This is a genomic window from Burkholderia diffusa (assembly GCF_902499115.1).
Classification (GTDB): Bacteria; Pseudomonadota; Gammaproteobacteria; order Burkholderiales; family Burkholderiaceae; genus Burkholderia; species Burkholderia diffusa.
In genome coordinates, this window is record NZ_CABVPN010000009.1 from 1 (window position 1) to 216,599 (window position 216,599).

Below are 216,599 nucleotides of genomic sequence, written 5' to 3' on the forward strand. Positions count from 1 at the left end.
ATTCACTACGGCGCGGAACGGCTCGGCTGCATGGTCGTGCCGATGTCGGGCGGCCAGACCGAGAAGCAGGTGCAGCTGATCCGCGATTTCGAGCCGAAGATCATTCTCGTCACGCCGTCGTACATGCTGAACCTGATCGACGAGATGGTGCGGCAGGGGATGGACCCGGCCGAATCGTCGCTGAAAATCGGCATCTTCGGCGCCGAGCCGTGGACGCAGGCGCTGCGCGAGGAAGTGGAGACGCGCGTGGGCATCGACGCGCTGGACATCTACGGGCTGTCGGAAGTGATGGGCCCGGGCGTCGCATGCGAATGCGTGGAGACGAAGGACGGCCCGGTGATATGGGAAGACCATTTCTATCCGGAGATCATCGATCCCGTCACGGGCGAAGTGCTGCCCGACGGCAGCCAGGGCGAGCTCGTGTTCACGTCGCTGACGAAGGAAGCGATGCCGGTGATCCGCTACCGCACGCGCGACCTCACCGCGCTGCTGCCGCCGACTGCGCGCACGATGCGCCGTCTCGCGAAGATCACCGGCCGCTCCGACGACATGCTGATCGTGCGCGGCGTGAACGTGTTCCCGAGCCAGATCGAGGAGATCGTCGTGGCGCTGCCGCAGCTGTCGGGCCAGTTCCAGATCACGCTGTCGCGCGACGGTCACATGGACCGGCTCGACCTCGCGGTCGAACTGCGCTCCGAAGCGGCCGCGTCGGTCACCGAAAGCGATCGCGCGGCGCTCGCGCGCGAGCTGCAGCACCGGATCAAGACGATGGTCGGTGTGTCGTCCGGCGTGACGGTGCTGGCGGCCGGCGGGATTCCCGCGAGCGCGACCGGCAAGGCCCGGCGCGTGATCGACCGCCGCCAGGCCGCGTAATTCGGATGTTTGCCGTTCTACCTGAGGAAACCTGTTCGATGGATGGATTGAAGACCCTGGCTGTCGCCGTCGATGCGCGCGGCATCGCGACCGTCGCGCTGCAGCGCGGTGACGTGCTCAACGCGTTCGACGAGACGATGATCGCCGAGCTGACCGACGCGTTCACGACGCTCGGCGGGCGCGACGACGTGCGCGCGATCGTGCTGCGCTCGGACGGCCGCGCGTTCTGCGCGGGTGCCGACCTGCAGTGGATGCAGCGCGCGAGCGCGAACGACGCGGCCGCGAACCTGCGCGACGCCGAGCGGTTCGCCGCGATGATGCGGGCGATCCGGCAGTGCCCGAAGCCGACCGTCGCGCGCGTGCAGGGCCACGCGTTCGGCGGCGGCGTCGGCCTGTGCGCGGCCTGCGACATCGTGATCGCGAGCGATCACGCGCGCTTCTCGGTCAGCGAGGCACGTTTCGGGATCCTGCCGTCGGTGATCGGCCCGTATCTGGTCGAGGCGGTCGGCCAGCGCCAGGCGCGCCGGCTCGCGCTGACCGCGACGCAGCTCGCGGCCGGCGAAGCCGTCGCGATCGGGCTGATCCACCAGGCCGTGCCGCCCGACGCACTCGACGCGGCGCTGGACAAGACGCTCGCCGAGCTGAGCCGCAATGGCCCGAACGCACTGATGGAGATCAAGCGCTTTTTCGACGCGATCGGCGAGTATCCGCCGTCGGACGAACGCGCGGCGTTCACCGCGCAGACGATCTCGCGCGTGCGGGCGACGCCCGAAGCGAAGGAGGGCTTCGCCGCGTTCTTCGCGAAGCGGCCGCCGGCGTGGGAGCCGGTCGCCGAATAAGGGCGGGGCGCGGCCCGTCGGGCCCGCGGCGCGATTTGCGTCGCGGGCGCGGGCGCTTGCTCTACAATGCGTGACCCCCGGCGCGCCGCCGGCCCAGCCCTGACCGCTTCTTCGCTTCCGATGATCGTCAATCGCCTTATCTCCGAGATCCTGTTCGGCTTCACCGGCCTGATCGGCATCATCAACCCGATGGGCATCGCGTTCCTGTTTCTCGAGCGCACCGAGGCGCTGACCGTGCACGAGCGCAACCTGCTCGCGAAGAAGGTCGGGTTCAACGCGTTCATCGTGTTGCTGGTCGCTTTCTTCGTCGGTACGCCGGTGCTGCATTTCTTCGGGATCTCGATGGAAGCGCTGCGGATCGGCGGTGGTTTCGCGGTCGCGGTGGCGGGCTGGCAGATGCTGAACGAGCCCGACGGGCCGGCGGGCGGCGGCGATACGCCGATCAAGCCGATCGATGCGAATGCGATCATGACCCGCGCGTTCTTCCCGCTGACCATGCCGCTGACGGTCGGCCCCGGCTCGATCGCCACCGCGATCGCGCTGAACGCGAATCGCACGCACAAGCTGTCGGAGTTCATGCTGTCGAGCATCGTGTCGATCGCGGTTTCCGCGCTCGTCGCGGTCGTCATTTGGCTGACCTACAGCCGTGCCGCGCTACTCTCGCGCTATCTCGGCACCGAAGGCACCAAGGTCGCGAAGCGCGTGTCGGCGTTCCTGCTGTTGTGCATCGGCGTGCAGATCATGCTGACCGGCTTCTCCGAATTCCTGCAGCCGCTCGCCGACCAGATCAAGTAACTTCGTTCGTCATTGGACGCGCAACCCGGGCCCGAGCGACGTGTCCGGGCTGCGGGGGGGCGTTCGTCCGTCCGTCCGGCCTTGGCCGGCAGCGCGAGCGCACCGATACGCGTTTGCGCGCCGCGGGATACCATGCGACGTCCGGCGGATGCATGCCCCCGGCGTTCGCGCCCGGCGCGGCGAACCGGGGCGCGCATCCGGCCGTCACCCCACTTCAATGACGAGGCGCGCGATGGAATACGTGAAATTCGGGTCGACCGGGATGGACGTGTCGAAGCTGGTGCTGGGCTGCATGACGTTCGGCGAGCCGTCACGCGGCACGCATCCGTGGACGCTGCCGGAAGCGGAAAGCCGCCCGATCATCCAGCGCGCGATCGAGGCCGGCATCAACTTCTTCGATACCGCGAACATGTATTCGGACGGCACGTCGGAGGAGATCGTCGGCCGCGCGCTGCGCGACTTCGCGAAGCGCGACGACGTCGTGATCGCGACCAAGGTGTTCTACCGGATGCGGCCGGGGCCGAACGGCGCCGGGTTGTCGCGCAAGGCGATCATGACCGACATCGACCAGAGCCTGAAGCGGCTCGGCACCGACTACGTCGACCTGTACCAGATCCACCGCTGGGATTACGGCACGCCGATCGAGGAGACGCTCGAGGCGCTGCACGACGTCGTGAAGGCCGGCAAGGCGCGCTACATCGGCGCGTCGTCGATGTTCGCGTGGCAGTTCGCGAAGGCGCTGTATACGTCGAAGCAGAATGGTTGGACCCGCTTCGTCAGCATGCAGAACCATCTGAACCTGCTGTATCGCGAGGAGGAGCGGGAAATGCTGCCGCTGTGCGAGGCCGAAGGCGTCGCGGTGATTCCGTGGAGCCCGCTCGCGCGAGGTCGGCTGACGCGCAACTGGGACGAGTCGTCCGGCCGGCAGCAGAGCGACGACGTCGGCCAACGGCTCTACGACGCGACGGCCGATGCCGATCGCGCGGTCGTCGAGGCCGTTGCCGCGATCGCCGCCGCGCGTAACGTGCCGCGTGCGCAGGTCGCGCTCGCGTGGGTCGCGCACAAGCCCGGCGTTACCGCACCGATCGTCGGCATCTCGAAGCCGCATCATCTGGACGATGCGCTCGGGGCACTGCAACTGAAGCTGACGGACGACGAAATCGCGGCGCTTGAAGGCCCTTACGTGCCGCACGCGGTGGCTGGCTTCAACTGATCAACCGCGCGAAACCGGCGGCCTGCCGCCGCCGCCCCGTCGCGCACGGCGTTCAGCGCGCGGCGGCGAGCATCGGGTAGGTGAACAACCCGAAGTGGATCGCGTTCAGCCCCGCATGCGCGAGCGCGGACGCGAGCAGCCCGCCGCGCCGCCAGGCGAGACCGTAGCCGAAGCCGGCCACCGTGCCGAGCACGATCCAGGGCCAGCCGCCGGCCGCGTGCGCGGCGCCGAACAGCACCGCGCCGATCGCAAGCGCGGCCCATGGTCCCCATCCGAACCGTCCGAGCACGCGCGTGAGTCCACCCTGCACGTAACCTCGGAACAGCGCTTCCTCGGCGAGCGTGACGAGCAGCACGTTGTTGACGAGCCACATCCAGCCGGACGCCGGCCATTTCGGCGCCCAGCCGACCATCCCGAAGGCGAGCGCGCCGGCCAGGCAGGCGGCCGCCGTCGCGACGGCCGCCACGGCACCGGTGCGCAACGCGCGCGCCGGCGGGACGTCCGGCGCGGTCCACGGCAGCGCCCACAGCAGCCACAGGCCGACGAGCGGCTTGTCGAAATTCAGATACATCGTGAACGGCACGGCATCCGGCGTGAAACGCGTCGGCGCGATCACGCGCGGATTGTGGAAGCCGGGGATCAGGTGCAGGGTCAACGCGATCGCGAGCGCGGCGAACACGACATGCGCGCCGATCCGCACCGCGAACGGACGGCCCGGCGCGACGCCCCAGGCGGCGGCCACGAGCAGCGCGATCGGCGCGAGCACGATCGGCTCGAGCTTGCCGAACGCCAGCGCAGCGGCATAGCCGAGCGCGGCAAGGGCGATGCTCAGGACGTGCAGCGGGCGCTGCCACGCGAATGCTGCGGCCGCGAACAGCGCGAGCCAGATCGTGGCACACGGGAGAAGCGAGAGAGACATGGGGCGATGCAGGGTCGGACGAAACGCCGCGCATCATACCCTAGCGGCCGTGACATGCCGCGGGGCGGGCAGTCAGCGGCCGGCGATTTCGGTGACGCCGTCGCGGCCAGGGATGTCGACGCGGTTGCGCTCGCGCATTCGCCGCCGGTACCAGAAGGTCCACAGCAGCAGCGTGCCGAACACCGTGTAGCCCATGATCGGCGACACGACGAGCACGCGCTCGACGGGCCATGTGACGACCATCCACAGGCGCAGCAGCATCTCGAGCGTCATGCATGCGCCCCACACGAAGGTCATCAGCCGCAGCATCTGGCGCAGCCCCGGCTGCTCGGCCCAGACCGCCTCGAAACGCGCGGCGCCGCCGGCCATCTCGCGGGCTACCGTCGCGCGCGCGAGATAGAAGATCAGCGGACGATCGCGGAACAACGACAGCAGGAACACGACGCCGATCGTGCCGGACGCGAGCGATTCGCGCATCAGCAACGTGCGCGCGCTGCCCCCGAGCGCCATGCCGGCGATCGACAGCGCGATGCCGAGCAGCACGACGGCAGCCACCGCATCGATGCGGCGCGAGCGGATGAATTCGACGACGGACCAGACGATCGGTGGAATCGCCGACGCATACAGTGCACCGGTTTCGCCGAAATACGGATGCGCCACCCGGTATGCGACCCAGGGCAGCAGCAGGTTGACGACGAGTTCGAGGATCAGGCCGGCTCGTGGTTTCACGGAAGCGGGTGCGCGGGCGGCGCGCGGGGCGGTGATGTCGCTTCGAGTATATCGAAGTCCGACCCCGCGCGCCCGCGCCCGGTGCCGTTGTGCGCGCACCGAGAATGGGCGGGAACATGTACCGGCCGGGCGGGCATCGCGGTCGCGACAGGGGGTTGCCCCGGCACCGTTCGGCGCCGCGTGCGTCCGGCACGCGGCGGTCATCGGCCGGTCCGAGGTTCGTCAGGCGGTCGCGGGCTGGACGATGATCTTCACGTTCCGGTCCTTGTGGTTCACCAGTTCCTCGAAGCCATGCGTGACGATGTCGCCGAGGTTGATGCGTCCGGTGATCAGCGGCTGCACGTCGATGCGGCCGTCCGCGATGAAGCGGATCACGTCCGCGAATTCGCCGTTGTACGCGAGCGAGCCGATCACTTCCTTCTCGGTCGACACGATGTCGAAGAAGTTGAACGACGTCGGCTCCTCGAAGATGCCGACCATCACCGACTTGCCGGCCTTGCGGATCACGTCGATCGCAAGCTGCGCGGTGGCCGTGTGCCCGATGCACTCGAACGACACGTCGGCACCGTAGCCGCCCGTCAGCGCCTTGACTTCCGCGATCGCGTCGGACGCCTTCGGGTCGATCACGACCGTCGCGCCGACTTCCAGCGCCTTCTGCTTGCGCGCGGCCGACATTTCCAGCGCGATCACGCGTCCGGCGCCGGCGGCCTTCGCGCACATGATCGTGCACAGGCCGATCGTGCCGGCGCCGACCACGACGACGGTCTGGCCGACGATGTTGCCGGCCTTCTTCACCGCATGCAGCCCGACCGCGAGCGGCTCGATCAGCGCGCCGGCCTCGGTCGGGAAGTCGTCGGGCAGCTTGTACAGCAGTTCGGCCGGCACGTTGACGAATTCGGCGAAGGCGCCGTTGTTCATCAGCCCGGTGAACGCGAGGTTCTCGCAGATGTTGTACAGCCCGTGCCGGCAATACCAGCAGGTGCCGCAATGCTGGCACGCGTCGGCCGTCACGCGCTCGCCGACCGCGAAACCCGTCACGCCGGCGCCGAGCGCCGCGATTTCTCCGCTGAATTCGTGGCCGAGGATGCACTGTCCCTTCAGGCCCGTCAGCGGATGCGGCGCGTCGACGGGGATGAACACGGGCCCGGCGACGTACTCGTGCAGGTCGGAGCCGCAGATCCCGCACCAGTGCACGCGGATCTGGACCCAGCCGGCCGGCGGATGCGCCGGAACGGGAACCTCCTCGACGCGGATGTCGTTGCGGCCGTGCCAGACGGCGGCCTTCATGCTGGGAGCGGTGTTCGGTGCCGGTGTACTCACGTTGCTGTCTCCGTCAGGTTGTCGTCGGACGCGCGGCAAGGGGCCGATGCGTCCGTCGCGCGATTGCGCGAGCGACCGACATGCAGGAACGGGGCCAGCCTGGACGGGCGGTCGGGTGGTGACGGAGCCGGAGGGGCGGTGTGCGGTGCAGCAACTGGCCTTGCACCGGCATCAGCGCGTGCAGAGCGAATCGTGCGTGAAATTTGCTGCGCTTGCGACGGGCTGGGGCGGGTGAGACCCCGGGACATTCGTCTCAGCGGATTGAGACGAAACGTGAGACGCGTGGCTGGGCGGCTGCGCCTCCACCACCGTCGTGCCAGCCCATTGTGCCGATCGGTGAAACGCATCGTTGCTCGCCCCCCCCTTTACTTGAAGTCAAGTTCAATTTGTATCATCTGCGGCAATGTCCGATCGCATGCGTGCGCGGCGGTGGCACCGGAGGCGGCGCATGACCGAATCGGCCAGCGCTGCTGCGCGAAGGGCCGAGCGCGGCGCGGCTCGTTTCAATCTTCACTGAAGGTCGTCCAGCATGCCAAACTTCATCGAAAGCCTGATCTGCGGGTACGTGTCGTACCACATGCTGGTAGCCGACGAGCGGGACGCGATGCCGCTGCCGGCAGAGGTCGGGGTGGCCCGGCCGCCGGAGCGCGCTGGTCGTGCGTCATCTCCGGAGCCTGTCGCACCTGGCGTTTCACCGTTGCGGCCGCAACTGTTCGTGTCGGTTCTGGAAGCTGGCGACGACGGCTTGCTGGTGCGCTGGAGCGAAAGCGGGCGCTGCCATTACGGCGAGCAACGCTGGCGCTTGCGCGTCGCGTTGCAGGCGGGCCGCTGCGCGATCTCGGGGCAGGCGATCGAGCCGGGTGAACCGGTGTACCGGCCGGTGCGGCGGCCGGTGCCCGTCAACGGCGACGAGATGATCCACCCCGCGTCGGTGCCGCCTGCGGCCGGCGCCGCGCGTCACGTTGCACCAGCCTGCGGCGAGGCGACGGATCCGGACGATGCCCTGGGCTGAGCGCGACCGGTTGCACCTGCGTGTTACTTGAGATCTTTCCGGTACTGAATGAACCCCGCGTTGGTCGCGAGCTTGTCGTACAGCGCGCGCGCGGTCGTATTGGTTTCGTGCGTGAGCCAGTACACGCGGCTCGCGCCGGCTTCGCGGGCCCGCTCGTACACGGCCTCGATCAGCGCACCGCCCGCGCCTTGTCCGCGTGCGCCGGCCGCCGTGAACAGGTCCTGCAGATAGCAGTACGGCCCTTCGGTCCAGCATGAGCGGTGATAGATCGCGTGCACGATGCCGACCAACGTACCCGACGCATCGAAGGCGCCGAGCGCGAACATCGGTTCGGCGGGATCCATCAGGCGCGCCCACGTCGTCGCGAACACGGCGTCGCTCAGCGCGGTCTCGTAGAACCGCTGGTAATCCTGCCACAGCGGGCGCCACGCGGCTTCGTCGGCGGCGACGAGCGGTCGGACCGTGACGCGCGTCGCGTCGTTCGCACGTCTGGCCGCGTCGCGCGCCCGCGCCCGCGCGTGGCGGATCGCTACGAGCGACTCGCGTTGCGCACCGCTGGCGTCGAAGTTTTCCGGCGCGAGCCACGCTTCGAACGCGGCGCGCACGTCCGGCCATTCGCCGTCGATGATCGAGAACCATGTCGTGTCGCGATTGCGGCCCTTGTAGATGATCGCCTGCCGGAACGTGCCCTCGTAACGGAAGCCGAGCCGCGCGGCCGCCTTGCGCGACGGCTCGTTGAGCGCGTCGCACTTCCATTCGTAGCGGCGGTAGCCGAGCGTGTCGAACGCGTACTTCATCAGCAGGTACTGCGCTTCCGTCGAAATCGGCGTGCGCTTGAGCCGCGGCGAGAACGTGACGGAGCCGACCTCGATTACGCCGTTGGCCGGGTCGATGCGCATCAGCGCGAGCGTGCCGACCGCGCGGTTCGTCGCGCGGTCGATCACCGTGTAGTGCAGCGGATCGGCGCTCGCCGCCGCGCCGCGCGCGTAGTCACGGTAGCTCGACTCGTCGGCGTACGGCCCGTGCGCGAGATAGGTCCAGTCGCCGCCGTCGGGCGCCTGCGCATATGCGGCGTACAGGTCGGAAGCGTGGCGGTCGGCGTCGAGCGGTTCGAGGCGGCAGTAGCGGCCCTCGAGCAGGATGCGCTCCGGGCGCGGGCGCGCGGACCAGTCGGGAACGGGGTGGCCGATGGGCTGCTGGAAGTCGTTGGTGAGCGTGGACAAGGTCGATCTCGCTTCGGTTGGCGGCCGGCGACATGCCGGCATGCAGACGATCGTAGTCCCGGCGAGGTACCATGAGAAGCGCCAGACGATGGCAAATTTATGGTGCCACGAAGGCGCGACGATGGCGCCATGCACCGAGACTTCCACGCCGCGATATTCCGATGACGACTGCCATTCCTTCCGGTGCCGCGCCACTGCTGCCGCTCGACGCGCCGCTCGCGCGCGCGGCCGGCGCACCTTCCTTGCAGCGGCAGTTGCTGCGCCGCGTGCGCGATGCGATTCTCGGCGGCGCGATGCCGGCCGGCACGCGGCTGCCCGGCACGCGTGCGCTGGCCGAGACGCTCGGCGTGTCGCGCAACACGACGGCGGCGGTCTACGAGCAGCTCGTTGCCGAAGGATTCCTGCAATCCGATCGTCGCGGCACGCGCGTGGTCGGCCTGTCGCGGCCGGCCGCGCCGCGTCGGCGGGCCGCACCGCCGGCCGTCGCGCAGCGGCTCGGCCGGATCCGTCCGAGCCTGATCGGCACCGGCGAATCGGACGGCTTCCGGCCGGGCGTGCCCGCGCTGTCGCATTTCCCGGTCGATGCGTGGCGGCACGCAATCGACCGCGCGTTGCGCCGCGCCGGCCGCGACCTGCTCGCGTACGGCGACCCGCTCGGCGAGCGCGCACTGCGCGAGTCGATCGCGCGCCATCTGGCCGTGACGCGCGGCGTGCGCTGCGATCCTGAGCAGATCGTGATCACCGAGGGCGCGCAGGGTGCAATCGCGTTGTGCGCGCAACTGCTGACGAACCCGGGCGATACGGTCTGGGTCGAGGAGCCCGGCTATCGCGGCGCGCGCACCGCGATGCAGGCGGCCGATCTCGATGTCGTGCCGATGCCGGTCGACGCGGAGGGGCTGCGCGCGGAGGACGCGAACTGGCGCGAGCGGCCGCCCCGGCTCGTCTACACCACGCCGTCGAACCAGTTCCCGACCGGCGCGGTGCTGTCGATCTCGCGCCGGCTTGCACTGATCGACGCCGCACGCCGGCATCGCGCGTGGATCATCGAGGACGATTACGACAGCGAGTTTCGGCATACCGGCGAGCCGATCGGCGCGTTGCACGGGCTCGCGGCCGACTCGCCGGTCGTCTATCTCGGCTCGTTCAGCAAGACGATGTTTCCGGCGTTGCGGATCGGTTTTCTCGTGCTGCCCGACGCGCTGCTGGCCGCGGTGCGGCCGGCGTTGCCGGAGATGCTGCGCGGTGGGACGCGCCACGTGCAGCTCGCGCTCGCCGATTTCATCGAGACGGGCGAGTACGGACGGCATCTCGGGCGGATGCGCCGGCTGTATCGCGACCGGCGGCGCTTGCTGCTCGCCGCGCTGGACGACGCGTTCGCCGTGCCGCATCAGGTCGAGGGCGGGCCGTGCGGGCTGCATCTGGCGCTGCGGCTGCCGGCACGCTATCGCGACCGCGCGATCGTCGAGGCGGCGCGCGTGCACGGGATAGGGCCGTTTCCGCTGTCGGGTTTTTCGATCCATGCGACGTCGGCGGCCAACGGGCTGGTGCTCGGGTTCGGCAATACGTCGGCCGATGCGTTCGCGCCGATGCTGCGGACGTTGTCGACGATCGCGTATCGGGTCGCGGGCGATTGAGTCGCGTCGCTGCGCATTGCCGGGAGGCGAAGCGGGCGAATCGGAACTTACCGCACGCGTTCCTCGCGCATGATCCGGCGGGCAGCCGCCAGGCCGAGCACGAGCAGCACCGCGACATACGCGGCGACCGCAGACCACGCACCGTGTTGCCAGAACGTGCCGCCGACCGAGCCCAGCACGCTCGACCCGAGGTAATAGGCCAGCAGGTAGAGCGACGCGGCATGCCCCTTCGCGGAACCCGCAAGGTGGCCAACCCAGCCGCTCGCGACCGCATGCGCGACGAAGAAGCCGATCGTGATCAGCACGATCCCGACGATGATCGCGACGAGCGAATGCGACAGCGTCAGCGCCAGGCCGGCCGCGAACACGAGAATGCCGCTGATGAGGACGGGTGCGCGCCCGAGACGATCGGCGAGTGCACCGGCACTCGATGAAGACACCATCCCGAACAGGTAGGCGCCGAAGATCAGCCCGCATGCGGTCGCGCTCAGGTTGAACGGCGCGGCCATCAGCCGGAACCCGGCGTAGTTGTATACGGTCACGAACGCGCCCATCATGAGGAAGCCGACCGCGAATACGAACGGCAGCCGCGTATGATGCAACTGCGCGTTCCACAGCCGCAGATGGTGACGCACCGTCAGGTCGGTTCGCTTCACGAAGCGTCGCGACTGCGGCAGCAGCATCACGAACGCGACCGACGCGATGAGGTCGACGATGCCGATCGTCAGCATCGCGGTGCGCCAGGAGAAATACTCCTCGAGCGCGCTCATCCCGATTCGCCCGATCATGCCGCCGAACGCGGTGCCGCCGACATAAAGACCCATCGACAGGCCCAGCCCGTCGGCGGCGATTTCCTCGGCGAGATAGGCCATCGCCACTGCCGGAACGCCGCCGAGCGCGAAACCTTCGAGCGCGCGCCAGATCAGCAGCAGGTTCCAGTTCGGCGCGATCGCCGAGAGCACGTTGAACAGTGCCGCGAGCGTCATCGACGCAAACATCAGCCCGCGTCGGCCGAAGCGTTCGGACAGCGCGCCGGCGCACAGGATGGAGACCGCCAGCATCCCCGTCGACAGCGACAGGGATAGCGAGCTCGACGCCGCGCCCAGGTTGAACTCGCGCGCGAACGCAGGCAGCAGCGGCTGCACGCAGTACAACAGCGAGAAGGTGGAAAAGCCGGCCAGGAAGAGTGCCAGTGCGATGCGCTTGTAGGCCGCCGAGCGGGGCGACACGCCGGCGGGCAGCGCATCCGGCGCGGCGCTCGGGGCGCGCGTCGCGGCGGACGAAATCGCGGGATTCGACATGGTAGGGACCCGATGGGCTGCGGAATAGCCGAATTCTTGCGCACGGTCATATATATGTCCAATATATGAAATGAACCGTAGCAATACCTTTTGCGAATGGCTGGATCGCCATTTCCGTCGACCGAGATCACATGGAACTTCGACATCTCCGATACTTCCTGGCCGTGGCGGCCACGTTGAACTTCACCAAGGCCGCGGAGGCGCTCGGCATGGGGCAGCCGCCGCTGAGCCAGCAGATCAAGGCGCTCGAGAACGAACTCGGCGTGGAGCTGTTCAGGCGGACCGCACGCGGTGCCGAGCTGACCGTTGCGGGAGAGGTGTTCGCGGAAGAGGCACGGCGCGTGCTCGACGATGCGGAGCGCGCGGCGCGGGCGGCAAAACGGGCCGCGCGTGGGGAAATCGGGCAACTGCGGGTCGGATTCACGGGGACGGCCGCCTTCAACTCGAAAGTGGCCGATCTGATTCGCCGCTTTCGCGAAGCGTTTCCGGATACGGACCTGACGTTGCAGGAGGCGACCTCCGGCGTGTTGCTCGAGGCGCTGGAAGCCGGGCGGCTCGATGTCGCGATCGTGCGTCCGGAGCGTCGTATCGCGGAAACGTTGCGGGCAGCGGACTGGGACGAGGAGCCGATGTTCGTCGCGATGCCGGTCGCGCATCGCCTCGCGCAGCGGCGTCGGATCGATCTGGCGGAACTGGCCGACGAGGCGTTCGTGCAGGTGCCGCGCGAAGCGGGCAGTGCGCTGTTCGACGACATCGTCGCGGCGTGCAATGCCGCCGGCTTCCAGCCGCGCATGGCGCAGCCCGCGCCGCAAATCGCGTCGGCGGTGACGCTCGTCGCGGCCGGGCTCGGCGTGTCGATCGTGCCGAAGGCGATCACGCAGGTGCGGGTCGCAGGCGTCGTGTATCGGCAGGTCGCGGGCAACGGGCTGCGCGCGAGGCTCGCGATTGCGTCGCGACGCGACGATCCGTCGGCGGTGGTGCGAAACTTTCTGCTGCTGGCCTAGTAGCGCGGGACGCACGTCGTCGTGCGCATCGCCGCGGTATCGGGTGGATATTCTGATTGACGAACCGTGAACTTTGCCCGGAACGAACGCTGTCGCGGCTCCGCCGTCGCGTGACGACCCGGCATGCGGGTTTCGATTCGTATGTTCCGGATGCTGCTTGGACTATAAATGGAGGGGTGTACCGGTGCTTGTCGGGCGCCCGCGCGTGGCGCGCGGGGCGGCGCCGCGACTGCCGGGGGAGGTGCACCGTGGTTCGCCAGACGCTTGCTCGCGCCGTGCTTCGCACCGCGTTGATCGGGGGCGTATTCGCCTCGTTGCTGTCGCCATCGCCAGCTGTTGCCGGAGCCGCCGCACCGCCCGCCATACCGCCTGTCATGAAGAACCGGCTCGCCGCATCGCCTCACTCGATGCCGGTCGACTTCCCGGCGATCGTCGACCGTTACGGTCCGGCGGTCGTCACCATCATGACCGCCGCGCCCGACCAGCAGGCCGGTGGTCCGTCCTTCGCGATTCTCGATTCCGACGATCCGCTTGCCGCGTTCTTCCGCCGCGGCGGTCCGCCGGCGTCCGCACAAGGTCCACTGGCGCCGGCGCCCGATACGTCGCCGCGCACGCTGTCGGGCAGCGGCTCGGGCTTCATCGTCAGCGCCGACGGGCTGATCCTCACGTCCGCACATGTCGTCGACGATGCGACCGATGTCACGGTGCGACTGGCCGATCGTCGCGACCTGAAGGCGACGGTGCTGGCCGTCGATCCGCAGAGCGACGTCGCCGTGCTGCGCGTCGACGCGACGAAGCTGCCGGTCGTGCGCATCGGCGATTCGTCGAGGGTGCGCGCCGGCGAACCGGTGATGACGATGGGTGCGCCGGACGGCTCTGGCAACACGGTCACGGCCGGCATCATCAGCGCGACGTCGCATGCGCTGCCGGACGGCAGCGGGTTTCCGTTCTTCCAGACCGACATCGCGGTGAATCCCGACAACTCGGGCGGCCCCGTGTTCAACCGCGCGGGCGACGTGATCGGTATCGCGGTGCAGGTCTATACGGGCGCCGACCGGTACGCGAGCACGACGTTCGCGATCCCGATCGCGCTCGCCGTGAAGGTGCGTGCGCAGGTGCAGGCACAGAGCCGCGCCAATGCGCAGGCGCAGCGCGCGTCGTCCGGCAACGCGCTCGGCGTCGACGTACAGGACGTCGGCGTCGGGCTGGCCGCTGCGTTCGGCCTGCCGCGTCCGGCGGGCGCGCTCGTCAACGGCGTCGATCCCGGCTCGCCGGCCGCCGCGGCGGGCGTGAGGCCCGGCGACGTGATCGTCAAGTTCGGCGACAAGCCGATTGGCCAGTCGGCCGAACTGAACGACCTGGCCGCCGCATTGCCGCCAGGTGCAAAGGCGCCGGTGCGGCTGATCCGCAACCGCGCGCCGATGATGCTGACGGTCACCGGCGCGGCGACCGGCGACGCGATCGACAACGCGAGTGCGGCGGGCAGCGCGGGCACGGTTGGCGCGGGCGGTGCCGCCGGCGTGGCGATGGCGGCCGCGCGGCCGGCTGACAGCGGCGATCGGCTTGGGCTGACGATGCATCCGCTGAGCGACGCCGAACGGCGTTCGACCGGGCTCGCGGTCGGGATGATGGTGGATGCGGTGCGCGGGCCGGCCGCGAACGCGGGCATCCGTCCGGGCGACGTCGTGCTCGAGCTCAACGACACGCTGCTCGAAACGCCGGACGACGTGCAGTCGCTCGAAGCGAAAGGCGGTGTGATCGCGGTGCTGATCCAGCGCGAGAATGCGCGGAAGTTCGTGTCGGTGCGTGCGCGGTAGGGTGTTGACGGGAGGGTGGGAAGAGCGTCGGTGTGCGGCCAGAGGCGTCACTCACGAAGGCGTTTGACCGGATGTTTGTAAGGCGGCTACACCTCCGCCATCGGCCGTTCGCGGCTTGCGCGTAGCGACGTGCCTGGTTCATTCATTGACGCTGCCCAGACGGAAATCCATGGGCATTCGCTTGCCATGCCGCTAACACGCCAATCACCAGCAGCGATGCGACCACCCACGGAAAAGAAGCGACGCCTACCGTCCCGAGTAGTACGCCACCGACGATTCCACTACCGGCAAACGAAAGATTGAACACCGTCACCAATGCGGACTGCGCGATGTCAGCCCCCTCGCCGGCTGCATCGGCCAAAGCAGTCTGAAGAAGGGTCGGCGCTCCGCCGAAACTGAAGCCCCAGATCGCAACGCCAACGCAGATGACCGTGGGTGACGTGGCGCCTAACCCAAATATCACCGAAACGCAGGCGAAGGCTCCGAGCCCGCCCAATACCAACAGGCGCAGCCACCCGTCAACGAGAGAACCGATAACCCAAATGCCGAGCATGGAAGAGATACCGAAGATCAGCAGCACAGAATCCACATCGCGCGCCAGTCCGACCGATGCCAGGTAAGGCGCAATGTACGTGTAAAGAATGTAATGTGGAAGAATCCAGGCCATCACCACGAACAGCACGGGTCGCACGCCCCGGATCATGAGGACTCGCCGCATCGGCAAACGGTGGTTCGTCATCTCGCCAGGATAATCCGGCACTTTCCAGCACACCAAGGCCATTAACGCCAGTGACATCCCGGACATAATGCCAAAGATGCTGCGCCAGCCGACCATACTGCCGAGCCAGACGCTTAACGGCACCCCGACCGACAACGCCAAAGGAATGCCGATCATCGCCACCGCAAGCGCGCGTCCCTGCATCGACGCGGGAACCATACGCCGCGCGTACGACGCCAAAAGGCACCAAGCCAGTCCGGTGGCGAGTCCCACAGCAAAGCGCGTAGCCAGCGTCAGCACGTAATTCGTCGACACCGCAGTGATCGCATTGCAAACGAGAAACGCGGCCAACACCAGCAACAAGACATGCCGCCGTTGCCACTTACGGACAACTGCGGTCAGCGGGATGGCTGCTACACCCGACCCGAGCGCACAGAGGGTTACAAGTTGCCCAGCCCAGGCTTCGCTGACGTGGAACCCTTGTGCAATCTCTGGAAGCAAGCCAGCCGGCACAGTTTCGTTCGCTGTGGCGATGAAACTGGCCATCGCCAATGCAAACAACGCTCCCACGGGGAGACGATTCACCGTCTCAGCGCATCCGATACCCACGGTCGCTGCCCCGCAATTTTTATCCATCTTGTTCTCCAGATTTCACCGTTTTCCCTCGTTGGGGCTTGCAGAGTGGCAGTCTGACTAGTAAACATGGATTTGATAATTGGCCGCGCATTTGAATACTTTTCAAATCTGGATGAAGAATGGCAACTGATCGACTGGGCGACATGCGTTTGTTCGTGGAGGCAGCGGCACTGGGCAACTTGTCCGCTGCCGGTCGTAAGCTGGGATTCTCACCGGCAGCAGCGAGCGCGCGGCTCACCAAACTGGAAGCGGCACTCTCAACAAGGCTATTCGACCGCAATACAAGGCAATTACGTCTAACAGAAGAGGGCCGGCTATACCACCACCACTGCCGCATCGCATTGAGGGCCATCGAGGATGCCGAGGCCGCACTCAACGCGAGCCAGGGGATAGCGCGCGGCAAGGTTCGGATTTCGGCATCGGCCGATTTCGGCCGCAATCTACTGAGTAGCTGGCTAGAAGACTTCGTTCGCACGCAGCCCGAGCTGAAAATCGCACTTAACCTGACCGACTCCGTCTCCGACTTGCTGCAAGACGACGTGGATCTCGCAATCCGATTTGGAAGGCCAAACAATCCTTCACTTATCGCACGGCAACTTGCACCGAACTGGCGAGTGCTATGTGCGTCTCCTGAATATCTGACCAATCACGGCACGCCGCGAATCCCGGCTGACCTGGTTGCCCATCAGTTTGTCGTTCTGGTTACGGCTGCAGGTCCGTTGAACGAATTTCACTTCGTGTCCGAAGGCAAGCGTTGGAATCACACCGTAGCAATGGAAAACGCATGGGAAACAAATGATGGCGCCTTGGCACGTGCGTGGACACTTGCCGGGTTCGGCATAGCCCGCAAGACAATATGGGATGCCGCAGCGGATATTCGTGCAGGCAAACTTCAGGTCGTGTTGCCGGAGTGGGTCGAAGGTGAGCCCGGCATATATGCCGTGTTGAACCGAAATCGCTATATGACTCCACGCGTGAGGGTGCTACTGGACTTCCTGGTCGACCGCTTCCAGCGTGCGATGTCCGAGGGCATCCTGGCCGGGATGCCCGCGCCATCAGGGTCGGAAAACCTAGGCTAACTTGCGATAGTCACTGACTTTCAAAGTGCGCCAGCGGTGAGATTCCCGATTAGGGCGTCGCTAGCAGGTGTGGCTCGTGACATGCGGTGAACAGACATTCGAGGTGCGCTATGTGAGTGTCCCGGATGAGTCGGCAGCGGTCAGTTGCTTTTGACCGCAGCCGGCCAGGTTCCGTCATTCGCTCGCGCGACGCGACGGACACTCGAATGTCCGCATCGGATAGTGACGATTTGCTTGAGGGGCGCCTGCACCAACCGTGTCGGGCAGTCGTGAATCGACACAGCGAAGCTGACACGTTCGATCTCACGCGACGTCCACGACGATCTTCCCGCGTGCGGTGGCGTTCGTGATGGCGTCGTAGGCGCATTCTGCGGATCGCAGGTCGAACCGGCGCGGATCGAGATTCGGAGTGAGCTTGCCGGCTTCGACCAACCGTGTGGCCTCGCGCAGTATCGCTCCGTGATGCGCGCGATGCATGCCCGTCAGGAGCGGATAGAGGGTGAAGACCCCAGAGTACGTGGCTTCTCGGAAAGACAGCGGCGCCAGCGCATGCGTACCCCAACCCAACGCGCTGACAACATGGCCAAAATGCTTGACCGCAGCAAACGAAGCATCGAGCGATGGGCCGCCGACGGTGTCGACAACGAGGTCGAAGCCAGTGTCGTGCGTCAACGATGCGACATACTGTTCGACGGATTGCGACCGGTAGTCTATTGGCTTAGCGCCGAGCCGCGCAACGAGATCGTGGTCGCGTGAACTTGCTGTTGCAAAAACTTGAGCACCGAGTGCGCGCGCCAGTTGCACCGAGATATGTCCGACACCGCCTGCTCCACCTTGCACCAGCACCGTTTCGCCCGCTCGCAGATGGGCCCGATCGACAATGCCGGAATAGGAAGTGATGAACGCGAGGGGTAGCGCCGCGGCTTCACGCATCGATAGGTTGGAGGGCTTGATCGCAAGCAGATCGGCATCCACCGCCGCGTACTGGGCCAGCGAGCCCTGAATGCCGCCGACGCCGCCCGTCATACCGTAGACCTCGTCGCCGACATGGAAAGCGGTCACGCCCGGCCCGACGGCATCGACTACGCCAGCCATATCGATGCCGAGCACCAGCGGGAGCGGATGCTTCGCATGCGCCGCGCTGCCAGCGCGGATCTTGGTGTCGAGCGGATTGAGACCGCTTGCGGCAATGCGCACGCGCACCTGGCCGTGTGCGGGTTCAGGCATCGAGATTTCAGTCAATTCGAGCGGGCCGTTGTAGCGGCTGAGGACGAGCGCTTGCATAGTCATGGTGGTCTCCAATCGGGTTGTCTTTCCGTTGAGCTGATGGGTCGATGGGTTCATCGTGACGTATGCTATAACGCATGTAAATCAAAGTTTTAGCACGGAGTCCATGCAAAAATGAATGACCCGCACCTGGATTGGGGCGATGTCCGGATTTTTTTGGCGATTGCCCGCTGCGGCACGCTGGGGGCGGCAGCGAAGCGCGTGGGCCAGACTCAGCCCACCATGGGGCGCAGGTTGCGCGCACTCGAAGACGCGCTCGGACATATGCTGTTCCAGCGCACGAGCAATGGCTTTGTGCTGACGGATGAGGGTGCTACGGCGCTCGCCTATGCCGAGCGAATGGAGGAGGAAGCGCTTGGATTCACGCGCGCGCTCACCGGGAAAGAGACCCAGTTGACGGGTCTGCTCCGTGTCTCCTCGTCGGACTGGTTCGGCGTGCACATACTCACCCCCGTGTTCGCGCGCTTTCTAGCGAAGTACCCGGGCATCTCGTTGGAACTCGTCACGGATTCGCGCCTCTACAACCTCGCGCGGCGCGAGGCGGATCTGCTATTCCGCATCACGCCATTCGACGAACCCGACGTCATCCAGCGCAAGCTGATGCACATCGATTATGCGTTGTACGGGCACGTCGATCTCGTCCCGCCGACACGCGGGGACGGTGACGGCTACACGCTGATCAGCATGGACAGCGAGTTCCGCTCGCTGTCCGACGTCGAGTGGGTCAAGCGCATGCTGCCCCGGGCCAGGATCGTGTTCGGCAGCAACAATCGTGGAGTACAGGCGCGCATGTGTGCCGAAGGATCTGGCTTTGCAGTGCTGCCCTGTCCGCTGGGTGATGCGACGCCGGGCATCCGACGAGTCGATTTAGGCGAAGCCCCGCCGGGTCGCGATGTTTGGCTTGGCTTTCACCGCGATTTACGTCGAGTCGCGCGACTGCGCGCACTTCTGGATGCAACGATTGATTCGCTAGCGAACCTTTGAATGAGGCGGGCGATCAATGCCTCCGTGCGATGTACGTCCGCTTCGCTGGACCGCCTTTCAAAGAAAGCCCCCAGGTTATCGCAGCAATTGTCCTCCAGTGGCTATACGGGTTTGCTCGCGCCCGGCCGTGCGAATGACCGTTGTTGCCGGTTGAATCCACCCCAGGAGCCGGCCAATTCGCACATGGCAACTCGAAGTGCCCTTATGGGTCGAGATGCGCCGCTCGGACGTCGCCCGCTCGCTCGAGCGGCGCGACAGCATCGTATGGCGCAGTTCGGCCACGAGCCGCCAGACGGTCAGAACATCTGGGCGTCGGATATCGGCCCGAGACCTGCCCCTGTCCGACTACCGGCGGATGCGTTTGGTCGCGGGACTCGCCCTCATATTTGCACGACGTCTCGCGCCCGTGTGAACCGATTGCCATCGGCCGAACCGCGGCTTGCCTTTACCTCTCGGATACGCGACATTTCTGGAACCGCCCTCAGGGGAGCAGAACACCCTGATCCAGGACAGTTTGTCACCGCAGCATCCAGGAACAATGCGCATCCCACCGCTAAAAGCCATCGTCGCGTTCGAGAGTGTCGCCCGGACAAAGAGTGTCAATCGGGCGGCCGATGAATTAGGGTTAACGCCGTCGGCGGTCAGCCATCAGATTGCCAATCTCGAATCCATGGTTGGACGACCCTTGTTCATGAGGCTGGGGCGGGGACTGGTGCTGACGCCAACGGGTCAGCAGTATCTGGCCGATGTCACCGGATCGCTCGCCGACCTGAGCCGCGCGACGGAGCGTGCATCGAGCCAGTCGGGTATCGAGATTCTTCGCATTCATTCGAGTCCCAGCTTTGGGTTGATGTGGCTGCTGCCGCGGCTGGCCTTGTTTCAGGAAGCGAACGGCGACATTCAGTTGAATCTCGCGTGCTCGTACGAGGACGTGTCGTTCACCTCGGGCCACTATGACCTCGACATAAGGCATGGCTACGCCCATTGGACCGATGGCGAGATCAAGACGCTACGCAACGAGTTCATCACGCCTCTTGCCTCGGAGGAATACCTCAAGCGACACCCGGTGCGCACCCCCGAGGATCTGCTCGAACGGCGCCTGATCTTTTCGGAAACGCCTCTCGTACAGTGGAAGCAATGGTTCGGCAAGTTCGGCGTCGCGGTATCGCACAAGGCATACGATTTCGCGTTCGACCGCTCGTACATGTCCCTCGAGGCCGCGGCATTGGGACACGGCATTGCGCTCGAAAGCACGATGCTCGCATCCGTCCATCTCAAACGAGGTTCACTCATACCGGTCTTCGATCGCACGTATGCGGTCGAGGTCGGAGCTCATCACCTCGTTTACCCTGCCAGGAATCTGGACTTGCCACGCGTGGCCAAATTTTTGGACTGGGTCGAGCAAGAGACCAGCCGCGCCGCCTTGTAGCGTCGGGCCGCGCAGGGCGGGGCGGCGGCGCCCCAGCGTTATGCCAAAGGGGCGCATTCTGACACCCGTGAGTCCACGTTCCAGCCACACCTGAAAATTCTTCAGCAATAGTTGAGCCGAACTGCATTGATCGAGATAGTTGAAGCACTGAAACTGCGTCTACCAACTAACGTGATCGATGGAGACAAACATGTTGCTCGACAGCAAAGTGGTCATCGTAACCGGTGCCGCCTCGCCGCGCGGCATCGGCAAGGCGACCGCAAAAGCGCTCGCTGCGCAAGGCGCGCGCGTAGTGATTCTGGATCTTCACAAGGGAGATGCCGAGCGTGCTGCGCGTGAGTTCGGCGAGGACAACCTCGGCCTCCCTTGCGATGTGACCGACAAAGCCGCATGTATAGCTGCCGCCGCGGCGGTCATCGAGAAGTACGGCCGTGTAGATGGATTGATCAACAACGCAGGTATCACGCAGCCTTTGAAGACGATGGACATCGGGGCCGACAACTTCGATGCGGTCATCGACGTGAACCTGCGCGGCACGCTCTATATGTCGCAAGCGGTCATTCCGCAAATGCGGGCGCAAAGGAGCGGCAGCATCGTCTGCATGTCATCCGTTTCCGCGCAACGCGGCGGCGGCATCTTCGGCGGTCCGCACTACAGCGCAGCCAAAGCCGGTGTGCTCGGTCTCGCTCGCGCGATGGCGCGTGAACTCGGCCCGGACAACATCCGCGTCAACTCGATCACCCCGGGTCTCATTCAGACCGACATCACAGGCGACAAGCTCACGACCGAGATGCGCGCCGAAGTCATCAAGGGCATTCCGCTCGGCCGGCTCGGCGATGCCGCGGACGTCGCGAACGCCTGCCTGTTCCTCTCGAGCGACCTGTCGACTTACCTCACGGGCATCACGCTCGACGTCAACGGCGGAATGCTGATCCATTAAGTACGACATCGGCCGCGGTTGCGGCAGATGGGTCAATGCACCCGGCGGTAAAACCCGGGGCGATATGGCAGGAGACAACCATGAAAACGAAGGCCACCGCGCCGTCAATGGCGGGCGATGTCACGAAGCTCGCCGACTCGGCGAGCTTCGAATCAAAAACGTATGCGAAAGTCGGACGGCGCCTGATACCGTTCCTGATGCTGTGCTACCTGGGCGCTTATCTCGATCGTGTCAACGTGGGCTTTGCAAAACTGCAGATGCTCAACGACCTGCGCTTCAGTGAAACCGTGTATGGCCTTGGCGCCGGTATTTTCTTTCTCGGTTATTTTCTCTTCGAGGTACCGAGTAATCTCATGTTGCACAGAGTAGGCGCACGAAACTGGCTCGCTCGCATCATGCTGACCTGGGCTGTGATTTCGGCCTCGTTTGTCTTCGTCAAGTCGCCCACAACGTTCTATGTTCTCCGCTTTATGTTGGGCGTGGCCGAGGCGGGGTTCGCGCCGGGCGTCATTCTGTATCTGACATACTGGTTTCCTTCGGCACGGCGCGCAAAAGCACTCTCACTCTTTTTCATGGCTATTCCGCTGGCCGGCATTGTCGGCGGGCCGCTGTCCGGTTACATCCTGCATGCGTTCCAGGGCGTGCAGGGATTGGCTGGCTGGAAGTGGCTGTTCATCCTCGAAGCCCTGCCGTCGCTGCTCCTTGGTGTCACGATCCTGTTCTACCTCGATAACGGTATCGCTGCCGCGAAGTGGCTCACCGATGCGGAGAAAGCACTCCTCGCACGCAACGTGGCGAACGACAACGCGCACAAGATCGCGCATGTGTCGATCAGGTCGTTCATCGGCGATCGTCGTTTGTGGTTGATGGCCTCCATCTACTTCTGCGTCGTGCTCGGTCAATATGGGCTCACATTCTGGCTGCCGACGATCATCCGCAAATCCGGGGTGGCCGATCCGCTGTGGGTGGGCGTCTTTACAGCCATCCCGTACCTGTGCGCGATCATTGCGCTACCGCTGGTGGGAGCGAGCGCTGACCGGCATCGCGAACGCCGTCTGCATCTTGCGATCCCGATGCTCGTATCGGCAGCGGGCTTCGCAACGCTTCCGACACTGGGCGGAGTCGGCGCGTCGCTGGTGTGTGTCAGCGTCGCCGCCGCAGGCATTCTCGCTTCGTCTTCGCAGTTCTGGTCACTGCCGACCGCGCTTCTCGGCGGCATGTCCGCCGCGGCGGGTATCGCGGCGGTGAACTGCTTCGCCAATCTCGCCGGCTTCTTCTCGCCGGCCATCGTGGGCTGGTTGAACGATCTGACCGGTAAATCGACGGCTGGGCTCATCTTCATCTCCGTCGCGATCGTCATCGGTGCCGGGCTTGTTTTCCTCGTGCCGGCCAAAACCGTCAATCGCTGACACCGTCCGCTGCAAAGACTCACCTTTTTGAATCAAGGATCCACCATGAACAATCCGTCATCAGATGGGCTGACGCTCGCCGAGCGCGCCTACCGGATTCGCAGAAACGCATTGCTGATGGGCGAGGTACAGGGCCAAGGCTATATCGGCCAGGCGCTCGATATCGCCGATGTACTCGCGGTTGCCTACTTTGGCGCGATGCGCTACCAGCCCGACAGTCCGGACTGGGAAGGCCGCGATCGCTTCCTGTTGTCCAATGGTCACTATGCAATCGCGCTCTACGCCGCACTTTTCGAAGCCGGCTTCCTGCCACCGGAAGAACTCGAAACCTACGGCAGCGACGACAGCCGGTTGCCGATGTCCGGAATGGCGAGCTACACGCCCGGCATGGAGATGTCCGGCGGCTCGCTCGGCCACGGTCTCACGATCGCGGTGGGCCGCTGCCTGGGACTGAAGCGCAAGGGCTCGAACGCCTTCGTCTACACGCTCTTCTCCGACGGTGAACTCGATGAAGGCGCCATCTGGGAGGGCCTCATGTCGGCCGCTCACTGGAAGCTGGACAACCTGATCGCCATGGTCGATGTCAACAACCAGCAAGCCGACGGTCCGTCCTCGACGATCATGGCGTTCGAGCCGCTCGTCGAGAAGCTCGAAGCATTTGGCTGGTTCACCCAGCGGGTGGACGGCAACGACATTGACGCAGTGAAGGCTGCCTTCGATGCTGCACGCAATCATCCGAAAGAGCAGCCCCGCATCATCGTTTGCGATACCCGCATGGGCTGCGGCGTGCCGTTCCTCGAAGAACGGGAAAAGAACCATTTCATCCGCGTCGACGCCCATGAGTGGCAACTGGCGCTCGCAGCACTCGAAGCAGGGAGACAAGCATGAGCGACACCACTCTCACCACGAAGCCGCGCCTGAAGACCTCGGCGATGATCGCGTCTATTGCCGGCGAAGGACAGGTCACGCGTTCCGCCCCGTTCGGTCATGCGCTGGCCCGGTTGGCTCGGGAGAAGACGAACGTAGTTGGCATGACTGCCGACCTCGGCAAGTACACCGACCTGCACATCTTCGGAAAGGAGTTTCCAGACCGTTACTATCAGATGGGCATGGCCGAGCAATTGCTGATGGGCGCGGCCGCCGGTATGGCGCATGAGGGCGCCCAGCCGTTCGTGACGACGTACGCCGTATTCGCAACCCGTCGCGCGTATGACTTCATGCACCAGGCCATCGCGGAAGACAACCTCGACGTAAAGATCATCTGCGCACTGCCGGGGCTCACGACCGGCTACGGACCGAGCCATCAGGCGGCCGAGGATCTTGCGCTGATGCGCGCGATGCCGAACATGACGGTCATCGATCCGTGCGATGCGCTCGATACCGAGCAGATGGTGCCGGCGATCGCCGCGCATAACGGGCCGGTGTATGCGCGCCTGCTGCGTGGCAACGTTCCGGCCGTGCTCGATGAATACGACTATCAGTTCGAACTCGGCAAAGCCAAGCTGCTGCGCGACGGCGCCGACGTTCTGATCATCTCCTCGGGCATCATGACGATGCGCTCGCTGGAAGTCGCGAAGGTGCTCGAAGCGGACAACGTAGGCGTTGGCGTATTGCACGTGCCGACCATCAAGCCGCTCGACACCGAGACGATCTTGCGTGAAGCCCGACGCACGGGTCGCATGGTCGTGGTCGCCGAGAATCATTCGGTGATCGGCGGTCTTGGCGAAGCGGTCGCGACCTCGCTGCTTACGGCGGGCGTGACGCCAATGTACCGTCAAATCGCACTGCCCGATGAGTTCCTCGGTGCGGGCGCGCTACCGACCTTGCACGATCGCTATGGCATCTCCACCCACGTCATGGCCAATACCATCAAGGGCTGGCTTGGTTGAGCCCACAGTGTTGTCCCGGCGCAGCACCACGGCGGACATCGCTTCGCCTGCGTATGAAACATGTCCTCGGCTAGCTTGAGCGGGGAGGGTGCGTCGGTTCCATCGACGCACCCTCCTGAAAAAGTAGGCTGCTGACATGTGTCAAGCAAAGCCTGCCCGACTGAAGAAGAGCGCTGACGGGCCGCTTGCCGCTTGTCATCGGCCTCTCGGAATGAGCGAGCGACTGGCAGCACCGGGTCGGCCGCGGTCGGTTGCTTTTGACCGCAGCCGGCCACGACCGCTCATTCGCCAGCGACTCCACATGGCCGTGCGAGCGTGTGCTGATATCTTGGTAACTGCGGCCCGGCCTCGATCCACGCCGCCTGCCACATGACCGAGACGTGGCGTGGCAGAAAAAAGGGGCGATGCCTCATTTGCGATGCCCCTATCACCGGCTACGGTGCCGATGTGCTGCGCGGCTGTATAGCGCGCAAATATCTGGCTATATCCCCCGCCGCGTCGCGAGCGCTACGCATTACACCGATGAGCGTGGCAGAGGCGGCGCCGCACCACTCGCCGTAACCGACAAACCACAGGCGTTCCTCGTCGCTGGCTCGCGTCCCGTCTGTCCTCGGCAATCCGTTTGCATCACAGATCTGCAGCGGGTCAAGATGTTTGAGTGCGGGGCGGAACCCGGTGCACCAGATCACGACATCGACGCGGGAATGCGTGCCGTCGCTCCACGCGACGCCGTCTGTATCGAAATGGCTGAACGGACGCATTGCGTGCAGAACGCCACGCGCACGCGCGTCCCGTACAGGTGGCACCATGACGATGTCGCCCAAACCACCTACTGGTGCCGTCATCGTGTGCCCATCGCGAAGAGCCTGCCATTTGGCTGTCGCGCGTTCGAACAAGACCCGGCCATCTACGTCGTCTGGAAGAAAAACCGGTTCCTGCAACGTCACCCACATGGCGTTGCAGACGGTCGATACCTCCGCCAGGATCTGCGCGCCCGAGTTGCCGCCGCCCACCACCAGCACATCTTGTCCGCGCAGATTGTCCGGATTGCGATACTGAGCCGAATGCATCTGACGACCGCGAAAGATCTCGCGTCCAGGATAGTCGGGGACATACGGCGCGCTCCAGGTACCGGTCGCACTCACGATCGCCCCGGCGAGCCATTCCCCGCGATCGGTACTGACCAGCAACCCACCCTGAACGCGTGAAACGGATTCGACATGAACGGGTCGTCGGACAGGGATGTGATAACGCTCCTCATATCGCGCCAGATAGTCGATAACCTCGTTGCGCGACGGGTACCTGTCGTGTGATACGGGCATCTGCCAGCCTGGCAGCGAACTCCATTGCGCCGGCGAAAACAGGTGTAGCGAGTCCCAGGTATGTCGCCAGGCGCCTCCTGGGGCGCTTTGGTTATCCAGCACGAGATAGTCGAGCCCCGCGCGACGCAGAAAGTAGGCGGTGGCAAGCCCGGCCTGGCCACCGCCGATTACCACGACATCAATGTCTACAGGCATCCGCTTTCGTCCCATCTCATGATTCGGATTCCGGCGGTCACGCCGCCCATTGAGCTCAAAGGCGGTGGGCGGTGCACTGCACTACGTGGCCACCCGCGACGTAATCACGTGCTCGAGGCCAGCTGGCCCGACCGGTGCCTCGGCGAGCCACGGAATGAGTGCGGTGCGCTGGGCCAGATCGTCCGCCACGCGGCGGACGAACGGCACCTCGTAAGTGCCCCGCTGGCACAGCATCGGGTCGGTCGTGCCACTCGCCAGCAACGACTGGTTGATGACCCACGCGTACGGCGTAATTCCCGCGCGCGCGAGGTCGGCGCTCAGGCGTTCCGCTTCGTGAACCGGCGTGGCTTCCGGCAACGTGACGATCAGGATGCGGCTGTAATCCGGGTCCCGCAGGCGCGGCAGCAGTTGACGGACCGACTCCGGCATGTCGCCTTGTGTGCGCATCACTTCGCGGTGATAGGCCTCGGCAGCGTCCAGCAGCAGAATGGTGTGCCCGGTCGGCGCGGTGTCAAGCACCACGAAGCCGGACTTGCCTTGATCGACCGTGCGCGCGAAGGCCCTGAAGACGGCGATTTCCTCCGTGCAGGGCGAGCGCAGATCTTCCTCGAGCATCGCCCGGCCGCCCGCATCGAGGTGCGATGCCGCTTTGGCCAGCACCTCTTCGGTGTACTGCTGCACTTCGCGCGCCGGGTCGATGCGTGTGACGCTCAGGCGAGGCACGACGCCATCGACGGTGGCGGCCACGTGCGAGGCCGGATCGGTGGTCGAGAGGATCACGTCGTGTCCGCGCCCGGCCAACGCAACTGCGATCGCGGCTGCTACAGTGGTCTTGCCCACGCCGCCTTTACCCATCGTCATGATCACGCCGTGGCCCGCGGCCGACAGCTCGTCTACCAGGCCGCCCAGGCCCGGCGGCAAGGCGGTGTCGGGCATCCGGTGTTCGCTCGGCATGCGCACGCGTTCGGGATGCGCCATGTCGCGCAGCGCATCCAGCCCGACCGTGCCGCGCGGCAGAAACGGAATGCGCGTCTGCGGCAAGCCCGCCAGTTCGTGCGGCATGTCGGCCAGTGCCTGTTGCGCGCGCCGGGTCATGGCGGTCGCAATCGCGTCGTCGTTACGATCTGTGTAGAAGAGTCCGTTGATCGCCAGCACCTGGTTGCAGATGCCGAGGTCGGCCAGTTCGTGCCGCGTGCGATTCGCTTCGCGCAGTGCTGCGACTTCGGGCCGGCTCACCAGCACGACGGTGGTCTGGGCTGCGCTCGACAGCCGTTCGACGGTTGCCGCGTAGAGCGCTTTCTGTTTCTCCAGTCCGGCCAACGGTCCGAGGCACGAGGCGCCCCCCGTCGACGACGAGATGAACTCGTTCCACGCCGAAGGGAGCGTCAACAGGCGCAGCGTGTGGCCGGTCGGGGCGGTGTCGAAAATCACGTGATCGAAATCGGCCGTTGCGGCGGGGTCGCCGAGCAGTTTGGAGAATTCGTCGAAGGCAGCAATCTCGACCGTACACGCCCCGGAAAACTGCTCTTCCATGTTGCGGATCGCCGCGGCAGGCAAGACGCCGCGATACGGTTCGACCATCCGTTCCCGGTAGGTCTGCGCGGCCACTTCCGGATCGATGTTCAACGCGAACAGGCCCGGCGCGCCCGGCACCGCGGTCGGCAACTGACTCAGGCGGACGCCGAGCACCTCGTCGAGATTGGAGGCCGGGTCCGTGCTGACGATGAGCACCCGCTTGCCGGCATCGGCCATGGCAAGGCCCGTGGCACAGGAAAGCGATGTCTTGCCGACGCCGCCTTTTCCGGTGAAGAAGAGATATCGGGTCTGCGTGTCAGGAAGGGACATGAGCGTTCCTTAGCAGCAGCCCGAGCCCGGCGAACAGCAGCTGCCGGCCTTGATATGAGGCTTTTCCTCCGTCGTCAGCGCAATGCCGAGTTTCTGCGCAAGCTGCTGGCGCGACGGATACATCCCCGTCGAGACGATATGGCCGTCGACCACGAGGATCGGCAGCCGCTCCATGCCGGCTTCCATTTCCTTGACCACCGCGGCGTTGGCGGCGAACGCCTGCGGCGCGTGGCCCAGGTTGTAGCGGGCCACCGTCACGCCGTGCGCCTCGACCCACTTCAGATCGGCGGCGAATTGCGCCAGTACGGGGTCGACGTCTACGCCGCAAACGCCGGTCGAGCAACACATGGCGGGATCGAACACTTCGAGATTCTTCATGGCAGGCACCTTGGAGCAATTGGAATTCAGCGACTTCCACAAGCTCGGATGCGTCTGCGGACAAAGATGCGTGAATTCGGGCAGACCGCGGATCGCTTCGGGAATGAGGGTTCGCTCAATGCGTGTGAATCCGCGGCGCGCAAAAAAATTGAGGGCGGATTCATCGTTCGGAATAAGGTATAGCGCGCGCAGCGATCGCGTTTGCGCCAGCGCAATGGATGCGTCGATAAGTCGGCCACCCAGACCGGATGCGCGCAGCCGCGGGTGAACGGCGACCGAACGCAAAAGGGCCGCATCGCCAACTTGCTCCAGCCCGGCCACCCCGACGATCCCGGCGTCCCGTACGGCGACGTGGAAGCCGTCGAGGCTTTGCGCCGTGAGGTCGCTGGCGGGTAGCCCGCACAGGTCCAGCAACGCGAGGATGCCGCCGAAGTCTGTGGCGACTGCCGGGCGAATCTCATCAACGGGCGTGCTCATGCCAATTCTCCCTTACGTTCACGGTGTGTAAGTGGCTGCCGGATGATCAAGGTGATTTTTGTGCGGAGGCTGCCAGTGTAGTCCCGCGTGGTAACGGCAAACACCGGGTCGTAGAGGGGCGCCGGCGTCGCGGCGAAAAGGGAGACGGCGTAGCAGATGGTTCCCCACGAGACAAGCTGGGCGATTGCCAGCGCCCATGTCACGGTGTTGTCGTTCTCGTTGCGACGGGGAGCGAAGGCCGGCATGCGGTCAATCCGTTTCCAGAGTTTGTCGATTTCCCGATCGATATCTTTCACGTCAGGCTCTCCGTTCTGTCATAGACCATCTGGCCCGACCATTGTGGTGCCCCAGCTTGCAGAGTGGCGACGGTATGCGTCTTGACGCACGTCAAGGAGGACCGGACTGCCCTTGCCATCATGGAAAGCCGTCTTCTGTGCGACCGGAACAGTGCGGGGACCGACTACCGACGTATGCGCAAGAGCACGACACCGGACAACATCGCTCTTCGTAAAAGTGCGGTGACGGTCATCTGCGATGTGACCGTGCGGACGTCCCCTCATAGGCCCAAAGCCGTCATCGGCCTCAGTGCTTGCAGAAGGACGGATATGGGTCGGCAGCGATCGGTTGCTTTTGACCGCAACCGGCCATATCCGGCCATTGGCATCAGCCACCTCAAGGGCTGCTCTTCGATCGAAAGCAGACGTCTCCGCTTGAACGGTGATTGGCCATAACGGTTCGACATTCTATCGATACGCTGCACCACGTGCGGCAAGATAGGTGCCATTTTGAGATTGATGCGCGGCTTAAGCATCTTGTCGACGGCGCGTCAACCGGCGCCACTCTCGCTGCACGCGAGTCGTCTCTGTTAGAGGCGTCGGGATAGAAGTGAACGCAACACTTTGAGATAAACGACACAACCGGATGCGAACGCAGAACAAGCGGAACCTGTCCACCTGAGCGCTTTGTCAGCGATCAGCGTCCCGAATCGAGTATGTGGATTCCCAGCCGCCACCGAGCGCCTTGCATAGCGTGACGAGGTTAGTGTCGGCGGTTGCCTTGCTCTGCTCGAGATTGCTCTGCGCCGCCACCAGCTGCTTCTGCACGTTCAGTACGTCGAGGTAATCGACCGCGCCAGCTTTGTACCGTTGCTGTGCGATCGCGAGCGCGCGCTGGTTCAGCGTTACCACGGATACGAGCCGATCGCGCCGGCGCTGTTCGGCAGCGTAGACGACAAGCGCGTCGTCCACCTCCCGCCATGCCTCGAGTACGGTACGTTGGTAGTTGATCGCAGCCTCCTGTTGTTGCGCTTCACGCAGGTGGAGCATTCCCTTGAGACGCCCGCCCTCGAAGATCGGAAGTGTAATCGACGGTCCGATCACGAACTGGCCCGATGCCCAGTTGGCGAGGCTCGACAGCTGCAGGCTCTGGAATCCCGCGCTGCCGTTCAACGAAATGCGCGGATAGAAGTCGGCCTTCGCCATTCCGATCGACGCCGTCGCGGCATGCAACTGTGCCTCCGCTCGCCGGATATCCGGTCTGCGCTGCACGAGTTCGGACGGAAATCCGATCGGCACCTGCTCGGGGAGCGGCGGAACGTCGCGAGACTCGCCGAACGCATGCCGCAGCGCCCCCGGCTCCTGGGCGAGCAACACGCCAATCGCGTTGATCGTCGTCTCGCCTTTCGCTTCGAGCGTCGGAATCAGGCTTTCAATCGATTCGGCCTGTGCTGACGCATTTGCGACGTCCAGCTCCGTCGTGACCCCTTCGCGTACGCGAACTTGCGCGAGGTTTACCGCGTCCCGGGCAATCTCGAGGTTCTGCCGCGCGATACGAAGCTGAGACTGCGTATCGCGCAACTCGATATAGTCGCGCGCAAGCTCGGCCCGGACCGACAGCAGCACCGCATTGCGGTCCTCGTATGACGCGTCGCTCAATGCGGTCGCCGCTTCGACGCCACGTCGAACCCGGCCCCAGATGTCGATCTCCCACGACGCGTCGAAGCCCGACTGATACAGATTGTAGGCCGGCGAACCTTTGGACCCCGGCAATGCTGCCACGCCGACCGGCGAGGTTCCCGATGCCGATTGCGGTTGCGTCTGTGTCGGCGTGACGCCAAGCAACGACAATATCCCGTTCTCGCTTCCACGCTCGCGGTTATACGATGCAGCGCCGACGATGGAAGGAAGTTCCGCGGCACCGGCGACCCGCTGTTGCGCACGGCTCTGGCGCAGGCGCGCCGACGCCACCGCCACGTCCAGGTTCGCGTCGGCGAGCTGCTTTTCCAGCGAGTCGAGCACCGGATCGCCGAAGAGCGTCCACCAATCTGCATTGAATTGCGATTCGACGGTCTTGCTCGATGCTTGCGCCGCTTCCGTGCGGCTGAAGACATCGGGGGTCGAGGTTTTCGGACGCTCGAAGTCCGGACCCAACGTGCATCCCGCCATCACGAGACACGCGAGTATCGCCAGTACCGTCTCGCGGACGGAGAATTCGTTCGTATTCATTTCCCGTTCCCTCCCGCCGTCGGCGCATCGCGATGCTTGCCAACAGCTACCTCCGCTTCGACGGAAAGCCCGACGCTCAGTGCGGACGCTGCCTGCTGCCCGCGGTCGATCGTGATCTTGACCGGTACGCGCTGCACGACTTTGGTGAAATTGCCCGTCGCGTTGTCGGGCGCGATGGGCGCGAAGCTTACGCCGGTCGCGGGCGCGAGACCGTCCACGTGACCTCGAATCACCACGCCCGGAAAGCTGTCGACCTTGATGCGTACGCCGGCACCGCGCCGCATGTTGGTAATCTGGTTTTCCTGAAAGTTGGCCACGACATACGCGTCCCGGAGCGGAACGATCGCGAGAATCGCCGCGCCGGGCGTCACGAACGCGCCCACACGCGCGGAACGTCGCCCGATCTTGCCGTCGACCGGTGCGCGGATCTCGCTATAGGACAGGTTGAGCGTCGCCTGTTCCAGTGCCGCCTCGGCACGCGCCAGTGCCCCTGCCGCCTTGTCGCGCCCGGCGCGCAGGACGTCGAGGTTCTGCTCGGTCGCCGTCAACACGGCCCGATCGCGCGCTTGCTGTGCAAGCTGCTCGGCAAGCGTCGTCGCAGCATGCTGCTGCTCCTGTGCCGTCCCTGCACCAGCTTCCGAGAGATTCTGGTAGCGCGATGCATTGGCCCGCGCAAACGCGATACCGGCATCGTCGGACCGCAGCGTCGCGCGCGCCTGCTCGACGAGCGACGGCTGCCGTGCGATCTCGGCGTCGAAATTGGCCACGGACGCCTTGGCCGCGACCACATCGGCCTGGGCACTCAGCAATGCTGCGCGGAAGTCGCGATCGTCGATGCGTACCAGCAACTGGCCGGCCTTCACCGACTCGTTGTCGTCCACCAGGACATCGGAAATCTGGCCGGCGACGCGTGGCGCCACGAGCGTGAAGTCGGCTTGCACGTAGGCGTCGTTCGTGGATTCGGTTTCGGGTGCGGAAACGAGCCGTGCGCAGCCCCATACGGCCATGCCTGCCGCGACCAGGGATGCGGCAACGTAAGTGGTCTTGAACGGAAAACGGGTGGCGGTCGACATGATTTCGTCCATCAACGGGAAGGAGGCGGCGTAATGGTCCACGGCGGATAGATCCGCACGGGCAACACCGGAACAAGGAAAAGAAGTGCAACGGCGACGCCCGCCATCACGCGATAAAGATCGGCCGACGTCAGCACGAACGCCTGCTCGTGGACTCGGTGCGCAAGTTCGCCGAAATCATGAAGGCTGTCGATGCTCTGGTCCGTCATCGCCATGTGGTTGCCCAGGCGGTCCACCAGCACGTTCGAATGGAAGCGTTCGCGAGCGGTACCGACACCTTCGATCAGCGCAGTCGCCGCAGCGGCGGAGAACGTCTTCAGCGAATTGAACATGGCCGACGCGAACGGGCCCTCGGTCGGCGGCAAGCCCGTCGTCACGCCCATCAGGATCGACAGGATCACCATCGGCTGGGCCGCGATCTGTAACGACTGAAGCAGGTAGAAGTTGTCGCGAATCCACTCGGACGTCATCACGCTGCCCATCGCGCAGGTCGTTGCCATGAGGGCAACGCCGATACCGAGCACCCAGCGGCGATCGATCTGCCTAAGGTTCAGCACGGCGGCGGTCAACGGCAGCGTGATCAGCAGCGGAAGCGCGACCAGCAGCGACAGCGGAGCCGTCTGCAGCGCTCTGTAGGCGTGAACCTTCGCGAGATACTGTCCCGGTATCGCAGCAACGCCGACCAGCAGCACCACAGCGCCCGTGAGCGTGAGGAGGCCGTGCGCGAAGTTGCGGCGGCCGAGCATCTGCAGCTTGAAAAAGGGCAGCGGGTGAAACCATTCGTTGACGAAAAACACCGCAAGCAGGAGCGCCCCGCCGGAAAACATCGCGCAGACGAAGCCGGAATTCAGCCAGTCGAGGCGATCGCCTTGCAGAAGACCGATCACGAGCATCGCCACGCCGGGAAAGCCGGTGAGGAATCCGATCCAGTTGAACGAACCGAACCGTTCGAGTTTCAGCGGATCGGCCGGAAGGCCGAACTGAATCGCCACACAGCTGCCGATCCCGAGCGGCACGATCTGAAGAAAGGCCATGCGCCAGCTGACATACTCCGTCCACAACGCAGCCAGCGGCGTGCCGAGCGCGGGCCCGAACGTCGCGGTCAGCGCGTAGCCTGCGAGCCCGTACAACTTTACCTTGGGCGGCAGATAGCGCAGCGCGACGATGATCAGCATCGGCGGCAGGCAGCCGCCCGCCACGCCCTGCAGCACGCGCAGCACGTACAGCGCGGGCAGGGTCGGCGCGATCGGGCAAAGCATGCCGAAGATCAACGTGGCGACGACGGCGCCGATCGTGAATCGCTTCAGCGTGAAGGTCATGCCAAACCACGGGGCGAACACCATCGTCGCCACGTTGGCGGCTTCGAACAGCGCGGTCAGCCACGTCCCGTCGTCATGTCCGATCGACAGTGCGCCTTGAATGTCGGCCATCGCCGCTGCGGTGACTTGTTCGTTGAGTATCGCCAGCAACGACGCGAACAGCATTCCGGTCAGGCCGATAGCGACACGCGGCGACATTGCAGCGTGACCGGAGCCTGTTTGCACCGGCGTCTGCGTCCTCCGCACCGGCGCGTGCGCCGGTGCGGGTACTCCGAGCGGCTCGCTCGTTCCGGTCGTCGAAGGGTTGGCGGAACTCATAGGATCCCTTGGCTACTGAGATTGGAGAAATGACGGCATGGGCGCGACGCCGTCAGCGTGCGGCCGGTTCATGGCGACGCGCTTCGTCGAAGTACTGCGGCGCTTCCCGGCGATCGAACATGCCGTACTCCCGCACGATGCGGATATGCCGAACGCGCGTATCGGAACGCAGATTCGCTCCGCGTTCGAACGCGGCGGCGGCAGCTTGGTCGCGCCAGGTCGCGACGACGATCACATCGCCGGGCGTCAATAGCGCGTCGAACGCGTCCCATGCAACGAGGCCGTGCGCCTGCGTGTCGAGCCCCAACCATCCGGCAACCGCTCGCGGACCTGCCTGCCTGGGCCAGTCCGGCGCGCACGTCGCGTCCAGCAGCGTGACGGCCGTGCCTGCGCCGACCTCGGTCACGTCGAGGCGCTGTTCCTGCAGGACCTGGCCTGCCGGAACACACGTATCGGCCACGACCTGGCCGATGCGCAGCTGGTAGTCGGAAAATATGCGATCGCGCGCGACCTGCTGAATGGTGTGGTGCTTCGTCGAGGTTCGCCAGCGCACCAGTGACTTCTCGTCGCGCCAGCTCGACAGCGACAGAAGCCATCCGTCCCGGGTCAGGCTTCCATAGCGCGTGTTGTCGACAAACCCGTCGATCTTCTCGAGTTCGGGCCGAAGCATCTTCGCCATGCCGAGATAGGCATCGAACTGTTCCGGTATCGGCTTGACTTCAAGCATTGCAGCAAACATGGCGGACTCCCTCATTCGGTTAGCGATACGGCGCAATGCGCAATGCGCGCGGCGCCTTTGATGCGGGCCGGTATCGTCGTGCTGTCGCAGCCACGCGGTGATGGAGTTCATTGTCGGAGATGAAGTGGCGCTCTCATAGCGCGGGCAGTTTCGGTTTTGGGCCAATGAGTGAGCGAATTGCGCCACGGCCGCAATGGACGTCTTCATTACCTGCACGACCGGAAAGACGCCGTTGCCGTCCGGCCGCAACGATCTGGCATCGGCGAACCGTGGGTGGCACGATCGGCCTGCTTCATGCCGAATGAAAATGGATCGATTGCGGCCATCCTGACGCGCTTTTGGGTCACCCGAACGTGTGAAAGCTCGACGTGCAGCATCGCGCGCATACAATCGCGACGTAGGGATTCAATCGACCGCGTCGGGAGGCGGAATGGACAAGTTGCGCGAGATGGAAGTCTTTGTGGCCGTCGTCGACCGCGGCAGCTTCACCGCCGCATCGGAGAAGCTCGGCTTGTCGACGGCAGCGGTTTCGCGGGCGGTGCATTCGCTCGAAACCCGAATCGGCACGCAACTGCTGGCGCGCACGACGCGCTCGGTGCGGGCGACGGATGCCGGCACGACGTACGCCGATGCGTGCCGCAAGGTGCTCGACGTGATCGCGGACGCGGAGGTGAATATCGCCACGGATCATGAAAACCCCGTGGGCACGCTGACCATTTCAGCCCCGGTGCTGTTCGGCCAGCGATTCATCGCGCCGCTGGTGAATGCATTCGTATTGCGTTATCCCGATGTCGACGTCAACGCCGTGTATGTCGACCGGACCACGCGGCTGCTCGAGGAGGGTGTCGATATTGCCATCCGGATCGGCCACTTGGGCGACTCTTCGGTATTCGCGCTTCCGTTGGGTGTCGTTCGGCGGCGAACGTATGCAGCGCCTGCCTATCTCGCTGCGCACGGAGAACCCGCGCATCCGCGCGACCTGCTCCATCACGACTGCGTGTCATGCACCGGCGTGTCGCTTCCGCTCGAGTGGGTGTTTCACGACAACGGTTCGCGAGTGCCCGTTCGACTTCGGCCGCGGATGATCGTCGATCTGGTTCCCGCCGCCGTTCTGGCTGCCGTCGATTGCGTGGGCGTGACCCAGCTCTTGTCGTATCAGGCTGCCCCGGAGGTGCGCGACGGCAGGCTTCGGCCAATCCTGACGGCGTTCGAGCACGAGCCGATTCCCGTAAGCCTGCTCCATGTCGAGCGGCGAGGCGCGAGCGGGAAGGTCCGGGCCTTCGTGGATTTCGTTACCCACACGCTGCGCAACAATGCAGAACTTCAGGGCACGGACGTGATCGCGACACGGAGCTCGCGGTAGGCGGCCACCAGCGAATCGAGGTCGAACGCGCGGTTCAGGCCGCTCGGATTCGGCAGCACCCATACACGCGCACCGCCGAACGTATCGGATTGCGCGCCCCACTGGATGTCGCGCTTGCCGGACATCGCCGCAAGGGCGGTCTTGCCGAGAAACGCGACGTACCGCGGCGCATGGTATTGGATCTTCCGCTCGAATCCCGATGCGGCCGCTTCGAACTCCGATCGCGACAATTCGGCGGCACGGGCCGTCGCACGCGAAACGGCGGTGGTGAGCCCGCAACCATATCGAAGCAGCGTGCGATCGTCATCGGGACGAATCCGTTCGGGCGAAAAACCGGCCAGGTGAACGACGCGCCAGAATCGGTTGCTTGCGTTCGAGAAATGATGGCCCGCCGAGGCCGAACCGAGCCCTGGGTTGATGCCGCAAAAGATCACCGACAACCCGCGTTCGAGAATGTCCGAGAGCGGCTGAACCGGATTGGCGTGACTCACGGATGCAATCGCCGTTGCGAATGCGAACCGGCCGCGTCTCCCGCACCGGCCTGCGCGTGCCGATTCGAATCGGCCGTGCTCCTGAACCGTTGCCGGTACTGTTGCGGCGTGACGTTGAGCCGCCGCGCGAACGTCGCGCGCATGTGCGTGGCACTGTGGAAGCCGCATTTGAACGCGACGGTCTTGAGCGGTGCATCCGACGTTTCGAGCAATGTCCTCGCGGTATCGACGCGAATCTGTTCGACGAACGCGGACGGCGTCACCTTTGCATGCTTGGCGAACAGCCGCGAGAAGGTCCGGCGGCTCACCGACACGGCGCTCGCGAGCTGCTCGATCGACAGCGTATCGGCGATGTGGTCGGTCACGTACTGGTGGACCTTGCCGATGATCGGGTCCTCGTCCTTGCCGGCCGAAATGAACGGACTGTACTGCGACTGCCCGCCTTCGCGCTGAATATAGACGACCAGTTGCTTCGCGATGCGTACGGCCAGCTCGTGTCCCCAGTCTTCCGATACGAATGACAGGCAAAGATCGATGCCTGCCGTCACGCCGGCGGACGTAAACAGTCGCCCGTCCCGGATGAAGATGCTGTCGGGTTTTACGCTGGCCAGCGGAAACTCGTTTGCGAGGCGCGCTGCAACCGCCCAGTGCGTCGTCACGGCCTTGCCGTCGATCAGGCCCGCATGGCCGAGCAGAAACGTTCCGTTGCACACGGAGCCGAATCGCGTCGCGCCCCGTGCCTGGCACTGCAGCCAGCCGAGGACGTCGCCGGAGGGGCAGGCGTCCGGCAATTGCGGGCCGCCCGCGACCAGTATCAGGTCATATTGCGCGTCGAGATCCCCGAAGCCGAACTGAACGGACAACTGCATTCCGTTCGAACACGTCACGGTGCCGGCCCTCTTTCCGACGAGGGAAACCTCATACCTCTGATGAACAGGAAGATACGTGTTGGCTTCCGCAAATACGTCCAGTGGGCCTGCGACATCCAACGCCTGCACACCATCGAAGACGACAATGGCGACTTTCATTCCTGACCTTCAGCAAATAAGAACCCGCTCGCGCGGAGGCACCACATACCGCGACTGCTGCATCGCGTTTCGAGCCGGCGCCGCGACCTGGTGACGAGCGTTGCGCCAGATTACCGCAACGGACGGACCGCGTGGACACACGGTCCGGTAATTGACTTTTGCGGCGCAGGAAGAAGGCTGAATGTAAGCCGTGCCGGCGTGCTCCGACGTTTGTGGAGCGGTAGCCGTGTGTCGGGCGCCGAAACCGGCGACGCGACGTGGCCGAAATCTCGCCGCGATTGGCCGCGCAAGGTTGCATGTCCGGGTTTCCGCTCCCGCTCCGCCTGACTAGACTGGGTTCGGCAACACGCGAGGCAACGACGCCGCCGAAGATGGGCACGGAACCGAATCGTCGTATCGCTCGCAACGCGTCATGTGGCGCCGCTGTTTCGAAGGAACGACGCGGCCCGTCTGCGACCGGTATCGGCGTCGAAAGCGTGGCCTCGCCCGGAATACGTTTGCGGAGGAATGTGTCATGGATGTCGGAATCATGCTGTATGCCGGCTTTCGGCTGCTCGAGGCAAGCGGTCCAATGGATGTTTTTCAGGAAGCGAATCGCCAGTGCGGCCGGATCGTCTACGAACAGCACCTCGTCGGACCGGTGCCCGGGCCCGTCGTCTGTTCGAACGGAACCGCGGTGGGCACGACAGCGTGCCTGGCGGACGCGGCCGCATCATTCGACATCGTCGTGATACCCGGTTCTCCGTTCGACGGTCCGGAGCGAGAGCATCGTGCGCTCGTGGACTGGCTTCACGAAACCGGATGTCACGTGCGGAAGCTCGCGACGGTATCCAACGGAGCGTTTCTGCTCGCACGTGCCGGCCTTGCCGATCGTCGCTGGCTGGTCACGCATCCGGGCGGCGGACAGCGTCTTGCCGACGAGCATTCGCAGGTGAACGTCGTCGCCGGTCAGCATTGCGTGAAGGACGGCAACGTCTATTCGGCGGACGGCGTGCACGCCGGCATTCGCGTTGCCCTGGCGCTCGTCGGCGAGGATCTGGGCCAGCGCGTCGTCGAGCGCATTGCCAGAAGATTGTTGGCGTAACCGCACTGAAGTAGCGCACGAGCGGGCGCCATCGGTCACGCGCGCTCGGTTCGGGACATCGCGTCGATGAGCAGGCGCATCGCGTCGCAACCCGCCGTGGCCCGGAAAACGCTCATTTTGGCCTGCAAGCGCGGTTCATCCGCGCACCGACGGCTTCGATCGTTGGCAGAATGATCTCGACTCCTTTGCAATTCTTTCATGTGTGCGCGCACGAACGTGCGCGATGAGTCGGGCCTGATACAACGAGTCCGTTGGAACGATCGTCCGTGAACGGGTTTGGAACGCACGCTGTTCTCGAGTTGGAAGGCAAATCATTCATCGTCATCGGTCGCCGACGCGGTCGGCGCCCATTTCCCTACGAGGCAGCCATGTCCCGGAATCCCGCTGTTACGTCGCAGATTCTTCCGCCACCTGCTCACGCCGGCGAACTGATGTCCGGCGCGGACATCATCCTGCGGGTGCTCGCCGAACAGGGCGTCGATACGCTGTTTGGATACAGCGGCGGTGCAATCCTGCCCACATACGACGCCGTGTTTCGTTTCAACGAATTGCACAAGGCAAGCCCCAAGCGCCAGATCCGGTTCGTCGTTCCTGCGAACGAGCAGGCTGCAGGCTTCATGGCCGCCGGCTACGCGCGTGCCAGCGGAAAAGTGGGCGTGTTCATGGTGACGTCCGGCCCGGGCGCGACGAATGCGGTCACGCCGATCGCCGACTGCAACGGGGATTCGGTTCCTGTCGTCCTGATCTGCGGACAGGTTCCGCGCGCAATGGTCGGCACCGATGCGTTTCAGGAAGCGCCGGTCTTCAACATCATGTCGGCGTGCGCAAAGCAGGTATTTCTCGTCACCGATCCGGCGAAGCTGGAGCAGACGCTGCGAAGCGCATTCGAAATCGCTCGCACCGGCCGTCCGGGACCGGTGGTCGTCGACGTGCCTAAGGACGTTCAGAACTGGGTGGGACCTTATCTCGGCCACGGTACATTGCAGTTTCGCGGGTACTCGGATCGACTTCGAATGGTGGCAAAAGGCGCCCGTCTGGACGACGACAAGCGTGCGGCATTCTTCGACCTGCTGGCGCAGAGCCGGCGCCCGCTGCTCTATGTGGGCGGCGGCATTGTCGCAGCGGAAGCGGCAGGCGAGCTGCTGCGGTTTTCCGAGCGCTACAGGATCCCCGTCGTGACCACGCTGATGGGCATCGGTGCGATACCCGCACGATATGAGCTGGGGCTCGGCATGCTCGGCATGCATGGCACCGCCTGCGCGAACTACGCGGTCGAAGACTGCGATTTCCTGATCGCAGTGGGTGCCCGGTTCGACGATCGGGTCGTGGGCGGCCGCCCTGATCGATTCGCGCCACGCGCACGGCATGTGGCTCACATCGACATCGACGAGGCGGAAATCAACAAGGTCAAGCGGGCGCAGTGGAGTCACATCGGCAATGCGAAGGACGCGTTGCGGTCGTTGATGACGCATGACCGGATCGTGCAAAGCTCCGCGGACTGGCTAGATCGAGTCGCGGAACTCAAGCGCCGCCACGGGATGAATTTCGACCGGAACAAGTCAGCGATTCAGCCACAGTACGTGATCGAGAAACTCAGCGAGATGACGGGCGGGCGCGCGATCGTCACGACTGGAGTAGGCCAGCATCAGATGTGGGCCGCTCAGTATTTCGATTTCGTCGAGCCGCGCACCTTCCTCACATCGGGCAGCATGGGCACGATGGGCTTCGGGCTACCGGCTGCGATCGGTGCGCAGTTGGCGAGGCCGGATGCCCTGGTAATCGATATCGACGGTGACGGCAGCATCCGGATGAATGTCGGCGAACTCGAGACGGCGAGTACGTATGGTGTGCCGGTGAAGGTGCTGCTTCTCAACAACTGCGGCGACGGGATGATCCGGCAGTGGCAGCGGCTCTTCTTTGATGGACGGATGTTCGTGAGCGACAAGGCGCTTCATCGAAAGGACTTCGTGATGGCGGCTCGGGCCGATGGATTCGAATTCGCTTGCCGCGTCGATACGATCAGTGAATTGGAGGCCAAGCTTAGGGCGTTCATTGAATTTGAGGGGCCAGCCTTCCTCGACGTAAGGATCGACCCAGGTGCCGATGTGTTCCCAATGGTCGGGCCGGGTCAAAGCTATTCGACGATGGTCACGGGGCCCTTTATCGCGGCCCGAGCGGGCATTGAGCGTGGAGCACACCACGAAGGCCCCCCGAACCGGACCGATATGTTCTGATGCTGCTGCACTCTGGCGCTGCGGCACATAACGCGTGCACGAACGTGAAGCAGAGCGGTCGGGGCGGAGCATATCGTATGCCAGCCCCCCCGCCTTGCTTCATATCGCCGACTTCTATCCCGATCCTGGTCGAACATCATGATTGACGAAAATCTGATTCATAAGGCGCTCGCAAACCCCTTGAGGCGCGAAATTCTGGCGTGGCTGAAAACGCCGGATCGAGGATTCGCGAGAGGAGTCGTCGACTTTCGTCATGGCGTGCCGTCGAATGCGATCCATGCACGTAGCGGTCTATCGCAGTCTACGGTATCTGCACATATCGCGACGTTGATTGACGCCGGGCTTCTCGTTTCGAACCGAGTGGGTCAGTGGATTTTTGTGTCCCGTAATGAAGAGGTAATACGCGCGTTCGGCAAGCATGTCTACTTGCATCTTTGACAAGATCGTTGGCGCATCGCGGACAGACGAGTGTCTAACGTCGGCGGTTCTTATACATCTGTTTGCGGACTTTCCAGGCAAGTACACTGAAGATCCGCTTCGGGTCGATCTGCGTCGGTCGCGCGTCGCAGGGCGGCGGACGGCCGCGTTCGGTCAATTTCGGACGGTCGACGCAGCGGGGTAGATCGTTGATGCCGTAACGCGTGGGTTGATCACGACGAGACAGCCGGCCCCCGTGAGCCGCAAATAAGCACGAGACCGGCTTGATATTCGCCACGAGGTAACTTGCGACGGATTTTTTCGTCCGTAGGAATTATTGAGGATGTTTTCCTGCACGGCAGTTATCTACGAATTCCCACGCCTGGTCGTAGTTTATGAGGGCGTCCGGTCCGTTTGCTTTGTGAAACGCATTCTGCCACTCCAATGTGCAGGCGTTGGATTCAGTCGGAAAGGCCGTGCGATCTTCAGCTGATCCCGTAGGCTGCGCTACAGCGACTGTCTGTTCCGCTGTGGCCTTAGCGGCATTGACCTCTTGCTTGCAGGCTTGGATAAGCGGCGGCGTCTCGGCCTCGGTCGGACGATGGTTTGTAGAAGCCCATGCCTGATTGCTTTTTGTTTCGACGCAATGCTGGACATCGGATGCGAATATATTCGCGGCATCCACTTCCGGTCCATTCTTAAGTACGCCATCTTCGTACTGCTTGTTCCCCTTCACGATCACGAAGTCTGGACCCGGGATGGTGTTGTAGCTCTGATGGAACGATTCAATTCCAGTAAACTTGCCGTTTGAAAACGTCCCTTTCATCATCGTGTTCCCATCGGCGTCCTTCTTCACGACATCCCCGTTCAGAACGCCACGCACATACGTGGCATCAACTAGAAGATTGCCCGTGCTCGGGTCCCATTCCTTGTACTCCCCGTCGACCACGCCATTGGTCAACGTCTGCTGGCTCACGAGCTTACCGGTCCCCGGCGCGTAACGCTTGAGTTCGCCGTCCGGCTGTCCGTCTTTGTAGCTCGTCTCAAGCACGGCATTCTTGCCGGATTTGTCGTACATTGTGAAGCTGCCGTCCATCACCCCTTTGTCGAAATGCCCTTTGACCGTGACGGTATCCGATTGGGGCTGTTTGCAGACAACTTCACCGTCAGGCCGCCCGTCTTCCACCTCTGCATCGCACAGAACAGAGGATCCATACAGCACCGTCATGATGGCGCCGGCCTGTCCAATGATCTTCTGATATCCGGGTTGTCCACCGTAGAGGCTTCCCAGCGGGATATTGGTGACCTTCCCGCTAAACGGTGTATTCGCATCGCCCGCATAGATCTTGCCGTTATTAACCTGGGCGTTTCGCCAGTCGAGCGTGCCGCCGCTGCAACCGACGATGACCATCGCGGTGATTGAGGAAGTGACGACTAGTGCGGTTCGCTTGATTCTTGACATATTCATTTTGGATATTTGGGTTGTTCAGCGCCGACTTATGGGCCGACATGCGCGATTTCGATCATGTTTACGGCGAAAACGTCAAAATCTTTACGCCTATGCAACCCCGGATTTTAGTACCGGCTTCGATTGATCCGTTATTCCCGTCCGACGACACGATTTGGGACAAGCTCATGGATGTTCTTACGTCCGTACTTTGCCTTGTTAAGCTTTGCCACAAGCCTGACGCGAGCACCTGGAAATGCATTGACACTGCTCGAGACAGATTGGACAGAGGACGTTGATTTCGTTGACAGCAGAACCACCGCTTTGGAGAAGCGCAACAGTCCGCTTCGGGTCGATCTGCGTCGGTCGCGCGTCGCAGGGCGGTGGCCGACCGCGGTCGGCCAGAAAGCGTCTTCCCCGGTCCATCTGGGAACGACCGCTAATGAACGTGGACCGGCCCTCAACGCGATCGCAGCGAAATATTTTCGCCCGGCTGTGTCAAGCTTCCCCGATCTCATGCCGTTATTTTTAGCTTGGGCACACGCTTTCTTACCTGCGTAGTGTGGCGCAACTTGGATGGCCATATCAACAAGAGGAGAGGGAATGTTTTCACTGCTGGAGGCGAAGTCGGAAGTTGCCAAGGCACAGCGCAAGCTGGAAACCACGTTCCAGCGTGACTTTCCTCGACGGGCTGTCAAAAACATTGGCTATCCAGGTGGGACGACCTTCGATGCCAAGGTGTTCAACGATGGGCGCTACTGGTTTTGGTCCACCGACCACAATGACGCGGACGCGCCAAACCCTCGGCGCCTGAATTGGTTTGGCCTCTTCGAGGAGGACGGGGGCCTTCAAATCTCCGTCGAGATCAATACGGCATATGAAAGCCGTAATGATCAAGTCGCCGGTTTCTTCGCCCGTGACAATGACACGGGGACGATCTACCTGCTGCACTCGGGTCGCGTCGGCGGTGGTACAAAGGGCGTTAGCAAGTCATCACTTCTCGCGTGGAGCAATCAACCCCTGATTGAGGTCGTGGATTCTTCGGGCGGCATCCGAGACGGCGTGCTTGTGATGCCGGTCGAAGGCTTGGGTGCAAGTAGGTCTGCCATCCGTTACATCGATACCATTGCGCGTTTCAAACAGGCTGTGCGGGACGGCGATATTGACTCCCCCGAGTTCCAGCGCAAACAGCGGGAACTGGAAGACTTCTACGCTGAGGCACGGGGGCGGCGTAAGGGGCGGCGGTCGAGCAAGATCGACTACGTCTCGCGTCATGGTGAAGTGGTCGATGCACTGTACGAGTGGCGAACTTCTAGCCCAATGCCTAAGCGGGCCCGACTCGTAAAGAACGTTCTCATCGACTTGGGCGTCGCTGTAGGGCGTCGGTTAGTAGAGGTCTTCGAGGTTAAAACCACAACGGCACGCCCAGATGTCTATGCGGCCATTGGGCAACTGATGGTCCACGGAACTGTCGATGACTGCCGGAGAGTGATGGTGCTTCCCCACAGGGAGCCCATCGCCAATGATCTCTATGAGGCACTGCAACGCCTAGACATTGAGCTACTGCGGTTTAGCTTGGACGAGGAGAAAGCGGTGATTATGGACGCCTCCTGATACACAATTACGTCCGCTGTTGGCCGTTGACGTTTAGTAGAAACGTAGCGTCATACAGTTAGGCGGTCTACCACGCGTTAGCCGGTCCGTCTTTATGCTGCAATGGACAGCTTGGCCGCAAGGTGAGATTGATTACTAGAAAGCTCGAACGCACGAGATCCGATTATGAGCATACCCGCAACCGTTGTCCCAGCCTACCCTTATGAAGGAGCCATCTATTGGCTATTGGGCGAACCGACAGTTCGACATGGTTCATCTCATCCGTACTATGCGACGCTTTACGGTGTTGCACCTGCAAAGGTTCTACGTAGGGCAGGTGCGTTGGTCGCCCTCTTCGACCGAATTGAACTCGCCAGTGCGGACCATGCGCTACCAGATCGAGAAACCTATGTTGCCGGTGACGGGTATTTCCATCCCGACCTTCGTCTCTCTGTATCGCACAAGGATGTCGAGTGGACAGACGAGTCGGATAGCCTCGCTAGTTTTTGTTTCCAAACCGGTGTTCTCGATTCAACCTTTGCTCAGCATCCCTTCTTCCGGTCCGACCGCAATCTACAGCGCCACTTTTTAAGCCGCCTGGTCCTTCAGGTTCGCCTTGCAATTCGATTGAATGCACTGCTGATTGGGGATTCATTTTTTCAAGATGTTTATCGAAAGGTCAGCCCCTACATACGGCAGTTTGTCGAGGACCTTTCAGGTCAACTGCCCCAGGGCTTGATCCTTGACCTCAGCGAACGGACTCTGGCGGTAACTGGTTTAGAGTTTGCGCCCGGGTCATTCGATGCGTTTGCAGCAATTAGAAGCTCCAAGGAGATTGCAGCCTATGCTTCGTCCTTCCGTGAAGCGATTGGCAAGTCATTGTCTGCGCCGGACCTCGACTCCGCACTTCTTCAATTGATGAAGCAGGCACTTGATTCACAAGAAGTCAGCCGTCACGCCACAAGCGCTATACAAACAACAGGGTCCGTTCTGAACATTGTTGGCTTGGTTCCAGTCGTTGGGTCAATTGCATCGGTTGGAAGCATTGGCGCCGATGTGGCCGGCCGCATAGCTGCAGCGAGAGAGCGAAAACATAACTGGTATTTGCTTGGCGCCGAAATGAAGTCGGTTGCACTCAAGCAACTTCTTCGCAGTCTATAGGTCTGTGCCGCCATCTACTGCTTATCGGCGCTACCGAGCGCTCCAGCGGCCCGGCTTCGCCAGCCGCTTAAGTCACAAGATGAACGTCCGCCCCAGCCGCGAAATTGGCGCAGCGAACATCAGCGGCGGGTCCGAGTCGTTGGATTTTTCAGCACGAGGCTGGTCGGCTAGGGGTACTCGCCACCATGGCCGCACCTCGTCGGACCGCCGTTCAGAAAGGGATGTGACCGAGGCCGAACGACCGTCTGCTGCGAAGTAGCGTGAGTACAACCTCCCGAGCTCACCGGCAGCAAGCGCTGCAAAGCAGACGTTGCTCAACGGCACCCGAACGGCTGCAATGGGTCGATGCCGGACGCCGACTTCGCGCGAAAGCGCATCGCTCGATGCCCGTCATGGACGGGATCACACCGATAAGCGCAAGCGTTGAATGCCGGCCCCGGTCGAAACAGCGGCCGTCTGATCGTGGAGTAGTATTCCCCCATGTCCAGGTTATTGCTCGGCCTCTGCTGCGCGCCGCCAACCATCCGTGACGAGGGTGGCAAGCTCATCAAAGGGTTTGGAAACTCCTTCAGCGATACGTGCGGTGGCGTCGGCCGCGACGACGGCATTGATGGGAATGCATCATGTCAATCGAATGGAAGCACCGTGCAAGGCTATTTATCCAGCGTTTCTGGCAGCCGACCAGTGCGTGCATGACCTGCATGCCGGGGAGCTGGGGCAGTATTACGAGCGTTGCCCACTGGACGATTGCATTGCATACAGGTCTGCTTACCGGGCTCCTGGCCGTACTTTTGACTTTCACGCCTGCGTCAAAACTCTACGCGCATCGATACGGCAACGCGCTGATCGTTGGCTTGCTGACAACGCTAGGCGACGCCTACTCGCACACGAGTCACTACCGTATCCCCTATGTCGAGCACATCGTGACGGGGGCAATTTCAGGTCTCTTGACACTGGCGGCCTCATATCTCTTCGAAGACCGCGCGCGACGTCTTCGGGCGGTATGGGCTCGAGTTTTCGGATAGCGTATCCGTTGACTTCCTGAGCCCTTCCGGCCGAACGGCAAAAGGCTTCCCGGTGTGGCTACGCTTCATGATCGGGAGACTGCGTAAGGACAACGGGAGTTCGCGTCTGTGACATGCCCCAGCGTCAGCGTGCGGCCAGCTCGAGCCGGTCCGACGAAATTGGCGAGCGTCGGCTTCGCGTCCCGAGTGCGATGGTCGCGGGCCGCACCGAGAACGTTGGTGTTCCGGTGACGCAAAACCATTTGTACCGCCCGGCAATCAACGGTACTCGCCAAGACAGCGGCTGTTCCGCAGTGCCTGACTCGATGCGGGACGTAACGTGATCTGCATCAAAGCTCGCATGCGATGTGCCACGTTTAATGTGCGAAGCGGAATCGCTCGTTTTTGAGGCTGCCATGCGCCGTGACCGACGCTGGCGTCTGCCCGCGCAGCGGCGCGCCGCCGCCTCGGCTTGGGCCGGGAAGCAATCGGGAGACTGGACATGCTGCGCGATGTGCTGGTGCACGTAGACGGGAGTGAGTCGGGGCGGCGCAGGGTGCAATTCGCCGTCGACTTGGCAATGAGCGTCGGTGCGCGACTGAGCGGAATACACGTGACCCCGCCGGCGGAGGTTCCGCCTCTGTACAAACCGACCCGCGTGGCGGAAGTCACTGCATATCTCTCCGCGAAGCTGGCACAGGACAGCACCGCGGCAACGGTGGCCTTCAGGGAAGAAGCCGTGGCGCGCCTTGCTGATGCATGCTGGTTCGAAGCGAAAGGCGACGTAGCCAAAGGCATCAGCGACCGAGCCCGCTACGCGGACCTCGTCATCATTGGCCAGGACGAATGGCAAGGCTCGCCCGAAACGCATCCCTTGCCGATCGCCCACTCGGTTGCCGTCCGATGCGGTCGCCCGGTCCTGGTTGTGCCTGCCGCGGCACCACCATCACTGGTCAGGGCCGCCGTTGCCTGGGACGGCAGCCGTGAATCCGTGAGGGCCGTCCACGATGCCTTGCCGCTGCTGCGGCTGTCGCGGTTGGTCCGGATCATCGCGTTCGTTTCTCCGACGGCGGAGGGCAGCGAGGACGACGCGGAAAGTCTCCTGGACCACCTGACCCGACATGCCGTCGCTGTCGATTCAGCCGTACTCCGGATCGGTTCCACGGAAGAGCATGGTTCACTGCGTGAACACATTGAGAACGGGCCATACGACTGGCTGGTGATGGGCGCTTACTCGCATCCCATGTGGATGGAGTTCATCCTCGGTGGCGTCACTCAGTCCATTCTCCTGTCGGCGAAGATACCCGTGCTGGTTTCCCATTGACGAGGTGAGTGGATGGACGCCAAAGGATTGCAGCGCACGGGCGTTTTTCGGGGCCTTTGGGGGCGTCTGAAGGAGCACCCGCTATCCCGGGTCGGGCCGGGGCTGATCACCGGCGTCGCCGACGATGACCCCAGCGGGATCGCCACCTATTCCCAGGCGGGTGCCCAATTCGGGCTGAACATGCTTTGGACGATGCCGCTGGCGTACCCGTTGATGGCGGCGGTTCAATCGATGTGCGCGAACCTTGGCAGGGTCACTGGAAAAGGGCTCGCGGCCAACATCAAGACCGCATTCCCGCCGAGCGTGCTGAGGAGCGTCGTGTTGCTGCTGCTCGTTGCCAACACGCTCAACATTGCTGCCGACGTTGCTGCCATGGGCGAGGTTGCGGAGCTCGTCTCCGGTGTCGATCGTCACCTCATGACGGCGTTCTTCGTGTTCGGGACGCTTCTGCTGCAGATGTTCGTTCCCTACCATCGCTACGTCTTCTTCCTGAAGTGGCTCACCGTCTCCCTGCTCGCTTACGCGGCGGTTCTCTTTACGGTTCATGTTCCGTGGGGGCAGGTTGCACTGCGCACGGTCTGGCCCAGGTTCACACCCAATGCCAGCGCCGCCGCCGTGGTGGTCGGTGTCTTTGGCACGACCATCAGCCCATACCTGTTTTTCTGGCAGGCCTCCGAAGAAGTCGAGGACATGCAGGCGAACCGCGGCAGTGCGCCGCTGGTAAGCGACGCGCGTGTCGCCGACGCGGAACTTCGACGTATCCGGTGGGATACGTGGAGCGGCATGCTGTACTCCGACGTCGCCGCCTACTTCATCATTCTTGCGACCGCCGTCACCCTCCATGTGGCTGGCGTCACCGACATCAACACGGCGGCGCAGGCAGCTAGCGCACTGCGGCCGCTCGCCGGCGACTTTGCGTACACGCTTTTCGCGCTCGGTATTCTCGGCGTGGGGCTGATCGGTGTGCCGGTGCTGGCGGGTTCCGGCGCGTACGCCCTGTCCGAGGTGATGGGCTGGAAGGAGGGGCTCGAACGCAAGGTGGGCGATGCGCGCGGGTTCTACGGGATCATCGCCGTCAGCGTGCTTGCCGGACTCGGAATCCAGTATTCGCCAATCAGTCCGATGAAGGCCTTATTCTGGAGCGCGGTGATCAACGGAGTGGTCGCCGTACCGCTGTTGGTCGTCATCATCATCCTCGTCTCGAAGAAATCGGTCATGGGCGCTTTCACGGCGAGTCGGCCGCTGATTGTCCTTGGCTGGATTGCGACCGCGATCATGGGGGCGGCGGCCGTGGCAATGTTCATCCCTGGCTGACCATGCGGTGAACGTTCGGTTCACGTTGCGACCATCGGCTTTCGCCAGCACGCGAGCCGGATCGGCAAGGGGCGGCACGATGCGACGCGACGGCCGTCGGACGGACGGCGCGTCACGTGCGCCCGCACGATGCCTTACGGCTTGGCCCCCATCACGAACTCGAACGTCGCCACGCCGTCGACGCCACCGGTCACGCGGTCGCCCGGCTGCAGCGCGCCGACACCGGCCGGCGTGCCTGTGAAGATCAGGTCGCCGGCCTTCAGCTCGACCGAGCGCGACACGTACGCGATCACGTCCGGCACGGCCCAGATCATGTCCGCGAGATCGCCTTGCTGGCGCGTTTCGCCGTTGACCGCGAGCCAGATCCGGCCGCTTGCCGGGTGGCCGGTCGCGGTCGCCGCGCGCAGCGCGGTCACGGGACCCGACGCATCGAAGCCCTTCGCCCAGTCCCACGGCCGGCTCAGCTTCTTCGCCTCGGCCTGCAGGTCGCGGCGCGTGAGGTCGACGCCGACGCCGTAACCCCACACGTGCGACAGCGCGTCGGCCGGGTCGATCGACCGGCCGTCCTTGCCGATCGCGACGACCAGCTCGATTTCGTGATGGAGGTCGCTGGTCAGCGGCGGATAGGGGACGGTGCCGGCGGCCGGGACGATCGCGTCGGCCGGCTTCGTGAAGAAGAACGGCGGTTCGCGGTCGGGATCGGCGCCCATTTCGCGTGCGTGGTCGGCGTAGTTGCGGCCGACGCAGAAGACGCGGCGCACCGGAAAGCGCGCGGACGACTGTTCGACTTCGACGGAAGGACGCTCGGAAGCGTCGATGACGTATGCGGACATCGGATGGCCTCGTTCGATCAAAAGACGGATGCCGTCGCCCGCGCAATGCACCACGGGCCGGCATGCATGGAACGATACCTGACGCATGCGCGCCCGGATGCGACGCAACTGCGTTTTAACCGGACAAATCTACGCGTCGCTGCCTGCCGGCGCGTCGTCGTCAGCCGGCAGCGCGGCGTTCGCGTCCCGGTACGCCTTCGGCGACACGCCGACCCGCGCGCGGAAGCGCCGCGCGAAATACCCTTCGTCGCGAAAGCCGACGGAGCGCGCGATGTCGGCGATGCGCCGGCTCGTATGCGCGAGCAGCGATTGCGCGAGCGCGATCCGGCGCTCGGTCACGAGATCGGTGAAGGTGCTGCCGGTTTCCTTGCGCACCAGGTGTGCGAGGTAGTTCGGCGACAGAAAGGCGGCCTCGGCGGTGGCGGCGAGCGTCAGGTCCTCGCGGGTCAGGTTCGCGCGCACGTGGCGCATCACGCGCGCGAGCGCGTCGCGCCGGCCCGCGCGCTGGGCGCCGCGCTGCGCGAGCTTGTCGAGCGCGCCCGCGTATTGCGTGCAAACGAGCCCGATCAGCTGCAGCAGATAGCCGCGCAGCAACGTGCTTGAACCGAAAGTGCGCACGCGGTCGGCATCGAGCATGCACAGCGCGAGGCGGCGCGCCTCGTCGAAGGCGTCGCCGGTCAGGATGAAGTCGAGGTGTTCCTGGAAGCGGAACGGCGTCAGCTCGGGAAAGCGGTGCGCGGGGACATCCTCGAGATCGAGCGGATCGACGTCGAGATCGGCGCGCAGGAACGCCTGGCTGAAGTTGATCACGATGAAGTGCGCGCCTTCCGGATGCGGAATCAGGTGCTCGCGGTGCGGCAGCACGAACGCGAGCGCGCCGCGCGGAAACGGCCGCGTGACGCCGCCGATCCGCTGTTCGGTGTCGCCGCCGAGATTGAACTGGATCTGGAAATACGCGTGCCGGTGCGGCTCGGTGATCGCCTGGCGCGACGCCTGGTCGCGGATGTAGAAATCGAGCCGGTCGCTGCGTTCGGGCATCCCGTACAGGCGCGGCGGGGCGGTGGAGGGCATGAAGGATTCTGCTGTTCGTGACGCGGTTGAGCCGCGATGGTACAGCGAACCGGGCGCGGCCGGAATCCGTGGGCGCGATCCGCGCAGGCCGGCCGTGCGGTGTGCGCCCGCCCGGCCACAGGGCAATCAGGCGGCCGGATGAAAGCCCAGGTAGCGGCAGCGCGTGCCGGCCTCGTCGGTCGCGAGCTGGCTGGATGCGCCGACCGATCGGAGCGTGTCGTCGGTCGCGCGACGATTCGTGAGCAGCGTCCACGCCGTCGGGGCGGGCTCGCCGGCGGCCGTCGCGCGCGCATCGTCGAGCGTGCTCAGCGCGGCCAGCAGGCTGTCGGCGGGCGGCGCATGAATCGCGAAGCCTTCGTTCGCGACGGCTGCCGTATCGATGCCGAGCGCCGCGCACAGTCGCGCGCGCAACGGCGTCTCGGCCTCGCTCGCGGCCCGCGCGCGCGCGATGTCTTCGCGCGTGTGCGCATCGATGATCGTGCCGCCGCGGGTGAGCGGCGCCTGCTGCCATGCGTCGGGCGGGCACTGCTTGCCGTCCGGCAGCAGCGGTACGAACGGATTGACCTCGGCCGGGTAGATCCGGCACACCAGCGGCCGTTCGTCGTAGATCCCGCAGCGCAGGTCGTCGAGCAGATTCGGGCACGGCCCGGCATGGGACGCGGTGAGCAGGGTGGTGACGCGTACCGGCAGCGAGCCGCTGAGCGCGGGCGACGAACGTGCCCGCTTGTACGCGGCGAACGCGTCGTCGGGGGCCGGTTCGACGGGCCATGGCATGGCGTCGCACAACAGCTCCACGTGGCCACCGCGCCGCAGCCATGCGGTGGCCTCGGCGACGGTCAGCGGAATGCGCAGGTCGTGGCAGCAACGGCCGCAGCCGGTGCATGAAAAGTCGATGTCGTTCTGAGTCATTCGGATAGGGAGTGGGATGCGACCGGCTTCGTCAGCCGGCGATCAGCGGCGCGACGCGCCGGCGCAGTTCGGGCACGATCTCGGCGTCGAACCACGGATGGTGCTTGAACCACGCCTGGTTGCGCGGCGACGGATGCGGCAGCGGCAACACGTCGCGGCCATAGTCGCGCCATGCCTGCACGGTGTCGGTCAGCGTCGCCTTGCGCGTGTCGCGCAGGAAATGCCGCTGCGCGTACTGGCCGACCAGCAGCGTCAGCCGGATCGACGGCAATTCGGCGAGCAGCCGGTCGATCCACAGCGGTGCGCATTCGGGGCGCGGCGGGTTGTCGCCGCTCGCGCCGCGGCCCGGGTAGCAGAAGCCCATCGGCACGATCGCGAAGCGTGTCTCGTCGTAGAACGTGTCGGCGTCGACGCCGAGCCAGTCACGCAGCCGCTTGCCGCTCGCATCGTCCCACGGGATGCCGCTCGCATGGACGCGGGCGCCGGGCGCCTGCCCGACGATCAGGATGCAAGCGTCGCGATGCGCGCGCACGACGGGGCGCGGGCCGAGCGGCAGGTCGGCTTCGCAGGCGCGGCACGCGCGGATTTCGGTGAGCAGCACGTCGAGCGGCGTGCGCATTCGTTTCGGCATCGATTATGAACGGGGACGGATCGGCGGCACGAACGCAGGTGCGTCCATGCCGCGCGGCGCGCCGGCGCGGACCGGCGCATCGCGTCAGGCGTTCCGCGGGGCACGGCATGGCGTTGCGCGGCGGCCCCGGCACCCCGTGCCGGGATCACCCGCCCGCCGCATCGCCTTCGGCAACCGCAGCATCATACAACGCCGTCTGCGCGATCGCCGCGGCGATTGCCGCGTCGTCCTGCGTGCCGTCGAGCATGCCCCAGCGCCGGTATTGCAACAGGAACCAGCGGCCTTCCTGCGGATCCGGCCGGTTCACGGCGCCGCCGTCGTGGAAACGGATCGGCAGCGGCGGCTGCGCGAATGGCCCCGCGCCGTAGTCGCCGAGCAGGCGCGGCGCGATCAGCCGGGCCGGCACGCCGAGCGCGTCGGGTGACGCGAGCCAGTCGGCCGCGTCGCGACGGTGCGCGGCATCGTCGAGCCACGCGCACGCATCGACGAGCGTGCGGATCAGTGCGCGCGCGGTGGCGGGATACAGCGCGACGAAATCGCGCCGGGTCGCGAGCACCTTCTCCGGATGATCGGGCCAGACCTCGCTGGTGACGGCGACGGTCCGGCCCGCGCCGCATGCTTCGGCCACCGCGTGCCACGGCTCACCCGCGCAGAAGCCGTCGAGCTCGCCGCTCGCGAGCGCCGCGACCATCTCGGGCGGCGGAATCACGACGCTGCGCACGTCGCGCAGCGGATCGACGCCGTGTGACGCGAGCCAGTGGTTCAGCCACATCGCATGCGTGCCGGTCGGGAAGGTCTGCGCGAGCAGCGGCTTGCGGCCGAGTGTCGCGAGCGCCGCGCGGACGTCGCCGCTTGCGCGGTACGCGTCGGCGAGGCCGCGGGCGAACGTGATCGCCTGTCCGTTGCGATTCAGCACCATCAGCGCGGCCATGTCGGTCTGCGGGCCGCCGATGCCGACCTGCAGCCCGCACACGAGCCCGTACAGCGCGTGCGCGGCGTCGAGTTCGCCGGTCAGCAGCTTGTCGCGCACGGCGGCCCAGGATGGCTGGCGGCACAGCTCCAGCGTCAGGCCGTGGCGTGCGCCGAGATTCAGGTGCTGCGCGACGATCAGCGGGGCGGCGTCGCTGAGCGCGACGAACCCGAGGCGAAGATGCGCGCGTTCCGGCGCGGGGGGAGGCGAAGGTTTCATGGCATTCATGACGGGTGGGTCGCATCGAGCAGCTGCCGCGCGATGTCGACGATGCGCTGGCCCTGATCCATCGCGCGCTTGCGCAGCAACGCATACGCATCGTGCTCGGACAGTCTGCGCTGATCCATCAGCAGGCGCTTCGCGCGATCGATCAGCTTGCGTTCGGCGAGCTCGCGCTCGACATCGGCGAGCCGGCGGCGCAATGCATCGTCGTGCGAGAAGCGCGCGAGCGCGACTTCGAGGATCGGCGCGAGGCGCTCGGCCGACAGGCCTTCGACGAGATACGCGCTGACGCCGGCGCCGACCGCCGCGTGAATCAGCGCCTGGTCGGCATCGTGGCTGAACATCAGCACGGGGCGCGGCGCGGTCGCGTGCATCACGGCCAGTTGCTCGAGCGTGTCGCGCGACGGCGAATCGGTATCGATGATCACGACGTCGGGGCGCTGCTCCTCGACGGCGGCGGGCAGGCGCGCGGGCGTCGCGACGTCGTTGAGCATCTCGTAGCCGAGGCGCGCGAGCGCGTCGCCGAGTTCGCCGATCGGCTTGTCGGTGTCGGTGACGAGCAGCACGCGCAGGCGCAAGGGTGGAGCAGGCGTACTCATGAGGCAAACGGCGGCGGCAAAATCGCGGCGCGATACGCGGATCGGGCGCAGTGGCCCCGTGCGGACATCGCGTCGGCACCGCGTGCGGCGCTCTGGCGGCCGGTGCGAGGCGCGCCGCTGCTTTCATGATAGGTGGGCGGCCGGTGCCGCGTGGTGTCACGCATGCTACGCGGCCCGGGACAAGGTCGTTTCGATCGCGGCACCTGCGTGTGGCACATCGTGCACGGCCGCTTCCCCGATCGCGCCGCCGACGAGGATCACGGCCGGGCTGCCGAGCCGCGCTGCCTCGATACCGCGCGCGAGATTGCCGAGCGTGCCGGTCCAGCGGCGTTCGTCGGGCGTGCCGGCCCATTGCACGGCCGCCGCCGGCGTCGATGCGGGCAATGCGGCGAGCAGGCCCGCCGCGATGCTGTCGACGCGGCTCATGCCCATGTAGATCGCGAGCGTGGTGCCGGTTGCCGCAAGTGCCGCCCAGTCGGGCTCGCCGTGGTCCTGGCGGTGTGCGGTAACGAACGTGACGCCCTGGCAGTGCTCGCGGTGCGTGAGCGAGATGCCGAGGCTCGCGGCCGCCGCGAATCCCGACGAGATGCCGTTGACGATGTCGACCGGAATCCCGGCGGCGCGCAGCGTCGCGAGCTCTTCGCCGGCGCGGCCGAACAGCAGCGCGTCGCCGCCCTTGACGCGCACGACGTGCGCGCCGCGCAGCGCATGGCGGCGCATCAGTTTCTCGATGAATGCCTGCGGCGTGGAGCGGCAGCCGCCGCGCTTGCCGACGCGGATCACGCGCGCGTGCGGCGCGAGTTCGACGATGCCGGGCGCGACGAGATCGTCGAGCAGCAGCACGTCGGCGGCCGCCAGCGCCTTCACGGCCTTCAGCGTAAGGAGATCGGGATCGCCGGGGCCGGCGCCCAGCAGCGTGACTTTACCAGTCGTCATGTCGTATTCCAGTGCCGCGTGCGTGCGGCGATCGATAACGCGTTGTTGCTTGCGGCGGCGGCGGGCGGTCGAAGCGACCACGGCATCCGGCCGTGCCGAACACGGGGGACGTCGTTGTCCTGGTCTGCTGCGCCCGCCTGCGACGGCGGGCCTGACTTGCGGGGACTGCCCACCGGCGCCGTTGCCGGTGTAGACAGGATTCAGCAATATCCGGGCCAACCTGAGCGAGCCTGGCGGCGAGCGGGGCGATATGCACGGCGATATGCGCTGCATGGCGCGCCACGATGGATGCCGACCCGCATACGGCCGGGGGACAGCGGCGCACGCGATGCCGTATCGGCGTGCATCGCGCCCCGTCAGCGCGCACCGCGATGTCGCACGGCGACAGTGCTGCAGCGCACCACATCTGTGCCTGGTTGCATCCCGACGCGTCGTGCACGGCGCACCGCAGCGATGCGTGCGACGGCCGGCGAGCCTTGTGCGGCGGGGCCGCGAGCGCGATTCGGGCCGACATGGCACGGCGTTTGCGTAAGCCGATTCGGGCGGATCAACGACGATTCGTCCGCAGTACCGATTACTGACGCGCCCGGCAACGGGCTTCATGGGCAACGGCGTCCTACATATCGGGTCTCGACGAGACCGGGTGTGCAGGACGCCGTTTTTCGTTTGGCGGATGACATGACCGACAAAGCTACCCGTATCGATCTCTTCAGCTTCCGCACCGCGCCGATGCGCGCGTTCCACATGACGTGGATGGCGTTTTTCGTGTGCTTCTTCGCGTGGTTCGCATGCGCGCCGCTGATGCCGCTGATCGCGCGCGAATTCCACCTCACAGCTGCACAGGTGGCGAACATCAACATTGCCGCGGTGGCCGCGACGATCGCCGTGCGGCTGCTGGTCGGCCCGATGTGCGACCGCTTCGGCCCGCGCCGCGTGTATGCCGGGCTGCTCTTGCTCGGCGCGATCCCCGTGTTCGCGGTGTCGTTCACGCACGACTACCTGTCGTTCCTGATCTGCCGGCTCGGCATCGGCGCGATCGGCGCGGGCTTCGTGATCACGCAGTACCACACGTCGGTGATGTTCGCGCCGAACGTGGTCGGTACCGCGAACGCGACGACGGCCGGCTGGGGCAACGCGGGCGCGGGTGCGACGCAGGCGATGATGCCGCTCCTGGTCGCCGCCGGCCTGATGCTCGGCTTCGGCGACGACGCATCGTGGCGCATCGCGCTCGTCGTGCCGGGCGTCGCGATGCTCGCGATGGCCTGGGCGTACTGGCGCTTCACGCAGGACTGCCCGCAAGGCGACTTCGTCGCGCTGCGCAAGCAGGGCGTGACGGTCGACAGCGGCAAGAAGGGCGGCTGGGCGAGCTTCTTCGCCGCGTGCGGCAACTATCGCGTGTGGATGCTGTTCGTCACGTACGGCGCGTGCTTCGGCGTCGAGGTGTTCATCCACAACATCGCCGCGCTGTACTACGTCGATCACTTCCAGTTGTCGCTGAAGGATGCCGGTTTCGCGGTGGGCCTGTTCGGGCTGCTCGCGCTGTTTGCCCGCGCGCTCGGCGGCTGGCTGTCGGACAAGATCGCCGCGCGCCGCAGCCTCGACGTGCGCGCGACGCTGCTGTGCGCGCTGATCGTCGGCGAAGGGCTCGGGCTGATCTGGTTCTCGCATGCGCAAGGCATCGGCATGGCGCTCGTCGCGATGTTGACCTTCGGCCTCTTCACGCACATGGCCTGCGGCGCGACCTATGCGCTCGTGCCGTTCATCGACCGCAAGGCGCTCGGCGGCGTCGCGGGAATCGTCGGCGCGGGCGGCAACGTCGGCGCGGTGGCCGCGGCCTTCCTGCTGAAGGGCGTCGGCGACGTGCAGCACACGCTGAGCCTGCTCGGGCTCGCCGTCACCGCGACCGCATTGTGCGCGATGGCCGTGCGCTTCAGCGAAGAACACAAGGCACGCGAGGCCGAGCTGCGCGACCGCGCGCTGGCTGCCGCGAACGCCATGAACTGATCGACCGAAGGAAACGTCATCATGAAACTCATCGTCATCGGCCACGGGATGGTCGGCCACAAGCTCCTCGAATGCGTCGCCGCGCAAGCCGGCGCGGCGGGCGCGCTGCAGGTCACGGTGCTCGGCGAGGAACCGCGCCCGGCGTACGACCGCGTGCATCTGTCGGAATTCTTCGCGGGCAAGTCGGCGGACGATCTGTCGCTCGTCGAACCCGGCTTCTTCGAGCGCCATCCGCAGTTCGACCTGCGCCTGAACGCCCAGGTCGCGTCGATCGACCGCGCCGCGCACACGGTCACGCTCGCCTCCGGCGAAACGCTCGCGTACGACAAGCTGGTGCTCGCGACGGGCTCGCGTCCGTTCGTGCCGCCGGTGCCGGGCCGCGATCGCGCGGGCTGCTTCGTGTACCGGACGATCGAGGATCTCGAAGCGATGCAGGCGTGCGGCACGCACGCGAAGCGCGGTGTCGTGATCGGCGGCGGGCTGCTCGGCCTCGAATGCGCGAAGGCGCTGCGCGACATGGGGCTCGACACGCACGTCGTCGAATTCGCGCCGCGGCTGATGGCGGTGCAGGTCGACGACGGCGGCGGCCGGATGTTGCGCGCGAAGATCGAGGCGCTCGGCGTGACCGTGCATACGGGCAAGAACACGCTCGAGATCGTCGACGGCGAGGAAGGCACGCACCGGATGGCGTTCGCCGACGGCTCGCATCTCGACACCGACATGATCGTGTTTTCGGCCGGTATCCGCGCACGCGACGAGCTGGCGCGTGCGTGCGGCCTCGACATCGGCCCGCGCGGCGGTGTCGCGATCGACGACGCGTGCCGCACGAGCGATTCGGACATCTACGCGATCGGCGAATGCGCGGCCTGGAACGGGATGGTGTACGGCCTCGTCGCGCCGGGCTACGACATGGCGCGCGTGGTCGCGAAGCAGCTCGGCGGCGGTATCACCGATGCGGCCGATGCGGCCGACGCCGCGTTCGCCGGTGCCGACATGAGCACCAAGCTGAAGCTGATGGGCGTGGACGTCGCGAGCATCGGCGACGCGCATGGCGCGACGGCCGGCAGCCGCACCTACCAGTACGCTGACGAGCGCCGCCAGGTCTACAAGAAGCTGGTGGTGTCGGACTGCGGCAAGTTCCTGCACGGCGCGGTGATGGTCGGCGACGCGGCCGAATACGGCACGCTGCTGCAGATGATGCTCAACCGCATCGAGCTGCCCGAGTCGCCGGAATTCCTGATCCTGCCGTCGTCGGACGGTGTGGAGAAGCCCGCGATCGGCGTCGACGCGCTGCCGGAAGGCGCGCAGATCTGCTCGTGCAACAACGTGTCGAAGTCGCAGATCTGCGCGGCGGTGGCCGACGGCGCGACGAGCCTCGGCGCACTGAAGTCGTGCACGGGCGCGGGCACGTCGTGCGGCGGCTGCGTGCCGCTCGTCACGCAGATCATGAAGGCCGAGATGAAGAAGCAGGGTCTCGCGGTCAACAACCATCTGTGCGAACACTTCCCGCATTCGCGCCAGGAGCTGTTCCACCTGATCCGCGTCGAGCGCATCACGACCTTCGACGAACTGCTCGCGAAGCATGGCCACGGCCTCGGCTGCGACGTGTGCAAGCCGGCGGTGGCGGGCATTCTCGCGTCGTGCTTCAACGAATTCGTGCTGAAGAAGGAGCATGCGGGGCTGCAGGATTCGAACGACTACTACCTCGCGAACATCCAGCGCGACGGCACGTATTCGGTCGTGCCGCGCATGCCGGGCGGCGAAGTCACGCCGGAAGGGCTGATCGCGGTGGGCCAGGTTGCACAGAAGTACGGGCTCTACACGAAGATCACCGGCGGCCAGCGTGTCGACCTGTTCGGCGCACGCGTCGAGCAGCTGCCGTCGATCTGGGAGGAGCTGATCGCGGCCGGTTTCGAATCGGGCCACGCATACGGCAAGGCCCTGCGCACCGTGAAGTCGTGTGTCGGGTCGACGTGGTGCCGCTACGGCGTCGACGATTCGGTCGGCCTCGCGATCGATCTGGAGAACCGCTACAAGGGGCTGCGCGCACCGCACAAGATCAAGTTCGGCGTGTCCGGCTGCACGCGCGAGTGTGCGGAGGCGCAGGGCAAGGACGTCGGCATCATCGCGACCGAGAAGGGCTGGAACCTGTACGTGTGCGGCAACGGCGGGATGAAGCCGCGCCACGCGGAACTGCTCGCGTCCGATCTCGACCGTGCCACGCTGGTCCGCTATATCGACCGCTTCCTGATGTTCTACGTGCGCACGGCCGACCGGCTGCAGCGCACGAGCGTGTGGCGCGACAACCTCGAAGGCGGGCTCGACTACCTGATCGACGTCGTCGTGCACGACCGGCTCGGGATCGGTGCCGAACTCGAAGCCGACATGCAGCACGTGGTGGACACCTACGAGTGCGAATGGAAGAAGGCCGTCACCGATCCCGACACGCGCAAGCGCTTCCGCCACTTCGTGAACAGCGACGCGCCGGACACGACCATCGAATTCGTCGAGACGCGCGGCCAGATCCGGCCCGCGACGCCCGGCGAACGGACGGGCGGCAAGCCCGTGTCGATTCCCGTGGTGGCCGTTGGCGCGACGCAAGCCGCCACCGAACCTGCAACCGTTTGACCGTGACCGACACCAGCGTCTTTTCCAAGGAGCCCATCATGAACGATCGTCTTCCGCTGTCCTGGACCCGCGTGTGCCCGCTCGACGACATCGTGCCGAACACCGGCGTGTGTGCACTCGTCAACGGCGCGCAGGTCGCGGTCTTTCACGTCGCGCATGCCGAAGAAGGCGGCGTGTTCGCGATCGACAACGTCGATCCCGTGTCGCAGGCGGCCGTGATGTCGCGCGGGCTGATCGGCAGCCTCGGCGAGCGTGTCGTCGTCGCGTCGCCGCTGTACAAGCAGCATTTCGACCTGCGCACGGGCGAATGCCTCGAGGCGCCCGAGCAGTCGGTGAGCGCGTATCCGTCGCGGGTCGAGGACGGTTTCGTGTGGATCGCAGCCTGATCGCCCCGGAGCGCGCATGACCGCCACCCCCGTCAAGAGCGTGTGCCCGTACTGCGGCGTCGGCTGCGGGATGGTGCTGCACGTCGAGGAAGGCGAAGTCGTCAAGGTATCCGGCGACGCCGACCATCCGACCAACTTCGGGCGGCTGTGCACGAAGGGCTCGTCGGCGCACGTCGCGTTGCGCCGTTCCGGGCGGCTCGACCGCGCGTTCGTGCGGCGCGCGCGCGAGGACGACCTCGTGCCGCTGCCGGCACGCGACGCGATCGCCGAGACCGCGCGGCGGCTGCGCGCGGTGCTCGACACGCACGGGCCCGACGCGCTGTCGTTCTACGTGTCGGGGCAGATGTCGATCGAGGCGCAATACCTCGTCAACAAGCTCGCGAAGGGCTTCGTCGGCACCAACAACATCGAGTCGAACTCGCGCCTCTGCATGGCGAGCGCGAGCACCGGCTACAAGCAGTCGCTCGGCGCGGACGGCCCGCCCGGGTCGTACCAGGATTTCGATCGCGCGAACCTGTTCTTCGTGATCGGCGCGAACATGGCCGACTGCCATCCGATCCTGTTCCTGCGGATGATGGATCGCGTGAAGGCCGGCGCGAAGCTGATCGTCGTCGATCCGCGCCGCACCGGCACGGCCGACAAGGCCGACCTGTTCCTGCAGATCCGGCCGGGCACCGATCTCGCGCTGACCAACGGGCTGCTGCACCTGCTGCATGCGAACGGCCGCATCGACGCCGCGTTCATCGATGCGTACACCGAAGGCTGGGACGCGATGCCCGCGTTCCTCGCGGACTACACGCCCGAGCGCGTCGCGGAAATCACCGGTCTCGCGGAAGCCGACCTCCGCACGGCCGCGCAATGGATCGGCGACGCGCAGGAATGGATGAGCTGCTGGACGATGGGGCTTAACCAGAGCACGCACGGCGTGTGGAACACCAACGCGATCTGCAACCTGCATCTCGCGACGGGCAAGATCTGCCGCACCGGCAGCGGGCCGTTCTCGCTGACCGGCCAGCCGAACGCGATGGGCGGGCGCGAGATGGGCTACATGGGCCCCGGGCTGCCGGGCCAGCGCTCGGTGACGTCCGACGATGATCGCCGGTTCGTCGAGAACCTGTGGCGCGTGCCGGCCGGCACGCTGCGCAAGGAGACGGGGCAGGGCACGGTCGACCTGTTCTCGCGGATGGCGGCAGGCGACATCAAGGCATGCTGGATCATCTGCACGAACCCGGTCGCCACGGTACCGAACCGGCAGAACGTGATCGCCGGGCTGCAGGCCGCCGAGCTCGTGATCGCGCAGGATGCTTTCCTCGACACCGAAACCAACCGCTATGCGGACATCTTGCTGCCCGGCGCACTGTGGGCCGAGGGCGACGGCGTGATGATCAACTCCGAGCGCAACATGACGCTGATGCGCGCGGCGGTCGCGCCGCCCGGCGACGCGCTGCCGGACTGGCGCATCGTCGCGGAAGTCGCGCGCGCGATGGGCTTCGGCGATGCGTTCGACTATGCGTCGGCGGCCGACGTGTTCGACGAGATCGTGCGCTTCTCGAATCCGGCGACCGGCTACGACCTGCGCGGCGCGAGCCATGCGGCGCTGCGCGAGGGCCCGGTGCAATGGCCGGTCGCGCCGGGCACCGCGCGCGAGCGGCACCCGATCCGCTACCTGAACGACGGCGTGAGCCAGACGCCGCGTCCGGCGGCCGACGGGCACGACGCGCCGCGCCTCGCGTTCCCGACGCCATCGGGCAAGGCGCGCTTCTTCGCGCGGGCGCATGTCGATCCGGCCGAGCTGCCCGACGACACGTTCCCGATCGTGCTGAACACCGGGCGGCTGCAGCATCAATGGCACACGATGACGAAGACGGGCAAGGTCGCGATGCTGAACAAGCTGAACCCGCGCCCGTTCGTCGAACTGCACCCGGACGATGCGAGCGCGCTCGGCATTGCCGCGAAGGACAGCGTCGAGATTCGTTCGGCGCGCGGCCGCGCGGTGCTGCCGGCCGTCGTGACCGAGCGCGTGCGGCGCGGCAACTGCTTCGCGCCGATGCACTGGAACGACGTGTACGGCGACGACCTGTGCATCAACGCGGTGACGAACGACGCGATCGATCCCGAATCGCAGCAACCCGAACTGAAATACTGCGCGGTCGCGTTGCGGCGCGTCGAGACCGATGCGTTCTCGGCCGCCGACGACGAGACGGCGCAACCCGACGCAGGCGCCGACGACGCGCGGCCCGCCCCGGCGCTGGTGCAGGCTACTGCTTCACAGGAATCCGACATGGCAGACATCGACACTTTCGCGGCCGCGCTCGGCGTGGCCGACCTTGCTCCGCCGCCATTGACGGACACCGAACGGCTGTACGTGGCCGGCCTTGTCAGCGGGCTGAAGGCGAGCGCCGGCCGGCGCGAGGGCAGCGTGCCCGTGCTGCCGGCCAGCGCGCCGCTTACGCCGCCGGTGCGGTTCTGGCTCGACGGGATGCTGGCGGGGCTGTTCAGCCGCTCGTTGCCGGCGAGCGTGCCGGGTGCGGCGGCGCCCGCGCTGCCGGCCGATGCCAGCGCGCCCGGCGGTGTGCGGATCGTGCGCACGCGGCCGAAGGTCGTGCTGCTGTGGGCATCGCAGACCGGCAACATCGAATCGTTGACCGAGGATTACGCGACGCAGCTGATGAACGCGGGCTTCGAGATCCGCACCGCGTGCATGTCCGACTATCCGGTGGCGTCGCTCGCCGGTGCGCAATACGTGCTGCTGATGACGAGCACGTTCGGCGACGGCGACGCGCCCGACAACGGCAGCGAGTTCTGGGAAGCGCTGCAGGCCGGCAGCGCCGCGCGCCTCGACGGCGTGCACTTCGCGGTGCTCGCGTTCGGCGATCGCAACTACGACCAGTTCTGCGGCCATGGCCGCCGGCTCGACGCGCGGCTCGCGGAACTCGGCGCGGCGCGTCTTTGCGCGCGCGTCGATTGCGACGTCGAGTTCCAGCGCGACGCCGACCAGTGGCTCGAACGCGTCGTCGCCCGGATCAAGGAAGCCGATGCCGCGCTGCATGCGGTGCCGTCCGCTGGATTGAGCCCGTCGGGGCTGCTGCCGACCAAGGCGCATCCGGCGCCGTCGAAGCTCGTCGCGAACCTGCGGCTCAACCGGCCGGGCGCGGCGAAGGACACGCGCTACGTGTCGCTGTCGACCGAAGGCGCGAACCTCGAATACGAAACCGGTGATGCGCTCGGCGTGTGGCCGACCAACTGCCCGGAGCTGGTCGACGAACTGCTGTCCGTCACCGCGCTGAAGGCTGACGCTCCCGTGTCCGTCGCGGGCGTCGGCGACGTGCGCCTCGGCGATGCGCTGGCGCGCCACTTCGACATCACGCGCCCGCATCCCGACACGCTCGCGTTCATCGCGTCGCGCAGCGCGAACGGCGCACTGAAGGCGCTGCTCGGCGACGATCGCAAGGCCGACCTGAAGCAATGGTTGTGGGGGCAACAGCTCGCGGACGTGCTGCACGAGTTCCCGGTCGATCTGTCGGGCACGGAGCTGGTCGGGATGCTCAAGCGCATGCAGCCGCGCCTCTACTCGATCGCGTCGAGCCCGAGCGCGCACCAGGGCGAAATCCACCTGACCGTGTCGGCCGTGCGCTATCACAACGGGCGGCGTGCGCGCAAAGGCGTTGCGTCGACGTTCCTCGCCGATCGCGCGGACGACGGCCGTGTGCCCGTGTTCGTGCAGAAGTCCGCACACTTCCGGCCGCCGGTGAACGGCGACGTGCCGATCGTGATGGTCGGCCCCGGCACCGGCGTCGCGCCGTTCCGCGGCTTCCTGCACGAGCGGCAAGCACGTGGCGCACGCGGCCGAAACTGGCTGTTCTTCGGCGAGCAGCACGCGCAGACCGACTTCTACTACGGCGACGAGCTGGGCGCGATGCACGAAAGCGGCTTCCTGACGCGGCTCGACCTCGCGTTCTCGCGCGACCAGGCCGACAAGATCTACGTGCAGGACCGGATGCGCGAGCAGGGCGCCGAGCTGTTCGCGTGGCTGGAGGAAGGCGCGCACTTCTACGTGTGCGGCGATGCGGCGCGGATGGCGAAGGACGTCGATGCCGCGCTGAAGGCGGTGGTCGCCGAGCACGGCGGGATGTCGGACGAAGCCGCGAACGACTACGTCGCGCGGCTTTCGAAGGCGCGCCGCTACATGCGCGACGTGTACTGAACGCTGGCGACGCGGGCCGGGAGGGTTACGGCTGTTCGTCCGGTTGCGGTCGCGGTTGGTCGAACCACTGCCGGCTCGAGCGCGACAGCAACAGCAAGGTCGCCAGCGTGAAAAGGCAGTAGACCGTGCTCAGGAAATCGGCCGGCCGGTGCGCGACGGTGAAGGCCATCAACGCGAGCGTGGCGATGACCAGCCCGATCATCGTGATGCGCGCCCAATTCTTCCGGCGCGCGATCTGCACGACGAGCAGCGCGAGGGCGACGGCGATCGCGACGAAGGTCGCCGCGAGCATCCGGACCATACCGGCGCGAAACGAGCCGCTCGGAAAGCGGTCGAGCAGCGCCGGAACGACCGCCGACTCGAAAACGGCGACCCGGTACGCGAAGATGCACCACGCGCCCGTCAGCAGCGTAACGGCCACCCGCACGGTTTCCGGCGTATCGCCGCCGAAAATCGGCATATTCTTCAGCGAAGTCATTTTCATTTCGATGGGTTCCTTCGCGGCGGCGGGCATGCCGTTTGCGTTCCGCCGGCGGCGTTGCGGCCGCAGGCGGGAATCGATCGTCGCAGCGTAGCACAGGCGCAGGCGCCGGCCGGTTCGTTACGCGGCCGGTGCGCATCGTTCCTTCACGATCGACCGGAGCAAGCGTGAAGAAGGGATTTGTCAGCGCGGCGAACCGGGCCGCGACCGTTTGCATGGCGGGCATCCTGGCGGCCGCCGCGGCATGGAGCCTGCCCGCTGCGGCACAGGGCTCGACGGCGCCCACGGGCACGGCCGCCGCGACGCCCGACAATGCGGTGCTGCTGACCGTGTTCCTCGAGCACGACCAGTCGCGCCCGCTCGCCGAGCTGAATGCGCAACTCGCGAAGCAGGGGTTCTACAAGGCGTTTCCGCCGCCGGGCGTGGAGGTGGTGAGCTGGACCGTGACGATGGGGATCGGGCAGATCGTCGTGCTGCGGCTGCCGGCGTCGCGGCTGCGGGAGGTCAATCGCGTGCTCGAGGATACGGCGTGGGGCGCGTACCGGACGGAGTTTTATCCGACTTACGACTACAAGGCGATCGGGTTGGGGGAGCATAAGCGGGCGGAGTAATGAAGGGCCGTGTGTGCCCGGCGCGGGACACGGCGGGCGGCCCGCCACACAGACCCGTCCCCATTTCCGGCGGGTCGCGCCGGTTCGTGAATTCGTCCTCGTCCGTGCAGCCCGGCCGGGAGAATTTTTCCCAATTCCGCCCCCGGTCATTCATCCGATGAAAAAACCCCGCCGGTTCCCGGTATGATGCGCACCTTGCGTTTGTCGGACGCGATATTTTTGATGCGATTTTGATGTGCGAGACGCCACAAATCCGCACAATCCGAACTTGAAAGAATCTGTAATATAAATTCCGTATACTCGTAAGTTCTGATCCAGGCGCCGCCCGCGATTTCCGTCGGCCGACCGCCCACGCAGAACAACCAGATACGTCGCCGCCTGGCCGTCTTGCGCCGCGACACGCTATGCACCACCACTGAACAACCTATGTCTTCCCGCCACTCTGGTTCGCCCGGCCGCGCCGCGGCGGTGATCGCCCGTGCCCGGGCGTTGATCCGCAACGAGCGTGTGCTGTCGCCGCTGCTCGCGCTCGGCATCGGCCTGCTGCTGATCGTGGTCTTCCAGCACTTGTCGGAATCCGTCGACTACCGGTCGGTGATCCGCCAGCTGCGTCACATGTCCGCCGGCGAGTGGGGCGCGTCGCTGGCCGCGACGGCGCTCAGCTATCTCGCGCTCGTCGCCCGCGACGCGGTCGGCCTGCGCTACGTCGCCGCGAAGGTGCCGCGCGCCGCGCTATGGATCGGCGCGATCGCCGGCTCCGCGCTGGGCAACGCGACCGGCTTCGGCGCGCTGACGGGCGGCGCGGTCCGCGCGCGCGTGTACGGCGTGTCGGGCGTCACGCCCGCGCAGATCGGCCGGATGACGGTATTCACCAGCGGCACGCTGGCGCTCGCGATGGTGTGGATGACGGCGATCGGCATGGTCTGCGTGCCGGAGGCGCTTGCCGCGATGCTGCACGTCGCGCCCGGCGTGCTGACGTGGACCGGCGCGGCGCTGCTCGTGGTGCTGGCCGCGATGGTCATGATGTGCGGCAACACCGCGCGCCCGGTCGTCACGCGTTTCAAGTGGCTGTCGTTCGACGTGCCGGCGCGGCGCGATCTCGTCGCGCAGGTCGTCTATGCGGTGCTCGACGTCGTCGCGGCCGGCCTGACGCTTTGGGTGCTGCTGCCGGCCGCGCCGGTCGGTTTCCCGACCTTCATTACCGTTTACGCCGCGGCGTTGCTGCTCGGGATGATCGGTCATACGCCGGGCGGGATCGGCGTGTTCGAAGCCGCGATGGTCTTCACGCTCGGTCGCGAAGTGCCGCCGCACGCGATGGTCGCCGCGCTGATCGCGTATCGCGCGATCTATTTCGGCGTGCCGCTCGTGCTGTCGGCCGGCCTGCTGGCCGGTTTCGAAGGCCGCGCGCTGCGGCGCCGGCTCGTGTCGCGGCAGGCCGCGCGCGTGTCGCAACTGGCGCCGCTGTTCCTGAGCCTCGTGACGTTCGCGGTCGGCGGGATGCTGGTGATCTCGAGTGCGACGCCCGCGTTCTGGCACCGGATCGCGATCCTGCGCCACCTCGTGCCGCTGTGGGTGCTCGAAGGCTCGCAGGTAATCTGCAGCGTGCTGGGCGTCGCGCTGCTGTTCGTCGCGCGCGGGCTGCTGCGCCGCCTCGACGGCGCATGGTGGATGACGTTCGCGCTGACGCTCGCGAGCCTTGCGCTGTCGCTGGCGAAGGGCCTCGCGTTCGTCGAGGCCGGCGTGCTCGGCATTCTGCTGGTGCTGCTGCTCGTCAGCCGCCGCCGTTTCAACCGGCATTCGTCGCTGCTCGCCGAGCGCTTCACGGTGAGCTGGTTCGTGTCGGTGGCGATGGTGCTGATGCTGGCCGTGTGGGTGCTGTTCTTCGCGTTCCGCGACGTGCCGTACACACGCGAGCTGTGGTCGCATTTCTCGTTCGACGCGCGTGCGCCGCGTGCGCTGCGCGCGACGCTCGCGGCCGGCGTGTTCGTCGCGCTGTTCGCGCTGTGGCAATTGCTGCGCCCGGCGCCGGGCCGTTTCGTGAAGCCCGCGGAGCAGGATCTGTCGGATGCCGAACGGATCATCCGCGCGCAGGAGTGCAGCGACGCGGGCCTCGCGCTGATGGGCGACAAGTCGTTCCTGTTCTCGGAGTCCCGCCAGGCGTTCCTGATGTATGCGAAGAACGGCCGCACGTGGGCCGCGCTCCACGACCCGGTCGGGCCGCGCGAGGAATGGCCGGCGCTGATCAGCAAGTTCATTGCGCTCGCACACGCGCACAGCGGCCGTGCGGCGTTCTACCAGGTGCGCGCGAACGCGTTGCCGCTGTATCTCGACGCGGGCCTCACGCTGATGAAGCTCGGCGAGGAAGCGCACATCGCGCTCGACCGGTTCGACCTGAAAGGTTCGAACCGGTCGCACCTGCGCTATGCGCTGCGTCGCGGCGACAAGGACGCGCTGAGGGTCGAGGTGATCGCGCCGAGCGACGTGCCGGCCGCGCTGCCGGCGCTGCGCGACATCTCCGACGGCTGGCTCGACAGCCGCGACGCGCGCGAGAAGAGCTTCTCGGTGGCGGCGTTCCACGACGGCTATCTCGCGACGCAGTCGGTGATGCTCGTGCGCCAGGCCGACAAGCCGATCGCGTTCGTCACGTTCATGACGACCGACCTCAACACCGAGGCGACGGTCGGCGTGATGCGTCATCTGCCGGAAGCGTCGCCGTATGCGATGGAGTATCTGTTTACGCAGCTCGCGCTGCACCTGAAGGAAGCGGGGTTCCGCAAGCTGAGCCTGGGCATCGCGCCGTTCTCGGGGATGGGGGCGGCGAAGATGCCGTCGCCGTGGCACCGGTTCGGGCTGATGGTCTGGCGCTTCGGCGGCCGCTTCTACAACTTCCGTGGCTTGCGTGCATTCAAGAGCAAGTTCGAGCCGCACTGGGAGCCGCGCTATCTCGCGGCCTCGGGCTCGGTCGGCGTGTTCGTCACGCTCGCGGATCTGTCCCTGCTGGCTGGAGGTCGGCGTTCATGATGTTCAAGAAGGGTATCGCGCAGGCGGCAGTCGCCTGCGCGGGAATGATGCTGGCCGGCGCCGCGCTCGCGGCGCAGCCGGCTGCGGCGAAACCGGAAACCGTGTCGGGCGGCCGTTACGGCCCCGTGACCGTGACGAAGCCGAGCGGCCCGCTGCGCGGCTTCGTCGTGCTGTTCTCGCGTGAGCGCGGCTGGGGCGCCGCCGATCAGCAGGCAGCCGACGCACTCGCGAAAGCGGGGGCGATGACGGTCGGCGTGGATTCGGAGCGCTACGCGGCGAACCTCGCCGCGAAGCAGGAAACCTGTCACCACCTCGACGGCGACGCCGAGGCGGTCAGCCACCAGCTCGAACGCCTCGCGCAATCGGCGCGTTACTACACGCCGATCGTCGCGGGCGTGGGCCAGGGCGGCGCGATCGCGAAGCAGATCCTGTCGATGGCGCCGGAGAACACCATCGCGGGCGTTGTGTCGGTCGCGCCGGCGGCGAAGCTCGATGCGCGCTTCAAGCCGTGCCCGCCCGATCCGACGATCGTGCGCCGCGCGATGCCGGGCTTCGTCGAAACGGCCGCGGCCGGCGACACCACAAAGCTCGTGTCGCTCGTGACGTCGCACCTGCACGACACCAGCAGCAGCGACGAGCTCGACGTGTCGGACCTGCCGCTCGTCGAGCTGCCGTCCAAGGGCGGCAGCGACCGCCTCGCGATCGTGATCTCCGGCGACGGCGGCTGGCGCGATCTCGACAAGACGATCGCCGAGGCGCTGCAGCGCGATGGCGTGTCCGTGGTCGGCATCGACAGCCTGCGCTACTTCTGGAGCGAGAAGCCGCCCGCACAGGTGAGCCGCGACCTGGCGCGCGTGATGCGTACGTACATGGCGCGCTGGCATGCGAACCGTGTGGCGCTGGTTGGCTACTCGTTCGGCGCGGACGTGATGCCGTTCGCGTACAACCGGCTGCCGGGCGACCTGCGCGACAAGGTCGCGGTGATGTCGCTGCTCGGCTTCGCGCCGGCGGCGGATTTCCAGATCCGCGTGACGGGCTGGCTCGGCATGCCGGCGAGCGACAAGGCGATGAAGGTCGCGCCGGAAATCGCGAAGGTGCCGCCACAGCTCGTGCAGTGCTTCTACGGCGCGGAAGAGAAGGACACGATGTGTCCGGCGCTCGCGAATACCGGCGCCGACGTGATCAGGACGGGGGGCGACCACCACTTCGGCCACGACTACATCGCGCTCGAGAGGAAGATCCTTGGCGCGTTCGGCAAGCCGGCGGCGGCGCGCTGAACGCCGGCGCCCGCTTCGCGGCGGGCGCGGCGCTTGCGGTTCATCGGATGGGCGGCCTGCGGGCCGCCCGTTTTCATTGCTCCGTCTGCGTCGCCGCGTCCTGCCGCGGCACTGCCGTTCTCGCATCGCGCTGATAGAAGCCCGGGAACCGATCGAGCTGCCGGCGCGCGGCGGCCAGATCGGCATCGACGCCGAGCACCGCGCTCGAAAACCCGGTGCGCTCCATCAGCAGCAACTGGTCGATCAGCACGTCGCCCGTCGCGCGCAAGTCGCCGGCGAAGCCGAAGCGTTTGCGCAGCAGATAGGCCTGGCTGTACGCGCGGCCGTCGGTGAAGGACGGGAAATGCAGGTCGATGCGCGCGGCCTGCATGATTCGTTCAGCGAGCGGCGGCAGTTCCTCGTCGTTGCCGATCGTCAGGGTCGTGCGCGTCGCCGTGTCGGGCGCGTTCGTATCGTCGGCGTGTTCGGCCGGCGTCAGCAGCCGGATGCGTGCGTTCGCGCTCGCGTTCACTGTTTCGTCGATCGGGTTCATGCGTGCTCCGCGTGGTGACGTGCGTCGTTTGCCGCGGCCTTGAAAGGCTCGGTGCCGATGCGGCGCACCGTGTCGATGAATCGTTCGCTGCGGCCGTCGGCATCGAGACGCGCGTCGAGATACACGTTGACGAGCGCGTCCACGACATCGACGATCTCGTCCGCCGAGAACGACGGGCCGATCACCTTGCCCGGCCGCGCGGGGCCGCTCGCGCTCGAACCGTCCGAGCCGCCGATCGTCACCTGGTACCACTCCGCGCCGTCCTTGTCGACGCCGAGGATGCCGATGTGCCCGCTGTGATGGTGGCCGCACGAGTTGATGCAGCCGCTGATGTGCAGGTCGATGTCGCCAACGTCGTGCTGCATGTCGAGATCCTGGAACCGCTCGGCGATCGCGTCGGCGATCGGGATCGAGCGCGCGTTCGCGAGCGCGCAGAAGTCGCCGCCGGGGCACGCGATCATGTCGGTCAGGAGTCCGACGTTCGCACTGGCGAGTCCGATCGCGCGCGCGTGCTCCCACAGCAGGAACAGGTCGTCGACATGCACCCACGGCAGCACCACGTTCTGCGTGTGCGTCACGCGCGCCTCGCCGGCCGAGAAGCGCTCGGCGAGTTCGGCCAGCGCGTCGAGCTGCTCGGGCGATGCGTCGCCGGGCGCCTGCAGGCGACGCTTGAACGACAGCGTGACGATGCGCAGCGCCGGGTCGCGGTGTGCGGCGACGTTGCGCGCGAGCCAGCGCGCGAAGGCCGGATGGCGATTGGCGTGGGCGGCCATGCGTGCTTCGGCATCGTCGAGGTCGAGCGTGCGCGGCTTCAGCCGCGGCGGCACGAACGATGCCGCGATGCGGTCGAACTCGGCCTGCGGAATCGTGTGCGGGCCGCCGTCGTGCTCGACGATCTGGCGGAACTCTTCCTCGACGTCGTCGATGTAACGCTGCCCCTCGCTCTTCACGAGAATCTTGATGCGTGCCTTGTACTTGTTGTCGCGGCGTCCGTGGCGGTTGTAGACGCGGACGATCGCCTCGATGTAGTTCATCACGTGCTGCCACGGCAGGAACGCGCGCAGCAGTGTCGCGATCAGCGGCGTGCGGCCCATGCCGCCGCCGGCGCTCACGCGAAAACCGAGCTCGCCCGCGTCGTTGCGCACGAGCTTCAGCCCGACGTCGTGCCAGTCGGTCGCCGCGCGGTCCTCGGCCGCGCCGGTGATCGCGATCTTGAACTTGCGCGGCAGGAACGCGAATTCCGGATGCAGCGTCGTCCACTGGCGCATCACCTCCGCGAACGGCCGCGGATCGGCGATCTCGTCGGGCGCGACGCCCGCGCGCTCGTCGCACGAAATGTTGCGGATGCAATTACCGCTCGTCTGGATCCCGTGCATGTCGACGGTCGCGAGCAGGTCCATCACGTCGGCCGCCTTCGCGAGCGGAATCCAGTTGAACTGCACGTTGGTGCGGGTCGTGAAGTGCGCGTTGCGGGTCGGCAGGCGCAGCGTGCCGAGCAGCGCCTGCGCGTCGCAGGCGGCGCGATAGGTGGCGTCGTCGGGCACGTCGTAGTGGCGTGCGATCCGGGCGAGCACGCGAAGCTGCGCGCTCGACAGTTCGCCGTACGGCACGGCCACGCGCAGCATCGGCGCGTGGCGCTGCACGTACCAGCCGTTCTGCAGGCGCAACGGCCGGAACGCGTCCTCGCTCAGCGTGCCGTGCTGCCAGCGTTCGAGCTGGTCGCGGAACTGGGCGGCGCGGCTCAGCACGAGCGCCCGGTCGAAATCGGTATATCGGTACATGACGTGATACGCGAGAGGAGCGGCGGCGCAGGGGCGCGCGCCGCTCGGGAGGGAACGTTGCGACGGGTGTCGGGCAACCGGAGACAGCGTAGGGAACGCGGGGCGGCGGGAAAAGAAGCAGATCGGGACGAAAAGGGCACAGCAGATTCGCGGGGCGCCGGGCATGCGTTGCGCATGCCCGCGCCGGGTTCACGCCTGCGCGTCGACGATCAACGCCGGATCGAGCGCGCGGATGCGCTGGTCGATGAAGTAGCCGCCGCCTTCCTGGTAGCGCAGATACAGCCGGCCGCACGACACGCAGCGGCTGACGTTGCAGCGGTTGTACGGAAAGTGGCGCGGCGCGATCGGTGCGTCGTCGGACCCGTAACGCGTGCGGTCCGGATGGTATTCGTCGTAGGTCGGCTCGGGGTCGTCGGGCGGCATGAGCGTCGCCACTTCGACGAGCTGCGTGTCCCGTAGCGACAGCGGCAGGCTCGTCCAGCCGGTAAGCGGGGTCTTCGTGCAGGTGCACGGTTGCGTGACGCCAGCGGCTTCGGCGGCGAGCCTCAGCAGCGCGGCGTGATCGAGGTACGGCAATGCGCTCATGGGATGGGGCGAGGGGGCGAAAAGAGGTGCACTGTAACCCGTGCGTGCGTCGGCTGCACGACGGCGGCCTGCGTGCGGGCTCAACCGGCCTTGCGTACTGCCGGCTCGGCGACCAGTTCGCCGAGCACGCGGATCGCGCGTTCGATGTCACGGTTCCACGGATGGCCGAAGTTCACGCGCACGCAGCGCTCGAAGCCGTGCGCGGCCGAGAACAGCGGCCCCGGCGCGAAGCTGATGCCGCGCGCGATCGCCTGGCGGTGCAGTTCCATCGCATCGATCGCATCGGGAAACGACAGCCACAGGAAATACCCGCCGTCCGGCCGCACCCACTCGACGCCGTCCGGCAGCCAGCGCCGCAGCGCGTCGTCCATGCGGGCGAGCTGCGTTTGCAGTGCGCCGCGCAGCTTGCGAAGATGACGATCGTAGCCGCCGTGCTCCAGATAGTTCGCGATGCCGACCTGCGCGGGAATGCTCGCCGACAGCGTGGTCATCAGCTTGAGCCGCTGCACTTTTTCCGCGAAACGGCCGGCGGCGGCCCAGCCGATCCGGTAGCCGGGCGCGAGCGTCTTCGAGAACGAACTGCAATGCATCACGAGGCCGTGCCGGTCGAAGGCGCGCGCGGGCAGCGGGTAGTCGGGGCCGAAATGCAGCTCGCCGTACACGTCGTCCTCGATCAGCGGCACCTCGCGCGCGGCAAGCATCTCCACGAGCGCGCGCTTCTTGTCGAGCGACAACGTGACACCGGTCGGATTCTGGAAATTGGTCATGAACCAGCACGCGCGAATGTCGTGCCGGTCGAGCGCGTTCGCGAGCGCATCGAGATCGAGGCCCGTGCGCGGATCGACGGGAATCTCGACCGCGCGCAGGTCGAGTCGCTCGATCGCCTGCAGCGCCGCATAGAAGCCGGGCGATTCGACCGCGACGACGTCGCCGGGCCGCGTGACGGCCATCAGGCACAGATTCAGCGCTTCGAGCGCGCCGTTCGTGACGACGATCTCGTCGACGGGCTGTGCGACGCCCGTTGCCAGATAGCGGCGCGCGATCTGCTGGCGCAGCGCCTCGTTGCCGGGCGGCAGATCGACGACCGTGCTCCACGGGCTGACGAGCCGCGTCGCCTGCGCGAGCGACTTCGCGAGGCGCGGCAGCGGAAACAGCTGCGGCGACGGGAAGGCGGAGCCGAGCGGCACGATGCCGGGCTGCGTCGCGGCGTCGAGCACCGAGAACACGAGATTGCTGATGTCGACCTTGCGCGTCGCGCCGGCGCGGCTCGCGCGGCGTTTCGCGGGCGGGTTCGCCGCCGGGACCGCACCCGGCGCGACGTAATAGCCGGAGCGTTCGCGTGCGCGGATCAGCCCCCACTGTTCGAGCAGGTAATACGCGCGAAACACCGTCGACTGGCTCACGCCATGTTGCGCGATGATCTGCCGCAGCGACGGCAGGCGCGTGCCGACCGCGAGGTTGCCGTGGCGGATTTCGTCGGCGATCGTGTGGGCGAGGGTTTCGTAGCGTTTCATCGGTGCGGGTGGTGCATGCTTGCGCCACGCGCGGACCGGTGCGGCGCCACGCCGGCGGGGCGGGTCATTGTCTGACGAGCGGCCCGAAAAGGAAAGCGCGACGGCCGCGGCGGCTGGCCGCGCTTTCGGGGCGATGCCAGTGCCGATGCTTGCGCCGCATCAGGCCGCGTTCTGCTCCGCGTTGCGGCCGTTAGCACCGTCCCTTTCGCCTGGAAGCGTCCGGCGCCAACGACGCGTAACGACTTTCTCCTGATCATTCGTTGTTCTCGCATACGCATTCGTCTGAGCGCGACGACACGCGATCGAACGGGTGCACGCATGTCGTCCTCCGCATGAGGCGGACACGATTCGCGTGCGGCTTGTTCCAATTGCGCCGCGATATTTTTTATGGTCTTGTTGCACGATCACGCGTCGACTCGAAAAAGGACGGCGGATGCAGTCGGGCCATTCATACGGGGTCCCTTTGATCAGGGGAATAGGCGCGCGCGAGCGTGGGCTTCGTGCCGTCCGTCGATTGCTCGTCCTGTGGGCGCTGGGCGTGTCATGCGTGCACGCGTTCGCCGCTTCTCCCGAGACCGTCAACGACAACGTACTGCGCGTCCTTGCATGGCCCGGCTATGCGGACAACGATGTCGTCAATGCATTTGAGACGCAATTCCATGTGCGCGTCGAAGTGACGTTCGTCGATTCCGACGAAGCGTTGTGGACGCGAATGCACAGCGCGTCGCCACCGCCGTATGACGTGCTCGCGGCCAACACGGCCGAGATCCAGCGCTATGCGCGCGGCGACCTGCTCACACCCATCGATCTGTCCCAGATCCCCAACCGTCGACGGCAACTGCCGAATTTCCGGCAGCTCGCGACGATCGGCGGGCTCGTGCACAACGGCGCGACCTATGCGATTCCATTCACGTATTCGTCGATGGGACTGATCTACGATCGCAAGCAGGTGCCGGTCGCGCCACGTTCGATGCTGGAACTCTGGAATCCGCGTTACCGCGGCAAGGTGCTCGACTTCAACAGCGCGCAGCATAATTTTTCGTTCACCGCGCTTGCGCTCGGCTATCCCGACCCGTTTCACCTGTCGCCCGCGCAAACTCTTGCCGTCGCGCACAAGCTGGTCGACCTGCGACGCAACCTGCTCACGTATTACACGTTTCCGGAAGAGGCGACCGCGCTGTTCGTCCAGCATCGCGCGGCGCTGATGTTCGGCAACTACGGCACGCAGCAGGTCGAACAACTGCGTCGCGCCGGTGCGGATGTCGGATACGTGATTCCGAACGAAGGCGCGCTCGCGTGGCTCGACTGCTGGGGCGTCACGCGCGGCGCGGAGCATCGCGAGCTCGCGTTCGCATGGATCAACTACATGCTCGAACCGGCGATCGGCGCGCTGCTGACCGAACGCCAGGGGCTCGCGAATACGCTCGAGCCGCCACCCGGTCTCGAGGCCGGCCACCAGCACCTCGTCTGGATCCAGCCGGTCGAGGACATCGCGCGGCGCGAGTCGCTGTGGAGCCGCATCGTATCGGGCGATCGGCCGGAGCGGTTCGACAAATGATCAGGCTCGGGCTGACGTCGAAGCTGTCGGTGCTGTTCGCATGCATCGGCGTGATCGCGTCCGGCACGACCGGCTACTACACCTACCGCGCGAACCGGACGATGCTCGTGCAGGAAGCACAGCACAGCCTGCTGATGTCGACGCAATTGCTCGGACAGCGCTTCACGACCGCGCTGTCCGACGTGGCTGACGATGCGCTCGTGCTCGCGCAATTGCCGTCGGCGGCGCTCGTCGCGGGCGGCGGCGGCACCGATCGCGCGCCGCGCTCGCGGCTCGAGCAGGTGTATTTCAGCTTCATGAAGAACCACCCCGAGTACCTGCAGGTTCGGCTGATCGCGCGCGGCGATTTCGGGCTCGAGCGCATCCGCGTCGATCGCGACGCACACGGCATCGTCGTGCTGCCGGAGAGTGCATTCCAGGAGAAAGGGCAGTTTTCCTACGTATTCGACACGCTTGCGACGGCGCCCGGTCACATCTACCTGTCGCCGATCGTGATCAATCACGAGACCGGCTCGCATGCGGCCGAAGGGCTGCCGATCCTGCGCGTGGGCACGCCGGTCGTCGACCAGGCCGGCGTGGTCGTCGGCGCGCTGGTCGTCGACGTCGAGTTGTCGCGCATGTTCGATCGGCTCGAGCGCGACCTGCCGCAAGACTACGTGGTGTTCCTCGCGAACGAGTGGGGCGACTTCCTCGTGCACCCCGATCCGTCGCAGATCTTCGGCTTCGATCGCGGGCGGCGCGTGCTGATGCAGGACAGCTTTCCCGACACGCGGCTGCTGTTCGCCGGGACGCGCACGAACGTGACGCTCAACGGTCTCGCGCAGCCCGACGAAGTACCGGGCGAGATGCTCGCGTTCGTGCGCACGCCGTTCGGCAAGAACGAGGGCAACCGCTTCGTCGTGCTCGGCATGGCGCGTCCGCTCACGGACGTGCTGGCGCCGGCCGGGATGCTCGGCGAACGGATCATCCGGATGGTGTTCCTGATGAGTCTGGCGGCGGTGATTCTCGCGATCCTGTTCGCGCGTGCGATCACGCGTCCGTTGCAGATGCTCGCGCGCGCGGCGACCCACGTGTTCGACGATCCGGCCGCCGAACGGTTGCCCGTTGCGCGGGCCGACGAAATCGGCGTGCTGGCGCGCTGCTTCGACTGCATGCGCGTCGAGATCCGCACGCAGGTCGCGATGCTGCGCGCGAAGCAACTGGAGCTCACACACCTCGCCGGTCACGATCCGCTGACCGGCCTGCCGAACCGCCTGTTGTTCATGGAGCATCTCGATGCCGCGATCCGGCATGCGGCCGCGGAGCGCGAGGGGCTGGCGGTGATGTTCGTCGATCTTGACCGCTTCAAGCAGATCAACGACCAGCACGGGCACGCGGCCGGCGATCGCACGCTCGTCGCGGTCGCGAAACGGCTGAGCCTCGTGCTGCGCAGCGGTGACATGGCCGCGCGGCTCGGCGGTGACGAATTCATCGTGCTGATTTCGGACGTGCGATCGCCGGCGGTGATCGGCGATATCGCGTCGCGTATCCAGATCGTGATGGCCGAGGAGCTGGAGTTCGGCGACCGTCACCTGGCCGTGGGCGCGAGCATCGGCGTCAGCGAATATCCGGTCGATGGCGCGTCGGCGGAGGAACTGCTGGTCAAGGCCGACGCGGCGATGTACGCGGCCAAGGCGTCCGCGCAGTGCGCGTGCGTGCGTTACCAGGAACTGCTGGGCGGCGGCGGCGCGGATGCGGGCGCCCGCATAGCGGCGGGCGGCGGCCGCTGACGGCGGGCCGGTCCAGCGTGCCGCGCAAACGCGACGAGCCCGTCACGGGACGGGCTCGCCGGATCCGGGTGGACTGCGCGCGATGCGCGCAGCGGCGGGCTTAGTGGCCGAAGTAGACCGAGTCGCGCGCGTTGTGCACCTTGACTGCCGGTGCGCCGCCCTGGACGACCGGGGCCGGTTGCGCGCCGTAGCCGCTGGCGTCGGCGGCCTGCACGCGCGCTTGCGCGGCCTGGATGTCGGCCGGGTAGTGCGGGCTCGACTGGCTCGGCTTGTAGCCGGCGTTTTCGAGCTGGACGAGTTCGTTGCGCACTTGCGCGCGGGTCACGGTGCTTTGGGCGAAGGCGCCGAACGAAGCGGACAGGGCAACAGCGGCAACGACTGCGGAAACGAGCGATTTCATGATGACCTCCGATGTTCTATTGAGTTCGCCGGCGACACCATGTCGTAAGCGATTGATTACATCGTAGGCGTCGACCGATTCAGGGTAAACGTGGATTCCGACTAAAGATCGTTGCAAACGGGATAATAATCCCAGCGGAAATCCGATCCGTCCCTGTTCCGTGTCGTGGGAATCGCAGACCGGTGGCGGGCGGGAGCGGCGAGGCGCCGCGCATGGGCGAACACCCGGCGACGGGCGCCGGCAGGTGGGACGGGACGGGGGGCGTTGCCGGATCAGACGCCGTCGGCGTCGTCGATCTCCTTGCGCTCGCGGCGTTCTTCGTTGCCGCGGCGCGCCCGCAGGCGCTGGCGCGACAGGACCGCGATCACCTGCTGGGTGGGCGCGCCGGACGGCAGCTCGTTGCGGATGCGATCGGGCACCATCGGCAGGCCCGCGCGCTGCCGGCGCAGTGCCTTCGCGATTGCCCGGCGGCATTCGTCCCCGTGGCAATCCCATTCATCGCGGATTCTCTGGCAATAACGGCATTGTTCCATCGAGACAGTCTAACGCGTCTTGGGGATCGGGGCTGAAGGGGGAACGGACCGTGACGGGGCCGGCGGGCGGCCGACGTCATTTCGCGTTTGCATGCGGGCTGTCGACCTGCGCGACGGGCGATGCCGCGTGCCGGAAGACGCCCGACTTCCAGATCATCTGGGACGCGGCGACGAGCACGAACAGCAGGACGACCATCCGGAATACGCGCGGTGACATTTTGTCTCGCAGCGGGCGAACGAGCCACATGCCGGCGATGGCGGGCAGGCTGGCCGCGGCCGAAATCGCGAGGTCGGCGGCGCTCGCGTGTGCGGCGCCGCTGAACGTCGTGATCAGTGTGACGATCGACACCACGAGGATGATCGCGATCTGCTTCGTGAACGCGCGGCCGGTCACGCCGGATGAAATCAGGTAGGTGGCGAGCAGCGGCCCCGGCACCGACGCGATGCTCTCCATCAGCGCCGCGCCGAACCCGAGCGCGAACCCGACCGGCTTTTGCCATGCTTCCGGCAGGTTCAGCTTCGGCGCGCTCAGCATCAGCGCCGCGGCGACGATCAGCAGCGCGCCCGACGCGGCCTGTGCGTGGCCCGCGTTCAGCGACAGGAGAATCGCGACGCCGACGACGTTGCCGAGCACGGTGCCCGCGATCGGTGCGGCGATCTTGCGTGCGGTCGCCAGGACCTCGCCGCCTTCCAGCGCCTGCGGGATGTTGCCGAGGATGATCGGCATCGACAGCAGCAGCACCGCATGCCGTATCGGCAGGAACTGGCTCAGGATCGGCATCGCCACCAGCGGAACGCCGATGCCAGTGATCCCCTTGACCATCCCGCCGAGCAGCAGTGCGACGGCGATGCCGATCAGGTCGAGCAGCGCGAGCCCGTGCAGGCTGGACACCAATACACCTTCAGTCAGATCGAGATGAGTCATCGGGAACAGGTCGAGACATGAGCGGCGGCGGGGCGGTCGACGGCACCCGTTGCCGGTGCGTGCGATGGCGCACGCCGTTGTTTGGTTTTGCGTCGAACCGGTCGCCCGTTGCATCGTCCGCCGTCGGCATTCGACAGGGAGGCATCGGTGCGCTGGCGCAAGCCCGCGCGTGCCACGGCGCCGGCGTTCGACACGGTTCGAGGCTGAATCTTACCCGAGCGCGACGCGGGGCATCGGGCGCGGTCGTGGGGTCGCGCCCATATCGTTGGGGCGCTTCAATACGCTTCATGATACGTGGCTCTATCATGTGAAAAATACATGGACCGAAACAAGGAGGCGAGATGACGCTTGCGCAGTTGCAGGCCCTGGCGGCCGTGGTCGAACTCGGCTCGCTGACGGCCGCGGCCGAGCGGCTCAGTCGCAGTCAATCCGCGATCAGTCATGCGTTGACCGAACTGGAGGACATCACCGAGGTCAAGCTGCTGTTGCGCGACCGCCAGCCGGTCGTCCTGACTGCTGCCGGCGAACGCCTGTGGCCGTACGTGCAGAACGTGGTTCGCGAGGCACAGACGCTGCGCCAGCAGTTCGGCCTGTCGCGCGGCAAGCTCGAAGGGCGGCTGGTGGTCGCGTCGCTGCCGAGCGTTTCGCTCGCATTCGTCGTACCCGCGCTCGAGGCGTTGAAGGCGGCGCACAAGGGCGTGACGGCGGTACTGCTCGAAGGCACGGATGCGGAGGTCGAAGGATGGCTCGACGACGGCACCGCCGACGTCGGCGTGGTCGCCGGCACGAAGACCTTCGCGAACAATCTGCCGCTGCTCGACGAGGATTTCGTCGCGGTGGCGGCGGACGGCATGTTCGACGGCCGCAAGAGCGTGTCCGCGAAGCTGTTGTCCGCGATGCCGTTCGTTTTCTCGAAGGCGGGGTGCGGGCCGGTCATCGCAGATTACTTCGCGCGCAACGGTGCGTCGCTTCGCGCCGCATTCAACGTGGTCGAGATGCGGACCATCCTGTCGATGGCGGAGGCGGGAATGGGCGTGTCGATCGTCCCGCGCATCACGCTCACCTACACCCGGTTCGGCGGCCGGGTGCTGGAGCTGTCGCCCAGGCTGCGCCGTTCCGTGCGGCTGTCGTGGAACGCGACCGGCAATGCGGTCGCAGACGCATTCGTCAAGCTGGTGGACGCCCAGCGCGCGAAGGCGGGAAAGGCGATTCAGGTGCGAGCGAGAAAGGGAAAGTAACGCGTCGGCAGCGCGATGAGGGGATGAAGCGCGTTCATGGGCGACTTGCAGTTTATTCATGTCGATAGCCGTCGACATGCAATACATTGTGGGTCACTCGCCCTGACTTCACTGCCTCGAAGGAGACCGCCGTGCCGGCCTTGCCCACCCTGATTGCTTTCGGACTCGTGTCGCTCGGCATGGTCCTGACGCCCGGCCCGAACATGATCTACCTGATCTCCCGCTCGATCTGCCAGGGCCGCCGCGCGGGGCTGGTGTCGCTCGGCGGCGTCGCGCTGGGGTTCGTGTTCTACATGTTCTGCGCCGCATTCGGCCTTACCGCGCTGGTGCTGACCGTGCCATACGCGTATGACGTGCTGCGTTTCGCCGGCGCGCTGTACCTCGCATATCTCGCGTGGCAGGCGCTCAAGCCGGGCGGCCGCTCCGCGTTTCAGGTGCGGCAATTGCCGCACGACAGCGGCGCGCGACTCTTCACGATGGGCTTCGTCACCAACCTCGCGAACCCGAAGATCGCGGTGATGTATCTGTCGCTGCTGCCGCAATTCATTTCGCCGGGGCACGGCAGCGTGCTCGCGCAATCGCTGGCGCTGGGTTGCGTGCAGATCGCGGTCAGCGTCAGCGTCAACGCGCTGATCGCGAGCATGGCCGGCTCGATCGCGGGGTTCCTTGCCGGTCGGCCGGCCTGGGCACGGGGGCAGCGCTGGTTGATGGGGACCGTGCTGGCCGGACTGGCCGTGCGTATCGCGCTGGAATCGGGAAGCTAGCCGGTGAAACGGCTTGCGGAGGCAATCGGCGTACCGATGCGCATGCAACCTTCGGCGGACGAACGGGTGCAGCCGATCCGCGTGAAGCAGGCCGTCGCGCATTCGCCGTGCCGGTAAGTGGACGGTGCGCGTTGCGCACGATGTCCCGCACGAGCCGGCCCCGGCCGCCCGCCGCGCGATCGCGCGCCGCGGGCGGCCGCCGCGTCAGCGCTCGCCGCGCTTCTTGCTCAGCTCGATCGTCTCGAACAGCTCGTACTGCGCGGTCGGGTGCTGATCCGCGCCCGGCGCGTGGTAATAGCGCATCGTGATCGTCGTGTGGCCGCCCGGCTTGCCCGGATCGTGGTCGAACACGGCGATCCCGTAGCCCGTGCCCGTATCGCGGCGCGCGGACCAGATCGCATCCTCGAGCGCATCGGCCGGCTTGCGCACGAACGTGTTCGGCGCGGTGCCCGGCACCGGCCGGTTCGGTTTCGTGAAGACCTTGGCCTGCGCAAAGCCGGTCGCCGGGTTTTCGCCGTACACGTCGAGCGGCGCACTGGTGCCGCCGCCGCCGAGAATCAGGTGAATCGTGCCGTGGCTCGTGTCGAACGTCGTGCTGTTCGGGTCGGTCGACCCGACCGGACGCGGCTGCAGCGTCTCGACGACTTCGCCGGTCGAGGCATCGACGCCCGCGCGGTGATTGCAGCCGCGCACCGGGTAGCTGCGCTCGTAGTCGTGATCGTGACCGCACAGCACGAGGTCGACACCATAGCGGTCGAACAGCGGCAGCCATGCCTCGCGAATGCCCTTGTCGGAGCCGTTGCCCGTCTTCGACGAGCTTAGCGCGTCCTGGTGCATTTGCACGACGATCCAGTCGATGTCGTCATCGTGGGACGCGTGACGCAGCGTGTGCTCGAGCCAGCGCGTCTGCTCGCCGTTGCTGTAGCCGCGTACGTAGAACGACGTGCCCGGTTCGATCGGCGCGCGGCCGGTGCTCGCGGCCGGCACGAGCGGATTCGGGCCGCCGACGAATGCGGCCGCATCCTGGTACACGACGTCGTCGGCGTCGAGCGAGATGAACAGCACCGAGCTCACGCGGAAGCTGTACCAGCGGCCCGGAAAGCGCGTACCGTTCTCCGGGAGCATGTAGCGCGCGAGATACGAGTCGAGCCCCTGCGGGCCGTTGTTGAATTCGATCTCGTGATTGCCGGGGCATGGCATCCACGGGCGGTTCGCAGCGGACGTCTGGTTGTTGTTGCCGAAGTCGCGCCACACCTCCGGTTGATGCGCGGGGTTCAGGTTCGCGTAGCAGAGGTCGCCGTTCAGCAGGTGGAACAGCGGCTGGAACTGCTCGACGGCCTGCACCGCGAAGCGGCTTTGCGGCGACGACAGCACCCACGCGCCATTCGGCGTCGCGAGGTCGCCGTAGCTCGTGAAGCGGAACGGCGCGCGCCCGCGCGGCGCGGTCGTGAAGGTCGCGGCAAACGGCTGCGCGGCGTTGCTGTCGTTGTCGGCCGTCAGTTCATAGCGGTAGCGCGTGTTCGGCTTCAGGCCGTGCACCCGTGCGTGGTACGTGAACACGGTTTCGCCGTTCAGGCCGTCGGTGTAGATGCGCTGCACGCCGTGCACGGTGCGCGCCGGTTCGCCGTCGGCGACGATCCGCGCGCGCGGATTGACGGCCGGTGCGAGCGACGCCCAGGAGATCGCGACTTCCGAAGTTGGGTCGCTGCCCCATGTCAGGTGCACCTGCTCGGGCGTGCCGTCCGGATTCGACCCGGCGGCGCGGGCGGCCGCGAGCCCGCCCGCGGCGGTGGCGAGGCTGGAGACGCCGGCCAGTTTCAGGAAGCCGCGACGCGATACGGAAGCGGCCGGCTCGTTCGACTCGGCGGGGAGGTTTTCCTGGTTCGACATGATCGTATTTTCGTTGAATGACACGCGAGATGCGGAACTGCCCGGCCGTGCGCGAGCGCGTCGGGGGCGTGGGCCGGAAACGAGCGGGATCCCGGTGACACGCATTGTCGAAGTTCAGTTTTGCCGGGTTGTGACAGACGGTAATCGATGCGCGGGCCCGATGCGTCGACGGCGCGCGGCGTTGCCGTCACGGCGGAAATTTTTTTGCGTGTGTCGCGACGGATTTTTTCGCATGCGTCGTTTAACGAACGAACGGCCACTTCCGGCCGGGAAACGATGCTTCGGAGTCTTGCATGAAACTTTCCATTTCATTACGGTTTGCCGCGGGATGCGTGGCCGCGCTGGCGACGTCCGCCGCATTCGCGCAGGCCGTCATCGTCGCGCCGGTCGCACCGCCGCCGCCGCGCGTCGAAGTGATGCCGGCGCCGCGCGCGGGCTACGTATGGGATCAGGGCCACTGGCATTGGCGCCACGGCCGCTACGTGTGGATTCCAGGTCACTGGCAAGTGGTACGTGCCGGCTATCACTGGGTGCCGGGACACTGGGCCGCGCGCGGCCCGAACTGGCGCTGGGTGCCGGGCCACTGGGCGTGACGCGCAGGGCGCCGCGCGGCGTGCGGTGTCCGCGCGGCGGGACTTCCACACAATCTCATCGGTCGAGCCATGCCTTTTCGAACCATCGTGATCCTGACAGCCGCGGCCATCGTGCTGGCCGGCTGCGTCGTGGTGCCTGCGCGCCCGGTGTATTACCGGCCCGCGCCGGTCGTCGTATATTGATCGCGCCGGCCGGCGGGTGATCGACAGGATCGATATGCCGTTCGAACCGGATCTCGACGAAATCGACCGGGCCGATCCCGGGCGCGGCGCACCAAGTGTCGAAGAAGCGCCGGTCCGATGCATGCAAGGAGAGCACGACGATGAGTTTCAGCCGGACAACGGGCGCAACCGTCGGCAGCATGCGGCGTTCGCACCGCGCATCGCGGAGCGGCCTGCGTTGAGCGACGCCGATCCGGACGCGGAACTCGTCGCGCGGGTTGGCGCGCGCGACGCGTCGGCCGTGCGTGCGCTCGTCGCACGCAAACTGCCGCGCTTGCTCGCGCTCGCGACACGCATGCTCGGCGACCGGACCGAAGCCGAAGACGTTGCGCAGGAAACCTTCCTGCGGATCTGGAATCATGCGCCGCGCTGGCGGGATGGCGAAGCGCGCTTCGACACGTGGCTGCATCGCGTCGTGCTGAACCTGTGCTACGACCGCTTGCGCGGGCGGCGCGAGGAGCCGGTCGACGCATTGCCCGACATGCCCGACCCGCAACCCGAGCCGGCCGCGCACGCGGAGTTGCGCTCGCGCGACGCGCGCGTGCGCGAGGCGCTCGCCGCGTTGCCGCCAAGGCAGCGGGAAGCGCTCGTGCTCCAGTACTATCAGGACATGTCGAACGTTGAAGCGGCGAACCTGATGGGCATCACCGTCGATGCGCTGGAAAGCCTGCTCGCGCGCGCAAGGCGCAACCTGCGCGCGCAACTGGCCGGCGACCCACCTAGCGAGGACAAGCGATGACACCCGAAAGATTCCGTACCATCGTCGCCGCGTACGGCTCGGATGCGCGGCGCTGGCCGCAAGACGAACGCGCGGCGGCCGAAGCGTGGGCGCATGCGCATCCGCGCGACGCGCTGGAGGCGCTCGACGATGCCGCCGAGCTCGATGCCTGGCTCATGCAGGACACGGTCGCGCCGCCGGCGCCGGCGCTCGTCGAACGCATCGTCGCGTCGGCGCCGGTGCCACAACGTGCGCGGCGCCGGGGCAGGGTGTGGTGGTCGGGCGCGGCATTCGCGGGTGTCGGGCTGGCCGGCGCGTTGGCCGGCGCGGTGGCCGTGTCGATGCTGATGCTCGGCAGCGCGCCGATCGCGCAACACGAACCGGGCTACCTGACGACGACGTTCGGCGGCCCGAGCATCGACGGAGGCGACGAATGAGCGAACGCGGCTGGAAATTCGTGCTCGTCGGGTCGGTCGTGCTGAACGTGTTCATGCTCGGCGCGATTGGCGGCGGCGCGTATCAGTGGTTCTCGACGCATCGTGACCTACATGGAACGGGGATGCCCGGACAGCGCACGGCGTTGCGGTTCGCCGCGGACGGATTGTCCGATGCGCGTCAGCGGGCGTTCGCGGCGGCGCTGAAGGCGGCGCGCAAGGACGCTCGGGATTTCGCGCGGGAAGGGCGCGATGGGCGGATCACGGTGCTCGATCTGCTGGCCGCGCCGCAGCTCGATCGTCCGGCGATCGATGCGGCGCTCGATCGGACGCGAGCGGCCGATAGTGCGTTGCGAGGGCAAGTCGAGCGCAGTGTCGTCGATTTCGCGGCGACGCTCACGCCGGACGAGCGCGCGAAGTTCGTCGACGGGTTGCGGCGTAGCGGGAACTGGCGGTTGCCGGCGAGATTGCAGAAGCAGCAGGGGGCGGCGGGAAACGAGTAAGCCACACGTCGTCCAGTGACGGCACGGAATGACCGTTCACGCCGATACCCGTCCCGGGATTATGATGGCCCGATCGGCAGCACATTCCCGATGAACTCACCGCAATGCGTGGCGGCAATCTCGAGAGCCGCGGCAAGGACGAGCCATGGATCGAAGCGAAGACTTTATCGTGCGCACCATGTCGGCCAGTGAAGTGGCCATGTCGGTCGAATGGGCGGCCGCGGAAGGGTGGAACCCTGGCCGGCACGACGCGCGGTGTTTCAGGGAAGCGGACCCGGCCGGTTTCTTCGTCGGCATCTGGCGCGGCGAGCCGGCCGCTTGCCTCGCGGCGGTGGCTTATGACGAACACTTCGGCTTCATCGGTCTCTACATCGTGAAACCGGAGTTTCGCGGCAAAGGCCTCGGCATGCGCATCTGGCAGCACGGCATGCGTTACCTTGGAGAACGAAACATCGGCCTGGACGGTGTCGTTGCCCAGCAGGCGAATTACAGGAAGTCAGGGTTCCGGCTCGCGTATCGCAACATCCGCTATCAGGGGCGCGTGGGCGGCATCGGGTGCGCGCAGGTTGCGGCAGCGGCCGACGTACCGTTCGAGCAGTTGCTCGCCTACGATCGCCGGTGTTTTCCGGCGGCGCGCGAGCGTTTCGTCTCCGTCTGGATCGCGCAGCCGGATGCCGTGGCGCTCGCGACCATCGACGCGGGCCGTGTTGCCGGATACGGTGTCGTGCGCCGCTGCCACGCGGGCTGCAAGATCGGCCCGCTCTTTGCCGATGACGCCGATGTCGCGACGGGGCTGTTTCGTGCGCTGGCGTCGCGCATGCCCGGCGAGGTGATCGTGCTCGACGTGCCGGAAACGAACCCCGCAGCCGTCGCGCTGGCGGAAGGTCACGGTATGTCGAGCGTGTTCGAGACCGCGCGGATGTATACGAAGGAAGCGCCCGCGATTGCGATCGACCGCGTGTTCGGGGTGACGTCTTTCGAGCTCGGGTGATCGTCGCGAGCATGGCCGGCCCGGAACGGACGCCGGATTTGCACATGCGTCTGCCGACGTGACGCCGTCTCCTGGCTACTTCTCGAACCAGTTTTCGAACTCGGTGTGGTTCTGGTTGAACGCCTTGGCGTCGGACACCGTTTCCGCGCGCACGATGCCGTGGATGCCACGGGCACCGGCGCGGGCCGCCATCAATGCTCCTTTTTCCTACCGGCCGGTGGTTGCGATCGATCCGGCGATCGGGCAGCGCAAGCGACTGCTCGACGCCAGTTGAAAGCCGCGTGCAAGAAGCGGCAGATTCGACGTCTACGAGCCAAACCGGAAATATTTCGTCCATGCAGCGACGGATTTCCCGCCAGCCACCGTTAAACACGGGTACGCATCGCGAGAGCCCCCGTCATGGACCATCCGAACGACATCTCACCGGCCGCCATCGCGCTGAACCGTTTCGGCCTCGGCGCGCGGCCCGACGAAGCGCCGCCTGTCGATCCGAAGGCCGCGCTGGTCGCCCAGTTCGACCGTTACGACGCACGGCCGGCCGCATGGGCTGGCGAACCCGACGCGATCACGCTCGCCACGCGCTTCGCGACGGCCCGCAACGCGATGACGAGCGACGACGCGGCGGCCAGACGTGCAACCGAGCAGTCGATCCGCCGCGACGGCTACGACGCATATCGCAGCGCGGTCGCCGCACGACTGAACGGCGCGCTCGTCACGCCCGCGCCGTTCGTCGAGCGTCTGGTGCATTTCTGGGCGAACCATTTCGCGGTGTCGGTCGACAAGGGGCAGGTGGCCGCGTATGCGGGCGCATTCGAGCGCGATGCGATCCGCCCGCACGTGCTCGGCCGCTTCGAGGACATGCTCGTCGCCGTCGAGCAGCATCCCGCAATGCAACTGTTCCTCGACCAGGCGCGCTCGGTCGGCCCCGACAGCCCGGCCGCGCTGCGCGCCGAAGCCCGCAATCCGGCGGCGCGACGCGGCCTCAACGAGAACCTCGCGCGCGAAATCATGGAACTGCATACGCTCGGCGTGCGGACCGGCTACACACAAGCGGACGTGACGGAATTCGCGCGCGCGCTGACCGGCTGGAGCATCGCGGGCGGACGCGGGCCGCAGCCCGGCGGCGCGGCGCCGGGTGCGTTCGTGTTCCGTCCGAAGCTGCACGAACCGGGCGCACGCACGGTGATGGGACGCACCTACGACCAGCCGGGCGAAGCGCAGGCACGCGCGATCCTGGCCGACCTGGCACGTTCGCCCGCGGCGGGCCGGCATATCGCGTTCCAGCTCGCCCGCCATTTCGTCGCCGACAATCCGCCGCCTGCGCTCACCGACCGGCTCGCCCGCGCATTCGAGACGAGCGGCGGCGATTTGCCGACCGTCTATCGCGCGCTGGTCGATGCGCCAGACGCCTGGGCGCCGGTCAATCGCAAGTTCAAGACGCCGTGGGAGTGGGCCGTGTCGTCGCTGCGCGGGCTCGGCTGGCGCGACGCGGGCGACCTGAAGGTCGCGCCGCTGCTCGCGCAACTCGGCCAGCCGGTATGGCGGCCCGGATCGCCGGCCGGCTACGACGACGTCGCCGCGAGCTGGGCCGCGCCCGACGCGCTGGTGCGCCGCGTCGAGATCGCGCAGCGGCTGGCTGCACGCACGGGCGACCGGCTCGACCCGCGCACGCTCGGCAATACGCTGCTGGCCGGCTCGCTGAGCGCGTCGACCGCGACCGCGCTGTCACGTGCCGAAAGCGCGACCACGTCGCTTGCGCTGCTGCTCGTGTCGCCCGATTTCCAACGGAGATGAACATGACCCGATCCTTGACTCGTCGACATTTCCTGAGCGTCGCCGCGGCCGGTGCGGGCGCGATCCTCGTTGCGCCGCGCATCGTGTTCGCGAACGTCGAAACCGACCGGCGCTTCGTGTTCGTGATCCAGCGCGGCGCCGCCGACGGGCTGAACATCGTCGTCCCGTATGCGGAACCGGCGTATGCGTCGCTGCGCGGCCCGCTGGCGATCGACGCTGCGGCGGCGACACGCATCGACGGCATGTTCGCGCTTCATCCGTCGCTCGTGCGGACCGCGCAGATGTTTCGCGACAAGCAGGCGCTGTTCGTCCACGCGATTGCGTCGCCGTATCGCGACCGCTCGCATTTCGACGGCCAGAACGTGCTGGAGACGGGCGGGCGCGCGCCGTACCAGGTGAGGGACGGCTGGCTCAACCGGCTCGCCGCGATGTTGCCGGCGACGCGCGACCGCGCGATCGCGTTCGCGCCGACGGTGCCGCTCGCGTTGCGCGGCAGCGTGCAGGCCGCGTCGTATGCGGCGTCCGGTCTGCCGGCCGCGCCGGACGACCTGCTCGCGCGCGTATCGGCGCTTTACGAGGCCGACGCGCAGCTCGGGCCGCTGTGGCAGTCGGCGATGGCCGCGCGGGGCCTCGCCGGCGATGCGCATGCGCGCCAGGATCCGGCGGGCGTCGGCAAGCTTGCGGCGACGTTTCTCGCGCGCGACGACGGCCCGCGGATCGCGATGATCGAGACGGGCGGCTGGGACACGCACAGCGCGCAGAACGCGCGGCTCGCGAATCAGTTGAAGGCACTCGACACGATGCTCGCCGCATTGCGCGACGGACTCGGGCCGGTGTGGCGGCAGACCACGGTGCTCGTCGCGACCGAGTTCGGCCGCACGGCCGCCGCGAACGGCACGGGCGGCACTGATCACGGGCAGGCGTCGGTCGCGATGCTGGCGGGCGGGGCGGTCGCGGGCGGGCGCGTGATCGCCGAGTGGCCAGGCTTGCGGCCGGGCGACCTGTACGAAGGACGCGACCTGAAGCCGACCGCGTCGCTCGATGCGCTGATCGCGGGCGCGGCCGCCGAAAGCCTGCGGCTCGATCCCGGCCATACCGCGGCCACGTTGTTCGCGCAAAGCGGCGCGACGCGGCCGATGACGGGCCTCGTTCGCGGAACCGCGTGACGCGCGGCATGCGCGCGCTCGCATCCGCCAGCCGATTACATATGACACAACAGGGAGAATCGACGATGAAGATCCGATCCGTATCGCTTGCCGTGTTGGCGACGATGAGTGCCGTGCTGATGTCCGCGTGCGTGGTGGAGCCGGCGCGGCCGCCGCAGCCCGCGCCGGTCGTCGAGGTCGCGCCGCCGCCGCCGGCGCCCGGTTATCGCTGGGCGAAGGGCCATTACCGCTGGGCCGGCAATCACTGGGCGTGGGTGCCCGGACATTGGGTGGCCGTGTATTGAAGCGCGTGAACGGCGCGCCGCTCACCACCCGATGCGGTGCTTCTCCTCGGTTTCGCTGTGCCGCCAGTCGTCGTCCGCATGCAGATACTGGCTCGTCGTCGTCAGCGACACGTGCCCGAGGTTGTCGCGCACGAGCCGCAGATCGACGCGGCCATCGGCCATGTGCGAGCCGGCGCTGTGGCGCAGCCAGTGCGCGGATGCCTGTTCGAGCACGCGCGCCTGTTCTTCGCCAGCATTTCCTTGCGCACGCAACCGCTCGGCCGCGAACCGGAACACCTGCTTCACGATCCGGTGCAGCGCCGCGCGCGTGAGCGGCTTGCGCGTGCGACCGACGGGCAGCACGAGCGGCGTGGGTTCGCCGTCGGCCGGCAGCGCGGGCAGGCCATGCGCGCGCCGGTAGCGCGCGAGCTCGACCATCATCTCGGCGGTGGCCGGCACGAGCCGCTGCCGGCCGCCTTTGCCGGTCACGTCGAGCCACCAGCGGTCGCGCCCGTTCGCATCGCGCCGCGCAAAGAATTGTCCCATCGTGGTGTCGGCTGCTTCGGTGATGCGCAGCCCGCCGAGATACAGCAGCGTGAACACCCAGCGCGCGCGATCGGCATGGAAGGCGGCGCGCGCGTCGTCGCGCGGCATCGCGGCGATCCCATCCTTGACCGCCTGCCACAGCGGCGGCCCAAGATGGCGCGTGACGCGCGGCGCGGGCCGTCGTTGCCGCTGCCGGGACAGCGCGAGCGGATTGCCGGCCAGGTAGCCGGCCTGCACGAGCCACGAGAACATCACGTTCAGGATGACCATCGACTGCCGCTGGCTGGCCGCCGACAGCGGCCCGTAGAACGGCCGCCAGCGCGGGTCGCCGCGCGGATGCTTGCGGCCGCCGTTCGCGCACCACAGGTCGGCCGGCACGGGCGCGAGCAGGAACTGCCGGTAGCCGACGAGATCCTCGTGCGTGAGCGACGACAGCGGCTTGCCGCACGCGATGACGGCCCACAGCAGCAGGCGTTCGGCTTCCTTGCGGTAGTTCTGGAACGTGGTGGGCGTATCGACGAAGCGTGCGAGCCACGCGCGCACGGCGTCGAGATCATGCGTCGCGGCGATCTGAGGATGCGCGCTGGTCGAGCGGTTGGTGCCCGCCCGTCCGTCGAGCGCGGCCGGCACGGTCAGCGTATCGATCGGCTGCGGCCGCAGCGCGACGCCGGACGGAACGGGTGAGGTCATGCGAAGAGGTGGCGCGGCTCGCCGGTGAGCGGGCGCACGCGGCGCGACGAAGCGTACGAGGAAGCGCCGATGGTAATACACGATCGCCATGCGGTGAAGCCGCCGTGGATCGCGCGTGTCCGGCCGGTGACGAAGCGCGTGGCGGACGAGCACGGTCACGTCACCCCAGCGACAACACGCTGTTCAGCAACGTCCGCACGAGCGTCGCCTGCCGCGTGACGCCCGTCTTCGAAAAGATCGCGCGCAGGTGCGAGCGCGCGGTGTTCTTGCTGATGTCGAGCTCGTCGGCTGCCTCCTCGAGCGTCGACCCGTTGACGAGCGCGAGCGCCAGGGCGGTCTCGGCCGGCGTGAGGTCGAACAGCTTGCGCACGATGTCGTGCGACGCCTGCGACTTGCGTTCGGCATCGCGGATGAAGATGGCGCACGCCGGCCGGCGCGGATTGTCCTCCGACCATTCGCTGAGCGGGACCGTGCGGATCAGCACGCCGAGCGGCGGCTTGCCGGACGGGCGCGACACGGCGATCGCCTGCGCGACCGTCGGCGCGCCGCCCGCGCGCTCCGCGACCACCTGCCGGATCAGCTTCTGCAGCTTGCGGTCCTCCAGCGGGTACGAGGCCTCGAGCGCCCCGCCGCGCACGCGCAGGCCGTCGCATTCCGCGAAGATCTCGTCCGCGACGGAGTTGGTCTTCATGATCGTGCCGCGCTCGTCGAGGATCGCGGTCGCGACGAGCATGCGGTCGATCGTGCTCGCGTACAGCATGCGCTCCGATTCGACCATCCCGAACTTCGCATGCAGTCGCACCGCGCGCTTCAGGTGCGGCAGCAACGCGTTGCAGACGGCCTTGTCGGCCACCGAGAACGCGTGGCCGTGATGCGAGCGGCACACGCGGAACCGGCATTCGACCCCGTCGGGCGTGCGCAGGTCCGCCCCCATCAGGTAGCCGACGTCGAACGGTTCGAGAAACTCGCGATACATCGCGCTGCCGCGCCACACGCCGACGCCGGGCAACTCGTCGACGGTGACGACACGATCGCTCGGCAGGTTCACGAACGGATCGAGCGCGTAATAGTAGTTGTTGTACGACGCGACGCCCGGCAGCGGCGCGCCGTGCCCGGACGCATTGATCATCAGCCCCGCGTGACCGCCGGCGGGCCAGCGCAGGATCATCGTCACGTAGTTCGCGTCCAGATGCACGCGGATCCGTTCGAGGGCGCCGCCCCATGGCACGTCTTCCAGCGGGCCTTCGTAGATTGTCGCGAGCAGCGCGTCGAACTGCTCGAGCGTCAGGCTCGATCGGGCAAGGCTCGGGGGAAGGGCCGGGGGCGCCGTGGTCATCGGGGTTGTCTCCTGTTGCAGCGCCGGGTCGCGGTGCGCCGGGCGTGCAGGTGCGTGCACGGGCGTATCCGGACCGCCGACGGCGGCGCGCGGCGGCCTGCACCGGAATACGGTAGCGCGCCGGCGCACGCACGACATCCCACGAATGAGGGTGGCGGCATGCCGTTGTAAGCCATTCGTGAACTTTCCCGAAGCAGCGTTCGTCTAATCGGCCCGCCAACGCTTCCTGAGGAACACCCGATGATTCGCAAGACCAGAACGCTGCTCGGCGCGGCCGTGATCGCCGGCAGCATGCTGCTCGCCGGATGCCAGACTGGAGCGGCCGCGACGGACGCGCGCGCGGCTCGCCCGGCCGACGGCCGCCCCGTGACCAGGACCGTTTATGTCGCGCCGCAGGCGGCGCGCTGCACGGGCGTCGCGCCGATGGACTGCCTGCAGGTGCGCAGCAGCCCGGCGGAGCCGTGGAGCCTGTGGTATGCGGGTATCGAGGGTTTTGCGTACCAGCCGGGCTATCGATACGTGCTGGAAGTCGACGAATACCGCGTCGCGCAGCCGCCGGCCGACGGCTCGTCGATCCGCTGGGTGCTCAAGCGGGTCGTCGAGCGCCGCCAGGTGAACTGACGGCCGGTCGTGCCCGCCCGCGGCGGCGCTTACGCGGACTGCCGCGGCGCGACTGGCCTCGGCGGCGCGGCAGTATCGATGCGCCGGAACACGACGGACGACAGCAGTGTGACCGAGCCCATGCAGACGAACGACAGGATGAACCCGTTCGCCATCGAGCCCCAATGCGCGGCGAACAGGTTCACGAGTCCGCCGCCGATCGACACGCCGAGCCCCATCGCCAGCATCTGCATCATCGTAAACAGGCTGTTGCCGCTGCCGGCGTCGGCATGCGACAGGCCCTTCAGCGTCACGGCGTTCATCGCGGCGAACTGCATCGAGTTCGCGGCGCCGAACACGATCAGCAACGCAATCTCCAGCGCCGGCGCGGGCCGTGCCGAGACCAGCGCGAACCCCGCGATCGCGCAGCCGACGATCCCCGTGTTCACGACCAGGAACGTCGCATAGCCGAAGCGTGTCGCGAGCGGCGCGATCCAGCGCTTCGCGATCACGCCGGCGATCGCGGCCGGCAGCATCATCATCCCCGACTGGAGCGGCGTATAGCCGAGCTGCACCTGCATCAGCAGCGGCAGCATGAACGGCACGGCGCTCGTGCCGATCCGGCACAGCAGGTTGCCGAGCAGCCCTGAGCCGAAGTTCGGTTCGCGGAACAACCCGAGCCGGAACAGCGGCTGCGCGCGGCGCTGCGCATGGGGCAGGTACGCGAGCGCGCTCGCCATGCCCAGCACGGCGAGCCCGATCGCCCAGCCTGTGCGGTGCGCGGGCATTGGCGGATCGATCGCGAGCGACAGCGCGATCATCGCGACCGACAGCAGCACACAGCCGACGAAGTCGAACGGCGGCGGCTGCATCGCCTGATCGTGCGGCAGGAAGCGCTGCACCGCGATGAAGCCCACCACGCCGACCGGCACGTTGACGATGAACACCCAGTGCCAGGAAATCGCCTGCGTGAGCCAGCCGCCGAGCGTCGGCCCGACGATCGGGCCGAGTTGTCCGGCGATCGACACGAACGCGATCGCCGCGACGTACCGTTCGCCCGGCACGCGGCGCAACACCGCGAGCCGACCGATCGGCAGCAGCATCGAGCCGCCGATGCCCTGCACGGCGCGCGCGACGACGAGCTGGCCGAGCGTGTGCGACGCCGCGCAGCCGATCGACGCGAGAGAGAACACCAAAATGGCGAGCGAGAACACGCGGCGCGTGCCGAACCGGTCGGCGAGCCAGCCGGACGCCGGCGTGAGCATCGCCATCGTCAGCGTGTAGACGACCACGACCGGCTGCATCGCGAGCGGCGAAGCATGCAGGCTTTGCGCGATCGACGGCAGCGCGGTGTTGACGATCGTCGTGTCGAGCGACTGCATGAAGAACGCGGCGGCGACGATCCACAGCAGCGCGGAGTGTGAGGGTTCGCGGGACATGACGAAACGGGAAGTGCGGCGACCGGCGCGGTGGCGACGTGACGGGCGACGCGGCCCGGCAGGCTCGCGTCGGCGCACGGCCGGTCTACAAACGTCCGATGGTACCGATTCCGGTGGCCATCGGGAAGCCGCGTTATGGCACTGACCGTCATCGACATCGCCGATGAAGAGGCGGGACGCTCGATCGCGCCCGGTTCATTACCCGACACCGGACGTTCCCGCGGCATCCGGCCGGGTTTCCGCCGGCCGGATCGCGTGGCATGCGCGCCACACGTGGCCGCTCACGCGGCGCGTTTCTGCGAAATCACCAGCAGCGCGCCGTTCCTGTCCTCCAGCACCGCGCGGTATTCGTGCGGCCCCGCCTGCACCGGCACGCGCACCGACGCGCCTGCCTTCACGACCCGCGCCATTGCCGCGTAAAGGTCATCGTCCTCGTCCACGCGCAGCGTGAGCGCCGCGCGTTCGACGATCTGCTCGTCGCCGGCCACCAGCGCGATCGTCAGCGGGCCGCCGTCGAGTGCGCAATAGCGGTCGCCGTCGCGAAACTTCACGTTCAGGCCCAGCCCGTCGACGAACAGCGGCAAGGCCGTGTCGATGTCGTCGACCGGATACAGCAGCATCGATACCTTCATTCCCTCTCTCCCTCGTCTTGATGTGTACGGTCCGCGCCGGGCCGTCATTCGATGCTAGCGCGCGGTGCCGGCCGCGACGCAGTCTGTTCGGATGACGGTGAAACCCCTCTGTCCCCGCATGCATGCCGTTACTCCAAACAGACGATGCCCGTGCGGGCCCCCGCGCCGACACTCCCATCCGTGGACCGTCGCTATTCGTCCGTATCGTGCGGGCGGGCCGCACGACCCCGACTCGTCCAACATACATGGAGACGCACGCAATGAAGTTTTCCCTCATCTACGAAGCCCAGACCACCGACGCATCGCGCGAGGGCGACCACCGGGTATTCAAGGAGACGGTCGAACAGGCGCTGCTCGCCGAGCAGGTCGGCTTCGACACGATCTGGTGCGTGGAGCACACGTCGCTGACCAACTATGCGCACATGAGCGCGCCGGAAACCTTCCTTGCGTACCTGGCCGGCCGCACGACGCGCATCGGCCTCGGCCACGGCGTCGTGTGCCTGCCGCCGGCGATGAACCATCCGATCAAGGTCGCCGAGCGCGTCGCGCTGCTCGACATCCTGTCGGGCGGCCGCGTGCACTTCGGCGTCGGCAAGGGCGGCAGCCAGCAGGAAGCCGGTGCGTTCGGCTACGACCTCAACGAACTGCAGCCGATGATCGACGAGTCGATGTACCTGGTGCCGAAGATGTTCGTGCAGGACGAGATCGAGCACGACGGCACGTACATCAAGATCCCGAAGCGCCCGATCCACCCGAAGCCGTTCCAGGATCCGCACCCGCCGATGTACCTCGCGTGCACGAATACCGACGCGCTGCTGCGTGCCGGCCAGCGCGGGATGGGCGCGCTGGTGCTCGGTTTCGGCGGCCCCGACGAAGTCGCGAAGAAGAACGCGGTGTACCGCGAAGCGTGGGCGAACCGCAAGCCGGAAGACCAGGTCGGCTTCCGCCCGACCCAGCACCTCGCGGCGCTGTGCCCGACGGTCGTGATGGCCGATGGCCAGGCCGCCCGCAAGATCGGCATCCGCGGCCAGCGTTACTTCATGGAGTCGCTCGCGTACTGGTACACGGGCGGCGAGCGTCCGGACCCGGCGAAGTGGGGCGACGACCTCGTGCAGGCCGACACCGGGGAGATGGTGATCCGCTCGCGCTTCGCGTCGGAGGAAGTCGTCGTGAACTTCGCCGACCCGGCGCTCGCGATGATGAACCCGAACCACGCATACGGCACGGTGGACGACTGCATCGGCTACGTCGGCCGCCTGCAGGAAGCCGGCGTCGACGAAGTGCTGTTCCTGTGCCAGATGGGCACGGTGCCGCACGAAGCGCAGATGGAGACGATCCGCAACATCGGCGAGCACGTGATCCCGTTCTTCAACAAGGAGAAGGAGCGCGCCTGCGCGTAAGGCGGGGCGGGCCGCGCCCGTCGTCCCTTCGGACGATGCGGCGCGGCCGCGCGAGCCCGACCATCGTCGGCAGGAGCCCTGGCTCGCGGCGCCGGCCGCGACGAACCACTTAGAGAGAGACCGGGATGAGCGCCGCCGTGCGCGCCCCGTATCACAGGAGACATTCGTGCACCGCGACAACGATTCGAACGCACTGGCCACCACGCTGATCGCCCGGGCCGAGGCCCTGGCGCCGACGCTGGCCGGCCGCGCCGCGCAGGCGGAAGCGCAGGGCCGCATCCCGGCCGAGACGATCGCCGACATGCAGGCCGCCGGCTTCTTCAAGGTGCTGCAGCCGAAGCGCTACGGCGGCTACGAGCTCGATCCGCAAGCCTTCTTCGACATCCAGATGGCGCTCGCGCGCGGCTGCATGTCGACGGCATGGGTATACGGCGTCGTGGGCGTGCACAACTGGCAGCTCGCGCTGTTCGACGAACGCGCGCAGCAGGACGTGTGGGGCAAGGATCCCGCGACGCTGATCGCGTCGACCTACATGCCGGTCGGCCGCGTGACGCCGGTCGAAGGCGGCTTCCGACTCTCCGGCCACTGGAAATTCTCGAGCGGCAGCGAACTGTGCGAATGGGTGTTCCTCGGCGCGCTGGTGCCGCCGGCCGAAGCCGGCCAGCCGCCGGAATACCGCACGTTCCTGCTGCCGAAATCCGACTACCGGATCCAGCAGGACTGGGACGTGCTCGGCCTGCGCGCGACCGGCAGCCACGACATCGTCGTCGACGACGCATTCGTGCCCGCTTACCGCACGCACAAGGCGCTCGACGGGATGATGGGCACGAGCCCGGGCCTGGCCGTCAACGACGCGCCGTTGTTCAAGCTGCCGTTCGCGCAGATCTTCGTGCGCGCGGTGTGCACGTCGTGCATCGGCGCGCTGCAGGGCGCGCTCGACGATTTCACCGGCTATGCGGCCACGCGCGTGTCGGCCAACAGCGGCGCGAAGACGACCGACGATCCGGGTGCGCAGAACGCGTGCGCGAACGCGGCCGTCGCGATCGACGAGATGAAGGTGCTGCTCAAGCGCAATTTCGCAGAACTGATGGCGTCGGTGACGGGCGGCCCGGCCGTGTCGATCGAGCGCCGCGTGCATTTCCGCTACCAGTCCGCGCAGGTCGCCGAGCGCTGCGCGCAGGCCGCGAACGCGCTGCTGCGCTATGCGGGCGGCAACGGCATCTACCACCGCAATCCGCTGGTGCGCCGCTTCCTCGACCTGCATGCGGCCCGCGCGCACTACGCGAACAACGTGGACCGCTTCGGCCAGAACCTCGGCGCCGTGATGCTCGGCCGCGAGAACACGGACTACTTCATCTGACGAGGTCGCGATGAACGACACGCAAGCCCAGCAATACGTGTTCGACGTCGTGGTCGTCGGCTCCGGCGCGGGCGCGCTGCTCGCGGCATGCCGCGCGGCCGACCGCGGGCTGTCCGCCGTCGTGATCGAGAAGACGGCGCTGTACGGCGGCACGTCGGCGATCTCCGGCGGCGGCATCTGGATCCCGTGCAACCACCACATCGCGGAACTCGGCGTGACCGATACGCGCGAGGCCGCGCGCCGCTATCTCGATGCGTGCACGGCCGGCGGGTCGTCGAGCGAGCGGCTCGACGCGTATCTCGACCAGGCGCCCGAGATGTTGCGTTACCTCGAAACCAAGACGCCGGTGCGCTACCAGGCGCTGCCGAAGTACGCGGACTATTTCCAGAGGCTGCCGGGCGCGATGCCGGGCTATCGCGCGCTCGATCCGCTGCCGTTCGACGGCGCGCTGCTCGGCGACGAACTCGACCGGCTGCGTCCGCCTGCACCCGGCACGCTGATCGGTGGCCGCGTGGCCGTGACGTCGAAGGAGGCGCACACGCTGTTCTCGCGCGGGCCGGGCTTCATGAAGCTCGCGATCACGCAATTCGGCCGGTACTGGCTCGATTTCGGCGTGCGCCGCCGCACGCGGCGCGACCGGCGCCTGACACTGGGCAATGCATTGATCGGCGGGCTGCGTCGCGCGCTGCTCGACCGCAATGTGCCCGTGTGGCTCGACACGCCGATGCGCGACCTGCTCGAGGTCGACGGCCGCGTGACGGGCGTGCGCGTGCAGCGCTTCGGGCAGCCGGTGACGATCGTCGCGCGGCGCGGCGTGATCCTCGGCGCGGGCGGTTTCGAGCGCAACCAGCCGATGCGCGAACGCTACCTGCCGCAACCGACGCAGATGCAATGGAGCGCGACGCCGCCGGCCAACACCGGCGACGCGATCGCTGAAGGCCATCGGCTCGGCGGCGCACTCGCGCTGATGGAACACGTATGGGGCGCGCCGACGGTCGGCGTCGCGGGCGAGGAGAAGCAGCGTGCGCTGTTCGTCGAACGCAACCTGCCGGGCTGCGTGATCGTCAACGGCCTCGGCAAGCGCTTCGTCAACGAGGCCGCGCCGTATTCCGAATTCGTGCCGGCGATGTATCGCGACCATGCGCGCACCGGCGCGTGCGTGCCGGCGTGGATGGTGTTCGACGCGCGCTTTCGCCGCAAGTATCCGTGCGGTCCGATCATGCCGGCACCGATGATGCCCGATTCGCGCATTCCGGACGCGTTTCGCGACGTGCTCGTGAAGGCCGACACGATCGATGCGCTCGCCGGGCGGATCGGCGTCGATGCGGCCGGGCTGAGCGACACGCTGCGCGACATGGCGCGTTACGCGGCAACCGGTATCGACGAAGCGTTCGGCAAGGGCGACAACCTGTTCGACACGTACTACGGCGATCCGAGAAACCAGCCGAATCCGTGTCTCGGCCCGGTCGACGAGGCGCCGTTCTATGCGGTGCGGATCGACGCGGGCGACATCGGCACGAAGGGCGGGCTCGTCACCGACGAGCACGCGCGCGTGCTGCGCGCCGACGGCGCGCCGGTCGACGGCCTGTACGCGATCGGCAACACCAGTGCATCGGTAATGGGCGCGAGCTACCCCGGCGCGGGCTCGACGCTCGGTCCGGCGATGACCTTCGGGTTCATCGCCGCCGACCACCTGGCCGCGCAGGCGGCCGACGCCGGCGGACGGTCAGACCGGCCGTCCACGACTGAACTTGACGGAGTCCAATGATGAGCGATCTCACTACCCATCCGCTGCGCACCGACATGCTGCTGGCGATGCGCCGCCTCGCGCGCTCCGTCACGGTCATCAGCAGTGCGCACGACGGCCGGCGCTACTCGATGTCCGCGACGGCGGTCGATTCGCTGTCGACCGATCCGCCGTCGCTGCTGATCTGCATCAACCGCAATGCGTCGCTGTATCCGCCGCTCGACGCGGGCGCGCCGTTCTGCGTGAACGTGCTGTCGGCACGCCACGAAGGCATCGCGATCGACTGCAGCGGCCGCCTGAAGGGCGAGGCGCGCTTCACGACGGGCGAGTGGCGCACGTCGCCGCTCGGCGTCCCGTATCTGCACGATTCGCAGGCGAGCCTCGTGTGCGAGCAGGACGGCCGTTTCGAATACGGCACGCATACGGTGTTCATCGGGCGAATCCGCGAAGTGCTGATGAGTGGCGACGTCGATCCGCTCGTCTATCTCGACGGCGCGTATACGACGCCCGGCGCGCCCGCGAACCGCGCGGCCGCGTGACGGCCGCGCGCCTGACCGCATCGGAAAGAGACGACTCATGACACGCAGACTGAACCGCAATATCGCGAACGGTGCGGACACAACGATCATGCGAGCGCTTGTGCTGTTGATCGGTGCTGCGGCAACGCAGGTGCTCAATGCGTTCGCATGTATCGCACCGGCGCTCGCGTTGAACCCGGCACGGGTCCGCACGAGCGAAACCGGCCGGCATGCCGCCGGTGCGGCATGAGGAGCCGGCGATGAGCGATTCCCGTTTTCACCGGCTGACCGTTGCCGACGTCATTGCCGAAAGCGACGACGCATGCTCGTTCGTGTTCGACGTGCCCGCCGCGTTGCGCGATGCGTTCGCATACCGGTCCGGCCAGTTCCTGACGCTGCACGTGCCGTGTGCCGACGCGACCGTCGCGCGCTGCTATTCGCTGTCGAGCGCGCCGGGTATCGATGCGGCACCGAAGATCACCGTCAAGCGCGTGCGCGACGGTCGCGCGTCGAACTGGCTGTGCGACCACATCCGTGCGGGTGATGCGCTCGACGTGCTGCCGCCGGCCGGCGTCTTCACGCCGCGCACGCTCGACGGCGACCTGCTGCTGTTCGCGGGTGGCAGCGGCATCACGCCGGTGCTGTCGATCCTGAAATCGGCGCTCGTGCACGGCCGCGGGATGCTGACGCTGATCTATGCGAACCGCGACGAGCGCTCGGTGATCTTCCGCGACGAACTGCAGCAGCTCGCGCACCGCCACCCGGGGCGCCTGCGCGTGATCCACTGGCTCGACAGCGTGCAGGGCGTGCCGCAGCAGCGGCATCTCGAGGAACTCGCGCGGCCGTTCAGCCAGCAGGAAACGTTCATCTGCGGGCCGGCGATGTTCATGGAGAATGCGCTCGCCGCGATGCTCGGCCTCGGGCTGCCGCGTGCGCGCGTGCATGTCGAGCGCTTCGCGTCGCTGCCCGATGCGTCGGCGCAGGCCGATCCGGTGGCATCGTCCGCAACGACCGCTGCGGCTGACTCCGGCGATGGCGCGGCGATCGAGACCGTGCTCGACGGCGAGGCGTTCGCGTTCGACAGCGCGCCCGGCGAAACACTGCTTGACGCAATGCTGCGCGCCGGGCTGCCCGCGCCGAATTCCTGCCGGATGGGGCAGTGCGGCGCATGCATGTGCCGGGTCGAACGCGGGGCAGTGGCGCTTGACGGCAACCACGTGCTCGACGACGACGAGATCGCGGCCGGCTGGACGCTCGCCTGCCGCGCGCGGCCCGCGAGCGACGCGCTGCGCGTGGTGTTCCCCGATTGAGCCGTGGCGCGCCGGCGGCGCGCGCGGCAACCCTGTTGCGATGCCTATGACGATGGACAACGAAATCCTCACCACGCCCGCGCTGATCGCGCGGGCTGCCGCGCGCCACGGCGCGCATCCGGCGATCGAGTCGGAATACGGCCGGCTGACCTATGCGGAACTCGATGCGGCGCGTCTCGAAGCGGCGCGCGCGCTGCTCGCGAGCGGCATCGACGCCGGCGACCGGATCGCCGTTTGGGCGCCGAACCTGCCGCAATGGATCGTCGCGGCGCTGGCGATCCACACCGTCGGCGCGATTCTCGTGCCGGTCAACACGCGGATGAAGGGCATGGAGGTGGGCGGCATCCTGCACGACGGCGGCGCGCGGCTGCTGTTCTGCTGCGGCACCTTCCTCGGCGAATCCTATCCGGCGATGCTCGCGCCGCACCGGCCCGCGACGCTCGAACGCGTCGTCGTGTTCGACGGCGAGCCGCCGTTCGGCTCGCGCGACGAAACCTGGAACGCGTTCCTCGCGCGCGGCGCGGCGGTACCGCTCGCCGCCGTGCGCGAGCGCGAGGCGCAGGTGACACCGGATACCGTGATGGACCTGATGTTCACGTCCGGCACGACGGGCCGCCCGAAGGGTGTGATGACGGCGCACGGACAGAACCTGCGGGCCGCGCAGGCGTGGGCCACGATCGCCGGCGTGCACCAGGACGACCGCTACCTGATCGTCAATCCGTTTTTCCATACGTTCGGTTACAAGGCGGGCTGGCTCGCCGCGCTGTCGAGCGGTGCGACCGTGCTGCCGCATCTCGTGTTCCAGCCCGCCGACGTCTTGCGGCGCATCGCCGACGAACGCGTGTCGGTGCTGCCCGGCCCGCCGACGCTGTACTACGCGCTGCTCGATGCGCCCGATCGCGCGACGCGCGACCTGTCGTCGCTGCGGATCGCGGTGACGGGCGCGGCCGCGATCGCGCCGAGCCTGATCGAGCGGATGCGCGCGGAGCTCGGCTTCGAGACCGTGCTGACCGGCTACGGGCTGACCGAATCGTGCGGGTTCGCGACGCTGTGCCGTCATGGCGACGACGCGCAGACGATCGCCTGCACGTCGGGCCGGCCGATGCCGGGCGTCGAGTTGCGTATCGCGGGGCAGGACGGCGCGGCGCTCGGGCCAGACGAGACCGGCGAGATCTGGGTGCGCGGCTACAACGTGATGCGCGGCTACTTCAACCAGCCGGACGCAACGCGCGAAACCGTCGACGCGGACGGCTGGCTGCATACCGGCGACCTCGGCTGTGTCGACGCGAACGGCAACCTGAAGATCACCGACCGGATCAAGGACATGTTCATCGTCGGCGGCTTCAACTGCTATCCGGCCGAGATCGAGCGGCTGCTGGCCGCGCACCCGGCGATCGCGCAGGTTGCGCTGGTCGGTGTGCCCGATACGCGGCTGGGCGAAGTCGGGCATGCGTACGTCGTGCTGCGTCCCGGCGCGCACACCGACGCCGCCGCGCTGAACGACTGGGCGCGCAGCAACATGGCGAACTACAAGGTGCCGCGCCACTTCACGTTCGTCGAGCAACTACCGACGAGCGCGGCCGGCAAGGTGCTGAAGTACCGGCTGCGCGCGAGCACCGAAGCGGCGGCCTGACCGCCGGCGCGCGATATGTCACCAATGGAATGAACACATGAACGACACCGGATTTCCACAGGGCGCGGTGCTCATGTTCGGCGGCAGCGGCGGGATCGGGCAGGGCGTCGCCCTCGAATTCGCGCGCGCCGGCGTGCCGGTCGCGCTCGGTTATCGCAGCAAGGCCGACGTGGCCGAGCGGGTCGCGCGCGACCTGCGCGGCACGGGTGTCGCGGCCACCACGCATTGCGTGGACGTGACCGATCCCGCGCAGATCGATGCGGCGCTCGCGACAGCGATCGACGCGCACGGCCGCGTGCACACGATCGTGTGGGCGGCCGGCCCGTTCGTGAACCAGCGCCGAATCGGCGACATGACGCACGACGACTGGCGGCGCGCGATCGAGGTCGAGACCGTCGGCTTCTTCAATGCGGCGAAGACCGTGTTGCCGCATTTCCGTGCGTCGGGCGGCGGGTCGTTCGTGACGCTCGGCTCGGCCGGGCATCTGCGCTGGCCGGATCGCGATGGATTGTCGGTCGCGCCGAAGGCGGCGAACGAGGCGCTCGTGAGAGGGCTCGCGCGCGAGGAGGGCCGTCACGAGATTCGCGCGAATTCGATCCTGGTCGGCGTGATCGAGGCGGGGATGTTTCCGGTGCTGCTCGAACAAGGGCAGTTCGACCAGGCATGGATCGACGAGACGCAGAAAATGCTCGCGCTCAAGCGCTGGGGCAAGGCGCACGATATCGGGCGCGCGGCGGTGTTTCTCGCGTCGGACCGCGCGAACTACATCACGGGGCAGCAGTTGAACGTGTCCGGCGGGTACGGGTTGTAGCGGATGCAGGGGGCCCGCTTGGACGAGCGGGCTCGGCAGACGAACGCGTCAGTTGCTCCCGGCGCCGGATCTGCATACCGCCGGCGAACGGTATCGTCGGCCCACATTGCATGCATCGATGCGTATGAACGGCCATCCCACCAGCGACTGGTTGCGCACGCATCGTCCTCGGTATTCACCCTGACCCGTATCGCGCGATCTCGCCTCTCGGACCACGAGCGGTTCGCGCGAGGTCACGTTGATGAAACATTTTCTTCCGTGCGTGGCGTCACACGCGCTTGCCGGCCGCGGCGACTTCGCGTGCGCCGACGGCCGCGCACGCTTTCCCGGCGCGCGTCGCGACGCCCGATTCGCTGCTTCCCGGCATCGGGCACGGCGCTGACGCGCCGAAAACAGATGCGCTCCTGAAACATTTCCGTCGATTTCCTCCCGCGCAACCCCGGACGTCAGGCCGCGACGCTTGTCCCGCGCCGGTCCGCGCCGCATGGCACACGCCTTGCGGTTAGGCCGGAGCCGCTCGACACAACCGCGACCGATGGCAACGACGAATCGCGGGAGCGGCACGCAATGACATCGAAATATCGGGGATCGGATCGCGCCGCAGGATGGTGGCCGGTCGTGTCGGACGCGCAATGCGTCGTATCGGCGACACGAACGGACACCGCACGCGTGATCCGTCAAATAGCAAGCTTGCTTGCGAGATGTCGTGCCGGGGGGCCCGCTGCGCGTGGCGGCATGCGCTGCACGCGGCGGGTCGGCGCGCCCGGCACATGTCGGGGAGACGCCCGTGAAAATGACAATGAACCAATGGGCTGCGCTGGCGATGGTGTTCGCGGCTGGCGCGCACGCGCAGGAAATCTACCTGCAGGGCGGCACGCAAGGCGTCGGCATCGGCGCGGCCGTGAGCTTCAACTCCGTGCTGGGCGCACACGCGGATTTCAATGCGATCAATCTGACGCATGACTTCACCGTGGCCGGCAATCGCTATCAGGACGACATCAAGCTGCGGCAAGGCGGCCTGTATGCGGACATCTTTCCATGGCGCGGCAGCGGCTTTCGCGCGACGATCGGATTGCGCTTCACCGACGACGAAATCCGCGGCGTGTCGGTGCCCACCAACGGCACCTACGTCTTCGCCGGCAAGCGCTACCCGGCGCTGCCCGGGATGTATGCGGTCGCGGAGGCGCGCTATCCGACCGTGATGCCGTACGTCGGGATCGGCTACGGGCATCGGCTGGCGTCGAAAGGGCTCGGCTTCGTCGCCGATCTGGGTGTCGCATACGGGATCCCGCGCTCCTCTTACACGCTGTCGCCGGAACTCGCCGCCGCCGCCGGGCCGCAGAAGAGCCAGATCCTGACCTCCAGCGGCCTCGACGAACTGAACCGGATGATGTCGCGATATCGGTGGTATCCGGTCCTGCAGATCGGGATCTCGTATCGCTTCTGAGCCGGACGTGCTACCGGATGCGAATCAGCGCGGCGCTCACCGGCGCGACCCTCACGGCCACCTGCTGTTTCGCGACGGCAAGCGTCTGCTGCGGCGTGCCGTTCCATGCGCCATTCAGCGCGACCGCCTGCCCGCCGAACGTGATCGGTGTTCCGCCGTTGTAGATGCCCGGATTGGCGAGCTGGACACCCGTTGCGTCACCTGACGAAGCGAGCGTCATCACTGTCGCGCGCGACGCCTGCGAGTCGAGCGTGACGGTAACGTTTGCGGCGCTGGCCGTATCTTTGTTGTTGATGATGACGTAGGTCGCGCCCTGATTGGTCGCGACCGCGAATGCGCTCACGGCCGCCGTGCTCGGGCTGAGCGTCGTATTCAGGAATTGACCGGCGCCGCCGCCCGCGAAGATTTGCGAAAAGAGCAGCAGTGCGTAATAGAGCGGCTGCACGGCCGTGACTTCGCCTTGCGAATCGGCGATCGCGGTATAGCTCTTGATCGATCCGTTGTTGTGGAAATTCAGGCCGCTCGCGCCGTACTGCGCATGCGTGAAGATGAAATCGATCGCCCAAAGCGCGCTCGCGAACACGTTGCTGACGCCGGCCGGCTTCGTGCTGTTGAAATACGAATTGGTCTCGCCCATCCGGAACGGCACGCCGGCATTCTGCGCGGCGGACCGCATGTTTTGCAGGGCCGTCACGAGGTTGGTATCGGGGTAGGCGAGCATCCCGGCGATCGAGGGCGCGTTGTCGTTGTAGTTGCTGATGTAGTAGTGCTCCGTCAGCAGTGCGATGTTCCTGCCCTGGCTCGCCGCGAACGACTCCGCCCAGCCTGGCGTGTCGCTGGCGGCGGCCGGCCCGCTGAACACGGCGCCGCTGACGGCGCCCGCGATCGCCTGCGCGAACTGGTTCCATCCCGCGATCGTGCCCTGGGCGACCGTGCCGCCGTTCAGGAAGATGTCGTAGTTGATTCCGGCCAGGTTCGGCGTCCTGCGGTCGCCGTATTGATCGGGTTCGTTGCCGATCTCGAACGCGAGCAACTGGCCGCCGAGCTGCTGCGACACGTACAGCGCTTCGTCGGCCGCTTGCGACGGCGAGGTCACCGAGCCGCGCGCACCGGCGAAATTGATCCCGTAGATCACTTTCCATGCGGGACATTGCTTGAGGCACGCGCCGAATCGCGCCACGTCGATACGCGAAATCTGCCCCCGGATCTGCCCCGGCCCGTTGGGCGCCCACGTCAAGCGGTCGACGCTGTTGCCGCCGATGCGCAGCACGCCGCCGCCGAGCGTGTTGAGCAGGCCGATGAGGTTCGTGTTGTCGGCACGGAAGTAGTTGTCGTTGATGGCGCCTTTCTCGAAGCTGAGGCTCGCGAAGTGGGCATCGAGCGCGGCGGTGCCGGACGCGGCCGACTGCACGGCGAGCGTCAGCGAGACGCCGTCAGGGTGCGGGTCCGGCGGCGGTGCGTCGGATCCGCCGCCGCCGCAGGCGGCCAGCATCGATACGGCGGCATACGCGCCGAGGCGAATGAAGCCGCGCCGGTTCATCGCCGCCGACGCCTCGTACAGGTCGGACAGCGAAAGCGGGTTTTTTATGGTTTTCAATGGGTGATCCTGTAGGCCGTTATTGATATTTATGAAAGACATTAAACGCCGCTTGAGTAACATACCCGTTACACGGATCGAAGTCCATGATGCATGTGTCGAAGTTTGTCTCGGCGCTTCGTAGCCCGCTTACAGGCAGTCGGCGGAAGGCTGTAGCGCTTGTCCAGACTGGGTCGACGCCATGACGCCAGGTTGTCGACGACGATTCCCGGCTCGGGGTAAATCGTTGATTTCTACGCAGAAGAAATAAGCATTCCGGCCGATTTTTTCAGGCATTCCTGATGTTTCGTCCGTAAGAAAGATAAACCGCCGGACCGGTTATTCCGGCTGAACCGTACGCACGCCGTCGGCGTTGTCGCCGATGCCCGCGCGTCGTTGCGGCCCCGCTCGACCGATGTCGTTTGCGGCGCCGCAGCAACGCGGCATCGTTTCGCTGCGCGCACCCGCCGCGCCACGCTCTCTCTCCCCGCAGGCTCTCGTCCCAACAGACGATGTGACGCCATCCCCGACCGGCCAGAATCCTTTCACGAACAACGGAATCTGAACCTGGAGGAGGCCGACATGATCGATGTCCGTGCGCTCGGCTACGTCGTGGTCGAGGCGACCCGCGTCGATGCGTGGCGCCGCTACGCGGAAGACGTGCTGGGCATGCAGGCGCTCGACGCACCCGACGGCGCGCTGTACCTGAAGATGGACGAGCGCGATTTCCGCTACGTGATCGTCCCCGGCACAACCGACCGCTATTTCGCGTCGGGCTGGGAACTGCCCGACAGCGCCGCGTTCGACGCCGCGCTCGCTGCGTTGCAGCGCGCGGGCGTCGAAGCCGTGCGCGCCACGCGCGACGAGGCCGCGCTGCGCCGAGTGCAGGCCATGGCGTGGTGCACCGACCCGTCCGGCAACCGCCACGAGCTGTACTGGGGCGCGCGCTGCGACTTCCGCCGCTTCGTGTCGCCGCTCGGCGTCGCCCGCTTCGTCACCGGCGACATGGGGCTCGGCCACGCGGTACTGCCCGCGCCGCAGTTCGACGCGACCGACGCATTCGTGCGCGGCGTGCTTGGCTTCGAGCTGTCCGACATCTACCGCGTGAAGTTCACGCCGGACCCCGCCGAACCCGAGAAGCGCATTCACTTCATGCACTGCCGCAACGCGCGCCATCACAGCCTCGCGCTGTTCGAGATGGCCGTGCCGTCGGGCTGCGTGCACGTGATGGCCGAAGTCGACTCGATGGACGAAGTCGGCCGCGCGCTCGACCGGGTCGCCGCGCACGACGTGAAGATGTCGGCGACGCTCGGCCGGCACTGCAACGACCAGATGATCTCGTTCTACATGAAGACCCCCGGCGGCTTCGATCTCGAATACGGCTTCGGCGGCCTCACGGTCGACTGGTCGAAGCACGCGGTGTTCGAGGCCACCAAGGTGAGCCAGTGGGGCCACGATTTCAGCATCGGATACCGGTAAGCCAGCACGATGACGATGAAACCTCTCGACAAGACGATGTCCGCGCGCGACGTGGTCGCGCAACTCGCCGACGGCATGACCATCGGCATCGGCGGATGGGGGCCGCGGCGCAAGCCGATGGCGCTGGTGCGCGAGATCGCGCGCTCGAACCTGAAGGACCTGACGGTCGTCGCCTACGGCGGCGCCGACGTCGGCCTGCTGTGCGCGGCGGGCAAGGTGCGCAAGGTGGTGTTCGGCTTCGTGTCGCTCGACGTGATCCCGCTCGAACCGCATTTTCGCCGTGCCCGCGAACACGGCCGTATCGACGTGCTCGAACTCGACGAAGGGATGCTGCAGCTCGGCCTGCGCGCGGCCGCGGCGCGCCTGCCGTTCCTGCCGACCCGCGCCGGGCTCGGCACCGCGCTGCTCGATCACGCGCCGCAACTGCGCACGGTCAAGTCGCCGTACGACGACGGCGAGACGCTGCTCGCGATGCCGGCACTCGAACTCGACGTCGCGCTGCTGCACGTGAACGCGGCCGACCGGATGGGCAACACGCGCATCGACGGCCCCGATCCGTTCTTCGACGCGTGGATGGCGCGCGCCGCGCAGCGCTGCTACGTGTCGGCGGAAACGGTCGACGCGTCGCTCGCGACCGAAGACCTCGATGCCGCGAAACGCAACCCGTTCGAGCGCTCGCTCGTCACCGGCGTCGTGCATGCGCCGGGCGGCGCGCACCCGACGTCGTGCGGGCCGGCCTACGGCTGGGACCTGCCGCACCTGCGCGCGTACTGCGCGAGCGCGGAAGACGATGCGAAGACGGCGGCGTACCTGCGCGACGTGGTCGGCCAGGACGAACGCCAGTATCTCGAAGGCGTCGGCGGCCTGCCGCATGTGACGACGCTGCCGTTGCCGATTCTGTAAAGGAGCGCCTGTGAGCGAATCTCTCGACCATTCCCTCGCGGAACTGATGATCGTCGTGTCCGCGCGACTCTGGCGCGACGACGGCGAAGTGCTGGCGACCGGCATCGGCACGGGTCCGCGGCTCGCGGCCGGCCTCGCGCGGCTCGCCTACAACAACGGTCTGATGCTGACCGACGGCGAGGCGTATCTCGTCGAGGAGCCGGTCCCGCTCGGCCCGCGCCCCGACGGCCATCGCGTGAAGGCGAGCGGCTGGATGACCTACGAACGCGTATTCGACTGCCTGTGGCACGGCCGCCGCCACGCGCTGGTGATGCCGACGCAGATCGACCGCTTCGGCCAGGCGAACATCTCGTGGCTCGGCGACGACTACGCGCGTCCGAAGACGCAACTGCTCGGCGCGCGCGGCTTCCCCGGCAACTCGACGAATCACGCGAATTCATTCTTCGTCAGCGGCCACGGCAAGCGCACGTTCGTCGAAAGCGAAGTCGACATGGTCTGCACGGTCGGCTACAACCCGGCGCGCCGGCTGCCCGGCATGAAGACCTTCGTCGACCTGCGCAGCATCGTCACCGACCTGTGCGTGATGGATTTCGGCGGCCCCGATCACGCGATCCGCGTGCGTTCGCTGCATCCGGGCGTGAGTTTCGACGAGGTGCAGGATGCGACCGGTTTCCCGCTGGTCGCCGCACCGGAACTCGGCACGACGGCCGCGCCGAGCGCGGAAGACCTGCGCATCGTGCGTGCGCTCGACCCTCACAACCTGCGCGCGACGATCGTGCGCAACAATCCGGCGCCGCGCCGCGGATGAGGTCCGACATGGAAGCGACCCAGATGACGTTCGGCGAAGGTGTCGTCGACTACGCGGTCGAGGACGGCATCGCGACGATCACGATGAACCGTCCCGAGTATCACAACGCGCAGAACTCGAAGATGACGTATGCGCTCGACGCGGCGTTCCGGCGCGCGTCGCACGACGACGCCGTGAAGGCGATCGTGCTCGCGGGCGCCGGAAAGCATTTCTCGGCGGGCCACGACATCGGCACGCCGGGCCGCGACATTCACGAGTCGTTCGACCGCGCGTCGCTGTGGTACGACCACGTCGACAAGGAGGGCGGCGAATTCCTCTATGCGCGCGAACAGGAGGTGTACCTCGGAATGTGCCGGCGCTGGCGCGACCTGCCGAAGCCGACCATCGCGATGGTGCACGGCGCGTGCATCGCGGGCGGGCTGATGCTCGCGTGGGTATGCGACCTGATCGTCGCGTCGGAGGACGCGTTCTTCGCGGATCCGGTCGTGCGGATGGGCATTCCGGGCGTCGAGTATTTCGCACATGCGTACGAACTGAACCCGCGCATCGCGAAGGAATTCCTGTTCCTCGGCGAGCGGATGCCGGCCGAGCGTGCGTACCAGATGGGCATGGTCAATCGCGTGGTGCCGCGCGAGCGGCTGCGCGACGCGACCTACGCGATCGCCGCGAAGATCGCGACGATGCCGCGGCTCGGCCTCGCGCTGACCAAGCAGGCGCTGAACCACGTCGAGGAATTGCAGGGCAAGCGCGCGGCGATGGATGCGGCCTTCGCATGGCATCACTTCGCGCATGCCCACAACGAGCTCGTCAGCGGCGACCGCCTCGGCGGCTACGACGCGCGCAAGATGGCCAGCTCGCAGCGCAGGCCGGCGCAGGCGGACGGCGAAGGACGGACCGATGCGGCACCGGCCGCCGTCAACGGAGCCGCGGCATGAGCACGACGCTGCATACCCCGTTGTGCGATCTGCTCGGCTGCCGCTACCCGATCGTGCAGACCGCGATGGGCTGGGTGGCAGATGCACGGCTCGTCGCGGCGACCGCCAACGCCGGCGGCTTCGGCTTCCTGGCCGGCGCGACGCTGGAACCGGAGCAGGTCGAGGCCGAGATCCTGAAGGTGAAGTCGCTGACCGACAAGCCGTTCGGCATCAACTTCCACATGTTCCAGAAGAACGCCGCGCAGGTGGTCGATCTCGCGATCAAGCACCGGCTGCGCGCGGTCAGCTACGGCCGCGGGCCGGACGCGAAGACGATCCGCCGCTTCAAGGACGCCGGCATCGTCTGCATGCCGACCGTCGGCGCGCCGAAGCACGCGGCGAAGGCGGTCGAGCTCGGCGCGGACGTCGTCACCGTGCAGGGTGCGGAAGGCGGCGGCCACACGGGCTCGGTGCCGACCACGCTGCTGCTGCCGAAGGTGCTCGACGCGGTGCGCGTGCCGGTGGTCGCGGCCGGCGGGTTCTTCGACGGGCGCGGGCTGGCTGCTGCGCTCGCGTATGGCGCGGCCGGCATCGCGATGGGCACGCGCTTCCTGATGAGCGCCGAATCGCCGGTGCCGCGCGCGACGCTCGACCGGTACGTCGCGGTCGGCGACCCGGCGCGGATCCGCGTGTCGGACGCGCTCGACGGGCTGCCGCAACGCATGATCGACAACCCGTATCTGCTGAAGCTCGAGCGCTTCGGCCCGCTGCGCCGCACGCTGTTCGCGCTGAAGACGGCCGAAGCCTGGCGCCGTCAGAACGGGCTGCGCACGACCGACATGCTGGGCCTCGCGATCAAGGCGCTGCGCTCGCACGACTACACGGCGAGCCAGACGCTGATGGCCGCGAACGCGCCGTTCCTGATTCAGCGCGCGATCGTCGAGGGGCGGCCGGACGAGGGTGTGCTGCCGAGCGGCCAGGCGGCCGCGATGATCGGCGCGATCGAATCGTGCGACGCGCTGATCGCGCGGATCGTCGCGGAAGCCGGCGAGCGGCTCGACGCGCTGGCCGCGTTGCGCGGCGCGACGGCGACCCACGCGGCTTGAAAGACATCACAGGGAGGCAGTGGAGATGACTACATCCAAACAACCGGGCGGCGCGATGCCGTTCCGGATCGAGCGCGCCGACGGCATCGCCGAACTGGTGATCGCTCATCCGCCCGTGAACGCGCTCGATGCGCAGGGCTGGCATGCGCTCGCGCGGGCGCTCGATGCGCTCGGCGAGGACGACGACGTGCGCGTGATCGTCGTGCGCAGCGAAGGCCGCGGCTTCTGCGCAGGCGTCGACATCAAGGAGCTGGCCGCGCATCCGGAACGGATCGTGTCGGTCAACGCGGGCAACTACGAGACGTTCCGCGCGGTGCACCGCAACCCGAAGCCGGTGATCGCGGCGGTTCACGGCTTCGTGCTCGGCGGCGGGATCGGCATTTGCGGCGCGGCGGATATCGTCGTCGCGGCCGATTGCGCGCGTTTCGGCGTGCCGGAGATCGACCGTGGCGCGATGGGGGGCGGCGCGCATCTGCAACGACTGTTCGGCGTGCAGAAGGTCCGCGCGATGTACTTCACCGGCGAGATGATCGACGCGGCCGAAGCCTACCGGCTCGGCGCGGTCGAGCAGGTCGTCGCGCGCGATGCGCTGCGCGACGCGGCGCGCTCGATCGCCCGCAAGATCGCGGACAAGAGCCCGGCGATGGTGCGGCTCGCGAAGGAGGCGCTGAACGGCGTCGAGGACGGCGATCTCGAGGACAAGTACCGCTGGGAGCAGGGCTTCACGCTGCAGGCATACATGACCAACGACTCGACGGAGGCGCGTGCCGCGTTCGTCGAGAAGCGCGACGCGCGGTTCGACGCGCAAGCCGAGGAGGCACGCGCATGAACCTGACCTATACGCCGCAACAGCAGGCGTTCCGCGCGGAAATCCGCGAATGGCTCGCCGCGCACGTGCCGCGCGAGCGGCTGCCGAGCTTCGACACCGAGGAAGGCTTCATCGCGCACCGCGAATGGGAGCGCACGCTGCATTCGGGGCGCTGGAGCATGGTCACGTGGCCGCGCGAGCTGGGCGGGCGCGGTTGCGACCTGATCGAGTGGCTGATCTTCGAGGAAGAGTACTGGCGCGCCGACGCACCGATGCGCGTGAACCAGAACGGCATCTTCCTGCTCGGCCCGACGCTGATGGATTTCGGCACGGCGGAGCAGAAGGCGCGCTTCCTGCCGGCGATGGCGGCGGGCGAGCACGTGTGGGCGCAGGGCTGGTCGGAGCCGAACGCGGGCTCGGACATGGCCGCGATCCGCACGACGGCGATCCGCATCGGCGACGAATACGTGCTCAACGGCCAGAAGATCTGGTCGACACGCGCGGTGTGGGCCGACTGGCTGTTCGGGCTGTTCCGCAGTGATCCCGAATCGTCGCGTCACCACGGGCTCACGTTCCTGATGGTGCCGCTGTCGACGCCGGGCATCACGGTGCGGCCGATCCGCCAGCTGAACGGGCAGACGGGCTTCGCGGAAATCTTCTTCGACGACGTGCGCGTGCCGGTCGAGAACCGCCTCGCGGCCGAAGGCGCGGGCTGGCAGGTCGCGATGGCGACGGCCGGCTTCGAGCGCGGGTTGATGCTGCGTTCGCCCGCCCGTTTCCAGCGCACCGCGCAGGCGCTGCGCGACCTGTATCTCGCGCACCGCGACAGCGCGGATCGCGACCCGACGCTGCGCGAACGCGTGGTGTCCGCGTGGATGGATGCGCAGGCGTACGCGCTGTCGACCTACGCGACCGCGAGCCGGCTGCTGAAGGGCGGCCATATCGGCGCGGAGTCGAGCACCAACAAGGTGTTCTGGTCGGAACTCGATTTGCGGATGCACCAGACCGCGCTCGACATCCTCGGCGCGCACGGCGAGGTCGTCCCGCAGTCGGCCGCGCAGCACGCGATGCTCGGTCACTGGCTCGACGGCTTCCTGTTCGCGCAGGCCGGCCCGATCTATGCGGGCACCAACGAGATCCAGCGCAACATCGTCGCCGAACGGATGCTCGGCATGCCGCGCGCGTAAGCGCGCAGGCGCCACCCTCACTGAACGGACATCGTATGGATTTCGTATTCGATGAAGACCAGGAAGCGCTCGCGGACAGCGTGAAGCGCCTGCTGATGACCGAGATGACCCCGGAGCTGATCCGCGAGCTGTGGGCCACGCCGACGGGCCGCTCCGACGCGCTGTGGTCGCTGTTCGCGTCGCAGGGGCTGACCGCCGTGTCGGTGCCCGAGACGCACGGCGGTCTCGGCCTGACCGAAGTGGAATGGGCGTTGCTCGCGCAGACCTACGGTTATTTCGGCAGCCCGGAGCCGTTGCTCGACACGGCGCTCGTGTCGGCCGGCGTGCTCGCGCGACTGCCCGCCGCGGACTGGCGCGACGCGCTGCTGCGCGACATCGCCGAAGGGCGCGCGCGTGTCGCGCTCGTGCATCCGGTGAACCCGTATGCGGCCGACGTTCACGTCGCGCAAACGCTGCTGTGCGAGCACCGCGGCGAGCTGCACCGCGTGGATCCCGCGCAGTGCGCGTGGCGCCCGGTCGACAGCGTCGACCCGTCGCGGCGCCTGTTCACGCTCGACTGGGAGCCGTCGGCGGCCACGCGCATCGCGAGCGCCGACGAAGCCGCGCCGCTGCTCGATCGCGCGCTCGACCACGGCGCGTTTGCGGTCGCGGCGCAGCTGCTCGGCCTCACGCAGCGCGTGCTCGACGTCGCGATCGACTACAGCGCGCAACGCAAGCAGTTCGGCAAGGCGATCGGCTCGTACCAGGCGCTCAAGCATCTGCTCGCCGACGTCGCGATTCGCTATGAGTTCGCGCGGCCGGTGGTGGCGCGCGCGGCCCGGGCGATCGCCGACGATCATCCGCAGCGCGCGGTGCTGGTGTCGCACGCGAAGCTCGCGGCGACCGCCGCCGCGCAACTGGCCGCGCGCCACACGATGCAGGTGCACGGCGCGATCGGCTACACGTGGGAGCTCGACCTGCAGATCTTCATGAAGCGGATCTGGGCGCTCTCCGGCAGCTGGGGCGACAACGCATTCCACAAGGCCCGCGTGGCCGACGCGATCGTCGGCCAGGCATTGCCGATCGGCCCCGCGCAGACTTTCGACTTCGAGGAAACCCACTGATGAAACAAGCCTATATCGTCGACGCGCTGCGCACGCCGACCGGCCGCCGCAAGGGCAGGCTCGCGCACGTGCATGCGGCGGACCTCGGCGGCTTCGTGCTGAAGACGCTCGTCGAACGCAACGCGATTCCGGCCGACGAATACGACGACGTGGTATTCGGCTGCGTCGACACGATCGGCCCGCTCGCCGGCAACATCGCGCGCACCTGCTGGCTCGCGGCCGGGCTGCCGCTGCAGGTGCCGGGCGTGACGGTCGACCGCCAGTGCGGCTCGTCGCAACAGGCCGTGCATTTTGCCGCGCAGGCCGTGATGAGCGGCGTGCAGGACGTGGTGGTGGCGGGCGGCGTGCAGACGATGACGCAGATCCCGATCTCGTCCGCAATGACGAGCGCGGCGCCGCTCGGCTTCAACGACCCGTTCTCGGGCAGCACCGGCTGGCGCGCGCGCTTCGGCGACGCGCCGGTGTCGCAGTTCGTCGCGGCACAGCGGATCGCCGATCACTGGAACCTGTCGCGCGACGCGATGGAGCGTTACGCGCTGGAAAGCCACCGCCGCGCGGTGGCGGCGATCGAGGCTGGCCATTTCAAGCGGGAAATCGTGCCGCTCGAAGGCGTGATGCACGACGAAACGCCGCGACCCGACACGTCGCTGGAAAAGATGGCGACGCTCGAACCGCTGATGCCGGGCGGCTCGCTGACGGCCGCCGTCGCAAGCCAGACCTGCGATGCGGCCGCCGCGTTGCTGATCGTGTCGGAGGACGCGCTGAAGCGCTACGGGCTCACGCCGCGCGCGCGCATTCACCACCTGAGCGTGCTCGGCGACGATCCGCTGTGGATGCTCACCGCGCCGATCCCGGCGACCAAGGCCGCGTTGAAGAAGAGCGGGCTCGACTGGTCGCGGATCGACGTTGTCGAAATGAACGAGGCGTTCGCGTCGGTCGCGCAGGCGTGGCTCGCCGACACGCGCTTCCCGCACGAGAAGACCAACCCGAACGGCGGCGGCATCGCGCTCGGTCACCCGCTCGGCGCGACCGGCGCACGGCTGATGACGACACTGCTGCACGAACTGGAACGTATCGGCGGCCGTTACGGATTGCAGACGATGTGCGAAGGCGGTGGCCTCGCGAACGTCACGATCATCGAGCGCCTGTGAGCGCGGCACTTTCACGATCTCTCGATCCAGGAGGCACAAGCATGGGAATCTGTAACGGACGCACCGCCATCATCACCGGCGCCGGCGGCGGGCTCGGGCGCGAATACGCGCTCGCGTTCGCGGCCGAAGGCGCGGCGGTCGTCGTCAATGACATCCGCCACGAGGCCGCGCAAGCCGTGTGCGACGAGATCGCACGACGCGGCGGCCGCTCGCTCGCGAATGCCGACGACATCACCAGGATCGATACCGCGCAGCAGATCGTCGATGCCGCGCGCGAAGCGTTCGGCGACGTGCACGTGCTGGTCAACAACGCGGGCATCTGCCGCGACAAGATGTTCACCAGCATGACCGAAACCGACTGGGATGACGTGATGCGCGTGCATCTGCGCGGCCACTTCTGCCTGTCGAACGTGCTGGCGCGCGTGTGGCGCGACGCCGCGAAGGCCGGCAATCAGGTCGACGCGCGCATCGTCAACACGAGTTCCGGCGCCGGGCTGCAAGGGTCGATCGGTCAGTCGAACTATGGCGCGGCGAAGGCCGGCATCGCGGCGCTCACGCTGATGCAGGCGGCCGAGCTGCAGCGGTACGGCGTGCGCGTGAACGCGCTCGCGCCGGCCGCGCGCACGTCGATGACCGAAGGCGTGTTCGCCGACATGATGAAGAAGCCCGAGGACGGCGGCTTCGACTACTTCGATCCGGCCAACGTCGCGCCGCTCGTCGTGTGGCTCGGCAGCCCGCTGTCGGCCGATGTGACGGGCCAGGTGTTCGAGGTCGCAGGCGGGATGATCGCGGTCGCCGAAGGCTGGCGCACCGGCCCGAGCGTCGACCGTGGCGCGCGCTGGGCGCCGGCCGAGGTCGGCCCGGCGGTCGCGCGGCTGCTCGCCGACGCGCGTCCCGCGCAGCGTGTGTACGGGAGCTGAGGCATGGATCTGGCGCTCACCGACGAACAGGCGATGATTCGCGACGCGGCGGCCGACGTGCTCGCCGAACGTAGCGCGTCCGCCGACGTGCGCCGCGCGCTCGAGCAATCGGCCGGCCGCGACGACACGCTGTGGGCCGCGCTCGCAGGCGAGCTCGGCTGGAACGCGCTGTCGCTGCCGGAGGCGGCAGGCGGGATGGGGCTCGGCGCGGTCGAACAGACCCTGTTGATGGAACAGCTCGGCCGGCGCGTCGCGTGCGTGCCGTATTTTTCGACCGCGTGCCTGGCTGCGACCGCGCTGGCGAGCTGCCCCGACTCGCCGCACGCGATCGGCTGGCTCGCGAAGATCGCCGAAGGTGCATGCAGCGCGACGCTGGCATTGCCGTTCGAGCTTCCGGCCGGTGCCGGGCAGTTGCCGGTCGTCGCGGAAGAAGCAGCGGGCGGCTATGCGCTGTCCGGCACGATCGAACAGGTGATCGACGGGGCGCGCGCCGATCTGCTGCTGATTCCCGCGCGGATCGCGAACGAAGGGCAGTCGATCGGCCTGTTCGCGATCGACGTCGCTACGGCGCCCGGCCTGCGCATCACGCCGCTCGACACGCTCGACGCGACGCGGCCGATCGCGCGCATCGTCCTCGACGAAATCCGTGTGAACCGCGACGCGTTGTTCGCCGTCGGCGCCGTTGCCTGGCAGGTGCTCGAGCGCGCCGGATGGTTCGCGGCGCTCGCGCTGGCCGCCGAGCAGCTCGGCGGCGCACAGCAATGCCTCGACCTGACGCTCGACTACACGGGCCAGCGCGTGCAGTTCGGCCGCGCGATCGCGTCGTTCCAGGCCGTCAAGCATCGCTGCGCGCAGATGATGGTGCTGATTGAATCCGCACGCTCGGCCGTGCTCGGGGCGGCGCACGCATGGGATGCGGAAGCGGGCGGGGCGGTGCCGGGCGCGGCGTTGCGCGGCGACGTCGCGGCCGCGAAAGCCGCCGCGAACGACGCGTATGCGTTCTGCGCGCAGGAAGCGATCCAGTTGCACGGCGGTGTCGGCTTCACGTGGGAATACGACCCGCATCTCTACTTCAAGCGCGCGCAGGCGTCGCTCGCGCAGTTCGGCAGCACGCCGCAACTGCTCGAATGGCTCGCACGCCACGCGATCGACGGCGACACGTCGCGGCGCGAGGCGGCACCGACATCGGCACAGGCGTCGATGGCCACGCGTGCGTCCGCCGCGCGCACGGGAGCACTCCAATGAACAGCGAAACGCGCGAACAGCAATTGCGGCACGAAGTCGCCGACTGGGTGCAGTCGCATCTGACCGGCGAATTCGCCTGCCTGAAATTTCGCGGCGGCCCCGGCGACGAGGAAGCGTTTCCGGAACTGCGCAAGGCGTGGGAACGGGAACTGGCGCACGGTGGCTGGACCGGCCTCGGCTGGCCGACCGACTCGGGCGGCCGTGGCTTCACGGTCGCCGAGCAGGTGATCTTCCACGAGGAATATGCGCGCGCCGGCGGCCCCGGCCGGATGGGCCATATCGGCGAAGGGCTGCTCGGGCCGACGCTCGTCGCGTGCGGCACCGACGACCAGCGCGCGCGCTTTCTGCCCGGCATTCTCGCCGGCACGCAGTTCTGGTGCCAGGGCTACTCGGAGCCGGGCGCGGGCTCCGATCTCGCGAACGTGCGCACGCGTGCCGAGCAGGACGCGGACGGCACGTGGCACGTGTACGGCCAGAAGGTGTGGACGTCGCTCGCGCACGATTCCGACTGGATCTTCGTGCTCGCGCGCACCGATCCGGCATCGAAGGGCAACAAGGGGCTGTCGTTCCTGCTGATGCCGCTCGACCAGCCGGGCATTGAGATCCGCCCGATCAGGCAGCTCAACGGCGGCGCCGAATTCAACGAAGTGTTTTTCGACGGTGCGCGCGCGCAAGCACGCGACCTGGTCGGCGCGCCGGGCGACGGCTGGCGGATCGCCATGACGCTGCTCGGCTTCGAGCGCGGGATGTCGACGCTCGGCCAGCAGATGCAGTTCGTCCGCGAGCTCGAATGGGTGATCGACGCCGCGCGGGAATCGGGCGCCGATCGCGACCCGGTGCTGCGCCAGCGGATCGGCCGCGCGTGGGCCGGGCTGCGCGTGATGCGCTACAACGCGCTGCGGATGCTGTCCGGCGCGGACGACGCGAACGGCGGCGCCACCGCACCGCTGCGCCGCGAGGCGCTGATCTACAAGTACTTCTGGTCGAACTGGCACCGCGACCTCGGCCAGCTCGCGATGGACGCGCTCGGGCCGCGCGCGAACGTGATCGATCCGGCCGACGAGAAGCTCACCCATCTGCAGCGCGTATTCCTGTTCTCCCGTGCGGACACGATCTACGCCGGCACCAACGAAATCCAGCTCAACATCATGGCCGAGCGCGGGCTCGGCATGCCCAGAGAACCACGAGGCACAGCATGACCGAACCCCAGATCCAGAAAGCGCCGGCCTACGTGCCGGGCCACCAGCTGCTCGCCGGCAAATCGGTGCTGATCACGGCCGCCGCCGGCGCCGGCATCGGCTTCGCGGCCGCGCGCCGCTGCGCGGAGGAAGGCTGCCGCGCGCTGTTCATCTCCGACATCCACGAGAAGCGCCTCGAACAGGCAGTGGAGACGCTGCGCGCCGAAACGGGGCTGCGGCAGGTCTACGGCCGCCTGTGCAACGTCGCGGTCGAGGACGACGTGCAGGCCCTCGTGGCCGATGCGCAGGACAAGCTCGACGGCGTCGACGTACTGATCAACAACGCCGGGCTCGGCGGCGCCAAACGCATCGTCGAAATGGACGATGCCGAATGGTCGCGGGTGATCGACATTAGCCTTACCGGGACGTTCCGGATGATGCGCGCGATGCTGCCGCACATGCAGGCCCGCGGCCGCGGCGCGATCGTCAACAACGCATCGGTGCTCGGCTGGCGTGCGCAGGCGGAACAGGCGCACTACGCGGCGGCGAAGGCGGGCGTGATGGCGCTCACGCGCTGCGCGGCGCTCGAGGCGTCGCCTTACGGGGTGCGCATCAACGCGGTCGCGCCGAGCATCGCGATGCACGATTTTCTGAAGAAGTCGGCCCCGGCCGACTTGCTGAATCAACTGGCGTCGCGCGAAGCCTTCGGGCGCGCCGCCGAAGTCTGGGAGGTCGCGAACGTGATGGTGTTCCTTGCAAGCGATTACGCGTCGTACATGACGGGCGAAGTGCTGTCGGTCAGCAGCCAGCACGCATGATGGAGACGACCCTCGACCCCGTGCGCGCGACGCCCCGCGTGTTCGCGCATCCCGATGAACTCGCGGCGGCCGTCGGCTGCACGCTCGGCGCGAGCGCGTGGCTCGCGATCGACCAGATCCGCATCGACGGCTTCGCCGACGCAACGGGCGATCACCAGTGGGTGCACGTCGACCCGGTGCGGGCGAAGGACGGCCCGTTCGGCGCGTGCATCGCGCACGGCTACCTGACGCTGTCGCTCGTCAACCATTTCCTGCCGCAGATCGTGCGCATCGACGGCGCGCGGCTCGGCGTCAACTACGGCTGCGACAGGATCCGTTTCCCGGCGCCGGTGAAGGTCGGCGCGCGCGTGCGGGGCGTCGGCGAGCTGCTGCGCGTCGAACCGCTCGACGGCGGCGTGCAGGCGTGGATCCGCGTGACCGTCGAGATCGAAGGCGAAGGCAAGCCCGGCTGCGTTGCCGACACGATCAGCCGTTACTACTTCTAGTTCCAGATTCAGAGAGCCAGCTCATGGAAGACGCAGTCATCGTTTCCGTCGCACGCACGCCGATCGGCAAGGCGTTTCGCGGCATGTTCAACGACACCGAGGCGCCCGCGCTGGGCGGCCACGTCGTGCGCACCGCGCTCGAACGCGCGGGCGTCGCGCCGGCCGACGTCGATGACGTGCTGATCGGCTGCGCCGCGCAGCAGGGTACGCAGGGCTACAACATCGGCCGCCTGTCGGCGGCGGCGGCGGGGCTGCCGGCGTCGGTGCCCGGCATGGCGATCGACCGCATGTGTTCGTCGGGCCTGATGTCGATCGCGAGCGCCGCGCGCAGCATCGGCGCGGGCGACGCGCGGATCGTCGTCGCAGGCGGCGTCGAATCGATCTCGCTCACGCAGAACAAGCACAAGAACGGCTACCGCGCGCGTTCGCAGGCCGTGCTCGACCTCCAGCCGGCCGCGTACATGGCGATGATGGAAACCGCCGAGATCGTGTCGCGCCGCTACGGGATCTCGCGTGCGGCGCAGGACGAATTCGCGCTGCAGAGCCACCAGCGCACCGCTGACGCGCAGGCGGCCGGCCGCTTCGACGCGGAAATCGCGCCGCTCGACGTGACGCGCGCGCTGTTCGACAAGGAAGGCAACCTGACCGGTCACGAGGCCGTGCGCGCGGCGCGCGACGAAGGCGTGCGCGCCGATACGACGGCCGAGCGGCTCGCGGGGCTCAAGCCATCGTGGAGCGGCGGCAAGGTCGTCGAGCAGGGCGAGTTCGTGACGGCCGGCAACGCGTCGCAGCTGTCGGACGGCGCGGCGGCGGTGGTCGTGATGTCGCGCGCCGAAGCCGCGCGTCGCGGGCTCGCGCCGCTCGGCACCTTCCGCGGGCTGGCCGTGGCCGGCTGCGAGCCGGACGAGATGGGCATCGGCCCGGTGTTCGCGATCCCGAAGCTGCTGGCGCGCTTCGGGATGACCGTGCGCGACGTCGGGCTGTGGGAGCTGAACGAGGCGTTCGCGTGCCAGGCGCTGTATTGCCGCGACACGCTCGGCATTCCCGACGAGCGGCTGAACGTCGACGGCGGCGCGATCGCGCTCGGCCATCCGTTCGGGATGTCGGGCACGCGGATGACGATGCACGCGCTGCTCGAAGGCGCGCGCCGCGGCGTGCGGCATGCGGTCGTGACGATGTGCATTGGCGGCGGGATGGGTGCCGCCGCGCTGTTCGAGGTCGGTGCGTAACGGCATTCGACGCAGCCGCACCGGCGGCCGGACCGGCAGCCCGGAACGGCCGCCATCCATTCGGAACCATGCGAGGCCGCGGCAACGACCGACGGCCCGGAGACTTGCAGCGGCAGGGCGAGCGCGTCGGCGCTGGCCCGGGCCGCTTGCCAGGACAGGAGACAACCGATGAAACGTACCTTGCCAGGACTCACGATGTCGGCGCTTGTGCTCGGCGCCGCGCTGTTCGCGTTCTCGCCGCGACCGCTGCCGGCGTTCCCGGTCACCGCGATCCATGCGGACCGCCTGCAGATCAACGGGCTCGCCCGCGCCGGCACGCGCATCGTCGCGGTCGGCGAGCGCGGCGTGATTCTGCTGAGCGACGATGCGGGCCGTCGCTGGCGGCCGGCCTCGGTCACGCCCGATCAGGGCTCGACGCTCACGCAGGTGAGCTTCATCACGCCGACGCTCGGCATCGCGGTCGGCCACGACGGCCGGATCATGCGCAGCGACGACGCGGGCGTGCACTGGCGCGAGGTCCACAGCGACCACGCGCGTTCCGATCCGCTGTTGTCCGTCTGGGGCAGCGCGAAAGGCCCGCTGTTCGCGGCCGGCAGTTTCGGCCAGCTGCTGCGCTCGGACGATGCCGGACTCACGTGGCAGCCGCTGAAGACGCCGGCGGGCGACCGCCACCTGAACGCGATCGTCGGCGACAGCCACGGCAACCTGCTGATCGCGGGCGAGAGCGGCACGCTGCTGCGCTCGACCGACAACGGCGCAACCTGGGACACACTCCCGTCGCCGTACGCAGGCTCGCTGTTCGGCGCGCTGATGCTCGCGAACGGCGACTGGGTCGCGTACGGCATGCGCGGCAACGTGCTGCGCAGCACCGATCGCGGCGCGACCTGGACGCACGTCGACAGCCGCGTGCCGGTGTCGTACTTCGGCGCGACCCAGCTTGCCGACGGTGAACTCGTGCTGGTCGGCCAGGGCGGCGCGATCGTCGCGTCGCGCGACGGCGGCCTGACCTTCGACGTGCGCAAGCTCGGCGGCGTACAGAGCCTCGCTGCCGTGCTCGACATGGGCTCGGGCGCGCTGCTGCTCGGCGGCGAGGCCGGCGTCGCGCCGCTCGCCGCGTCGCCGTCCTGATGCGGGCGGCGCTTGCCGCCGCCCGCATCCGTTCGCCTCGCCGAGCCGACCCGTTTCGCCCGCATCGTCCGTCCCGTCCGTTCCGACCAGAGAAATCCATGAACGACCTGTCACGCCCCACCGAAGCCGTTCCCGCATCGCGCCTCGCCGCGTTCGTCGAGCGCTGCGCCGACACGATCATCCGGCAGCGCCGGCTGCTGATGCTGCTGTGCGTCGCGGTGACGCTCGCGCTCGGCTTGTCCGCGACGCGCCTGAAGCTCGATCCGGGCTTCAACAAGATGATCCCGATGCAGCACCCGTACATGCAGGTGTTCGAGCGCTACGCGGGCGCGTTCCCCGGCGCGAACACGATCCTCGTCAGCCTGCGCTGGAAGGGCGACGGCGACATCTACAACCAGACGTTCATGGACGCGCTGCGCCACGCGACCGACGACGTGTTCTTCATCCCCGGCGTGAACCGCTCGCGCGTGTTCTCGCTGTTCACGCCGAACGTCCACTACACGGAAGTGACCGAAGCCGGCTTTCGCGGCGACGTGGTCGTGCCCGGCCAGTTCTCGAGTGCGAACCCGGACGATCTCGCGAAGGTGCGCCGCAACGTCGCGCGCTCCGGGCAGATCGGCCGGCTGGTCGGCAACGACCTGAAGTCGGCGCTGATCCGCGCGGAACTGCGCGAGACCGATCCGGCCACCGGCAAGCGGCTCGACTACAGCGCGGTCGCGCGCCAGCTCGAGGAAATCCGTGCGCGTTACGCGAAGCAGGGCATCGACGTCAACATCATCGGCTTCGCGAAGCTGGTGGGCGACGTCGAGGCCGGGATCGCAGGCGTGATGGCGTTCTTCGCGCTGGCGTTCCTCGTGACGGCCGCGCTGCTGTTCGCCTATACGCGCTCGCTGAAGACCACCGTGCTCGCGCTCGTCGTCGCGCTGCTGCCGGTCGTCTGGCTGCTCGGCGCGCTGCCGCTGCTCGGCCTCGGCATCGATCCGATGTCGATCCTCGTGCCGTTCCTGATCTTCTCGATTGGCGTGTCGCATGCGGTGCAGATGACCAACGCGTGGAAGCAGGCGCTGGTGCGCGGCGCGTCGTCGGTCGAAGCCGCGCGCGACGCGTTCCGCAAGCTGTTCGTGCCGGGCACGGTCGCGCTGCTGACCAACGCGCTCGGCTTCATGGTGATCATGCGGATCCGGATCGACATCGTGCGCGAGCTCGGCATCACCGCGTGCCTCGGCGTGCTGCTCATGATCGTCACCAACAAGGTGTTCCTGCCGATCCTGCTGTCGTACACGCGCCTCGAGCGCGGCACGCTCGCGCGCGCCCAGCGCACGGCCGCCGCGGGCGGCAGCGGGAAGTGGTCGCGCTTCGCGGTGTTCGCGCGGCCGGCGCCGGCGCTCGGCGTGTTCGCCGTGGCGCTCGCGCTGCTCGCATACGGCACGCTCGAGTCGCGCAAGCTGGAGATCGGCGACATCGGCACCGGTGCCCCGGAGCTGCGCGCGAACTCGCGCTACAACATCGACAACGCAGCCATCACGCACCAGTACAACATCGGTGTCGACGTGCTGTCGGTGATCGTCGAGACGACCGGTTTCGACGACGCGTGCCTGCACTACCCGGTGATGAGCGCGATCGAGAAGTTCGAGATGAACATGCGCGGTGTGGCCGGCGTGCAGTCGGTCACGAGCGTGTCGTCGCAGGGCAAGGTGTTCATCGCCGCGTTCAACGAAGGCAACCCGCGCTGGGCCGCGCTGCCGCGCTCCAGCGACGGGCTCACGCAGGGCGCCAATGCGTTCGATCCCGACAACGGGATGAACACAGCGAACTGCAAGGCGATCCAGGTGCTGATCTACACGCAGAACCACGAAGGCACGACCATCGCGCACATCGTCGACGAGATCAAGCGCTTCGCGGCCGAGAACCCCACGCCGAACGTCGCGTTCCGGCTCGCGGGCGGCAACGTCGGCGTGATGGCGGCGACCAACGAGGCGGTCGGCGACGCGGAGATCGCGATGCTGCTGTCGATCTTCGGCGCGATCGCGCTGCTGTGCGCGGTCACGTTCCGCTCGTGGCGCGCGGTGCTGTGCATCATCGTGCCGCTCACGCTGGTGTCGATCCTGTGCAACGCGGTGATGGCGCGGCTCGGCATCGGGCTGAAGGTCGCGACGCTGCCTGTGATCACGCTCGGCGTCGGGGTCGGCGTCGACTACGGGATCTACCTGTACGAACGCATGCAGCACGACCTCCGCCACGGCGCGACGCTGCCGGACGCATTCGCCGACGCGATGCGCCAGCGCGGCACCGCGGCGCTGTTCACGGCCGTCACGATGTTCATCGGCGTCGGCACCTGGGCGTTCTCCGCGCTGAAATTCCAGGTCGACATGGGCGTGCTGCTCGCGTTCATGTTCCTCGTGAACCTGTTCGGCGCGGTGTTCCTGCTGCCCGCGCTGGCCGCATGGCTCGGCGTCGAGCGCGCCGAGCGCCGCGTGTCGCACGAGCCGCAGCCGGCATCGCCGCAGGCCGCGCCGACACCCGCGCTCAAGCCGACACGCACGCTCGAACCCGGCAATCCGGTGCGCTGAGCGACGCAACCCCCGTTACCCGGTGCGCGGCGGGCCGCCGCGCGTCCCACCAAGAGGAGTCAACTCACATGTCCGCACGCCCTTACAAGATCGAAGCCCAGCCGCTCGCGCAGCGCTATGCGCGCGGCTGGCACTGCCTCGGGCTTGCCCGCGACTACAAGGACGGCAAGCCGCATACGCTGAACGTCTTCGGCCGCAAGCTCGCCGCGTTCGCCGATTCGACCGGCAAGATCAACGTCGTCGACGCGTATTGCCCGCACATGGGCGCCGACCTGAGCCTCGGCAAGGTCGAAGGCGATAACCTCGTGTGCCCGTTCCACGGCTGGGCGTGGAACGGCGAAGGGCAGTGCGCGTCGATCCCGTACTGCAAGCGGATTCCGCCGAAGGCGCGCATCGGCGCGTGGCCGACCTGCGAGGAAAACAACCTGCTGTTCGTGTGGAACGACCCGGAAGGCAACGCGCCGCCGCCGGAAGTCGCGATTCCGCGCCTCGACGTGTGCTTCTCCGACGAATGGTCGGACTGGGTCGTCGACAAGATGGTGATCCAGGCGAATTGCCGCGAGCTGGTCGACAACATCTCGGACGTCGCGCACTTCGCGACCGTGCACCGCGCGCCGATCGACTATTTCGCGAACCTGTTCGAGGATCACAAGGCGACGCAGCTGATGGTCGGCCGCAGCGAGAAGCTCGGCGGCGACAGCCTGACGGCGTTGTCGACGTATTTCGGGCCGGCCGTGCACATCACGCAGATGACGGGGCAAAGCGGCGGGCAGCCGATCCACTCGGTGTTGCTGAACTGCCACGTGCCGATCGACATGAACAGCTTCGAGCTGCGCTACGGCGTGATCGTGAAGAAGGTGGCCGGCCTGAGCGACGCGCAGAACATGGAGATCGCGAACGCATACGTGAAGGAAGCGCAGCGCGCGTTCTACGAGGACGTCGACATCTGGCACAGCAAGACGCGCATCGACAACCCGCTGCTGTGCGAAGGCGACGGGCCGCTGTACCAGATGCGCGACTGGTATTCGCAGTTCTACCTGGACGCGGCCGACGTGCGGCCGTCGAGCGTCGCGCGCAAGACGTTCGAGATGACGATCCGCGACGGCGCGACGCCGCCGGCGCTGCATCACGTGTTCGAACCGCGGTGACGGGCGGTAACGGGGTGAACGGGGGCGAACGGGGGCGAACGGGGCGAAAATAGGGGCTGCATCGTTTCGCCTCCAGATCGCCGCGCACCCCCGCCAGGCAAGGCGCGCGCGCTGCCGCGCGCCTCCATCGCATCGAAAGAGCTTGACGGATCGGTCTGCACCGCGTAGTGTCCGAGACCGAAGTCTTCAAGAAGTTCGATTGCTCATCATTGGCCGCACGCGGTGCGGCAGTCGTTGGTCTCTCCCTCTTTTGATTCTTTCTGTGCCTGTCACGGGCGCATGTTCATCGTTCGTATCAATCGTATTAAGGAAGTATTTGTGGATACCGGTACCGTCAAGTGGTTCAACGAAACCAAGGGCTTTGGTTTCATCTCCCCGGACAACGGCGGCGACGATCTGTTCGCCCATTTCTCGGAAATTCGCGGCACGGGCTTCAAGACCCTGGCCGAAGGCCAGAAGGTCAGCTTCGAAGTGAAGCGTGGCCCGAAGGGTCTGCAAGCGTCGAACATCACGCCGCAGTAAGCCGCGTCGGCACCGGCCGTCGAATGGCGGCCGCTGCCGGACGAATTTCGCGCGGATGCCGGCCCGAGCCGGCGTCCTGCGCGTTTCGACGCACACGACCGATGCATCGCGGAATTCACGATGCATCGGTCGTGTGCTTCTCTCATCCATCGCAGGTCCGTACGACGTGCGATCCAACGCCCTCGCGAAGCGCTCGCCGCGTCGCCAGCGGCCCATGCTGCAACCCGAGTAGACCGTCGCCATGCCGCACACGGCGCGGTCCCGACTTTGCGCGGTGCCGATTGCACCGCCGCCACCGACCGCCCGACCGCCGCATTGCGCCGGGCTCCGATTGCAAGACGGGCGCGTCGTCCGTCTGAACGAATTGATCCCCGGCATCCCGCCGGCCGCCGTCCCGTTGAGGGGCACGGCGCCGGTGAGCTCGCCGCGGCCGCGGTCATTACCTTGTCTGGAGGAATTGGTTTGGCAAAAGAAGAACTGCTGGAACTGGACGGAATCGTCGACGAAGTGCTGCCGGACAGCAAATACCGTGTCACGCTGGAAAACGGCGTCGTGGTCGGCGCGTATGCGTCGGGCCGCATGCGCAAGAACCACATCCGCATTCTCGCGGGCGATCGCGTGACGCTGGAACTGTCGATGTACGACCTGACCAAGGGCCGCATCAACTTCCGCCACAAGGACGCGAATTCGACGCGTCCGCAGCGCCCCGGGCAACCGCGTCGCTAAAGCAGTAGCGATCGGCCAGCGCAACGCCGCACCGATCGAAACCCGTCCGGCCCGTTCATGTGGCCGGGCACACCGGATGGGCGGCGCGGCTCGCGCCGTTCGGCGGTCGCCAGCGGCGGGGCAGTGCTGCGGCGGCCGAGGCCGCATTCTCTCCGGTCGAATCGCCCGATTCGGCTCGCTTTTCCCGCACGCGTCGATTCGCCGCGCATCGCTTTCCCCACCCACGCCGGTCGTCGGCTGAATGCCCGTGTCTTGCCGCGCGCCGTGCCCGGCTTTACGCGCAGGCCGGCGTAGCCGTACACTCGTCGGCAATTCGCGGCACGCGCACGCTGCAGCGCCTTTCCTTTCATTTGCTTTCAGTGCCGCCGCGATCGTGCCAGCAGGACTTTCGTCGCGCGACGCCAGGAGGCGCCATGAGTGCAGACGCAGCCCCCGCAGATCCTTCAGTTCCCGCAGTTTCGTCGGTTCAGGACCGCATCCGGCACGTGTTCGTGCTGATGCTCGAGAACCGCTCGTTCGACCATCTGTTCGCGCTGTCGGGCTATCCCGACATCGTTGCCGCATCACCGGGTAACAGCAACACGTACGGCGATGCGGTCTACCCGTTTGGCGGCGGCGCACCCGACCGGATGCCGACCGATCCGTGTCACGAATTCACCGACGTGCTCGAACAGCTTTGCGGCACGGGCGTGCCGTTCGTCAAAGGGCGACCTTATCCGAGCATCAACAATTCGGGATTCGTGTCGAACTACGCGACGTCGCATTCCGAAGGCACGCCGCCGCAGCCAGCCGATGCGGGCAAGATCATGCAGGGCGTCAATATCGCGACGCTGGCGCCGTCGCTGTACGCGCTGGCGAACGCATTCGTGCTGTGCGACGCGTGGCACGCGTCGATGCCGGGGCCGACCTGGCCGAACCGCTTCTTCCTGCACGGCGCGTCGTCGGCCGGCCTCGACCATTCGCCGACCAGGGAGGAAATGGCCGGATGGGACGCGTTCGACGGCTTCCCCTATCCGAAAGGTTCGATCTTCGCCGCGCTCGGCGACGACAACTGGCGCATCTACCAGGACCAGTCGGGCGACCCGCTCGGCCACGTGCCGCAGGTGGCATCGCTGAAGGGCGTGAGCTTCTTCGACATCGACGACCTTGCGCATTTCGAGGCCGATCTCGCGGCCGGCTATACGGCGCGCTATACGTTCATCGAGCCCGGCTACGGCGACATCGTGCACGGCACCTACCGGAACGGCAGTTCGCAGCACCCGATGGATGGCCTGGCCGGTGGCGACCAGCTCGCCGCGCGCGTGTACGACGCGATCCGCAATTCGCCGGTGTGGGAGAGCAGCTTGTTCGTGATCTGCTACGACGAGCATGGCGGCTTCTACGATTCGGTCAGGCCGGGCGCCGCGCCGCCGCCGAACGATGGCGCGGCGGCGACGTTGAACGCGAGCGGCTTCGGGTTCGACGTGTATGGCGTGCGGGTGCCGGCGATCGTGATTTCGCCGTGGGTCGCGGCCGGGCAGGTCGACCATACGCCGTACGACCATGCGTCGGTCGCCGCGACGCTCGAGCGGCTGTTCGGCCTCGCGCCGCTGACGGACCGCGACCGTCTCGCGAACGACCTGCTGGCGCTCGTCACCACGACCTGCCGCACCGACTGCCCGCAAAGGATCGGATCATGAGTACGACACCGGCCCCCGACCCGCGCGATGCGCTGCCCGTGCGCGACGGCACGAGCCTGGTCGCGTATCTGCACATCCTGAAGAAAGCGCACGCGGCGCTGGTCGGGCATGACAAGGCCCATCGGCGCTTCAGCGAGATCGTCACGCGCGGGCAGGCGCGGCAGTACATCGAGGAGCTGATGCCGTCGCTGCTGCAGGCGCGCGAGGCGCATCGGCGGCGCAGGCATGGCGGAAAGCACCGCTGACGCGGTGCGTGGTTGACGCCGCCGGCTCGTGACGCCGGGCGACTGGAGAGCGGCGAACGCGCTACGCGCCGCGCATGAGTAGTGAGCAACGCTGCATCACGCCGACTGCCGCGCGCGCCGCACGCTGACCGCTGCCCCGGCCGCTCCCGCCAGCTGCACCGCCGCGCCGGCGAACATCGCCGCGCGCAAGCCCGCCGTGCCGCCGTGCGCGGCCGCGAACAACGTGCCGAGCACCGCAATCCCGAGCGTCGCGCCGGTCATCCGCGCGACGTTGACGAGCGCGCTCGCAGTGCCCGAGCGCGTGGCATCCACCGAGCCGACGGCAACGGTCATCAGAGGCCCCGTCGCGATCCCCATGCCGAGCCCCGTCAACGCGAGCCCGATCTCGGCGCCGAGCAGGCCCGACGACGCGGCGGAGGCGCCGATCGCCGCGAGCCCGCTCGCGATCACGGCGACGCCACCCGCCGTCGTCAGGCGCGTGCCGACGCGTTCGGACAACGGCCCCGAGCAAGGCGACACGGCGACGAACACGAGCGCCATCGGCAGCAGCGCGAGGCCCGCACCGGTTGAATCGAGACGGCCGATGCTCTGCCATGTGAGCGGCAGCAGGAACAGCACGCCGTACATCCCGAACGTCATGCCGGTGGTCGCGGCGATCGCGCCGCGAAACGCGCCGCGCCGGAAGATGTCGAGTGGCACCAGCGCGGCCTCGCCGTGGCGCCGTTCGATCGCGACGAAGGCGACGAACGACGCGATGGCGATACCGCCCGCGATCACACCGGCGACTGGCGCCTCGCGGAACACGATCGCCGCATACGCGAGCGTGCCGAGCGCGAGCGCGCCCGAGATTTGCGCACCGCCGTCGACATGCCGGCCGCGCGGATCGGACGACTCGGGCACGGCGGGTATCGCGAGCAGCATTGCCACGATGCTCAGCGGCACGACCACGAAGAAAATGCTGCGCCATCCGAAGTGCCGGATCAGCACGCCGCCGAGGGTCGGGCCGATCGCCATCGCGACGCCGTTGCACGCGGCCCAGATGCCGAGCGCGCGGCCGCGCTCGACCGGGTCGCGCCATACGACGCGCACGATCGCGAGCGACGCAGGCAGCAGCAGTGCCGCGCCGACACCGGCCAGTGCGCGTGCGCCGATCAGTACCGACACCGACGGCGCGAGCGCGCACAGCAGCGATGCGACGGTAAACACGACCGTGCCGGCCATGAAGATGCGGCGCCGGCCGTAGAGGTCGGCGAACAGCCCCCCGGTCAGCAACAGCACCGCGTACGTGAGGTTGTAGCTGTCGACGACCCATTGCAGCGCGCCGACGCCCGCATGGAAATACGCGCCGATCGCGCGCGTCGCGAGATTGACGACGGCCGTGTCGACTTGCGCCACGAGCACGGCCAGGCAGAGGGTCAGAAGCGTGATGCTGCGTCTTCCGGCGATTGCGATGGCGGCCGGGGCGCGATGTCCTGAATTGGGCAAGATGGGTCGCTCCGTGAAGAATGTTCAATCGATCCTGCGCCGCGCCGGCTGACAGCGTGGTGTCAGCAGGCGCGCCTTCGGGGTGCCACGATCGGGACGATGCAGTCGATGTGGCGATCATGCGATCGGAACGACTCCGCACCGATACGACGGCGCTACCACCCGTCATGCCGCATGCTCGACATCCGCACCCGTCGACCGCGGATACGCACGGCACTGGCCGTTCGACGAGAGTCTGGCCCGGCCCCGATTTCCGGCCCCGTTTCCCGGCCGCATTCCTTTCATCGGTCCTCGCCGGTCAGCGCATCCTCCGTGCCGGCGCGCTCGCCACGTTGGCGCGGTAACGGGGCGCATCAACGAGAACGGGGCGCATCGCGCCCCGTTCCGCAGATTCGCCGGCGTATCGGGCGATGGCAGCCCGATATCGTCGATCACGCAAGTTGCGCCACCGCCTCCCGCGCCCGCACCATCGTCAGCGCCGCGTCCTCGATCATGTCCTCCTGCCCGCCGACGAGCCGCTGGCGGCCCAGTTCGACGAGGATGTCGCGCGCCGGAATCCCGTATTTCGCTTCCGCACGCTTCGCGAACAGCAGGAACGACGAGTAGACGCCCGCATAGCCGAGCGTCAGCGCATCGCGGTCGAGGCGGATCGGTGCGTCCATGATCGGCACGACGAGATCCTCGGCCACGTCGGAAATCGCGAACACGTCGACACCCGTCTCGATCCCCATCCGGTCGCACACCGCGACGAACACTTCCATCGGCGTGTTGCCCGCGCCGGCGCCGAGGCCAGCTGCGGCCGCATCGATCCGGTTTGCGCCCGCGGCAACGGCCGCGACCGAGTTCGCGACGCCCATCGCGAGGTTGTGATGGCCGTGGAAGCCGAGTTCCGTGTCCGGCTTCAGCGCATCGCGCACCTGGCCGATCCGCGCGGTCACGTCGTCGGGCAGCATGTGGCCGGCCGAATCGGTGATGTAGATGCAGTTCGCGCCATACGACTCCATCAGCTTCGCCTGCACGACGAGCTGCTCCGGCGACGACATGTGCGCCATCATCAGAAAGCCGACCGTATCGAGCCCGAGTGTGCGCGCGAGGCCGATGTGCTGCTCCGACACGTCCGCCTCGGTGCAGTGCGTCGCGACGCGGATCGTGCCGACGCCGAGTTCGTGCGCCATGCGCAGATGCTCGACGGTGCCGATGCCGGGCAGCAGCAACGCCGATATCTTCGCCTGCTTCAACTCCGGAATGACGGCGCTCAGGTATGCCTCGTCGGTATGCGCGGGGAAACCGTAATTGACCGACGCGCCGCCGAGCCCGTCGCCGTGCGTGACCTCGATCAGCGGCACGCCTGCCGCATCGAGCCCGCGCGCGATGTTGCGCATCTGGTCGAGCGTGATCTGGTGGCGCTTCGGGTGCATCCCGTCGCGCAGCGACATGTCGTGGACGGTGATCTTCTTGCCTGCAAGTGACATCGTGTGACTCCTCGACTCAAGCGGTGGCGGCCGCAGCGGCCAGCATCTGTTCGGCGAAACGCTCGGCCGTGGCGGCCGCGGCGGCGGTCATGATGTCGAGGTTGCCCGCGTATTTCGGCAGGTAGTCGCCGAGCCCCTCGACTTCCATGAAGACCGACACGCGATTGCCGTCGAACACCGGGCCGTTCTTCAGCGTGTAGCCGGGCACGTAGCGCTGCACTTCCTTGACCATCGCATGCACGGAGGCTGTGATCGCGTCGACGTCGGGCGGGCCGTCGGTCAGGCAGTGGATCGTGTCGCGCATGATCAGCGGCGGCTCGGCCGGATTGATCACGATGATCGCCTTGCCCTTGCGCGCGCCGCCGACCTGTTCGATCGCGCCGGACGTGGTGCGCGTGAATTCGTCGATGTTCTTGCGCGTGCCGGGGCCGACCGAGCGCGACGAGACCGTGGCGACGATCTCGCCGTACGCGACCGGCTGCACGCGCGACACCGCGTACACCATCGGAATCGTCGCCTGGCCGCCGCAGGTCACCATGTTCACGTTCATCTGCGCGCTGTCGAGGTGCGCGTCGAGGTTCACCGGCGGCACGCAATACGGCCCGATCGCGGCGGGCGTCAGGTCGATCATCTTCACGCCGAGCGCGGTGAGCTTGTCGGAGTTGTCGCGGTGCACGTAGGCGGAGGTCGCGTCGAACGCGATGCGGATGTCGTCGGCGGCGACGTGCGGCAGCAGCCCGTCGACGCCCTGGTCGGTGGTCTTCAGGCCGAATTCGCGGGCGCGCGCGAGGCCGTCGGATGCCGGGTCGACGCCGACCATCCACACGGGTTCGAGCACGGTCGAGCGGCGCAGCTTGTACAGCAGGTCGGTGCCGATGTTGCCGGGCCCGATCAGTGCGCATTTGATTTTCTTCATCAGGTTCGTTCCTTTAGATAAAGCGGACGTCGCAACTGCCGATGCCGGAAATGTGCATCGACAGCGCGTCGCCGGCTGTGACCGGAATCAGTTTCGCGAGCGAGCCGGACAGCACGATCTCGCCGGCAAGCAGCGGCACGTCGTATTCGGCGAGGGTGTTCGCGAGCCACGCGACGGCGTCGGCGGGATGGCCGAGCGCCGCGTCGCCGCGGCCTTGCGCGACGCGCTCGCCGTTCTTCTCGATCGTCATTTCGCACGCGGCGAGGTCGAGCGTGCGTGGGTCGACGCGTGCTTCGCCGAGCACGTACACGCCGCACGACGCGTTGTCGGCGACGGTGTCCTCGATGCGGATCGCCCAGTCGCGGATGCGCGAATCGACGATCTCGAAGCACGGTGCGACGGCGGCGGTCGCGGCGATCACGTCGGTGCGGTCGATGCCGGGGCCGCGCAGGTCACGCGCGAGGATGAACGCGATCTCGCCTTCGGCGCGCGGCGCGATCAGCGATTCGGTGGCAATCGCCTCGCCGGCCGCGTAGTGCATGCCGGACAGCAGGATGCCGAAATCGGGCTGGCGCACGTTCAGCATGTCCTGCACGGCCTGGCTCGTCACGCCGATCTTCTTGCCGACCACCGCTTCGCCGCGCTCGACGCGGCGTTCGATGAAGCGCTGCTGGATGCGGTAGGCGTCGTCGAGCGACAGCCGGCGCGGGCGGCTCGACAGCGGCGCGACCGGTGCGCGTGCGTGCCACGCGGCGTACAGCTCGTCGCCGAGCGTCGTATGCAGGCGGGAAGACATGAAAGGGCCCTCGAATCTCGAATGGAAAAAGGCCGCCGTCGCGGGCGGCGTCGGGCGCCGGAGCGGGGCTCCGGCGCGTGGGTCGCGGGCGTGCCGCGTCAGCAGGTTGCTTAGTTACCCGAACTGCGGATCGCGTCCGGCGAGAAATACGCCTCGTTGAACTGCGGGCTGTTGTCGAGCTTCGGCATCGGGCCTTCGTTCGTCAGGCGGTCGGCCATGTACGCGCCGGAGATCAGGTCGTGGTAGAACACGACGCCCGGGTAGAACACCTTCGCGTCATACGCATACAGCGTCGTCGCGACGTTGGTGCGCCACAGCTGGCCGCGCGCGTCGTAGTTGTCGGCGAGCAGCGTCATCCACGAGTCCTCGTCGATGTACAGCACGCGCTTCGCATACTGGTGACGGTAATTGCTCTTCAGCGTCGCCTGCAGCACCCACACGCGATGCAGCTCGTAGCGGATGTAGGCCGGATTCTCGTGGCCCTTGGTCAGCAGGTCTGCATACTTCACCGAGGTGTCCATCGCCTTGTAGTTGTCGTACGGCACGTAGATCTCGCGCTTGCCGACGATCTTCCAGTCGTAGCGGTCGCCGGGGCCGTTGTACAGGCGGTCGTCGTCGACGGTGCGGAAGCCGCCCGGGCCCTGCGGCTGGTCATAGCCGTATTCGGGCGCCTGGCGCACGCGGCGCGTGCCGGGGTTGTACATCCACGTGCGCGACGAGTTGTCGGCGCCGGCCTTGTCCCAGTTCGTGAAGCCGACGATCAGCGAGCCGCGGTCGGACAACGGCAGCTCCGTCGCATTGCGGTAGTACGTGCGGTTGTTCAGGTCGCTCTTCACGTCGAACTTGCCGGAGTTGCGCGGCGAGTAGATGTCGTAGCGCACCTTGCCCCACGCGATGTTGCCGTCCGAGTACACGACCGCCTGGTCGTAGGTCGCTTGCTCGGCGCCGATCGCCGACGAGAAGCGCTGGTTCCACAGCAGCTCGGCGGCCGTCTTCGGGATCGGGTAGGGCACCGTCGGTGGCGCGTTCGTGAGGCCGTTTGCGTCGGATGTCATCGTCGAATCCGGCGCGTACGTGCGGATGTCCTTGTAGACGGAATCCGCGTAGCGGAAGTCGCGATGGCTCGGGTACACGTTGATCTTGAACGTGGCCGGGTAGCGCTTGAACATCGCCTTCTGGCCGTCGGTCAGGTGCTCCGCGTACTGCGCCATGTTCTCTGCGGTGATCGTCGCGACCGGCTTCTCGCTCGAGAACGGATCGGGGTAGCGGCTGCCGCGCTTGTACTGCACGTCGGGCGGCGTGCCGAGCCACTTGCCCGACCACTCCGGCACGCTGCTGTCCTTGCTCGCGGCGCGCACCGCGCCCATCGGCGTGAGTGGGCCGTCGAGCGCCTTCAGGTCGTCCGGCGTGACCTTCGGGAACGACGCCGTCGCGACGAGCGCGCACGCGGCCATCACCGACGCGCGCAGGAGGGGGAGACGAGTTCGTTTCATGACAAATCCTCTTCTTGCTGAGTGACGAGCGGCCGGGCCGCTCAGAAGTGGTAGGTCGCCGTGGCCAGCACGTAGTCCCGATCGGCAAGCGGACGCGTGACGGGGTTCGGCGAACCGAGGAACTTCGCGTAGACGAGCGCCAGCGACAGATTGCTCAGGCGCGTGAACGTGACGCCGGCGGTCACGCGGTGGTCGCCCTGGCCCGTCAGCGAGCCGAGCGCGCCGGCCAGCGGCGAGGTACCCGCCAGGTCATGCGTGTACGTGAGCGGCACGTCGAGATCCCAGCCGTTGAACACGTTCTTGTAGCTGAGCGTCCAGGCCAGCTCGAGGGCGAGCGCGTTGCGCGAGTTCGCGAGGGTCGTCGAGCCGTCGACGGCCGAGATGCCGCCGGCGTGTACGTACGTGATTTCACCGACCAGCGACTGCGAATTCGCGAGGAAGCTCGGCCCGATCGAGTAGATGCCGGACAGGTTGAGCTGCGTGACGTTCGCGCGCGTCGCCTGCGCGCCGGTCGGCGTGTTGACGAGCACGGCCGCGCCCTGGCGGTATGACGCTTCGCCCGCGACGTTGACCGGACCGACCTGCGTCGAGAAGCTCGCGCCGGTCAGCTTGATGTTGTTGAAATAGGTCTGCCGGTACTGAAGCACGGGATAGAACGACGTGACGACGCTCGGGTTCATGTCGTTGTAATGCAGGTGATACACGCCAAGCTCGGTATCGCCGAACACGCGCAAGCGTGCGCCGATACCCCACTGGTTGCGGGCGCTCGGTTTTTCGTCGGCCCCGCGCGGAATGATCAGCCCGCCCGGGCCGATGATGAACTGCGCGCCCGGGCCGACCACGTCCGAATAGCTCCAGTAGGTGCCGGGCGCGGTCAGGCGGTTCTGCTGGAACGAGAACTGGTAGTAGCCGAGCAGGCTGAAGTTCGGCGTGATCTGCCACTGCGTCGAGATCTGCGGCACGGGCAGCAGGATGTCCTTCACCTGAGCGCCGGCGACATAGGACTTGGTGGCGTCGGCCGGGCCTTGCGCGCCTGCGATGTTCGGGAAGAACAGGCTTTCGCCCCAGGCGACCACCTGGTCGCCGACCTTGACGTTCAGGCTCGTCGTGCCGATCTTGAAGGTGTTGTACGCGTAGGCGGCGAGCAGTGTCGTGTGGCCGCCCGACCAGTAGCGGGCATCGCTCGTGAAGTTGTTGTACTGGCCCGACTGGTTCACGGTACCAGGAGCGTCGTTGTAGTTCGGGCGGTGATAGGCCTGATCGTAGAACGTACTCGCGCGGACGAACACACCCCAGTCGTCGTGCTTCAGGTTCACTTCGCCGAGCAGGCTGACCTGATTCTCGATCAGCTTGTTCTTCGCGAAGTTGCGATCGCCGTCGTCGCCATTGATGTTCGCGGGCGTCAGCAGATTGCCGCTCGGCGCACGCGTGCGCATGCCGAGGCCGTAACTCAGCGTGAACGTGTAGTCCAGCGTCGTGTCGGCGCCAAGGTCGATCGTGCTGCCTGCGTGCGCGTTGGGAACGGCGCACGTGAGCAGCGCGGCGGCCAGCGTCGACAGCGTGGCGGTGGCCCGCTTGTCGGTACGGCGCGAAATCCGTTGATGCATGGTGTCTCCTCTGGGGTATCGACGACGGTCGACTGTGGTTGTCGTGAGAGGCAGAGTAGGGAGATCGCGGTAGCAGGGAATCGTCGAAATGAACTAGATGACTTCCCTAGGACTGGAAACGATCGGGGCGCGCCGGTCGCGTCGCGCGCGTCAGCGTGGTTCCGTTTGCGCGGCCGCCAGGAACGCGGGCCGTTCGCCGCCGCCGTCGAGCCGCAGGTTCGCGCCGGACGTGTACGACGCATCGGGCGACGCGAGGAACAGGCACGCCGACGCGACGTCGTCGGGCGTCGCGAGCCGTCCGGCGGGAATCGTCGCGCGGATCGCGTCCAGCGCGGCATCGTCGCCGTAATGGCCTTCGGTCGCGGATTCCGTCTGCACGAGGCTCGGGCTGATCGCGCACACGCGCACGCGCGGCGCCCATTCGACCGCAAGCGACGTGACCGCGTTGACGAGGCCCGCCTTCGCGGCACCGTAGGCGGCGGTGCCGGGCGAGGGCCGCGATGCGCTGACGCTCGCGATGAACAGCATCACGCCGCCGTGCGGCTGCGGCTGCATGATCGCGTTCACGCGTTGCGCGAGCTGCAGCGGCGCGATCAGGTTCAGCCGCACGATCGATTCGGTGAAGCGCGGCGATGCGTCGGCCGCGAGCACGAACGGCGAGCCGCCCGCGTTGTTGACCAGCACGTCGAGGCAGCCGGTGGCGTCGCGGATCGTCGCGAGCAGCGCGTCGACCTGCTCGATGTCGCGCAGGTCGGCCGCGACGAAGGTGGCCGTGCGGCCGCCGGACGAAGGCGGCGTGTCGGGTGCGCTGCGCCCGCATACGAACACGCGCGCGCCCGCCGCGAGAAACCGCTCGGCGATGCGCCGCCCGATGCCTTTGGTGCCGCCCGTCACGAGCACCGTCTTGCCGCTGTAGTCGAATCCGTTCATCGTCTGCCTCCGTTTCGGTGGCCCGATGATAGGAACAAGCGCGCGCGGTTTCGTAGTCTGAAAGGATGATGCCGGCCGGCGCCGGCGGCGCAATCATCGTGGCAGACATCCATCGATCGACGAAGGAGACAATCCGCGATGACGACCCCCACGACGCCGCCGGCCGGCATCTTCACCGACGTACCGGGCGGCCTGCGCCTGCATCATTTCGAGGCGGGCGAAGGCCGCCCGGTGGTGTTCATCCACGGCAGCGGCCCGGGCGCCAGCGGTTTCAGCAACTTCAAGCACAACTATCCGGCGTTCGCGGACGCCGGCCATCGCGCGATCGTCGTCGACTTGCCGGGCTACGGGCAGTCGTCGAAGCCGTCCGACGTCGCCTACACGCTCGATTTCTTCGTCGGTGCGCTGCATGCGCAGCTGTCCGCGCTCGGCATCGGGCCGGCCGTGCTGCTCGGTAACTCGCTGGGCGGTGCGATCGCGCTGAAATACGCGCTCGAGTATCCCGACGAAGTCGACGGGCTGATCATGATGGCACCGGGCGGCGTCGAGGATCGCGACACCTATTTCCGGATGGAAGGAATCCAGCGGATGGTGAAGCTGTTCACCAATCGCCAGATGAATGACGACACCATGCGCGAGCTGCTGACGCTGCTGGTGCACGACGCGGCGATCGTCACCGACGGGCTCGTCGCCGAGCGGATGAAGGTGTGCGTCGAGCAGCCTACCGAAGTGCTGTCGACGATGAGCGTGCCGAACCTGACGGGTGCGCTCGGCGACCTGCGCTGCCCGGTGCTCGGCTTCTGGGGCACGGACGATCGCTTCAATCCGGTCGGTGGCGCGCTGACGTTCCTCGAACGCTGCCGCGACGCGCGCTTCGTGCTGCTGAACCGCTGCGGCCACTGGGTCATGGTCGAGCACGCGGCGTATTTCAACCGCGAATGCCTTGATTTCCTGGCGGCGCCTGGCGCGGCCGCGGCGCGATAATGCCGGATGCCCTTGATGACCGGCTCGTTCGAGGCCGGTTCGCCTGACTACACGGAGACACAATGAACCTCATCGAAGACCTGTTCGACCTGCGCGGCAAGGTGGCCGCGATCACCGGCGGCGCGCGCGGCATCGGCGCGGAAACGGCACGCACGCTGGCCGCGGCCGGCGCGAGCGTCGCGATCCTCGACGTGCTGTCGCAACCGGCGGAAGCGCTGGTCGAGGAAATCCGCGCGCAGGGTGGCCAGGCCGCGTTCTGGTCGCTCGACGTGACGCACGAGGCCGACGTGGCGCGCGTGTTCGGCGAGATCGTCGCGCGCTTCGGGCGCCTCGACGTGCTCGTGAACAACGCGGGCATCGAAGGGCACAACGTGCCGACGCACGAGCTCACGCTCGCACAATGGCAGCGCGTGCTGGACGTGAACGTCAACGGCGTGTTCCTGTGCACGCGTGCCGCGATTCCGCACATCGAGGCGGCCGGCGGCGGCTCGATCGTGAACCTGTCGTCGATGTACGGGATCGTCGGCGGTCCCGACGTGCCGGCATATCACGCGTCGAAGGCGGCGGTGCGGATGATGGCGAAGGTCGACGCGATGCTGTATGCGGCGAAGAACATCCGCGCGAACTCGGTGCACCCCGGCTATATCCGCACGCCGATGCTCGAGGAGGCGTTCCGCCAGATGGGGCAGAACCCCGACGACGTGTTTAGTTATCTGCAGACGCACGTGCCGATGGCGAAGATCGGCAGCCCGCGCGACATCGCGGCCGGCATCCTGTATCTCGTGTCGCCGGCGGGCCGCTACGTGACGGGTGCGGAGCTGGTGATCGACGGCGGATACACCGCGCGCTGACGCGTCGCGGCGGTCGAAACGAAACAGGAGACAGGCAGTTGAAAGCGCTCGTGGCAGTGAAGCGCGTGGTCGACGCGAACGTGAAGGTCGGCGTGAAGTCCGACCGCACCGGTGTCGACATCGCGAACGTGAAGATGTCGATGAACCCGTTCGACGAAATCGCGGTGGAAGAGGCCGTGCGATTGAAGGAGGCCGGCGTCGTGACGGAGGTGGTGGCGGTGTCGGTCGGTGTCGCCCAGGCACAGGAAACGCTGCGCACGGCGCTGGCGATCGGCGCGGATCGCGCGATCCTCGTCGAATCGAACGACGGCGTCGAGCCGCTGGCGGTGGCGAAGATCCTGAAGGCGCTGGTCGACAAGGAACAGCCGCAACTCGTGATCCTCGGCAAACAGGCGATCGACGACGATTCGAACCAGACGGGTCAGATGCTGGCCGCGCTGGCGGGCCTGCCGCAAGCGACGTTCGCGTCGAAGGTGACGATCGCCGATGGCCGCGCCACGGTTGCGCGCGAAGTCGACGGCGGCGCGGAAACGCTGTCGCTTCAACTGCCGGCAGTCGTCACGACCGACCTGCGCCTGAACGAGCCGCGCTACGTGACGCTGCCGAACATCATGAAGGCGAAGAAGAAGCCGCTGGAAACGGTGAAGCCGGAAGACCTGGGCGTGGACGTCACGCCGCGTCTGAAGACGCTGAAGGTGGTCGAGCCGCCGAAGCGCGCGGCCGGCGTGAAGGTGCCGGACGTGAAGACGCTGGTCGAGAAGCTGAAGACCGAAGCCAAGGTGCTGTAAGAGGGAGCGGACGAACATGACGATTCTGGTAATTGCCGAGCACGACGCGGTATCGGCAGGCGGGGCTTCGCCGATCAAGGCCGCGACGTTGAATGCGGTGGCGGCGGCTGCCGAGGTTGGCAAATTCGTCGGCGGCGACGTTCACGTGCTGGTCGCGGGACACAACGCGCAGGGCGCGGCCGATGCGGCAGCCAAGATTGCAGGCGTGTCGAAGGTGTTGCTGGCCGACGCGCCGCAGCTTGCGGACGGGCTCGCAGAAAACATCGAAGCGACGGTGCTGGCCATCGCGGCGCACTACTCGCACATCCTCGCGCCGGCAACCGCCTACGGCAAGAACATCGCGCCGCGCATCGCCGCGAAGCTGGACGTCGCACAGATTTCGGACATCACGGCGGTCGATTCGGCCGACACGTTCGCGCGTCCGATCTACGCAGGCAACGCGATCGCGACGGTTCAGTCGAGCGATCCGATCAAGGTGATCACGGTGCGTGCAACGGGTTTCGATCCGGTGGCGGCGGAAGGCGGCAGCGCGTCGGTCGAGAAGATCGAAGCGGCGGCAGATGCAGGCAAATCGCAGTTCGTGAGCCGTGAAGTGACGAAGCTGGATCGTCCGGAGCTGACGTCGGCGAGCATCATCGTGTCGGGCGGCCGTGGTCTGGGCAGCGGTGAAAACTACACGAAGGTGCTGGAGCCTCTGGCCGACAAGCTGTCGGCAGCGCTGGGCGCATCGCGCGCGGCAGTCGACGCCGGCTACGTGCCGAACGACTATCAGGTCGGCCAGACCGGCAAGATCGTCGCACCGCAGCTGTACATCGCGGTCGGCATCTCGGGTGCGATCCAGCACCTGGCCGGCATGAAGGATTCGAAGGTGATCGTCGCGATCAACAAGGATCCGGAAGCACCGATCTTCAGCGTGGCCGATTACGGCCTCGTCGGCGACCTGTTCACGCTCGTTCCCGAAGCGGCCGCGGTGCTCTGAGCGATGCCGCTGTTCGAATTCAACGGCATGCGGCCCCGCGTCGATCCGTCTGCGTACGTTCATCCGAGCGCGGTCGTGATCGGCGACGTGACGATCGGCGCGGGCTGCTATATCGGCCCGCATGCGAGCCTGCGCGGCGACTTCGGCGCGATCGTCGTCGAGGCAGGCAGCAACGTGCAGGACGGCTGCGTGCTGCACGTCGGCATCGGCGAGACGTGCCGGCTCGGCGTGAACAGCCACATCGGGCATGGCGCGATCGTGCACGGCGCGACGCTCGAACCGGACACGATGGTCGGGATGAACGCGGTCGTGATGGACGGCGCGACGATCGGCGCGACGACGATCGTTGCCGCCTGCGCGTTCGTGAAGGCCGGCTACGACGTGCCGCGCGGCGTGCTGCTCGCTGGCGTGCCGGGGCGCGTGGTGCGGCGGCTGAGCGCCGCGGAGATCGACGCGAAGGCGAATGGCACGCGGGTCTATCAGCGGCTCGCGGTGGATTGCCTGGCGACGCTCAGGCAGGTCGACGGCGCGTAAGCGATGCGCGTCATCGATCCGGCGGCGATGATTGCCGGCGAGAAAGCCGTCGTCGGGCGGCGTGAATGCTGCAAACCCGCGTGCGTCGAGCACCGAACGCCGCCGTGCCGACAGCATGGTGCCATCGATCTTCTCGGGGTTTGTGCGGATGGCGATTGGCCGTCGTGCATGCCGGTCGTGACGTTCGCGCGGGATCGATTGCCTGATGCGGCGTCGTTGTCTTAAGATCGGCGTCAGACCATCCCACCGCCTCCGGCGCCGAATGAAAACGACCTTACGCCTGCGCGTCGCCATCATCGCTTCGGCTTTCGCCGTCTATCACGTATTCATGCACGTCCAGTGGGTCGCGAGCGGTTGCATCGCGTTCCTCGGCAGCCGGCATTGCAGCTTCGAGAACAGTGCCAATTTCGAAGGAATGATGGACCTCGACCTGCTGCTGACCTGCGCGTGGGTCGCGGGCGCGATGATGGGGTGGTTCGCCATCGCACGTGCGCCGAGGAAGCCTGGCTGACCGAGCGGGCGTCCCGCAGCCGCCTATCGAGTGCGCACCGGCGCGGGCCGGTCGTGCAGGAACGCGAGCGACAGCGCCACGAGACCGCAGCTCGCGATGAGCATCAGCAACGCGCCCTTGCCGGCGTGCACCATCACCCAGCCGCCGACCGACGGAAAGCCGAACGTGCCGATGAAATACGACGCGACGAACCACGTCAGCACGCCGTGCCGTTGCGTATCCGCGCAATCGTGGAGCGCCTGCGCCTGGATGACCGGATACATGAGCCCGTAGCCGGCGCCGAGCAGCACGGCCACGACGGACTGTAGCGATGCATGCTCGGCGGCGCCGAACATGGCGAGCGCACCGAGCATCATCATCATGAGCAACCCCTTGGTCGCGGTTTCGGGGCGCGCCATCCTAACCCATTTCCCGAGCAGCCAGCGCGCACTCAGCACCGTCATCGTGTAAAGGCTGAAGAATGTGCCGGCACGCGCCTGCGTGCCTTGCATGAGCGACATCTGGAACGTCATCAGGCCGGAAAACACGCAGGTGCCGAGTGCGATCATCGCGATCGGCGCGGCCGCGCGCGTGCGCGAGATGGCCCGGAGTTCGCGCACCCAGCGGCCACCGGACGCAGCGGCGGGCGGGTGCGGACACAGGCGACCGAACGCCTCGAACATCAGCGACGCGATCGCGCACAGCGCGCCGACCGCATAAAGCGTGTCGTCGATCGACCAGTGGAGCAGGCGCATCGCATACGCCGAGAACGCGGGGGACATGCCGATCCCCGTCATCTGGAAGGTCGCCGAACGGAAGAACCACACGTTTCGGGTGGCGCCGCTCGTGCGCTCGGCAAGCGACATCGGCGCGGCCAGATGAAACGCGCCCCAGCCGAAGCCGACCAGGAAGCCGGACGGCAAATCGGCCGCCGGCGCGCGCCCGACGAGTGCGAAGCCGACGATGCCGGCGCCGATGCACAGCGACGACAGCGCGGCGATTCGCGCGGCGCCGATCTGCCGCGAGAACCAGCCGACCACCGCCAGACCGGCGAAGGTGCCGACGGTCGCGGCGGCCAGTGCGGCTCCGGTATCGAGATCGCTGCCGCCAATCGCGCGAAAGCGCATCGATAGCAGGAAGGTTGCGCCGTAACCGCCCGCGGTGAGCAGGGTGCCGACGAGAAAGAGCAACGCAGTTTGAACGCGCATGACAGCCATCCGGGGCGGCAGAGACGGTCAGGAAATCGTCGATTGCGAGACAGTATGGACCAGGACCGATGCGGGATGCCCGCATTTGCGATGACGGGATCGTGCCGTCGGTTTATGCCGGACATGGCTTGATCATGGTGCGCCGGACGCGCCGTTTCGTGCGGTGCGGCCCGCGTCGCAGGCGCCGCACGGCGACGCTGAATTCGTCGGATCAGCGTCGTTGCACGCCGCCGCTCACGGCGTTTTCTTCGCTCGTTCGCGCGTCTCGCGCGTCCTTTGCTTTCCCCTGTGCGCTGCACTAGATTCGAAGCATTACTTGCCACCGAACGCACGAGGTGAAGCCATGACGCCATGGGAAATTCAGGGGACCGAACTGATGAACTGCAATTGTTCATACGGTTGCCCCTGCCAGTTCAATTCGTTGCCGACGCACGGCAACTGCGAAGCGATGGGTGCGATTTCGATCGACAGCGGCCACTACGGCGACGTCGTGCTCGATGGCGTCCGGATCGCGGTCGTGTTCCAGTGGCCGGGGCCGATTCACGAAGGCCACGGACGGTGCCAGCCGATCGTCGACGAGCGCGCGAGTCCCGCGCAGTGCGAGGCCGTGCTGAAGATCATGACCGGTCAGGATACCGATCCGTTCGCGACGATGTTCTCCGTGTTCGCGTCGACGCTCGAGCACGCATACGATCCGATCTTCGCGAAGATCGATTTCGACGTCGATGTCGATGCGCGGCGCGGCCGGATCGGCGTCGAGGGCGTGTTCGACATCGTCGGCGAACCGATCCGCAATCCGGTGACGGGCGCGGAGCATCGCGCGCGGATCGACCTGCCGCACGGCTTCGAATACGAGCTGGCCGAGATCGGTTCGGGCACCGGCCGGTCGCATGGCCACATCGAGCTGAATCTCGAGCGGAGCTACGCCCAGTTCGCGCGGCTGCACCTGAACAACCACGGGCTGATCCGGCATCGCGTCGCGGCATGATCCCCGTCGGCGATTTTCTCGGGCGCGAGCGCGTCGTCACGCTGCTTGGCATGACCGCGCTCGTCGGCGCGTGCTGGGTCTACCTGTGGACGGGCGCGGGTACCGGCATGTCGGCGCTGGACATGACGGCGGTGGCGTTGTTCCCGCATCGGCTGGCCGACGACATGGGGACCATGGATCCGTCGCTTGCGACCGTGGTCCTGATGTGGTGGGTGATGATGATCGCGATGATGACGCCCAGCGCGGCGCCGCTCGCACTGTTGTACCGGCGGGTGCTGCGGCATCACGGTGCGCAAGGAGCCGGGGCGGCTTTGACGTCGGCGTTCCTGCTGGCGGGCTATCTGGCCGCGTGGTTCGCGTTTTCGGTCGCCGCGGCCGTGCTGCAGACGCTGCTGCAGCCCGCCGGCCTGATCTCCGGAATGATGCTGTGGTCGAAGAGCGCCGTATTGTCCGCGATCGTCCTCGCGCTGGCCGGCGCCTATCAATTCTCGCCGCTGAAACAGGCGTGCCTACGGCAATGTCGGTCGCCGGTCCGGTTTCTCACGACGTACGGGCGCCCGGGACTCACGGGCAGCTTCCTGCTCGGCGTGCGGCACGGCGCGTATTGCGTGGGCTGCTGCTGGCTGTTGATGGCGCTGCTGTTCGTCGGCGGCGTGATGAACGTCGTGTGGATCGTCGCGTTGTCGCTGTTCGTGCTCGTCGAAAAGGTGCTGCCGGGCGGCGAGCGCGTTGGCCGCGCACTGGGCGTCGTGCTGATCGCGTGGGCGGTTGCGACGTTGCTGGTGTAGCGGGCGCGTTCGTCATTGGCGGAACAACGGAGTGTCCCGATGAAAATCCGATACCTCGCCGTCACCGTTCTCGGCGCGATGGCCGTCGTTGCGACGCCGGTGCGTGCGGGCGGGAGCATGCCCGACATGAACATGGGCGACATGAAGATGTCGGCGCCGGATTCGGCGTTGACCGATGCCGAAGTGAAACGGATCGATGCCGCGCACGGCATGGTGACACTGAAGCACGGCGCCCTCGAGAACGTCGGGATGGCGCCGATGACGATGGCGTTCAAGGCCGGCGACCCGGCGATGATCGAGTCGCTGCACGTGGGCGACAAGATCAAGGTCCGGGTCGAGCGCTTGGGGGGCACGCTGACGATCGTGAAGCTCGTGCAACGGCAGTAACGGTCGCGCAAGCGACCGCTTGCCTGGCGACCGTCACGGGCCGGTCGCCGGCGCTAACCCGGTCCGTCACCGGAATCGCCGCCGGCTTCGGCAAAATTCAACTCGATGCCATTGCCGGCCGGGTCGGTGAAAAACAGCTGCAGCTGGCGCGTGAGCGGCACGTACGTGCGTGAGTACCGGACCTGCGCGTCGGCCAGGCGCCGTTCCATGTCGGCGGCGTTCTCGCATGAAAATGCCATATGGTCGAACGTGTTGACGACGTGCGGCGGCCGAACCTCGCCGGGCCGCGCTTCCGACAGGTGGAGGATCGCCTGCGCCCCCGCGTAGAGCCAGTAGCCGTTGCTCTGGAACGGCGGTCGGTAGCCTGGCTGGAGGCCCACGACGTTCACATAGAAGTCGCGCAGCGTATCGAGCGTGGCACGATCCGCGCGCAGGTTGTAATGATTGAGTCCGATGACTGACATGGCAGGTTGTCCGGTTCGAGCAAGGTGCGCACCGCACAGCATCGCGCAACGCGGGGTGTCGTGTCACCCCCGAATGCCTTTGACCGCCGCTGCCGGGCGCGCGAGCCCGCGCGCCGGCAGTGGCGTCGACATCACGATCGACGTGCGCGTTTCGCCGTAGAGGTTGATGCGCTCGATCAGTTGCTCGAGGTGCGCCATGCTGACGGCGACGAAGCGCATCACGTAGGAATCCGCGCCGGTCACGTGATGGCACTCGACCACTTCGGGAATCGTCTCCAGCAGCTTCAGGAATTTCGCCTTCGCCGGCTGCTGCACCGTGATGCCGATCAGCGCGCTCACCGGGTAGCCGGCCGCGGCCGGATTGACCCGCGCCGTGTAGCCGTCGATCACGCCCGCCGACTCGAGGCGCTTCACGCGTTCCGTGACCGCCGGCACCGACAGGTGAACCTGGCGCGCCAGTTCCGTGTAGCTGATGCGGCCGTTGGCCTGCAGCAGCGCGAGTATCTTCCAGTCGAGTTCATCCATCGCGGCGGAGTTTTTAAGGTGAAAGGCTCATTTTTCCTTAAAAACCGCCTTCAGCGGCGACCGGACTTTCCCTACGATGCGGTTCATGTCATTGCATGTCGCGAGGAGCCGGCCATGCTGTTCATCAAGTCCGTCGTGATGGGGTTGTCGATCGCGGTGCCGGTCGGCCCGATCGGCATGCTCTGCATTCAGCGCAGTCTGAGCCGCGGCTTTCACGCGGGGTTCGCGACGGGCATCGGCGCCGCGTGCGCCGACGCGATCTACGGGCTGCTCGGGGCGCTGGGCGTCGCCGGCATCGTCACTGCGTTTCCGATGCTGACCGTCACGCTGAAAATCGTCGGCGGCGCGTTCCTCGTGTGGTTGGCCTGGTCCATCGCGCGGCAGGCGCCGGCCGCGTCTGCGGTGCACGACGTGCCGCGCGCGACCGTGCTTCGCGATTTCCTGACGACCTTCGGCCTCACGCTGTCGAACCCGATGACGATCCTGTCGTTCGTCGGGATCTTCGCGGCGCTCGGCCCGCTGGCGGGCACGCATGAAGGCGCGATGGGGCCGCCCGTGACCTTGATGGTCGCGGGCGTGTTCCTCGGATCCGCGACGTGGTGGCTGTGCCTGAGCAGCGCGACCGCCGCGTTGCGCACGAAGATGCCGCTGACGTTCATGCGCGGGCTGTCGCGCGTATCCGCAGCCGTGATCGCGGTGTTCGGTGCGATCCAGTTGATCGCGGGCATGCACGGCGTCGTCTGGTCATGACGCGAATCGCGGCATCGACACACCGCGCGCGCGGTCAGAACGTGTAGCTGACCTTGCCGAACGCGGTGCGGCCGAGCGTGTTGTAGCCGTACGCGGTCATGTACTGACGGTCGAACAGGTTCGACAGCGTCGCCGACACCGTCAGGTGCGAATTGATCCTGTACGACGCGCGCAGGTTCACGGTCAGGTACGACGGCAGATACGTCGTGTTGGCCGGGTCGTCGAACGTCGTGCCGCCGTAGTTCAGCGACGCGCCCGTGCTCAGTGCATGCAGGTGGAATTCGTCCCACGTGTGGTCGACGTTGACGCTGACCGTCTGGCGCGGCCGGCGGTTGAGCCAGCTGTCGTTGGTTTCGTCCTGGGGATTCAGGAAACCGATCGCGATGCTCACTGGCGTATGGCGGCCGATCGTGCCCTTGTACGACAGGTCGATGCCGCGGATATGCGAGCGACCAATGTTCATCGGCGAGCGCGTCGCGGGGTTGTACGCGATCAGGTTGTTGATGCGCGTGTCGTAGATCGCGGCGCTGAACGTGCCGTACGCCGTGTTCGCGTCGAGCGCGGCCTCGACCGAATCGCTGCGTTCCGGGTTCAGGTCCGGATTGCCGTAGCCCGGGTAGTACAAGTCGTTGAACGAGGGAAGGCGGAACGCGTTGCCGTAGGACACGCGGGCCGTATAGACCGGCGTGATGGCCCACGACAGCGCGGCATTGCCGGTGTTGACGGCCTTCCCGGCGATGATCTCGTGCCGCCCCGCGACGAACATCGTCACGCTGCCGAGCGTCGCCGACTGATGCAGCGAGAACGCGGAGTCGTTGCGCGTGGGCACGCCGTCGGGCACGTCGACCGGCAGGAATGCCTGTTCGCGCGTGAAGTCGTACGCAACCTTCGTCTCGCCCGACAGCGGCAGGCCGAACAGTCGGAAGCCATGCTCCTGGTGGGTCAGCGACGTCGACGAACTGATGCGCTGCGAGTTGATCTGGTCGGTCGGGATCGTCGGGTCGCTCGCATACAGGAACTGGCGGTCGTTCGCATAACCGAACGACTGGTCGAACTGGGTGTCGGGCGTGATGTCGAGATGAAACGCAATGCCGGTCGTCAGCTGGTGATCGAGCTCGCGATTCGCAAAGCCGGCGTTGTCATAGGACAGGTCGGAGCGGTGATACAGCGCGAACGTCGAGATCGACCAGTTGTCGCGCGCGTAGCCGAGTCGCGCATCGAGGTCCTGCGCATGATATGGATTGCGGCCGGCCTCGTGCCCGTACGCGAACGGTCGCGTCGCGTCGATGCCGGCCGTGTTGTAGTCGTGCAGGCCGAGCGTGTAGGTGAGGCCGCCGAGCGCGGCGAGCGGCCCCGTCGACGGCACGGTGCCCGACGTGCGCAACTGCGTGTCGAAGGTCTTGTTCGAGCCGCCACCGAACGACACGGTCGTCTGGTTCGGCTGGCCGGCGGCGCGGCGCGTGAACAGTTGCACGACGCCGCCCATCGCATTCGCGCCGAACGATGCGGCGGCCGGCCCCGAGATCACCTCGACGCGTTCGAACGCGTCGGTCGGCAGGTCGGCCCACGGTGCGATGCCGGTCGTCGGCGAGCCGATCCGGATGCCGTCGATGAACACCGCGACCTGGTTGGCGGACGAGCCGCGGATGCTCACGGACGCGGACGAGCCGGGGCCGCCGTTTTGCGAGACGGTCACGCCCGGCAGCGTCGCGAGCGCCTGCGTGATGCTCGGGTCGCTCGGCGACAGCCGATCGAGATCGGCGCGCGTGAGCACCTGCGTCGTCGCATAGCGCTGGTCGAACGATTCGGGCAGGTGCCGTGTGTCGGTCACGCTGATCGTCGGCAGGTCGGCGGCTTCGGCGGGTCGGGGCGGCTGCGGGAGCGCCGCGTCGCCTGCGGCATGGGCGATCGGGGCGAACAGCGCCGTGGCGGCGGACGTGGCGAGAAGGTGGCGAAGATTCATGAGGCAATGAACGTGATCGTGTTGCAGGTACGGCGAGCGTAAGCGGGTGGCGGTGCGTACCGCCCGGGTTCGTGTTGGTCTATCGCGAGACCGGGGAGCGTGGGCGGTCGTCGCGAGGTTCGGACGACACGGCACGGCGCACGCGTGCGCACACGCCGCGCCCATGGCTGGCTGGCGCGACGGCACGACGCTTCCGGCGAGGAAGCGGAGGCGGAAAGACTGGACATCTGAAGGGTCCTGAGGTCGGGCCGTCCATGCAACGGGGCGACCGCCAAAGGTGGCGCCTGGCGCTCCGGGACACCCCGCCCGGCGCGGCTGCTTGGACCTCGGGTCGATGGCAGGTCTCCTGGCTCGCGGGTCGCTATTCGCACCGGCCTTCCCGGTTTCCCAGTGGCGTGGAGTAGTGCGGATTCGCCGCTCACAGTTGCGGGGGCAGCCGCAGATTCGAGGCGCTGCCTCTTCTGCGTTCCCTTTTCATCCCGTCTCCGGGAACCATCAGCGCGCAAGCGTAATGGCGAGCGCTCCGGCGCGTCAATTGGCGAAGCGCGCAGGGATGCGAAAAAACGTCAGTGATCGCCGGATTTTTTCCAAATCCATTCTTGCGAGACACGCCGGCCACTTTACATCTGATGAAATGGGGCGCTGGCCGCGCGGCAATCGCGCCGGAACCGGCTCGGCGCGACACCCGTCCATCGCACGAACGCCCGCCGGAATGCTTCCTCGCCGCCGAACCCGAGATGCGCGGCGATTCGCGCGACCGGCCAGTCCGACTCGCGCAGGCAGCGCCGTGCGACGTCGGCGAGACACTGCTCGTGCAACGCGTGATAGCCGCGGCCTTCGGCAGCCAGCCGCCGTCGCAACGTCGCCTCGCTGACGCCGAGCCATCTCGCCAGTTCGGCGAGCGTGGGCAGCGCCTGCTCGCGCGCGAGCGCCGCGTCGAGAAAACCGCGTACCTGCTGCGCCCATGACACGACGGCCGGCGCCGCATCGATCAGACTAAACGGAAAATCGACGAGGAACGTGGCCAGTTCGCCCGGCTGGCGGATCACGCGGGCATCGAGCCGCGCGGCGTCGAATGCGAAGCCATAGGTTTTGCGGCCGACGTCGACCGGCGCATTGAACAGCCCGAGCAGCGGCATCGCGTCGTCGCGGCGCTGATGGCCGAGCCAGACTTCGTCCGGCCGCAGCGGCTGCCCGATGAGCCAGCCGAACAGTTGCAGATAGCAGAACAGGCCCGTCAGGTCGACGAGGCACGCGGCCGGGCTGCGCGTGCGGCGCAGCGAATCCATCCGGAACGTCGCGCGAGCGTCACGCACCGCGAGCGACAGCGCACCGGCGCGCGGCGTCAGCATCTCGCAGAACTCGGCCGCGCAGCGGATCGCGTCGCCGAGCGTCGTGCAACTGAGCAGGCAGCGGCACATCAGGTCGACTTCCTGCTTGCGCATCGGCGGGTGGCCGTTGCCGCGCGCGACCTGCGCCTCGAGTCGCTCGATGGCGTCGCGGTACAGCGCGACGAAGCCGCCTGGCGTCGTCGACGCGACGTCCGCGGCCGACGTCGCCGGTCGTTCCACTGGCGGTGCGCCGCTGCGCGTCAACTCGTCCCGCAGGCGGTCGCCGAGGCCCGGCAGCATGCGACCGCGTGCCGGCAATGCGCGTTGTTTCATATCTCTGCCGATCTGAGCGTTGCGACAGGGGCGGGTGAGCGGGCCGGTAGGGGTTCGCCGGCCGTCGCCACGCAAGAATGTTATCCACGCCGGCCGCTTCCGGCCTCGCCGGAACGGCGTAGGCGGCCGGCATCGCATTGCGCCACGAACGAACCGAGACGACCCGCGAATGATCCAGATCGTAGACGAAATCACCCTCGCACCCGAACGCATTCCCGACGTGCTGGCGCTGCTGCGCGACCGTTATTTGCCGGGCCACGCGGCGCGCGGACTGACGGCGGCCGGCCGCTGGGTGTCGCCGCCCGTCGCGGTGCCGGGGCAGCCGAGCACGCTGTGGCTGACGTGGCAGGTTGCCGATGCGCCGGCGTACTACCGGATGCGCGCGCTGACCGACGGTGACGTCGTTGCGTTCTGGACGGCCATCGATGCGCTGTGCGACGCCCGCCGCCGCCATGTGATGACGGACGCGGATGCACCGCTGCCTGCACTGACGGAGGTCGACCATGCGGCATGACACGGCGCAGATATTCGTTTCGGCGACCGACGATGCCGGCGCGGTCGAGCGTGCATTACGCGACGCCGCGCATGCGCTGCCCGGCGCGACCCGCGTTGCGCTGGCACGCAATCTGGAAGGCTGCTGGAACGCGGGCGACTACACGCTCGACGTGCTGCGCGACGAACGGGCGACCGACCACGCGCCGGGCTTCACCGCGCTGGCCCGCATACCGGGCGTCGTGCGGATCGACGGCGCCGCATGCCGGGCGATCGGCGGCGGCCTGCGCGAGCCGGCGCTGCGCGACGGCGTATGGCGCACGCTGATGTTGCGCGTGCGGCCGGAGGCCGACGAAGCCCAGGTACGCGACCTCGAGCGCGAGTTGCTGCGCATGCCCGCGTACATGCCCGGCATCCGTAACTGGCGGCTGAGCAGGATCGTGACGCCGGGTGCGTGGACCCACGTCTGGCAACAGGAATTCGCGCACGTCGGCGATCTGCTCGGCGAGTACCTGCTGCATCCGTATCACTGGGGCTGGGTCGACCGCCGCTTCGACGCCGAAAGCCCCGACTGGACGGTCGATGCGATCGCGCACGCGTTCTGTCCGCTCGCGTCGAGCCTGCTGGCCGACACGGCGGCGTGACGCGCGGCGCACGCGACCCGCCGCCATGCAAACGACAACCCTGGAGACACCACCGTGCGAGCCTTGCTGATCGACCGCATCGGTCATTCCGACGCGCTGCGAATGGCCGACGTTCCGGCACCGAGGCCGGGCCCCGGCGACGTGCTGATCCGCGTCGCGTACGCGGGCGTCAATCCTGCCGACTGGAAATGCCGCGAAGGCTATCTCGGCGCGTTCATGCGGATCACGTTTCCGTTCGTGATCGGCTTCGACGCGGCCGGTGTGGTCGAGGCGGTCGGCGATGGCGTGGAAGGATTCGCGCCCGGGATGCGCGTGTTCGCGCAGACCGACGTCGGCGCGGGGCGCTGGGGCGCGTATGCGGAATACGTCGCGGTGCGGCACGACTCGGTCGTGCGCCTGCCCGACACGGTCGGCTTCGCGGAAGCGGCGGCCACGCCGACCCCCGCGCTGGCGGCGTGGGCCGGCCTGTTCGACGACGGCGGGCTGCGTGACGGGCAGACCGTGCTGGTGCACGGCGGCGCGGGCGCGGTCGGCACGTTCGCGATCCAGCTTGCCGCGCAGGCGGGCGCGCGCGTCGCGGCGACGTGCTCGGCCCGCAACCGCGCGAGCGTCGAGGCGCTCGGCGCGGCGGCGAGCATCGACTATCGCGCACAGGACATCGCTAAGGCCGTGCGGGCGTGGGCGCCCGGCGGCGTCGATCTGGTGCTCGACGCGGTCGGCGGCGCCACACTGGCCGATGCACTCGACCTGCTGGCACCGGGCGGCACGCTCGTCAACATCATGACGCTCGCGGCCGGCGACGCGGAGCGACTGGCCGCGACGGGCGCCGAAGCCGCGAAGCGCGGCCTGCGCACCGCGATGACGTACAGCCGGATGCCGAGCGGCGCCACGCTGGCAGCGATCGCGGAACGGCTCGGCCGTGGCGCGCTACGCGTGCCACGCTTCGAGCGCTTTCCGCTCGAACAGGCGGCGCACGCACTCGATCTCGTTCAAACGGGCGACGCGAAAACCAAGTTCGTGTTGCACGTTGCGGATATCGCGGGCTGACGCAGAACGGCCCGCACATGACACCCCTTTTACCGGAGACATCATGACCGACACCCGAACCGCGACGCTTGCGGACAAATGCGCGCTCGTGACCGGCGCGAGCCGCGGCATCGGCCGCGCGATCGCGCAGCGCCTCGCGTCGGAAGGCGCGACCGTCGTCGTGACGGCGCGCAGCCTCACGCAATCCGCGACGACCGCCGGCACGCTCGCCGAAACGGTCGCGCTGATCGAGCAGGCGGGCGGCCGCGCGATCGCACTGGCGGCCGACCTGTCGAACCCGGCCGAGCGCGACGCGCTCGTCGGGCGCGCGGCGAAGGCGGCCGGCGGCCTCGACATCCTCGTAAACAGCGCGGGCGTGGCCGACTACGCGCGCGTCGACGCGATGCCGATGGCGATGTTCGACACGACGATCGAGCACTATCTGCGCATTCCGTTCGTGCTGAGCCAGGCAGCGATTCCGCTGATGCGCGCACGCGGCGCCGGCTGGATCGTGAACGTCGGCTCGGTCACGGCGCTCGCGCCGCTGCGGCCGTTCGACGATTTCTCGCGCGCGGGCGGCGCGACCGTCTATGCGGCGGTCAAGGCCGCGCTGTCGCGCTTCACGCAAGGACTCGCGGCCGAGCTCGAAGCCGACGGCATCGCGGTGAACCTGGTCGCGCCGAGCACCGCGATCCGCACGCCAGGCGCGGCCCGCTACATCCCCGAAGGCTATCCGACCGAGGACGTCGCGTATTTCGCGGAAACCGCGCTCGCGCTGTGCAGCCTGCCGGCAAGCGAGCGCACGGGCCTCGTCACGCACAGCCTGCATTTCCCGCTGTCGCAGGGGCTCGCGGTGCGCTCGCTCGACGGCCGCACGCCGTTGCCGCCACCCGTGATTCCCGCATACGCGCATCCGCGCATCGACCCGACAGGACATTGACATGACGACTTCGATTCGCTTCGACGGCGGTACCGCCGTGATCACCGGCGCGGCCAGCGGTATCGGCAGCGGGCTCGCGCGCCACGCCGCCGGGCTAGGCATGCGCGTGGTGCTGGCCGATCTCGACCGGGGAAAGCTCGACGCGTTCGCCGCGACGCTCGACACCGACGTGCTGTGCGTGCCGACGGACGTCAGCCGCCCTGAAGCCGTCGATGCGCTGGCCGACGCCGCATGGCAGCGCTTCGGCGGCGTCGACCTGCTGTTCAACAACGCGGGCGTGATGGCGACCGGCTTCAGCTGGGAAATCACGCCGGAACGGTTCGAGCGCAGTTTCTCGATCAACGTGCACGGCGTGATGAACGGGATCCGCAGCTTCGTGCCGCGCATGCTCGAGCGCAACGTGCCCGCGCGCATCGTCAATACGGCGTCGGTCGGCGGGTTCCTGCCGAGCCCGTTGATGTCGCCTTACTCGGCGACGAAATTCGCGGTGGTCGCGCTGACCGAATCGCTGCACGGCGAGCTCAAGATGCTCGGCGCGCCGGTCGGCGTGTCGCTGCTCGCGCCGGGCCCGGTGCAGACGGGCATTTTCAACGACCCGTTCGGCGCCGCGCACGACCGGCCCGAGGTGCAGGGCTTCGTCGACACGATGCGCGCGATGCTGAACGCGCACGGGCTCACGCCCGACGCATTTGCGGCGCGGGCGTTCGACGGCATTCGCGACGGGCGTTACTGGCTGATTCCGCAGCCGGAGACGATCGACGGCGCGCTGCAGCGGCGCACCGCGGACATCCTCGCCGCGCGCGATCCGTCGCTGCCGTCGTTGTGAAGTCACGGCGCGGGCCGGCCGACCGACGCGGCCGGCTCACGCCGGGTTACATATGCGTGCCGGCGTGCGTGCGGCCGCTGGGTTCGCCGCCGCGGTCGGGTGGCGTATTGTTCTGATCGATCTTCGCGAGCACGAAGCCGGCGTGCGGCAGCGCGGCGGGCGAACGGTGGGCGGCCTGCGCGACCGGGTCGTGCGGCGAAGTGGCGGAAAAACCGGATGACGTCGCGCTCGGTTGCGCGAACGCCGTGAGGGATGCTGCCGCGAGGGCGGCGGCGACGATCGCGTGCGTGTTCATGGCGACTCCTTCTTCACGACTGACTGCGGGACAACGCATTCAGTGTAGGGCGCGAAACTTAACGCGACGTGAAGGAGCGGCGGCGTGCGGATGACGGGATGTTCATGCGGTCATCCGCGCGCCGCGACGCATCACGCGGATGCGGCGACCAGCGCGCAGAAGTTCTCGAGATCGACGTTGCCGCCGCTGATCACGATGCCGACGCGCTTGCCTTTCAGTTCGTCCTTCATCCGGCGCGCGGCCGCGAGCGACAGGCAGCCGGTCGGCTCGACGACAATCTTCATACGGGTCGCGAAGAAGCGCATGCAGTCGACCAGTTCCGCGTCGGTCGCGGTCAGGATGTCGTCGACGTCGCGCCGCAGGATCGGGAACGTCAGGTTGCCGAGGTGCTGCGTCTGCGCGCCGTCGGCGATCGTGCGCGGCGTGTCGATATGGACGATCGACCCGGACCGGAACGATTGCTGTCCGTCGTTGCCCGCTTCCGGCTCGACGCCGTACAGCTTCGCGTGCGGCGACAGCGCGCGCGTCGCGAGCGCCGTGCCCGACAGCAGGCCGCCGCCACCGAGCGGCGTGAACACCGCGTCGAGCGGCCCGACCTCGTCGAACAGTTCCTTCGCCGCCGTGCCCTGGCCCGCGATCACGTCCGCGTGGTCGTACGGCGGCACCAGCGTGAGCCCGTGCTTCTCCGCGAGCGCGCGGCCGATCTGCTCGCGGTCCTCGGTATAGCGGTCGTAGGTCACGACGTTGCCGCCGTAGCCGCGCGTCGCGGCCATCTTCGCGGCCGGCGCGTCCTGCGGCATCACGATCGTCGCCGGGATGCCGAGGATGCGCGCCGACAGCGCGATCGCCTGTGCATGGTTGCCGGACGAGAACGCGACGACGCCGTTGCGTCGCTGCGTCGCGTCGAAGCGCGACAGCGCGTTGAACGCGCCGCGGAACTTGAACGCGCCCATGCGCTGCAGGTTCTCGCACTTGAAGAACACCTGCGCGCCGAGCGCTTCGTCGATCGTTCGCGACGTCATCACGGGCGTGCGGTGCGCGTGGCCGTCGAGCCGTGCCGCGGCGGCCGCGACGTCGTCGTAGGTGGGGAGGGTCGGAGTGTTCATGAGTCGCTCGTCGGAAGAGTCGGTCAACAGGTCAGCGGGGCGCATCCGCCTCACGCATCATTTCGCATCGTTGTATACGGTGGCGCGCGACACGCCGAGATGCTGCGACACGATTTCCATCGCGCGGCGCACCTCGAGGAAGCCGTCGGCCTTCAGCGTCTGCATCAGCTCGCGGCGCTGGTCGGTCTTCAGTTCGCGCGGCGTGGTCGCGAGGCGCGTCGCGAACGCGTCGATGCGCTGCCGGATCGCGTCCGCGCCGGCCGGGTCGAGCGTCTCGGCGACCGGCGCGCCTTCGGTGCTGCAGAACTGGTTCAGCATCCCCTGGAAACCGCGGAACAGTGTGACGTCCGCGTTCAGGCACAGCGCGGCCACATAGCGGCCGTTCGAATCCTTGATGCCGATCGACGTGCTTTTCGCCGTGCGGCCGTCGGCGAAGCGGTTCGCGTAGTTCGCGAGCACCTGCGGGAAGTCGTCGTCCTCGATGCGGGCGAGCCCGAGTTCGGTCGCCGGATCGCCGATCGCGCGACCCGACAGGTTGTTATGGATCGCGAGGATCGCGTGCTTCGGCGTGCGCAGGTCGTGCACGACGACTTCGGTGAACGGCGCGAACATCGCGCCGAGCCCTTCGGCGATGCGCAGCACCTGCTCGATCAGCGACGCCTGTTCCGACTGCGGCCTGGAGCGGGGCGTGGTCATGGTTTGACCTCGAGCGCGGGCGCGTCGGTCGTTTCCGGCCGCGTGATGTCGGCCAGCAGCGGGCGGGCGATCCGCACGTAGTCGGACGCGTCGAGCACGACCGAGCGGTCGAGGCGGCCCGCGTTGAACGCGATTTCGTCGTTGAGTTCGATCAGTGCGGGGTCGACGACGAGCGTCACGTTCGCGTCGAACACGAACGGCGGCACGGCGCCCATCACGCAGCGCGTGACCGTGGCGGCAAGTTCGGGCGGCGCGAGTGTCGCCTTGCGGCGGCCGACCGCGTCGGCGACCTTGCGGAAATCGATCTTCAGATGGCCGGGGATGACCGCGAGCGCGGTGACGTCGCCGCCGTCCTTGAACGAGCAGAGCATCGCCTTCGCGCCCTGTTCGGGACGCGTGCCGCGAATCGCGGCGATCACGTCGGATTTGCCTTCGGCCGGGTGATCCAGCACGCGGAACCGCGCACCGGAGGTGTTCAGCAGCTCGCACAGCGCGTCAAAAACGGGATAGTCGCTCATGTCGATCCGGGCAGGAGGGGCGCATCACGGTACGCGGGGGACGGCGTGCCTCGGTTTGCCGTCGATGAATTGTCCAAGTATAGACGTTTTGTCATGTGCATGGCAAAGACCCGAAACAGGGATCGCCATGTTTGGCCTCCCACCAACTGCCGAAAGGCCGTTTCATATCGCGGAATGCGTGCGGAATTCCCGCCGCGCCGCCGTCTCGCCGCTTGAAAACCGGTTTTGCATCGCAAAACGCACTGCTTATCTCATTGAAAAACAAGCAAAATTTATATCTTATGTCTTATATAAGACTTCGCCGAAAGCGCATCGGACGGCGTTACTATTGAGTCCATGCAGTTCGCTTCGTCATACGGAGCGGGCAAGCTGAACCCTTTACTCAAATGCGCTTCGTTCCCAGGAGATTGACATGTCCCAATATCAAGACGACATCAAGGCAGTGGCTGGCTTGAAGGAAAACCACGGCAGCGCGTGGAATGCCATCAATCCCGAGTATGCCGCCCGCATGCGTGCCCAGAACAAGTTCAAGACGGGCCTCGACATCGCGAAGTACACCGCGAAGATCATGCGCGCCGACATGGCCGCGTACGATGCCGATCCGTCCAAGTACACGCAGTCGCTGGGTTGCTGGCACGGCTTCATCGGCCAGCAGAAGATGATCTCGATCAAGAAGCACTTCAACAGCACCGAACGCCGCTACCTGTACCTGTCGGGCTGGATGGTCGCCGCGCTGCGCTCGGAGTTCGGCCCGCTGCCGGACCAGTCGATGCACGAAAAGACGTCGGTCAGCGCGCTGATCCGCGAGCTGTACACGTTCCTGCGCCAGGCCGACGCACGTGAACTCGGCGGCCTGTTCCGCGAGCTGGATGCTGCCAAGGACGCCGCTGCCAAGGCCGCCATCCAGGAAAAGATCGACAACCACGTGACGCACGTCGTGCCGATCATCGCCGACATCGACGCCGGCTTCGGCAACGCCGAAGCAACGTACCTGCTGGCCAAGCAGTTCATCGAAGCGGGCGCGTGCTGCATCCAGATCGAAAACCAGGTGTCCGACGAGAAGCAGTGCGGCCACCAGGACGGCAAGGTCACCGTGCCGCACGAGGACTTCCTCGCGAAGATCCGCGCGATCCGCTACGCGTTCCTGGAACTGGGCGTGGACGACGGCATCATCGTCGCCCGTACCGACTCGCTCGGCGCGGGCCTGACCAAGCAGATCGCCGTGACCAACGAGCCGGGCGACCTGGGCGACAAGTACAACGCGTTCCTCGACTGCGAAGAGCTGTCGGCCGACCAGCTGGGCAACGGTGACGTCGTCATCAAGCGCGACGGCAAGCTGCTGCGTCCGAAGCGCCTGCCGAGCAACCTGTTCCAGTTCCGCGCCGGCACGGGCGAAGCGCGTTGCGTGCTCGACTGCATCACGTCGCTGCAGAACGGCGCCGACCTGCTGTGGATCGAAACCGAAAAACCGCACATCGCGCAGATCGGCGGCATGGTCAGCGAAATCCGCAAGGTCATCCCGAACGCGAAGCTGGTGTACAACAACAGCCCGTCGTTCAACTGGACGCTGAACTTCCGTCAGCAGGTGTACGACGCAATGAAGGCAGAGGGCAAGGACGTGTCGGCATACGACCGTGCGCAGTTGATGAGCGTCGAGTACGACGAGACCGAACTGGCCAAGCTCGCCGACGAGAAGATCCGTACGTTCCAGGCCGATGCATCGCGTGAAGCAGGCATCTTCCACCACCTGATCACGCTGCCGACGTACCACACGGCCGCGCTGTCGACCGACAACCTCGCGAAGGAATACTTCGGCGAACAGGGCATGCTCGGTTACGTGGCGGGCGTGCAGCGTAAGGAAATCCGTCAGGGCATCGCGTGCGTCAAGCACCAGAACATGTCCGGCTCGGATATCGGCGACGACCACAAGGAATACTTCAGCGGCGACGCAGCGCTGAAGGCAGCGGGCAAGGACAACACGATGAACCAGTTCTCGTAATCGTCATACCCGCGGCACGACGCCAACCCGTTCATGACGGGTTGGCGTTTTTTTTATCCGCGCACGGCCTTCACGACGTATTGGCTCGTCGGCACCACGTCGATCTTGTCGAAATCGATGAAGCGTCCGCAGCTGTCCATCATCTCCCCGACGTTGCGCTGGAATTTCTCCTCGTCGCCGACTGCATCGAAGAACGCGTACGGATCGGTCATCGCGGCGGCCGGGAAGCATTCCTCGACGATCGCGTCGTAGCCGGGCGCCGCATGCGTGAGCGCGCGCACGACCACGTTCTGCACGTACAGGAAGTTGTCCTGCGTGTCGATCGCGACGCGCGTGTGATGGCCGTGCCATACGTCGAGCCATGCTTCATGCGTGAGGCGCGGCGGGCGCTTCAGGAACGCGAGCTGCGAGAAGCCGCTCGTGCGCTCGCCGGGCCGCGCCGGAAAGCGCGTGTTCGGAATCGGCTGCGATTCCGTGACGAGATACGCGGCCATGTGCGGGACGATCGCGCGCACCGCGTCGTCGAACGGCTGGCGGAACATCGGGTTCGCGCTGTCGATCCACACCGCGACGATGCCGTCGATGCCCGGGTGCGTGTTGGTCTGCTTCAGGCCGGCGGCCGGCGCGACATCGGCGTCGGCAACGTTGGCCTGCACGCCGTGCGCGCCTAGCGACAGCAGCTTGTCGGCGAGCTGCGCGCGCACGCTGCGGCTCCATTGTTCGGGCGCGGCCTGCGCATCGCGCCACAATACATAAATGACTTTCTCCATTGCTCCGGCTCCAAAGGGGATGACGAGGTCGGCGGCGCTGCCGCCGGGTTTCAGGAAGCGTTGACGGCCGGATCGGTCGAACCGGCCGCGTCCTGCGCGCCCGGTGCGAAGCGGTTGGCGGTCAGCGTGAACGACGGCGGAATCGGCGACGTGACGGTTTCGAACAGGCGCTCGTGACGCGTCGCGTGAATACGCCACACGCCGTCGCGCTTCACGTACTGGTCGTCGTAGAACGCGGTGCCGTGCAGCAGGTAGTTGTCCTCTAGATTGATCGCATGATCCTCGAGAAACCACACGCCGCACGCATGATCGGCGGACACCAGCGTGAGCTCGGGGTGGTGGCCGTGATGCATCGTCAGGAAGGTCGGCTTGCCGAGCAGTTCGCGCAGGCTGGACACGAATGCGTCGCGGCCGTCGTACGCATAGTGGCCGCCGTACAGGCGCGCCTCGCAGTCCTCGGTCAGGCATTGCGCGAGCAGCGACCAGTCGTGTGTATCGACCGCGCGGAAATACCGGTACTTCAGCTGGCGGATCTGCTCGTACTCGTGGAGCGTGCGGGTCGTCTCGTCCATCGCCGTGTCTCGTGGTGGTGTCATCCGATGGTAGGAATGAAGCCGCCTGCGTCACATCGTCTGTTCGGACGAACGCCGCGGGAGCTGCGTTCAAGTTCGCCGATACGCGACATCGGGGTTCATCCAAACAGGTGATGGCCGGCCTCCCGTGCGCCTGTAACGTGGCGTCGACGCGGCTTCGATCCGCGCACACGAGACCAAGGAGACGGCATGACCCCGATCGAACGAATGGAAGCGCGCGTGCGCAGGCTGGAGGACGCCGACGCGATCCGCCGCCTGAAGGCGCGCTACTTCACGTGCTGCGACCGGAAGGATCCGCAGGGGATGCGCGACTGCTTCGCGCCCGGCGCGGTGCACATCGACTACGGCCGAATCGGTACGTTCGACCACCGCGATGCGCTCGTCGACGTGTTCGAGCGGCTCGGCTGCCATCCGCACATCGTCGAGATGCACCACGGCGTGAATCCCGACATCACCGTGCTCGACGACACGCATGCGCGCGGCACGTGGGGCCTGCATTACCAGATGCTCGACACCAACGCGCGCACGCTCACGCAGCTCGGCGCGACCTACGACGACGAATACCGGAAGGTCGACGGCGAATGGAAGATCGCGGCCACCCGCTGCGTCGTCACGTCGACGTTGTCCGCCCGCTATGACGGCGATGCGCCGGGCGTGCTGTTCGCCGGCGCGCAGCCGCCTGCCGCGTGACGACGCGCACGACCCACTCAGGTTGAAAACATTCCCCAGGAGACATCGAACATGGCACAGAACAACGAGGCGCCCGTCGCCGTCGTGACGGGCGCGTCGCGCGGTGCCGGCAAGGGCATCGCGCGCGCGCTCGGCGCGGCCGGTATGACGGTCTATGTGACGGGGCGCTCGCAGAACGAAGGCGACGCGCCGCTGCCCGGCACGATCCACGAAACCGCGCGCGAAATCGACGCGCTCGGCGGCCGCGGGATCGCCGTCGCGTGCGACCACGCGGACGACGCACAGGTGAAGGCGCTGTTCGAGCGCGTCGAACGCGACAGCGGGCGACTCGACATCCTCGTCAACAATGCGACCTATCTGCACGACCAGCTGATCCTGCCAGGTCCGTTCTGGGAGAAGTCGCTCGACCTCGTGAACATCCTCGACGTCGGGCTGCGCTCGGCGTACGTCGCGAGCTGGCACGCCGCGCCGCTGATGGCGAAGCGCCGCAGCGGGCTGATCGCGTTCACGTCGTCGTTCGGCGCGAGCTGCTACATGCACGGCGCCGCGTACGGCGCGCAGAAGTCCGGCGTCGACAAGTTCGCGAAGGACATGGCCGTCGACCTGAAACCGTTCGACGTCGCGGCCGTGTCGATCTGGATGGGGCCGCTGCGAACCGAGCGCACGACGCGCGTGTGGGACGAGCATCCGGACCTCTACAAGGAGTTCTCGCTCGTCGCCGAAAGCCCGGAATTCACCGGCCGCGTGATCCATGCGATCCACGCCGATCCGCAGCGCATGGCGTTGTCGGGGCAGGTGCTGGTCGGCGCGGAAGCCGCGCTGCAGTATGGCATCGCGGATCTCGACGGCAAGCAGCCGCCGTCGTATCGCGAACTGCTTGGCGGGCCCGTGCAGGCTCATCCGGCGATCGTCGCTTAAGGAGCGCACATGGGCATCCTCGAAGGCAAGGTCGCGCTCGTGACGGGCGCGGGGCAGGGCGTCGGGCAAGGCATTGCGCACGCGCTCGCGGGCGAAGGCGCGCAGGTGGCCGTGGTCGGCCGCACGCGCGACAAGCTGGTCGCGACTTGCGATGCGATCCGCGCGCGCGGCGGTATCGCGGAGCCGTTCGTGTGCGACGTGATGGACGCCGCGCAGATCGCGCGGTGCGTCGATGCCGTCGTCGAGCGGTTTCGCGGCGTGCAGATCCTGGTCAACAACGCGCAGGTCGTGCCGCTCGGCCGCCTGCTCGACGTGACCGACAAGGATTTTCTCGCGGGCCTCGAGTCGGGGCCGATCGCGACGCTGCGAATGATGCGCGCGTGCCATCCGCATCTGAAGGGGGATGGCGTGATCGTCAATTTCGCGTCGTCGGCCGCGGTGCGCTGGGACGCGTCGGGCTATGGGGCCTACGCGGCGACCAAGGAAGCGATTCGCGCGCTCACGCGTGCTGCCGCATGCGAATGGGGCGCCGACGGCATTCGCGTGAACGCGGTCGCGCCGCATGCGCTGTCGCCGGGGCTGAAGGGCTGGATCGACGCGAACCCGGACGAAGCGGCGGCGTTCTTCCGCACGATCCCGCTCGGCCGCGTGGGCGACTGCGAGCAGGACATCGGGCGCGCGATCGTGTTTCTCGCGAGCCGCGACGCCGCGTACCTGACGGGCGCCACCCTGCCGCTCGACGGCGGGCAGGCGTATTGGGGCTGACGGCGAACGCGACGCACATCAAGGGCCGGCACCGATGCGCGTCGCAGCGCGTCGCGGCCGGCAAACCGGAATCGGAAAGCATCGAGGAGAAAACGACATGGGTCGACTGGAAGGGAAGGTGGCGATCGTCACGGGCGGCGCGCGCGGGATGGGCGCGGCGACATGCAGGCTGTTCGTCGCGGAGGGCGCGCGCGTCGTGATCGGTGACGTGCTCGACGCGGAAGGCGAGGCGCTGGCGCGCGAACTCGGCGACGCGGCACGCTTCATGCGCCTCGACGTGAGCGACGAACAGAACTGGGCGCGCGTCGCCGATGCGACCGTCGAGCAGTTCGGCCGCATCGACGTGCTCGTGAACAACGCGGCCGTGCTGATGTTCGGTGCGATCACCGAATTGTCGAAACGTGATTTCGAGCGCGCGGTATCGATCAATCTCGTCGGCACGTTCGTCGGCATCCGCACGATCGCGCCGCGCATGATCGCGCAGAAGAGCGGATCGATCGTCAACATCTCGTCGGTGGACGGGCTGCGCGGCGTGAACGCGCTGGCCGCCTACGTATCGAGCAAATGGGGCGTGCGCGGGTTGACGAAGGTGGCGGCGCTCGAACTCGGCCACCAGGGCGTGCGCGTAAATTCGATTCATCCCGGTGGCGTCAACACCGCGATGTCGAACCCGGCCGGCGCGCCGCTCGACGAGATCAACAAGCACTACACGCACGTGCCGCTGCAGCGCGTCGGCTTGCCTGACGAAATCGCGCGTGCGACGCTGTTTCTCGCGAGCGACGAAGCGTCGTACTGCAACGGCGCCGAACTGTCCGTCGACGGCGGGATGGCGGCAGGCGCGTATTACCCCGGATTGCCGGGCGCGCCGTTTTGAGCGGTAGCGCACACAACGCATGCGCGATGGATGTTTGTGTACGCAACCTAATTCAGGGTTTGCCTGAGTAGCGAAAACGCGAATCTGCGCCGCGACATGTTCGCGTGCATCGCATGCGAGCATGTCGCGCGATTTTTCCGTTTTCGCGAAACCCTTGCAGGACGGATGTTCCAGCCGTTTCGTCCCCAAAGCTCACGCGTCGGCGCAGTAAAAAGGACATGCCGGCAAGCGGCATGCCGGCGCGTCGTCACAGTTGTTTCTTGTTGCAACGCAACGCCCGCCCAATAACGGCGATGGTATGCTGGCCGGCATGGAGTTGTACGGCAGGTTGCTTGCATGGCGAAACTCGCGTTCGCACGCTCATACGAGACATCACATTCTCTCGCCCGCATCGCGGCATCGACACGCGCTCCGCTCGCGTGTGCCGCCTTGCGCGTCGCTGCATCCTGCGCTCCGACCGCATTCCCCATCTCGCGGGCTCGTCCCGCATCCCCCATCCCCGCCCAATAGTCTGGAGACATTCCCATGTCGCAAAACAACCTGGCCGAAGCGACGCACGGCCCGCTGATCGCTCCCCCGGCATTCGTCAAGCATCGCAAACTGATCGACTGGGTGTCGCGTATCGCGGCGCTCACGGAGCCCGATCGCGTCGTCTGGTGCGACGGCTCGCAGGAAGAAAACGACGCGCTGTGCCAGGCGATGGTCGACCAGGGCACGCTCAAGCGCCTGAACCCGGCGAAGCGCCCGAACTCGTATCTCGCGCAGTCCGATCCGTCCGACGTCGCGCGCGTCGAGGACCGCACCTTCATCTGCACCGAATCGCCCGACGACGTCGGCCCGACCAACAACTGGATCGCGCCGGAAGAAATGCGCGAGACGCTGAACGGTCTGTTCCGCGGTTCGATGCGCGGCCGCACGCTGTACGTCGTGCCGTTCTCGATGGGCCCGCTCGGCTCGCCGATCGCGCACGTCGGCGTCGAGTTGTCCGACAGCCCGTACGTGGCCGCGAACATGCGGATCATGACGCGCATGGGCCGCGACGTCTATGACGTGCTCGGCGAGGACGGCGAATTCGTGCCGTGCGTGCACAGCGTCGGCCATCCGCTCGAAGCAGGCCAGAAGGACGTGCCGTGGCCGTGCAATCCGGTCAAGTACATCGTGCATTTCCCCGACACACGCGAGATCTGGAGCTTCGGCTCGGGCTACGGCGGCAACGCACTGCTCGGCAAGAAGTGTTTCGCGCTGCGCATCGCGTCGACGATGGGCCGCGACCAGGGCTGGCTCGCCGAACACATGCTGATCCTCGGCGTGACGTCGCCGGCCGGCAAGAAGTATCACGTCGCGGCGGCGTTCCCGTCCGCGTGCGGCAAGACCAACTTCGCGATGCTGATCCCGCCGCGGGGTTTCGACGGCTGGAAGGTCACGACGATCGGCGACGACATCGCATGGCTGAAGCCGGGCCGCGACGGGCGCCTGTATGCGATCAACCCGGAAGCCGGCTTCTTCGGCGTCGCGCCGGGTACGGGCGTGAAAACCAACCCGAACGCGATCTCGACGCTGAAGGAAAACGTGATCTTCACGAACGTCGCGCTGACGGAAGACGGCGACGTGTGGTGGGAAGGCCTGACCGACACGCCGCCCGCGAAGCTGACCGACTGGCAGGGCAACCCGTGGACGCCGGAGATCGGAAAGGAAACCGGCCGCAAGGCCGCACACCCGAACTCGCGCTTCACGGCGCCGGCATCGCAATGCCCGTCGATCGACGCGGACTGGGAAGACCCGGCCGGCGTGCCGATCGACGCGTTCATCTTCGGCGGCCGGCGCTCGACGACCGTGCCGCTCGTGACCGAGGCGCGCGACTGGATCGAAGGCGTGTACATGGCTGCGACGATGGGCTCGGAGACGACCGCCGCGGCAGCCGGCCAGCAGGGCGTCGTGCGCCGCGACCCGTTCGCGATGCTGCCGTTCTGCGGCTACAACATGAGCGATTATTTCGCGCACTGGCTGAAGATCGGCAAGCAGATCGAAGGCGCCGGCGCGACGCTGCCGAAGATCTACTGCGTGAACTGGTTCCGCAAGGATGCGAACGGCAAGTTCGTGTGGCCGGGCTTCGGCGAGAACATGCGCGTGCTGAAGTGGATGCTCGATCGCCTCGAGGGCAACGGCGGCGGCGGCGACCATGCGTTCGGCGTGTCGCCGGCCTATGACGACCTGCACTGGAACGGGCTCGACTTCACGCGCGAGCAGTTCGACGCGGTGACGTCGATGAACGCCGACGAATGGCGCGAGGAACTGAAGCTGCATGCGGCGCTGTTCGACACGCTGAAGCTGCGTTTGCCCACCGAGCTGACCGACACGATGAAGAAGATCGAACAGCGCATCGGCGGCTGACGATCCGAATCGAAGTAACGAAGTAACGACGTGGTGGCACGAACGTCCCGCCGCCGGCATGCATCGCCGGCGGCGGGACGTTTTTGTTTCTGCTTCGTTTCAGCGTGGCGCGTGTTGCGCCGGCAGTGCGCTCATGCGCCGCATTGCGCGACCACTTCGTTCACCGCGCGCTGCACGTCGCCGCGCCGGTAGCGCAGCAGCGCGATATCGGCCGGATCGGGTTCGTACGACACGACGTTGCCGCGCCCCGTATAGATCGCCATATCGGGCAGCAGCGGATGCTCCTGGTCGAGCGACGGCACCGGCTGCGGATTGCCCGCCGCGCGGAAGAAGGCCGCGAAATAGTCGGCGAAGCTCAGGTTCTCGTCGCCGACGAGATAGGCCTTGCCGGATGCGCCGCGTTGCAGCGCGCCCCAGATCGCTTCCGACAGCGACTGCGTCGAGATGAAGTTGCTGCCGCCGGCCGGCCCGTACACCGGCAGGCCGGCGAGCTTGCCCTGCGCATAGCCCGTGTACGCGGCGAACATCTCGTTGCGCAGCCCCGGCACCGACCCGACGACGAACGGCGCATTGACGCTGCACACCGCGAACGACGGCGACGCGAGCGCGCGCACGCGTTCGTCCGCGAGATGGCGCGAGCGCACGTACGGCACCGTGTCGACGAGTGCCGGCGCGACCTGCGGATAGAAGCTGCCGACCAGCACCGCGCGCTTCACGCCCGCGTCGCGCGCGAGCGCGAAGAAGCGCGGTACCGCGTCGACGTTCGCGCGTTCCCAGTGCGCGGCTTCGTCGGTGCCGGGCGGCAGGTGGCGAATGTCGTTGCCTGCCGCGAACACGACCGCGTCGAACAGCGCGAGGTCGTCACGCGTGAAGTTGCCGGCCACGTAGTCGCGCAACAGCACGTCGAATTGCGCGAGCGCGCTGCCAGGCGCGGGCGGCTTGCGGGCGGCGAGCGTCACGTCGTTGCCTTGCGCGCGCAGATGCAGCGCGGCGTGGCCGCCGATGAGGCCGGTGCCGCCGATGATCAGGATGTTCATGGTGTCTCCGAGGGCGGCGCAGGCGCGCCGCATGAATTGAACCGACGATTGAACGGATGAAGCCGCACGGAAGTGCACTCAGAAGTTGAAGCCGTTGCCCGTGACGACCGGCATGTTGGTCCAGAAACCGTTCGGGTCGCGGTACCAGCCGGCCGCCGCGAGCGCGCCGCCGTCCACGTGCAGCGTCGTGCCGGTGACCCACGCGGCGAGCGGGCTCGCGAGGAACAGTGCGGCGCCCGCGATGTCGCCGCCGGCACCGAAGCGCCCGAGCGGAATCCAGCGCGGGATGTGCGCGCGATGCTCCGCCGCGACCATCGCGCTCACGGGCACCTGCGGCGTCTCGGTGGTCTCCGGCGCGATCTGGTTCACGCGAATGCCGGCCGGCCCGAGTTCGAGCGCGAGACTTTTCGTGAAACCGGTCAGTGCGGTCTTGAACGACGCATACACGGTGCAGTTCGGAATCGCGCGGAAGCCCTCGATCGACGACACGCCGACGATGCTGCTGCCCGCGCCGCGCTTGCGCAGCAACGGCAGCATCGCCTGCGTGACGACGAACACCTGGCGCAGGTTCACGTCGAACAGCCGCGCGATGTCGTCGTCGGTATGATCGTCGAACGGTTTCGCGATCTGCAGGAAATCGCCGACGTTGTTGACGAGCACGTCGAGGCCGCCGAAGCGTGCGTCGACCGTCTGCGCGAATGCGTCGACCTCGTCGCGGCGCGTGACGTCCACGACGCCGACGAGCGCGTCGACGCCCGCGGCTTCGAGCGCCTGGCGCACGTCCTGCGCGCGAGCGGGGTCGAGCTCGGCCACCGCGACGCGCGCACCCGCCGCGCCGAATCCTTCCGCGCACGCGCGGCCGATGCCCGCGCCGCCGCCGGTGATCAGTACTGTCTTGCCGGTAAATGAAATCACCACAACACTCCTTCGAACGAAAAAGCCACGAGCCGCATCACAGGGACGAAACGAGTTGCGCGTTGTCGATCCGCAGCTCCGCGCCGTTCACGAAACGCGATTCGTCGGAGGCAAGGAACAGCACGAGATTCGCGACGTCCCGCGGATCGCACATGCGTGCCATCGGATCGCTGCCGATGCCGAGTGCGGTTGGATCGAGATCGGGCATCAGCGCCTGCGTCATCGGCGTCCAGATCCCGTCCGGATGGATCGAGTTGCAGCGGATCCGGTAGCCGCTGCGCTTGCAGTGCACGGCGACGCTGCGCGCGAGCGCCGTCACCGCGCCTTTCGACCCGGTGTACGCGCACATCATCGGCAGCCCGCCGAGCGCGGCGACCGACGACATCATCACGATCGAGCCCGGCGTGTCGTTGCCTTTCATCGCGCCGATCGCGTATTTGCAGCCGAGGAAATAGCCGTCCGCGTTGACGCGCAGCACGCGCCGCCAGGTGTCGAGGCTCGTGTCCTCGATCGAGCCGACCGGGCAGATCGCCGCGTTGTTGACGAGTACGTCGAGGCGGCCGAAGCGGTCGAGCGTCGATGCGATCGCGTGCCGCCAGCCGTCCTCGTCGGCGATGTCCTGGCGCACGAATAGCGCGGTGTCGCCGATTTCGCGCGCGAGCGCGCGGCCCGCATCCTCGTCGATGTCGGTGAGCACGACGCGCGCGCCCTCGGCGGCCAGCAACAGCGCATCGGCGCGGCCGACGCCACTCGCCGCGCCGGTGATCAGCACGACCTTGTTTGCGACTCGATTCATGTTGGGTTCGATTTCCTGCGACGTTGAAAGAAGGCGGGCGCTCATGCGGCGCCCGGCGCGCGGCCGGCCTTGACGGCGTCGAGCGCGGCCGCGCCGTAGATCTGCGCGATCGTGGCGTCGACGCGCGAGTTGGTGCGCAGCTCGTGGCCGCCGTCGACCGCGAAGCTCTGGCCGGTGACCCAGCCAGACTCGGGGCCCGCGAGATAGCGCACCGCGTGCGCGATCGCTTCCGGTTCGCCGAGCGTGCCGAGCGGAATCTGTTCGAGGAAGCTGTCGACCAGCGCACGGTCGTCGAACATCGGGGCGGTGGCTTCGGAGCGCGTGAGGCCCGGCCGCACTGCGTTCACGCGGATCTTCGCGCCGGCCAGCTCCTCGGCCGCACCGCGCACCAGCGCCTCGAGCGCGGCCTTCGCGGTGCAGTACGCGGTCAGCCAGCGGAAATTGATCTGCGCGGCGGTCGACGAGATGCAAACGATGGAGCCGCCGCCGCTGTCGGCGAGCCGCGGCGCGGTGTGACGGATCGCGGCGAACGCGCTGGACAGGTTCAGGTCGATTTCCGCGCGGAAGCTGTCGGCGTCGTGCATCAGCAGCGGGCGGAACCCGGCGCCGCCGACGGTCGGCACGACGATGTCGAGACGGCCGTCGAGCGCCCATGCGGTATCCAGCGCGGCCTGCAGGTCGGCGTCGTCGCAGGCGTCGCCGGCGTGGATCGCGACGCGGCTGCCGGGCACTGCCTCGGCCAGATGCCGCTGCGTGCGTTCGAGCGCGTCGCGGCGGCGGCCCATCAGCACGACGGCCGCGCCATCGGCGGCGAGCGCGTGCGCGCAGGCCGCGCCGATGCCGCCGGCGCCGCCCGTGACGAGCGCGGTGCGGCCGGCGAGGGGGAGGGGCGAGCGCATCGTTCAGCCCTCCAGCGGCAGGTCTTGCGACCAGTCGACGTGCAGCGTGCGCGCGGCGAAGCGCCACGTGCCGCCGTCGAACACGCAGCGGTCGCGATAGCGCAGCCCCCAGTCGAGCTTGCGCTTCACGCCTTCGCGCACATAGACGTGGCACGCGACGCCGTAGGTCTCGACATCGGCTTCGCCGTCGTCGAGCGTGACGAGCTGGTTGTGCACGTGGTGCTGGGTCGTCTCGTAGCGCTCGATCACGCTCATGCCGGCGACGATCGCGTCGCGGTCGTCGAAGCGGAAACCGGGGCCGTCGAGCTGCGCATCGGCGGTGAAGAGGGTGGCGAGGCGCGGCCAGTCGCGCCGATCGACGGCTTGCGCGTAACGGCACGCAAGTTCGTACAGCGCGTGGCGGGGATTCGAATCGGTCATGCGGTACTCCCGTGAGTGAACGGAAAGCGTTTGCCGCGCCGCGAGCGCGGATGCAGCGGCGTTGCGACGTTGACGCGCAGGTTCGCATCGGACCGATCGATGCTCATCATCCATACGGAGCAGGGTAAGGATCGGGGAAAACACCGGGACCGACGGCGGTGCAACGTCCGATGCTGCGATGCAGCGGCGGATGCACGGCATGCGGCCGACGGTGATGCGGCCGATCGCAACAAGCCGGGTCAGACGGTTCGCGGGTCTTTCAGTCGAACCGATCACGCAGTAATGCTGCAGTGCGGTGCGCCGCATGAAGCGCGATTCGTGTTTGCCCCTAGTCGAAATGGACGATGGCTGGCGGGCCGGCGCTGGCTACCGTGCAGTCATCCGGCGCCGTTGCACGTGGTCAGTCGCCGGATACGAACCGCGATAGCGGCCAACCGGAGGGGACGACGATCATGAGACTGACGACTCGCAAGCTGTGCGTATTGGCGATAGGCACGTTCGCGGCCATGGCGGTGGCGCGATATGGTGCCGAGCAGGTCCCGTCGCCACCTTATGCGGCCGGCATTCTGCAATGCCGCTCGGTCGACTCGAACGGCTTGCCGACGGGTTGCGTACCGATCGATCCGTCGCACTTCGGCTTCGCCGCGCTGCGCGGCATGTGACGCTGGCGCGGCCGTGCGCCGCGCCGATTCGATGTCGCCCGGAAGCCGTCGCGATGCGGCGGCGTCCTCGCGGACAGGCCGGGTGGCGCACCGCGATACATGCGCCGCGGGTCGCCCATCCGGTTTCCCGTCGTCGTTCGAGTTTCCGCCCACGACACCCGGCGCGGCTCGCATGCGCGCTCTCGAGCGCTCGCATCGACACCGCGCCGACGTCCGTATCGGGCTGCCTGCCCGGCGGTGCTTCGCCACGACCACCGCCTTTCACCCATTCCCTTCACGCAGGACCATTACGCGATGTCATCCGACTATTCCCTGACCCGCCCCCTGAACGTCCGCGACGTGCGTCGCTGGGACGCCGAACACGACGTCGTGATCGTCGGCTTCGGCGCGGCCGGCGCGTGCGCGGCGATCGAAGCCGCGAGCGCCGGCGCCGACACGCTGATCGTCGAGCGCGCGTCGAGCTACGGCGGCACGAGCGCGCTGTCCGGCGGCGAGATCTACCTCGGCGGCAGTGGCGGCACGCCTGCGCAGCGGCAGGCCGGCTTCAGCGACGATACCGAGGACCTGTACCGCTACCTGATGCTCGCGGGCGGCCGAGACGCGGACGAGGCGAAGGTGCGTCTCTACGCGAACGAGAGCCTCGCGCATCACGACTGGCTCGTCGCGCAGGGCCTCACGTACAAGAACACGTTCATCGCCGAGCGGATCGTCGAACCGGAAACGGACGATTGCCTGATCTGGTCCGGCAGCGAGGAGGCCTGGCCGTTCAGTGAGGCCGCGAAGCCGTGCCCGCGCGGGCACACACCGCAATGGCCGGGCTGGGGCGGCGGGCAGATGCTGATGCGCGTGCTGGCCGGGCGCGTGCAGGCGCTCGGCGTGTCGACACGCTACGACACGCGCGCCCTGGCGCTGATCGTCGACGATGCCGGCGCGGTGCGCGGCGTCGTGCTGCGCGCGTACGGCGAGACGGCATGCGTGCGGGCGCGCCGCGCTGTGATCCTGTGCGCGGGCGGCTTCGCGATGAACCGCGACATGGTGCGCCGGCACGCGCCGCAGTTGCTGCGCTCGGACGAACCGATCGGCAGCCCGGGCGACGACGGCTCAGGCATCCTGCTCGGCCAGAGCGCGGGCGGGGCCGCGATCCACATGGACCAGGGTTTCGTCAGCCTGCCGTTCTACGCGCCCGAATCGCTGATCCGCGGGATCTTCGTGAACGCGCGCGGCCAGCGCTTCATCAACGAGGACGGCTATCACGGCCGCACCGGCCATCACGCGTTCCACCAGACCGACGACCGGATCTACCTGCTGGTCGACCAGGCGACCTATCAGGAGCCGCCCGCGATCGCGCGGATCGGCATCGCGGCGGCGGGCGAGACATGGGAGGAAGTCGAACGCGACCTGCAGATGCCGGCCGGCACCCTGACGGCGACCGTCGACGTCTACAACCGCCACGCGGCCGAAGGCGTCGATCCGTTGTTCCACAAGGCGAAGAAGTGGCTGACGCCGCTGATCGAGCCGCCGTTCGTCGCGCTCGATTGCCGGATCGACTACGCGTTCTATCCGCATTTCACGCTGGGCGGGCTCGACACGCTGCCGACCGGGCAGGTGCTCGACGCCATGCGCGTGCCGGTGGCGGGCCTTTATGCGGCGGGCCGCACGAGTTGCGGGCTGCCGCGCTGGGGCGCCGGGTACAGTTCGGGGCTGTCGCTGGCCGATGCGACGTTCTTCGGCCGGCAGGCCGGTCGTCATGCCGCGCGTTCGGTGAGCGAGGCGGAGCGCCGCGCCGCGTAGCGTCGCCTTAACAGGAAGGCACGACGCCCCGGGCAACCGTGTTGCACCGGGGCGTCGTCGTTTCAGGCGGACGTCGGTGGCGCGTCGACAGGCCGTCAGCCGAGATCGAGTGCGTTCGTCAGGTCGCCCGGCGGCGTCGCGCCGCGCGACGCGAACGCCTTGTCGCGCGCGGCGACGCCGTCGAGCGGCGCGAGCCCGTGCACGCGGCTGATGAAGCGCAGGATCGAGTTCGTGTCGTACATCGTGTGGTCGACGTAACCCTTCTTCGCGAACGGCGAGATCACGAGCGCGGGAATTCGTGAGCCGGGGCCCCAGCGATCGCCGACCGGCGGCGCGACGTGATCCCACCAGCCGCCGTTCTCGTCGTGCGTCATCACGATCACGGTGTTCGCCCACTGCGGGCCGCGCCGGATGCGTTCGATCACGTTCGCGATGTGGCGATCGCCGGATTCGACGTCCGCATAGCCCGCGTGCATGTTCAGGTTGCCTTGCGGCTTGTAGAACGCGACGGCCGGCAGGCGGCCCGCGTCGATGTCGGCGATGAAGCGGTTGGTCGACGGCTCGTCGCCGAGGCCCGCGTCGCGCAGGTGCTTGCGGCGCGCGTCGGTGCCGGGCGCATAGTTCGCGAAGTAGTTGAACGGCTGATGGTGGTACTGGAAATCCGGCACCGTGCCCGTGTCGCGGTGCTCGAGCGCGTATTGCCACGCGCCGCTGTACCACGCCCAGTCGACGTTCTTCTCCGACAGGCGGTCGCCGATCGTCGCATGGGCTTGCGGCGGGATCACGCGATGGTCGGCCGGATCCGCGTATGCCGCGTTGCCCGGATCGGCCGGCGGCACGTAGCTCGGCTGGTACGGCGGCGCCATCGTGTTGACGCCGTAGCCGTCGGGCGTCAGCGGGCCGTCGACCGCGAACTTCGGCGGGCCCTCGAGCGCGGATGCCGGCGAATCGGCGGCGAGCGTCAGCCGCGTGCCGGCCGGATCGTCGCCGTCGACCTTCGACAGCAGCTTCGCCGCGTGCGGATGCCGGTGTGCATCCGGATAGATCGGCGGCTGCGCGGAAATCAGGAACATGTGGTTCAGCCACGAACCGCCGAAGGCCGCCATGAAGAAGTTGTCGCACAGCGTGTATTGCCGCGCGAGGTTCCACAGCCGCAGCGTGTCGGCCGAATTGCGGTAATGGCCCATCACGAGGCCGCCCGAATCGGCCCACGCGGCAAACTGGTTGTTGCGGCCGCCCGCGATCTGCATCTGGTTCTGGTAGAAGCGGTGCCACAGGTCGCGCGTGATTACGCCATTGGGCAGCGGCTTGCCCTGCGCGTCGGCGATCCGGAACGGCGCGTTCGGCAGCTTGTCGATGTCGCGCTCGGCGATCGCGTAGCGCTTGCCGTCCACTTCCTGCGCTTGCGGCACGAGTCCGCCCCAGATTTTCGGCAGCACCGGCAACGGCGTCTTGCCGTCGCGATCGAGCTGCTGCGCATGCTCGGGCCGCACCTCGCTCAACGGGTAGCGCACACCGGGGAAGTCGCCATACAGGTTCGCGAAGCTGCGGTTTTCCGCATAGATCACGACGATGTGGCGCACCTGCCGGCGCAGCGCCTCGTCGAGCCGCAGGTCGGCGGCGGTGCGCGGCGCGCCGCCCGGCGTGGTCTCGCAGCCGCCGAGCGCGACGCCGGCGCCGAGCGCGGCGAGGCCCCCGAGCATGCGGCGGCGGTCGGGATCAACGGGAAGGTCGTCGGGGCGATCGGGGGTGTCGTTCACGTCGTGAGCTCCTCGGATGGGCGGTTGTCGTTCGATGCGCGGCGGCGTCACGCGGCCTGCCGCGACGCGGGACGGCCGGCGTCGCGCCCGGGCGGGGCGATGCCGGCTGTCACGGAAATGTCATGAACGCGACTATAACGTGGCCGCCCGCCTCGATGAAAGCTGTTTGTCGGACAATGCGCGACGCTTGCGCGCGAACTAGACTTGAATCACGGGCGGCGCGTTGCCGTGCGTCGTCCGCGCGAACGGCGCGTGGCGCGCCTTCGCGGTGTCATTCATGCGACGAAACGAGGCGAAGATGACGCGGATGCGTTCCGTATGCGCGTGGCTGCCGATGCCGCGTGCCGGCCCGGCGCGCGGGCACGCATAAGCGCGCGGCGGCGTGACCGGCCGGCCCGATGCCATGGACAGGAAATTCGACTACGCAGGATTGCTGATCGCGGCGGGCTTCTTCGTGCTGTTCGCCGCGCAGTTGCTGATGCTGCGTCCGACGTCGACGCTGATCGCGTACAGCGATTTCCATCGGCTCGTCGCCGCGCGGCTCGTCGACGATCTCGAGATCGGATCGACGACGATCACGGGCACGCTGACGATGCCGCAGGCCGGCGCGATGCTGCCGGCGTCCGAAGTCGCGGCCCTGAAGTCGGAGGGCACGCCGCCCCGCTTCGCCACCAACCGCGTGACCGACCCGCAGTTGATCGACACGCTGACCGCCGCCGGCATCCGCTTCCACGGCGCGTCCGACACCGGCTGGATCGCGTCGCTCGCGTCGTGGCTGGTGCCGCTCGTCGCGTTCGTGTTCATCTGGAACCTGATGCTGCGCAAGCGCGGCGGGCTGCAGGATTTCACCGGGATGGGCAAGAGCCGCGCACGCGTCTACGTGCAGCAGGAAACCGGCATCACGTTCGACGACATCGCGGGCATCGACGAAGCGAAGGCCGAGCTGCAGCAGCTCGTCGCGTTCCTGCGCGATCCGGATCGCTACCAGCGGCTCGGCGGCAAGATTCCGAAGGGCGTGCTGGTCGTCGGCGCGCCCGGCACCGGCAAGACGTTGCTCGCGCGCGCGGTGGCGGGCGAGGCGGCCGTGCCGTTCTTCTCGATCAGCGGCTCGGCGTTCGTCGAGATGTTCGTCGGCGTCGGCGCGGCGCGCGTGCGCGACCTGTTCGAGCAGGCGCAGCAGAAGGCGCCGTGCATCGTGTTCGTCGACGAGCTCGATGCGCTCGGCAAGGTGCGCGGGGTCGGCCCGATGTCGGGCAACGACGAGCGCGAGCAGACGCTGAACCAGTTGCTCGTCGAGATGGACGGCTTCCAGGCCGGCTCCGGCGTGATCATCATGGCCGCGACCAATCGGCCGGAGATTCTCGATCCCGCTCTGCTGCGCCCGGGCCGCTTCGACCGTCACATCGCGATCGACAGGCCCGACGTGAACGGCCGCCGCCAGATCCTCGGCGTGCACGTGAAGCGCGTGAAGCTCGCGGCCGACGTCGACCTTGGCGAACTCGCGTCGCGCACGCCGGGCTTCGTCGGCGCCGATCTCGCGAACGTCGTCAACGAGGCCGCGCTGCATGCGGCGGAACTCGGCAAGCCGGCGATCGGAATGGACGACTTCGACGAGGCGATCGATCGCGCGCTGACGGGCCTCGAGCGCAAGAGCCGCGTGATGAACGCACAGGAGAAGCTGACGATCGCTTATCACGAAGCCGGCCATGCGCTCGTCGCGGAAAGCCGCGCGCATTGCGATCCGGTAAAGAAGGTGTCGATCATTCCGCGCGGCGTGGCCGCGCTCGGCTATACGCAGCAGGTGCCGACCGAGGATCGCTACGTCCTGCGCCGCAGCGAGCTGCTCGATCGGATCGACGCGCTGCTCGGCGGGCGCGTCGCGGAAGAACTCGTATTCGGCGACGTGTCGACGGGCGCGCAGAACGATCTCGAGCGCGCGACCGCGATGGCGCGCCACATGGTCATGCAGTACGGGATGAGCGAGCGGATCGGGCTGGTGAGCTTCGACGACGGCGATGCGCGCACCGGCATGCCGGGTGCATGGCATTCGGGCGAGGGGCGCTGCAGCGAGCACACCGCACGGATGATCGACGACGAGGTGCATACGCTGCTGACCGATGCGCATGCGCGCGTCGCGTCGACGCTCGGAGAACGTCGCGATGCGCTCGAGCGGATCGCACGACGGCTGCTTGCGTGCGAGGTGCTCGAACGCGATGCGTTGCAGGCGCTGATCGACGGGCGCGAGGCGCCTGGTGCCGTGCCATCCACGACCGATCCCGGGCCTTGCGCGGGCGCGAATACGCCGGAGCAGGCGTCCGCGATCGAGCGCGATTTCGTCGCATACGGGCCGCCGCGCGAACCCGAACGCTGAAGCACGAGCCTGTCGCCGGCAGGACGCGGCGCGTCAGGACTCGGTCGCGGCGGCGACTTCCGCCGCTTCGGCGAGCGCGTCGAGAAAGCGCGTGCGCCACCAGTGCACGTCGGTCTTGCGCACGATCGCCATCAGCGCGTCGTGGCGCTGGCGGCGTTCGTCGAGCGGCATCGTGAGCGCGCGCTGGATCGCCTGCGCGGTGCCTTGCGTGTCGTACGGATTGACGAGCAGCGCGGGCTTCAACTGCTCGGCCGCGCCCGCGAAACGCGACAGCACGAGCACGCCCGGATCGGCCTCGTCCTGCGCGGCGAGAAACTCCTTCGCGACCAGGTTCATGCCATCGCGCAGCGGCGTGACGAGCGCGACGCGGCTCGCGCGGTAGAGGCCCGGCAAGCGCTTGCGCGCGACCGTGCGGTGGATGTAGCGCATCGGCATCCACTCGAGTTCGCCGTAATCGCCGTTGATCGCGCCGCACAGGCTGTCCATCTCGCGCCGCAGGTCGTCGTACGCGCCGAGATCCTCGCGGCTTGGTGCGGCGATCTGGATCAGCGTCGCGCGGTCGCGGTTCTCCGGATATTGTTCGAGCAACTGGCGGAACGCGTGCACGCGCTGCGGCAGCCCCTTCGTGTAGTCGAGCCGGTCGACGCCGACGAGCAACTGGCGACGCGAATACTCGTCGCGCATCCGCTCGAACATGTCGATGCCGTCGCGGTTCTCCGCGAGCGCTGCGAATTCGTCGACGTTGATGCCGATCGGGAACGCACCGGCCGACAGCGTGCGGCCGAACGCGTGCAGGCGGCCGTCCGGTAGCCGCGCGGCGCCGGCTTCCGCCTCGACGTAGTGCTCGAAGTGAAGGAGATCCGATTCGGTCTGGAAGCCGACGAGATCGTAGGCGAACAGCGAGCGCATCAGCCACTCGTGCTCCGGGATCGCGGCCATGATCGGCGGCGGCGGCATCGGAATGTGCAGGAAGAAGCCGATCGGATTCCTGCAGCCCATCGCACGCAGTTCGGCGGCGAGCGGAATCAGCTGGTAATCGTGGACCCAGACGACGTCGTCGGGGCGCAGCAGCGTGCTCAGCTTGCGCGCGAACAACTGGTTCACACGCCGGTAGCCGTCCGCGAAGCGGCGGTCGAACTGCGCGAGATCGAGGCGGTAGTGGAACACCGGCCACAGCACGTTGTTCGAGTATCCGAGGTAATACGCGTCGTAATCCTGCGGATCGAGATCGATCGTCGCGAGCTGGATGCCGCCGACGTTCTGGATCTGCACGTCGTCGCCGTGCGCGGGGCGTTCGCCGTCGCCGCGCAGCCTGCCGCTCCACCCGAACCAGACGCCGCCCGATTCCTGCAGGCTGTCTTTCACGGCCACGGCAAGCCCGCCTGCCGCGGCTTTACGGGGATCTGCAATGCGATTGGATACGACGACGAGTCGGCTCACCAGCTCTCCTGCGAATGGTTGGGGAAGGTTCGTGCGGCCAGGGCGCGAGGCGGACGCCGCCATCGACGCGTGGCGCGATGGGGCCGCGATACGAGCGGACGGGAATCAGGGAACGCGATTCGCCGTTCGAACGTGGAGTGCTTTTTTTAGGATACTCGTCATTCGCATGATTTAAAAGTGCATGACCGCGCTCGGCGAATTCGCAGGCGGTTCAACACTTGCCGTTTCGCGTGCAGGGCGGGCGGGACCGGAAATTGCGCGGCAGCGTGTGCAACGGGAGGCGGCGATCCTGGAGAAAGGGGATCGTGGACGTACGGGCCCGATCGTATTCCGTGTCGATCGAAATTGCTTCGATCGATCGCGATGTGCGTGGTCGACGCGGCGAGGATGCGTGCCGCGGACACATGGAGCGTGCCGCGCGACGCCCGGCGTTTCAGGTTCGCACGAGCGTGACGACCGTCGCACGCAGGCGGTGGCGATGCGCAGACGGGCCGTGTTCCGTGCGACGCGTTACGCGTGACACCACGTTATGCGGCAGCTGCCTGCCAGTGCGACGCGCTGTCGTCTGCTTGCGCGCGCGCGTGTGCCGACGCTGCATGTTCGCCGGCCGGCATCCGGAACGCGGACACCGTCTCCGACAGATCGCGGCCCTGCGCCTCGAGCGATTTCGACGCGGCCGCAGCCTGTTCGACGAGTGCCGCGTTCTGCTGCGTCGTCTCGTCCATCTGCGTGATCGTCAGGTTCACCTGGTCGATGCCGCGGCTCTGTTCGGCCGATGCGGCCGCGATTTCACCCATGATGTCGGTGACGCGCGCGACGGCTCGCGTCAAGTCCGACATCGTCTTGCCGGCTTCGCCCGCGAGCGCCGAGCCGTCCTGGATCGTCTGTACCGATGCCGAGATCAGCTCCTTGATTTCCTTCGCCGCGGTGGACGAACGTTGCGCGAGGCTGCGCACCTCGCTCGCGACGACCGCGAAGCCGCGGCCCTGTTCGCCCGCGCGTGCCGCCTCGACTGCCGCGTTCAGCGCGAGGATGTTGGTCTGGAATGCGATGCCTTCGATGATCCCGGTGATGTCCGCAATTTTCGACGAGCTGTTGCCGATCTCCGTCATCGTATCGACCACGCGGCCGACCACCGCGCTGCCGCGCAGCGCGACGTCCGACGCATTCGCGGCGAGCGTGCTCGCCTGCTGCGCGTTCTCCGCGTTCAGGCGCACCGTCGACGTGAATTGCTCCATCGTCGCGGCGGTCTCCTGCAGCGATGCGGCCTGTTCCTCGGTGCGCTGGCTCAGGTCGAGATTGCCCGATGCGATCTCGCCTACCGCATGCGCGATGCTGTTCGACGAATCGCGCACGCGACCGACGATGTCGATCAGCCGCGCATTCATCGTGCGCAGCGCGTCGAGCAGGTCGCGCGTCTCGTCGTTGCCGCTCACGCTGATACGGCTGCCGAGATCGCCATTGGCCACCGTGCGCGCGACGTCGACTGCCGCGACGATCGGTGCGGTGATCCTGCGCGTCAGCCACAGGCCGCCGCCAACCGCCACCGCGATCGCGATTGCGCAGATGGCCAGCAGCAAGTTGCGCTCGAGCGCGTAGCGATCCGAGAATGCCTGCGCGATCGCGACTTCACGCTCGTGCGTATAGGTTGCGTACGCATCGGTTGCGCGAACCAGTTGCGCAAGCAACGGACGGCAGCGATTGTCGATATCGGCGGTTGCCTCGTCCTTCTTGCCGGCCTGCGCGAGCCCGACGATATTCAGCGCGACGGGCCCGTAGCTCGCTTCGACGCGCACGATCTCGGCGACCAGTTCGCGCGCGCGGTCGGTCGTGTCGGTCGCATTCGCCATCATGTCCTTCAGCTTCGCGAGACGGTCCTGCACGTCCTTGTGCGCCTGCTGCACTTCGGCCAGTTCGAGCTGGATGTCGGACGGCGTGGTCACGAGCACCAGGTTGCGCGCGGCGATCGCGCGCCGGTCGACCGCCGTACGGATTTGCGCGGACAGGTTTGCGCGCGCATTGACGCCGTTCATGTACCGGGAAAACTCGTCGTTCGTATCGGACAGCGCTTTCAGCGCCATGCCCGACACGGCCACGACGACCACGGCGAGCAAACCGAAGCCGCCAAGCAGTTTTGCCTTGATCGTTATTCTGGCGATTTTCACGATGTGCCTCTGTGCGAGTGGTTGACGATGGGAATTTGTTGTTCGACCGCGTGCAGGCCCGTGCCGTCATTAACGGGAATTCCGGATATTTCTTTACCCATCGAAAACCCTGATATTTATTATTTTTTCACTGGAAACCCCGCCGGTTGGGCTTTCTCGATCCGGAGAAAGGCTCAGGAATCGCCAATGATCGTCGCGTTCATACGCGGACATGAAAATCGACTTTTACCGAAAGTTAATACGTTCTGGTCGGTTTCTCAAATCGCCAGATTGGTATGTTCCTTGATTTACGGGTGAATCGCGCATTTGCGTTCGGACGCTCGGGAACGCCCGATTTGGCCCTGTAAAAGAGGCTAAGAATGCGCGCCCGTTCGACCCGGCCCGCGGCCGGCGCCGCGGGCCGTCCGGCGATCAGAACGTCGTGCGCAGGCCGGCCATCATGCTGCGGCCGCCTTGCGGTGCGAAGCCGCGCACGACCGAGGTCGCATAGCGGATCTCCTGGTTCGTCAGGTTGTCGCCGCGCAGGTACGCGAGCCAGTGCGTCGCGCCGACACGGAACTTGTACGTGAGCATCACGCCGAGCGACGTGTAGCCGTCGGTCGGAACATCGTTGTCGGGCACGCGGTGCTGCGACCACGCGTGCGTGACCTGCGCGCGCGCACCGAACGGGCCGTAGCCATAGTCGGCCGCGAGCGTCGCGCGCAGCGGCGCGATGCGCGGCAGCGGCTGGCCGGTGTCGACGTTGCGTGCATGCGTGTAGTCGGCGGTCAGTTCCAGGTCGACCGTGTGACCGCGCCGCGAGAACGCGCGCCACTTGCCATCGAGTTCGACGCCGTAGAACTCGGCGCGCACGCCGCGATAGATGGCTTCGTCGAGCGTATCGCCGGCGCCGGGCGCGACCGGTTCGCCGTCGTCGTTCACGAGGCGGCCCGTGTTGTACTCGGTCAGGTAGTTGGAAAAGCGGTTGTAGAACACGCCGACGCTGCCGCGGTTCGGGCCGCTCGCATAGCGTAGCGACAGGTCGGTCGACACGGCCTTTTCCTTCGACGCTTTCGGGTTGCCGATCAGGAACTGGCCGGTCGCGTCGTGCGGGCCGTTCGAGTACAACTCGTAGAAGGTCGGCGCGCGTTCGGTGTACGCGACGTTTGCCGCGACCGACCACACGGGCGTCAGCGAGAACAGCGCGCCGGCCGATACGCTGCCGGCATTGAAGTCGCGCGGCTGCGCGACCGCGAATTTCTCGATGCCGGCCGGATCGGGATCGATCTTCACATGCTCGAAGCGCCCGCCGAGGGTCAGCTTCAGCGCGGGGACGACCTGCCATTCCTCGAGACCGAACAGCGCGACACTGTTCGTTCGCGTGGACGGCACGAGCATTTCGTCGCCGAGCGCCGAGAACGTGTTCTGGCCGAACTGAACACCGATCGCGCCTTCGAACGGGCCGATCCTGCGATGCCGCGCCTCGATGCGCGCCTCGTAGCCGCGGTTGCGGAAGGTGGTGGCCGTCTCGCCGTTGTCGACTTCCTTGTGGCGATAGTCGGTGTACGCGAAGTCGAACTTCAGCGTCGTGAACGGGCCGCTCAGGTTGCGCACCTCGGACGCGAGCGCGAGGCGCTCCTGGCGCATCCGCAAGCGCACGTCGTCCTCGGCGACGGAGCCGTAGTTCGACTCGTAGCCGCTGTACGACAGGCCCGCGAAGCCATCGGCCCACGTGTACGACGCGCCGAGCGCGCCGCCATGCACGCGGCCGTCGCTATTTGGCACGCTGCCGTACGGTTGCGGCGTGTCGGGGCCGTCGATCGCCCGTTGCTGGCTGCTGCGCGCGTAGCCGGGAATCCGCAGCTTGCTCGTTTCCCGGTCGAATGCGTCGACATGGAACGCAAAGCGGCCGTTGCCGCCTTCGACCTGCGCGGCGCCCGCGCGCACCGAATTGGCGCCACCGTAGCGCGCGTCGAGCGCGCCCGTCACGCCTTCGATCGCCTCTCGCGGAATCCGGTTGTCGATCGTGTTGACGACCCCGCCGACCGCGTTGCCGCCGTACAGCAGCGCGGCCGGCCCGCGCACGATCTCGACGCGTTCGATCGACAGCGGATCCTGCGGCACTGCGTGGTCGTACGACAGCGACGACGCGTCGTAGGCGGCGACGCCATTCTGCAGCAGGCGGATCCGGTCGCCGTCCATCCCGCGGATGATCGGGCGGCCGACCATCGGCCCGTAGGTGGTGGTCGATACGCCGGGCAGGCCGTCGAGCGTTTCGCCGAGCGAATCGGCCTGGCGGCGCGTCAGCGCGTCGCCGGACAGTTGCACGGTCGGCGAGATCAGCTCGGTGTCGCCGAGCGGGTTCGCGGTCACGAAAATCGGCGCGAGCGGCGTGGTGTGCGTCGGCGTCGACGAGGCGGGCGTATCGGCCTGTGCGTGCGCGACGGCGGCGAACAGCATCAGCGAAACGGGCGGTAGCGGGCGAAGCGGTAGACGAGGGAGGTCGCGCATGGTCGGTGAATCGGTTGGAATGGGTTGGAATCGGATCGGGAAACGAGACATGCGGGTCATTACTTGATACGATATATTGTTGCGTCTGCGACGCGCAGTGACCCTTTTGGATATGACTCGGCGTAACCCGGCCACCCGGGCGGAACGGCTTCAGATGGACGAGTTCGCGAAATGATATGTTATATCATTACAAATTCCAAGCGAAACGGCGGTAGCCCACAGGGTCTCCGACAACCTGCCGAAATGGCCGAGAACGCAGCGGCGGGACGTTCAAACCGGCACCGGCGGCGCAAGCAACCATGTCTCGCGATGAATGCGCCGCCGGCGCGCACGATTTCTGCCCCGTTGATGCGCATCAATGCGTTCCGGTTTCGAGCCCGGATACTGGCGCGGTCATCGACCAGACAGGAGCGACGCATGACTCAAACCATGAAAGCGGCGGTGGTGCACGCGTTCGGCGAACCGTTGCGCATCGAGGAAGTGCCGATCCCGATGCCGGGCCCTGGCCAGATCCTCGTCAACATCAAGGCGACGGGTGTCTGCCATACGGACCTGCACGCAGCCGACGGCGACTGGCCCGTGAAGCCGACGCTGCCGTTCATTCCCGGACACGAAGGCGTGGGCGTCGTCGCGGCGGTCGGCGCGGGCGTCACGCACGTGCGCGAGGGCGACCGCGTCGGCGTGCCGTGGCTCTACACGGCGTGCGGCCACTGCGAGTACTGCCACACCGGCTGGGAAACCCTTTGCCACGGGCAGCAGAACACCGGCTATTCGGTGAACGGCAGCTACGCGGAATACGTGCTGGCCGATCCCGACTACGTCGGCCATCTGCCCGAGCAGGTCGCGTTCGACGAGATCGCGCCGATCCTGTGCGCGGGCGTAACCGTCTACAAGGGGATTCGCGTCACCGACACGCGTCCGGGCCAGTGGATCGCGATTTCGGGTATCGGCGGGCTCGGCCACGTGGCCGTGCAATACGCGCGCGCGATGGGCCTGCACGTCGCGGCGATCGACGTGTCTCCGGCCAAGCTCGAACTCGCTCGCCAGCTTGGCGCACAACTGACGATCGATGCGTCGACCGACGATCCGGCGAAGGTCATCCAGAAGGAGATCGGCGGGGCGCATGGCGTGCTGGTCACGGCCGTGTCGCGCAGTGCGTTCGCGCAGGCGCTCGGGATGGTGCGGCGTGGCGGCACGGTGGCGCTCAACGGCTTGCCGCCCGGCGATTTCCCGTTGCCGATCTTCTCGACCGTGCTGAACGGCATCACGGTGCGCGGCTCGATCGTCGGCACGCGTCGCGATCTGCAGGAATCACTCGATTTCGCGGCGGACGGGCTGGTGCGCGCGCATATCCATCGTGACCGACTCGGCAACATCAACGACATATTCGCGCGGCTGCGCGAAGGGAAGGTCGACGGCCGCATCGTGCTGACCGACATGCATTGACGCGCATTCGGGCACGCTGCCGCGACGCGAGGGGCGTCGCGGCAGCCCTGCGCTCACGCGTGCATCACGGCGCGAAGAACACGTCGGTGCGGTTCGTCAGGTTGCCCGCGTTGGTCTGGACGAAGAACGGATGGAACGACGACGACGGCAGCACGTCGAGCCCCTGGTAATCACCGATGAAGAAGCCCTCCGCGTTCGGCGCGAGCTTCATGTCGAACGGGCCGCCGACGCGCCGCTCGTCGGCGAACGTGGTGCCGCCGTCGTGCGAGATCTTGCGCCAGAACCCGGTCGGCAGCGTCGTCGTGTTGCCGGCCTGCAGGTCGCGGAAGTCGTAGTAGGTGACCATCACCGAGCCGGCATTGTCGACGCGCACCGACGGATTGAACGCGGCACGCCCGGTCGGCGTGTTCACTTGCAGCGGCGCGCTCCAGCTCGCGCCGCCGTCCTTCGACGTCGACAGCGCGATCTCGTCGTAGTTGCCGCCGTTGAAGCGGCTGTCCTGCCAGACGACGTACAGTTGCCCGGATGCCGGATCGATCGCGGGCTCCGGAATGATGTCGCCGGTGCGTACCGGTTCGCCGGTGTTCGGATCGGTCACGCCGACCGTCTGCAGCCCGGCGATCACCTGCGGCTTCGTCCAGGTCGCGCCGTCGTCGGTCGACTTGATGAACGCGACCTTGCCGGCCGCCTTGCTGAACGGCGGCTGGATCAGGTCGAAGAAGTCGTAGAGCGTACCGGTCTTCGGGTCGACGACGATCTGGTTGCCGATCGTCTGCTGACGCGACGGCACGTTGACGATGACTTTCGCTCTGCTCCACGTCTTGCCGCCATCGACCGTCTTCGAGAAGAATGTCGGCCCGCGATATGCCTGCGTGTGCAGGTTCGCATACGGGTTGCCGTTCGGCAGTTCGAGGCGGTCCCACACCGCGTAGGCCGTGCCGGCCTTCACCGGGTTCGCCGTGACCGATTCCTTGTCGTTGAAGAACTGCGTCGTCGGTTCGTCGTTCGCGATCAGTACGGCCGGGCTGCTCCACGTCTGTCCGCCGTCGGTCGACACCGAGGCCGCGACCGCATTGCCGTTGTTCGACTGGTTGAACGAGATCGATACCGAATACGCGGTGCCGTCGGGCCCGAACGACACCCACGGATCTGACGCGCGCTCGTACTTGAGCCCGCCCGGCGCGCAGGCGCTGAACGGTTGCGGCGTGCGCGCCCAGGTCGCACCGCCGTCGAACGTGTAGCCGGCGACGAGCCCGTGGGCGCCGCCGTTCGACCAGCGATCCTGCTGCCACACGCCGATCATGTTGGTCGGGTTCGCCGGATTGACCGAGAGCCATGGTTCGACCTCGGCGTTCACGTAGTTCGTGCCGGGGCCGCCGATGGTGCAGGCGGCGAACGGGCTCGGGCCGGACACGACCACGGGGTCGGCATGCGCGGCCGCGGCGGCGGCCATCGCCATTCCCATCGTGGCGGACAGGCGGGTGAGGCGGGTGACAAGCGAGTGGGATACCATCGTGTGTCGCATGGACTGCTCCTCGTTCACGTGCGGCGGCGATGTCAGGGCGCAGCGGCACGTCGCGCACCGGTACGCGGCGGCAATGGATGCCGTGCCACGCGTCGGATGGTGTCGTTCAGGAGGCCGCTTCAGTCATCGCAATCCGCGTGTGCTGGATGCCGCCAGCACGTCGGTCAAGACACCTCTTCGTTTTCATTGCTTGTCGAGTGCGCCCAAGGATGCGGACGCGACGGGAAGGCCAGTCCGTGCATATGACGAATGCGTCGAAGTGGATAGCAATGTAGGCGATCGGTATGCGGCGCGGGAGGCAATTTTTTGTAACAGGACGTAGCCGGAAAGCGTTGCCGAAGCGGTGCTTCCGGAACGCAAAATTTGCCGCCGGAAAGTTCGGAAACCGAATCGAAAGCGCGAATCGGAATCGCTATCGATTACGCGGCATCGTGCCGATGCGGCGCACCGCCGGCGCCGTTCAGCGTTCGGTCGGAAAGCGGTCCTGCAATGCGTGCAGCCAGCGCGCGACGACGTCGAGTTCGGCGTCGGAAAACCCGTCGCACAGCTTGCCGTTCAGCTCGCGCAGCGCCACGCGCGCACGCTTGAGCGCCGCTTGTCCTTCGTCGGTCAGGAACAGGCGCGTTGCACGCCCGTCGTCCGAATCGGCGTGACGCGCGAGCAGGCCGGCCTTCGCCATCCGGTCGGCGAGCCCCGTCATCGCGGACGGCGCCAATTGCAGCGCCGCGCCGACTTCGCCGATCAGCGCGCCGTCCTGCCTCGCGAGGCAGAACAGCACGCCGGCCTGCGCGGCGCTGGCGCGCGCATCGGTCTCGGCCTTGCGATCGACCCAGCGCTGCACGCGCCGCTGGCCGATGGTCAACAGGAAAAACAGTCGTCGGTCTTCGCTCAAGCTCGGTTCCCGGCTGCAATGGAAAGGGACGGGCGACCCGCAGCGCGCGGCGCGTCGAGCGCCTGTGCGAGCCAGTCTGCGACCGCTGGCCACAGCACGGTGCCTGGCCGGCTGCGGAAGAAACCCATGTGTCCGACCGGTCCGCTGCCCGCGGCGTTCGGATCGATCTGGCGGCGTTCGACGGCCGCCCGGGTCAGGTAGCTTACCAGCAGGTCGATCGCGGGCGGGTTCGCCCACGGATCGTCGTCGAAGCCGAGCGCGAGAATCGGCAACTGCTGCTTCGAGAAGCGCTCGGCTGCCCCGAGCGTCGGATCGTCGAAGAAGTAGCGCGGCAACGTGGTCCAGCGGCTCCACTCGCGGAACACGCCGGCGGGGAGGTCCTCGCCGAGCCCGAGCCGCTTGCCCGGCACGTAGCCGAGCAGCGCGGACGCGAGCGGGCCGAGCACGCGCAGGATCAGCCGCACCTTCAGCCGCTCGGCCGCGCGGGAAATCAGCCGCGTGCTGCCCGCGTGCGCGGCGACGAGCACGGCCGCGCGCAGGTGCGCGGTGCCGGCCGACAGCCCGATCGCGTGACCGCCGACGCTATGCCCGACCGCCAGCAGCGGCAACCCTGCGTACGCGTCGCGCGCCCACGCGATCGCGGCGCCCACGTCGAGTTCGACCCAGTCGCGCATGCGAGCCTGCAGCGCGCTCAGCCGCGCGGGTCGCGACGCACCGATGCCGCGATAGTTGTAGGTCAGCGCCGCGAAGCCGCGTTCGGTCAGGAAGCGCGCGAAGCCCGCGTACAGCCGCTCCGGCACGGCGGTGGCCGGATGGATCAACACCAGCGCGCGCGGCGGCGTGTCCGGCAACCACCGCGTGCCGCGCAGCGTATAGCCGTCGGCGGCGCAAAACTCCACGGGGTCTGACGTCATGGCGATCCTCATTCGGGAAGTTATTTCGTATGCGAAATATAGTGCGTGGTTTATTTCGTGCACGAAATATCTATCGAGGAATCATTCGAACGGCGTTGCGCGACGCGTGGCGGCCGGCGTCGCTTCGTGGCGACTCATCCATAAAACATTTGCATCTTTGCATAGAAGAATATTGCGTTTGTCTCATGAAGCGGATCGCCTTATCTTCATCGGTTCCATCCGTGCGCCGGCCGTCGCGGCAAGCGGACCCAAGGGCGACGCCGTCGCGCGGCCGTCCGCCAACCACCGGGGAGATCACGTTGTTGAGCCGAATCGTCACGGCGCTGCTGCTCGCGCTCGCCGCGCAGCCGGGCATCGCCAAAGACACCGTCACGCTGCGCGTCGGTGAACAGAATTACTTCAACATCCAGGCGTCGATGGAGGCGTCCGGCGTGCTGAAGGACCTGCCTTACACGATCGAGTGGAAGCACTTCCAGGCCGCCGCGCCCGTTGCCGAAAGCCTGAACGGCAATGCGATCGACATCGGCTTCCTCGGCGATTCCGCGCTGCTCACGCTGGCCGCGCGCGGCGCGCCGGTGAAAGTGATCGCGGTGTCGCGGCAGAGCCTCGACGGCGTCGCGATCCTCGTGCCGAAGAACTCGCCGGTGCGCACCGTCGCCGACCTGCAGGGCAAGACCGTGGCCGTCTGGCGTGGCGCATGGAGCCAGCAGCTCGTGCTGCGCGCGCTCGAACACGCTGGCCTGCGCGCGGATTCCGTCAAGTACGCTTACCTGATGCCGATCGATGCGACCAACGCGCTCGCGAACGGCTCGGTCGACGCCGTGTCGCTGTGGGAGCCGTTCGTCAGCACGCTCGCGCTGCGGCAAGGCGCGCGGCCGGTGACGACCGCGCAGGGCCTGATGCCCGCGCTGAGCTTCGTCGCGGCGAACGAGCAGGCGGCTACGGCCAGGCGCGCGGAGATCACCGATTTCCTGAAGCGCGTGGTGGCCGCACGCCAGTGGGTCGACAGTCATCCGCGCGAGTATGCCGACCTGTGGGCGAAGCGCGCGACGCTCGAGCCGGACGTCGCGTACCGCTGGCTCGACAACGCGCACCAGCGCGTGGGCCCCGTCGACGACACGGCCGCGAAGGATGCGCAGAACACGGCCGACTTCCTGCACAAGGCCGGCGTGATTCCGGCCGCCTACGACACGGCGAAGCTGCTCGACTGGTCGTATGCGGGCGCATTCGCGGCGCCCGCGCAAAAGACGGCCGCCGCGCAGTGACCGTGCCGCCACGTCCGCCCGTTTCCGGCGATTCACGCGCATGTCGCGGAACTCGACCGGTATCACGCGGCGGTGACGGCGTAGGCGGCGAAGGTTGTCTTTTCGTTTCACCCGGGCATTTCAATCGTGGAATGCCGGGACGATTTCATTTCATGGGTCAGCGCATCGAGTCAGAACGACGGCAACCCCGGCGGATTCGTCTCCGCGCGCGCGACCGCCTCGCTCTGCTTACCCCAGCGCGCAAGCGCCTGCCCGTAGCGGCCGTTGCCGATGAGCGCGTTCGTCGCGAGCGTCAGCGGATTGCGCCTCCCGCATGGTGGCGCTCGACCTCGACCTGGATCGCGGACAGCACGGTCAGGATGATCAGGTACCAGACGGTCGCGACCATCAGCAGCGGAATCACTTCGAAATTAAGGATTTCGCAGGGTGTGTCAGAAGGCTTGCAGGGGGAGTGGGGTGGGCTGAGAAACCGTAGTCGATCAGGCGTATTACCCGATGACGCGCGGCGGCGTCGAAGCCTCCGCCAGCTGAAACAGGCAATCGCCGCGCCGCACCTGTGCGGGCACGCGCTTGCACACCACTTCGCCGTCGCCCTTGAAGCGATGCAGCACGGGTTCACGCAGCGGCGTGTCGGGGAAGTGCACCCACGCGGCCGGCTGGCCGGCCTTCACCTGGTCGCCGAGTTCGACGAGCGGTTCATACAGCCCGCGCTCGTACGCGTAGACGAAGTGGCGATCGCCGTCGACGCGCAGGAAGCGCGTGACGGTCGGCGGCGCGTCGGGCACGAGTGCGCCGTGCAGCAGGCCGATATGGCCGAGGTAGTGCAGCAGCCCGTGGCGGCCGAGCCGGATCAGCGACGGATCGGCCATCCCCGCGCCGCCGAGCTCGGTCACGATCGAGATCGCGCCCTGCCGGCGCGCGGCCGATGCCGAGTGCACCGGGTTCGGCGCGTGCAGCAGCGCGTTCGGCAGCCCGAACGCGACCAGCAGCCCGTTGAGCTTCGCCGCCTCGTCGTCGTCGAGCGGGTCGATCGCGAGCATGTTGCCGCCCTGGTACAGCAGCGAGCTGCCGCCCGAATGCAGGTCGACCAGATACTGCGCGCGCGACAGCAGCGCATGCTCGATGTAATGCGCGATCATCTGCGTCGGCGTGCCGGTCGGGTCGCCGGGGAAGCTGCGATTCAGGTTGCCTTCGTCGAGCGGCGACACGCGCAAGCCTGCATCGGCCGCGGGGAAATTCGCCATCGGCAGCAGGATCAGTTGCCCGCTGACCATCTCCGGATCGATCTCGCGCATCAGCTGCGACACGATGATCTGGCCTTCGTATTCGTCGCCGTGGTTGCCGGCCATCACGAGCGCGACCGGGCCGTCGCCATTGCGGATCGACGCGATCGGGATCGGCAGCCAGCCGTATGCGGAGCGATGCACGGAATGCGGCAGGCGCAGGTAGCCCGCATGCTTGCCTTGTGCATCGAGATCGATTTCGCAGTGGATGGGATTTCGGTGGGAGGAGGAAGCGGTCATGGCGGCATCGTTCGATGAACGTAATCTGCCATCTTATCGGGAAACGACCGCCGCGCGGCGTGCGCGATGCGGGCGATGCCGGACGCGGTCAAGCGGCTCGCGCGCGAACCTGCGACATGCGCCATCCGAGCAGCCGCACGCGATGTTGCAGCGGTGATACGCATGCCGGCGCGCGGCCGCCCGCGCACGCCGTGTTGCGCGTCGGGCCCCTTGTCGCAACGGGGCCGGCGCGCGCGATCGCTTCAGCGACCGGATGTTTCAGCTTCGATACGGCCTTCTTCCCACAGCGCCCAGAAACGGCTGCCGGCGCGATAGGGATTTGCGCGTCGCGCCGCGTGATCGGTGACGCCCTGGCGAAATGCGCCGTACAGCGTCAGCGGCGGATTGTCGACACACGCGGCTTCACGCGCGGCGGGCGCGCGGTGATCGGAAACGAGTCGCCGGATCAGCGAGGCGCCGTCGATCACGTCAAGTTGATCGCTCGCTTCCGCACGGCTGAGGACTTCGACGGTATTCATGTGTGGGCTCCCTGACATCCTGTTTCCAGTCAAAGAGCAATAAGGGTGCCAGCCGCGAAATTCCGCTTGCCGCACCGATCGTGCGGGCTTCTGCGGCGAACGTGACGCGCGGTGCGGGCCGATGTTACGGAACACGTCACGTGACACGGGCGAGCGCGGCGGAACACGTGCGCGTATGCGCCCAGCCACGCGAAGCGTTTCGGGAATCAATCGCGGGGAAGCGAAAAGGGACACGCAGGAGGGACGCGCAGTAAAGCGCGCAGGCCGTCGGCGTGAACGAACGCGCGCGCTCAGCTCGTGGTCGCGGGCGCCACGCGCCTGCTTCCTGCCGAATAGAAGCGGTAGATTCCCTTGCCGGCCGACTTCGCTTCGTACAGCGCGCTGTCGGCCTGCCGGATCAGTTCGTCGGCGGAGCCGTGCCCGTCGTCGAGCGCGATGCCGATGCTGATCCCGAAGCTGACGGTCTCGCCGATCGACAGCGCGTACGGCGCCGAGATCTGCCGGATGATCCGCGCGGCGAGCAGCGAACAGGCCTGCATCGTGGTGGCGTCGAGCGCGACGACGAACTCGTCGCCGCCGATCCGCGCCGCCAGCTCGCCGGGCGGCAGGGTCTTGCCGAGCCGCTCGGCGACCTGCGTGAGCACTTCATCGCCGGCCTGGTGGCCGAACCGGTCGTTGATTGCCTTGAAGCCGTCGAGGTCGAGATACATGACGGCGAGCGTGGCGCCCGGCAGGCGCGGCCGATGCGCGAGCATCCGCTTGAGTTGCGCATGCAGTTCGTGGCGGTTCGGCAATCCCGTCAGCGCGTCGTGTCGCGCGAGGTGCCGGATGTGCTGCTCGCTGCGGCGGCGCGTGGTGACGTCCTCGACGATGACCACCGCGTTGCCGTCCGGCACGCGATGGCGTGTCAGTTCCAGCTGTCGGCCGTCGGCGAGCGTGATGTCGAGCGGCACCGGTTCGTCATGGTTCAGCCAGACGTCGCATTGCACGGCGAGACCTGCACCGTCGGAATCGGTCACCGCGTTCGCGCCGAGCGCCGCGACGACGTCGGGTAGCGGCGTATCGAGCATGATCTCGCGTGGCGAGCCGAACAATTGCGCGGTACGACGGTTCGCGACGATCACGCGGCTCTCGCCGTCGATCATGCACAGGCCGTGCGGCATGTAGGTGAGGGCGGCGTCGAAGCGCGCGACGAGCTCGGCGTTGCGCTGGCGCGCGGCGATCAGCGCGACCAGCACGCGGTAATGACGCTGGACGACCGTGCGCATGGCCGCGAGATAGATCGCGAGCGGCGGCAGCAGCAGCCATGCGCCGGGCCGGTCGACCAGCAACGCGCCGAGGCCGATCGGCAGGACGCCGAGCGTGACCTGGGTCATCGCGAGCCGCGGCAGCGCCGAATTGCGCGACGCGATCCCGCCGAACACGCCGCCCGCGACCATCACCGACAGCGTGCCGAGCTCGGCGTCGGGCGCCGCCACGCAGCCCATCACGCCGAGGCCGAGCACGAAGCACGCGGCAAGCGACACGGGCGCATAGCGCAGCGCCCAGTATTCGGCGCGATCGTCGCCGGCGGCACGGTGCACTGCATACGCGCGTGCGATCGCGAGCCGCGCGGCGAGCAGGCCGACGTCGACGATGAGCCACACCGAACACCAGAGTTGTTGCAGCCGGATCAGCGCGATCGCCGCGACGAACGCGCTGGCGAGGCCGGACAGCGCCATCGGGCGTACGTCTTCGAACAGCGTGACGAGCATCGACGGGCGTAGCCCGGCCGTCACGCGGTGATTGCCGCAGGGGGGAGTGGCGAGAACGGCGTTCAGGAGGCTTGCCTTGACTGCCATGGCTATTTTGACCTCGACACGATGCGGCGCATTGCCGAGCGCCCCGCACGGCACGTGGCGGGGCGACCGGCGAGCCGGATGCGCACGACATTACCATGAAACGCCGGCCGCGCGTGACGTGCGGGGGCGTCGGCGAGTCGTCTCTGACCACGCCGGCGTGCGCCGTGCGCATTCGCCGACGCGGGGGCAGGCGTCGTTGCCCACGGGACGATGTCGGACAGTCGCCCGCGGACCGGTTTCGGCGCGCGCCGCACATGGCAGGCCCCTGGCGCGCGATCGTCCGGCGGCGATCGATACGCCCGCCGCGACACCGCCCGGTCGGGCTCGTGTGCCGCCCGCGACCGGGCGCCGCAGCCCGTGTGAATCCCGTTATAAGAAATTCAATAAGTATTTCATGCGGGAAATACTATAGGCGATATATCTAAAACAATGCCAGAATGCGCGCCGCTCCGAACGCCGCGACACCCTATCGCCGTCCGAGCCGCATCAGGAGGTTCCCCCCACATGAAAAACCACGGCCTGTCACGGCGGGGTTTTCTGAAAGCCAGCGTGCTGGCGGGCGTCGCGGTGTATGTCGCGCCCATCGGCAGCCGCGCGTTCGCGGCGCTCTTCGAAGAAAAACTCCTCACGCCCGTCAAATGGGATAGCGTCACCGGCATACCCCAATTCCGCATCGACGGCATCGCGAAAGTCACGGGCTCGAAAGTGTTCGCCCGTGACGTGCGTGCCGCCGACATGCCGCACTGGCCGCAGCAGCAGTCGCACGCGCTGATCCTCCGCGTCACGCAGGCCGACCGCACCTACGAAGGCTTCGACCTGTCGCTGCTCGGCGACGAACTGAAGCCGGACCGCGTGGTCACGGCCGACGATCTCGCGCGCGACGGCGTCGCGTTCCCGGCGTTCTACGGCGACGACATGCTGTTGCCCGCCGGCAAGACGCCCGCGTATCTCGGCCATGCGGTCGCGATCCTCATCTATCACGACTTCGCGCGCTTCCGCTTCGCGAAGAACGCGCTCAAGTTCCGCGACGACGTGATCCGCTACGGCGCGGTCACGGGCCCGCTCGAGCGCGATCCGTGGGGCACGTTCCGCTTCGTTCGGGTAGGCGGCAAGACGGCCTATGACGCCGACGTCTATTCGAGCCTGAAGGACGCGCCGATCTTCCCGAGCATGATGCGCAAGCACCTGCCGGTCTGGCCGGACGGCAAGGAGCACGGCAAGCTCGACGAGCAGGGCATGTTCCTGGCCGGGCAGATCGCCAGCGAGTTCGACCATCCGCCGGCCGACTGGCTCGTGTTCGACCGCGCGTACAGCACGCAGTCGGTCGACACCGCCGCGCTCGAACCCGACAACGCGAACTGCTGGTACGACGCCGCGACGCAGGCGCTGCACCTCGTCGTGCCGACGCAGTCGCCGCTCGAAGTGGCGGAGAACGCGGCCGCGATGGTCGCGAAATGCCGCTTCCCGGTGAAGAAGCTGTTCGTGCATCCGTGCTACACGGTCGGCTACGGCTCGAAGGATCACTGCAACGTGCCGTTCTACGGCCTCGTCTGCGCGCTGTACGCGGACGGCCGCCCGGTGCGGTTCGCGAACGACCGCTACGAGCAGTTCCAGACATCGCTGAAGCGTCACGCGTTCAAGATGCATTACCGGATCGCGGTCGATCGCAACACGGGTCTCATGCAGTCGTTCAAGGGCGACTTCGAGGCGAACGGCGGCGGGCGCTCGAACTTCTCGCCGTCGGTGGCGATGGTCGGCGCGACGGCCGCGCAATCGATCTACTACTTCCCGAAGAGCGACCTCGCGGCAGTCGCGATCGCGTCGCGCGCGATCGACGCAGGCTCCGCGCGCGGCTACGGCACGCTGCAGAGCATGGCCGCGACCGAGATGGCGGTCGACGAGATCGCCGCGCAACTGAACCTCGATCCGATCGAGTTCCGCCTGCGCAACGCGCTGCGTTCGGGGATGAAGAACACGCAGGGCGCGATTCCCGCCGGCGCGCTGCGCGTCGACGAAGTGCTGGAACGTGCAAGGCAGCATCCGTTGTGGACGCGCCGTGCGGCGCGCAAGGCCGAATTCGAGGCGGCGAACCCGGGCAAGCGCTACGGCGTCGGCTTCGCGTGCGTGCAGAAGGATTTCGGCACGGGTGCCGAGGCATCGTTCGCGAAGGTCGAATTCGACGAGAACGGCAAGGTGTCGCTGCATCACACGGCTGCCGAGATCGGCACCGGGATGTCGACGTCGCAGGCCGTCGCGGTCGCGAAGTGGCTCGGCCGCCCGGCGACCGAGGTGCGCGTCGCAGTGACCGAATGGCCCGATCTGCCGGTCGAGACGAGCGGCGATCCGTACCTGATGTCGCAAGCCGACCAGGACCGGCTGAGCGCGAATCCGCGCTGGTCGCCGGGCTATGCGTCGCCGTCGAGCGCGACGAACTCCGCGTACTACTTCACGCACAGCACGCGCGAAGCCGCGCGCGCGGTGTTCCGCTACGGGCTGTGGCCGGCCGCGATGTCGATCTGGACGCGCGGCCTCGGCGGCGGCCAGGCCGCGCCGTACACGATCCGCATCGAGGACGCGCGCTGGGTCGAAGGCAAGCTGACCGCCGACGGCCTCGAGCCGCTGACGTTCGAGCAGCTCGCGAAGCAGGCGCATGCGCTCGGCCTGGCGACCGGCGCCGTCGTACACGTGTTCAACCGCTGGCAATGGACCGACGCCGAGTTCGACGTGGGCGGCGCGGTCGATCGTCTGCCGATCGACGGGCTGTCGCTGCGGATCGGCGCGCCGAAGACCGGCGACGACGGCCCGATGCCGGGCACCGCCGCGCCGGTCGGCGCGACCGCGATGCACGGTACGCTGGCGCCGACGGCGAACGGCTATCGCGTGCTGGACCGCAAGCGCGTGTTCATCCCGCCGACGAGCCGCAACAACGCGGCCGTCACGTACTACACGGCGGTCGGCACGCTCGTCGAGCTGGCCGTGCACGAAGCGACCGGCAAGGTCGAGCTGCTCACGCATCACTCGATCATGGAGTGCGGCAACCAGATCTCGCCGCAGCTCGTGTCGGGCCAGTTGCAGGGCGGCCTCGCGATGGGCATCGGCCATGCGCTGCACGAGTACCTGCCGCTTTACGAAGACGGCCCCGGCAACGGCACGTGGAACTTCAACCGCTACCAGCTGCCGCGCGCGACCGACGTCGCCGTGTGGTCGCAGACGGGCGACATCCTGCCGCCGCTGTCCGAGACCGATCCGCCGAAGGGTGTCGCCGAAGTGGTGATGATTCCCGTCGTCGGCGCGATCGTGAACGGCATCGCGCACGCGATCGGCCATCGTTTCACCGACTTGCCGGTGACCCCGCAAAAGATTCAGGAGGTGCTCGCATGACGACCGCCCAAACCGCCGCGTCGGCCGCGAGCGCCAGCGCGTCCGCGACCGGCGCGTCCGCGCCGAACGCGGCTTCGGCCGCTCCGGCACCCGCGGCACCGGCTGCCGCACCGGCCACCGTCGAGCGTCCGCTCGTCCGCTTTCAGCAGAAACCGCTGTCGGTGAACATCAACGGCAAGTCCGTCGGCCCGATGCAGGTGCCCGAAGGGCTGATGATGATCGAGTTCCTGCACGAGTATGCGGGCCTCACCGGTTCGCGGCTCGGTTGCGGGCAGGGCATCTGTCACGCGTGCGTCGTGATCGTCGACAAGCCGGACGGCACGAGCGAGGAAATGCGCACATGCATCACCGGCGCGCATTTCTTCCACGGCCGTTCGATCCGCACGATCGAAGGTCACGCGAAGCGCAACCAAGCCGGCGAAGTGGTCGAGCTGTCGCCGATCCAGCAGAAGTTCCTCGAGCACTTCAGCTTCCAGTGCGGCTACTGCACGCCGGGCTTCGTCAACGCGGCGACGGTGCTGATCGAACGCCTGAAGCGCGAGCCGGTCGCGAAGGCCGACGTCGAGCGCACGATCACCGACGCGCTGAACGCGCACATCTGCCGCTGCACCGGTTACGTCCGCTATTACGAAGCCGTGAAGGACGTGATCCTGACGACGCCGGGACTCGTGAAGGACGCCGCATGAAACGCACATTCGCCCATCGTGCCGCGCGGGCCGCGGGCCTGCCGGCACTCGCGGCCGCCTGCGCGCTGCTGCTCGCCGCCTGCGGCGGCCATGACGCGCCGGCTTCGAGCGCGGCTTCCGGCGCGCCCGGTGCCGACCAGGTCGCGCGCGGCCGCTATCTCGTGAAGGCCGCGGACTGCGCGGCGTGCCACACCGCGAAGGACGGCGCGCCGTTCGCGGGCGGTGCGCCGCTCGAATCGCCGTTCGGCACGTTCTACGGCTCGAACATCACGCCCGACAAGGACCACGGGATCGGCGGCTGGAGCGCGGACGACTTCTACGCCGCGCTGCATGACGGCAAGGCGCCGGCCAAGCGCCTGTATCCGTCGATGCCGTATACGTCGTACCGGCAGCTCACGCGCGCCGATACCGACGCGATGTACGCGTACCTGAAGACGGTGAAGCCGGTCGCTCAGGAAAACCGCCCGCACGAACTCAAGTTCCCGTACAACCTGCGCGTCGGCATGGTGTTCTGGGACATGGTGTTTCTGAAGGACAGCCTGCCCGATGCATCGACCGGCCAGTCCGCCGACTGGCAGCGCGGCCGCTATCTGGCGGGCGCGCTCGGCCACTGCGCGGAATGCCACACGCCGCGTGCGTTCACGGGGCAGCTCGACGGCGCGAAGCCGTTCTCCGGCGCCGCGCTCGGCCGCGTGGCCGCGCCGGACATCACGCCGGCCGGCCTCGCCGCGCGCGGCTGGACGGGCACCGACCTGCAGACGTTCTTCGGCGTCGGCATCGCGCCGCAAGGCTCGGCGTTCGGCGAAATGTATCCGGTCGTGCACCTGAGCACGCAATACATGACGAAGGACGATCTGCGCGCGCTGTCCGTGTACCTGCTCGGCGATACGCCGCCGGCGCCGCAGGCGGTGAAGCCGGTGTCGGCCGATGCCGCGCAGCTCGCGGCCGGCCGCTCGGTGTATCTCGCGGTGTGCGCGGGCTGTCACGGTTTCGACGGCGAAGGCAAGCCGCACGTGGCGGTGCCGATGAACGGCAATTCCACGCTGCGTCAGGGCGATGCGCGCAACCTGCTGGTCGCGATGCTCGACGGCATCGACGAGCAGAAGTTCGCCGGCTTCGAGAACCTGCAACCGATGCCGGGTTTCGCGCACACGCTGAGCGACGACGAACTCGCGCAGCTCGCGAACTACCTGCGCGCGACGTGGGGCGGCCAGCCCGCGAGCGTCATGCCGGCCGACGTGAAGGCCATGCGTCGGTAAGTCGTGCGGCGCGGCGGGGCGTCGCGCGCGAGGCGGCCGGCTTCCGGCCGCGCTCCTGCGTAACGCCCCGCTCGAGCCTTTCCGGCGGCGCTTCAGTAGCCGCCCCCTCCGCCACCTCCGCTGCCGCCCGCGCCGCCATACCGGCTCATCCCGGGGCCTGGCGATACGCCGCCACCCGACGACGTACATCCGGCCGACAGCACCAGCATCAGTGCCGCGAGCAGCGCCGCGGCCAATCTTGCCGAATTCATTTCACTCTCCTTTCGCCGAGAAGGCCGCGCGGCAGGATGGTTCGCGTGAACCGGCGACCGCGCGATGACGAAACGTTTCCGGCGGGCGGTTTATTCCATGCTTTTTGCGTATCGGCACATGGCGACATGGAGCGGGGCAGGCGCTCGCGCATGCAGCCGGGGCGCGGCGCGCCCCCGCAGATTCGCTGCATCCGGGCAACGGAGAAGTGAGCAGCCGGAATGCCGCCGTCGCGGCGGCATCCGGTCAACGATAGACGAGATCGGCGCGGCGGTTCTGCGCCCACGAATCCTCGTCGTGGCCGAGCGCGACCGGCTTTTCCTTGCCGAGGCTGACCGCTTCGAGTTGCGACGCCTGCACGCCCAGCGTTTCCAGTGCGCTCATCACGGCTTGCGATCGGCGTTGGCCGAGCGCGAGGTTGTATTCGGACGTCCCGCGTTCGTCGGTGTTGCCCTGGATCAGCACGCGGCGCGACGGGTGGCTGCGCAGGTAGTCGGCGTGCGCCTGCAGCAGCGTCTGGTATTCCGGCTTCACGGAGTACTGGTCGAAATCGAAGTAGACGCTGCGCTTCGCGAGCGGGCTGTTCGGATTGTTGAGATCGTCCGCCGCCACCGTCGCGACCGCTTCGCTCGATGGGGCCGGCGCCATCCCGGCGTTCTCGGGCGTTTTCGCCGCGTGGTGACAACCCGCCAGCAGCGCGAAGGCTGCCATGACCGCAAATCGGTTCGTTTTGCTCATCGTGCGTCTCCTGCGGTTGACTGCGAGGAAAGCGTGGTGCGCGCGAACTGTCGCGTCACGCATCCGGCGAGACGGCACGAAAGTGCCGGCTTCCGTGCGCGATGCGCTTTCGTAAGCCGGCGATGCGCCATATGAAAGATTGTCTCGACCGGAACGCCGAAGCACGGCGCCGCTGCAACTAGATTAGGAAAAATGTCACAGCGTGACCAGTTTCTCGGCATTTTTCACACGGGAACGACGCAGGACGCATTCTTGCTTGCGCGGAAACCGCAGCATGCGCGGCGATGCATGATGCGCCATGCCGGTGCGGGCGCGACTCGTGTCGCCGGGGCGTCAGAACTTGTGCCGCAACCCGAGCGCGACCACCAGCTGGTTGCTATTGGCTGACGGCGTCATCGTCCAGACGGTCGCGTTGAACGCGGGATTGCCGTTGCCGCCGCTCACGCTTTGATAGACGGCTTCGAGATACGCGTCCGTGCGCTTCGAGAACGCGTAGTCGGCCTGCGTGACCACGTGGTTCCATTTCGGGCGCGTCTGGCCCGTGCGCGTGTCGAAACGGCCCATCGTATACGTGTACGCGGCGGCTACGCTGAACGCCTGCGTGACGAAGTATCGGCCATCGACCGTGAAGTTGTCGAAGACGAGCGATTCGCCCTTCAGCGGGGTGATGCCGCTGCCCTGGAGCACGCCGCTCACGCCGTCGGTGGCCGAGTGAGACCATGCAGCGCCGACCGAATGCGGGCCGAACGCATAGCGGCCGGCCACGGCCCAGATCTGCTGGTTGCCGCCCGTGATCGTCGCCGAGCCGTCGACCGTGCTCAGTGCGCCGTCCGGATTCGGCGCATTGCGGTCGCGGCTGATCTTCAGGTAACCGGCGCCGAGCTTCAGCGGTCCGTTCGCATACCCGAGCCCCGCGCTCCACACGGCGTTGTTCGAGAACGCGCCTGCCGTGTTCGAGAATCCGTACAACGCGCCGAACGTCAGCCCGCGATACGTCGGGCTCGTGTACTTCACCGCGTGGTTGATGCGCAGGTTGCGGTTCGAGTCGTCGTTGTCATACGGATGCACCGCGAGGTTGCCGCCCCAGCCGGGGCCCGACGCGCCGAGCGGCGTCACGAAATCGAGGATCAGGTCGTACTGGCGGCCGAACGTGAGCGTGCCGGCCGTGCGCGAGCTCACGCCGAGCCACGCCTGACGGCCGAACATGTCGACGCCTTTCTGCGACAGCTTGCCGTTCGTGCCCGCGAAGCCGTTCTCGAGCGTGAAGACCGCCGCCATCCCGCCGCCGAGATCCTCGCGGCCGCGCAGCCCCCAGCGCGACGCGTTCAACGCGCCGCTCGTCAGCCCGACGCTGCCGCTGCCGGGCGAACCGGCACCTTGCGTACGCTGGTTGGTCGCGTAGGTGATCGACGTATCGATCAGGCCGTACAGCGTCACGCTGCTCTGCGCGTGCGCGACGCACGGAATCAGGCCGGCCGCGCAGGCGGCGAGCACTGTTCCCGGGAGCGCCCCGGTACGACGGCCGCGGCGGACGGCATGCGGCGTGGCAACGCGCGCGTTGGCGGGCTGGATGGTTTTATAGGAATGCATAGGATTTTTTATCGTTGGTCTCCGGCCCGATCGCCGGTGGGTCGCGTCGGCGCGCCGGCCGACTGATCGAGCGGCCATTATTGGAGATCGCGCGACCGTCGATTAAGCCGCTGCACAGGAAAGGTCCTCTGCGAAATCGCGTGGAATCGTGGCGTTTCGATGCAGGGTGTTTCCGTCGAATCGGCGCGCAATGGAACCATCGCGTGTGCGGAAGGATTCGGCAGGGCCGGGGCGGCTCAGCGTGAGCGTCGGTACTTTCACGAGCCTGCGGCGAATGTCGTCCGGGTGGTGATCCAACGCGCTGGGTCGTGTGTTGCTCGTTGGCGGCGGCATGTATTTCTGGTCTCGTGCGCGGAACCCGGAAAAATTTGCCGCCCGAAGCGGCAACGGTCGAATTGCCGCGTCGGGTTCATTCCGTTCGTAGCATGAGTCTGCCCGCGCTGCCGCAACCTGGCCGGCGACTACGTAATGCGCGACTTTTTCACGCGTGCCCGTTCTGCACAATGGACCATTGCGCGTGGCCCGTCTGCCGCTGTGCCGGCACGTCACGCATGCCGCGGGAGAATGGACATGGTGTTGATGGCTGTGGGCGGGGGCGGGCCGGTGAACGTGCCGCAGCCGCAGAATGACGACGATCCGGCACCGAAGAACGGGGCGGGCAGCACCCCGCCGGCCCAGACGCCGGAACAGCAGGCCCTCGCGGCCGCGCAGGCCGAGACGCAGCGCCTGCTGCAGCTCGCGCAGGCCGAAATGGCGACGCTCAAGCGTCTGCACGACCAGGGCGCGTCGCAGGCCGATCTCGACAACCAGGTGAAGAAGGCCGAAACCGCATGGGGCTCGGTGCAGGCAGCCGTCGAGAACCAGATGCGCGTCGCGGCGGACGGCGGCGGCGACACGAACAAGGCGATCGCGGGCGTGGCATCGGATCTGCGCAATGCGTCGCCGAACGATCCGGTGTTCGGCTCGGTGCTCGACGATGCGCAAAAGGCGGTGTCGGCCGAATCGGCGCCTGAGCGGGCGACCAACGTGAAGGCGTTCCAGTTCGCGATGGCGATGCAGAAGGATCAGGCCGCGAACGCCGACGTGCAGCAGTACAACGCGTTGCCGGGCGGCATCCGGCGCGCCGATCCCGACACCGGCGCGCAACTGCGCCAGGCGGCCACCACGGCCGACACGAACGCCGACGACGCATACACGGCACTCACCACCGCGTTGCGCCACGAATACAGCACGTCGGCCGCGACGCTGCGTCTGAACGACGCGAAGGCCGACTATGCGGCGTGGCAGAAGGAGCCCGGCGGATTGCGCCGCGCCGACGAGGCCGACATCACGCAGGAGCTGTCGCAGGCGCAGAGCCAGTACGACAAGGTCGTGACGGGCGGCGACGACACCGCGCTGACCTACGTGACGGCCGACGAGCAGAAACAGGTCGTCGCGTCGGTGAAGCAGAATCACGACGGCATGTGGTACACCGGGCTCGTCGACGCGCTGGGCGAGGAAAGCCAGCTCAAGCGCACGATCGCGACGATCAATCCCGACGATCCGTCGCTGTCGCCGCAGATGAAACAGCTCGCGCAGTCCGACCCGGTCACGTTCGCGCTGTTGCAGGACACCGGTGTGACCGTCGATCCGAACGACCCGAAACTGTCGCCGCAGGAGAAGACGCTTGCCCAGCAGAATCCGCTCGCCGAGGCGTTCGTCAAGCTGACGGGTGTTCCGGTCAGCACGGACGGCAAGAGCGAATCGGAAGCGCAAGCCCTGAACGCGCAGATCAACCAGGCGGGCGGCGTGTTCGCGTATGCAATGGCGCACGCCGACCAGAACCAGCCCGGGTACCAGAAGATCAAGCTGCTGCTCGCCGCCGCGCCCGACGTGCGGCTGCAGTACACGCAGCAGCAGGTCGCGCAACTGATGGAGAATCCGGGCAGCAATCCGGGCGCGGCGCTTCAGGTGCTGAACACCAACATGAATGCGTCGTTCTCGCTGGACGAACGCCAGACGCTGTGGACGCAGGCGGGCCAGCCGCATTTCAACGCGAACTTCATCCATTCGCAGATCGATCCGCTGATGCAGAAGCCCGATTCGCAAGCGACGGACCAGGCCAGCATGCAGGCGCGTTACGACGGCCGGATGAATGCCGACAAGGCCGGCAAGTGGATGCAGGACATCCTCGCCAATGCCCCGCCCGAATTCGCGGGCGTCGTGCTCGATACCGTCGAGAAGGATTTCGGCAACAAGTGGACGCAGTCGAACACGGGCACGCCGCAGCCTTACGGCGACGGCATCGAGTTCTACAAGGGCCTCAGCACGGCGGTCGGGCTCGCCGATCAGCAGCCGACCGCGAGCGGCGTGCCCGTGCATCGCGAAGACGACGTCGCGAGCTGGCTGCTCGACGCCAACGGCAACGCGAAGACGATGATCTATACGTTGCGCGGCAGCGACGCCGGCTACGGGTTCGACGGTGTGCGGCAGGCGCTGTCGTCGGGCGTCGACCCGTCGTTGTCGAAGGCGCTGCTGTCAAAAATGCAGAACGACGACCGGTTCCGCTCGGGCTTCGCGAACGACTTCCAGCTGCGTTACGACCAGGGCACCAAGAGTGCCCAGGACAAGCAGAACAAGGACGCCGCCAGCGCCAGCTACAAGCTGTTCCAGGCCGATCCGGACAAGCAGCTGAAGGCGTATTTCGACGACTTCCAGAAGCACTTCGACGACAAGTCCTATACGTTCACCACCGGCTCCGATCAGATGACGAACTTCGTCGGCGCCGGGCTCGGGATCCAGCCGGACGACCCGGGCGCGACGCCGACCGACCGGAACGACGTGCCGTCGATGGCGCTGCTCGAACAGTTGATCGTCAGCAACGGGCAGTTGCAGAACGGTAGGGCGGTCAACAGCCAGTCGCTGTACGCGAGGAATTCCGCCGCGACGCAGATGATCCAGAACGTCGTCGATCAGATCCGCAAGGTCGGCGGCGACCACGCGGTCGTGTCGCTGGTGCCGATCTACTACGTATCGAAGGGGACCGGCACCGCGCCGAGCGCGCTCTTCAAGGTGCAGGTGGAGGGACATCCGGACCAGTACAAGCTGATCGACGATCGCGGCTGGAAGTACGACACCGTCGACGACTACCAGCACAACAATGCGCTGTCCGATGACGGCAAGCTGTACGTGCCGAAAAGCCTGACGAACGGTCCGGCGTCCGGCGGTTTCTCGCAATACGAAACGATCGACGCGCACAAGACCGAGTGGTACCAGCACGCCGAACACATCCTCGAAATGGGTGCCGGCATTCTTGCCGCGGCCGGCGGTGTCGTGCTGGTTGCGAGCGGCATCGGGGCGCCGGTCGGCGGCCTGATGCTCGGTGCCGCGTGGACGGCCGTCGGCGCGGGCATGGCCGTCGGCGTGCCGGCCGCGATCGGCGACCTGAAGAACCTGAGCGATCACGGCCAGTCGATCGGCTTCGGCAACGTACAGGCGCGCGGCGACTGGATCAGCCTGATCGGCAGTGGCGCGGGCTTCGCCGGCGCCGGGCTCGGCGTGGCGGCGAAGTCGCTCGCGGAGGCATCGTCGCTGCTGCGCACGACGGGGCGGGTCTCCGACCTGCTGACGGCCGCATCGCGCGGCGACGGCGCCGCGGCCGACGTGGCCAGTGTCGGCCGTTTCACGCAGGAAGCCGACGCGTTCCAGTCGCTCGCGCAGACGACAGGACGCACGGCCGGCGTATTCAATGTCACGGGCGGCCTGATCGGCGGCTACCAGATGGGCGACCAGGGCGTGTCGCTGGTCAAGAACTGGGACGCGATGTCCGATTCCGATCGCGCGCAGCAATTGCTCAACCTCGGCATCGGCATCGCGCAGATGGGGCTCGGTTCGCACACGCTGATGGAGCGGCCGATTCGAGCCATCACGAAGACGCCCGCACCGTCGACGGTGTCGCGGCCGGTCGCGATCAACGTCGTCGACACGTTGTACGGCAACGGACTGGCGAACCAGCGTCTCGCGGTCGGCGAGATCGGCAACCCGTGGCAGCACGCGGAGGAGCAGGCGAACAGCTTCGGCGAACCGGCCGACGACGGCGGCACGGTCGCGCCGGCCGACAAGGGGCTGCGGGCGCGCGTCGCCGCGTGGTTGCGCGCGCACCGCATGCAGGGCACGCCGGACGACGCCGCGATCGTGCCGCGGCTCGCGCCCGACGGCGAAGCGACGCCGGCCGTCGCCGACGCGCTGGCTGGCGACGGTGCATCGACGGCCCGGGCCGGCATGCCGACAAACGGTGCGCATCCAGCGTCCTGGGAGATCCCCGCGCATGTCGCGGCCGATCCGGCGATGCTGAGCGAGGTGGTCGGAGGAATCATCGAGAGCGGCAACCGGCTCGAGGACGTCGAGTACTACGTGTACGCGCTGCAGGATCCCGAAGGCAACGTGCGCAACCCCGAGGAAGACGGGCTGCCCGCGACCCAAAAGGGCAACATCGTCGACGACATGAGCGCGGCGCGGGCGGACCAGCGGCGCGCGAACGCGGCCGACGATGCGAAGGCGCGTGCGGCGGTTGCGCCCGACGAAGACGGCACGATCGGCGTGACGCGCTACACGACGTATCACGACGCGCTGATGGTCGGCGCCGACGGCGTGGCCGGCGGCCGCTACCGGATCGCGCTGGTCGATCAAGGGGCGCTCTCCGCGGACGGCTCGGTGCCGCCCGAAGCGGTGGTCGGCCACGTCGGCCTGACCGACGCCGGCGATGCGTTCATGCTGTCGATGAACGATGCGTACGACCGCACGCTGCGTGTGGTGTACCCGCGCGGCTTCGATTCGCAGAAGCCGTTGATTCGCAACGAGGGCGGCCGGCGCGTCGACGTGATCAACGCGCCATTCGGCATGAGCGAAACGCAGTGGGCCGCGTACCCGCGCCGCGAGGCCGACCTCGCGATCTATTCGGACAACCCGAGTCAGCCCGAGAACCGGCTGCCGGCGGGCGAGCGGCCGTTGATGCCGGTGCCGCCCGGCTATTTCGCCGTGTACGCGCATGCGTGGGCCGATGCATTCGCGAGCGCGACCGGCAAGGCGATGAGCGCCGAAGACATGGCCGAGCTGATTCGCCAGAGCGGCTGGGACGGCAAGTCGCCGGTCATTCTTTATGCGTGCGGCGCCGGCACGCGCGTGAGTCCGCTCGCGCAATTGCTCGCGAACGTGCTGGGCGTGGACGTGTACGGCGCAAGCGGATTCGTCGCATGGCGTTCGCCGCGCTATCGGGCCGACGGCAGCCCCGACTCCGGTTATGCGGGCGGCATCCTGATCGAACCCGGTGCGCCCGATCAGGCCGGCGTGCCGGACCATTCGGTCAGCGGCGAACCGCGCACGTACCGGTTCTCGCCGGCGCTGGCGGTCATCGACCAGGGCGCGCATCCGGTCGACTGGAGCGGCGTCGCGCCGCGCCCGGTGTCGAATCATTGGGGCGGCAGCGCCACGACGGGCGACGCGCGCGTGCCGATCGGCGTGTACGTGTGGCGCCTGTTGACGAAACGCGGCTCGATCATCAATCCGCGCAGCGGCCGGTCGGCCAGCGCGCTCGAGATGACGCATGCGCTGGAAGAACTGGCGTGGAAAGGCTATACGCCTGGCACGCCGATCGCGCTCGAGGGGCCGCGCAGCGGCGCCAATCCCGAGTTGCTGCAGGAATTCGCGGATCTGATCCAGGCGCCGGTATTCGGCCGGCTGGGCGACGACGACGCGGCCGGATGGCGGCGGGCGCTCCCCAATCCGGGCCGACGGCTTGCGCGCTTCGAGATCGAGCCCGACGTGAACGGGAAGTTCTCGCCGGGCGGCGCGCAGCCGGTCCGGATCAATCCTCTGGAACTGCGGCCCGTGCCGGGTTCGAACGTCGTAAACCTGCTCGGGCACGCGACCGCTCGGCAGTTCCTTAAGGTGTCGGGGTTCGACATCGCCGAGTCGCACGGCACGGCGCCGCGCGACGTGACCCTGGACAGCGCGGCCGCCGTCACGGAAGGCGGCAAGACGATTTCGCCGCGGCAATTCGCGCGCAAGCTGCTCGACGATCCGGCCTATACGGAAGGCAACGGCGTGCTGCTGACGGGCTGCTATCTCGGTGCCGGCGGTTACTCGTTCGCGCAGGAACTCGCGTACGAACTGCAGGTGCCCGTGATCGCGTCGATCACGTCCAACTCGGTGCGCGGCACCGGTGCGCTGGAACTGCATCCGATCGACGACAAGATCGTCCTGCCGGCAAACGATCCCGACGTCGCGACGCGGCTCTATCTGCATCTGCCCGAGGCGCCCGATGCGAGCGATCCGCCGATGGTGTTCGCACAGCGCGGCGAACCGGCGGCGCGCACGGCCGTGCATGACCATGCACCGGTCGAGCCGGTGCGCGCGATCGACGCGCAGATCGATCCGGACTCGGACAGCGGCCGCCGCGGCGCGGGCGGTACGCAAGGCGATGGCGGACGCCAGGACGTGACGCCGGGCGGGCCCGCGCATCCGCGGCTCGCCCCCGACGCGGAACCGGGCGAACCGCCAGTCTACGAGCCGACTCCGGTCGTCGAAGTCGGGCCGGGGCAGATCTACAAGGCGGACGAATGGGCCGCACGCGTCGAGCAGGTCGCCGAAGCCGAGGCCGACGACGGCCTGTCAGGGAAAACGCAGAAAATCTATCCGAAGACCAGCCGCGTCTATACGGACCGCCGGATCGCCAACGATGGCGTCGTCACGACGACGGTTCATGGTCAGTCGGTGCTGCAGCCCGGGTTCGACGACGTGACCGGCATCGACGCGACGCAACATCCCGAGTTCCTGCGTCCGGCCGATACACTGCTGATGCCGCCCGACGATCCACTCCATCCGATCGGCGCGCGCGGGCTGATGTCGCCGCCCGGTCATCACGTCGTGTTCGGCCACGGGATATCGGCCGACGCGATGCTGGGCCCGGAAGGCCGTCCGCTCACGCCCGACGAGGTGGCCGAGCGCGTGGCGCCGCATCTCGAACCGGGGCAGGACGTCACGCTGTATTCGTGCTTCGGCGGATCGAACAAGCACGATCCGCTGCGCATCGCGCCCGGGCAAGTACGGGCGGCCAGCACGACCTTCGCGGCGGCACTCGCGCAGCGCCTGTCGGAGCTGACCGGACGGCCGACATCGGTCTGGGCGCCGCCGGACATCCTGCTCGTCGAGCCCGACGGTTCGACCACCGTACGCGGCACGCGGCTGACCGGCCAGGTCGACAAGGATCGTCTGCCGATGCAAAGCTTCCGCGGCGATCCGGCACGCGCGGGCCGGCCGGCGCTCCCCGCAGGACGCGACGCGGAACCGGCCGCGACGACCGCCCGTACCGCGTCGCGCCCGCTCGCCGATCCGCCGCCGCGCCCGACGGTGCCGCGCGTGGCCGATCCGACGTTTGCCGATCCCGACTACGATTTCACCGCGATTCCGGACGACACGTTCGAATCGGTCACGCTCGATCATCCGTTCCGCACCGCGCTGGCCGAACGGCCCGGCGTGATCGGCGACGCGGCGCGCGTGACGCAACCCGGCGGCACGGTGAGCCAGCGCTGGCCGAGCGGCTTCCTCGACGGCCCTGAACCGACCCGCGTGATCGACGGGGTGATGCAGGCGTTCGACGCGGCCGGGCTGACCAACCTGCGCGTGGAATTCGTGACGCGCGACGGCAGCATCGAGCTCGGCAGCGGCACCGATTTCGGTGCGCTCGATCCCGAGGACGGCTGGTTCCGGTTCAGCGGCACGGTGCCCGATGCACCGGCTACCGCTGCCGCGCACACGCCTGCCCCTTCGGTGACCGATGCCCGGCTCGCATTGCCGGAAGGCGTGCGGACCGTCGCGCACGGCGATCTCGGGCAGGCAATCGATACGGCGCATACCGGCCCACGGAACCACGCATACGTGCGCACCGATGCGTTGCCGGACGGCACCGCGTTCGCACGGGACGACCTGACACCGCAGGAACGTGTCGCGGCCAGCGCGTCAGCGAACCTCGCCGCGGTCGAGGGCCAGGCACCGACCGACGTCGTGCTGCTGTCGGCGCTCGGCCACGATCCGGCTCGCGCGCTGCGCATCACGACGCCCGATGGCGGCGAACTGGTCAAGCCGGCCGGTGTCGACATGTACGTCGTGCGCACCCGCGACGCGGCGACCGGCGAGGTGTCGTACCGGCTCGTCGGCATCGATCGCTCGGGCTTGCCGGAAGGCTATGCGGCCGTGCATGCGGGCGGCATGCGGGCGGTCGGGGCGACCGACGGGCGCCCGACCTGGCCGACGATCGGCCCGGCGGGGCCGGCGGCCGGCCGCCTTGCCGGCACGGCCGGCGAATCGTCCGGCGCGGCGGCGCCTGCCGCCGTATCCGGTCATGCGAACCAGCCGGGCGTGCCGCAGGGCGCCGCGGTGGCCGAAGCGAGCGATCCACAGGCGGTTGCCGCGACATGGCTCGACAGCCTCGGCCGACGCACGCTCACGCGCGTCGATGGCCAGCGCGCGCCGACGCTCGACGGGTTGGGCCGCCAGCTCGGCCCGAACGCGCACGTGCTGATCACCGCGCATACCGACGCGCCGGCCGCCGACGCCGAACACGCGGCGCCGGCGTTCGTCGCGGTGCTCGAGACCGACGAGCACGGCGCGCTCGGCCCCGTGCGGATGCTGGACGGCAAGCGCGTGCCGGGCGCGCTGCGCAAGGCGCTCGGGAAGACCGGCAGCAGCGGGCGCACGGCACGCCGTCAGTTCGATTTCTTCGTGTCGCCGGTGGCGCACGACGAGCTGATGCAGTTCGGCGGCGCGTCGAAGATCGAGACGCGGGACGGCAAGTCGTCGTGGTCCGTGACGGCGTCGGGTCATCCGGTCGACGCCGCGCTCGCCGCAGACGTGGCGAAACTGCACGACGCACCGGGTTTCAAGCGGCCGCGTCAGGCCGTGCGTGCCGTCGAGGGTGAGCGGCGCTGGATTCACGTGGTCGAAGACGAGACGGGCAAGGTACTCGGCTACGCGGAGCGCAACACGAACCACGAATGGAAGTACTACGAAAAAGCGCCGCTCGGCGACACCGAGGTTCCCGAGCAGGATCTGCGCACCGTGTTCCGGCGACGGCGCAGGGGCGGCATTCCGGTCCTGCGCTCGCCGCGGCGCGGCATCCGGTTCGTCGTGAGCGACGTCAAGCCGGAAACCGTCGATCGAATCGGCGGCTTCCGGCCGGCGAAGGAAACCACCCCGGCAGAGAAACCGCCGCACCGTTCGCTCGGCGATCTTTTCCAGTCGAAGGTGCCGCTTCGCCGGCCGCTCGAGCGCGCGGAGCAGGGCGGTGAAGGCAACACGGCAACGCGGCCGCCGGTCGATCCGCATTTGCTGCCGTCGCACACATCCGCGCTCAATGTGGTCGATTTCAGCGGCAACAGCGTGCCGCACCTGCTGACTGCGATCCGCAACGGTGCGGTTGACGGCAACCAGCACGTGATCTACGTGTTCAGGACGGACGGCGCCGTGGCCGAGGCGCTCGGCGATCCGGTCGGCGTGATCGCCGCGCGCAACGGCGAGATGCGGTGGTTCGACGCCGTCCGGCACGCCAACAACCCGCATCACCAGGGCGTACCGCTCGACGAAATGCCGATCGGCAACGACCGGTTCGGCTCGGACGTGCATTTCCTGCTCACCCAGTTGCCGCCGCGCGCGTTCCTGCGGAGTGCGCGGCCGACGCGCATCGCGGCGCTCGAAGCGCGCGCGAAGGCGCTGCGCGAGCAGCTGTCCGACGCGGAAGCGCGTGGTCAGCATTCGGCGCCGTTCAGGGCGCTCGCGGCCCGGACGCGGCACGGTTACAACGAGGTGCTCAACGACTTGCAGCGCTTGCGGCGCAGCGGCACCGCACCCGCGCCGCTGTCGATCGAGCCGTACCAGCCCGGGCTCTCGTCGTCGACCGTCGTCGCGTTCAGCCTGCGCAATGGTGCGGCGAAAACCGAGCAGTATTTCCCGACGCACGACCAGATCGAGGCCTACAACAAGCAGGCGCAGCGTGCCGGCAAAGTGAATCTCGTGCTGAAGGGCGAGCCGCAGGCCGTGATGGTCGACCCGGGCATGTGGCGCACGCTGCTCAACAAGCTGTACGTCGGGCGCGACGTGTCGACGTCGGCGTCGCGCTTCCTGCCGGTGCCCGGCAAGCTGCGCGCGCGCACCCGGCGCTTGGGCGCGGCGACCGTCGCCGACCAGCGGATCCGGTATTTCTTCACGCGCTCGAGCGAAGCATTGCAGGACCGCATGGTGCCGATGGCACGTTCGCTGTCGCTGAGCGACGATCCGGCGCTGATGCGCAAGATCGTCGAGCAGTACGGCGGTGTGACGCCGGTCGTCACGCTCGTGGTCGATCCTCATCTCCTCGCGGCCGTGCTCGGCAAGGCGCACGATCCGGATTTCCTGCGCGCGGTGAAGGCGCTCGGCGACCAGAAGAACGCCGTGTTCGACGGCGAGAACGGGATGATTCATCCGGCGCCGGGCACGGACGGGACGGCACTCGCGCTCGATCATCTTGCACATCTGAATCGCTGGCTCGACGAGGCGGCGCACACCGGCTTCGCGATCCGGCTCGAAACGGCGCCATCGCGCGCGCTCGTGTCCGGCACCGACTACCGGTACCAGTCAGGCACCAACGACGCATACCACGATTACGTGCGCGTCATGACGGCGCTCGAGAAGTGGTCGAACGAACATCCCGATACGACGGCGCCCAACGTGATGGTCACGTTTCACGGCTGGGACGCGGTGCCCGAATCGGTGCCGGGCGCAGGGCACGAGAAGCTGTTGCGCGCCGTGCTCGAGCGCGAGGGGCTCGAATGGGTCCACGTCGGCCTGTCGCTCGGCACGCACGGCGCCGACTTCATCGGCAACCAGGACCTGACCGGCGCACTCGCGAAACTGATCGTCGAGAACCGCGCGCGACCGGAAATCATCGATCGCCTGCACGGTGCCGATGCGCTCACACGCGTGTTCGAGCGCGTCGACCGCCAGACGCTGGCGAACCAGCATCAGTTGCTGTTCGCGGAGGTCGAGCGGATCGGTGCCGCGCAAGGGATGACGCCCGCCGAAGTGGCCGCGCTGCGCCAGAAGCTCTACGAAGGCAACACGACCGTGTGGCTGAACCAGGCGCGCAAGGCAACGATCGAGCATGCAACGGAACACTGGAAGGGTGACGGCAACGAGCCCGGCAACAAGACGGAGAAGGGCGCGCGCAGGTTCGCCGCACGCTGGCTGGAGCAATACGGCGCCAGCGTGCCGGACCGCGTGACCACCCGAGCGCAGCCATCCGCCGGGGACCCGGCCGACCACTGGCGCGCGGTCGTGCGCGATCCCGCGCTGATCAACGATGGCACCAAGCCGATCGGTACCAGCCGGCGGGAGACCGCACAGCTCGCCAAGGTCGAGATTCCCGACGCGAAGCGCGCGCAGGCGGAGCTGCACGCACTGCGCGTGCACGACGAGCCGATCGGCACGAACCGACGTCCGCCGTCGCGACGGCGGATTGCCGGCGAAATGACCGCCGCCACGCTGGCCGGCGGGACCGGCGCGGGCGCGCTCGTCGCGACGGGCAAGGAGTTCGTGGGTACCGCGACGAATTCGCTGTACGCCGGGCTGCGCGTCGGCCGCGTGTTCCAGGCGCTGCATCACGGCGCGGTCGCCAGCCTGAAGAACGGCGATCCGCGCGTGTTCGATCGCGTCGTCGACCGCCTCGTGCGCGGCCTGCAGAAGCAACTCAAGGCGAACGGGTTCGACGCCGACGCGCGAGGTACGCAGCTCGAACAGATTGCACACGAAGGCAAGGCCGCCGCCGCGCAGTTGCGCGCGCTGAACGAGGACGGGACGCTGTCGTTCGACGAAACCGCGACGCACACGCAGGCGATCGCGGCCGACATGCTCGCGCAGATGCAGGGCGTGGTCGGCGGGACGTCACTGAAACTGCTGCACCATGGCAGCCCGCGGCACGCGGTTGGTCGGTTAGGGCGGCTGTTCGCACTGGGAGGGTACGGTGGCTCGATCACGATCAACGGGGCCAAGTTCCTCCATGGCGACGGGCTGGCCGGCGGGCAGGCTTTGGGCGGGATCATCAGCGCCGTCTCTACCGGGATCGTCTATAAGGGTGGTTCGCGCGGCGTGAATGCGGAGAATCGCAGTCAGCTGGCGCGGATCGCGAGCGCGACCGGCGACTACGTGACATCGGCCGTTGGTCTGGCAAGCGGCATCCACGGCGCAATGGCCGCCCACACGTTCGGCGACGGGATGACCGGCATGCTCGGTGCGATGTCCGGCGCGCTGCTGGGCGCCGGCCGTCTGCATACGCAATTCCCGAATGCCACGCCGTGGCTCGCGCGCTTGCCGACAGGCATCGCGCTGTTCCCGGTGGCGATCTTCGGGATCATGCAGGGGTACGGCGTGATCTCGGCGATGACGGGATCGGACGACAAGGACAAGCATCCCGGTGCCGGTCCGTCGCCGACGCCCGGTGCCTCGCTCGCACCGACGCCCGGGGCGACGACGGCGCCGGCGGCTCAGCCGAGTGCGTCTGCGTCATCGACGCCGAATGCGCCGCCGTCGGGGACGCCATCCTCGCCGGCGCAGCCTTCGACGGGTTCGCCGCGCCCGACGCCAACTCCGCTGACGGTGCAGGTGGTCGCCGGCAATTCGTTGTGGACCATTGCGGAAAGTCACGAAGGGTCATTGCTTGCAGCCGCTCGCGTACCGGCCGACGAACAGCAACGGATGTCGGACGGTCAACGGATCAACGTCGCGTTGAACGAGATCCTGCAGCTCAACCCGAACCTGGCGAGCAATCCGGGGGAGATCAATCCGGGGCAGCAGGTGATCGTCGGGTGAGGGGCAAACGTCGAAAGTCGGCGTGTAAGTGGCAAATGTTCACGCTTGTTTCGACGAGTAGCTGCGGCCCGGCGCCCGTTGGTCGAACCACCGATGGTCGCTGGCGTTGATCTGGATCAGTTCACCGAGGCACGCCCGGCGCGCTCGCGGCTGGTAGACCTTGGGTGGACGCTGCCGGCGTGGCACCCACAAACCGGCATCCGTCATAAGCCGCCGTACCGTTTCCCTGGCCAACTGGATGCCATGGCACTCGGACAACTTCTCGCAGGCCAGCGTCGGGCCAAAATCCGCGTAGCGCTCGCGAATGATCGTCAGCGCTCGCCGAGCCAGTTCCTCGTCCAATCGCCGGTTCCCCGGACGACCACGCTTGCGCGACGTTAGTCCAGCCGCGCCAGATTCCCGGTACCGAATCACCAGCCGTTCGATCTGCCGGACCGTTAGCAGGCCGTTGAAATACCCCCGCCGATCCGTCACGATGTAGCGAACCCGATCCCAAGGCACGAAGGCAGCATGCG

The 216,599-nt window shown here is 67.3% G+C and carries 181 protein-coding genes, 2 pseudogenes and 1 riboswitch; of the genes and pseudogenes, 106 read left to right on the forward strand and 77 right to left on the reverse strand.

Going from position 1 to position 216,599, the window contains the following annotated elements; genetic code table 11:
• From BTE28158_RS10660 to BTE28158_RS10675, 4 genes are all read left to right on the forward strand, one after another.
• The coding region (locus tag BTE28158_RS10660; RefSeq protein ID WP_174919856.1) for an AMP-binding protein at positions 1-873 on the forward strand (873 nt) is incomplete at its 5' end.
• 38 nt (positions 874-911) lie between these two features.
• The gene (locus tag BTE28158_RS10665) at positions 912-1,712 is read left to right on the forward strand and encodes an enoyl-CoA hydratase-related protein (protein WP_151049830.1); all 801 of its coding nucleotides are present in this window, start codon (positions 912-914) and stop codon (positions 1,710-1,712) included.
• 120 nt (positions 1,713-1,832) lie between these two features.
• Positions 1,833-2,507 carry a MarC family protein gene (locus BTE28158_RS10670; protein ID WP_059607280.1) on the forward strand — a complete coding sequence of 225 codons (675 nt, stop codon included), beginning with the start codon at positions 1,833-1,835 and terminating at the stop codon, positions 2,505-2,507.
• 232 nt (positions 2,508-2,739) lie between these two features.
• Positions 2,740-3,720, forward strand: coding sequence for an aldo/keto reductase (locus BTE28158_RS10675; RefSeq protein ID WP_151049828.1), 981 nt, complete (start codon positions 2,740-2,742; stop codon positions 3,718-3,720).
• Between the two features lie 52 nt (positions 3,721-3,772).
• Here the strand turns inward: BTE28158_RS10675 and BTE28158_RS10680 are convergent, their stop codons facing one another.
• The 3 genes from BTE28158_RS10680 to BTE28158_RS10690 all read right to left on the reverse strand — a co-directional run bounded on the left by BTE28158_RS10680 (position 3,773) and on the right by BTE28158_RS10690 (position 6,655).
• Complete coding sequence (locus BTE28158_RS10680; RefSeq protein WP_174919858.1) at positions 3,773-4,639, reverse strand: CPBP family intramembrane glutamic endopeptidase; 867 nt, start codon at positions 4,637-4,639, stop codon at positions 3,773-3,775.
• A 72-nt stretch (positions 4,640-4,711) separates the two neighbouring features.
• The gene (locus tag BTE28158_RS10685; RefSeq protein ID WP_059607286.1) at positions 4,712-5,368 is read right to left on the reverse strand and encodes a VC0807 family protein; all 657 of its coding nucleotides are present in this window, start codon (positions 5,366-5,368) and stop codon (positions 4,712-4,714) included.
• Positions 5,369-5,590: 222 nt separating this feature from the next.
• Positions 5,591-6,655, reverse strand: coding sequence for a 2,3-butanediol dehydrogenase (locus BTE28158_RS10690; protein WP_059607288.1), 1,065 nt, complete (start codon positions 6,653-6,655; stop codon positions 5,591-5,593).
• Between the two features lie 562 nt (positions 6,656-7,217).
• Between BTE28158_RS10690 and BTE28158_RS10695 the strand changes: the two genes are divergently transcribed.
• Positions 7,218-7,700: a DUF3331 domain-containing protein gene (locus BTE28158_RS10695; protein ID WP_151052376.1), complete on the forward strand. Its 483-nt coding sequence runs from the start codon at positions 7,218-7,220 to the stop codon at positions 7,698-7,700.
• Between the two features lie 23 nt (positions 7,701-7,723).
• On the opposite strand, the gene BTE28158_RS10700 is transcribed toward BTE28158_RS10695, so the two are convergent.
• On the reverse strand, positions 7,724-8,923 hold the full coding sequence (locus tag BTE28158_RS10700; RefSeq protein ID WP_151052374.1) for a GNAT family N-acetyltransferase: 1,200 nt from the start codon (positions 8,921-8,923) through the stop codon (positions 7,724-7,726).
• Positions 8,924-9,084: 161 nt separating this feature from the next.
• On the opposite strand from BTE28158_RS10700, the gene pdxR reads away from it, so the two are divergent.
• The gene (pdxR, locus tag BTE28158_RS10705; protein WP_174919860.1) at positions 9,085-10,557 is read left to right on the forward strand and encodes a MocR-like pyridoxine biosynthesis transcription factor PdxR; all 1,473 of its coding nucleotides are present in this window, start codon (positions 9,085-9,087) and stop codon (positions 10,555-10,557) included.
• 47 nt (positions 10,558-10,604) lie between these two features.
• Here the strand turns inward: pdxR and BTE28158_RS10710 are convergent, their stop codons facing one another.
• On the reverse strand, positions 10,605-11,858 hold the full coding sequence (locus BTE28158_RS10710) for an MFS transporter (protein ID WP_151047362.1): 1,254 nt from the start codon (positions 11,856-11,858) through the stop codon (positions 10,605-10,607).
• Positions 11,859-11,989: 131 nt separating this feature from the next.
• Here BTE28158_RS10710 and BTE28158_RS10715 point away from each other — a divergent pair, with 131 nt between their 5' ends.
• Entirely contained in the window at positions 11,990-12,862 is an 873-nt protein-coding gene (locus tag BTE28158_RS10715) for a LysR family transcriptional regulator (RefSeq protein ID WP_151047360.1), read from the forward strand.
• Between the two features lie 248 nt (positions 12,863-13,110).
• Positions 13,111-14,679, forward strand: a complete 1,569-nt coding sequence (locus BTE28158_RS10720) for a trypsin-like peptidase domain-containing protein (protein WP_151047358.1) — start codon at positions 13,111-13,113, stop codon at positions 14,677-14,679.
• Between the two features lie 142 nt (positions 14,680-14,821).
• On the opposite strand, the gene BTE28158_RS10725 is transcribed toward BTE28158_RS10720, so the two are convergent.
• Positions 14,822-16,033, reverse strand: a complete 1,212-nt coding sequence (locus BTE28158_RS10725) for an MFS transporter (protein WP_151047356.1) — start codon at positions 16,031-16,033, stop codon at positions 14,822-14,824.
• A gap of 119 nt (positions 16,034-16,152) precedes the next feature.
• On the opposite strand from BTE28158_RS10725, the gene BTE28158_RS10730 reads away from it, so the two are divergent.
• Complete coding sequence (locus tag BTE28158_RS10730; RefSeq protein WP_124906447.1) at positions 16,153-17,112, forward strand: LysR family transcriptional regulator; 960 nt, start codon at positions 16,153-16,155, stop codon at positions 17,110-17,112.
• A gap of 303 nt (positions 17,113-17,415) precedes the next feature.
• On the opposite strand, the gene BTE28158_RS10735 is transcribed toward BTE28158_RS10730, so the two are convergent.
• Positions 17,416-18,402: a zinc-dependent alcohol dehydrogenase family protein gene (locus BTE28158_RS10735; protein ID WP_151047354.1), complete on the reverse strand. Its 987-nt coding sequence runs from the start codon at positions 18,400-18,402 to the stop codon at positions 17,416-17,418.
• A gap of 111 nt (positions 18,403-18,513) precedes the next feature.
• Here BTE28158_RS10735 and BTE28158_RS10740 point away from each other — a divergent pair, with 111 nt between their 5' ends.
• From BTE28158_RS10740 to BTE28158_RS10765, 6 genes are all read left to right on the forward strand, one after another.
• Positions 18,514-19,383 (forward strand): LysR family transcriptional regulator, encoded by an 870-nt coding sequence (locus BTE28158_RS10740; protein WP_151047350.1) that lies wholly within the window; start codon positions 18,514-18,516, stop codon positions 19,381-19,383.
• 538 nt (positions 19,384-19,921) lie between these two features.
• Positions 19,922-20,812: a LysR substrate-binding domain-containing protein gene (locus tag BTE28158_RS10745; protein WP_151047376.1), complete on the forward strand. Its 891-nt coding sequence runs from the start codon at positions 19,922-19,924 to the stop codon at positions 20,810-20,812.
• Positions 20,813-21,002: 190 nt separating this feature from the next.
• A complete protein-coding gene (locus tag BTE28158_RS10750) occupies positions 21,003-21,752 on the forward strand; it encodes an SDR family NAD(P)-dependent oxidoreductase (RefSeq protein WP_151047346.1) in 750 nt (249 codons plus the stop codon).
• 80 nt (positions 21,753-21,832) lie between these two features.
• A complete protein-coding gene (locus tag BTE28158_RS10755; RefSeq protein ID WP_124622957.1) occupies positions 21,833-23,161 on the forward strand; it encodes an MFS transporter in 1,329 nt (442 codons plus the stop codon).
• A gap of 45 nt (positions 23,162-23,206) precedes the next feature.
• The gene (locus BTE28158_RS10760; protein ID WP_124622955.1) at positions 23,207-24,049 is read left to right on the forward strand and encodes a transketolase; all 843 of its coding nucleotides are present in this window, start codon (positions 23,207-23,209) and stop codon (positions 24,047-24,049) included.
• Complete coding sequence (locus tag BTE28158_RS10765) at positions 24,046-25,050, forward strand: transketolase family protein (protein WP_124622953.1); 1,005 nt, start codon at positions 24,046-24,048, stop codon at positions 25,048-25,050. The genes BTE28158_RS10760 and BTE28158_RS10765 overlap by 4 nt, the downstream gene beginning before the upstream one ends.
• 434 nt (positions 25,051-25,484) lie before the next feature.
• On the opposite strand, the gene BTE28158_RS10770 is transcribed toward BTE28158_RS10765, so the two are convergent.
• From BTE28158_RS10770 to BTE28158_RS10805, 8 genes are all read right to left on the reverse strand, one after another.
• Entirely contained in the window at positions 25,485-26,567 is a 1,083-nt protein-coding gene (locus tag BTE28158_RS10770; RefSeq protein WP_151047344.1) for an ArsO family NAD(P)H-dependent flavin-containing monooxygenase, read from the reverse strand.
• Between the two features lie 81 nt (positions 26,568-26,648).
• Positions 26,649-28,412: an arsenical pump-driving ATPase gene (gene arsA / locus BTE28158_RS10775; protein WP_151047342.1), complete on the reverse strand. Its 1,764-nt coding sequence runs from the start codon at positions 28,410-28,412 to the stop codon at positions 26,649-26,651.
• Between the two features lie 9 nt (positions 28,413-28,421).
• Positions 28,422-29,267 (reverse strand): arsenite efflux transporter metallochaperone ArsD, encoded by an 846-nt coding sequence (gene arsD / locus BTE28158_RS10780; protein WP_124903850.1) that lies wholly within the window; start codon positions 29,265-29,267, stop codon positions 28,422-28,424.
• On the reverse strand, positions 29,264-29,563 hold the full coding sequence (locus BTE28158_RS10785; RefSeq protein ID WP_226114357.1) for a hypothetical protein: 300 nt from the start codon (positions 29,561-29,563) through the stop codon (positions 29,264-29,266). The genes arsD and BTE28158_RS10785 overlap by 4 nt, the downstream gene beginning before the upstream one ends.
• A 669-nt stretch (positions 29,564-30,232) precedes the next feature.
• Complete coding sequence (locus BTE28158_RS10790) at positions 30,233-31,771, reverse strand: efflux transporter outer membrane subunit (protein WP_151047340.1); 1,539 nt, start codon at positions 31,769-31,771, stop codon at positions 30,233-30,235.
• The gene (locus tag BTE28158_RS10795) at positions 31,768-32,844 is read right to left on the reverse strand and encodes an HlyD family secretion protein (RefSeq protein WP_151047374.1); all 1,077 of its coding nucleotides are present in this window, start codon (positions 32,842-32,844) and stop codon (positions 31,768-31,770) included. The genes BTE28158_RS10790 and BTE28158_RS10795 overlap by 4 nt, the downstream gene beginning before the upstream one ends.
• 11 nt (positions 32,845-32,855) lie before the next feature.
• The gene (locus BTE28158_RS10800; RefSeq protein ID WP_420868021.1) at positions 32,856-34,361 is read right to left on the reverse strand and encodes an MFS transporter; all 1,506 of its coding nucleotides are present in this window, start codon (positions 34,359-34,361) and stop codon (positions 32,856-32,858) included.
• Between the two features lie 172 nt (positions 34,362-34,533).
• On the reverse strand, positions 34,534-35,220 hold the full coding sequence (locus BTE28158_RS10805; protein ID WP_059599031.1) for an antibiotic biosynthesis monooxygenase family protein: 687 nt from the start codon (positions 35,218-35,220) through the stop codon (positions 34,534-34,536).
• 430 nt (positions 35,221-35,650) lie between these two features.
• On the opposite strand from BTE28158_RS10805, the gene BTE28158_RS10810 reads away from it, so the two are divergent.
• Positions 35,651-36,583, forward strand: coding sequence for a LysR family transcriptional regulator (locus BTE28158_RS10810; protein ID WP_151047336.1), 933 nt, complete (start codon positions 35,651-35,653; stop codon positions 36,581-36,583).
• On the opposite strand, the gene mug is transcribed toward BTE28158_RS10810, so the two are convergent.
• Together mug and BTE28158_RS10820 are read right to left on the reverse strand one after the other, a co-directional pair.
• Positions 36,544-37,074, reverse strand: coding sequence for a G/U mismatch-specific DNA glycosylase (gene mug, locus BTE28158_RS10815; RefSeq protein WP_059599029.1), 531 nt, complete (start codon positions 37,072-37,074; stop codon positions 36,544-36,546). The genes BTE28158_RS10810 and mug overlap by 40 nt on opposite strands.
• Positions 37,071-38,102 carry a GlxA family transcriptional regulator gene (locus tag BTE28158_RS10820; protein WP_151047334.1) on the reverse strand — a complete coding sequence of 344 codons (1,032 nt, stop codon included), beginning with the start codon at positions 38,100-38,102 and terminating at the stop codon, positions 37,071-37,073. Before BTE28158_RS10820 ends, mug begins: the two co-directional genes overlap by 4 nt.
• Before the next feature lie 514 nt (positions 38,103-38,616).
• Between BTE28158_RS10820 and BTE28158_RS10825 the strand changes: the two genes are divergently transcribed.
• The 3 genes from BTE28158_RS10825 to BTE28158_RS10835 all read left to right on the forward strand — a co-directional run bounded on the left by BTE28158_RS10825 (position 38,617) and on the right by BTE28158_RS10835 (position 41,858).
• Positions 38,617-39,186, forward strand: coding sequence for a DJ-1/PfpI family protein (locus BTE28158_RS10825; protein ID WP_124622937.1), 570 nt, complete (start codon positions 38,617-38,619; stop codon positions 39,184-39,186).
• A 368-nt stretch (positions 39,187-39,554) separates the two neighbouring features.
• A complete protein-coding gene (gene ilvB / locus BTE28158_RS10830) occupies positions 39,555-41,420 on the forward strand; it encodes a biosynthetic-type acetolactate synthase large subunit (RefSeq protein ID WP_151047332.1) in 1,866 nt (621 codons plus the stop codon).
• A 138-nt stretch (positions 41,421-41,558) separates the two neighbouring features.
• Positions 41,559-41,858, forward strand: coding sequence for an ArsR/SmtB family transcription factor (locus BTE28158_RS10835; RefSeq protein ID WP_082728813.1), 300 nt, complete (start codon positions 41,559-41,561; stop codon positions 41,856-41,858).
• Positions 41,859-42,171: 313 nt separating this feature from the next.
• Here BTE28158_RS10835 and BTE28158_RS10840 read toward each other — a convergent pair whose 3' ends face one another.
• Positions 42,172-43,299 carry a toxin-antitoxin system YwqK family antitoxin gene (locus tag BTE28158_RS10840; RefSeq protein WP_151047330.1) on the reverse strand — a complete coding sequence of 376 codons (1,128 nt, stop codon included), beginning with the start codon at positions 43,297-43,299 and terminating at the stop codon, positions 42,172-42,174.
• A 588-nt stretch (positions 43,300-43,887) separates the two neighbouring features.
• Here BTE28158_RS10840 and BTE28158_RS10845 point away from each other — a divergent pair.
• The 5 genes from BTE28158_RS10845 (at position 43,888) to BTE28158_RS10865 (ending at position 49,680) form a co-directional block, all read left to right on the forward strand.
• Positions 43,888-44,898 carry a hypothetical protein gene (locus BTE28158_RS10845; RefSeq protein WP_239007242.1) on the forward strand — a complete coding sequence of 337 codons (1,011 nt, stop codon included), beginning with the start codon at positions 43,888-43,890 and terminating at the stop codon, positions 44,896-44,898.
• Positions 44,899-45,063: 165 nt separating this feature from the next.
• On the forward strand, positions 45,064-46,038 hold the full coding sequence (locus BTE28158_RS10850; RefSeq protein ID WP_151047328.1) for a hypothetical protein: 975 nt from the start codon (positions 45,064-45,066) through the stop codon (positions 46,036-46,038).
• Positions 46,039-46,661: 623 nt separating this feature from the next.
• Complete coding sequence (locus tag BTE28158_RS10855; protein ID WP_059600590.1) at positions 46,662-47,063, forward strand: hypothetical protein; 402 nt, start codon at positions 46,662-46,664, stop codon at positions 47,061-47,063.
• Positions 47,064-47,544: 481 nt separating this feature from the next.
• Positions 47,545-48,366: a universal stress protein gene (locus BTE28158_RS10860; protein ID WP_124903866.1), complete on the forward strand. Its 822-nt coding sequence runs from the start codon at positions 47,545-47,547 to the stop codon at positions 48,364-48,366.
• A gap of 12 nt (positions 48,367-48,378) precedes the next feature.
• Positions 48,379-49,680: an NRAMP family divalent metal transporter gene (locus BTE28158_RS10865; protein WP_151047325.1), complete on the forward strand. Its 1,302-nt coding sequence runs from the start codon at positions 48,379-48,381 to the stop codon at positions 49,678-49,680.
• A 134-nt stretch (positions 49,681-49,814) separates the two neighbouring features.
• On the opposite strand, the gene BTE28158_RS10870 is transcribed toward BTE28158_RS10865, so the two are convergent.
• From BTE28158_RS10870 to cobA, 7 genes are all read right to left on the reverse strand, one after another.
• Complete coding sequence (locus tag BTE28158_RS10870) at positions 49,815-50,513, reverse strand: fumarylacetoacetate hydrolase family protein (protein WP_151047321.1); 699 nt, start codon at positions 50,511-50,513, stop codon at positions 49,815-49,817.
• 129 nt (positions 50,514-50,642) lie between these two features.
• Complete coding sequence (locus BTE28158_RS10875) at positions 50,643-51,584, reverse strand: helix-turn-helix transcriptional regulator (protein ID WP_151047318.1); 942 nt, start codon at positions 51,582-51,584, stop codon at positions 50,643-50,645.
• A gap of 126 nt (positions 51,585-51,710) precedes the next feature.
• Positions 51,711-52,493 carry a YkgJ family cysteine cluster protein gene (locus BTE28158_RS10880; RefSeq protein ID WP_151047315.1) on the reverse strand — a complete coding sequence of 261 codons (783 nt, stop codon included), beginning with the start codon at positions 52,491-52,493 and terminating at the stop codon, positions 51,711-51,713.
• A 31-nt stretch (positions 52,494-52,524) separates the two neighbouring features.
• Positions 52,525-53,124, reverse strand: a complete 600-nt coding sequence (locus BTE28158_RS10885) for a uracil-DNA glycosylase family protein (protein ID WP_151047310.1) — start codon at positions 53,122-53,124, stop codon at positions 52,525-52,527.
• A gap of 145 nt (positions 53,125-53,269) precedes the next feature.
• A complete protein-coding gene (locus BTE28158_RS10890) occupies positions 53,270-54,313 on the reverse strand; it encodes a CmpA/NrtA family ABC transporter substrate-binding protein (RefSeq protein ID WP_151047306.1) in 1,044 nt (347 codons plus the stop codon).
• A 5-nt stretch (positions 54,314-54,318) separates the two neighbouring features.
• Complete coding sequence (locus BTE28158_RS10895; protein WP_059600584.1) at positions 54,319-54,915, reverse strand: ANTAR domain-containing response regulator; 597 nt, start codon at positions 54,913-54,915, stop codon at positions 54,319-54,321.
• Positions 54,916-55,080: 165 nt separating this feature from the next.
• Entirely contained in the window at positions 55,081-55,851 is a 771-nt protein-coding gene (gene cobA, locus BTE28158_RS10900; RefSeq protein WP_124903878.1) for a uroporphyrinogen-III C-methyltransferase, read from the reverse strand.
• A 678-nt stretch (positions 55,852-56,529) separates the two neighbouring features.
• Between cobA and BTE28158_RS10905 the strand changes: the two genes are divergently transcribed.
• From BTE28158_RS10905 to BTE28158_RS10920, 4 genes are read left to right on the forward strand one after another with little or no spacing between them, the layout of a single operon-like run.
• On the forward strand, positions 56,530-57,855 hold the full coding sequence (locus BTE28158_RS10905; RefSeq protein ID WP_059600583.1) for an MFS transporter: 1,326 nt from the start codon (positions 56,530-56,532) through the stop codon (positions 57,853-57,855).
• A 21-nt stretch (positions 57,856-57,876) separates the two neighbouring features.
• Positions 57,877-60,483 (forward strand): nitrite reductase large subunit NirB, encoded by a 2,607-nt coding sequence (gene nirB, locus BTE28158_RS10910; protein WP_151047303.1) that lies wholly within the window; start codon positions 57,877-57,879, stop codon positions 60,481-60,483.
• Between the two features lie 38 nt (positions 60,484-60,521).
• Positions 60,522-60,869, forward strand: coding sequence for a nitrite reductase small subunit NirD (gene nirD, locus BTE28158_RS10915; RefSeq protein ID WP_124622908.1), 348 nt, complete (start codon positions 60,522-60,524; stop codon positions 60,867-60,869).
• Positions 60,870-60,885: 16 nt separating this feature from the next.
• Positions 60,886-65,073: a bifunctional nitrate reductase/sulfite reductase flavoprotein subunit alpha gene (locus tag BTE28158_RS10920; protein WP_151047301.1), complete on the forward strand. Its 4,188-nt coding sequence runs from the start codon at positions 60,886-60,888 to the stop codon at positions 65,071-65,073.
• A gap of 25 nt (positions 65,074-65,098) precedes the next feature.
• On the opposite strand, the gene BTE28158_RS10925 is transcribed toward BTE28158_RS10920, so the two are convergent.
• A complete protein-coding gene (locus BTE28158_RS10925; protein WP_151047299.1) occupies positions 65,099-65,557 on the reverse strand; it encodes a hypothetical protein in 459 nt (152 codons plus the stop codon).
• A 212-nt stretch (positions 65,558-65,769) separates the two neighbouring features.
• On the opposite strand from BTE28158_RS10925, the gene BTE28158_RS10930 reads away from it, so the two are divergent.
• The 3 genes from BTE28158_RS10930 (at position 65,770) to BTE28158_RS10940 (ending at position 70,463) form a co-directional block, all read left to right on the forward strand.
• Positions 65,770-66,165, forward strand: coding sequence for a hypothetical protein (locus tag BTE28158_RS10930; protein ID WP_151047368.1), 396 nt, complete (start codon positions 65,770-65,772; stop codon positions 66,163-66,165).
• A 426-nt stretch (positions 66,166-66,591) separates the two neighbouring features.
• Entirely contained in the window at positions 66,592-69,186 is a 2,595-nt protein-coding gene (gene mprF / locus BTE28158_RS10935; RefSeq protein WP_151047297.1) for a bifunctional lysylphosphatidylglycerol flippase/synthetase MprF, read from the forward strand.
• Entirely contained in the window at positions 69,183-70,463 is a 1,281-nt protein-coding gene (locus BTE28158_RS10940) for a virulence factor family protein (protein ID WP_151047295.1), read from the forward strand. Before mprF ends, BTE28158_RS10940 begins: the two co-directional genes overlap by 4 nt.
• Before the next feature lie 73 nt (positions 70,464-70,536).
• On the opposite strand, the gene BTE28158_RS10945 is transcribed toward BTE28158_RS10940, so the two are convergent.
• The 4 genes from BTE28158_RS10945 to BTE28158_RS10960 form a co-directional block, all read right to left on the reverse strand.
• Positions 70,537-70,995, reverse strand: coding sequence for a DUF934 domain-containing protein (locus tag BTE28158_RS10945; RefSeq protein ID WP_151047293.1), 459 nt, complete (start codon positions 70,993-70,995; stop codon positions 70,537-70,539).
• Entirely contained in the window at positions 70,992-72,776 is a 1,785-nt protein-coding gene (locus BTE28158_RS10950; RefSeq protein ID WP_151047290.1) for a nitrite/sulfite reductase, read from the reverse strand. Before BTE28158_RS10950 ends, BTE28158_RS10945 begins: the two co-directional genes overlap by 4 nt.
• A 189-nt stretch (positions 72,777-72,965) precedes the next feature.
• Positions 72,966-73,361 carry a hypothetical protein gene (locus BTE28158_RS10955; protein WP_151047288.1) on the reverse strand — a complete coding sequence of 132 codons (396 nt, stop codon included), beginning with the start codon at positions 73,359-73,361 and terminating at the stop codon, positions 72,966-72,968.
• Between the two features lie 80 nt (positions 73,362-73,441).
• A complete protein-coding gene (locus BTE28158_RS10960) occupies positions 73,442-74,875 on the reverse strand; it encodes an aminotransferase-like domain-containing protein (RefSeq protein WP_151047286.1) in 1,434 nt (477 codons plus the stop codon).
• 433 nt (positions 74,876-75,308) lie between these two features.
• On the opposite strand from BTE28158_RS10960, the gene BTE28158_RS10965 reads away from it, so the two are divergent.
• Together BTE28158_RS10965 and BTE28158_RS10970 are read left to right on the forward strand one after the other, a co-directional pair.
• The gene (locus tag BTE28158_RS10965) at positions 75,309-76,433 is read left to right on the forward strand and encodes an extracellular solute-binding protein (protein ID WP_151047284.1); all 1,125 of its coding nucleotides are present in this window, start codon (positions 75,309-75,311) and stop codon (positions 76,431-76,433) included.
• Positions 76,430-78,202: a diguanylate cyclase domain-containing protein gene (locus BTE28158_RS10970; RefSeq protein ID WP_124622888.1), complete on the forward strand. Its 1,773-nt coding sequence runs from the start codon at positions 76,430-76,432 to the stop codon at positions 78,200-78,202. The genes BTE28158_RS10965 and BTE28158_RS10970 overlap by 4 nt, the downstream gene beginning before the upstream one ends.
• 100 nt (positions 78,203-78,302) lie before the next feature.
• Here the strand turns inward: BTE28158_RS10970 and BTE28158_RS10975 are convergent, their stop codons facing one another.
• From BTE28158_RS10975 to BTE28158_RS10985, 3 genes are all read right to left on the reverse strand, one after another.
• Complete coding sequence (locus BTE28158_RS10975; protein WP_059600568.1) at positions 78,303-78,602, reverse strand: DUF4148 domain-containing protein; 300 nt, start codon at positions 78,600-78,602, stop codon at positions 78,303-78,305.
• 272 nt (positions 78,603-78,874) lie between these two features.
• Positions 78,875-79,135, reverse strand: coding sequence for a hypothetical protein (locus tag BTE28158_RS10980; protein WP_006760082.1), 261 nt, complete (start codon positions 79,133-79,135; stop codon positions 78,875-78,877).
• A gap of 76 nt (positions 79,136-79,211) precedes the next feature.
• Entirely contained in the window at positions 79,212-80,060 is an 849-nt protein-coding gene (locus BTE28158_RS10985; RefSeq protein WP_124903900.1) for a sulfite exporter TauE/SafE family protein, read from the reverse strand.
• Between the two features lie 341 nt (positions 80,061-80,401).
• Here BTE28158_RS10985 and BTE28158_RS10990 point away from each other — a divergent pair, with 341 nt between their 5' ends.
• Together BTE28158_RS10990 and BTE28158_RS10995 are read left to right on the forward strand one after the other, a co-directional pair.
• Positions 80,402-81,298, forward strand: coding sequence for a LysR family transcriptional regulator (locus BTE28158_RS10990; RefSeq protein ID WP_124622883.1), 897 nt, complete (start codon positions 80,402-80,404; stop codon positions 81,296-81,298).
• A 131-nt stretch (positions 81,299-81,429) separates the two neighbouring features.
• Positions 81,430-82,062, forward strand: coding sequence for a LysE family translocator (locus tag BTE28158_RS10995; RefSeq protein WP_151047282.1), 633 nt, complete (start codon positions 81,430-81,432; stop codon positions 82,060-82,062).
• A gap of 204 nt (positions 82,063-82,266) precedes the next feature.
• Here BTE28158_RS10995 and BTE28158_RS11000 read toward each other — a convergent pair whose 3' ends face one another.
• Positions 82,267-83,952, reverse strand: coding sequence for a purple acid phosphatase family protein (locus tag BTE28158_RS11000; RefSeq protein ID WP_151047280.1), 1,686 nt, complete (start codon positions 83,950-83,952; stop codon positions 82,267-82,269).
• Positions 83,953-84,245: 293 nt separating this feature from the next.
• Here BTE28158_RS11000 and BTE28158_RS11005 point away from each other — a divergent pair, with 293 nt between their 5' ends.
• From BTE28158_RS11005 to BTE28158_RS11040, 8 genes are all read left to right on the forward strand, one after another.
• A complete protein-coding gene (locus BTE28158_RS11005) occupies positions 84,246-84,545 on the forward strand; it encodes a YXWGXW repeat-containing protein (RefSeq protein WP_059600563.1) in 300 nt (99 codons plus the stop codon).
• Positions 84,546-84,762: 217 nt separating this feature from the next.
• Entirely contained in the window at positions 84,763-85,506 is a 744-nt protein-coding gene (locus tag BTE28158_RS11010) for an RNA polymerase sigma factor (protein WP_151047278.1), read from the forward strand.
• A complete protein-coding gene (locus tag BTE28158_RS11015) occupies positions 85,503-85,922 on the forward strand; it encodes a hypothetical protein (RefSeq protein ID WP_124903908.1) in 420 nt (139 codons plus the stop codon). Before BTE28158_RS11010 ends, BTE28158_RS11015 begins: the two co-directional genes overlap by 4 nt.
• Positions 85,919-86,422: a periplasmic heavy metal sensor gene (locus BTE28158_RS11020; protein WP_151047276.1), complete on the forward strand. Its 504-nt coding sequence runs from the start codon at positions 85,919-85,921 to the stop codon at positions 86,420-86,422. Before BTE28158_RS11015 ends, BTE28158_RS11020 begins: the two co-directional genes overlap by 4 nt.
• A gap of 145 nt (positions 86,423-86,567) precedes the next feature.
• A complete protein-coding gene (locus BTE28158_RS11025; protein WP_151047274.1) occupies positions 86,568-87,413 on the forward strand; it encodes a GNAT family N-acetyltransferase in 846 nt (281 codons plus the stop codon).
• A gap of 399 nt (positions 87,414-87,812) precedes the next feature.
• Positions 87,813-89,207 (forward strand): DUF1800 domain-containing protein, encoded by a 1,395-nt coding sequence (locus BTE28158_RS11030; RefSeq protein ID WP_151047272.1) that lies wholly within the window; start codon positions 87,813-87,815, stop codon positions 89,205-89,207.
• 2 nt (positions 89,208-89,209) lie between these two features.
• Positions 89,210-90,373: a DUF1501 domain-containing protein gene (locus BTE28158_RS11035; RefSeq protein ID WP_151047269.1), complete on the forward strand. Its 1,164-nt coding sequence runs from the start codon at positions 89,210-89,212 to the stop codon at positions 90,371-90,373.
• Between the two features lie 65 nt (positions 90,374-90,438).
• Entirely contained in the window at positions 90,439-90,657 is a 219-nt protein-coding gene (locus BTE28158_RS11040; RefSeq protein ID WP_124903918.1) for a YXWGXW repeat-containing protein, read from the forward strand.
• Between the two features lie 21 nt (positions 90,658-90,678).
• Here BTE28158_RS11040 and BTE28158_RS11045 read toward each other — a convergent pair whose 3' ends face one another.
• Both BTE28158_RS11045 and BTE28158_RS11050 read right to left on the reverse strand, forming a co-directional pair.
• Positions 90,679-91,872, reverse strand: a complete 1,194-nt coding sequence (locus tag BTE28158_RS11045) for a tyrosine-type recombinase/integrase (protein ID WP_151047267.1) — start codon at positions 91,870-91,872, stop codon at positions 90,679-90,681.
• Between the two features lie 160 nt (positions 91,873-92,032).
• Positions 92,033-93,208, reverse strand: a complete 1,176-nt coding sequence (locus BTE28158_RS11050; protein ID WP_151047265.1) for a helix-turn-helix transcriptional regulator — start codon at positions 93,206-93,208, stop codon at positions 92,033-92,035.
• A 240-nt stretch (positions 93,209-93,448) separates the two neighbouring features.
• Between BTE28158_RS11050 and BTE28158_RS11055 the strand changes: the two genes are divergently transcribed.
• On the forward strand, positions 93,449-93,829 hold the full coding sequence (locus tag BTE28158_RS11055; protein ID WP_059600554.1) for a DUF4377 domain-containing protein: 381 nt from the start codon (positions 93,449-93,451) through the stop codon (positions 93,827-93,829).
• Between the two features lie 29 nt (positions 93,830-93,858).
• Here the strand turns inward: BTE28158_RS11055 and BTE28158_RS11060 are convergent, their stop codons facing one another.
• Positions 93,859-95,247, reverse strand: coding sequence for a DHA2 family efflux MFS transporter permease subunit (locus BTE28158_RS11060; protein WP_151047263.1), 1,389 nt, complete (start codon positions 95,245-95,247; stop codon positions 93,859-93,861).
• Positions 95,248-95,528: 281 nt separating this feature from the next.
• Positions 95,529-95,879, reverse strand: coding sequence for a VOC family protein (locus BTE28158_RS11065; RefSeq protein WP_057925050.1), 351 nt, complete (start codon positions 95,877-95,879; stop codon positions 95,529-95,531).
• Between the two features lie 260 nt (positions 95,880-96,139).
• Here BTE28158_RS11065 and BTE28158_RS11070 point away from each other — a divergent pair, with 260 nt between their 5' ends.
• From BTE28158_RS11070 to BTE28158_RS11110, 9 genes are all read left to right on the forward strand, one after another.
• Positions 96,140-97,279, forward strand: a complete 1,140-nt coding sequence (locus BTE28158_RS11070; protein WP_059600601.1) for an LLM class flavin-dependent oxidoreductase — start codon at positions 96,140-96,142, stop codon at positions 97,277-97,279.
• 166 nt (positions 97,280-97,445) lie between these two features.
• Positions 97,446-98,639: an acyl-CoA dehydrogenase family protein gene (locus BTE28158_RS11075; protein WP_059600552.1), complete on the forward strand. Its 1,194-nt coding sequence runs from the start codon at positions 97,446-97,448 to the stop codon at positions 98,637-98,639.
• Between the two features lie 10 nt (positions 98,640-98,649).
• Positions 98,650-100,407: an FAD-binding protein gene (locus BTE28158_RS11080; protein WP_151047261.1), complete on the forward strand. Its 1,758-nt coding sequence runs from the start codon at positions 98,650-98,652 to the stop codon at positions 100,405-100,407.
• Complete coding sequence (locus BTE28158_RS11085) at positions 100,407-100,925, forward strand: flavin reductase family protein (RefSeq protein ID WP_059451250.1); 519 nt, start codon at positions 100,407-100,409, stop codon at positions 100,923-100,925. Before BTE28158_RS11080 ends, BTE28158_RS11085 begins: the two co-directional genes overlap by 1 nt.
• 37 nt (positions 100,926-100,962) lie before the next feature.
• Entirely contained in the window at positions 100,963-101,154 is a 192-nt protein-coding gene (locus BTE28158_RS11090) for a hypothetical protein (protein WP_151047259.1), read from the forward strand.
• Between the two features lie 10 nt (positions 101,155-101,164).
• Positions 101,165-102,214, forward strand: coding sequence for a ferredoxin--NADP reductase (locus BTE28158_RS11095; protein ID WP_151047257.1), 1,050 nt, complete (start codon positions 101,165-101,167; stop codon positions 102,212-102,214).
• A 46-nt stretch (positions 102,215-102,260) separates the two neighbouring features.
• The gene (locus BTE28158_RS11100; protein ID WP_151047255.1) at positions 102,261-103,847 is read left to right on the forward strand and encodes a FadD3 family acyl-CoA ligase; all 1,587 of its coding nucleotides are present in this window, start codon (positions 102,261-102,263) and stop codon (positions 103,845-103,847) included.
• Positions 103,848-103,884: 37 nt separating this feature from the next.
• The gene (locus BTE28158_RS11105) at positions 103,885-104,658 is read left to right on the forward strand and encodes an SDR family NAD(P)-dependent oxidoreductase (protein WP_151047253.1); all 774 of its coding nucleotides are present in this window, start codon (positions 103,885-103,887) and stop codon (positions 104,656-104,658) included.
• A gap of 793 nt (positions 104,659-105,451) precedes the next feature.
• Complete coding sequence (locus tag BTE28158_RS11110) at positions 105,452-106,105, forward strand: hypothetical protein (protein WP_151047251.1); 654 nt, start codon at positions 105,452-105,454, stop codon at positions 106,103-106,105.
• Between the two features lie 10 nt (positions 106,106-106,115).
• Here BTE28158_RS11110 and BTE28158_RS11115 read toward each other — a convergent pair whose 3' ends face one another.
• A complete protein-coding gene (locus BTE28158_RS11115; protein ID WP_151047249.1) occupies positions 106,116-107,702 on the reverse strand; it encodes a hypothetical protein in 1,587 nt (528 codons plus the stop codon).
• 561 nt (positions 107,703-108,263) lie between these two features.
• Here BTE28158_RS11115 and BTE28158_RS11120 point away from each other — a divergent pair.
• From BTE28158_RS11120 to BTE28158_RS11225, 22 genes are all read left to right on the forward strand, one after another.
• Entirely contained in the window at positions 108,264-109,160 is an 897-nt protein-coding gene (locus tag BTE28158_RS11120; protein ID WP_151047247.1) for a VOC family protein, read from the forward strand.
• A gap of 9 nt (positions 109,161-109,169) precedes the next feature.
• Positions 109,170-110,063, forward strand: a complete 894-nt coding sequence (locus BTE28158_RS11125) for a CoA transferase subunit A (protein ID WP_124903938.1) — start codon at positions 109,170-109,172, stop codon at positions 110,061-110,063.
• Between the two features lie 10 nt (positions 110,064-110,073).
• Positions 110,074-110,871, forward strand: coding sequence for a CoA-transferase subunit beta (locus BTE28158_RS11130; protein ID WP_151047245.1), 798 nt, complete (start codon positions 110,074-110,076; stop codon positions 110,869-110,871).
• A gap of 8 nt (positions 110,872-110,879) precedes the next feature.
• On the forward strand, positions 110,880-111,806 hold the full coding sequence (locus BTE28158_RS11135) for an enoyl-CoA hydratase (RefSeq protein WP_059679406.1): 927 nt from the start codon (positions 110,880-110,882) through the stop codon (positions 111,804-111,806).
• Positions 111,803-112,891 (forward strand): NAD(P)H-dependent flavin oxidoreductase, encoded by a 1,089-nt coding sequence (locus tag BTE28158_RS11140; RefSeq protein ID WP_151047243.1) that lies wholly within the window; start codon positions 111,803-111,805, stop codon positions 112,889-112,891. The genes BTE28158_RS11135 and BTE28158_RS11140 overlap by 4 nt, the downstream gene beginning before the upstream one ends.
• A gap of 25 nt (positions 112,892-112,916) precedes the next feature.
• Complete coding sequence (locus tag BTE28158_RS11145; protein ID WP_151047241.1) at positions 112,917-113,720, forward strand: enoyl-CoA hydratase family protein; 804 nt, start codon at positions 112,917-112,919, stop codon at positions 113,718-113,720.
• On the forward strand, positions 113,717-114,886 hold the full coding sequence (locus BTE28158_RS11150) for an acyl-CoA dehydrogenase family protein (RefSeq protein ID WP_124903942.1): 1,170 nt from the start codon (positions 113,717-113,719) through the stop codon (positions 114,884-114,886). Before BTE28158_RS11145 ends, BTE28158_RS11150 begins: the two co-directional genes overlap by 4 nt.
• Before the next feature lie 35 nt (positions 114,887-114,921).
• Positions 114,922-115,989 carry an acyl-CoA dehydrogenase family protein gene (locus BTE28158_RS11155; RefSeq protein ID WP_151047239.1) on the forward strand — a complete coding sequence of 356 codons (1,068 nt, stop codon included), beginning with the start codon at positions 114,922-114,924 and terminating at the stop codon, positions 115,987-115,989.
• Positions 115,989-117,140, forward strand: a complete 1,152-nt coding sequence (locus BTE28158_RS11160) for an acetyl-CoA C-acetyltransferase (RefSeq protein ID WP_151047237.1) — start codon at positions 115,989-115,991, stop codon at positions 117,138-117,140. Before BTE28158_RS11155 ends, BTE28158_RS11160 begins: the two co-directional genes overlap by 1 nt.
• Before the next feature lie 41 nt (positions 117,141-117,181).
• Positions 117,182-118,060: an SDR family oxidoreductase gene (locus BTE28158_RS11165; protein ID WP_151047235.1), complete on the forward strand. Its 879-nt coding sequence runs from the start codon at positions 117,182-117,184 to the stop codon at positions 118,058-118,060.
• Between the two features lie 3 nt (positions 118,061-118,063).
• On the forward strand, positions 118,064-119,305 hold the full coding sequence (locus BTE28158_RS11170) for an acyl-CoA dehydrogenase family protein (protein WP_151047233.1): 1,242 nt from the start codon (positions 118,064-118,066) through the stop codon (positions 119,303-119,305).
• On the forward strand, positions 119,302-120,504 hold the full coding sequence (locus BTE28158_RS11175; protein ID WP_151047231.1) for an acyl-CoA dehydrogenase family protein: 1,203 nt from the start codon (positions 119,302-119,304) through the stop codon (positions 120,502-120,504). The genes BTE28158_RS11170 and BTE28158_RS11175 overlap by 4 nt, the downstream gene beginning before the upstream one ends.
• A complete protein-coding gene (locus BTE28158_RS11180) occupies positions 120,501-121,301 on the forward strand; it encodes an SDR family oxidoreductase (RefSeq protein ID WP_124622825.1) in 801 nt (266 codons plus the stop codon). The genes BTE28158_RS11175 and BTE28158_RS11180 overlap by 4 nt, the downstream gene beginning before the upstream one ends.
• The gene (locus BTE28158_RS11185; protein ID WP_151047366.1) at positions 121,301-121,786 is read left to right on the forward strand and encodes a MaoC family dehydratase; all 486 of its coding nucleotides are present in this window, start codon (positions 121,301-121,303) and stop codon (positions 121,784-121,786) included. Before BTE28158_RS11180 ends, BTE28158_RS11185 begins: the two co-directional genes overlap by 1 nt.
• 23 nt (positions 121,787-121,809) lie before the next feature.
• Complete coding sequence (locus BTE28158_RS11190; protein WP_151047229.1) at positions 121,810-123,015, forward strand: acetyl-CoA C-acyltransferase; 1,206 nt, start codon at positions 121,810-121,812, stop codon at positions 123,013-123,015.
• Between the two features lie 168 nt (positions 123,016-123,183).
• Complete coding sequence (locus tag BTE28158_RS11195) at positions 123,184-124,143, forward strand: WD40/YVTN/BNR-like repeat-containing protein (RefSeq protein WP_151047227.1); 960 nt, start codon at positions 123,184-123,186, stop codon at positions 124,141-124,143.
• A 98-nt stretch (positions 124,144-124,241) separates the two neighbouring features.
• Positions 124,242-126,713, forward strand: a complete 2,472-nt coding sequence (locus BTE28158_RS11200; protein WP_174919864.1) for an efflux RND transporter permease subunit — start codon at positions 124,242-124,244, stop codon at positions 126,711-126,713.
• Positions 126,714-126,781: 68 nt separating this feature from the next.
• Positions 126,782-127,861 (forward strand): 3-ketosteroid-9-alpha-monooxygenase, oxygenase component, encoded by a 1,080-nt coding sequence (locus BTE28158_RS11205; RefSeq protein ID WP_151049473.1) that lies wholly within the window; start codon positions 126,782-126,784, stop codon positions 127,859-127,861.
• A 318-nt stretch (positions 127,862-128,179) separates the two neighbouring features.
• A complete protein-coding gene (locus tag BTE28158_RS11210) occupies positions 128,180-128,383 on the forward strand; it encodes a cold-shock protein (RefSeq protein ID WP_006483056.1) in 204 nt (67 codons plus the stop codon).
• Between the two features lie 462 nt (positions 128,384-128,845).
• The gene (infA, locus tag BTE28158_RS11215; protein WP_059600526.1) at positions 128,846-129,109 is read left to right on the forward strand and encodes a translation initiation factor IF-1; all 264 of its coding nucleotides are present in this window, start codon (positions 128,846-128,848) and stop codon (positions 129,107-129,109) included.
• A gap of 413 nt (positions 129,110-129,522) precedes the next feature.
• The gene (locus tag BTE28158_RS11220; protein ID WP_151049471.1) at positions 129,523-130,788 is read left to right on the forward strand and encodes an alkaline phosphatase family protein; all 1,266 of its coding nucleotides are present in this window, start codon (positions 129,523-129,525) and stop codon (positions 130,786-130,788) included.
• Positions 130,785-131,033, forward strand: coding sequence for a hypothetical protein (locus BTE28158_RS11225; protein WP_151049469.1), 249 nt, complete (start codon positions 130,785-130,787; stop codon positions 131,031-131,033). The genes BTE28158_RS11220 and BTE28158_RS11225 overlap by 4 nt, the downstream gene beginning before the upstream one ends.
• Before the next feature lie 96 nt (positions 131,034-131,129).
• Here BTE28158_RS11225 and BTE28158_RS11230 read toward each other — a convergent pair whose 3' ends face one another.
• The 7 genes from BTE28158_RS11230 to BTE28158_RS11260 all read right to left on the reverse strand — a co-directional run bounded on the left by BTE28158_RS11230 (position 131,130) and on the right by BTE28158_RS11260 (position 139,732).
• Positions 131,130-132,518, reverse strand: a complete 1,389-nt coding sequence (locus tag BTE28158_RS11230) for an MFS transporter (RefSeq protein WP_151049467.1) — start codon at positions 132,516-132,518, stop codon at positions 131,130-131,132.
• A 431-nt stretch (positions 132,519-132,949) separates the two neighbouring features.
• Positions 132,950-133,990, reverse strand: a complete 1,041-nt coding sequence (gene dmpG, locus BTE28158_RS11235; RefSeq protein ID WP_151049465.1) for a 4-hydroxy-2-oxovalerate aldolase — start codon at positions 133,988-133,990, stop codon at positions 132,950-132,952.
• A 16-nt stretch (positions 133,991-134,006) separates the two neighbouring features.
• Positions 134,007-134,906 (reverse strand): acetaldehyde dehydrogenase (acetylating), encoded by a 900-nt coding sequence (locus tag BTE28158_RS11240; RefSeq protein ID WP_151049463.1) that lies wholly within the window; start codon positions 134,904-134,906, stop codon positions 134,007-134,009.
• A gap of 13 nt (positions 134,907-134,919) precedes the next feature.
• Complete coding sequence (gene dmpE, locus BTE28158_RS11245; RefSeq protein WP_124903970.1) at positions 134,920-135,702, reverse strand: 2-oxopent-4-enoate hydratase; 783 nt, start codon at positions 135,700-135,702, stop codon at positions 134,920-134,922.
• A 110-nt stretch (positions 135,703-135,812) separates the two neighbouring features.
• A complete protein-coding gene (locus tag BTE28158_RS11250) occupies positions 135,813-137,195 on the reverse strand; it encodes a DUF1329 domain-containing protein (RefSeq protein ID WP_151049461.1) in 1,383 nt (460 codons plus the stop codon).
• 41 nt (positions 137,196-137,236) lie between these two features.
• Entirely contained in the window at positions 137,237-138,802 is a 1,566-nt protein-coding gene (locus BTE28158_RS11255) for a DUF1302 domain-containing protein (RefSeq protein WP_151049459.1), read from the reverse strand.
• Positions 138,803-138,952: 150 nt separating this feature from the next.
• The gene (locus BTE28158_RS11260) at positions 138,953-139,732 is read right to left on the reverse strand and encodes an SDR family oxidoreductase (protein WP_151049457.1); all 780 of its coding nucleotides are present in this window, start codon (positions 139,730-139,732) and stop codon (positions 138,953-138,955) included.
• A 138-nt stretch (positions 139,733-139,870) separates the two neighbouring features.
• On the opposite strand from BTE28158_RS11260, the gene BTE28158_RS11265 reads away from it, so the two are divergent.
• The 7 genes from BTE28158_RS11265 to BTE28158_RS11295 all read left to right on the forward strand — a co-directional run bounded on the left by BTE28158_RS11265 (position 139,871) and on the right by BTE28158_RS11295 (position 144,379).
• On the forward strand, positions 139,871-140,716 hold the full coding sequence (locus BTE28158_RS11265; protein ID WP_151049455.1) for an alpha/beta fold hydrolase: 846 nt from the start codon (positions 139,871-139,873) through the stop codon (positions 140,714-140,716).
• 62 nt (positions 140,717-140,778) lie between these two features.
• The gene (locus tag BTE28158_RS11270; RefSeq protein ID WP_151049453.1) at positions 140,779-141,567 is read left to right on the forward strand and encodes an SDR family NAD(P)-dependent oxidoreductase; all 789 of its coding nucleotides are present in this window, start codon (positions 140,779-140,781) and stop codon (positions 141,565-141,567) included.
• A gap of 38 nt (positions 141,568-141,605) precedes the next feature.
• Entirely contained in the window at positions 141,606-142,355 is a 750-nt protein-coding gene (locus tag BTE28158_RS11275) for an electron transfer flavoprotein subunit beta/FixA family protein (protein WP_151049451.1), read from the forward strand.
• A gap of 16 nt (positions 142,356-142,371) precedes the next feature.
• Entirely contained in the window at positions 142,372-143,334 is a 963-nt protein-coding gene (locus tag BTE28158_RS11280; protein ID WP_151049449.1) for an electron transfer flavoprotein subunit alpha/FixB family protein, read from the forward strand.
• A 3-nt stretch (positions 143,335-143,337) separates the two neighbouring features.
• Positions 143,338-143,868 carry an acyltransferase gene (locus BTE28158_RS11285; RefSeq protein ID WP_151049447.1) on the forward strand — a complete coding sequence of 177 codons (531 nt, stop codon included), beginning with the start codon at positions 143,338-143,340 and terminating at the stop codon, positions 143,866-143,868.
• 3 nt (positions 143,869-143,871) lie between these two features.
• Positions 143,872-144,093, forward strand: coding sequence for a hypothetical protein (locus BTE28158_RS11290; protein WP_151049445.1), 222 nt, complete (start codon positions 143,872-143,874; stop codon positions 144,091-144,093).
• A gap of 37 nt (positions 144,094-144,130) precedes the next feature.
• Positions 144,131-144,379, forward strand: coding sequence for a hypothetical protein (locus BTE28158_RS11295; protein ID WP_059600512.1), 249 nt, complete (start codon positions 144,131-144,133; stop codon positions 144,377-144,379).
• A gap of 23 nt (positions 144,380-144,402) precedes the next feature.
• On the opposite strand, the gene BTE28158_RS11300 is transcribed toward BTE28158_RS11295, so the two are convergent.
• Complete coding sequence (locus tag BTE28158_RS11300) at positions 144,403-145,566, reverse strand: MFS transporter (protein WP_151049443.1); 1,164 nt, start codon at positions 145,564-145,566, stop codon at positions 144,403-144,405.
• A 343-nt stretch (positions 145,567-145,909) separates the two neighbouring features.
• Here BTE28158_RS11300 and BTE28158_RS11305 point away from each other — a divergent pair, with 343 nt between their 5' ends.
• The 3 genes from BTE28158_RS11305 to BTE28158_RS11315 are packed head-to-tail and all read left to right on the forward strand — an operon-like array spanning position 145,910 to position 147,729.
• On the forward strand, positions 145,910-146,554 hold the full coding sequence (locus BTE28158_RS11305; protein ID WP_151049441.1) for a DUF1326 domain-containing protein: 645 nt from the start codon (positions 145,910-145,912) through the stop codon (positions 146,552-146,554).
• Positions 146,551-147,342, forward strand: a complete 792-nt coding sequence (locus BTE28158_RS11310; RefSeq protein ID WP_151049439.1) for a DUF2182 domain-containing protein — start codon at positions 146,551-146,553, stop codon at positions 147,340-147,342. The genes BTE28158_RS11305 and BTE28158_RS11310 overlap by 4 nt, the downstream gene beginning before the upstream one ends.
• A gap of 39 nt (positions 147,343-147,381) precedes the next feature.
• Positions 147,382-147,729, forward strand: a complete 348-nt coding sequence (locus BTE28158_RS11315; protein ID WP_151049437.1) for a copper-binding protein — start codon at positions 147,382-147,384, stop codon at positions 147,727-147,729.
• Between the two features lie 53 nt (positions 147,730-147,782).
• Here BTE28158_RS11315 and BTE28158_RS11320 read toward each other — a convergent pair whose 3' ends face one another.
• A complete protein-coding gene (locus BTE28158_RS11320) occupies positions 147,783-148,193 on the reverse strand; it encodes a VOC family protein (protein ID WP_151049435.1) in 411 nt (136 codons plus the stop codon).
• A gap of 63 nt (positions 148,194-148,256) precedes the next feature.
• On the reverse strand, positions 148,257-148,718 hold the full coding sequence (locus BTE28158_RS11325; RefSeq protein ID WP_124900883.1) for an Lrp/AsnC family transcriptional regulator: 462 nt from the start codon (positions 148,716-148,718) through the stop codon (positions 148,257-148,259).
• 114 nt (positions 148,719-148,832) lie between these two features.
• On the opposite strand from BTE28158_RS11325, the gene BTE28158_RS11330 reads away from it, so the two are divergent.
• Positions 148,833-149,468 carry a LysE family translocator gene (locus BTE28158_RS11330; RefSeq protein ID WP_124622783.1) on the forward strand — a complete coding sequence of 212 codons (636 nt, stop codon included), beginning with the start codon at positions 148,833-148,835 and terminating at the stop codon, positions 149,466-149,468.
• A 34-nt stretch (positions 149,469-149,502) separates the two neighbouring features.
• Here the strand turns inward: BTE28158_RS11330 and BTE28158_RS11335 are convergent, their stop codons facing one another.
• Together BTE28158_RS11335 and BTE28158_RS11340 are read right to left on the reverse strand one after the other, a co-directional pair.
• Entirely contained in the window at positions 149,503-151,431 is a 1,929-nt protein-coding gene (locus BTE28158_RS11335) for a TonB-dependent receptor domain-containing protein (protein ID WP_151049433.1), read from the reverse strand.
• 319 nt (positions 151,432-151,750) lie between these two features.
• Positions 151,751-151,943: riboswitch (cobalamin riboswitch) on the reverse strand.
• A gap of 108 nt (positions 151,944-152,051) precedes the next feature.
• Positions 152,052-153,095 (reverse strand): helix-turn-helix domain-containing protein, encoded by a 1,044-nt coding sequence (locus tag BTE28158_RS11340; RefSeq protein ID WP_151049432.1) that lies wholly within the window; start codon positions 153,093-153,095, stop codon positions 152,052-152,054.
• Between the two features lie 169 nt (positions 153,096-153,264).
• Between BTE28158_RS11340 and BTE28158_RS11345 the strand changes: the two genes are divergently transcribed.
• The 5 genes from BTE28158_RS11345 to BTE28158_RS11365 are packed head-to-tail and all read left to right on the forward strand — an operon-like array spanning position 153,265 to position 157,023.
• On the forward strand, positions 153,265-153,609 hold the full coding sequence (locus BTE28158_RS11345) for a hypothetical protein (protein ID WP_059679445.1): 345 nt from the start codon (positions 153,265-153,267) through the stop codon (positions 153,607-153,609).
• Positions 153,599-154,231, forward strand: a complete 633-nt coding sequence (locus tag BTE28158_RS11350; RefSeq protein ID WP_151049431.1) for a Dabb family protein — start codon at positions 153,599-153,601, stop codon at positions 154,229-154,231. Before BTE28158_RS11345 ends, BTE28158_RS11350 begins: the two co-directional genes overlap by 11 nt.
• 54 nt (positions 154,232-154,285) lie before the next feature.
• Positions 154,286-155,278: an NADP-dependent oxidoreductase gene (locus BTE28158_RS11355; RefSeq protein ID WP_174919866.1), complete on the forward strand. Its 993-nt coding sequence runs from the start codon at positions 154,286-154,288 to the stop codon at positions 155,276-155,278.
• 43 nt (positions 155,279-155,321) lie between these two features.
• Entirely contained in the window at positions 155,322-156,197 is an 876-nt protein-coding gene (locus tag BTE28158_RS11360) for an SDR family NAD(P)-dependent oxidoreductase (protein WP_151051042.1), read from the forward strand.
• Between the two features lies 1 nt (position 156,198).
• Positions 156,199-157,023, forward strand: a complete 825-nt coding sequence (locus BTE28158_RS11365; protein WP_151051040.1) for an SDR family NAD(P)-dependent oxidoreductase — start codon at positions 156,199-156,201, stop codon at positions 157,021-157,023.
• Between the two features lie 46 nt (positions 157,024-157,069).
• Here BTE28158_RS11365 and BTE28158_RS11370 read toward each other — a convergent pair whose 3' ends face one another.
• From BTE28158_RS11370 to BTE28158_RS11385, 4 genes are all read right to left on the reverse strand, one after another.
• Positions 157,070-157,318, reverse strand: coding sequence for a hypothetical protein (locus BTE28158_RS11370; protein ID WP_151051038.1), 249 nt, complete (start codon positions 157,316-157,318; stop codon positions 157,070-157,072).
• A gap of 131 nt (positions 157,319-157,449) precedes the next feature.
• Entirely contained in the window at positions 157,450-158,424 is a 975-nt protein-coding gene (locus BTE28158_RS11375; protein WP_151051036.1) for a threo-3-hydroxy-L-aspartate ammonia-lyase, read from the reverse strand.
• A gap of 57 nt (positions 158,425-158,481) precedes the next feature.
• On the reverse strand, positions 158,482-159,120 hold the full coding sequence (locus BTE28158_RS11380; RefSeq protein WP_151051035.1) for a helix-turn-helix transcriptional regulator: 639 nt from the start codon (positions 159,118-159,120) through the stop codon (positions 158,482-158,484).
• A complete protein-coding gene (locus BTE28158_RS11385) occupies positions 159,117-159,638 on the reverse strand; it encodes a YbaK/prolyl-tRNA synthetase associated domain-containing protein (protein ID WP_151051033.1) in 522 nt (173 codons plus the stop codon). The genes BTE28158_RS11380 and BTE28158_RS11385 overlap by 4 nt, the downstream gene beginning before the upstream one ends.
• Before the next feature lie 412 nt (positions 159,639-160,050).
• On the opposite strand from BTE28158_RS11385, the gene BTE28158_RS11390 reads away from it, so the two are divergent.
• Positions 160,051-161,637, forward strand: coding sequence for an isocitrate lyase (locus tag BTE28158_RS11390; protein ID WP_059600494.1), 1,587 nt, complete (start codon positions 160,051-160,053; stop codon positions 161,635-161,637).
• Positions 161,638-161,690: 53 nt separating this feature from the next.
• Here the strand turns inward: BTE28158_RS11390 and BTE28158_RS11395 are convergent, their stop codons facing one another.
• Together BTE28158_RS11395 and BTE28158_RS11400 are read right to left on the reverse strand one after the other, a co-directional pair.
• The gene (locus BTE28158_RS11395) at positions 161,691-162,407 is read right to left on the reverse strand and encodes an EthD domain-containing protein (protein WP_151051031.1); all 717 of its coding nucleotides are present in this window, start codon (positions 162,405-162,407) and stop codon (positions 161,691-161,693) included.
• A 50-nt stretch (positions 162,408-162,457) separates the two neighbouring features.
• A complete protein-coding gene (locus BTE28158_RS11400; protein ID WP_151051029.1) occupies positions 162,458-162,979 on the reverse strand; it encodes a nuclear transport factor 2 family protein in 522 nt (173 codons plus the stop codon).
• Between the two features lie 210 nt (positions 162,980-163,189).
• Here BTE28158_RS11400 and BTE28158_RS11405 point away from each other — a divergent pair, with 210 nt between their 5' ends.
• From BTE28158_RS11405 to BTE28158_RS11425, 5 genes are all read left to right on the forward strand, one after another.
• Positions 163,190-163,690 carry a nuclear transport factor 2 family protein gene (locus BTE28158_RS11405; protein ID WP_059600491.1) on the forward strand — a complete coding sequence of 167 codons (501 nt, stop codon included), beginning with the start codon at positions 163,190-163,192 and terminating at the stop codon, positions 163,688-163,690.
• A 51-nt stretch (positions 163,691-163,741) separates the two neighbouring features.
• Entirely contained in the window at positions 163,742-164,608 is an 867-nt protein-coding gene (locus BTE28158_RS11410; RefSeq protein WP_059600490.1) for an SDR family NAD(P)-dependent oxidoreductase, read from the forward strand.
• A 9-nt stretch (positions 164,609-164,617) separates the two neighbouring features.
• Positions 164,618-165,373: an SDR family NAD(P)-dependent oxidoreductase gene (locus tag BTE28158_RS11415; protein ID WP_151051027.1), complete on the forward strand. Its 756-nt coding sequence runs from the start codon at positions 164,618-164,620 to the stop codon at positions 165,371-165,373.
• Between the two features lie 97 nt (positions 165,374-165,470).
• Complete coding sequence (locus BTE28158_RS11420; protein ID WP_151051025.1) at positions 165,471-166,247, forward strand: glucose 1-dehydrogenase; 777 nt, start codon at positions 165,471-165,473, stop codon at positions 166,245-166,247.
• Between the two features lie 525 nt (positions 166,248-166,772).
• Complete coding sequence (locus tag BTE28158_RS11425; RefSeq protein ID WP_151051024.1) at positions 166,773-168,638, forward strand: phosphoenolpyruvate carboxykinase (GTP); 1,866 nt, start codon at positions 166,773-166,775, stop codon at positions 168,636-168,638.
• Positions 168,639-168,769: 131 nt separating this feature from the next.
• On the opposite strand, the gene BTE28158_RS11430 is transcribed toward BTE28158_RS11425, so the two are convergent.
• The 5 genes from BTE28158_RS11430 to BTE28158_RS11450 all read right to left on the reverse strand — a co-directional run bounded on the left by BTE28158_RS11430 (position 168,770) and on the right by BTE28158_RS11450 (position 172,705).
• Entirely contained in the window at positions 168,770-169,675 is a 906-nt protein-coding gene (locus tag BTE28158_RS11430; RefSeq protein ID WP_151051022.1) for an NAD-dependent epimerase/dehydratase family protein, read from the reverse strand.
• Positions 169,676-169,753: 78 nt separating this feature from the next.
• Positions 169,754-170,587: a glucose 1-dehydrogenase gene (locus tag BTE28158_RS11435; protein WP_203249534.1), complete on the reverse strand. Its 834-nt coding sequence runs from the start codon at positions 170,585-170,587 to the stop codon at positions 169,754-169,756.
• Positions 170,588-170,627: 40 nt separating this feature from the next.
• Entirely contained in the window at positions 170,628-171,386 is a 759-nt protein-coding gene (locus BTE28158_RS11440) for an SDR family oxidoreductase (protein WP_059600485.1), read from the reverse strand.
• A 41-nt stretch (positions 171,387-171,427) separates the two neighbouring features.
• Entirely contained in the window at positions 171,428-172,285 is an 858-nt protein-coding gene (locus BTE28158_RS11445; protein WP_174919870.1) for an SDR family NAD(P)-dependent oxidoreductase, read from the reverse strand.
• Positions 172,286-172,288: 3 nt separating this feature from the next.
• A complete protein-coding gene (locus BTE28158_RS11450; protein ID WP_151052411.1) occupies positions 172,289-172,705 on the reverse strand; it encodes a nuclear transport factor 2 family protein in 417 nt (138 codons plus the stop codon).
• Positions 172,706-173,157: 452 nt separating this feature from the next.
• On the opposite strand from BTE28158_RS11450, the gene BTE28158_RS11455 reads away from it, so the two are divergent.
• A complete protein-coding gene (locus BTE28158_RS11455; protein WP_151052416.1) occupies positions 173,158-173,367 on the forward strand; it encodes a hypothetical protein in 210 nt (69 codons plus the stop codon).
• Positions 173,368-173,661: 294 nt separating this feature from the next.
• Positions 173,662-175,158 carry an FAD-dependent oxidoreductase gene (locus BTE28158_RS11460; RefSeq protein WP_151052412.1) on the forward strand — a complete coding sequence of 499 codons (1,497 nt, stop codon included), beginning with the start codon at positions 173,662-173,664 and terminating at the stop codon, positions 175,156-175,158.
• 95 nt (positions 175,159-175,253) lie between these two features.
• Here the strand turns inward: BTE28158_RS11460 and BTE28158_RS11465 are convergent, their stop codons facing one another.
• Positions 175,254-176,918 carry an acid phosphatase gene (locus BTE28158_RS11465; protein ID WP_174911737.1) on the reverse strand — a complete coding sequence of 555 codons (1,665 nt, stop codon included), beginning with the start codon at positions 176,916-176,918 and terminating at the stop codon, positions 175,254-175,256.
• Between the two features lie 403 nt (positions 176,919-177,321).
• Here BTE28158_RS11465 and ftsH point away from each other — a divergent pair, with 403 nt between their 5' ends.
• The gene (ftsH, locus tag BTE28158_RS11470) at positions 177,322-179,289 is read left to right on the forward strand and encodes an ATP-dependent zinc metalloprotease FtsH (protein WP_151050315.1); all 1,968 of its coding nucleotides are present in this window, start codon (positions 177,322-177,324) and stop codon (positions 179,287-179,289) included.
• Positions 179,290-179,322: 33 nt separating this feature from the next.
• Here ftsH and otsA read toward each other — a convergent pair whose 3' ends face one another.
• The 3 genes from otsA to BTE28158_RS11485 all read right to left on the reverse strand — a co-directional run bounded on the left by otsA (position 179,323) and on the right by BTE28158_RS11485 (position 185,384).
• The gene (otsA, locus tag BTE28158_RS11475) at positions 179,323-180,729 is read right to left on the reverse strand and encodes an alpha,alpha-trehalose-phosphate synthase (UDP-forming) (protein ID WP_124622739.1); all 1,407 of its coding nucleotides are present in this window, start codon (positions 180,727-180,729) and stop codon (positions 179,323-179,325) included.
• 527 nt (positions 180,730-181,256) lie between these two features.
• Positions 181,257-182,894 carry a methyl-accepting chemotaxis protein gene (locus BTE28158_RS11480; RefSeq protein WP_151050317.1) on the reverse strand — a complete coding sequence of 546 codons (1,638 nt, stop codon included), beginning with the start codon at positions 182,892-182,894 and terminating at the stop codon, positions 181,257-181,259.
• 411 nt (positions 182,895-183,305) lie between these two features.
• Positions 183,306-185,384, reverse strand: coding sequence for a TonB-dependent receptor (locus BTE28158_RS11485; RefSeq protein ID WP_244108012.1), 2,079 nt, complete (start codon positions 185,382-185,384; stop codon positions 183,306-183,308).
• 417 nt (positions 185,385-185,801) lie between these two features.
• Between BTE28158_RS11485 and adhP the strand changes: the two genes are divergently transcribed.
• Positions 185,802-186,830 carry an alcohol dehydrogenase AdhP gene (gene adhP / locus BTE28158_RS11490; RefSeq protein WP_151050321.1) on the forward strand — a complete coding sequence of 343 codons (1,029 nt, stop codon included), beginning with the start codon at positions 185,802-185,804 and terminating at the stop codon, positions 186,828-186,830.
• A gap of 64 nt (positions 186,831-186,894) precedes the next feature.
• Here the strand turns inward: adhP and BTE28158_RS11495 are convergent, their stop codons facing one another.
• From BTE28158_RS11495 to BTE28158_RS11505, 3 genes are all read right to left on the reverse strand, one after another.
• Complete coding sequence (locus tag BTE28158_RS11495) at positions 186,895-188,355, reverse strand: sialidase family protein (RefSeq protein ID WP_124622733.1); 1,461 nt, start codon at positions 188,353-188,355, stop codon at positions 186,895-186,897.
• Positions 188,356-188,815: 460 nt separating this feature from the next.
• Entirely contained in the window at positions 188,816-189,247 is a 432-nt protein-coding gene (locus BTE28158_RS11500; RefSeq protein ID WP_124622729.1) for a MarR family winged helix-turn-helix transcriptional regulator, read from the reverse strand.
• Positions 189,244-190,161 (reverse strand): alpha/beta hydrolase family protein, encoded by a 918-nt coding sequence (locus BTE28158_RS11505; protein WP_124622727.1) that lies wholly within the window; start codon positions 190,159-190,161, stop codon positions 189,244-189,246. Before BTE28158_RS11505 ends, BTE28158_RS11500 begins: the two co-directional genes overlap by 4 nt.
• Positions 190,162-190,460: 299 nt before the next feature.
• Between BTE28158_RS11505 and BTE28158_RS11510 the strand changes: the two genes are divergently transcribed.
• A complete protein-coding gene (locus BTE28158_RS11510; RefSeq protein ID WP_151050323.1) occupies positions 190,461-191,426 on the forward strand; it encodes an ABC transporter substrate-binding protein in 966 nt (321 codons plus the stop codon).
• A gap of 170 nt (positions 191,427-191,596) precedes the next feature.
• On the opposite strand, the pseudogene BTE28158_RS11515 reads toward BTE28158_RS11510, so the two are convergent.
• From BTE28158_RS11515 to BTE28158_RS11530, 4 genes and pseudogenes are all read right to left on the reverse strand, one after another.
• Positions 191,597-191,725: pseudogene (locus BTE28158_RS11515) on the reverse strand (ABC transporter substrate-binding protein); the annotation flags it as partial.
• 189 nt (positions 191,726-191,914) lie between these two features.
• Positions 191,915-192,949, reverse strand: coding sequence for a succinylglutamate desuccinylase/aspartoacylase family protein (locus BTE28158_RS11520; RefSeq protein WP_124622713.1), 1,035 nt, complete (start codon positions 192,947-192,949; stop codon positions 191,915-191,917).
• A 242-nt stretch (positions 192,950-193,191) separates the two neighbouring features.
• Positions 193,192-193,467 (reverse strand): hypothetical protein, encoded by a 276-nt coding sequence (locus BTE28158_RS11525; protein ID WP_059600470.1) that lies wholly within the window; start codon positions 193,465-193,467, stop codon positions 193,192-193,194.
• A gap of 290 nt (positions 193,468-193,757) precedes the next feature.
• The gene (locus BTE28158_RS11530) at positions 193,758-195,308 is read right to left on the reverse strand and encodes a sensor domain-containing diguanylate cyclase (protein WP_151050325.1); all 1,551 of its coding nucleotides are present in this window, start codon (positions 195,306-195,308) and stop codon (positions 193,758-193,760) included.
• Between the two features lie 504 nt (positions 195,309-195,812).
• Here BTE28158_RS11530 and BTE28158_RS11535 point away from each other — a divergent pair.
• Genes BTE28158_RS11535 through BTE28158_RS11545 form a run of 3 tightly spaced genes read left to right on the forward strand, consistent with a single transcriptional unit; the run spans position 195,813 to position 200,634 of the window.
• Positions 195,813-198,689 (forward strand): xanthine dehydrogenase family protein molybdopterin-binding subunit, encoded by a 2,877-nt coding sequence (locus BTE28158_RS11535; protein WP_151050329.1) that lies wholly within the window; start codon positions 195,813-195,815, stop codon positions 198,687-198,689.
• Positions 198,686-199,375 carry a (2Fe-2S)-binding protein gene (locus tag BTE28158_RS11540; RefSeq protein ID WP_174919872.1) on the forward strand — a complete coding sequence of 230 codons (690 nt, stop codon included), beginning with the start codon at positions 198,686-198,688 and terminating at the stop codon, positions 199,373-199,375. Before BTE28158_RS11535 ends, BTE28158_RS11540 begins: the two co-directional genes overlap by 4 nt.
• The gene (locus BTE28158_RS11545) at positions 199,372-200,634 is read left to right on the forward strand and encodes a cytochrome c (protein ID WP_174919874.1); all 1,263 of its coding nucleotides are present in this window, start codon (positions 199,372-199,374) and stop codon (positions 200,632-200,634) included. The genes BTE28158_RS11540 and BTE28158_RS11545 overlap by 4 nt, the downstream gene beginning before the upstream one ends.
• Positions 200,635-200,726: 92 nt before the next feature.
• Here the strand turns inward: BTE28158_RS11545 and BTE28158_RS11550 are convergent, their stop codons facing one another.
• From BTE28158_RS11550 to BTE28158_RS11560, 3 genes are all read right to left on the reverse strand, one after another.
• Positions 200,727-200,885, reverse strand: a complete 159-nt coding sequence (locus BTE28158_RS11550) for a hypothetical protein (RefSeq protein ID WP_170296484.1) — start codon at positions 200,883-200,885, stop codon at positions 200,727-200,729.
• Positions 200,886-201,129: 244 nt separating this feature from the next.
• A complete protein-coding gene (gene pal / locus BTE28158_RS11555; protein WP_059600465.1) occupies positions 201,130-201,621 on the reverse strand; it encodes a peptidoglycan-associated lipoprotein Pal in 492 nt (163 codons plus the stop codon).
• 333 nt (positions 201,622-201,954) lie between these two features.
• Positions 201,955-203,211 (reverse strand): porin, encoded by a 1,257-nt coding sequence (locus BTE28158_RS11560; protein WP_151052057.1) that lies wholly within the window; start codon positions 203,209-203,211, stop codon positions 201,955-201,957.
• 570 nt (positions 203,212-203,781) lie between these two features.
• Here BTE28158_RS11560 and BTE28158_RS11565 point away from each other — a divergent pair.
• Positions 203,782-216,084, forward strand: a complete 12,303-nt coding sequence (locus BTE28158_RS11565; RefSeq protein ID WP_174919876.1) for an LWXIA domain-containing protein — start codon at positions 203,782-203,784, stop codon at positions 216,082-216,084.
• Between the two features lie 69 nt (positions 216,085-216,153).
• On the opposite strand, the pseudogene BTE28158_RS11570 reads toward BTE28158_RS11565, so the two are convergent.
• Positions 216,154-216,516 (reverse strand): annotated as a pseudogene (locus BTE28158_RS11570) (helix-turn-helix domain-containing protein); the annotation flags it as partial.
• Between the last annotated feature and the right edge of the window lie 83 nt (positions 216,517-216,599).

Coding starts and splice junctions, on each gene's coding strand:
- BTE28158_RS10665 (WP_151049830.1), top strand. CDS start 912: ATGGATGGATTGAAGACCCTGGCTGTCGCCGTCGATGCGCGCGGCATC.
- BTE28158_RS10670 (WP_059607280.1), top strand. CDS start 1,833: ATGATCGTCAATCGCCTTATCTCCGAGATCCTGTTCGGCTTCACCGGC.
- BTE28158_RS10675 (WP_151049828.1), top strand. CDS start 2,740: ATGGAATACGTGAAATTCGGGTCGACCGGGATGGACGTGTCGAAGCTG.
- BTE28158_RS10680 (WP_174919858.1), bottom strand. CDS start 4,639: ATGTCTCTCTCGCTTCTCCCGTGTGCCACGATCTGGCTCGCGCTGTTC.
- BTE28158_RS10690 (WP_059607288.1), bottom strand. CDS start 6,655: ATGAAGGCCGCCGTCTGGCACGGCCGCAACGACATCCGCGTCGAGGAG.
- BTE28158_RS10695 (WP_151052376.1), top strand. CDS start 7,218: ATGCCAAACTTCATCGAAAGCCTGATCTGCGGGTACGTGTCGTACCAC.
- pdxR (WP_174919860.1), top strand. CDS start 9,085: ATGACGACTGCCATTCCTTCCGGTGCCGCGCCACTGCTGCCGCTCGAC.
- BTE28158_RS10710 (WP_151047362.1), bottom strand. CDS start 11,858: ATGTCGAATCCCGCGATTTCGTCCGCCGCGACGCGCGCCCCGAGCGCC.
- BTE28158_RS10715 (WP_151047360.1), top strand. CDS start 11,990: ATGGAACTTCGACATCTCCGATACTTCCTGGCCGTGGCGGCCACGTTG.
- BTE28158_RS10725 (WP_151047356.1), bottom strand. CDS start 16,033: ATGGATAAAAATTGCGGGGCAGCGACCGTGGGTATCGGATGCGCTGAG.
- BTE28158_RS10730 (WP_124906447.1), top strand. CDS start 16,153: ATGGCAACTGATCGACTGGGCGACATGCGTTTGTTCGTGGAGGCAGCG.
- BTE28158_RS10735 (WP_151047354.1), bottom strand. CDS start 18,402: ATGACTATGCAAGCGCTCGTCCTCAGCCGCTACAACGGCCCGCTCGAA.
- BTE28158_RS10740 (WP_151047350.1), top strand. CDS start 18,514: ATGAATGACCCGCACCTGGATTGGGGCGATGTCCGGATTTTTTTGGCG.
- BTE28158_RS10745 (WP_151047376.1), top strand. CDS start 19,922: ATGCGCATCCCACCGCTAAAAGCCATCGTCGCGTTCGAGAGTGTCGCC.
- BTE28158_RS10750 (WP_151047346.1), top strand. CDS start 21,003: ATGTTGCTCGACAGCAAAGTGGTCATCGTAACCGGTGCCGCCTCGCCG.
- BTE28158_RS10755 (WP_124622957.1), top strand. CDS start 21,833: ATGAAAACGAAGGCCACCGCGCCGTCAATGGCGGGCGATGTCACGAAG.
- BTE28158_RS10760 (WP_124622955.1), top strand. CDS start 23,207: ATGAACAATCCGTCATCAGATGGGCTGACGCTCGCCGAGCGCGCCTAC.
- BTE28158_RS10765 (WP_124622953.1), top strand. CDS start 24,046: ATGAGCGACACCACTCTCACCACGAAGCCGCGCCTGAAGACCTCGGCG.
- BTE28158_RS10770 (WP_151047344.1), bottom strand. CDS start 26,567: ATGCCTGTAGACATTGATGTCGTGGTAATCGGCGGTGGCCAGGCCGGG.
- arsA (WP_151047342.1), bottom strand. CDS start 28,412: ATGTCCCTTCCTGACACGCAGACCCGATATCTCTTCTTCACCGGAAAA.
- arsD (WP_124903850.1), bottom strand. CDS start 29,267: ATGAGCACGCCCGTTGATGAGATTCGCCCGGCAGTCGCCACAGACTTC.
- BTE28158_RS10790 (WP_151047340.1), bottom strand. CDS start 31,771: ATGAATACGAACGAATTCTCCGTCCGCGAGACGGTACTGGCGATACTC.
- BTE28158_RS10795 (WP_151047374.1), bottom strand. CDS start 32,844: ATGTCGACCGCCACCCGTTTTCCGTTCAAGACCACTTACGTTGCCGCA.
- BTE28158_RS10800 (WP_420868021.1), bottom strand. CDS start 34,361: ATGTCGCCGCGTGTCGCTATCGGCCTGACCGGAATGCTGTTCGCGTCG.
- BTE28158_RS10805 (WP_059599031.1), bottom strand. CDS start 35,220: ATGTTTGCTGCAATGCTTGAAGTCAAGCCGATACCGGAACAGTTCGAT.
- BTE28158_RS10810 (WP_151047336.1), top strand. CDS start 35,651: ATGGACAAGTTGCGCGAGATGGAAGTCTTTGTGGCCGTCGTCGACCGC.
- BTE28158_RS10820 (WP_151047334.1), bottom strand. CDS start 38,102: ATGAAAGTCGCCATTGTCGTCTTCGATGGTGTGCAGGCGTTGGATGTC.
- BTE28158_RS10825 (WP_124622937.1), top strand. CDS start 38,617: ATGGATGTCGGAATCATGCTGTATGCCGGCTTTCGGCTGCTCGAGGCA.
- ilvB (WP_151047332.1), top strand. CDS start 39,555: ATGTCCCGGAATCCCGCTGTTACGTCGCAGATTCTTCCGCCACCTGCT.
- BTE28158_RS10835 (WP_082728813.1), top strand. CDS start 41,559: ATGATTGACGAAAATCTGATTCATAAGGCGCTCGCAAACCCCTTGAGG.
- BTE28158_RS10840 (WP_151047330.1), bottom strand. CDS start 43,299: ATGTCAAGAATCAAGCGAACCGCACTAGTCGTCACTTCCTCAATCACC.
- BTE28158_RS10845 (WP_239007242.1), top strand. CDS start 43,888: ATGTTTTCACTGCTGGAGGCGAAGTCGGAAGTTGCCAAGGCACAGCGC.
- BTE28158_RS10850 (WP_151047328.1), top strand. CDS start 45,064: ATGAGCATACCCGCAACCGTTGTCCCAGCCTACCCTTATGAAGGAGCC.
- BTE28158_RS10855 (WP_059600590.1), top strand. CDS start 46,662: ATGTCAATCGAATGGAAGCACCGTGCAAGGCTATTTATCCAGCGTTTC.
- BTE28158_RS10860 (WP_124903866.1), top strand. CDS start 47,545: ATGCTGCGCGATGTGCTGGTGCACGTAGACGGGAGTGAGTCGGGGCGG.
- BTE28158_RS10865 (WP_151047325.1), top strand. CDS start 48,379: ATGGACGCCAAAGGATTGCAGCGCACGGGCGTTTTTCGGGGCCTTTGG.
- BTE28158_RS10870 (WP_151047321.1), bottom strand. CDS start 50,513: ATGTCCGCATACGTCATCGACGCTTCCGAGCGTCCTTCCGTCGAAGTC.
- BTE28158_RS10875 (WP_151047318.1), bottom strand. CDS start 51,584: ATGCCCTCCACCGCCCCGCCGCGCCTGTACGGGATGCCCGAACGCAGC.
- BTE28158_RS10880 (WP_151047315.1), bottom strand. CDS start 52,493: ATGACTCAGAACGACATCGACTTTTCATGCACCGGCTGCGGCCGTTGC.
- BTE28158_RS10885 (WP_151047310.1), bottom strand. CDS start 53,124: ATGCCGAAACGAATGCGCACGCCGCTCGACGTGCTGCTCACCGAAATC.
- BTE28158_RS10890 (WP_151047306.1), bottom strand. CDS start 54,313: ATGAAACCTTCGCCTCCCCCCGCGCCGGAACGCGCGCATCTTCGCCTC.
- BTE28158_RS10895 (WP_059600584.1), bottom strand. CDS start 54,915: ATGAGTACGCCTGCTCCACCCTTGCGCCTGCGCGTGCTGCTCGTCACC.
- cobA (WP_124903878.1), bottom strand. CDS start 55,851: ATGACGACTGGTAAAGTCACGCTGCTGGGCGCCGGCCCCGGCGATCCC.
- BTE28158_RS10905 (WP_059600583.1), top strand. CDS start 56,530: ATGACCGACAAAGCTACCCGTATCGATCTCTTCAGCTTCCGCACCGCG.
- nirB (WP_151047303.1), top strand. CDS start 57,877: ATGAAACTCATCGTCATCGGCCACGGGATGGTCGGCCACAAGCTCCTC.
- nirD (WP_124622908.1), top strand. CDS start 60,522: ATGAACGATCGTCTTCCGCTGTCCTGGACCCGCGTGTGCCCGCTCGAC.
- BTE28158_RS10920 (WP_151047301.1), top strand. CDS start 60,886: ATGACCGCCACCCCCGTCAAGAGCGTGTGCCCGTACTGCGGCGTCGGC.
- BTE28158_RS10925 (WP_151047299.1), bottom strand. CDS start 65,557: ATGAAAATGACTTCGCTGAAGAATATGCCGATTTTCGGCGGCGATACG.
- BTE28158_RS10930 (WP_151047368.1), top strand. CDS start 65,770: ATGGCGGGCATCCTGGCGGCCGCCGCGGCATGGAGCCTGCCCGCTGCG.
- mprF (WP_151047297.1), top strand. CDS start 66,592: ATGTCTTCCCGCCACTCTGGTTCGCCCGGCCGCGCCGCGGCGGTGATC.
- BTE28158_RS10940 (WP_151047295.1), top strand. CDS start 69,183: ATGATGTTCAAGAAGGGTATCGCGCAGGCGGCAGTCGCCTGCGCGGGA.
- BTE28158_RS10945 (WP_151047293.1), bottom strand. CDS start 70,995: ATGAACCCGATCGACGAAACAGTGAACGCGAGCGCGAACGCACGCATC.
- BTE28158_RS10950 (WP_151047290.1), bottom strand. CDS start 72,776: ATGTACCGATATACCGATTTCGACCGGGCGCTCGTGCTGAGCCGCGCC.
- BTE28158_RS10955 (WP_151047288.1), bottom strand. CDS start 73,361: ATGAGCGCATTGCCGTACCTCGATCACGCCGCGCTGCTGAGGCTCGCC.
- BTE28158_RS10960 (WP_151047286.1), bottom strand. CDS start 74,875: ATGAAACGCTACGAAACCCTCGCCCACACGATCGCCGACGAAATCCGC.
- BTE28158_RS10965 (WP_151047284.1), top strand. CDS start 75,309: ATGCAGTCGGGCCATTCATACGGGGTCCCTTTGATCAGGGGAATAGGC.
- BTE28158_RS10970 (WP_124622888.1), top strand. CDS start 76,430: ATGATCAGGCTCGGGCTGACGTCGAAGCTGTCGGTGCTGTTCGCATGC.
- BTE28158_RS10975 (WP_059600568.1), bottom strand. CDS start 78,602: ATGAAATCGCTCGTTTCCGCAGTCGTTGCCGCTGTTGCCCTGTCCGCT.
- BTE28158_RS10980 (WP_006760082.1), bottom strand. CDS start 79,135: ATGGAACAATGCCGTTATTGCCAGAGAATCCGCGATGAATGGGATTGC.
- BTE28158_RS10985 (WP_124903900.1), bottom strand. CDS start 80,060: ATGACTCATCTCGATCTGACTGAAGGTGTATTGGTGTCCAGCCTGCAC.
- BTE28158_RS10990 (WP_124622883.1), top strand. CDS start 80,402: ATGACGCTTGCGCAGTTGCAGGCCCTGGCGGCCGTGGTCGAACTCGGC.
- BTE28158_RS11000 (WP_151047280.1), bottom strand. CDS start 83,952: ATGTCGAACCAGGAAAACCTCCCCGCCGAGTCGAACGAGCCGGCCGCT.
- BTE28158_RS11005 (WP_059600563.1), top strand. CDS start 84,246: ATGAAACTTTCCATTTCATTACGGTTTGCCGCGGGATGCGTGGCCGCG.
- BTE28158_RS11010 (WP_151047278.1), top strand. CDS start 84,763: ATGCCGTTCGAACCGGATCTCGACGAAATCGACCGGGCCGATCCCGGG.
- BTE28158_RS11015 (WP_124903908.1), top strand. CDS start 85,503: ATGACACCCGAAAGATTCCGTACCATCGTCGCCGCGTACGGCTCGGAT.
- BTE28158_RS11020 (WP_151047276.1), top strand. CDS start 85,919: ATGAGCGAACGCGGCTGGAAATTCGTGCTCGTCGGGTCGGTCGTGCTG.
- BTE28158_RS11025 (WP_151047274.1), top strand. CDS start 86,568: ATGGATCGAAGCGAAGACTTTATCGTGCGCACCATGTCGGCCAGTGAA.
- BTE28158_RS11030 (WP_151047272.1), top strand. CDS start 87,813: ATGGACCATCCGAACGACATCTCACCGGCCGCCATCGCGCTGAACCGT.
- BTE28158_RS11035 (WP_151047269.1), top strand. CDS start 89,210: ATGACCCGATCCTTGACTCGTCGACATTTCCTGAGCGTCGCCGCGGCC.
- BTE28158_RS11040 (WP_124903918.1), top strand. CDS start 90,439: ATGAAGATCCGATCCGTATCGCTTGCCGTGTTGGCGACGATGAGTGCC.
- BTE28158_RS11045 (WP_151047267.1), bottom strand. CDS start 91,872: ATGACCTCACCCGTTCCGTCCGGCGTCGCGCTGCGGCCGCAGCCGATC.
- BTE28158_RS11050 (WP_151047265.1), bottom strand. CDS start 93,208: ATGACCACGGCGCCCCCGGCCCTTCCCCCGAGCCTTGCCCGATCGAGC.
- BTE28158_RS11055 (WP_059600554.1), top strand. CDS start 93,449: ATGATTCGCAAGACCAGAACGCTGCTCGGCGCGGCCGTGATCGCCGGC.
- BTE28158_RS11060 (WP_151047263.1), bottom strand. CDS start 95,247: ATGTCCCGCGAACCCTCACACTCCGCGCTGCTGTGGATCGTCGCCGCC.
- BTE28158_RS11065 (WP_057925050.1), bottom strand. CDS start 95,879: ATGAAGGTATCGATGCTGCTGTATCCGGTCGACGACATCGACACGGCC.
- BTE28158_RS11070 (WP_059600601.1), top strand. CDS start 96,140: ATGAAGTTTTCCCTCATCTACGAAGCCCAGACCACCGACGCATCGCGC.
- BTE28158_RS11080 (WP_151047261.1), top strand. CDS start 98,650: ATGAACGACACGCAAGCCCAGCAATACGTGTTCGACGTCGTGGTCGTC.
- BTE28158_RS11085 (WP_059451250.1), top strand. CDS start 100,407: ATGAGCGATCTCACTACCCATCCGCTGCGCACCGACATGCTGCTGGCG.
- BTE28158_RS11090 (WP_151047259.1), top strand. CDS start 100,963: ATGACACGCAGACTGAACCGCAATATCGCGAACGGTGCGGACACAACG.
- BTE28158_RS11095 (WP_151047257.1), top strand. CDS start 101,165: ATGAGCGATTCCCGTTTTCACCGGCTGACCGTTGCCGACGTCATTGCC.
- BTE28158_RS11100 (WP_151047255.1), top strand. CDS start 102,261: ATGACGATGGACAACGAAATCCTCACCACGCCCGCGCTGATCGCGCGG.
- BTE28158_RS11105 (WP_151047253.1), top strand. CDS start 103,885: ATGAACGACACCGGATTTCCACAGGGCGCGGTGCTCATGTTCGGCGGC.
- BTE28158_RS11110 (WP_151047251.1), top strand. CDS start 105,452: ATGACAATGAACCAATGGGCTGCGCTGGCGATGGTGTTCGCGGCTGGC.
- BTE28158_RS11120 (WP_151047247.1), top strand. CDS start 108,264: ATGATCGATGTCCGTGCGCTCGGCTACGTCGTGGTCGAGGCGACCCGC.
- BTE28158_RS11125 (WP_124903938.1), top strand. CDS start 109,170: ATGACGATGAAACCTCTCGACAAGACGATGTCCGCGCGCGACGTGGTC.
- BTE28158_RS11135 (WP_059679406.1), top strand. CDS start 110,880: ATGGAAGCGACCCAGATGACGTTCGGCGAAGGTGTCGTCGACTACGCG.
- BTE28158_RS11140 (WP_151047243.1), top strand. CDS start 111,803: ATGAGCACGACGCTGCATACCCCGTTGTGCGATCTGCTCGGCTGCCGC.
- BTE28158_RS11145 (WP_151047241.1), top strand. CDS start 112,917: ATGACTACATCCAAACAACCGGGCGGCGCGATGCCGTTCCGGATCGAG.
- BTE28158_RS11150 (WP_124903942.1), top strand. CDS start 113,717: ATGAACCTGACCTATACGCCGCAACAGCAGGCGTTCCGCGCGGAAATC.
- BTE28158_RS11155 (WP_151047239.1), top strand. CDS start 114,922: ATGGATTTCGTATTCGATGAAGACCAGGAAGCGCTCGCGGACAGCGTG.
- BTE28158_RS11160 (WP_151047237.1), top strand. CDS start 115,989: ATGAAACAAGCCTATATCGTCGACGCGCTGCGCACGCCGACCGGCCGC.
- BTE28158_RS11165 (WP_151047235.1), top strand. CDS start 117,182: ATGGGAATCTGTAACGGACGCACCGCCATCATCACCGGCGCCGGCGGC.
- BTE28158_RS11170 (WP_151047233.1), top strand. CDS start 118,064: ATGGATCTGGCGCTCACCGACGAACAGGCGATGATTCGCGACGCGGCG.
- BTE28158_RS11175 (WP_151047231.1), top strand. CDS start 119,302: ATGAACAGCGAAACGCGCGAACAGCAATTGCGGCACGAAGTCGCCGAC.
- BTE28158_RS11180 (WP_124622825.1), top strand. CDS start 120,501: ATGACCGAACCCCAGATCCAGAAAGCGCCGGCCTACGTGCCGGGCCAC.
- BTE28158_RS11185 (WP_151047366.1), top strand. CDS start 121,301: ATGGAGACGACCCTCGACCCCGTGCGCGCGACGCCCCGCGTGTTCGCG.
- BTE28158_RS11190 (WP_151047229.1), top strand. CDS start 121,810: ATGGAAGACGCAGTCATCGTTTCCGTCGCACGCACGCCGATCGGCAAG.
- BTE28158_RS11195 (WP_151047227.1), top strand. CDS start 123,184: ATGAAACGTACCTTGCCAGGACTCACGATGTCGGCGCTTGTGCTCGGC.
- BTE28158_RS11200 (WP_174919864.1), top strand. CDS start 124,242: ATGAACGACCTGTCACGCCCCACCGAAGCCGTTCCCGCATCGCGCCTC.
- BTE28158_RS11205 (WP_151049473.1), top strand. CDS start 126,782: ATGTCCGCACGCCCTTACAAGATCGAAGCCCAGCCGCTCGCGCAGCGC.
- BTE28158_RS11220 (WP_151049471.1), top strand. CDS start 129,523: ATGAGTGCAGACGCAGCCCCCGCAGATCCTTCAGTTCCCGCAGTTTCG.
- BTE28158_RS11225 (WP_151049469.1), top strand. CDS start 130,785: ATGAGTACGACACCGGCCCCCGACCCGCGCGATGCGCTGCCCGTGCGC.
- dmpG (WP_151049465.1), bottom strand. CDS start 133,990: ATGTCACTTGCAGGCAAGAAGATCACCGTCCACGACATGTCGCTGCGC.
- BTE28158_RS11240 (WP_151049463.1), bottom strand. CDS start 134,906: ATGAAGAAAATCAAATGCGCACTGATCGGGCCCGGCAACATCGGCACC.
- dmpE (WP_124903970.1), bottom strand. CDS start 135,702: ATGTCTTCCCGCCTGCATACGACGCTCGGCGACGAGCTGTACGCCGCG.
- BTE28158_RS11250 (WP_151049461.1), bottom strand. CDS start 137,195: ATGAAACGAACTCGTCTCCCCCTCCTGCGCGCGTCGGTGATGGCCGCG.
- BTE28158_RS11255 (WP_151049459.1), bottom strand. CDS start 138,802: ATGCATCAACGGATTTCGCGCCGTACCGACAAGCGGGCCACCGCCACG.
- BTE28158_RS11260 (WP_151049457.1), bottom strand. CDS start 139,732: ATGAACGGATTCGACTACAGCGGCAAGACGGTGCTCGTGACGGGCGGC.
- BTE28158_RS11265 (WP_151049455.1), top strand. CDS start 139,871: ATGACGACCCCCACGACGCCGCCGGCCGGCATCTTCACCGACGTACCG.
- BTE28158_RS11270 (WP_151049453.1), top strand. CDS start 140,779: ATGAACCTCATCGAAGACCTGTTCGACCTGCGCGGCAAGGTGGCCGCG.
- BTE28158_RS11280 (WP_151049449.1), top strand. CDS start 142,372: ATGACGATTCTGGTAATTGCCGAGCACGACGCGGTATCGGCAGGCGGG.
- BTE28158_RS11285 (WP_151049447.1), top strand. CDS start 143,338: ATGCCGCTGTTCGAATTCAACGGCATGCGGCCCCGCGTCGATCCGTCT.
- BTE28158_RS11290 (WP_151049445.1), top strand. CDS start 143,872: ATGCGCGTCATCGATCCGGCGGCGATGATTGCCGGCGAGAAAGCCGTC.
- BTE28158_RS11295 (WP_059600512.1), top strand. CDS start 144,131: ATGAAAACGACCTTACGCCTGCGCGTCGCCATCATCGCTTCGGCTTTC.
- BTE28158_RS11300 (WP_151049443.1), bottom strand. CDS start 145,566: ATGCGCGTTCAAACTGCGTTGCTCTTTCTCGTCGGCACCCTGCTCACC.
- BTE28158_RS11305 (WP_151049441.1), top strand. CDS start 145,910: ATGACGCCATGGGAAATTCAGGGGACCGAACTGATGAACTGCAATTGT.
- BTE28158_RS11310 (WP_151049439.1), top strand. CDS start 146,551: ATGATCCCCGTCGGCGATTTTCTCGGGCGCGAGCGCGTCGTCACGCTG.
- BTE28158_RS11315 (WP_151049437.1), top strand. CDS start 147,382: ATGAAAATCCGATACCTCGCCGTCACCGTTCTCGGCGCGATGGCCGTC.
- BTE28158_RS11320 (WP_151049435.1), bottom strand. CDS start 148,193: ATGTCAGTCATCGGACTCAATCATTACAACCTGCGCGCGGATCGTGCC.
- BTE28158_RS11325 (WP_124900883.1), bottom strand. CDS start 148,718: ATGGATGAACTCGACTGGAAGATACTCGCGCTGCTGCAGGCCAACGGC.
- BTE28158_RS11330 (WP_124622783.1), top strand. CDS start 148,833: ATGCTGTTCATCAAGTCCGTCGTGATGGGGTTGTCGATCGCGGTGCCG.
- BTE28158_RS11335 (WP_151049433.1), bottom strand. CDS start 151,431: ATGAATCTTCGCCACCTTCTCGCCACGTCCGCCGCCACGGCGCTGTTC.
- BTE28158_RS11340 (WP_151049432.1), bottom strand. CDS start 153,095: ATGAAACAACGCGCATTGCCGGCACGCGGTCGCATGCTGCCGGGCCTC.
- BTE28158_RS11345 (WP_059679445.1), top strand. CDS start 153,265: ATGATCCAGATCGTAGACGAAATCACCCTCGCACCCGAACGCATTCCC.
- BTE28158_RS11350 (WP_151049431.1), top strand. CDS start 153,599: ATGCGGCATGACACGGCGCAGATATTCGTTTCGGCGACCGACGATGCC.
- BTE28158_RS11360 (WP_151051042.1), top strand. CDS start 155,322: ATGACCGACACCCGAACCGCGACGCTTGCGGACAAATGCGCGCTCGTG.
- BTE28158_RS11365 (WP_151051040.1), top strand. CDS start 156,199: ATGACGACTTCGATTCGCTTCGACGGCGGTACCGCCGTGATCACCGGC.
- BTE28158_RS11370 (WP_151051038.1), bottom strand. CDS start 157,318: ATGAACACGCACGCGATCGTCGCCGCCGCCCTCGCGGCAGCATCCCTC.
- BTE28158_RS11375 (WP_151051036.1), bottom strand. CDS start 158,424: ATGAACACTCCGACCCTCCCCACCTACGACGACGTCGCGGCCGCCGCG.
- BTE28158_RS11380 (WP_151051035.1), bottom strand. CDS start 159,120: ATGACCACGCCCCGCTCCAGGCCGCAGTCGGAACAGGCGTCGCTGATC.
- BTE28158_RS11385 (WP_151051033.1), bottom strand. CDS start 159,638: ATGAGCGACTATCCCGTTTTTGACGCGCTGTGCGAGCTGCTGAACACC.
- BTE28158_RS11390 (WP_059600494.1), top strand. CDS start 160,051: ATGTCCCAATATCAAGACGACATCAAGGCAGTGGCTGGCTTGAAGGAA.
- BTE28158_RS11395 (WP_151051031.1), bottom strand. CDS start 162,407: ATGGAGAAAGTCATTTATGTATTGTGGCGCGATGCGCAGGCCGCGCCC.
- BTE28158_RS11400 (WP_151051029.1), bottom strand. CDS start 162,979: ATGGACGAGACGACCCGCACGCTCCACGAGTACGAGCAGATCCGCCAG.
- BTE28158_RS11405 (WP_059600491.1), top strand. CDS start 163,190: ATGACCCCGATCGAACGAATGGAAGCGCGCGTGCGCAGGCTGGAGGAC.
- BTE28158_RS11410 (WP_059600490.1), top strand. CDS start 163,742: ATGGCACAGAACAACGAGGCGCCCGTCGCCGTCGTGACGGGCGCGTCG.
- BTE28158_RS11415 (WP_151051027.1), top strand. CDS start 164,618: ATGGGCATCCTCGAAGGCAAGGTCGCGCTCGTGACGGGCGCGGGGCAG.
- BTE28158_RS11420 (WP_151051025.1), top strand. CDS start 165,471: ATGGGTCGACTGGAAGGGAAGGTGGCGATCGTCACGGGCGGCGCGCGC.
- BTE28158_RS11425 (WP_151051024.1), top strand. CDS start 166,773: ATGTCGCAAAACAACCTGGCCGAAGCGACGCACGGCCCGCTGATCGCT.
- BTE28158_RS11430 (WP_151051022.1), bottom strand. CDS start 169,675: ATGAACATCCTGATCATCGGCGGCACCGGCCTCATCGGCGGCCACGCC.
- BTE28158_RS11440 (WP_059600485.1), bottom strand. CDS start 171,386: ATGAATCGAGTCGCAAACAAGGTCGTGCTGATCACCGGCGCGGCGAGT.
- BTE28158_RS11445 (WP_174919870.1), bottom strand. CDS start 172,285: ATGCGCTCGCCCCTCCCCCTCGCCGGCCGCACCGCGCTCGTCACGGGC.
- BTE28158_RS11450 (WP_151052411.1), bottom strand. CDS start 172,705: ATGACCGATTCGAATCCCCGCCACGCGCTGTACGAACTTGCGTGCCGT.
- BTE28158_RS11455 (WP_151052416.1), top strand. CDS start 173,158: ATGAGACTGACGACTCGCAAGCTGTGCGTATTGGCGATAGGCACGTTC.
- BTE28158_RS11460 (WP_151052412.1), top strand. CDS start 173,662: ATGTCATCCGACTATTCCCTGACCCGCCCCCTGAACGTCCGCGACGTG.
- ftsH (WP_151050315.1), top strand. CDS start 177,322: ATGGACAGGAAATTCGACTACGCAGGATTGCTGATCGCGGCGGGCTTC.
- BTE28158_RS11485 (WP_244108012.1), bottom strand. CDS start 185,384: ATGCGCGACCTCCCTCGTCTACCGCTTCGCCCGCTACCGCCCGTTTCG.
- adhP (WP_151050321.1), top strand. CDS start 185,802: ATGACTCAAACCATGAAAGCGGCGGTGGTGCACGCGTTCGGCGAACCG.
- BTE28158_RS11495 (WP_124622733.1), bottom strand. CDS start 188,355: ATGCGACACACGATGGTATCCCACTCGCTTGTCACCCGCCTCACCCGC.
- BTE28158_RS11505 (WP_124622727.1), bottom strand. CDS start 190,161: ATGACGTCAGACCCCGTGGAGTTTTGCGCCGCCGACGGCTATACGCTG.
- BTE28158_RS11520 (WP_124622713.1), bottom strand. CDS start 192,949: ATGACCGCTTCCTCCTCCCACCGAAATCCCATCCACTGCGAAATCGAT.
- BTE28158_RS11525 (WP_059600470.1), bottom strand. CDS start 193,467: ATGAATACCGTCGAAGTCCTCAGCCGTGCGGAAGCGAGCGATCAACTT.
- BTE28158_RS11530 (WP_151050325.1), bottom strand. CDS start 195,308: ATGGCAGTCAAGGCAAGCCTCCTGAACGCCGTTCTCGCCACTCCCCCC.
- BTE28158_RS11535 (WP_151050329.1), top strand. CDS start 195,813: ATGAAAAACCACGGCCTGTCACGGCGGGGTTTTCTGAAAGCCAGCGTG.
- BTE28158_RS11540 (WP_174919872.1), top strand. CDS start 198,686: ATGACGACCGCCCAAACCGCCGCGTCGGCCGCGAGCGCCAGCGCGTCC.
- BTE28158_RS11545 (WP_174919874.1), top strand. CDS start 199,372: ATGAAACGCACATTCGCCCATCGTGCCGCGCGGGCCGCGGGCCTGCCG.
- BTE28158_RS11550 (WP_170296484.1), bottom strand. CDS start 200,885: ATGAATTCGGCAAGATTGGCCGCGGCGCTGCTCGCGGCACTGATGCTG.
- pal (WP_059600465.1), bottom strand. CDS start 201,621: ATGAGCAAAACGAACCGATTTGCGGTCATGGCAGCCTTCGCGCTGCTG.
- BTE28158_RS11560 (WP_151052057.1), bottom strand. CDS start 203,211: ATGCATTCCTATAAAACCATCCAGCCCGCCAACGCGCGCGTTGCCACG.
- BTE28158_RS11565 (WP_174919876.1), top strand. CDS start 203,782: ATGGTGTTGATGGCTGTGGGCGGGGGCGGGCCGGTGAACGTGCCGCAG.